The following is a 164,633-nucleotide window of genomic DNA, read 5'->3' as shown; positions in this document are numbered from 1 at the left end:
TAGCGCAAGCTTTGCTTCGAGCTCTTGAGCCAGCTCCGAAGTCAGCTTTCCCGCAGGTTTACAAGACAACCGGCGTTCCATGTAAGCCCTTTGGGCCTGCTCCGCCCTATACGTTCCATCTGCGCCTCCACGTATCCGTTCTCTCGCGATGGCAGAATGATGTCGGCCCAATTCTTTTCCGATGGCACGGTTCGACCATCCCAACCGTAACAATAGTTCTAGTTGGCTGCGTTCGTTTATGCTAAGATGAGTGTAACTCATGGGATGATTCTCCTTGTGTGAATGGTGTGTGGTAACTTCATTCTACACGAATCGTTCCCATGGGCTATTTCTTTTTAGGTGTCGCACTTCATATTACAATCTGTCATATAAAAAAGAACTGATACGTGGAGATCCATTAATGACAGCGCACAAAAAAGCGTTGAGGAGACAACCAAATGAATCAACAAGCAGTTTTGGACCAGGTAACCTCTCTTCTAAGAGATGCGTTATCGAATTCGGTCGCAGGAATCTACCTGCATGGATCAATGGCAATGGGAGGGTTTAATCCCGCACAAAGCGATATTGATATTTTAGTTATCATTGGGGAAAAGCAGCCGATCGAGATTTATAAAGGCATTGCCCTGAAATTAATCCAGCTCGAAGATGAGATGAAGCTGGTCAAAGGCTTTGAGTTAAGCATTGTGTTGAAAACGTACGCGGATCAATTTGAATATCCGACACCTTTTGAATTTCATTATTCTTCTTTTCATAAAGAGAAGTATCGTACAGACGAGAATTATTTGTGCGGCAGTTATCAAGATCCCGACTTGGCCGCTCATTTTATGATTACCTATCATCGTGGAGTTGTCCTTTTTGGGAAGCCTATTAAAAGCATAATCAAGCCTGTAGACAAACACTTCTACATGGATTCCATCGTCTCACAGTGCCTTGTGAGGTATACGGATGAACGGAACTCGTTAAACCTTAATCAAGAACAACTAATAAACTTTCTAAACTATATGAAAAGAGAAATTGACTCAGAGCAAAGCCCGACCAAAGCGTAAACGCTAAAAGTTTGTGTTCAGCTCGTTGAGGTATGAGCATTTACTGTACCATCCCGGTATTTGCAGGAAACTGCGGAGGACTTGTTGTCCATCGACATCCATGTAGAACAATAACATCGTGAGAAGGCTGCCGAATTCAACAAATAATGGGGGAAAATAGATGACACACATCTCGTTTATAGATAAAAGCCTTCGACTCGCTGTTTCGATAGCGGGCCTTCCGCTCACCTTCAGTCAAACCGCTGTAAGCGGTTATCAGTGGAAGCAGCACAAACCGTCAGGGAAGCTTGTCTCGATCGGTGATACCCAGCTGCATGCCGTAGTTTCAGGTGAACCTAAGCCCCATACGCCAACAGTTATACTGGAATCAGGCATGGGAGGCTGTTCATTAGACTGGTCCCTGGTCCAGCCGGAGCTGTCCAAGCATACACAGGTGCTATCTTATGATCGTGCCGGTTTCGGCTGGAGTACTACACCGATGGAGAAGCCAACCTGCAGACAATATGTAGAAGATCTTCGATTGCTATTAAGTGAACTCCGTTTAAAACCCCCTTATATTCTGGTGGGTCATTCCTACGGGGGAATGATGATGAAGTTATTCGCTAGTCTATATCCAGAGGAAGTCACAGGACTGATGCTGGTGGATGCGGTACATGAAGATCGGTATGATGCAGAGAAAATGGACCATAGGCGGATAAAAGAGCGTAGAAGTGTTTTGAAATTGTCGAGGCTCGGTTATATCCTATCTCCCATTGGTCTGCCGCGTTTGATCAAAAGACATATAGGAGCCAACCGGCTGCCTTCACATATTCAAAAAACAGTGACTTCCCTGGGCCGAAGAAACAACGCTTTTCAAGCTGCGTATTCCGAAATATTGTGTACAGAAGAAAGCGCAGAGCAGCTTAAAAAAGCATCACCCTTACACCCAGATCTGCCCGTGATTGTCTTAACTGCAGGAAAACAAAGTGATGAGTGGAAACAGGACCAGAAGAAACTGCTGGATCTCACCCAGCGTACCCGGCAAATCATAGTTGAAGAAAGCTGGCATTCCATTCAAATTTATCAGCCTCAGAGCGTGATTGAAGCCGTCAGGAGTTTATTACATACATGAAGAGAGTTTTCTCATACATATCACAGGAAGGAGTGCTGGGGTTGGAAAAGATTGCAGTCATTACGGGAGCCAATTCAGGCATGGGCCTGGCATCGACGATAGAGCTGGCGAAGCAGGGTGTGCGGGTCATCATGGCCTGCCGAAGCAAGGAACGGGGAGAAGCTGCCTTGAATGAGGCAAAGGAGCACAGCGGCTCTGATAAAATAGAACTGATGCTGTGCGATCTGGGGGACTTGTCCAGCATCCGCCGGTTTGTAAGTGAATTTCAAGAGAAGTACCCTGTGCTGGATGTGCTGCTGAACAATGCCGGGGTTGTCATGACCCGCCGCAAAGAGACAACAGATGGTTTCGAGATGGACTTGGGGGTAAACCACCTTGGGCATTTCCTGTTGACGAATCTGCTGCTTGACCCGCTGCTCGCGGCAGAGCAGGGGCGGGTCGTCACGGTGGCATCGGGCGCTTATAAAGCTGGAAAAATTCATTTTGATGATCCGTTCCTGAGCCGCGGTTTCAATGCCATTAGAGCCTATGCTCAATCGAAGCTGGCTAATGTGCTGTTCACACGGGAGCTGGCGGCGAGACTTCATGGCACCAAGGTCACGGCGAACTGCGTCCACCCCGGCGCCGTGGCGACCCAGATCGGGGTAAACCGGGATACTGGCTTTGGCAAAACCGTGCTGAACATGCTGAAGCCGTTCTTTCTCACACCACAGCAGGGAGCTGAAACAGCGCTGTATTTGTCACTGGCACCTGAACTTGCAGGTACCACAGGGCAGTATTTTTACCGCAAAAAAATACAGCAGCTTAAACCCAAAGCCCAAAACAAACAGGAGGCGGAACGCTTGTGGGAGTGGAGCTGCAAACAAGTGGGTATTCCTAATCTAAAGACTATAGAACAGCGAGGATACATACAATGACGAAAAAGCTATACAACGACTCTGCTTATATTCGGGAATGGGATACTTCGATTACACACAGGCTGGAACGGGAGGACGGATGTTATCTCGTCCTTGAGGAGACTAGCAGCCGAAGGTGACAGAGAACATCCGCATTGTGGAGATCGATGGAGTTGAATATAACGCCTGCGGCGGCACACATGTGACTGCCACGGGGGAGATTGGGATAATCAAGCTGCTGAAGACAGAGAAGCAGAAGGGACATATACGAATTTACTTTAAGTGCGGGTATCGTGCGCTGAAGGAATTCAACAGCGGCGTGAATATTCTGGCCAGTCTGTCTGCCCGTTTCAATACGGCAAAGGAAGCCAGAGAAGGTGCCTTGGCGTTCTACCGTTTTACAGCAGAATTATGGATAGTTCATTGATCTGCTTCAAAGGATGTGAAAAATTTCCCAGTCCTGCACAAGGATACATATCCATGATAAACTAACGCTATGCCTCACTACAGCGTTGGGGCAGTACACCATTGCGCTAAACATATCAACACATCCGGAGGAATATCATGAGAACCGCATTGCGGAAGTGGAATCAAATCAGTCTGGTCAAAAGAATTTTGTTAGGCATAATCGTGGGGATCATTCTGGCCCTCAGCGTTCCCGGTGCAGCCGGAATAACCATTTTTGGCTCTCTGTTTGTGTCGGCACTAAAAGCGGTAGCTCCTGTACTGGTCCTGCTGCTCGTTATATCTGCCATATCCAGCCATAGACAGGGCAGCCAAACCAATATGAAACGAATTATAGTTCTATATGGAGTCAGTACTTTTTTAGCCGGACTGATTGCTGTAGGAGCAAGTTTTATTTTCCCGGTTCATTTGTCACTCGTGACAGGATCGCAGGATCTGGCTCCGCCTGAAGGAATTGCCCAGGTACTTGAGAGTCTTCTGCTTAGTGTGGTCGATAATCCGGTGAATGCCCTGATGAACGCCAACTTTATCGGTATTCTGGCTTGGGCTATCCTGCTTGGGGTGGCTCTAAGAAAAGCGAACGATACGACAAAAAGCCTGCTGACCCAAGGCTCGGATGCTGTATCTCAAATCGTGGGATGGATCATCCAGTTTGCTCCGCTCGGGATTATGGGTCTGATCTTTGATTCGATTACGTCGAACGGGCTTTCCTCCTTGCTGGATTACGGCCAGCTCATTCTTGTTCTGGTGGGATGCATGGTGTTTACTGCACTGGTCATGAATCCATTGATCGTATTTCTGAATATCCGCCGAAATCCGTATCCTCTCGTGTTTCAATGTTTGAGGGAGAGCGGGATTACCGCATTTTTCACACGGAGTTCTGCTGCTAATATACCGGTCAATATGAGGCTGTGTGAGAAGCTGGGGCTGGACAAGGACACCTATTCTGTATCCATTCCACTAGGAGCAACGATTAACATGGCCGGTGCTGCGGTCACCATCTCTGTATTGACTTTAGCAGCGGTGAACACCCTGGGTATCCAGGTGGATTTTGGTACGGCACTGATTCTCAGCATCCTGGCGGCTGTTTCTGCCACGGGTGCATCTGGAGTAGCTGGCGGCTCGCTGCTGCTGATCCCGCTTGCGTGCAGCTTGTTTGGAATCTCTAACGATATTGCCATGCAGGTCGTTGGCGTAGGCTTCATCATCGGGGTTTTGCAGGACTCGTGCGAGACGGCGCTGAATTCCTCCTCGGATGCACTATTCACCGCCACAGCCGAATATGCCAAGAAGCGAAAAGAAGGCAGTGCAGCATAGATGGAAGGCAGGGGCTATATAGCCCCTGCTTTTTTAACGTTTGTTGAGTCTGATGCAGAAAAAAATGTTTGCCTAATAAATGGAATTCTGTGATAACATTAGACTAACATTTAAATATCCAATAAAAGGATGTGCATGCACCTATGGCAGGCAAAGTGACAATGCAGCAAATCGCCGATCATCTCGGTGTATCTAAGTACGCTGTTTCTAAAGCGCTTTCAGGAAAGCCTGGCGTCAGTCCGGACACCCGGACGAAAATCGTGAACACAGCGACGCAGCTCGGATACTTCACCAATAAGGGAGCAGCTGGCATGAGCCGAAAAACCGACCTCACCGAAGGTTCGGCGGCTTCGCCCGAGACAGTAATCGTGCTCGTGCCCAAAGTCCGGTATCAGACCCGGGATTCCGTATACTGGGGCCGCATCATCGATGGTATAACCAGTGAGCTCGAGAGAAGGGGAACCGGTATGATCATCATGACCGACCAGTTCAAGGACAGCTTCGCCAGTCTCATCAATCCTGGCGGGGTTCTCGGTATCATCGGTGTAGGATTTATTTCGTCTCAGCTGCTGCTCGAGATCCGTACACTGGGCATACCGCTTGTCCTCATTGATCATGAAGATCCGCTGATTCCATCGGACTCGCTGTTTATGAATAATGTTGAGTGTATACGCCGCGTCACCAATTATCTAATCGGTTTCGGCCACCGCAGACTGCAGTTTGTCGGCAACATCCAGTTCTCCAAAAGCTTCGCAGACCGTTACCATGGCTACCGCAGCATGCTCGAAGAATACGGTATCTGCTCCGAACAGCAGGAAGAGCTGCTGAGCCTTTCAGGGAGCAACCGCTCGGAAATGACGGAATCGCTGGAGATGATTCTTGGCGGAATGAAAGAGCTGCCGACCGCGTTTGTCTGTGCGAACGACTCCATCGCGATCTGCGTCATGACCGTTCTCGGCCGCCTTCAGGTAGCGGTGCCAGAGCGGTGCTCTGTGACGGGTTTCGACGATATTGAAGATGCAGCTTTGTCCACCCCAGCCCTGAGCACGATCCATGTGTTCAAAGAAGCGCTCGGCCGGCGGGCCGTAGAAACCTTGATGCGGCGTGCAGAGCAGGCCGATAGTCCGCATGAGAAAATTATGCTTGCCGGCGATTTTATCATCCGGAACTCGACTGCCTATGCAGAGAAGGTCGAATAAAATGATGCCCTTAGAGAAATTGTCCCGGCTGTGGAAGGAGCGGCCGCCTGGTCGGCTGGACCGTAAGCTGTCGGTCGTGTTTCTGTTTCTGATTATACTGCCGATGGGGCTCATCACTTATTTTGCAGCCGAACGCTATACCACCTTGATCGAAAAGAACACGCTTGCTTACGTATCCCAGCTCTCGAGCAAAATGATGGGCAAACTGGATGACTACGTGAGCGACATGATGAAGATCTCCATCATTCCCTCCTACCTGAATGAAATTCAGTCAGGTCTGGAGATGTCGAACCGATACTACGATCCCGGCAGGCAGGCGAACAAGGACCGTCCAAACGAAACCGAAGGGAAGCTGCAGATAACACGGAAGGTGGAGCGCAGCATTTATTTTATGAATAACATCAAGGAAGGCACAAGCAACGTATATTTGTTTGACCTTTATGGTAACCCGTATTATGTCGTCAAAAGCGGGGGCAGCCGCTCCCAGCTGAATGAAAATTATGAGTCCTGGCGGAAGCTTGCGGAGGCAGCAAATGGGCGGCCCGTCCTGGTCAGCACACAGGAAATCGCAGTTCCGGCCGGCAGCAAACAATATATGTTCACCGTTGTCCGGGACATCATCGACAAATCGTACCGCTCGATCGGTACCATAGCCGTAGACGCCAACATCGGTGTGATCGAGAACATCGTCACAGACCTGGAAGAGACGACCCACGGGAAGACCTACATACTGGACGACAGCGGCATGGTCATTTACGACAGCGAGAAAAAATATCTGGCCCGCAGTATGAGTCAGCATGCCGCCCTGGTTAAAGCAGGCGGAAAGGAAGGAAGCTTTCGCATGGACGTTGACGGCCAGCCGCAGCTTGTCGTCTATAAGAAATCCCAAAAGACCGGATGGCTCATCCTCATTACCGTACCGGAGCGTCCGCTGATGAAGGAAGCCCTTGAAACCAGGAGGGTGACCATTGCCGCTGCCATCGGAGCTGCGGCCTTTGCGCTGGCGATATCACTGATCTTCATTTATGCAATGACAAGGCCGCTGCGCTCCATCGTCCAGCACATGAAGCTCGTGCAGACTGGTAATCTGGACGTCGTATTTCCGGTCACCAAACGGGATGAGGCTGGATTGATCGGATTATCTTTCAATCGTATGATGGGCCGGATCAAACAGCTCATCAACGACATTTATGCCATGGAAGGCCGTAAGAAGAAAGCCGAACTTGAGAAGCTGCAGCATCAGATTAATCCGCATTTTATATACAACACGCTGGAGACGATCCGCATGACGGCGGTACTGCATGACGATGCCGAAGTTGGAGAGATGGTTCATTTGCTCGGTAAGCAGCTTCGTTACAGTATCCATGCCGGCAGTGAGGTGGTCGAGGTGCGGCGTGAATGGGAGCATCTTCAGGCTTATATCGAGCTGCTGAACTACCGATTTGGGGAGAGGTTCATGCTTACTATTCCTGATGATCCGGACGTTGGTTCCATTCGGGTCATGAAGCTGCTGTTCCAGCCGATTGTGGAGAATGCCGTGAATCACGGCTTTGACGAGAGGAAACCGAGTCTCCATTTAACGATTTCGTATGAACGAACAGGAGACTGTCACTGTTTTATGGTAAGAGACGACGGGGCAGGCATTGCGGAGCCGGATCTAAGCCGTCTTGTCCGCAAACTGGAAGAGGGATGGCCGCAGGAAACAGATGAAACGGATGAAACGGATGGGCATGGCATTGGGCTGAGAAATGTTCACGAGCGGCTGCAGCTTCGGTACGGCAGAGCTTATGGACTTTCTGTAGAGAGCAGACAGGGGGAAGGAACTGCGGTTTCAATTACGTTCCCTGATGAATATGGTCAGAATCAACTGGAAAAGAGGGATTAAGGAATGCTTGACATTGCAGTGGTGGATGATGAGGAGCGCATACGGATGGGATTAGCCAAGCTGATCACAGATGCCGGCGATTCATACCGAGTGGTCGGCACGTTTGGCAGCGGACAGGAACTGCTCAGCCAAATGAGCGGGCTGCAGCCTGATTTGATTATAACGGATATCAAAATGCCGCAGATGAGCGGCCTGGAGCTGATGGCGCGCGCCCGGGAAATCACCGGTGATGCGATGTTTGCCGTGCTGAGCGGGTATGACGACTTTGAGTATGCCAGAACTGCGCTGCGCCAGGGAGCCATGGAATATTTATTGAAGCCGGTCAACATCAGTGAGCTTCACCGCCTCCTGGAGAATGCATATGCCCTTGTCACGGAGAAACGGAATGAACGCCGGCTCGAGTCAGATGATCTGGCCAGCTTTCTGCTGGGTCAGGAGGAGAAGCGCCTGCCGGCCCATCTGTTCGAAGAGGTGTGCGGCAGATTGGATCAGCAGGCCTTATTCCGAGGCTGCTATGCTGTGTTCGTTCTTCAGGCGCCGCCGAATATGACAGCGGAGGCGCTTCACGGATGTACGGCGGATTGGGGAGATGAGCGGCGGATCATCGGCTGTGTGGATGGACGACAGGCAGCCATTCTTCCGCTCGGGCCATCGGACCCTGCCGGAGAGGCTGCGGAACGCGCTTCGCTGCTGCTCCGGCGTCAGCCTGCTGGCATGATCGCAAAGGCAGGTATCAGCGGTGTATTCTCCGGCAGCCGGTGGCTGCCAAGAGCATATGAGGAAGCCATGTCTTCGCTTGAAACGGCATGGTACAGCCGTGAGATGCGTATTTGCGGTGCACTCGGTGGAGGGCATGAGACGCGAGGAAGAAGAGAACTGAGCTACCGGCTGGTCCGCTCACTGGAGAAACAGATATTTCCTGCGCTGTTTTCAGGGGAGTATGCACGTCTGCCAAAGCTGGTTTCGGCGTGGCTGGAGGAACAGACGGCTTCAATGCCAGGCTGGGCGGAATTAAAGGAAGCTGCCGCAGCTCTGAAGGAGCTCACAGGCGAGGAGATGGAACGACGTGGTTTATCCTCCCAAGGGGTGGAGTGGCCGTCAGATCCCGGTGAATCCCCGGATTGGCGGACGTTCGCGGCAAGCCTAAAGGCTGCGCTGGAATGGGCTTCTGGACAACTAGAACAGGCGAAAAGCGAGCACCGGGCGGTTGAAACTGTGAAGACGTATATCCAGCAGCATTTTACTGAAGAGATGGAGCTGCAGCAATTGGCGGATCTTGTTTATCTGACACCCAGCTATCTAAGCAAATTGTTCAAAACTGAAACCGGTGAGACGATCACCGACTTTATCATTGCCGAGCGCATTACGCACGCCAAGAAGCTGCTGAAAGAAGAGCACGGACTTAAGACGTATATGGTCGGTGAGCGGGTAGGTTATCCTGATCCGGCGTATTTCGCCAAAGTATTTAAGAAGATGACCGGCAAGACCCCGAAGGAATATCGTGAGTTTGTTAGGTGATTGTTATCTTAATTGAAGACAATAAAACGAAACCCAATCTATTATTTTTCCCCGCTGTGTCATCTATAATAATGAAAACGGTACCATTCTATTCATGAAAGCGAGGGAGGAGCTTGTTCAATCTTAGTTACAAAGCACAGCGGTATCTTATCCTCTTCGGGTTCCTTACCATTCCGGTGGTCCTGTCTCTGACCTTTTCGTATTATCCGGCGCTGTCTCTTGTGTACTACAGTTTGACGGATTGGACCGGTCTCGGCTGGGATATGAATTTCGTCGGACTGGACAATTACAAGGAGATTTTCACCAAGCCCGAAGTGTTCAGCTCGCTGAAGAACAATCTTTATTATTTCATCGGCGGCTTGATCCAGGTCATGCTGGCACTGTACTTCGCGGTTATTCTGACGGGAAAGCTGAAAGGAAAGAACGGATTTCGGGTAGCTCTGTTCCTGCCCTATGTACTCCACAGCGTGGCAACCGTCATCATGTTCAAGAATGTATATCACATGGAGTACGGCTCGCTCAATACGCTGCTCGAAGCCATCGGCCTGGAGTCGTGGCAGCAGAGCTGGCTCGGCGATAAACGTATCGTGAATGTCTCGCTCGCCTTTATCTCGATGTGGAAGTACATGGGTCTGAACATGGTCATTTTTATCGGGGCCCTTCAATCGATTCCCGGAGATCTGTATGAAGCTGCTTCCATTGACGGTGCTTCAGGGTGGCAGAAATTCCGCTACATTACACTGCCAAGTATTCGCAGCGTGCTGGAGCTGATGCTCATCCTGACGCTGACAGGCGCACTTGAAGCGTTCGATATTCCGTTCGTCATGATGCTCGGTGCCAATGATACATCAACCTTTGTTATCCATACGGTGAACACGGCGTTTAAGTACCAGAACTTCGGCCTTGCGTCGGCCATGGCGGTTGTGCTGCTGGCGATCGTACTGCTATTTATCGTCATTCAACGGAAACTGCTGTTCAGGGAGGGAAGAAGTCAATGAAGAGAATGAGTCAGGAACGGTCGATGGGATGGACGATATTCAATTATTTTACGCTGGCTTGTGCCCTGTTTGTCGTCTTCTTCCCGATTTACTCCATCGCGGTGGGGGCCTTCAAGACCCAAGTGGAGTATTATCAATCCGGACTGAGACTGCCAGACAATATCCTTAATTTTGACAACTTCAAGAGGGTCATCGACATCGGAAATCTGGGCCTTGGATTCCGCAATATCCTCATCATCTTAGGGATTTCTGTAGCTGGAAATATTGTCCTCGGCACGATGGTCGCTTATGCGGTGGGCCGCTTTGACTTCAAGCTGAAAAAAGCAATTATGGCGATGTACCTGGTGGCACAGGTTATTCCGATGGTCACAACCCAGGTCGCGACATTCAGTATTATTCAAAGTCTGGGTGCGTATAACACGATGTTTGCCCCGATTCTGCTGTACCTGGGAGCGGATGTGCTGCAGATCGTTATCTACCTCCAGTTCGTGAACAGTATTCCGAAGGATCTGGACGAAAGTGCGATGATTGAGGGAGCATCCTTGTTCAAGATTTTCCGCTCCATCATCTTTCCTCTGCTGGCGCCAGCGACTGCTACACTCATTATTTTGAAGAGTATTTCAATTTATAACGATTTTTACACGCCGTACCTGTACATGCCGAAGCAGGACCTAAAGGTGGTCTCCACCGCGATTTACTCTTTTATCGGGCCTAACGCGGCCCAGCTGAATGTCATTTCAGCAGGCATCCTTATTATCTTTATCCCGACTGTGCTGTTGTTCCTGTTTATGCAGCGATATATTTTTGCAGGGGTGACGAATGGGGCGGTCAAGTAATTATGATTCTTTTTGGAGAGGGAGTGCCTGAACTTATGAATGCGGAACAAATGAAAACAGAGAAAATCAATGGCATGACGTGGGGATGGACCGGTGTTCGTGGTACGTGGATGGGACCAGAAGCTGAGGCTTCCATGAAGCGGATGGCTGAAATGAATGTGAACTGGACCGCACTCGCGCTCGCGGCGGTTCAGGAAACGCCGCAGTCGACGGTGATCCCCTTTCGGGAGGAACCGACGGTAACCGATGAGGAAGTCCGGTGGGCGATCCGCAGCGCGAAGGAGCTCGGACTGAAAGTGTGCCTGAAGCCTGTGGTTAATGTTGCGAACGGTACGTGGCGGGCGCATATTGCGTTTTTTGACGAGGAGGTACCCGGAGAGCCGGGCTGGGAAGCATGGTTCCGTTCTTACGGGGAGTTCATTCTGCATTATGCGAGAATTGCGGAGGAAGAAGGCTGTGAGATGCTGTGCATCGGCTGCGAGATGGTGCAGGCTGACAAACGTGAGGCGCAGTGGCGGGCCCTGATTTCTGACGTACGCTCACTGTACGGAGGACTGGTGACGTATAACTGCGATAAATATCAGGAGGAACGGGTCCATTGGTGGGACGCTCTGGATATCATCTCTTCCAGCGGCTATTATCCGATAGATCAATGGGATGAACAGCTGGACCGCATTGAAGGAACGGTGAGAAAATGGGGCAAGCCCTTCTTCTTCATGGAAGCAGGCTGTCCGAGCCGAGAGGGCTCCGCTGCCCGCCCGAACGATTGGTCACTGCCGGGAGCTCCTTCCGAAAAGGAGCAGGAACGTTACTATGAAGCTATGTTTGCAGCTTGTTCCAAGCGGGACTGGATGCAGGGGTATATGCTGTGGGACTGGCCGGCACGCCTGTACAAAGCTTCTGATGCTGCGGAGAACGACGATTATTGTATGTACGGCAAGCGTGCGGCCGAAACGGTGCGAAATTTTTATAAGAATGATCCACAGAATCAAAGCTAACAAAAAAACAAGAAGTTAGCATAATTGATGACAATAAAAACAAAAGTACTTCATTTGTTTTCCAACCGCCAGACATTAATATTGAATTGTAAGCGATATCATCAAGTCGCAATCCCGGTCCCGGGAAAAGTCATCCATATCAAAGTAAGGGGGAAAAGTCGATGAAAAAGAGATTAACCATGATGCTGCTCTTGCTGTTCGCTGTTGCATCTATCCTGGCCGCATGCGGAGGAAGCAATGCAAACGAAGGTGAAAGTGAAGCGCCACCGAGCGGAAATACTGGAGGAGAGACAACGCCTGAGAAAAGTGAAGAGCCCAAGCTCGGAGGCAAACTGAAGGTACTTACACACCGCACCGATCTTGTTAACGATGGCACTCTGGATAAGTATGTAGATGCTTTCAAGGCAAAGTATCCGGATGCTGAAATCGAATTCGAGGGCCTCACGAACTACGCACAAGACATTCAGGTTCGCCTGACCACAGGAGAAGCTGGTGACGTGTTGATGATTCCGAGCGGACTTGCAACATCGGAGTATCCGAATTATTTTGATCCGCTGCCGGATGAAATGTTTGAGGATGTTTATTTTGCGGATAACACTTTGTTCGAAGATAAGCGTTACGGTATTTCGACAGGTGTTAATACGCAGGGAATCGTTTATAACAAAAAAGCATTTGAAGCAGCCGGAATCGATAAAATTCCAGCGTCACTGGATGAATTGTACGCCGCAGCCGAGAAGCTGAAGGCCGCTGATATCATTCCGCTCTATATGAACTTTGGCGCACAGTGGACGATGGGTAACTGGGCTGACAACTCTGCCTGGTATGTAGCCGGCGACCCACAGTTTGCCTCCAAGCTGGTATCGGAAGAAGCACCGTTTAAGGTTGACAACGCTTGGGGTACGCTGGCAGAAATCGCCCGGACTTTTGTCCAGAAAGAATGGGTGGAGAAAGATCTGTATACGAACAACTGGGAAATATCAAAAGGTGAGATGGCGGCAGGCAAGGCCGGCATGTATTTCCTCGGCAACTGGGTCATTCCTCAGGTGATCGGCGCAGGAGCAGCTTCGGAGGATATTGGATTCTTCCCTCTTCCTTATGATAACAACGGACAACATAATGCTCCGCTCGGATCGGATTACTTTATCGCAGTCAGCAAAGAAAGCGAAAACAAGGAGCTGGCTACCGCTTGGATCGAGTTCTTCGTGAAGGAATCGGGTTATGTGGAAGACTCAGGTTTCATGCCAATCAACAAAACGAAAGAGTCCACCATTCCGCAGTTGGCTGAATTCCAGTCGTTCAAGCCTACCTTGATTGAGAGCGAGGCTACGGATCCGAAGTTCAACGAGATTGCAAACAAGGCTCAGATCGGCATCGGCACGGGAGATTACGTACAGGAATACGTCGTAGCTGATGACCTCCAGGCAGCGTTCGATAAGCTGAACACGAAATGGAAGGAAGCGAAGACAGCACTCGGTTACTAAGTATTTAATGCGCTAATTAAGAGGAGAAGCCCCCATTCTTGTGCTGGGGGCTTCTCCAGTTTGTGAGTAAGCTGAAATATCCTTTGCTTTTGAAGCGGAAATTAAGGCATACTTACTATAAAATTGGAAACGCATAAAATACGGAGGGACCATGCTTAAAAAAATCTTTGCTGCTGCATTATTCATCACCACTTTATCCGGATGTACCTCAAATCATAACGATCTTGAGAAAAAAGATCACTCCATAGTAAGTAAGATGAGTGAACTGGTTTCTTATGAGCTGGATCAGATCGAACCGAAGCATGAGGAGCGAATCCGAGATTGGTTAAATGATGTGCAGCAGAACGGCGGTGAGAAAGAATATTTCATTCATTCATTTGATAATGAGACCGCAGACAACATGTACGCATATGTGTATGGTAAGGGATTTACGGATTACGAAGTTTCTTTTATCTATAACACTTCGAATAACAGAGCAGAAGTACATGTGGCAGGAATTGAGGGACAATCGGAAACGGACCATTTTGTAAAAGTGAAAATGATTAATGATCAGTCCATTACCATAGTATTTGAGAGATGAAAAGGAGGCGAAAGAATGAACCAGACCTACAAATTCGATTCCTTTCAAGAAAATCATAAAAAATCTGAGATTGATAGATTAACGAAAAACGTCGACAGTCATTCCAAGGCTTTATGCGAACATTTTTTAAGTAACGGCCTCCTATCCGCCAAGAGCGTACTGGACGTAGGATGCGGGACGGGTGCTATGCTGGAGATGTTCTCATCGATACTACCCGATATAGATTATGTTGGGATCGATAACAGTGACGATATTTTGAAAAAGCAGAAGAGAACACCAGTCAGCACAAAATTGTATTTGTTAATGGAGAAGCGTCGAGACTTCCTTTTGATGATGATTCTTTTGATTTTGTATATACCAGGCTGATGCTGATGCATAATCAGGATCCGGAAAGTATCATTAAGGAGATGAACAGAGTATGTCGGCCGGGCGGCAGTATTGTGAGTGTTGAGATTGATGATGAAACGATGGTGTTCTATCCCTATGCGAAGGAGCTATCGGTTTTGATTCGAGCGTATATTGAGTATGCCGAGGCCAAGGGAACAGATCGGATTATGGGAAGAAAACTCTACGGATTATATAAATCTGTTGGAATCGAGGAGACTAAAGTTATCATCCAGACCAGCGATTACGAAGGCCCCTATGATGATATCCCGTTCTCATTAAAACTGGCCATGGGTTCTGATGAAGGGCGTCATTTGGTGGAAGCTCAACTTATAACAGAAGAGCAACGAATAAAAAGCATGCATGCTATCCAACAATTCTGTGCCGACCCTGACCGCTTCTACTCTGGCTCCTTTATGTATTGTGTCGGAAGGAAGAGAGCGTGATCAAGTGAGCGCATCATACATGCCAAGATAAGTTACTCTGGCAGACGGGCGGGATGATAACGCCAACAGGAGGCGTAATGGAAGGAATTCAGGCATTAAGAGGAGGTTTGTATGTAGTAAAGCCTTAAAATGAATTCGGCTATCAGGAGGAGGTCATCTATATATGGTTGTGCTGATTTCAGGTGCTGTATTTACCCTTTTAATGCTGGTGGTCATTTTATTTCAGTGTGCTCTGGCACTAGGTAAGCCTTGGGGAGAATACGCCATGGGCGGCAAGTTTCCCGGAAAGTTCCCGCCTGCGATGCGTGCGGCCTGCTTGTTTCAGATTGTAATTTTAGCAGGGATTGCCGCGATCGTTATGAGTGAATCAGGGTTCATACTTTCCCGAGGGTCAGCTTTCTCTGATAAGGGAATATGGTTTGTGGTGGCTTTTTCAACATTGGCTGTCATATTAAATCTGATCACAAGAAGCTCGAAGGAACGGAAAATCTGGGCACCAGTTTCAATTGTACTGTTCGCTACGAGCCTGGTTGTTGCACTATCCTAGAAAGGAGAATGTTTAGATGATCGACATGAACAACATGTATCTCATTACAGACATCCCGGGCTTTTCGCCGCAGATCAGCAGGCTTCTATCGATGATGAATTATGCACGTTATACGATACTTGAAGAGGTTAAAGATTTATCGAAGGAACAGCTGGATTATCTTATGGATGATCAGGGCAATACGATCGGAGCTCTGCTGCTTCATTTTGCTGCCGTGGAATATGCTTATCAGGTTCAAACTTTTGAACAGAGGGATTTGAATGAAGATGAGATGAGCATATGGGGAACAGCTCTGAAGCTGGGACGTGAAGGTCAAGAAGCAATACAAGGGAATGAGCTGGATTACTATATAACCAAAATGGAAGAGGTCAGAGGACGTACGCTGGAGCTGTTTCAAACGGTAGATGATGACTGGCTGTATACTCAAGAAGAGTTCTGGTATAACAAACCGGCTAACTATTATTTTATGTGGTTCCATGTATTCGAGGATGAAATTAATCACAGGGGCCAGATCAGAATGATCAAGAAGAGATTTAATACAGGGAATACATAATGTAGCTAAAGTCATCATCTGCACTTATAATTTGAATTAACAAAAAATACCTGGAAATCCCAGTAAGATTTATAGTGTCGCATTGTTTATAGGGAGGGTGTTGTTTTGATCATTTGGATTAATGGTGCTTTTGGGGCCGGCAAATCGCAGACTGCCAATGAGCTTCATCGAAGGCTGCCCCAGTCTTTTATCTTTGATCCTGAGAATGCGGGCTATTACATCCGGAGTAATCTTCCTCAAGAAATAAAGACTCCGGACTTTCAGGATTATGCCATGTGGCGTCAGTTCAACTATGAAATGCTTAAACATATGGATACCCATTATAACGGCATCATCATCGTACCGATGACCATCGTGAGCCCGAAGTATTTCGAACAAATCGTAGGCAGGTTAAGAAGCGGCGGATGCACGGTTCATCACTTCGCGCTGTGGGTTTCTAAGGAGAATCTATTAAAACGATTGCAAAAAAGAGGCGATAGTCGCCATTCCTGGCCTGCACAGCAAATTGACCGATGTCTGGAAGGTTTGAGCCAGAGCGTATTTGAACGTCATTTGGATACGAATAATATGACCATTGATGAGGTCGTAGAAAACATTGCTGCAGAGCTGAATCTCGAACTCATTCTCATATAAAGGACTTGGTCAGATGAACCATGTTAAGCTGGTAAAACCTCAAATGGAGCTGCGTGAGCCGTATTTGGATTTCTATCATGAATGGAAGGAGTCCGGTGAAGATATGGTCCCTAGGGTTATCGGGATAGACCCTGACGACTTCTCAGGAATGCTGAAAATACTAAGCGACAGAGAGCAGGGAATCGGACTGCCGGATGGGCATGTTCCCGATTCGACGTTCTGGCTCCTTCATGATCATGGCAGGGTGCTTGGTGCTGTGAATATCAGACATGACCTGACTGAATTTTTATTTCATGCCGGCGGCCATATCGGGTATGGGATCCGGCCGTCTGAACGACGCAAAGGGTATGCGGCCAAACTGTTGGAGCTGTCGCTGGTTGAAGCGGAGAAGCTCGGAATCCACCATGTTCTGGTGGTGTGCGACTACAATAATATAGGGTCGGAACAAACCATCTTGAAACATGGCGGTAATCAGGTTGCTGACTACATCGAGGATGACGGGAATGTGATCAAACGCTTTTGGATCCACAATAAGAAGACCATGTTTTGAGAGGTGATCAGTCAATACGATACACAGCAGTCATAATGTAAGCAGCATAGATGAATTGGATTCAATGCATCCTGGTGAGATCCATACGCTGTATGTATTCTCTGGGCGAGAGACCCTCCACTTTTTTGAACACTTTACTGAAATAGAAAGCATTGTCATAACCGAGCTTTTGAGAAATTTCATTAATCCTTCCCTCACCGCGGTGCATCATTTCTTTGGCGGCAGCCATTTTCATCTCGGTGACATATTCCACAAAATTCACCTTAGCGGTTTTGGAGAACAGATGGCTTAAGTAATTCGGGCTGAAGTTAAAGACATCCGATACCTGGTTCAAGGACAGCTTGGTGTCCAGATTTCTGCGGATATATTCCTGAACACTGCGTACAACCTGTTCCTTATAGCTCTGCCTTCGGGCCGACAGGGCTTCACAGCAGCCGTCCCGGAACCGGGTCAGCCAGCGGACCACGCCTTCGATCGACTGCATCTGATATATACCCCGGTATCCCTCCGGTTCGTCTTCATAGATCTGCTCCACGATATTTTCTCCATCGGACAACAGGGAGATCGCCATATATAATACACTGCAGGCAGAATCCATAGCCGGGACGAGCAGATGCTGGCGGCCTTCCATGATGACGATTAACCGGGTAATCATGCTATGTAAAGCTTTGATGTCCAGTTCTTCAAAAGCCCGGCGGATTTCGGCCCGGAATTCGGTGAAATCAAGCAGGGGAGCATCGGCACCAGGCAGGGTTTCAGAATCCAGAAACAAAAAGCTGTTTTCCTTCAGCGCTGCTGGAAGAATCCTGCGTGCAGCCAGGTAGCTTTCCCGCAGCAGATACGGGTCTTCAACGACGATGCCTGCAGCCCCGACAATCGTGACATTAAAATAACGGTGCAGCACGCCAGCCAGATCCTTCAGCAGTTGTTCCGTCAGCGGCTTCCAGGTTTCAGGCTCTGTTCCGGGAACCGGAAGGGTAACGGCAAAGTTTCGAAGGTCCAGGCTGGTTACATAACAGGCAGGGTCTGTATTCAAAGTATCCTTGGCCATCTGAATGGTGCTCGCGCATAAAGCTGCGAGTTTATCTCCACGCGGCGGAATCGTGTCCGGACCTAAAATACGGCAGGTACACACAAGATAGGCTGGAGAGGAAAGATCAATCTCCAGGTCTTCCTTCTGCAGGAGGTACTGCTGCTTGCTTTCAAACAGTCCGTTAAATAAACGGATGAACAATTTATCGCGCTCTGTCTGCAGACTGCTGCGGTGAACCAGCTGAGGATAACGCTCCATGGACTGGTAATCCTTCAGCAGTCCGGCCGCTTTATGGATAGACTTGGCGAGGGACTCCGGCGTCAAATCCAGTTTGACGAGATAATCCACGGCCTGTACTTCTACGGCACCGCGTGCATATTCAAATTCCTCATAGCTGGTGAGAATAATGAACAGCGGCAGCCGTCCATATTTGTTTCTTACGGAAGCCGCGACTTCCAGACCGGATTTGACCGGCATTTTGATATCTGTGATGACGAGATCTGGGTGAAGCTGATGTATCATTTCTTCAGCCTGAGCGCCATTATGAGCCACACCAACAATCTCGACCTGGTGTTCTTCCCATTTCAGCATGGACTGCAGGCCGATGCATACCAGTGCTTCATCATCAGCAATCAATAATTTGATCACGGCTAATCACATCCTTAGGTTATGTTCCATATAGACCCGAGTTTAGGAATTGAGGTAGGGCAGAAGGATACTCATCTTCGTGTACTGCCCTAATCGGCTTTCAATGGAAATCCCGTATGGTTTCCCAAAGGCCATCTGAATCCGATCATTCACATTGCGCAGCCCCATGCCTTCCATCTGCTCTTTCGAATTCTGCTCCATGAAGTGTTCTGTTATTTGCCCAATCTGTTCTTCGCTCATTCCGATCCCGTTGTCCTCCAGCGTAATCAGAATGCTGCTCATTCCGCTGCTCTGAATGCTCAGCTTGAGATGTCCGCCTCCCTTAGGCTCTATGCCGTGAAAGATGGCGTTCTCGACCAGAGGCTGCAGCGTGAAGCGGGGAATCAAACCTGTCAGAAACTGTGGATCCTCAATGATTGTTTCCATTGAGATTTTGTTTCCATAGCGATATTGCTGAATCAAAAAATAATCACTCAGAAGGCTCAGCTCTTCTTCGAGTGCCACCAATTTGCGCATATCCTTGGCGACGCTCCGCAGAAGCCGGGACAGGGAAGTGGTCATTTCCGCGATCCCGGTCGCGTTCTGAATCGTGGCCATCCATTTGATAGAGTTTAAGGTGTTGTACAGGAAGTGAGGATTGATTTGATTCTGAAGCATGCGGTATTCCAGCTCCTGTCTTTGCTTTTCATCCGCTACACGTGTTTCCATCAGCGCTACAATCTCCTGGGATAACCGGTTGATTCCCCGGCCTACATCTCCAAGTTCGCTGTTCCATTCCATATTACGGTCCACAAGGAAATGTCCTTGAGCAATCTTGTCGATCCGCTTTTTCAACTTTTCAACCGGAAGACTGATCTTACGGGTCAAATAGACTGTAATCAGTCCGCTGGATGTCAGCACTAGCAGGCATACGCCAAGCATAAGGAGAAGCCAAATATTCCATTGTGGTGCAAACTGCTTATCTACTAGAGTTTGAGACAGCGTGACGCCTTGTCGCACCGGGTATGAGACGGAAATCAGCTTCTCACCTTCAGTGCCTTCCAATAATGACAATGATGTTCTGTTTCCGCTGGCCACATCTTGCTCGTAAGGGGAAACCTTATACTCCCTGGCAAGAGGAAGGATGCTGTCTCCTTGTAATTGATATGTATGACTGCCAAGGGTCAGCAGAAGGCTGGAATCGGGTGGGAGATTATAGCCCTTAAGCTTGTCAGTAATGACGCTGGTGCTGGCCAGGAGATATACAGTTCCGCTGCGGCTGGCATGGTCGCCGTAAACCGGGATGACAAAAGGGATGGTCATGGTCATAGAAAGCGGATCCTGTATGACACGGTCCCATTCTTCATTAGATTCCGGAAACAATCCGGTGAGCTTACTGATGTTATGAATGTTTAGCGGCATGGAAGCACTGACGTTATGATCGACTTGTATAAATTTATCCTGATTATCAGTGACCACCAGACGGCGTACATAGCTGTTGGAGCGATTTACCCGGAAGTCTTCCTGGAGAGAATTGAAGGCACGAATGGCTTCCATCGATCCAGCTGATCCGGATCGAAAATATTCATTTAACAGCCGGTTGGTGGATGAATTGGTACTGCTGGTCATGCCCAGGACGGACAAATTCAGCAGATCCTGTTCAATAATATGGGACACTAGCTGTAAATTAAACTCCGTCGCCTGGATGGTCGTTTTACGCTGAAAGTAGGAAATCAGCTCATAGCTGAAAAATGACAGCAGAGAGGCAATGGCCAGAGCGAATACCGTCATCAGCATAATGATCCGGCGTTTAATGGTTGCTTTTCGTTTCGTGTGAACCCCTTCTTTCGATGCATCTTATAAAGCGCTTTCAGACCTAATGTATATTTACCATATCATGAACGCCCTGGGGGAGGAACTGCCGTTTGAATAGAAACGAAGATTTTTACAGGTTTTTATCACAAAATTACATGTATGCTTCCCAGTATGAAAGAGATACACATAAAAGTGAAGGAACAGACACAAAAAATGTATGCCCTTTCATTCCGAATTGAACTAGGATGATAAACAGAAGAGATACATTAGACATGAGACAGCCAATATATAAAAGAAAAGGGGAACCGATATGAAGATGCGTAAATTTTTAGGAATGACACTAACCGCTGTTCTCTCACTCAGTCTGCTTGCGGGCTGTTCCGGACAGAGCGGTACGAACACTCCTGCAGCGGAGAAGCCTGAAACGAATAATTCTGGAACCGCTTCCGAAACACCCTCCAATGACCCGGTGACGTTAAAGTGGGCACTGTGGGACTGGGAAGCCACAACTTACTACCAGCCGCTCATTGATGCTTACAAGGAGAAGCACCCTAATGTAACCATTGAATATGTGGACCTGGGATCAACCGATTATATGACGATGCTGAGCACCCAGCTTTCCGGAGGCGCAGATCTGGATATTTTGACGGTGAAAGATATTCCGGGCTACTCCAATCTGGTGAAGCAGAATCACCTGGAGCCGCTGAAAGGTTTCATGGACCAGCAAAATATAGATCCGGCACTGTACGGAGGTACTGTGGAGCAGATCGAAATGAACGATGAAGTGTATGCGCTTCCTTTCCGCAGTGATTTCTGGATCGTTTATTACAACAAGGATTTGTTTGACCAAGCAGGCGTCCCGTATCCGACGAATGATATGACCCTGGAGCAATACGACGAGCTGGCACGGAAGATGACGTCAGGCAGCGGGGCGGAGAAGGTGTATGGAGCGCATTACCATACCTGGCGCAGCGCGGTTCAGTTGTTCGGTATTTTGGATGGACAGCACACGGTCGTTGACGGAGAATATGACTTCCTGAAACCGACCTATGAACGTATTCTGAAGCAGCAGGAAGACGGAATCGTGATGGATTACGCCACATTGAAGACCTCCAGCACGCATTATTCCGGTGTGTTCTACAACAATTCGGTAGCCATGATGAATATGGGGAGCTGGTTCATTTCGACCCAGATTGATAAGGTCAAAAGCGGTGAATCACAAGCGGAAAACTGGGGAATCGTGAAATACCCGCATCCGGATGGGGTTGAAGCAGGAACGACCCTCGGAACCATTACCTCGCTCGCCGTAAACCAGAAATCCGCCAATAAGGCAGCGGCGCTGGATTTCCTTCAATTCGTGACAGGTGAAGAGGGAGCTGCGGTCATTGCTTCTACAGGTACGATCCCGGCGATTAAGAACGATGAAGTTGTAAACTCCATCGCTTCTATTGACGGATTTCCAGACGACGAGGCCAGCAAAGAAGCTTTGACGACAGCCAAAACATACCTGGAAATGCCTTTACATGAGAAGAGCGCAGATATCGAAGTCATTCTTAACGAAGCCCATGACAGTATCATGACGAACAATGCGAGCATCGATCAAGGCTTGGAAGATATGAAAACACGGGTGCAGCTGATTTTGAACAATTAGTTAAGACTGTGTACCAAACTGACGTATGATCCAACTGGAATGCTGAGAATCTTTCTGAGAAATGCCTGAAGGGGCGGGCTGAAGTGGGCCTGCCTCTTCTTTATCTGGACAGTCCGTTATGGTTTGGAGGAGAAATTATGCAGAACGAAACGATGTTAAATTCGAAAATGGAAAAGAAACGCGGTTGGTCCAAAAAAACCAGGGAGCATCTGATTGCTTACAGCTTTATCGCCCCGAACTTTATTGGTTTTGCCCTTTTTACATTGGTGCCTATGGTTTTTGCCCTGATTCTGGCCTTTGTGAAATGGGATGGTGCCAATCCGATGCAATATATCGGAGTCGATAACTTTGTACGCCTGTGGAAGGATCCGACCTTCCATAAATCATTATGGAATACGGTTATTTATACCGCAGGAGTCGTGCCGCTGACGATGGCGTGCGCTCTCGGTCTGGCTATTCTGCTCAATCAGAAGCTGCTGGCCCGGAATTTTATGAGAACCGTATTCTTTTTTCCGTATGTGGCCTCTCTGGTCGCGGTAGCAGCGGTGTGGAATTTTATTTTCAGCCCGACGATGGGGCCGGTGAATAACATTCTGCACTGGCTGACAGGGGTGCCGATCGAAGATCTGCCGCGCTGGGCTGCGGACAAGGACTGGGCCATGTTTACCGTCGTTCTGTTCACCGTGTGGAAGAATATGGGCTACTATATGGTCATTTATCTTGCCGGTCTGCAGGGCGTAAACCCCGAGTTGTATGAGGCCGCTGAGCTGGACGGTGCAAATGCCTGGCAGAGATTCCGGAGTGTCACGATTCCTCAGCTTGCACCTACGACCTTTTTTGTACTGATGATTCTGATCATTAATTCGTTTAAGGTCTACGATATCTTCATCAACTTGTTTGCCGGAGCGGACAACCAGCTGAACGATGCTACCCGGGTTCTGGTCTATCAGATCTACAATACGGCGTTCAGATCCCTGGACTACGGCTATGCCAGTGCCATGGCGATTGTACTGTTCCTGCTCGTACTGGGCATCACTCTTGTGCAGTTCCGGGGAGAAAAGAAGTATGGACAATAGGAGGGATAGCAGCTATGGTTGGAACCAATAAAGGAGTTAAAATCGGAGTCAAGGTGCTGGCGTACATCATTTTATTTATCGTCGTTCTCTGTATGCTTGTCCCTTACTTGTGGATGTTCTCATCCTCACTCAAGCTGAACAAAGACGTATTCGCTTTTCCAATGCAGTGGATTCCGGAGTCTCCTCGCTGGAGCAACTATGAAGACATCTGGACGAAGATTCCGCTTGGAACCTTTATCTATAATACGGCGAAGCTGTCGGTCATCGTAACCGTGCTTCAAATTCTGACCTCCAGCTTTGCTGCCTATGCGTTTTCCAAGCTGAATTTCACAGGGAAGCATGCGCTGTTCCTTGGCTATATCGCGACGATCGCCATTCCATGGCAGGCTTATATGGTACCGCAGTTTATTATGATGCGCTCCATGGGACTGAACAACACCCATCTCGCCATTATTTTGCTGCAGGCGTTTTCGGCTTTCGGTGTGTTTCTGATGCGCCAGTTCTACCAGAGCATTCCTGATGAACTGTGTGAAGCAGCCCGGATTGACGGACTGAGCGAGTACGGAATCTGGGCGCGCATTATGGTGCCCCTGTCGAAGCCCGCTCTGTCTACACTCACGATCTTTACTTTTGTCTCGACCTGGAATGATTTTCTGGGACCGATGATATATTTGACCAAAACCGAGCTAAAAACGATTCAGATCGGACTTCGTATGTTTATTTCGCAATATTCGGCCGAGTACGGACTGATTATGGCGGCCAGCGTAATATCCATCATTCCAGTGCTGATTGTGTTCCTGGTGCTGCAGAAAAACTTTGTGCAGGGCGTCGCTTCTTCTGGAATTAAAGGATAGGGCTGGGGGAAGGTAGAATTATGTAAGCATAAGGAGTGTGAGAGGATGCGGAATTACTCGATGGATGAAGGAAACCACGTAACGTTAACGGAAGGCAAGCACATAACGTTAGCGGATAATCCGCTGAGAACCCGTGAGGATATGGCGGCTGCCCTCAAGCAGCTGCTTGCACCACTGGCCTCGTATTACAGTAAGGGAAAGGCACGGCTGGAGCTCGGCAGCACGGGGGCCGGACATCAGGCTGTACTTGCGGGGATGGAAGGTTTCTCACGGGTGCTGTGGGGACTGGTACCGCTTATGGCAGGCGGAGAAGACCATGAACTGTGGGATATCGTTCTGGAAGGAATCCGAAATGGCACGAATCCGGAGCATGAGGAGTATTGGGGGCAGATTCACGATTATGATCAGCGTCTGGTCGAGATGGCAGCCTTCGGGTATGCGCTGGCTCTGATCCCTGACCGGCTGTGGACGCCGCTGGATGAACAAGCCCGCCACAATCTGTACACCTGGCTGAATGAGATCAATGATCATCCTTGTCATGACTGCAATTGGCTGTTCTTTCATGTGCTCGTCAATATCGGATTCCGTAAGGCGGGCCTGCCTTACGATGATCAGCAGCTGCAGGATAATCTGAACAGGCTGGATGCCTTTTATCTGGAAGACGGATGGTACAGTGACGGACCTGAGGGACACAGTGATTATTATGTGCCGTTTGCATTTCATTACTACGGCTTACTTTACTCCAAACTGATGCAGGAGGAAGATCCGGAGCGGTCAGCTCTATACAGGGAACGCGCTGAAGCCTTTGCGCCTCATTTCATGGCATGGTTCGCCTCAGATGGATCTGCGCTTCCTTATGGACGCAGTCTGACCTATCGTTTTTCACAAGGAGCTTTTTGGGGAGCGATGGCTTTTGCAGAAAGCGGGAGCCTGCCGGCAGGCGTATTCAAGGGGCTTATGCTCCGCCATCTGCGCTGGTGGTTCAGACAGCCGATTCTGGATTCGGGCGGCCTGCTGACGGTCGGATACGCTTACCCGAACCTAATCATGGCCGAAAACTACAATTCACCCGGCTCACCTTACTGGGCTTTGAAAGCGTTTCTACCTCTGGCGCTGCCTGATGATCATCCTTTCTGGACATCGGAGGAACTGCCGCTGCCTGAGAACGAGAGGATCGATGTTCAGAAACCGGCGCATCTGGTACTGATTCGGGATGAGAAATCGGGTCATGCGGCGGCATTTAACAGCGGGCATAGGGGCACCAATGAACATACTCATACCTCGGCCAAATATGAGAAATTTGTATATTCGACCGGATTTGGATTTAGTGTGCCCCGGTCTGAGTGGGGATTGTCTCAGGGAGCGTTTGACTCCATGCTTGCTTTGAGCGAGAGTGGAGACAATCTGTACCGGGTCAGACGACACAATGTGAACACCTCAATCGAAGACAATGTCCTTCATGCTGTCTGGAAGCCCTGGTCCGATGTAGAGGTCAGCACCTGGATTGTTGCAGGACTTCCATGGCATATCCGGATTCACCGTGTGGAGAGCAAGAGGGCTTTGGATGCTGCTGAAGGAGGATTTGCCTTAGGCGTGGAGCAGCCCCCTGTGGAGCGTACGGCGGGCGGGGAAGCATTTGCTGGCAGTGAATGGGGAATCAGCGGGGCTCGAAGCCTGCTGGGTTACGAATCTGCCCGCCTGATCTGGCCGAATGCCAATACGAACGTCCTTCGGCCGCGTACGGTAATCCCTACGCTGACGGCTTCACTTTCGCCTGGCGTGCATTGGCTTGTCTCTGCGATCTACGGGGAACCGGCGGTGAGAGAGCCAAACCAATCAGCTCGTTTTGGACCTGGAAGTTCGGTGGATACCCATAACTTGTTACGAGTCAGCTTCGAAGATATAATTGAAGGTCACGAAATCAGCATCCGAAGCTGTACGGGTAAGGAATTCAAGATTACGATGGAATGAAAGGAAAACTAATGGACCATTCCAATATGAAATCGAGTAAGCCGATGAAGGAAGCGGTACAACGTTTGGCTTCGGCGGGTACTCACTTTTATTATGCTGAAGATGATGGATCTTTATTTTGGCACAGGGTAAGACATAGTGAAGAGTACAAGGAAGAGATTGCTGAAATCATGGCAGAGGGAAGAAGACTGCTGGAAACTGATATGCCGGATCTCACATACACTCTATTCTCGTTATTTGCAAAAACCGGATCCAGGCTGCAATATGAGCAGGCTTACTTTGAACGGAGGCGGCGGCTGAATACCTTTGCACTTCTGTCCTTGCTTGAGCCTCAGTCGGATGCATATCATCATGAATGGTTGGATGCTGTATGGGCTGTCTGCAGTGAATTAACCTGGTGCCTGCCTGCTCATGTCAATGAACAGCGGCCGCTGTCCCAAACGATCGATTTATTCTCCGCTGAAACGGGGTTTACACTGGCGGAACTGACGATTTTGCTTAGGGATCGCTTACCGGGATTTTTGAAGACACGAATGACGGAGCTGGTACATGAACGGCTGTTTCGGCCCTTCATAGATGAAGGACCTTATGAATGGGAGGAAGCCGAGCACAACTGGTCTGCGGTATGTGCAGGCTCGATCGGTTCCGCGGCTCTGCTTCTGCTTGACGGGGAGCATGATCAGGAGCTACTGACCCAAATTCTGGAGAAAACTGAGCACAGCATGGCCTGCTATGTAAAAGGCTTCGGGGAAGATGGTGCTTGTCCGGAGGGACTTGGCTACTGGAATTACGGGTTCGGTTACTTTGTTTATTATGCCGATCTGCTGTATAAGCGCAGCTGCGGAGAACTGAACTGGTTCTCGGTGGATAAAGTGAAAGCGATTGCGGAATTTCAGCAGAAGTGCTTTCTTGGGGGTCATGCGGCCGTTAACTTCTCGGATGCACATCCCTATGAAACCGTACAACTAGGGTTGTCCCGATATCTGGCGGGGCGTTTTACCGGTGTTCATTCACCGCCATCTCGGCTTCGGGCGGTCTACCGCAAGGATCACTGCAGCCGATGGGCACCTGCTCTTCGCAATCTGCTCTGGCGGAATATGGCCGCCGCGACAGAAGACTGGGCGCCGGACGATTTTTTACTGGATAATGCCCAGTGGATCGTTTCCCGCACATCTTCCAAGGAAGGTGTTTTCGGCTTTGCTGCCAAGGGCGGGCATAACGCGGAACCTCATAATCATAATGATCTGGGACAGTTCATGATTGCAGGCGCAGGAACATATTTTCTATCCGACCTGGGCTGCGGAGAATATACGAAAGAATATTTCGGTACTGGACGCTACAGCTATGATTGCAACGGTGCACAGGGCCATTCGGTTCCGATCATTGACGGCTGTCTGCAGCGAGAGGGACGACAGCGTTCAGCAGTGGTCATGGAGCAGTCGGTGAGTGATACAGAAGTCCGCTTTGCCGTGGAGCTTGCTGAAGCATACGAGTGCCCGGAGTTAATGAGCTTTAATCGATCCTGGCAGTGGCATAAGCAGGATCTGCCTCGTCTGGAGCTGAAGGATATCTTCCTGCTGTCACACAAGCCGGACAGTCTGATCGAACGGTTTGTAACGATGATTAAGCCTCAATTGTATTCATCGGAGGCGAGGCTGCTGCTGATCCATAAAGATCTTGCTCTCAATCTTACCTGTGACCCGTCACAATTTCAGCTGGAAGTGACCGAACGGATGTATCGGGATCATTTCGGCAAGGAGCAGGTGTTTTATACCCTTGATTTCCATGTCCTTCAGCCGAAGCCGCGGATGGAAGTGAACTTGCTATTCGAATTTATAAAGCTGGACGCTGGATTACATCAGGAATAGAGTCCGGCAGGAAATAATATTTGATTGATGAAAGAGAGGTATAACTATGGATTACGCATGGGTAGATGAAGCCTGGCATCAATGTCTGGAGAAGACACTGCGCAATACAAAAAGAATCGGATCGGGATTCCCTCATGCCAGTCAGAAAGGCGTATTTGATCTGACAGAACCGTCCTGGTGGACGTCAGGATTTTGGCCAGGCATGCTGTGGCAGCTGTATGCGGAGAGCGGCAATGAGGTGCTCAAAGCACTTGCTGAAGTTTGTGAAGTCAAACTGGATGAAGTGCTGGATGCATATGTAAGGCTGGACCATGATATCGGCTTTATGTGGACCTTAACCAGCGTCGCCAATTATAAGCTGACCGGCAGCGAGAGTTCCCGGATACGCAGCTTGAAGGCAGCTAACTATTTGGCTGCCCGCTTTAATCTGAAAGGACAATATATACGGGCCTGGAACCCCTGGAGAGAGGGAGAGCGTAACGAAGGTCAGGCAATCATTGACTGCTGCATGAATATGCCGCTGTTGTTTTGGGCCTCCCGAACGAGCGGCGATCCGCGTTATGCCCATATTGCCGAAGCACATCTGGATACGGTGCTGAAGCATTTTATCCGCGCGGACGGCTCGGTGTATCACATTGTGGATTTTGATCCTCAGACAGGTGATAGACTGGAGGGATTGGGAGGCCAAGGATATGCCCCGGAATCCGCATGGTCACGGGGAACGGCCTGGGCGCTTTACGGTCTTACACTAGCTTATCATCACACGGGGAAAGATGATTACTTCCAGGCTGCCAAAAGGGTTGCGAACTTCTTTCTCAGCCGGCTTCCGGAAGATCATGTGCCGGCTTGGGATTTCCGTGCGCCGGAGGAGCTGCGTAATCTGCGAGATACCTCGGCTGGATCCTGCGCAGCAAGTGGACTGCTTCTGCTGGCTGACAAAAGCGGAAATGGAGATGCTGAAGTGTACCGCATGGGCGCGGTTCGTATATTGAAGTCGCTGTACGAAAACTACGGTGCCTGGGACATTTCGGAAGAGGAAGGCCTGCTGCTGTCCGGCACGAGCAATTATCCGCAGGGAACCAATATTGACGTGCCGTTGATTTATGGCGACTTTTTCTTCGTGGAAGGTTTGGCGCGCCTGAAGAACTGCGGCCCGTTTTATTGGGAATAGAGAAATGATTAGAATGAAATGAATAGAAACCTCAGCATTGGTGGTGGATCACCGAAGCTGAGGTTTTTTTCTGGGAAGAACCAGTGTGTTTCGATGTGTTTCAATATCATTCCTTCTTCACAGGGATCGTGATTTGAATAACAAAGGAATCTCTGTCCTTCACCATGTAATAGCCGAGTAATTCCAGCTCATAAGCATTTCCTGAAATTGTATATCCGTTATCCAGAATGTAACGTTTTAATTCAGCATAAGCCTGCCCGAGTCCTTCGTAGCTCCCTTTATACTCCATAACGGCACACAGTCCGGCAGGTCTGATATGGAGCTCTTCATGAGTAACCTGTCCATTGATTTTGGTTAAGATGTAGCTTTTCTCAAAATGATCGTCATACAAATCCTGATTCCTGATCATGCCTCCGCGTAAAAAATCAGACTGCAGCCTATCCTTCATACAGTGTACAAACAATTTGATTGCGGCTGTAACCCACTGTTTACGCTGTTCTCTGCTGACATTTAGCGGAAACGCAGCGTACCGTTCAGCGTCACAGTATTCGATGCGGGGAATATTATACGCGGTCTTAATGGCAAATTCGGCTGCCTGGATGGTGTTTTCCAATTGTTTGATCATGTATTCAATTTCGAGCTTCTGTTTATTTAACATATCAAGCTGGACTTTGGAGATGTCCAAGAAATAATGGGGGTTCAATGAATCCAAATATTTCTTAATGTCTTTCAATTCCATCCCCGAAGCTTTTAACAATTCGATCAAGTTAAATATACGGCACTGGTCCACATGGTAATACCGATATCCGTTATCTTCTACAATCTGGGGGCAGAACAGCCCGATTTTGTCGTAGAAGAAGAGGGTATCTTTTTTAATTTCATAAAGTTTCGCGAATTCGCCGGCCGTGAGATAAACCTCAGATTTTTTCATATCACACCTCTTGACTATGGAGTTACTCGATAGTTTATTTTATGACTATGGCTCATTTATTTCAAGATAATTCAACAGAACAGGAGAAAACAAGTGAATGAAATCAAAGCTGATCTTAAAAAAGACGTAAGGCTAAAAGAATCGATATGGACCGATGCTTTTCTGAAGGTGCTGTTTATATCTCTAGCCGTTAGAATTTGTACGCAAATGCAGAATACGATACTTCCTCTGTATGTCCTGGATCTCGGTTACAGTGCGCTGACTGCGGGATTAATGACCACCGTGTTTACTTTAACCGCTCTGATTTTCAGGCCAATGGCAGGGAGTCTTATGGATAAGAAGGGCCGGTTTGTCATTCTTTTCATAGGTACAGCCTTATTCGGCATCACTTCCGGACTCTACATCTTTGTCATGCCGATCGGATTGTTCATTGTAATCAGGGCGATCAGCGGGATTGGGTTCAGCTGGAATGGAACAGCCATCAGTACAATGGCAAGCGACGTTCTTCCAGATTCCAGGATGTCAGAGGGGATCGGATATCTGGGCCTTTCCCAGACCATTGCCATGGCAGTCGCTCCCGGATTGGCGCTGGCCTTGAAAGATGCCTATGGCTTCAAGAGTTTGTTTACAGCTGTGTTTTCGGTGATGGTTCTCGTCTTTATTATCGGCTTCATGATCCGTTACGAGAAGAACAGCCCGTATATCCAGGACAGAAGCACCGTGCTTTTGCAACAATCAGAGAGCAGCGGGATAGACAGCGAAGCAAACGTAAATAAAAGGATTACGTGGTTAAACCGGATATTCGAAGCGGATGCGTGGAAACCGTCGATCTTTATGCTGTTTGTGGCGATTGCCAACTGTTCGGTCGGGACTTTTTTAGCTGTTTATGCGATTGAAAAGGGGATCTTGAATTTTGGATTATTCTACACAGTCAGCGCGGTGATGATGGCAATCGTCAGATTGGGCGCAGGCAGAATTTCCATGAAATTTGGTTCCGCGGTTATCCTCATTCCCGGATTTATTTTGTTATCGATTAGTTTGGCGGGGATTGTGATCTCATCTTCACTGCCGCTTTTATTAACCAGTGCGGTGCTTTATGGCATTGCCATGGGGGCACTTCAGCCTGAGATCAATGCCATGGCCGTTGTCGCAGCAGCCAAAGAACGCCGTGGTTCAGCCAATGCGACGTTTTTGATGATGATTGATATCGGTACCGGATTAGGTGCAGCAGTTTGGGGATGGATTGCTTATGTTACAGGCACGGCATGGGTGTTTATCTTAAGCTCGGCAGTTTCAGCAGCGGCTCTCCTCATTTACATCCTGGGCAGGAAAAAAAAGTGGGTCAGATGAGTTTGAATGGACTACAACCACCTGATTAGAAGGAGGCAGAAACGATGAATCATGATCATTCATTGCTTTGGCATACCCCCGTTTTTGAAACGGAAATGAAAGGACAGAAGGAGTCGCCTTACAATATGCTGATTCGTTTGGGAACTCCTGAATACAATCCCGAGCGGTACATGAACAGTGATCTGGGAAGACGTTATATCAGCAGCATCCGATATTATGCAGAGAACAGCGGCGAAGATGACCCTGAGGTGCTGGAGTATTGGAGACTGACAGGGAAAGGACTGAAGAAAGAACTGCACAATAAGGATGATCCTGAAAATAAATGGGCTTCTTATGTCCCGTCATCTGCTGATGACCCGAAGCGTGCCTATCAAAAATATCCGCTGTTATTTGTGCTCCACGGGGGAGGGAATCCGATTTATCTGTCCGAGACGTGGGGGTTTATTCATGTGGCAGCGGAGCATGAAGTCATTGTCGTTATGCCGGAAAATCTGGAAGAGGACAGCCTGCTGCAGCTGCTGAGTGAAGTAAAGGCGCTTTATCCCGTGGATTCTTCACGTGTGTACTGTACAGGATTTTCCCGTGGTGGTGTCATAAGCAGCATGGTGACAATGAAGAATCCGATGCTTTTTGCAGCCAGTGCCCCCTGCGGGAATTATGCCTGCGTGAATGATCCGTTCGTCTCTGACGAATATGTTGAACAACTCCGAAAGTGCGATCTGCCGGTTATCATCGCTGCAGGAAGATACGAGAAATCACAGCAGTATCCCATTTACAGTGAAATCAACCTGAACCATTACCACTACTCAACCCAGAAATTTGATCCGCCTGAGGCCAGGCTTGGATTCAGGAAACCGACGACCATGGAGGAAAAGGTAGAGATGCTGCAGCGCAGATTATACGCAGCAAGATGCAGAGAAATGAGTATAGATGAGATCCAGGCGGCAGCATTCAGTGAGGATCCCGTTGCGAGAATGATAGGGAGCCCCCTGGATCAGACGGAAGTACGGATAATGGGCGGAGTGAAGCATTATATCGGCGATTTCATAAACGAATCAGGTGATTCATGGTTCCGCATGGTTTGTATTGACGATATTCCGCACTGGCCGACGCCATCCTTGCCGGAGCTAGTATGGGAGTTTTTTAGCCGATTCTCTCGAGATCCGGTAACGGGATCCATATTCGACACGGCTCGCAGCAAAGGTTCAAAGAAAATAAAAATTCGTTAAAAACAGGATTGACTATGGGGTTACTCCATACTGTAATTTGTAATTACGAAGTGCTTCGAGGTCATCCCATTCCAATTGAAGGAGTGATCTACTGGAAGAAGTGAGAAAAATTTTGGATAATCTGCGCAGAATGTGAAAGCGGTTGCTGAAGCTGGCAGGTTAACGTAGGAGATGCATGTAACCATCATAAACAGAACAGATCATATCATGTTTGTTGAATTCTAAAATCGGGGGTAAGCATATGGACAGATCAATAACAGGGTTGAGCCGCGTAAGTGTATTTTTAATTTTCGCTAAATGTAGGCTTGGGATTCTTGTCACCGGCTTTGGCATCGATCTTCAGGGAGTTTGCAGATGCTTCACAAACTACACTCTATCTGATTACGACGTTGCCGAGTATCACATTAATGATCTCTGCCCTGCTGACAGGCTTGGTTGTCGGTAAAAAAATAAAATATAAAACCGTCGTCATTATTGGTTCACTGCTCTTCATTATTGGTGGGGTAGCGCCGACATTCTTTCACAGCAGTCTTGAAGTGATCTTGATTTTCCGTGCTGTATTCGGTTTTGGCTGCGGGATGCTCGTACAGTTAGGCAACGCCTTAGTAACCGGTTTATTCCAAGGTCACAAGAGGACAGCCTACATCGGATATGGTCAGCTTGTCGCGGACGGCATCGGAGTCGTTGTGCTGCTGCTCTGCGGATTCTTAGCAGCTATTGACTGGAAATACTCATTTTTGATCTTTTTTGTGGGTCTGGTTCCATTGGTGTTTGCATTCTTTTTACCTGAACCGGAACCGGTCAGCCACCATGCCATTGAACATAAACCAGCTTCGCCTGAACAAAAGCGTGAAAACCGGAGCAGTATCTGGCTGCTTTCCCTGTTCTTCCTGATTGGCAGCATGATTATCATACCGATTCAATTTAACATCTCGATCTATTTTGCCGATAAAGAAGTCGGCGGTCCGGCTCTTTCGGGTATAGCTGTATCCGTTTACACACTAGCGGGTGCTGTGGGTGGTATGGTATTTGGACAGTGTATGAAGCGCTTGAAGAAGCCGCTGAGCCTGTTTTTCCTAACGGGTGCTACTGGTGCTGTGCTGCTGCTCTTGGGGCAGGACACCTTTACATTGATGCTGGGTGCAGCTTTGTGCGGGTTTATGTTCTCCACCAGTATGGCTTATGGGTATACGCTGGTCGGCATGAAGGTGTCTCATTCTTCAGCTCCGATGGTATTTAATATTCTTCAAATATGTTTCAATCTGGGCGTGTTCCTGTGCACTTATTTCTTAGGTTTAGTCGGTCATCTTTTTGGCAGTGTGCTGTATCCGCATTTGATGATTGCCACCGGATTTTTCCTGCTCATTACGATTTTGTTCCTGTTTGTGAATCCGATTCCAACGAGAAATCAAGTCACAACGCATGGTTCAGAAGATTTGGCACAAACACCTTAATATCCGAGCTAACGCTCTGAACTTTAAATACAGCTCTGAAAAGAAAATTTTCAGCGGGAGGAACTGCAGATGAATAAGAGTGTTACAACAGATCCAAATACCAGATTTACAGATCCAAAGTTTAAGGTAGGCTCCTTGTCTATTCCAATGCTCCCTGACGATAATATCGAACATATTTCGAATAAGTATTTGGATATCCCATATGCCGCCCAGTCTCCTTCTCAACAGCTGGATATTTACTTGCCTCCACATGGTGTGAAGCCCTATCCTGTGCTGATTTATTTTCACGGAGGAGGATTCGTGGCCGGCGACAAAAGAGACGTTAATATCGAACCGATGCTTCGAGCGCTTGAAAAAGGATATGCCCTTGTCAGCGTAGGTTACCGGAAGAGTAAAGAAGCCAAGTTTCCGGCGCTAATTTATGATGCTAAAGCTGCTGTTCGGTTTATTCGTGCCCATGCTGCTGCATATGATCTGGATCCAGGTGCCATTGCTTCTATCGGTCCATCTGCTGGAGGATGGATTTCAGGGATGCTTGGGGTGACGGGGGGCAATCCGGCCTTTGAAGATTTGTCGATGGGGAATGCAGAAATCAGCAGTGAAGTTCAAGCCGCAGTGACCTGGTGTGCTCCGACCGGAAACTTTCTGGACATGGATCCGGCCCTTGCCAAAAGAGGTCTAAGCAATGAGAAGTTTAATCATAATGATCCCTATTCACCGGAATCATGGATTTTGGGGGCTGCTATTACCGATATCCCGGAACTTGTAAGACTAGCGGATCCATGCACGTATGCGCACCCTAATATCCCGCCTTTTCTCATCCAGCATGGAACGGCGGATTCCATTGTACCGGTTGACCAATCGCTGGTGTTCGCAGAAGCCTTGATGAACAAGGCAGGTAAAGATCGAGTCATGCTTGAGATCGGAGAAGGAAAGGAGCATCACCATGATCCATGGTACCTGACAGACCTGGAAAGAACAGATATGGTCTTCAGATTTTTGGATCGCGTATTTCAGAAATAGATAAATATAGATTGATATTGGGAGGAGACAACATGTACAACTACGAAAACAAGGAATGGTTTGAGCGCCCGCTGAAAACACTGGAGGACGAAGGCAGAAAGACGCTGCACGAGCTGCTCGTAGATATGGGAGACCATACTTTTAATTATGAGAAATACCTTCACAGCAAGCAGGGAGAACATTTTTTGTTCCACAATCAGCTTCTTGTGAAATATACCCATGGGATGGATAAGGGAGTACTGGACTTTTGGAAGCATTACGGCAAAGGACTGGTGAAGGAGATTCATGATACCGACACTGATACACCTTGGGTCAGCTACGTTCCTGTATCTGCATATCTTCCTGAAAATAAAGATCGTAAATATCCTTATCTGTTTCAAATGAACCGGAAAACGGATTTTATCGCAGAGAGCTACGGCCACGCATTCGTATGCGCTGAGGAAGAGGTAATCCTCGTTTATCCATATGTACAGCCAGGTGCGCCGTTCAAACTTTCTCTAGCATCCGAAGGAAGAAAAATGCCTTCGTCGGATATCTATCTAAAAATCCTGGATAAATCGATGGAACAGCTTCCGGTAGATCGCAGCCGTGTATATTTGACCGGCTTTTCTTCCCCAGGCTTCCGGGCGGTGGCACTGGCCTGTGAACGGCCGTCTCTCTTTGCTGGTATCATGCTGAACTCATTTTTACTTCCGTTTATTTGGGATTTGCCTTCTGAGAAGAAGATGGCAGAGATGGCAGCCTGCAAACTTCCCATCATCAACATCGCAGGGTTGTGTGACTATGGACAACCATATCCGGTATACCAGTCACAAAGCGGAGAAACCAACAATGGTTTAGACCATAACCGGACGTCCGAAGAAGCGATCTCCCGCCCGAATATGTGGTTCCGGATCAATGATTGTCCAGCTGTTACGCTGGATGAAGCGCTTGCTACAAGGGATTATGGAGAAGACCGTAGGGCTGAGCGTGAGGTAGGAATACCGGCTTCTGAAGCGGCAACCGTCATCATCGACGATACGAATCATTATTTTGCAGACATTGAAAGCCGCGATGGTATTATTCGCACACGTTTTATTGCGGTGGATAACTGTCCTCACTGGATGCACGGAAGCTTTGCAAGAATACAGTGGGACTTTGTCAAACATTTTTCCCGGGATGTGTCTACTGGAAACTCTATATTTGACGGCACCCCGGCACCATTTGATAAATACTGATTTTTTACAAAAGCTTATGAATTCGTGATTAAGCAGGCTGCAGTTGCTTTATCTATTCGCGAAAAGCAGCGTAATCCTCTATTGGATTGCGCTGCTTATTTTGATTTTAAGGTGCGCTGCACCAATTAATAACAGAAGGTGATGGATATTATGAACATAAGTAGGGATCAATTAGATAAGGTGTACATGGATCGCACCCAAGTGATCCTCGTTCTCTATTGGATATTTGCACTGGTTCCCAGTATTTATCTTGGATTGAGCGGTGATCCGATGGGTTTTGGCATGCTGGTGCCCAATGTGATTATCGGTACGGTTATTACGATTCTGGCGAGGGTCAAAAGGCTGGCTTTAATTACACCCTATATCATTATGTCTGTGTTTATATTGTTCAATGTATTTATAACCTATGTATCAGGGAATTGGGATGCGATGATGGCGACATCCTTTATTGCCATGATGGCGATGTATCCTTCGTTCGTACCTCTCGCTATTACGGCAGTAAGCATGATTTTGATTTCATTAGTCATTACCGGAGGTTCAATTGTAAGTCCAGATCAGCTCATGACCAGCGGATTATTTGGCTTTTTTCAAGTAAGTATAACTTGTATTACATTGATCCGTATCATCAATAAGCTGCTTATCGATATGTCTCTACGAGGAAGAGAAGTGTACGAGGCACAGCAAAATTCGAACATGCTTTTAGAACAAATTGCTTCCGCCTTCGGGACCTTGAATGAATTTTATGCTGGGCTGGAAAATAAAGTGGCAACCACGGAAAAAGTTACTTACGAGCTCAATCGAGGCTTTAGTGAAGTCGCTCAGGGGATCGAAACACAAACTGAGAGCGTATCCGGCATTCATTTACTCGTTGAAGAACCCAACGATGGTATTCAAGAAATGGCTCGCAACTCATCCGTGATGAGCTCTCTTTCGTCACACACCAGGGAAATCACGACACAAGGCAGTGAACAAGTTGCCGGGATGAGGGAGAACATTCATTCCGCCAACCTCATGATTCAAATGTTTGCGGAAGAGATGGTAGAGTTAAATCAACAAAATCATCATATTAAGGGGATTTTAACAGTCATCAACGATATGGCAAACCAAACTCACCTGCTCGCTTTGAACGCTGCAATTGAAGCTGCCCGGGCAGGTGAGCATGGTCAAGGCTTTGCTGTCGTTTCTGCTGAAATTCGTAAACTGGCAGAAAACTCCTCGCACTCCGCTTTCCAGATTACAGAGATTCTGAATCAGGTCGGACTGCGGATCGAACAATTAACGAGCCAGGTGCAAATTGGAAAAGTATCGTTGGAGAAGAGCCTGGAATCCGCACAACGGTCTGAAGATATGTTTGAGCTTATCGCTCAAAATACAAGTCAGGTGTCGGAACAGGCCAAAGAAATGGCTGGCAAGACGATAAGTTTCGAGCAGATGACAGGGAAAATCCTGGAGGAAGTAACCTCGATTTCTTCTGTGGCAGAGGAATCCAGTGCAGCTGCTGAGCAAATCTTGGGCGGTGTAAGCCATCAGCAGTCATTTGTCAAGCAGATGACCGACAGCTTCAAGGTGCTGGATCAGCTCATTCAAGAAATGAACGGACTGATCATGAAACAATGAAGGCTATGATTTGCGATTCATTCCTTCATCCAGCATATCTCCCGCTTTATACATGGAGGCTGTAAGTTCCTCACCATGCTCCTCACCGAGAACAGCGGAATACTTGTCATACAGCTCATCCCAAGCCTTACGGATATCGCCCAATATCGCTTTTCCTTGTTCAGTCGGGAAAATATGAGTCATCCGGCCGATATGTTCACTATATACTAAGTTTTTGTATTGTAATTTTTCGATAAAACGTGTGATCGTCGAAGGAGCAATGTGCAGCAGTTCGCCCAGTTCTTTTTGCGTAATTCCATTTTTTTCGTTAACAGCCACCATCATGAAACCGTAAGTAGGAGATAGTCCAGTTGAACGGAAAGATTCTTCAGCCAGCTTATCCAGTAAACGATCCATTTTCTTCACTGTGAAATATAGACAATCCTGCAGCAGTTCTTCAATCGTTTCGCCTTCCATAAAGCATTCACCTCCAGCATAGTATACTACTTCGTTGCAGAGGGATAAAGTGTATGAAAAAAGCAGCTCGAGATGAGCTGCTTTTTAACCTTTTATTCAATGTCCGTGCTGCGCGAAACATGCTCCCACGCCTTCATTTCCTTCTGAAGGTTTTCGAGCTTCTCTGTTACACCATCTACAGTATCGTTACCGAGCATGAGGTGTACCGGAGGGTTATCCGATTTCGCCACATCGATCATTGCTTTTGCAGCTTTCACCGGATCTCCCGGCTGTTGTTTGTTAGTGGCCGCCATGTCTTTACGCCACTTACCTACTGATTCTGCGTAATCTTCAATTTCTTTTTCTGCAACATTGAGAGAAGAAGAATCAAGGAAATCAGTACGGAAGAATCCAGGTTCAACGGAGGTTACCTTGATACCGAGATGCGCAACTTCCTGAGCCAGGGCTTCGGAGATGCCTTCAACTGCGAATTTGGTGGATCCGTATATACCCCAAGAAGTGATGCCGATCAGTCCGCCAATAGAGGACAGGTTAAGAACACGGCCAGAACGTTCTTTACGCATGTAAGGCAGCACTGCACGTGTAACATTCAATAAGCCAAAAACATTGGTATCGAACACTTGACGGGCTTCCTTGTCACTGATTTCTTCAACTCCGCCCATGACACCAAATCCAGCATTATTTACAAGGACATCGATGCGTCCAAAATATTCCACCGCTTGCTTTGCCGCTTCTATCGCTTGAGACTCATTTGTTACATCTAATTTGAGAGGTAACAGCTGGCCTTCTTCAAATTCCAGATCAGATAAACTTTCGGTATTCCGCGCCGTGGCTGCGACCTTATCTCCTCTTTGCAGCAGATCTTTTACAATTTCCCGGCCAAATCCGCGCGAAGCTCCCGTTACAAACCATACTTGTGGCTGATTCATTTAAAATTCCTCCTCGAAAAATTGTGCAAACAATATGTTGTTTGTACATACAACTATAGTAGCTGTTATTTATTTTGTCAAACCCTACATAGTATTTTGTCTCAAACTTATTGTTTTTATTCTTGGCGAACCAGGTTTTAATTTCGTTGACTCATTGTTATGATAAGTCTATGTGATTAGTACGGTCATGACATCTACGCAGTCAAATGAAGAGGCGCAGCATTTTTATAGAAAGCTTGGATATCGTGATGCGGGGTGTTTGTTACAAGATCACGAGCCGCTGGAAATCATGTTTAGTAAAAGCATAAGCTAAAAAATGATATGGGGTAAGATGTCACATGTCAAAAAACATCTACATACATGTCACATGTCAAAAAACATCTACATACTGGGTATAGTAGCCAGCGGCAAAACGACACTTGCAAAGCGGTTATCCAGACAGCTGGATATCCCATGGTTCGAACTGGATTGTATCGTTCATCTTGAGACGTCAGAGGGCAGAAAGAAGCGCTCACCGGAAGAGCAGGTTGAAGTGATAAGAACCATCGACAGTGAAGGACCTTGGATTTTTGAAGGGACAGACCGTGAATCCTACCGTTGTCTATTGGACATGGCCGATCTTGTCATTCTGGTGGATCCACCATTATGGAAGCGTAAGATCAGGATTGCTACGAGAATGTTGAAACAGAAGCTCGGGATCGAGACATCTCATTACAAACCAAACCTTAAAATGCTGAAAATGATGTATCGTTGGACTCGTGAGTTCGAAAGCAATAGAGTGTCGTTCGAAGCCAGGCTGCAGCCATATGAACATAAGCTTATTCGCTTGTCCGATTCCACAGATCTGGACGACGTGACCTTAATATTATGAAGATACTCTTACCTCAAACTTAAATGGAAGGTGATTATATGGTTCGAAATCATATTAACAAGATGCTCGATGAGCTTCCAGAAAAAGAATTAAGTCCTATTTTCTGGGCTGTACGTGAGATCTATGACCGATTTCAATTTCAGATTAGGTTTCAGGAGAAAGGCGTTGTTGTCTCCGAAATGGAATCCCGGTCTCAAGCTTTAATCGAACAATGGGACCGATCTTTTACCGCCCAGATCAGTGAAGAAGTAAAATCCGCCATACATTATGAACAATATAAATGGCATATTTTTAGTTTTGAGATACAGGAATGTCTACAGGGTAATGCTGCTAGAGAAGCCTTTGATCATATCCCTAAAGACGACGTTTACGTTATGTATCAGAATAAACCCAATGTGCAGCTGTACAAGAATGCTCAACATATCCTCGCTGAGGATTTCGATACGGAACAGGATATTTATATTTTTGATCAGAGCTTTAAGTGGACCTACATACACACTCACGAAGACATGTGCGGCCCTTACTTTTACCAAGCAGGTAATAAACGGACCGGAAGAGATGGGGAGGAAGGCTGAGTGAGATTGATCAAAGCATGGCTGGCAGTAATTTTGCTGTTGATACTGTGTTCATGCCAACAAAATGAATCGGTGATTTGGGATCATGTCACGGTTGAAGCATTTGTGATCGAACAATTGGAAGAAGAAGACGGAATGTATGTGTTTTCTGGTTATCAAAAGGTGAATTCGATTACATATGTCAAAGATAACGATCGTGAAGTCAAAACAAGAATTCGCGCCATCGAAGATTATTATGATCAGGACGGAAAATATATAGAGACGAAGCTGTCGACCACGTATTCCAGGACGTTGAAAAATACTCAATCCAACAGCAGCCACACAAGCGAGGATTTCGTAAAGGAACCGCTGACCATTCATCTGGATGATGAGGTTGATCAAGCTACCCCCTTTTATAAGAAAACATTGACGGTAAAAGAGTCAGAGGAAGTAAAAGAACAGGTGGTTCGTGAAACAAAGCATCTGAAATAACAACATACTATGGATGAAAATGATAGTCTGAATGTATAATTTGGAAACGATAACATAAGGAAGACAGGCGAGATATCGAATTGTTCACCTATGAAGTAATACCAAGACTAGATCAGCCGTGTCCTTCTACAAAAGCATGGGCAGTGAGATGACAGATGAGGTGGACGAAGAACTGTTTCGTAAAGAGCCGAAAGATATACATATGACAATTAGCCTATAATAACAGGAGGGAAAAACAACAATGAGCATTATTATGAATCAGATCGGAACCGTGTTTATTCCTGTCAGCGATATTGAGCGCGCTCGGGATTGGTACTGCGAAATTCTTGGCATGCCTCAAGGCGGAGAAATTCTGTTTGGCCATCTGTACATTGTTCCAATGGAAGGAACGAGCATCGTGCTGGACAGCAAAATTTTTGCCGAGGATCATATTTTCAAGACGCCTGCATTTCATTTCAACACGAAAGATATCCAGCAAGCGTACGATTTTATGAAAACCAAAGGTGTTAATATTATAACCGAAATCGAACATGAGCACTGGTTTAATTTCAAGGACCCTGATGGCAATCTGCTGATGGTCTGTCATTGTTAGAATCAGGAGGGAGCTGCACATTGAATCACATTAAAACAACGTTGATCTCGCTACTTATTTTAACCATGGTACTAATCACTTCAGGCTGCAGCGAGCAGGAGAGTTCAGATTTTGTAGAAGGCCTGAAACCAACACAAGGACAATTCAGCATTCATTTGTTCTATGGTGATATCGGGAATCATCAATTGGATATGCATGAGTTGAATGCCTATGTGAATTCTGATGAGAAGATCACCAATCTTATTCCACAGGCTCAGGCTCGTGAGGCCACAGGGGATCTGAAGAAAAAGTTAAAAACTATTGGCATAAATACATTCCCGGCGTATGCGGTCGTTGATACAGATGGAGTGCAGCTGATCACACCATATTTAAGTGAGGTTAAAGACTTTATTAACATCCAGGCAGCGGCCCACTAAAATTTTCACGTCTTGGTCAGCCCTAATAAGAAGGCAGAACCAATAATAAATACAATGCCGATCATAATAAAAATGATCTGTTTTCGCGTCTTGTCTTCTCCCAAAATCCAGATGCCTCCCAAGGTGGATATGACGATGCCCATCTGGGATAGCGTAAAGCTTGTAGCCACACCTACCCGGGGTTGGCTGATAAACAGAAACATATTACCCGCAGCCCAGATTAACCCGGGCAGGATATTTTTAATCGCATATTTATTATATGGTTTATATTTTGACGTTAATATGACTGCACCGATACACATCCCGATCGCTTGAGGGAACAGGGCTTCAAAACCGTTCACATCAAATATTCTAGCAGTAACTACGTATAACAAGTAACCGAGTGTAGAAAGCAGCAGAACCGCCATTCCCTTTTTAAAGTCAGCTGTCCACAGCTTGCTTCCATCCTTGCGTTGTTCATAAGAAGTAAAGATTACACCGATGATCACCAGCAAAATAGCCAACAGTCCTAAAATAACAGATTGCGTCGTTTTCCATTCCCGAAATACAATGACGCCAAAAAGTGCGGTAGACACCAGCTGTAATCCGGTGGATATAGGCATGGTCTTCGAAACGCCAATAAGCTGGATGCTTTTTAATTGATTGCTTTGGCCAAGCACCCAAAACATCCCCGACACGACGCCAACAATGATCATGGTCATTGTAAGCTCAGGCTGCTGGATCAGATAGAGTACAAAGGAAAAGATCAGAGCCCCCAGTGTGGTGCCCAGTGTTTGACTATAAGGTCCGCCGCCGAGCTTCACGTTAAATAAAACAATGGTCCCCCAAAATAATGCCGGGAGAAGTGCTAACAGAATATCCATGATCACTCAATTGCCCCTTATAAGTAAATGATGTACAATTTATGTCTTTTGACATCATTGTTTACCAGAGAGGGTGCCCGTATACTTCAGGCTGCATCTCCGCAGGTCATTCATGTCCGTTTCAGTTTCATCTGGGAAGCGTATAGATATATTGGGGTAATCTTATTCATAGATCCTGACCTTTTTATTCAAAATAGAAATACACCGCAATGGTTTAGGCTGCATTGCTGAAGTTAAGGGATGAGCCAAAGATATAACAATGGTTATTTGGGAGAGGAGTTTGTGTTCCATGAGCACATTGCATCAAGAACAAGAATGGTCCGGTGCCTGGCTTAAACATGCCAGTGAACTGGTAACCTTTTATCATACAGATGGCACGATTGCATATATATCTCCGTCTTGTCATAAGGTGATCGGCTACCGTCAGGGGGACATGATCGGCAAGCACCGGTCTGAATTTGAGCTCATGCTGGACGATCTGGATACAAATGCATGCAGCGCTGTGAAAAGGAAGCAGTCAGCGTTTCTGCAGAAACTGCGACATCAGGACGGCCGAGTGATCTGGATGCATACGGAAGAAACGTCGGTCGAGGAAATGCCTGGAGGCCATGCGGGGCTCATGTCAGTAGCCAGAGAAGTAACAGAGCAGAGACGAGAGCTGATGATGTGGACTTATGCACAAAAAATGATTCAGATCGGCTCCTGGGAATGGGATTTTGAAAGCGGGACTTTATTTTGTTCACCTGAACTTCGAGAGATGTTTGGAGGGGGGATTGAGCTCATTTCCGAATCGCCGGAATCGATCTACCAATGGATTCATCCACAGGATTTATACCGGGTTAAGGACAGCCTGAAGCATAGTGTGGAAAACGGGCATGGAGATGACGTTATCTTTAAGATCCTGTTACCGGATGGAACCCGTAAAACCATGCGGAGTACGTGGGAAATCACAAAAGGGAATAACGATCAGGCGGTCAGTATCTTTGGCGTCAATCAAGATATAACCGATTCATATGAAATGGAAGAAAAGCTGAGGGTCAGCGAGCGGATGTACCGACTCATCGCCGATGCTTCGGCGGATTGGATTACCTTGCATGAGCCAGATGAAGCAGCAACGATGATATACTCGTCTCCAGTTTCTAAGACCAAGCTCGGTTATGATCCGGAAGAAATTTTGGGATGCAGCGGATTTGATTTCATTCATCCTGATGATCATGCTGCGGTCGCTCAATATTTGGAAAGAGACAGCAGCCGGGAGCATGAACATGTCACCCTGCGTCTTCGACACAAAAACGGAACATATATGTGGTTTGAAACCTCCAGCAGAGTACAGATGGATTCCGAGGGAAATGTGACGATGATTATTTCGATTTCCCGGGATATTCATGAACGGCGGCAGGCTGAAAAGATGCTGCAGGAGAGCCAGCAGCGATATAAATCACTGTTTGACCATAATCCCTTTGCGGTGTATTCCATGAACCTGAACGGGGATTACTTAACGGCAAATGCAAATTTGCAAGAGCTGACCGGTTACACTCTGGAAGATCTGATCGGCATGTACTGGGGACCGCTTGTTCATCCCAAAGATATGGACAAAACAAACTATCACTTCGAATTGGCCAAACAGGGACAGCCGCAAAGCTACGATCTTACGATCATCCATAAGGACGGAAGTCTGGTTGAAATCAACTCAACAAACATTCCGATTATTGTAGAAGGAGAAATTGTTGGGGTATACGGCATATCATACGATATCACTGACCGTAAACGGTATGTAGAAGAAATCGAGAAACTGAGCAGTGAATACAACTTGATTTTGAACAATGTGAACGAGGGCATTATTGGATTTGATGCAGAAGCAAAACCGATGTTTATCAACCCGGCTGGCGCCCAAATGCTTCAGATTCACCCCGATGAAATTATCGGACAGGCATACGATGAGTGTATGAGTCAGTTTCATACCAAAGCGAATATCAATTCCGAAAATAGTGATATTCTACATGCGATCCAAAACAGTAAGAGGTTGATGGCATGTGAAACGGTGCTGCTTCGTAAAGACGGATCCAGTTTCATGGCACACTATCAAGTAACACCGATTATGGACAAGGGTGAACATAAAGGAGCCGTTGTAGTATTCCGGGATGTCACTTCTGAGAAAGAAATCCTGCGGGCGAAGGAATTGGCGGAGCGGGCGGATCAGGCAAAGTCGGAATATCTGGCTATTATGAGTCATGAAATCCGCACGCCGATGAACGGAATTATGGGGATGGCCGATTTGCTGGACGAGACTCCGTTAACAGAGGAACAGCGTAGTTTTTTGAATACGATCCAGACGAGCTGCGCGGCACTGCTGCGTATTTTGAATGAAATTTTGGATTTCAGCAAACTGGAAGCCGGCAAAATGGAGCTCAGCAATGATCCGTTTTCCATTCACGGAATCGTGGGTAATGTCATGGACCTGTTCCTCCCCAAGGCGATGGAGAAAGGAATTGATTTACGATCTGACATCGACCCTCAGATACCTGAGCTTGTCCATGGGGACGAAGGCCGCTTTCGGCAGGTGTTAGTCAATCTGGTAGGCAATGCCATCAAGTTTACAGATGAAGGCCGTGTTCATATTGAAGTGAAGCCTGCTTATAATGCTCCGGAGAACGGTAACTCGTCTCTCGAAATCACGGTTTCAGACACGGGCATCGGCATTTCTGAGGAAAAAAGAGAGCTTTTGTTTCAGTCATTCTCCCAGCTCCATCCTTCCATCAATCTGAAATATGGCGGGACCGGGTTAGGATTAGCGATATGCAAAAAACTGGTGGAGCTCATGGGCGGAAATATCGGAATGATGAGCAATGTGCCAAAAGGCTCCACATTTTTCTTTACCCTTCCTCTTGGAAATCAGGAACCGGATGAGGAGAAAGCCGGATATGCCATGCAGGATGGCATCAAGAACAGTTTGAAGCCGATCAAATCTGATGATACCGTAACCGGTTTCTTGAAGGTACTGATTGTGGATGACAATGATATTAACCGGATTCTGTTGAATAAAATATTGGAGAAGCTTGGCATCCAAGCAGATGCTGCGGAAAATGGATGTGCAGCGGTCCGTGCTGCGGAGCGAAAGAACTATGATCTTATTTTCATGGATATACAAATGCCCGAACTAAATGGTTATGAAGCGACAGAGCGCATTCTTCAACTGGACAACAACCATTCACCCATTATCGTAGCGGTGACGGCTTTTGCTCAGCAGAATGATAAAGATACCTGTCTCGCCTATGGGATGCATGATTTCATCAGCAAACCGGTCTTTGTTTCTGAAGTCAAAAGAGTGCTGGGCCACTGGTTTGAACCGTATAAACCTCTCTTGGAAGGGAAGCCGGGCATAGCACAGACAGAATAAAATTTAAATAAAAAACAGGAGATACACGAAGCATCTTTCGAACGCTAATCCCCGATTATAACGAGGAAAAGCGGGATGGAAAGATGCTTTTTTGTGTACATTTCACAATTCATATGCTCATGCGACTGAAACCTGTCCAAACAGGGTATTAATAGGTATATGGTTGACACCTTGTATATACAGGGATATGATATTTGAGCAACAACCTGTATATACAAGATAAGAAGGAGGAGTGTCGGTATGAAATTGACAGAAAAGCCTACCCAGGACTGGTGGAGAACTTCTACTGTTTATCAGGTGTATCCGAAAAGCTTCCATGACACTACAGGCAGCGGTACAGGGGATATCCGGGGATTAACGAAAAAGCTTGATTATATAAAAGGGCTCGGCATTGATATTGTATGGCTGCAGCCGGTCTATGTGTCTCCACAGAATGATAACGGTTACGATGTGGCAGATTACTATAATATTGACCCCGCTTACGGAACGATGGACGACTTTGATGAACTGGTTTCAGAACTCAAGAGCAGGGACATGCATTTGATGATCGATATTGTGGTGAATCACTCCTCTATAGAGCATCGCTGGTTCAAGGAAGCTGCATCCTCTAAGGATAATCCATATCGAGATTATTATATCTGGAAGGAACCGGCATCGGATGGCGGGCCGCCGAATAACTGGCAGTCAAAGTTTGGCGGACCAGCATGGCAGCTTGATGAGGAGACCGGACAATATTATTTGACACTGTTCGATAAGACACAGGCGGATCTCAATTGGGAAAATGAGAAGGTACGCCAGGAAGTCGTGGAACTGCTTACGTTCTGGGCTCAAAAAGGAGTGGATGGATTCCGTCTGGATGTCATCAACCTGATCTCCAAAAATCAGGATTTTCCAGATGATGACGGATCAATTCCTCCTGGAGACGGACGTAAATTTTATACAGACGGTCCAAGAGTCCATGAGTATGTGAAGGAATTAAATGAAAAGGTGTTCCGCCCCTACAATCTCGTTACTGTTGGTGAAATGTCTTCGACGACACTGGAACACTGCATTCAGTATTCGAGACCGGAGGAGAACGAGTTCTCCATGACGTTCAGCTTTCACCACTTGAAAGTGGACTACCCGAACGGGCAGAAATGGGAGCTGATGCCTTATGATTTCGAAGAATTGAAAAGAGTATTGTCACGCTGGCAGATTGGTATGTATGAGGGTGGAGGCTGGAACGCACTGTTCTGGAATAACCATGATCAGCCTCGTGCATTGACCCGGTTTACCGACGATCGCCGTTATCGTAAGGAAAGTGCAAAGCTCCTGGCCACAACAGTTCATGGTCTTCAAGGTACGCCATATGTGTATCAGGGGGAAGAGATCGGAATGCCGGATCCAAAATGGAATGATATGAATGAATTCCGGGACGTGGAATCCAGGAACATGTATGACATTCTCCAGGAAAAAGGAAAATCAGCGGAAGAAGCTGCTCATATTATTTCGGTTCGTTCACGGGATAATGCACGTCTGCCCATGTCTTGGGACGATCGTGAGCAGGCTGGTTTTACAAGCGGAACTCCATGGATAAAAATAGACGAACGATATCGGGAGATCAATGCTCAGTTGGAAATGGACGACCCGGGTTCCATCTATCATCATTATCGCAAGCTGATTGAGTTTCGCAAAACGGTTCCGGTGCTGACGGACGGCCGATATGTTCGTCTTGATGAAGGTCATCCCCAGGTGTATGCGTATGCCAGAGTCAATAAACAGCAGACGGTTGTTGTGATTTCCAATTTTAGTGATCAGGAAGTGTCATTCAGGTTCCCGGATGCCTTTTTTAAAGAGCTTGATCTCAAAGCGGAGGCAGAACTGATGCTGGGGAACACGGTGGAAGCACCACCACTGGCTGAGATTGTGAGACTCCAGCCTTATGGATCTTACATGTGGCTGATCAATTAACTAGCATTCTATTCTAAAATGACAGGAGGCCAGCGGTATGGCCAAATATGAACGTAAACAGGTAGAAGAGATCGTTCAGGCTATCGGGGGCAAGGACAATATTGAAGCAGCTACCCACTGTGTAACCCGTCTCAGGTTTTCTCTTGCGGACGAAAGCAAGGTGAACGCACAAGCACTGGACAGCAATGATCTGGTCAAAGGCCAGTTTTCTTCACAGGGTCAGTTTCAAGTCGTCATTGGACCTGGTCTAGTAGACCAGGTATATGAAGAGTTGATTGATATCACAGGCGGGAGCAGAGCCTCTAAAGATGATGTGAAGACATTGGCCAGCAAGAAGCAGAATCCGCTGCAGCGGGCCATCAAGACACTGGCAGATATCTTCATTCCCATCCTGCCTGCTATTGTTATGGCGGGTCTGCTGCTGGGAATTAACAATATCCTGACCGGAGCGGGCATTTTCTACGAAGGCCTGTCTCTGATTCAGGTGCATCCGCAGTGGACGGATACGGCTGCCATGATTAATCTGATTGCCGGTACGGCCTTTACCTTTCTGCCTGTGCTGATCGGTTGGTCTGCCGCCCGGCAGTTCGGCGGGAATCCGCTGCTGGGTATCGTCCTGGGCTTGATTCTGGTGAATCCGGGTCTACTAAGCGCTTATCAATATGCTGACGCGAAGCTGGAGGGAACCGTTCCAGTATGGAATTTGTTCGGATTAGAGGTCGAAAGCATCGGTTACCAGGGACAGGTGCTGCCGGTTCTGGTATCGGCATACATCTTGGCGAAGATTGAACGGTTCCTGGACAAACGTGTTCATGATTCCATCAAGCTGCTGGTCGTAGCGCCGGTTGCCCTGCTTATTACAGGCTTCCTGGCCTTTATCCTGGTCGGACCGATCACCTTTGCTATTGGTAATTTCCTGACCTCCGGTCTGATTAGTATCTTTGATTCCTTCTCGGCCCTGGGTGGTTTGATCTATGGCGGTTTGTATGCTGTCCTGGTCATTACCGGGATGCACCATACGTTCCTGGCCGTCGATGTCCAGCTTCTTGGCAGTCAAAACGGGACATTCCTGTGGCCGATGCTGGCATTATCTAATATTGCACAAGGTGCTTCGGCACTGGCCATGATGTTCATCTACAGAGAACAGAAATCCAAGGGACTTGCAGTAACCTCCTCGGTCTCGGCATTCTTAGGCGTGACCGAGCCAGCGATCTTTGGTGTGAACCTGCGGCACAAGTATCCATTTATTTTCGGACTGGTTGGTTCCGGGATTGCCGGGGTGCTGCTGGCTATGAATAACGTATTAGCGAATTCCATTGGCGTTGGCGGTATTCCTGGATTCTTGTCCATCTTCCCGAACCAGTGGGGCGTGTTCTTTATCGGTATGGCGATCGTGTTAATCATACCTTTCACAGGTACGCTGCTGTACGGCAAACTGCAGATGGCAAGAAGCGCGAGAAAAGCGCCGGCAGCGCTGGGACAGGATTGTGATGCTGAACCGGTGAGCGTTGACCAGCCTATCAGAGAGGCTGCAACGGAACAGCGTGTAAAAACTGATGCTGAAGAAGCACTTACGTCAGATGCAGCGTTTCTGGATATTTTTGCTCCCATCCATGGGGAAGTCGTTCCTTTATCTCAGGTACCTGATCCAGCATTTGCTGAGAAGCAGATGGGACAAGGTGTGGCCATTCGTCCGTCTGAAGGAAAAGTATATGCTCCATTTGATGGAACGGTTGCCCATGTGATCAAGAGCAAGCATGCCCTTATTCTTGAGGATGCACGAGGAATTCAGCTGCTGATCCATGTGGGCATCAACACTGTGTCCCTGAAAGGGGAAGGATTTACGACCCATGCCGAGACAGGCATGAGTATTACCAAAGGTCAGCTTCTTCTTGAGTTTGATATGGAAGCCATCGAGCGTGCCGGTCTGCCAATTATCACGCCGGTAATCATACCGGACGGACAAAACCATGCCGGTGCAGTTGAAGAGTTTGAAGGGCGAGCCGTTCAGGGAGAAACCCGGATTCTGCGTATAGCCATTACGGAAGAATAGTTTCTCTCGTAACCTATACTGCTGTAAGTGTGATACCATAATAAGTGGTGATCAAGGATGAAGAATAATATATTTCTGACGTTGTATAAAGAAGTGGCACAACAGATCGACGCAGGCGTTCTTCCGCCAGGGAGCAAATTGCCCTCTGAGCATGAGTTTGCAGCGACGTATGATACCTCGCGAGAAACGGTGCGCAAGGGTTTGAATATGCTCGCTCAGCACGGTTATATTAACAAAGTGAAGGGCAAGGGATCTTTTGTTCTCAACAATGGCAAATTAAAGTTTCCTGTGTCTGGTCTTGTCAGCTACAAAGAGCTGTCTGAAAGAATGGGTTATCTGAGCAGAACCATCGTTTATGTTACAGAATGTGTTCCGGCCGGTGAAGAGATTGCAAGGGAACTGAAGGTATCTGCGGACCATCTCGTATGGAAAGTGATTCGAGCCCGTGAAATTGATAACGAACGGGTCATCCTGGATATCGATTATCTGCTCGCCGATGTTGTGAGCGGATTAACGAAGGAAATTACAACAGATTCCATTTATCATTATCTGGAACAAACCCTGCAGCTCAAAATCAGTTATGCTGAGAAAATTATTACGGTGGACCAGGTGAACGAGCTGGATCAATCCTTCATGGATCTCGGCGAAGATTCCCATGTCGTCGTAGTACGAGGTTATGTTCATTTGGAAGACACCACACTTTTTCAGTATACAGAATCCCGCCATCGTCTCGACAAGTTCCAGTTCGTCGATTTTGCCCGGAGAATCGTAGTAGAAGAATCCTGACGATGTCAGGAGTGCAGAGTAAAGGGGCTGTCCCACAAGATCTTGGATCTTGGGGGCGGCCCTATTTTACATAAATCAGCTTAACATTTACCAAAGCAGCATCCCAGCTTTACAAACTGCATGTATATTTATGTGCAGAACGATTTTGTGAAACCTGGGGAGAGTGAATAGACTTGAATAAAACAATCATCAAACGCTGGGGCTCGGTTTTAACGGCCGGAAGTCTGCTGATGGGTTTGGCAGCCCCTGCAGGATATGCAAGTCCCATTCAGGACGCTGAAATTATACATACAACAGACATCATGGAATCACATGAGAATCTGGAAGGTGTGCTGTCCGTAACGGAGGCTGCTTATTCTCCAGCAGCAGGAAACCCTGTTGATATACAGGCTTTAAACAGCAGCGGGCCTCCATTGCTTATTACAGAACTGGTTCCTGACAGCACCAATGTACCTGGATATTCGCCGGCGACAGATGCTTATGAATTTGTAGAAATCTACAACAACAGTGCACAGGATATCAATTGGAACGATTATGAGCTTGTATATCACGGAAGCGTATGGAATGTTCCTGGCAGTGAGAATGTCGTGATTCCAGCCGGACAAGCCATTGTACTGTGGGTGATGAACATCGCGAATACCGAAATGTCTGTAGAACAGTTCAATTTGAATTACAGCACTTCGCTGGCTGAGGGTGTGAATCTTTTCCGCGTAGAGGGCGGCGGCGGGATGTCCAATTCCGCCGAGAGAAAGCTGGAAATCAAGGATGGCAGCGGTCAGGTTATCGTCAGTGCTGCATACCAGAACGACGAGCAAACCAAGCCGGATAAAGGTATTTTTTATTCCCTGCCGGTGACAGGCAGTACAGAGATGGTCATGATGGAGGGTGCTGGAACGCAGAGCGCAACACCGGGGCAGATTCAGCCGGATCAGATCGCGGTACCGGAAGAGGAGTCACCAGTTTCATTTGTTTTGAATCATGATCCCTTGACGGCGGTGGATTTGAATCAGGATGTTGAATTTAAAGCTTCGATAAATCCATCCCAACCGGGTGGTGCTGTTCCGGATCAGGTCACGGTAACGCTGCAGTATAAGACACCTTCTCAATCTCGCTATACAGTACAATCAATGAACCTTAAAGACGGTTCGTATTCAGCTGTACTGAAGGGCAGTGTGCTGGAGGAGTCGTCACTGGAATACCGGATCACAGCAAAAGACAGCACACAAACTTTGCAGACAGACTGGATGTCTGTGCAAGTTTCGAATTTTCCGGAGTTCGATTCGCAGCAGGTACCCCCTTTGCTCGTGACTGAACTCGTACCGAATTCGAAGAATGTCGGCGGTGCGGATGGCTATGAGTTTATCGAAGTATTCAACAATTCGGACCGTGACCTGAATTACAGCAACTATAAAATGTATTACCGCTACCCCGATAAGGGGGCTTCCGGTGATGTCATCTGGTCACCATCGAAGGAGGATCTGGTGATTCCTTCCCGGGAGTCTGTGGTGTTCTGGATCATTAATGATAAGAACAGGTCTTTGACGGCTGCAGATTTTAATACCTATTACAGCACCTCACTTCAGGAGGATGTTCAGCTGTTCCGTATGGAAAGTGCAGGAATGGCTAATTCCGGACGGCGGGCGCTCGTACTGAAAACCAATACGGGCCGAGAGATTTCGGGGGCCTACTATGATGCAGATACGCAGTACGAGGATGGTAAGACTGAAACGAAAGAAGATACCGGCCTGCAGTACAAGTATCCAGTAAACGGGACAGAGCGCATGATTAAAATAAGCAGCGGATCGATGTTTCCTACACCGGGACAGTGGAGTGCCGAACAAGTGCCGGCACAGCCCGTCCATATCGAGAATGATGATGTGGCTCCAATCATTGAAGACCGGACCGGTGTAACGGAGAGTGATCAGGGACAAGGCTTCAAGATCAGAGGCTGGGCACAGGATGACAAACAAGTGGCGTCTGTCACACTGTATATGAGATCCGATGTTCAGCAGGAGTACACGCCTTATCGTCTGCTTGAAGATTACGGTGACCGTCATTTTCATCATGAAGTCACTTCGGCTGATCTCATCGGCAAAAAATACCTGGAGTACTATTATGTTGTGTCCGACGGCTTTAACGAAACACAATCCCCGAACTACCGTGTTGACATTACGGGAGGAGCAGATCGTTCAGATCTTCGTCTGAATGTAAGTGAGCGTCAGCTTCTCAGCGGAAACGTAGTAGTGAAGGGGACCGCTGAGCATGCTTCACCGGATCAGGTTGTCCTTCGCATTGATGGCAAGGATATAACAGCTGGTACGGCAAAAGCACTGGAAAACGATGCGTATTTTGCCTTTGAAGCTAAAAATGTAGATTATTATTTTAAAAATGCGATAACGATGGGTCCTGAAGAGCTGAAGGATGAGACCATTCTGTACACCTTCCTGGACCCGATCCCTTCGTATAAGACACTGAGCTATCCGATTGATGCCAGCCGTCTGGTCGAAGGTGAAGACAATACCATCTATATTCGGGCAGGCTCCAAGTCCGGTCCTTTCGATGAGCGGGTGGAAGAGAATAAAGATGATTTTGAAATTCGGAATATTCGGCTGATTCTGGCCAACGGTACGGTACTTCAAGACCCGGCCTACGCAAGAGTCGATCAGGAAATTAAAATGGGCGATTCTGCAGGCAAACATGAGTCGATCGGCTTCAAATTTAACATCCCGACAGATCAGTTTATTTCCAAAGCCTATACCTGGGACACCACGCAAGTGGAGGATGGGGAACATGAAATTACAGCGGTTAGCGGGGAGTTGACCAAGTCTGTAGAAGTTACCGTCGACAACACGGCTCCCGTTATCACGCCAAGCATAGAAGAGGGAAAGCTTTATCGCGGTCCATTTACATTAGATGCAGAGGTTACGGACGTGCATGCAGGGGTGAAGGAAGTTACAGCAGAGCTGAACGGTAAGAAGATTCAGCTGCCAATGGATACATCATCTTCGCAGCTGGACGGAGGATCGCAGGAGCTGGCCATTACAGCGATCGACAATGCCGGCAACAAGGCTGAGAAGACCGTTCGGTTTGAGGTTCCGGCAGAAAATCCAGACAAGCCGGAACTGGTTTCCCCACAGAACGGGCAGACCCAATCCGGACGTAATGCAGAACTGAAAGTGCGGGTTGAGGATCCAAGTGGTGATTCCATGAAGGTATCTTTCTATCGCGGGTTTCTGCATGATGCGGCCAGACCTGAAATGTTTAAGGGGTTCCAGAATGCTTCGGACACAGAACCACCTCGGGAGGAGGCTCCTGCCGGAGAACAATCATTCACAGCAGAGGACTACCAATCCATTTGAGCGAAAGACGGACAATATTTGACCACCGATTCAGAGGAACAGTTTCCGTATCAGCGTTATGAAATCAAGCTGGACCCGTTGGTGAAAGCATCAGATTCCGTCGAGGTTAAATGGCAGGGCAAGTCGCTGCCGGAGCGGAAGGTCAGTCTGTATGCCTGGAAAGCGGAAGATTCAAAGTGGATCATGCTGGACAGCAGGATCGCCGGAGAAGAGGATTTTGAACTGACTTCTAAAGTGACGGCTGGACAATACGCCGTAAATGGCAGTATTTCGATTATGGTACAGGATGAGATTGCTGTTGGGGGTGCGTCTGGAGCAAGCAGACCGGTAACCGAGGATCCATACGATTTCTCTTTTGCATGGATGTCGGATACGCAGTATTACTCACAGTCGTACCCGCATATCTACCGCAAAAATGTACAGTGGCTGGCAGACAATAAAGAAGATCTGAAATTAAAATATGTGATTCATACCGGAGATCTGGTCGATAAGTCCGAGCAGGAATATCAATGGCTGGAAGCAGACCGAAATATGAAGGTGCTTGAGGATGCGCAAATTCCTTACGGCGTACTCGCAGGCAACCATGATGTCGGCCATCAGACCGGAGATTATGAAGCATACAAGAAATATTTTGGAGATTGGAGATTTAAGAATAGTCCGGTATTCGGGGGTTCCTATGACGATAACCGCGGGCATTATGATCTGATTTCGGCGGGTGGCAATGATTTCATTATCGTGTATATGGGCTGGGGACTGCAGGAGCAGGAAATTCAGTGGATGAATGAAGTGGTTGCAAAATATCCGGAACGGAAAGCGATTCTGAGTCTTCATGAATATCTGCTGGTTTCGAACAACCGGGCACCGATTGCGGATGAGATTTTTGAAAAAGTGGTAAAGCCGAACAAAAACGTGATCGCAGCTTTATCCGGTCACTACCATGATGCCGAGCTGAACACGGAAGAGCTGGATGATAACGGAGATGGCATTCCGGACCGCAAAGTGTATCAGATGCTTGCTGATTATCAGGGTGCGCCAGAAGGCGGACTGGGCTATATCCGGCTGATGCAGTTCGATGTGGCGAACAACAAGCTGCATATCAAGACCTATTCACCTTATTTGGATGATTATAATTATTATAAGCCTGACCAATTTCCGGGCAAAGACGAATTTTCTCTGGATCTCGACCTTCAGCCGAGGCTGAAGCGTGTAGCCACGGATTACATCGGTGTGAGTGTGTATACGAATGAGAAAATCGGTCAGGTGGAACAGGTGAACAGCGGGAATACTGCATCTGTAAACTGGAGCGGCCTAGCCGGAAATCAATATTATCAGTGGTATGTGAAAGCTGAGGATGACTTCAGTGGCATGACACTTTCCGATATTTGGGGATTTACTGCCTTTGCAGTCACACCTCCGGTCGTTGATCCGCCGTCCGGCGGCGGAAGCCCGGGCTCGGGTAATCCGGGTGTACCATCCCGGCCAGCGCCTCCAAAGCCTCCGGCTGGGAAACCCGAAACATCTTATCAACCTGGAAAAGGCATCACCATACCTGGGCCGGATGCATCTGGTGTTTACAGGGTAAGTGCAGCTGTGCTTCAACAGGCAGCAAACGAGTCAGCTGGATCATCAAAAACGATCTCTGTCCAGCTGCAGCAAGGTGCAGACTTGTTGAAGGATTCGTACACGCTGGAGCTGGACTATGATGCGCTGAACGAAGCGATTAACCAGAATAAACTGGCACTGCGTGTGGAAACACCAGTCTATACAATGACGCTTCCGGCTGGATCCATTCCATCTGCAAAAGGACCAGCTGGTAGTCAGCTGATTCTCAAGCTGGAGAGTGTCCCGTCCAGTCAGAACAGCGGACTCATACCGCATATGACTCAGACAGGCATAGCCTTCTCGTGGAATTTATCTGTCAAGCAGAGCGGACAGGATGAGAAGGATATGACGATAGTTTCAACGCTTATGTCCCCTGCAGTATGGACGTGGAAGCTGACAACAAAACAGATGGCAGCCATCGATCCGGATTATGCCGGAGTATATCAAGTGGTGAATGGCAAGCTCACATATGTCGGCGGGGACTTGAAGGAAAGCAGCATCTCTTTCCGCAGTAACCTTCCCGGAACATACGAGCTGCTGGAATGGCGTCCGGTGTTTGCGGATATGAATGGAAGTTGGGCGAAGGAAGTCGTTCAGAAGCTGGCCGCGAAGCACCTGATTCAAGGTGTAGAACTAAATCGTTATGCACCTGCTGAACATGTGACTCGTGCAGATTTTGCAGTGCTGGCGATGAGAGTGCTGGGACAGGATGCCGACAAGTCGGCCTACAATTTCAACGACGTTGCGCCGGAGGCCTATTATGCCGATGAGGTTGGACAGGCAGCAGCACTTGGATTGATCCAGGGATTTGACGGCAGCTTCCGTCCGAAGGAATCGATAACCCGCGAAGAAGCGGCCGTGCTGTTGAACCGGCTGATCGAGAAGCTGGAAATCAGCGAACCTGCGTTGATGGAAAGTGTATCGTTTAAGGATCAGCGTGACATCTCCCCTTGGGCTGTGGATGACGTTACAAAACTGCAGCAGATGGGTATCCTGCAAGGGAAAGGCCGAAAACAATTTGAGCCTGAGGCGGCAGTGACACGTGCCGAGCTGGCCAAGATGATGTTTGAGGTGCTTCAACTGAAATAAAGCTGTTTTAACACACTATGCGTGCCTTTAGGGGCACGCATTTTTTTATTTTTGTACATATTGGAGTAACTTTTCTCAGGCTCCAGCCGTTAAATTTGGTAAGGTCCGGTATTAAGGGAGGAATTGGAAGTGCAGATGTTAAATAAGAATAGAACCAGGTGGGTGCAGATAACCGTTATTCTGTTGATATTTTGGGTTCTGACCGGTTGTGAGTCCGTGGGTGATTCAGTCCCTGAGCAGGACGAGTCTACTTCTATTCAAGCAGTTTATTTAGCACCTAAATCCGGAGCACTGCTGAAGAAGCAGGATTTGGAATCACATCCTGAAATCTTGAAAGTACACAGCTTTAATGACCTGAAGAGCAAAGTGTCCACAGCAGAGACCGAAATTTGGATTGATTCTAGGATGGTGAAGGACGTAGATACCAACTGGCTGAATGAAGGAGAACAGCAATTTTCTCCATTAGTGCTGATCGGTTATCATGACCCGCTGTACGCCCTCAGAGAAGCGCTGACTGGATTCGGCATCGAAGGCCCGGCAGTGGAATGGGATCATGATCAAGTCCAGGGTGGATTCAGCGTCTGGATTCTTCGGGATAAGGATGAAGGTAATAGACGGGCCTCTTTGGATGGGACAGATACAGAGATTAGCATTCAAAATATTCAATCCCTGATCCAGAAACTGCAGAAGGAAGAGGAGGCGTTAAATAGTGCAGATGCAGATTAAGTATTCAGAAGACAAGGATCAGCAGGCAAGGGACGTGGCAGAAGTTTTCAAAAACTCGGGAATCAAAAGACCTTATGAGGATATTCATCGTATACAGAGAATGATTGATCAGTCCGATGTACTGATCACAGCATGGGCAGAGGGGAGAATGGTGGGTGTGGCCCGGGGATTAACCGACTATGCCTACTGCTGCTATCTGTCGGATCTGGCGGTTGATAAGAAGTACCAGAAACACGGCATAGGCAAGGAACTGATTGCCCGGGTTCAACACGCTATCGGAGAGGAGTGCTCCCTGGTACTCTTATCAGCTCCGGGAGCGGTAGACTATTATCCTCGGGTCGGCTTTACCAAATCCGACAAGGCATATGTTATCCCTAGGAAGAAGTAATATCTGGATAAGAATAAGCCATCGTATTAGCGAATTGCAATACACAAAACAAGCAGGCGATTAATCCTCTGCTGGTTTTGTGTATTTGAGTATGCTTATAGCTGCAGCCGTTCTCCCTTGAGTGAGTAAACTTTTGGATCGCAGCAATATATTTTGAGTGAAAGAAGAAAGGAGACGTGTAAGTCCCAATTAAACATTGACTTTGCTCCGTCTTAGGATTAAATTATGTAGACCGATTGTTATAATTTCACGCAAAAGAAATGAAGGAGGGATTTCGCTGTCTGCCAAATCGAATACAAAAGATGTCATCATCAACACGGCAGCCAGGCTGTTTTTTTCACAGGGGTATCATGCCACTGGACTGAATCAGATTGTTCAAGAGAGTAAGGCGCCTAAGGGATCTTTGTATCATTATTTTCCTGGTGGCAAAGAGGAATTGGCACTTGTCTGCATTGAACTTGCGAATGTGCAGATTTTGCAGGCGTTTCAGTGTACGTTCGATAAACATGACAATACAGGCGATGCGATCCGTCAATTCATTGTGGATTTGGCCTCAGAAGCAGAGGCGGCCGGATTCACGGGATTCCTGCCATTCAGCTTCTGGGCTGCTGTCGAAACCTCCTGTATCAGTCTGGAGCTGCGGACAGCCTGCCAGCGGGTGTTCTCGAACTGGCAGGATGCTATTAAGCAGCAGCTTGTCGTTGAGGGTGTACCTCTCACGGTGGCAGCTGAGACGGCACTGCTGGTCATTTCTTTAATGGAGGGCGCGCTTATTATCAGCTTGACGAATCAGAGCAAGGAGCCTTTGCTGACAGCTGCTGATTATTTGTCGGTTGTCATTAAACAGAGTTTAGGAGGAAAGTAACGTGGAAGCTACCATACCGGCTGGTCCAGGTAATGACCAGCAAGAACAACAAATATATAAGGCGGTGCCGATTTTATTCGCCATGCTGCTCAGCGGATTTATCGGGCTGTTCAGTGAGACGGCGCTGAATGTCGCACTAACCCCGCTGATGGGCTTGCTTGAGGTAGGTCCGACAACCATTCAATGGTTAACCACCGGTTATCTGCTGGTGCTGGGGGTTCTCGTGCCGGTTTCCGGCCTGCTGCTGCAGTGGTTTACAACCCGGCAGCTGTTTGTCACATCCCTGTTATTCTCGATCGCAGGCACACTGGTCGCTGCGCTTGCGCCAAGCTTTGAGATGCTGCTGGCGGCCCGCGTGCTTCAGGCAGTGGGTACAGCTCTGCTGCTGCCTTTAATGTTCAATACTATACTGGTGATCTTCCCGATTGAGAAACGTGGAGCGGCTATGGGACTGATCGGTTTGGTCATCATGTTCGCTCCTGCGAGTGGTCCAACCATCTCGGGTTTGATTTTGGCTAACCTGAGCTGGCACTGGATTTTCTGGATTTCTCTGCCGTTCTTTATCATATCGCTGGTCTGCGGCCTGCTGTTTCTGCCCAACATCTCCAGGCTGACCAAGCCGAGAATCGATCTATTGTCGATCGCCTTATCCACATTAGGCTTCGGGGGCATTGTGTATGGATTCAGCAGTGCTGGCGGTCATGGAGAGGGTGCGGGAGGCTGGAGCAGTCCGGTGGTCATCATCACCCTTGCGGTTGGCATTGTGTCACTGCTCATTTTCGCTATTCGTCAATTGAGGATGGACCAGCCTGTTATGGATCTTCGGACCTTCAAGTATCCGATGTTCACTATCGGGCTGCTGCTCATTTTTATCTGCATGATGATGCTGCTCTCATCCATGCTGATCCTGCCGATGTATTTGCAGCAGGGACTTGCCATTACCGCCCTCACAGCCGGTCTTGTGCTGCTTCCGGGCAGTCTCCTGAACGGGTTGTTGTCCCCGGTCATGGGACGCTTGTTTGATAAGTTCGGTCCAAGATGGCTTGTCATTTCGGGCATGGTCATCGTGTCGGCAGTACTGTTTCTGTATACCCGTATCGAACCATCTACACCGCTCTGGCAGCTCGTTACGATGCACATCTTTATGATGATTGCCATCTCGATGATTATGATGCCTGCTCAGACGAACGGCCTGAATCAGCTGCCGCGGGAGTATTACCCTCACGGAACAGCCATTATGAATACTCTGCAGCAGGTAGCCGGCGCGATTGGTACAGCACTTGCCGTGAGCATTTTGAGTGCAGGACAATCAAGGTATCTCAGCACAGCTGCCAATCCGGAAAGCGGTGAAACACAGCTGGCTGCGTTTACATCGGGCGTCCAGCATGCTTTTATATTCGCCTTGATTCTTGCCTTGATCGGTCTGGTCTGTGCTTTGTTTATCAAGCGAGTACAGGTTGCGAATCAGTCTAATCCGCAGGGTCCTGTTCATTAAGAACAACAGCCCTGCAGCCAGCGCACAGCGGACGGCTCTCCGGTAAGGAGCAGCTGCCCGACCTGTGCGTTTTGTTGTTTCAGCATCTTTTTGGTAACTTTTGTTCTTTCTAAGCGTCTTTAATATAATGGAAGCGGGAGAAAGGAGTTATAATATGGCCGTCAAAATATGTCCTTCCTGCGGAGAAGGGAACAAGGAACATGCCGTCATCTGCATCGTCTGCGGCACATCGCTAAAGCAAGCCTCACTTCAAGGCACGCTTAATGCGGATAAGGAGATGGACACATCTCTTTACGGTTCTCGTAGAACCTCTAAGGTGTGCAGCCACTGCCGGGAGCCGCTGGAAGAAGGGGCAATGAAGTGCAAATACTGTGGAACCTTGGCGTCGAGAGCAGCTGGCCGTGAATCTCATAACCATCATATTGAGGTACTTCCTCCTGTACCGGATAACACAGCGATGACGCTGATCATGATCTCAACAATATTAATACCGATCACCGGACTGATCATTGGCGGAGTTGCCTCCTTTAACGATGACCAGGATAAGCGGGATAGCGGGAAAATGCTGCTGTTTCTAGGGTTAGCGATCCTGGTTATTCAGATTATATTGTTTTTTATTTTTACATAAGGGTGGTCTCAATCAATCATGAAAAAAGCAGTGCTTGCAGGGGGAACCGGGTTTATCGGATCCTATCTGGAAAATGAATTGTCCCGCTTAGGATACGAAGTTATCATCATCTCCAGACAGAAGCAGCATGTTTCCTGGCAGGATCGTGATAACATCATCCAAGCGCTTGAAGGTGCGGAAATGCTTATCAATCTGGCGGGTAAATCGGTGAACTGCCGATATAATGAGAGGAATAAACAGGAGATTTTCGATTCCCGCACGGAGACGACTCAGATTTTAGGCGAAGCCGTTCTGGCTTGTGCGAAGCCTCCAGTCTTGTGGCTCAACTCCAGTACAGCAACCATTTATCGGCATGCACAAGACCGGCCCATGACGGAACAGTCGGGTGAGATCGGCTCAGGCTTTAGTGTGGAAGTGGCGAAGAAATGGGAAGAGACCTTCTTTCAATTCCAGCTGCCGTACACCAGGCAGGCCGCGCTCCGGATATCCATCGTCCTGGGTCCCGGAGGGGGTGTCATGACCCCCATGCAGAATCTGGTGCGGTTTGGCCTGGGCGGACATCAAGGCCCGGGAGACCAGATGTTCAGCTGGATTCACATTGAAGATGTACTGGGCATCATTCTGTTTCTCCGTGATCGGGAGGATCTGAGCGGTGTATTCAACTGTGCTTCTCCACAGCCGGTGACCAACCGTGAGCTGATGGCCCAGCTGCGCAGCATTCTGCACAGGCCGGTTGGCCTTCCTTCGCCGAAATGGATGCTGGAAATGGGAGCCGTCTTTATTAAAACTGAGACAGAGCTTGTGCTGAAGAGCCGCTGGGTTATTCCTGAACGCCTGCAGCAGGAAGGATACCATTTCAAGCATGATAAACTTCGCGAAGCCTTGCAGCATATTGTACAGGCGGATCGCAGCAGGTAACATCTTAAAGGTACAACCACATCCAGGAATGACGACAATAGGAGGCGTTTGCATTGAATGACAAGACCCCAATGCATACAAGTGAAGAATTGGTTATTTATAATAAGAGCGGTAAATTGATTTTGTTTGCACTTCTTTTCGTCCTTGCGGGAGTGGCTATGATGTATTCCGGCATGTCAGAAGAAGAATCCTCTATGATAATTACAATTATCGGTGCAGTAACAATTCTTTTTTTCGGACTGTGTCTGATTTATCTTATCGCACGAGCTGTAAACCGAAAGCCAGCTTTAATCATTAACGAAGAAGGTATTACGGATCATTCATCGTATGTGGAAGGCGGTCTGATTCGTTGGCATGAGATTGAGGATGTCACACTGTATGAGATGATGAACCAGCGGATGATCGGGATCAAGCTGCTTAACCCGGATGCTTTTTTATCACAGCAAAAGGGGTTTAAGAAGCTGTTGATGCGTGCCAACAAAGGCATGGTATCGGCAGAGGTTAATATTTCAGGGTCAGCCATTTCTGAGAACCTGGACAAAGTGTATCTGATCATCCTGAAAAGGTGGAAAACCGCCAAACCCATGAAACCCGATTCAAGTTCATAAGACAGAACAAAGAGATTCCTTAATGGAGTCTCTTTTTCTTGATTCTGCTAGAAAATGTGCGTTCTTCGAGTGTCTTCTGCCTGCTCGTCAGCAAACCTGCAGGAATATACTATTTTATTCAAAAGATTTGTGAGAATTGCTGCTGGACCAGGAGGGAGCGTGAATATGGTGAAAGTGCTGCTGGTCACTTATTTTCAAATTCCATTTGTTGGCGGTTTGTGGAGGTATATGCAGCAGGTGAAATACGGATTGGAGCAAGCCGGTCACGAAGTGGATATCATAGGGGACGGACTGGATGCGTTTCATCAGATTGGACAGGATGACCGGATTGCCAAGACACATTTTAAAAAGCTGCTGGATCTTAAACTGAACGCTCGATCTGCCCCAGGCCTTGTCGGGAACGATTGGGTGAAATATGCAGAGTGGGAGCGGTACTGTCTGGAGCTGACACTGGCTTCGCATCATTTGGAGCAGTATGACGTGATTCATGCCCAGGATGTACTTGCAGCAGCAGCCGTACGAAGAGTAAAGCCTGCACATATTCCGCTGATCACCAGTATTCATGCCTCAGCTGCACTGACCGTGCTGGACACGCTGCGTCACAATCCCTCCTATCCGATCCCTCTTCAGTCACCCGTCTGGAAGTACTACAGGGCAATGGAGCGGATCGGCGGTTCTGTCAGTGATAAGGTGCTGCTTGCCTCTCACTGGTTGAAAGGGATCATGACAGAGCAGTTTCAGCTTCAGGCCCATCAGATCCGTCTGATTCCATATGCTATGAATATTCAGGAGTTCGAGGAGAATATGAAAAAAAGCGGCGGACTCATCCCGAATAAACAATCCAGAAAAGTCATCATCAGCACCTCCCGATTAAGCCCGGAAAAAGGAATGGATGTGCTGTTGAAGGCACTTGGCCGTCTTCAACAGGAACGCCAGGACTGGGAGTGCTGGATCGTGGGCGATGGAGACAAAAAGGCGGAATATATCCGTCAGTGCCGAAAGCTGGGATTACGCGGAAACGTGCGCTTTCTCGGTACCCGGAATGATGTGGCATATCTGCTTGCACAGGCTGATATTTTTGTCATGCCAAGCCTGATGGAGACCCTTTCGTATTCCGTCATGGAAGCCCAGACCGCAGGGCTGGCCATCGCTTCATCGAGCGCAGGAGGGTTAAGTGAGGCCATTCGGCATCAGCGGGACGGCCTGCTCTCACCACCCGGCAGCGATGAAGCATTGTGCCAAAACCTGAACCTGCTGCTTCGGGATGACCGGCTGAGGGAGAAGCTGGGGCGTCGTGCCAAGAAGTTTGCACTGAAGAACCGTTCGCTGGATGGGATGATGGCTGCTTTGATTCAGGTTTATACAAAAGCGATCTCGCAGAAGCAGCATGGAACCGCCGGATCTGAAACGCCGCGCAAGCAGAAGTCAGTGAGAGGCCTGCGCATTTCAGCAGATCATTATAACAGCTTGTTTGTGAAGCCATTGTTTCATCCTGATCAGCATGTGAATCGTGAAGTTTGGGACCGGGCTGTCTTGAAACTGCCTCCTGGATACAAGCTGCCGGATATGAGAGTGATTCAGGAGATGAGAAGAGACTAGGGAAGCCGATCATTTTTTTCAAAGAAAGAAGGGGCACACGGTATGGGGACTTCCAACTGGCAGAATATTTCGTTTTGTGTAGAACAAATCCGAATGATCTCACCGAACCGGGTACTGGATATTGGTGTAGGCTTCGGACGATGGGGGATGCTGTGCCGTGAGTTTTTGGAGGTATGGAACGGACGTGTCTTTCGCAAACAGTGGCGTGTCCGGATTGAAGGGGTAGAGATTTTCCCGAAAAATGTGGACCCGTACCATGCTTATTTTTATAACCAGATTCATATTGGAGATGCCTATGATTTCGTGCACGCTGCGGACCCGCAGCAGTATGATCTCATTATACTAGGGGACGTGCTGGAGCACTTTGATAAAGTCAGGGCAGTTTCATTATTGAACGCCTGCTTGATGAAAGGGAGATTCGTCATGCTGAATATTCCAATCGGAAGCAACTGGCCGCAGGGAACGGTATACGGGAATGCACATGAAACACACCGGAGCACATGGACCACACAGGAGCTGGATCAGTATCCAGTGAAAGCAAAGCAGCATTTCAAAGACTATATAAACCGTGATTTCTCCACCTATGTGTATTCAAGATATTAACATGCTGGAGGCATGATTATGAGTGGATACGTAAGAGCAGAAGTGCCGGTTGAACTATTATTTACTGAAAAAATAGGTGAAGGCCGAAAGTGTGAGATCCCTCATTATACCGATACATGGTATGAGCATCACCTGCGTACAGCAGACCAGCCGATCATGAAGCTGCACAGTCATAAACAGCTGTTCCGCTATTTCTCCGGATATAGCGAATATCCCACGGAATATCTGGAATGGTATCGCACGATTTATAATACTAGAGGATTAAAGCCGCCAATGAAGGATCGTGAGGTGATTCAGCACAGAGCAGAACATTTCAAACTCATGACTTCATCACTGGAAGCCGGGGGCGGATACTTTCAATATGAGCCGCCCATCGTGACGTACAATCGGAACGGCGGTTATTTTAACCTGAATGACGGACATCATCGCGTTGTCTTTTTATATTTGCAGGGCCGTAGGATAATTCGTGTGAAAATGACGAGGGAAGACTATACCCACTGGATTCATTCTGATGTCATCCCGAACGTATCCGCTGCATTCCGGAAACATAACCGTAAGCTGCTGTATACACCAATTCTGCATCCGGCTTTTTATCATATGCCCAGTGAGCGGGATGGCAGCTACCCGACCCGGCTGGATTTGATGATGGATGGCATGCGAGACCTATCGTTAAGAGGCAAAAGGGTATTGGATATTGGCTGTAATACAGGCTATTTTGCTCGTCATTTTGCAAGAGAAGGAGCCGAGGTCACCGGATTGGAGCCGATGACAGAGCATGTAGACCTGGCCGTACAGCTGAATGTGCTGGAGCGGGTGAATTTTAATCTGCTGCCCGAGCGATTGGAGAGGACCTTGAATTTACAAACCTATGATATCGGTATCCTGCTTACGGTGTTCTATCATGTTATGAATGACATCCATATCAGGGATGTCTTTCTTTCCCGAATCGATCAGTGTATCAGTCATATGCTGATTTGGGAATCCGGAAGTCATCCGGAACACGAGAAGACTCTCATTATGGGGCACACAGGGTTCAAACATTATGTGAAGCTGGCTCAAACTTCGGGAACGGGTAAAACCAGAGAGCTGGGTTATTTTCTGAAGCCATGATCAGAGGGGTACAAAAAGTAAAAAGCATTGGAGCCGCTTGTCAACACAAGACGTTCCAATGCTTTTATTTGAATCAAGATGTAAATGAAATTTCTTTACCTTGCTCGGAAGAGTCATAGATAGCCTGAATCATTTTGGCAGAAACAATAACCGTATCGATATGCGATGGCAGTTTCTCGCCTGTCCGGATGCTGTTCAGGAACGCATCGATTTCCGACTGGAACTGATCCTGCTTATTAAACTTGGGCGTGCTCTCCATAAGTGCGCCGTTCTTGGCGCCGAAGAGCTTGAAGTCGCCGCCGTAGTTCAGGCGAATGCCTGCCTTGTCGCCCAGAAAGTCGATATACATTTCTTCTTCACCAATGTTTTGCGCCCAGGAGCCGTTCATGGAGATGGTAGGCCCCTCTGTGCGGATCAGTGCGGTCACAAAATCATCGACATCATATGTACCTTCAAATTTCGGCGGCCCTGCCCACATGTTCATATAAGCATATTCTTTCATATCCCGGCCCAGCTTGGAGTAGGCCTGAGCAGTAACGGTTTTCGGTTTAGGGTCACCTGAACAGTACATAACGATGTCCAGATAATGAATGCCCCAGTCAATCATCACACCGCCGCCAGATATTGCACGTGTTGTGAACGCTCCGCCCAGACCCGGAATGGAACGGTGGGCACGGAAGCTGGCATAAATATGATACAGTTCACCCAGCTCGCCATCTTCAATCATGTTCTTGATAATATTGACCGCTGTGTTGAAGCGGTTGACGACACCAATAAGAAGTATTTTCCCGGTTTCCTGGGCCACTTTTTGCATTTCCAGCGCTTCCTCGTATGTGCGGGCAGCCGGTTTTTCGCACAGGACATGCTTACCTGCTTTTAGAAATTCAATTGAAACCGATGCATGAACATGGTTTGGCGTGCACACGGATACAGCATCAAGATCCGGATCATCCAGAATATCCTTGTAATTCTGAACCGCGGTTCCGCAGCCATGTTCTTTCACAAGCTCTTCAGCAAGAGCCAGATTAAAGTCGCAAAAATATTTTATTTCCGCTCCCGGGCTTTTTAAATATGCGGGGATATGAGCTGCTTTCGCTATTCCGCCGCATCCGATAATGGCAATTTTCAACGTTTCTTTCATGTGATCCCTCCTGATTGCATGTGCGTTTCTACCTATATTACAACACTCACAGGTTAAAATTACAATTTCAATCCTGTAATCATGATGTCATACCTTATAAAAGATGAATTGACGGCGTTTGCAGCAGCCGTTAAGATGTGGATGCGCGGGACCAGTGATATGCTGGATACAATCAAGAAGCGGGGCCCGTCGTCCGTCCCATGATATTACATGTGTTCATCATATTTCAATTCTGCAGTACACAATGGTACATGCCCATGATAAAATCACAGTAACACCAGAGCTTCACAGTACCATTTTATTTTAAATTGGCTTTTTGATAGTGACCGGGTACTGGGATCTCTTCCTTATACATATGAGAATGTTCCACTGCCGTCTGGGGGGCCTTGTGCGATCGTGTCGGGCTGGACCGTCGCTGAAATTGCTTCCGGGTTAATGATGGGATTATTGAAAGACAAACTGGCTGGCTTTCATCAAGTAACCGAGAGAGCCTGAAAAGGAGCAGAAGCATGCCATTAGTAGATATGCCGTTAGATAAACTGAAAGAGTACCAGGGGATAAACCCGAAGCCGGCAGATTTTGATGCCTTTTGGGATGCTGCGCTGAAAGAGCTGGATGGGGTAGATCCGCAAGCCCGTTTTGTCAAAAACGGACCCAAGCTCCCGCACGCGGAATGTTATGACTTGTATTTTAAAAGCGTTCGGGGTGCCGAAATCCATGCGAAGTATGTGAAGCCGTCGAACATCTCTAATCCGGTTCCAGCTGTACTTCAGTTTCACGGATATACCGGCGGATCCGGTGATTGGTCCGAAAAGCTGACCTTTGTCTCTCAAGGCTTCGCCGTGGCTGCGATGGATTGCCGCGGACAAGGAGGACTTTCGGAAGACACCGGCGGCGTGAAAGGGACGACATATCAGGGACATATCATCCGGGGCCTTGATGACAGTCCGGAACAACTGCTGTTCCGCCATATTTTCCTGGACACGGTCCAGTTGGCGAGAGTGATCATGAGTCTGCCGGAAATCGACGAAGCCCGTGTCGTATCCAGCGGGGGTTCCCAAGGCGGAGCGCTGTCGCTTGCCTGTGCTGCCCTGGAGCCGCGGATTGTCAAGACGGTTTCCGTATTTCCGTTTCTGTGTGATTACAGACGGGTATGGGAGATGGATTTGGCAAAAGGCGCCTATCAGGAGCTGCAAACCTTCTTCCGTCATTTCGATCCACGTCATGAAAGGGAAGATGAGATCTTTTATCGCCTCGGTTATATTGATGTACAGCATTTGGCACCAAGAATTCAAGCTGAGGTGCTGATGGGCAGCGGATTGATGGACACCATATGTCCGCCATCGACTCAATTTGCTGCCTATAACAAGATCAAAACCGCCAAACAGGTGAAGATATATCCGGATTTTGGTCATGAAGGACTGCCGGGGTTCAATGATATTGCCATGGAATTTTTACTGGATATTTAAACTGTAATCAGGGAGGTCAGTGACATGGAGATCTTGCAAGAGTCAGGAAAAACGCTGCTGCATATCCGCAGTCACTTCCAGGGTCTCACCAAGACAGAGCAAAAAGCGGCCAAATATATTATGGAGCACGCACCGGAGGTCATCTACCTGTCGGTAACCGAGCTTGCCAGCCGGGCCGATGTCGGGGAAACAACGGTACTGAGGCTGTGCCGCAAGCTGAAGTTTCAAGGTTTTCAGGATTTCAAACTGTCTCTGGCCCAGGATCTGGTTCAGCCGATGGATTATTTGCACACCGAGATTACCGATCAGGATGATGCAGCCTCACTGACTCAAAAGCTGATCACGTCGCATATCCATACCCTGGAACAGACCCGGGAACTTTTAAACCCGGAGGAACTGGGGAAAGCGGTGGACATTTTGTATGAAGCCGCAGATATTCAGTTCTTCGGAGTCGGATCTTCCGGGCTGACCGCTGTCCAGGCGGCTCAGAGCTTCCTACGGATCGGTAAGCGGAGTGGAGCGGGGACTGATACGCACTTTCAGGCTGTGGAAGCAGCGCTGATGACCGGACAATCGGTCGCGGTAGGAATTTCTATATCGGGCAGCACCAAGGACACGAACGATAATTTAATGCTTGCCAAAAGAGCAGGGGCCCGCATCATTGCCGTTACGAGCAATGCCCGCTCACCGATCACCAAGATCGCAGACATCGTCCTGTTGATGGTCGCAAGGGAGAACCCGCTGCAGAGCAGCTCGCTGTCAGCCAAGATTTCTCAGCTCTCAATTATCGACCTGTTGAATGCCGGCGTATCTTTACGGATGAAGGATCAGGCTTTGAAATACAAGGAGCTTACCGCGAAAGCAACGTCGGATAAATTATACTGAAAGTTTAAGGCCCGGCTGAACGCCGGGCCTTTCCTATGGAGGCAGACTTTTTATACACCGGCAGGTAAAGCGATTAAACGATACTCATACGGTTTTACCACAAGATTGCCTGCTGATATCGATACTCCGGTAAGTTTATCCGTTCCGTTCATTGGTAGGGTGACGCTTCCACCCTGACCATTCATATTGATGATCACCCACAGATCTTCATGATGAGATTTCCGGGGAATGACAATGGTGCCTTGGGTAAAGGGAAGCAGCCGCTTTACATTGGCTTCTTGTCCGTAATGAATCAGTATCTGTTCCAGCATTTCGCTTCCTTCTTCTTCAGCCGGCATCGATCCCAGCAGGACAAGCTTACCCAGCCCCCGTCTGTATTCCGTCAGGAAGGACATGCCGGGTGAAGGACCGCCGAGCAGTGTCCCCATACTGACAGCTTCAACCGGTTTAAACACGGTGCTCCACAGAGACAAGGGAGCTGTTACCCCGAATGCTTCACCCAGGGTGCCCGTTCCGTCCATATCGTAGGTGAATATGGTTTCCGCACCGGTGAATTTCTCTAAATCCCCCAAGCCCGCGTTAGTTGGCACTGTATGTTCTTCTGTTCTTACCGCAGTCATCGGTCCGACAATCCAGATTCCCCCGTTGTCGACAAACGCCAGAGCCTGATTCATATAATCCGAAGATAAATGCGGGACGAATGGAGTCCACAACAGCTTATATCCCGCCATTGATGCACCTTCTGGAATCAGATCCCGGTGCATGCCAGTTTGCAGCATGACGTCGTATACGAGGCTCACTAATCCCCGGTGGCGCAGCTTCCCATGAGACTCTGTCGTTAGAAAGGCTTTAGCTCGATCGGAATAGGTGATTGCAGCTTCAGCACGTACAGGCCGGCTGTTCAGGATAGCGGATTCAATGGATTTCCTGGCCGCTTCTGCTTCCAGGACATTTTCGTAGCCTATGCCGGGTTTGCCCCAAGCACTGACAATAGAGCCGTGAGGCTGTTCGCAGCCGGACCGCTGCTGCCGCCACAGCCAGTAACAGAATCCTTCGGCTCCTGAAGCATAGGCGGCCACCGCTTCAGCGGCCAGATAGCCGTTAGGATGAGGTGTGCCGCTCCCGGCAATGGAACCTGCGTGCGAAGGACTCGTCTCCATAATCCAGAATGGATGGTCTGGTTTGAAATTTCTGAACAGATCACAGTTCAGCATATATGCACTGTAGTGGGCTGCGCTGGCGTACGTATCATAAGATGCGAAATCTAGGGACCGGAACAGCCTCTCGTTATCAACGTGAAAAGCCATGCTGCTGTTATGGGTTACCGGCACGGGGGAAGATCGGCGGATGATAGCTGCTTGTTCCTCAGCGAACTCTGCAATCTTTTCCATGGAGAACAATTGGTACATGGTTTGCAGGGAGGAGTTGTGCAGGAAGGGAGTAGGGCCAGGCTGAGGGACCTGTCTGAAATCTTGATAAGATTGGCTCCAGACGCGGGTACCCCAGCATTCATTCAGGTGCTCCACTTGACCGTACCGCTGTTCCAGCCATTCATGCCACAGATCCCGGCAGACATCACACATGCATGCAGATACGTGAGCCTTGAACTCATTGTCGAGCTGCCAGGCTATAAGGCCCGGGAGCTGCCCGAGTTCCTGTGCCAGCCGATCAGTAATAATGGACGCTTTCTCCCGGAAATATGGATGATTCGTGCAAGCATGCTGGCGTGATCCATGACCTAACCGGGTTCCTTCTGTGTTAACAAACAGACGCTCTGGGTGACCGTGTGAATACCATACCGGCGGTGTAGCAGTAGGGGTGCACATAATCGTTTCAATGCCCGCTTCATGAAGCTGTCCAATTACTTGCACCAGCAGTCCCAGCTCAATATGTCCCTCCTGCGGCTCCACAGTGGACCATAAAAATTCACCAATCCGGACCACGTTAATCCCAATCTCTTCCATCCATGAAATATCATTGCTCACAACTTCTGCGCTCCATAGTTCAGGGTAAAAGGCCGTGCCATGATATAGTTTTTTTAACATCCATGTTCACTCCATCTTTATGGGATGATAACCATCTATCTTTATCCCATCATACGGAACGAGGGCTTAAGTTCAATCAGACTTTATTGCAGCTGAATCACCAAGGATTTCACTTTTTTGCCAGCTTTGCACTTTCTAGAAATATGCTTGTATAGTCCCTGTTCTGTATCTTCAAAAATGTCTCATTGCCGAAAATGAAAGCGCTATATCATAATTATCCCAATCGCACTCACAGTGACGAAAGACAGATGGAGGTGGAGAACCTATGGGACAGATTTCAGCCCAGAATCATATTCCGCATATATCAAAAAAGACGCCTTGGCGTTCAAGTATCATGAACAGGCTGCGCAGGGACAAATGGCTGTATCTGTTATTGCTGCCTGGACTGCTTTACTTTGTCGTCTTCAAGTATTTTCCGATGTGGGGAATACTGCTTGCTTTTCAGAATTACCAGCCGTTCACAGGTTTTTGGAAAAGTGAGTGGGTTGGCTTGGAGCATTTTCGTCTCTTTTTCGAGAATCCAGAGTTTTATATGCTGCTGCGCAACACGCTGCTGCTGTCGTTCTATAATCTCATATTCTTTTTTCCAGCGCCGATCATCTTTGCGCTTTTATTAAACGAAGTCCGTCAGGTCTTTTTCAAACGCACAATCCAAACCATGATTTATGTTCCGCATTTTATTTCCATGGTCATTGTGGCGAGCTTGACCTACGTATTCCTTACCACGGAAGGAGGAACGGTCAATGAGCTGATTTTTCAATATACGGGTGACAAAATTCAATTCCTGTCTGATCCATCATGGTTTCGGCCTATCATTATTCTTCAGACGATATGGAAGGAATGCGGTTGGGGAACGATCATCTTTCTGGCCGCGCTGGCTGCTGTGGATGTGGAACAGTATGAAGCGGCAACCATTGACGGAGCGAACCGCTGGAGACAGACCTGGCATATTACACTTCCGGCCATTCGCAGCACCATCGTCATTCTTCTGATCCTGCGGATGGGCAGTGTGCTGGACAACGGATTTGAACAGATTTATTTGATGCTGAATCCGCTAAATCGTTCCGTGGGAGAGGTCTTCGATACATATGTCTACGCGATGGGTATTACGCAGGGTGCTTTCAGCTATAGTACAGCTGTTGGCCTGTTCAAATCAGTTGTAGGGGTTATTCTAGTCCTCGGAGCTAACTGGCTGGCAAAAAGATTCGGTCAATCCGGACTTTACTAATGAAGGAAAGGGGATGCGATTCATGGCCAAAACATATAGAACACCGGCCGGTATGACCTTCGATACAATAAACTATATTGTGCTTACATTATTCGGACTGGCTGCCGTGCTGCCATTCGTCTATGTCATCGCAGGTTCTTTTGCCTCGGATGCGGAACTGACCTCCAGAGCAGTGTTCTTTATTCCAAAATCATTCACATTAAATGCCTATGAATTTATCTTTTCAACAGACACGATTGTGAGAAGTATCGGCATTTCCCTTTATGTGACGGTGATCGGTACATTGGTCAATCTGTTTTTCACGCTCACGATGGCTTATGCTTTAGCCAAAAGAGGATTGTACGGCCGAAATCTCGTACTGAATCTCGTCATTTTCTCCATGCTGTTTGGTGGGGGGATGATTCCGACCTATCTGGTTGTCAAAGAACTTCATCTTCTGGATTCGCTCTGGGCGCTCATGCTTCCCGGCGCGATCAGCGCATTCAACCTGATTATTGTCAAAAACTTCTTTCAAGAAATTCCTATTGAGATCGAAGAAGCTGGCCGAATAGACGGCTGTTCAGAAATAGGCCTGCTTGGCCGGATTGTACTGCCGCTGTCTATGCCAGTCATTGCTACCTTCACATTGTTCTACGCGGTCGGACACTGGAATGATTTCTTTGCCTCACTACTGTATATCAACAATCCTGAGAAATGGCCGCTGCAGGTGATGCTGCGCCAGATTGTTCTGCTGTCCCAGGCAGCAGCGGGGGATTTGAACTCCATGGATCCCAATTTTGTTAAGCCGCCGGATCAATCGATTAAAATGGCGGTCATCGTGGTAGGAACCATTCCGATTTTATGCGTGTACCCGTTCCTTCAAAAGCATTTTGCCAAAGGCGTCCTGCTGGGATCGGTTAAAGGGTAAACGTCCGATTTTGGAAAAGCGCATTCCTGGTGTATCCTCGCCGCGGTCAGCTTACATATCAGATATTTCATCTCTTTCATCGAACGCGTGCGGTTATGCAATAAGCTTGAACAATTTAAAAGGAGGCATATTGAATGAAGAGAAAAACAAAGAAAGTCAAACGCATGTCCACGTTAGTTATTCTGAGCACGATCTGTGCGATGTCCCTGGCGGGCTGCTCTTCCGGCAGCAGCGGCGGGGGAGAGAAAGCAGCGACCGAAACACCGGTCTCTCCTCCTGCTGCAGAATCTGCTGGCGGTTCGCAGGAACCTTTGAAGCTGAATATCATGCTGCCGATCTTTAAAACGAATTACCCGAAGGATGACAGCCCTGTCGCGGCCGAACTGGAAAAATTGACGAACACAGATATCCATTTCGAATGGGTACCCAATGCTTCGTATCCGGATAAGTTTAATATCACACTGGCATCCGGAAATCTGCCGAAAATCATCTATGTGCCAGATGCAAAAGGACCCAGCTTTGTTAGTGCCGTGAAATCGGGCGCATTCTGGGATTTGACGGATAAACTGAAAAACTATCCGAACCTCAGCCAGGCTAACGAAGTCATTCTGAACAACTCTTCCATCAACGGCAAGACCTATGGCATCTACCGGGGGCGGGAGCTTGGGCGTAACGGTGTATACTACCGTCAGGATTGGCTTGAAAAGGTCGGACTCTCGCAGCCAAAGACGATTGATGATTTCTACAATATGCTGAAGGCCTTTAAAGAACAGGATCCGGATGGCAACGGTAAAGATGATACCTACGGTCTCGTCATGGTGAAATGGGCGCCAGGATGGGGTTCTGGCTTTGATCAAATCAAGCTGTGGTTCGGTGCTCCAAACACATGGGGAGAGCAGGACGGCAAGCTTGTACCGGACTTCCAGTACGATGAATATTTCGAAACGCTCAAGTTTATGAAGAAACTTTACGATGAAAAACTCGTCAACCAGGACTTTGCTGTAATGGATTCCGCCAAGTGGATTGATCCGATCGCTAATGGGCAGGCCGGTGTAATCATTGACGTCGTGGACGGAGCCGCCCGGGCTGACGATAAAATTAAAGCATCTCTTGCGGAAGCAGGCAAAGAAGATTCAAGGGAGCACTATATGGATGTCTTCGGCGCTGTGACAGGTCCTGATGGACAAATCCATACACTGCCAACTTCCGGTTTTGCCGGTCTACTGGCGATTCCCAAGTCAAGCGTTAAGACAGAAGAGGAACTTGATCGTGTTCTGAAATTCCTTGACCAGCTGAATGAACCGGAACTGCAAACCCTGAATGGTTACGGACTTGAAGGAGCCCATTATACGAAGATCGATGACCAGACACTGGAAAGAAGCACCGATACCGTTCTCCTTGAATCTGAGGTGGAAGGCTTGAATCAAATGATTCCTTATATTCCGGAAACCAGGGGACTTCAGGTTGCCCAGACTCCGCTCCGCTTAAAGCAGACCGAGGTGCAGATCCAAAACCGGGATACGATTGTGGCGAATCCGGCTGAACCATTTATTTCAGAGGTATATTCGCAAAAAGGACAGCAGCTCGGGAACATAATTAACGACGCGCGAATCAAATTTATCTTCGGTCAAATTGATGAGCAGGGCTGGCGTGACGCTATTGAATTGTGGAAGAAATCCGGCGGCGACGATTATGTCAAAGAAATCAATGAGCTGTACAGCGCATCGAAATCATAAACCCTTTGTCGATCCCCAATAAAAAAGAGGCTGTGTGCCTCTTTTTTATGCTGTACTGATTTTTAAACAATGTAATCTGAATTCCTGCTGGCTTTCTCTGATAGTGCCCACTATGATTATTTCAGAAGCAGGGTTTTTTATTCTTCATATTTGAATACGCTTACATAAGTATGGATGCAGAGATGATTCTTTGGCAGCAGACCGGACAAATCTAAGAATATGGTTGGTGAGCTGACGATGAATGGTGGGAAGTCAATGATAGCCCGTTTTTTCAGTGGATCTGGAAGCTTCTATAGAAAAAGCTTGATGATGTTCTTGTTCGTTGCGGGGATACCTGGAATTATTACCGGCATTATCGTTTATTACATGGCGGGAGGAGAACTGGAGAGTGAACTGCTTCAGCTTCACAATAATCAGATTGAGCAGCGTTCGATGAATATGGATAAGCAGTTGTCCAATCTCGAGATGATGCTGGCGCATTGGGCTTTTGATACCCGTTTTGATTACTCTCTCTACGGCCTGGATTTCACACGCGAATTTGAAAAAACGCGGGAAATTACCAATACCCTGCTTGTGATGCAGGGCTCCAACACAATGATTCATAATGTCAGTCTCTATTTGAAGGGGGGCGAGGAGAGCGGGGAGAAGCCAAAGTTATTTTATCCGGAGTATTCCACTGTAAATGACCAAGCTGCCGCAGCTCTCTATGATTCACTGATCGACACTGAAAAAACAACCTACTGGACACAGCTGGCGCTCGATCCAGCGAATCCTGGGAAACGGGAGTTAACGTTTGTTCACCATATTCCAGGGGGGATTCAGCAGCCATTCGGAGCTCTGGTTGTCCGGCTGGACAATGAACAGGTTGCCGAAGCACTGCGGACCATCACACCCTACGAGAATGGCGAAAATTTTCTTATGGACGGGAACAACGGCATGTACATCTCCGCCAATGGACATGCTGCTGATTCACCATTTGTAACAGCAGTCCGTGAGAAAGTCGAGATGGGCAGAAGCGGGAAAGGATCATTTCTTTTCAACTGGAATGACAAAACCTATGCTGTTACCTATGGTAACTTTGCGCGCATCATGGATAACTGGCTGTACGTATCTGCTTCCCCGATTACGAATATTACAGCGCCTGTCATATTGATCTCCAAAGTCATATTAATGGTCAGTTTGATCGCGTTACTGCTTGCGGTGTTTCTTGCATGGTTCGCTTCAAGAAGGATGTATTCGCCAGTCAAACGATTAATGAAGGAGTTGATTCCGGCTGCAGCCTTGTACGGAGCTGAACGTGAGAATGAATTCGCCTTGATTGAGCGTCAGTGCAGACATTTGAGCAGGGAAAGCAGCGAACTGAACGCCAGCCTGCTGGAGCAGCTGCCCTACGTGCGGGAAAGCTTTCTGCATCAGCTGCTGCAGGGTTATTTGTACGCCTATTCAGAGGATGATCTGTGTCAAAGAATGGAGCGTTATACATGGCAGGTGCAGGAAAAGCAGTTTCTCGTGCTTTATGTTCAGTTGACGGGAATTGACAGTTTGGAGGGGAAATTCAAGTTTGGTGATGAAGGCCTTGTCACCTTTGCCTCAGTCAATATGATTGAAGAGTTGGCGAAGGATTACTTTGAGCAGAGCAGCACGATTAATTTTCACGATCTTGGTTCATGTTTGCTCTTGTTTATGCCGCAGGGGCAGTCCACTTCAGAAATGGTCCACCAGTTCAGTGAAGAGCTGGCACAGAAGGTGAACAAGCTGTTAAATATGCGGGTTACATTAGCTGTCAGCCGCGTGATGACCCGTATCAGCGACATTCCGCTTGCTTTTGAGGAAGTCAAGAATGCGGCAAGCTTCCGCAATTATCATAATGATAACCAGTTCATTGAGATGGAGAAGCTGGACTATGATGAAACCTCTGGCCCGCAGTATCCTTTTACGCTGGAACGGGAATTCTTGCAAGCACTTCGGACCGGACAAGAGCAGGATGCCCGGGACCTGCTCAGTGATTTTCAAAAAGCGCTCTCTGTTAAGGGAGCTAAAGCCATTGATGTGCAGCAGGGAATGCTTCATCTCCTGGGAGCGGTTCAGCATACGATGCTGGTTTCAGGCATTCAGCCAAGCCGTTTATTTCAAGGTGCTAATCTATACGAACAGCTTTCACAGATTAAGGAGCCGGCAGCGGTCCGGGACTGGTTTCAAGAGAGGGTGATTACTCCATTCATGAGGGAACTGAGCAGCAGATCGGACTGTCAGGTTAAACGAGTCATTGAACAGTCGATGATCTTTATGCAAAACAACTTTATGCATGACATTTCGCTCGACAACTGCGCGGACCATATCGGAACAAATCCCTTTTTTCTGAGCAAGTCATTCAAACGAGTGACCGGGAAAAATTTCATCGATTATTTAACCGAGCTGCGTGTTGAAAGAGCTAAAGAGCTGCTGCGTGATTCGGAACTGAAGATTAATACAGTAGCCGAACAGGTGGGTTATCAGCACAGCTATTTTAACCGGATATTCAAAAAGCTTGAGGGAATGACGCCTACCCGCTACCGGGAACTCAGCCGAACTGAATGAACATAATAGATCAACAAAAAAGTGCAAGGAGTGAGAAATCGTACAAATCAGCCAAATCTTTCGCTTCCAAGATCGTATTATTGCCTGTAAACCGGACTCTCTTTACACTAAACAACGATCATTCAAATTGGAAGACCAAGAGGAGATGAGATGATGAACAGCACAGAAGTGAAGCTGCATTGGTTAAGTGAAGACCATCCGCCTTCGGCCGGAGTGACATGGGGAATTCCGTGGAAGGAAGGTCAGCTTTCAAGAGAGGATGCCTTATCGCTGATCGCCGGTGCATCAAAAGCAGCCGTCCCGCTTCAGAGCTGGCCGGCTGCCTACTGGCCCGATGGCAGTGTGAAATGGACGGGGCATGCGGCCGCTTTTTTAACGGAACCTCCACAGGACTGCACTTTGATGGTGGGGAAGCGGGATGCCGAACAGTCTGCATCGTTTTCGCCGCTAACGGTACGAGAGACCAATGATGACATTGTCATTGATACAGGTGCAATCTTGCTGCAGATATCCAAAACAGGCAATAGCATCATCTCCAGCATGACCCGTAACGGTGTTACTTTGTGTACCGGCAGTGAACTGATTGCAATCAAGGAAACGGTAAACGAACAGACCGGTTCAACCATCATTCGGGAAGAAAGATATCAATCCCGTATTTCCGAAGTTAAAGTGGAACAGGAAGGACCTGTTCGTGCCGTTGTTAAACTGACTGGCAGCCACCGTGCCGTGGACGTAGACGAAAGCTGGCTGCCATTCTCACTGCGAATGTATGCCTATGCGGGACTGGAGTCCATCCGCATCGTGCACACCTTTGTTTATGACGGCAATGCAGAACATGATTTTGTAAAGGGGCTTGGAATATCATTTCGTATCCCGATGCAGGGCAGACTGTATAACCGTCATGTCCGGTTTGCCGGCGACAGCGGCTTCTTGAGCGAGTCTCCCAAAACACTTCATTCGCGGCGGACCAAAGGGAAATATCTGGAGCTCTTTAAGCGTCAGCTTGATGGAGAAACACTGACGGATGAAGAGATGGACGATGATTATTTCAAGGGCATTCTGGATGATTCGGCGCGCTGGGATCAATTCAAGGTATCACAGCTCTCTGCAGATCATTATAAGATGGCCAAGCGTACGCAGGCCGGCTGCAGCTGGGTTAAAGCTGCCGAAGGCCGCAGAGCACGGGGGGTGGCTTATGTTGGAGGCTCCGGGGGCGGCCTAGTGCTGGGAATGCGTGACTTCTGGCAGAAGCATCCTTCCGGAATGGAAGCGCAGGATATGACTGAGGATGAAGCACAGCTTACAGCCTGGTTCTGGTCTCCGGATGCAGGGGCAATGGATATGCGCCACTATGATACGGAAACTCATGTCGAGTCATCTTATGAAGGTGCAGAAGAGTTTCGTGCAACCGCTTACGGTGTTGGGAATACGAACGAGCTGATGATCTGGTGCCGGGATGCTGCTCCATCATCGCAGGAGCTTGAAGCCTATGCGAGGTACAACGAATCACCTCCTCAGCTCATGTGTGAGCCAGCGTATTTGCGGTCACAAGGTGCTTTTGGCATATGGAGTCTGCCTGACCGTACAACACCTGCCAAAGCCAATGTGGAGGATAAGCTGGACGGAATTATCGCCTTTTATCAAAGAGAGGTGGAGCAGCGAAGATGGTATGGCTTCTGGGATTACGGTGATTTTATGCACAGTTATGACCCGGCGCGTCATGTCTGGAATTATGACCTCGGAGGCTGCGCCTGGCAGAATACAGAGCTGGTGCCGAATATGTGGCTGTGGCTCATGTTTATCCGGACCGGCAGGGAGGATATCTTCCGAATGGCTGAGGCAATGACACGTCACACCAGTGAGGTGGACGTCTATCATCTGGGAGAATATGCGATGCTCGGATCCCGGCATAATGTCGTCCATTGGGGCTGTGGGTGCAAGGAAGCGCGAATAGCCATGGCTGGCCTGCATCGTTACTATTATTATTTAACCGGTGACGAGCGGATCGGAGATATGATGGATGATGAGAAAGATGCTGACTATGCGACGGTCCATTTAGACCCCATGCGGGCATATTTCCCCAAAGATGAACACCCGACTCACATCCGGGTTGGGCCGGATTGGGCCGCATTCAGCTCAAACTGGATGACCCGGTGGGAGCGGCATGAGGATAAGTTTTATCGCGACAAGCTGATGACCGGTATTCAATGTATCAAACAGGCGAACTTTGGTTTAATCTCGGGACCTACATATGGATATGATCCCGAAACCGGTATCTTGAGTTCTATGGGTGACGACAACTGGGGCAGGCATTTAGCACTTTGTATGGGCGCCCCACAGGTGTGGTTTGAGCTGTCGGCTCTGTTGAAGGATCCGCAGTGGGATGAAATGATGGCGGATTTCGGGGTATTCTACAATCTATCCCAAGAAGAGAAGGACCAGATTACAGGCGGAGTCATCCGCACGGAGCGGTTTGAGCATCCGCTGCTGACTCTGGCGCTGGCAGCATATGGTGCCTGGTACCGGAAAGATAAGCGGACAGCAGATCTGGTCTGGTCGACACTGCTGACACATCACTTTGCTTACACGGATCTGCAGCATGATGCTGCTGCCGTTACCTATGTCCGGGAAATGCAGGAGTTCGAATGGATGAATACGAATGAAGCATCGCAGTGGTCTTTGAATGCTATCATCAGTCTGGAACTGATTGGCGATGCCCTGCCGGAGACAGAACCATCTGCAGGACAGGCTGCTAAGTGTTAACCTTTCAATCCTGTGGTGCTGATTCCTTCCACGATATATTTTTGGAAAATAAAGAATACAACGACCACAGGCAGAAGAGATAGCGTAGCCATCGCGAACATACCGCCCCAGTTATTTAAGGATTCCCCGTCTAGGAAGAGCTTCAGGGCCAGAGAGACGGGGAATTTCTCCGGGTTGTTCAGAAAGATCAGCGGATTGATAAAGTCGTCCCATCTCCAGTAGAAGGAGAAGATGGAGCAGGTAATCAGAGCCGGACCGATCAGCGGAACAATAACCCGGTAAAAGATGCTGTACTTGCTGCATCCGTCAATTTTAGCGGCTTCATCCAGCTCTTTGGGAATGGTACGAATAAACTGCATGATCAGAAAAATAAAGAATGGCGTACCGAAAAAGTGCGGTATAATCAGCGGCTTAAATGTACCTACCCAGTCAAACTTGGCAAACATGACATACTGCGGAACCAGAATCACATCATGGGGCAGCATCATCGTAGCCATCATGCAGACAAACCAGAAGCGCTGGCCCCAAAAACGGGTGCGAGCCAGACCATAAGCAACCAGCGCAGAAGAGATGACGGCCCCGATGGTGGACAGGATAACAATGATGAATGAATTGGTAAAGAAGGTTCCGAATGTCGTTCCCGCGAAACCTCTCCAGCCTGTCTTGTAGTTCACAAACTCAAGCCGGCTGGGGATCAGGCTGTATGCCGTAGTGAAAATTTCGTTGTTCGGCTTTAGTGAGCTTGCAGCGAGCCACAGTATGGGATACATCATGAGCAGGGCGAAAGCGCCGACGAGAATATGGTAGAACATGCGTGAGGATTTTCGCAGCGGCATAGGCCTAGTCTCCTTTCGTCTCATAATGCACCCAGCGGGTAGAGGATTTGAAAATCAGCAGTGTCAGTACACCCACAATCAGCAGCATAATCCAGGCCATCGCAGAGGCATACCCCATCTCAAAGTGGGAAAAGGCCTTACGATATAGATAAAGGGAATACAGCAGAGTCTGGTCCAGTGGACCGCCTTCACCTCGAGAAATGATATATGCCGGGGTAAAGGTCATAAATGCGGAAATCGTCTGCAGCGTCAGGTTGAACAGGATAATCGGGCTGAGCATAGGCAGTGTAATTTTGAAGAACCGGTACACTGAATTAGCTCCATCCACACTGGCGGCTTCATAATAATCTCGGGGAATATTCTTTAAGCCGGCCAGAAAAATTATCATGGAGGAACCGAACTGCCAGATGGACAAGGCAATCAGCGTCCAAAGCGCCGTACTAGGGCTTCCAATCCATGAGGTTGTGGAATGAATGCCAAATAGAGAAAGGGCGGAATTGAGCAAGCCTTGGTCACCGAAGATCTGCTGCCACATAATGGCTACTGCCACACTGCCTCCGATCAGCGAAGGTAAATAAAACGCTGATCGGTAAATACCTGTAGCTCGAGTGGCTGTGTTGAGAATCATAGCAACAAACAGGGCGAAGACAAGCCGGAGCGGAACGCTGGCAAATACATAGGTAAAGGTGACCTGCATCGACTTGGCGATTTTGTCATCTTCTGTAAACATGCGCTGGTAATTGTCCAGTCCGAGCCATCCCGGAGCCTCGTACAAATTGTAGTCAGTAAAAGAATAATAAAGAGAAGAGAGAATCGGATACAGCGTAAAAACAAGAAACCCGAGAACAAAAGGAGCGGTAAACACGTAACCGGTCAGGTGCTCGTTCTCCCGAAGCTTGTTCATGATTGTCAACCCCTAAGCTTAAGATTGGAGCGGCTTCGCGATTTATTTTTGACTTCGGGCCAGAATGGCATTTGCCTCTTTACGAAAATCGGGAGCAGCCTGTTCAATGGACACTTTCTTATACAGAATTCGTTCGCTGTAATCTCTCAGAAGCTTTTCAATTTCTACAGCGCCGATCGGGTTCGGCGGGTCTCCAGGTGAGCTGTTTTCTTCAGCCCATGTCACATAATCAAAGATCTTCGCTTCGTTTTCCGTCAATTCCGGTTTCAAGGCTTCTTTGACCTTAGAGGATACCGGCACACCGCGCTCCCCTTTGATGAGCTGGTTTGCTTCTACATCATTGATGAAGAAGTCAATAAACTTGGCGGCTTCTTCTTTGTTTTTGGAAGACTCTGTAACAGAGAAATACATGGAAGGCTTCAGGAACAACCCTTCTTTTTGTCCAGGGCCCGGCATCGGATTCAATTCCAGCGAACGGTCAGTGACCAGATTCGCGACAGCCAGGAACTGGTTGGACCAGCCATTGCCTGATATCGCGTTCCCCAGATAAATATCATCTTCCTCAGCCACGCCTTTTTTCTGTGCTTCTTTGTCCAGAGAGAGGATGTAGCCGTTGTCATACCATGTTTGATAGCGGTTGAAATAATCGATAAATGCTTGGTCGTCGGCATAGCCGATCGATTTGCCGTCTTCGCTGTACATCTTTTGACCCATCGTTCTCAAATAATAAGGGAAAAATACGTCATGCCGGTAAGCAAAGCCGCCCATTAAAAATCCCTTTTCTTTGGCCTGGGCACCCAGCTTGTCCATATCTTCCCACGTCCACTCTTTGCCGGGAATGTCGATTCCGTTCTGTTTCATAGTTTCTACATCAAATGTCGTCTGCAGGGCATTAGTACCTAGCGTCATGGCTACCAGTTTGCCGTTCACCTCTCCGCCCTTAACGGCGTTTTCACTAACATCATCCAGATTCAGGCTGCCGCTGTCTACGAATGGCTTCAGATCGGCGATCTGATTCCGGCTGGCATACTGATTCAAATAGGAAATATCCATCTGAATAATATCAGGCAGACCGTTAGCAGCTGCTTGAGGGGCGAGCTTTTTCCAGTAATCATCAAAAGGTGCATATTCCGGTTCAATGGTCACATGAGGATTTTTGTCCTGGTACATTTCAATTACCTTAAGTGTGTAGTCATGCCTAGATTGTCCTCCCCACCAGGCGACCCTCAGTTTGACCGGATCTTTCTTGTCCCCTGATGCAGCAGCCGGGGTTTGACCCGGCGTATCTCCATTTGCGGGATTCTCTGCAGTCGACCCGGAGCAGCCGATCAGGCTGAATACCATACTAAGCGATAGAATGGCTGTTAATGCTTTTTTCATTGATGAACCTCCCCTTGTCATAGTAAAACTAGTAATCTCGATCCTTCTGATACTGCTTACATTCCCAATTATCGTTAATCAAGGAGAAGGGAGTAAGGAAAAAAACAGATCAGTTTGTTTAAAAACCAGAGAACGTCTTCATTGTGAAATCTCTTTTTTCATATATTCCGAAGGTGTTATACCCGTCTGCTTCTTGAACACCTGGCTGAAATATTGAGGATTATCACCAAAACCGAGACGTTCTGCCATTTCAAAAATTTTAATATCTGGGTCGGCAGCCATCATCTCGGTTGCTTTATGTATACGCAGGCGCATGACATAATTGGAAAACTTCTCACCTGTCTCTTTCTTGAAGAGCTTTCCCAGGTAATCTGCATTCATATAAAGCATTTCATGGGCGACCATATTCAGAGAAAGACCGCTGTTTCCGATATGTTCCTCCACAATATCAATAACTTTCTGGACGATTGCATTATACTTGACCGACTGTTTTTCATAATTTCGCTGAGTCAAATCGCATACCAGATCCTCCAGCACGACCTGCAGTCCTTGAAAAGTAGTCATCTCGGCGATTTCCGGTATGTTCTGATAAGCTGCTTTCATGTGCTCGGTGTCGGCCATACGGAGAAGCGCGGCATACTGCTGGATTACATGTGATTTGGTCATTTCAATGCTGAGCTGGGCTTTTTTTAACTCGCATGTAAACTCAGCCAAAGCGCTGAGCGCCTCTTGTACATCTCCTGATCGAACCGGCATAGCCAGCCGTTCTTCGTCGAATACGAACGCTGAAGATTCGCCGTCAGAAGACAGCGTATCTTCCGGTGTAATAATCCCGCTTTCATCCAGATAAAACCGATAGTTTAAGGACAGGAGGGTTTCACGATACATTTGCCTCGCCTCCGTTATACGTCCGGAACGGCTGATGGCGATGGTTAAATTCATTTTGTAATAGGTACTAAATGTTGCTCGAATCTCCTGAACCTGCTCGTGAAGCTGATAATTCTCTGCAGAATCCGGATCCGATAATAACAGAAGAACATATTCGCCGATGGTAGTACTAATAAGGATGGAGGGAAGCAAATCTTCTGCAATATTTTTGACCGCAAAAGGATGCTCCAGATCCACTTGACCTTCAATTTGGCACAGGAGAAGACGTACAGGCTGATCAAAATCATATTTAAACAAACCTCGGTAATGCTCCAAGTCACGGCGTCCATAGGTTTTGTTGCTTACAAATTCTTTGAGAATCTGCTCCTTCACATGAGGGATAACCCGCTCAAAACGTTCCTTCATATCCTGAACAAAATGCTCTTTGCGCTGCTGATCTTTCAGCTCCCGTGTGATCTCCTGCAGTGCTTCTGCAATCTTGCTCTCATCGGTGGGCTTTAGAAGGTAATGCCTGACCCCGTACTGCATGGCCCGGTTCGCATATTCAAATTCACCGAAACCGGAGAGCAGCACAAACTTGATATGGGGATGGGTTTCATAGGTTTTGGCCACCAGCTCCAGCCCGTTCAGTCCAGGCATACGAATATCACTAACGACGATATCGGGTGGATCTTTCATAATCTGGTCGTAAGCCTGCAGTCCATTGTGTGCGGTACCGGAAAGTTCTGTCCCAAATGATTCCCAGTCTACCATGCGTGAAATTCCGTCAAGAATAATATTTTCATCATCTACCAGAAGAACTTTGTACATATGAACTCTCCTCCACTTCATTCGGAATGATGATCTGGATGCGTGTGCCTGTGCCGGGGGTACTGTCAATCGTGATCCCGTATTGATCGCCGAAGGCGTATTTGATCCGTTCATCTATATTTAACAAACCGATTCCATTTCCGTTGGTTTGCATATCATTTTGTCGAAGCCGCTCCAGCGTATCATTATCCATGCCGGGTCCGTCATCCTCTACCACAAGAATGAACAGATCCTGATCGGTGAGACCGCGGACAGCAATATGACAAGGATGGATCGACGGCTCCAGTGCGTAGTGAATGGCATTTTCCAGCAGAGGCTGCAGTGTCAGCTTGGGAATTCTCCGCTGCAAATCCACAGATTCCAGTTCCAGGTGAAAAGACAGCCGGTCACCGAAACGAATCTTTTGAATGGTGATATAGTTTTTTACAATTTCCAATTCTTCTTCCAGTGTCAGAAGCGACTCTTTTAAATTGATCGAGTTTCGGAGCAGAAAGGCCAGCGCTTGAACCATTTCAGATATTTGGGCCTGCTTGTTTACTTTGGCCATCCAGTTGATGGAGTCCAGTGTATTGTACAGAAAGTGAGGGTTGATCTGGGCTTGCAGTGCTTTGAATTCGGTTTCTTTAATCAATAACTGACTGGAATAATTTTCTGTAATGAGCACGTTGATGCGTTCGACCATAAGCCGAAAGGTGCGCTGAAGCAAGCCGAGTTCATCTCTGGATGGAGGCTCCTTATCCGGTGGCAGCACGTTAGCTTCTGCAAAATTACCTTTCTCCGCAAGTTTCATACGTGCCATGAGATTCTCGATCGGTTTGGTTAAACTGCGGGAGAAACGGACACCCCATAATATGGCGACGGCAAAAATAAAGATAAACACATAGATGACAAGGCTTTTAATAAACAATACTCGCTTGAAAATTTCATTAAAAGGCGTGATATTGATGTAAGTCCAGCCGGTTTCAGCTGATTTTCTGTAGGCAGTAAAGTAGGATTTTCCTTCCCATTCCCGAATAAAGTATCCATGGTTATCATTTTTGAAGAATGAAGAAGGGATTTCCGCCGGATTGACCTGGGGGAGGCGTGGATAAATGACATCGTGACCCGAGATCATCATCAGATCGCCTTCCTGGCTGGTGAATTGATGAACAAGCCGGTCCATGTCAATACGTATAAAAATGGTGCCGATCCGTTCCAGGTCAAACAGTGTGCCCGAGTAGGATCGGATGTCTCTTGTCAGGATCAGGGCAGGGTCTGAGGCGTCCGGATATGTCCAGCGTTCCTGACCGCTGCCTTCCCCGGCTTGTATCAGCATGCTGCTAATTTTATTTTCAGAGATAGGAATCACTCTGCCCAGGTTCTGACGTTTTCCATGAGCATCGATAATATGTATAGAATGAAGGGAGGGTTCTGAACCAACATAATATAACAGTCTGTCGGCGAGCCGCTGACGCTGGATCAGCATGTCATACTCCGATTCACTATCTGCAATGGTACGAAGATGTGTTTGAATTTGAGCATCTGTAATGATGTTGAAGGACAGCTGTTCGATTCGCTGCAGTTCCTGTTCAATAACCGATGAAGACAGATGAAGTACGGTGGACGATTTTTGATACAGCTGTTCATCATAGACGGAAAACGCATACTGCTGTACGATCAGCGCGATCGTAAATGTGATGGCCACAATGGACGCAATCAAGAGGGAGAGCTTGTTTTTGATGCGCATATGTCTGAAATGTAGAGGGCGTGTCTGCACGATAAACTTCTCCTTACTGGGGGATTTTGGTGTACACATTATGTCACCGCGATGTAAACGCTGTCAATATAACTGGTTTCTTTACCATTTGTTCAACTAATAGCGGTACGATCCTGTTTTACCCTGTTTTTTAACAGGAAAGCACGGTTTATTTCATATACGTGATGTATATAGAAAGGAGATAATATAGCCAGGGAACTTAGTGAAGAGAGGGTGAAGACATTGAAAACCGCTTTTCAATTTGATTTTGGAACCGGGCCTGCTGTCCAAGGCTATACCAAGGTGGGAGCCGAAGACTGGTATTCCTCAGAGAGAGGTTATGGCTTTGATGTCACGAGTGAACTCACGGCCCTGGACCGGGACGAGGCAGGAGAACTCAAACGCGACTTCTGTATCCCTTACGGGGCGACTTTCCGGCTTGATCTGCCGGACGGACTCTATAGAGTGGAGCTTTGGATGGGGGACAGGATTACGGAGACAGAAACGACGGTTAAAGGTCCGGAGAATCAAATGCTTTTACATAGAGTGAAAACTCGTGCAGGGCAGTTTGTGAAGCACAATTTTTCCATTATGGTACAGGGAGGACAGCTGAAACTTGATTTTTCCGGTCTCGCTCCCCGGTTGAATGCGATGAACGTTGCTCCTACAGACGAAACTGCCATTGTGTTCATCGCCGGGGATTCCACGGCAGCGAATCAATCACCTGATGGCTATCCGTACGCAGGCTGGGGTCAGATGTTTTCTTCTTTCTTGAAAGGTGATGCAGCCACGGTGAATCGTGCGCGGTCTGGACGAAGCTCAAAAAGTTATATTGAGGAAAAGGAACTTCAGCGCATCTGGGATCAGGCGAGAAGTGGAGATTATCTGTTGATCCAGTTTGGTCATAATGACCAAAAGCAGGATACCAAGCGGCATACGGATCCTTCCACGACTTACAAGCAGTATCTTTCAGAGTATGTAGAGGGTGCCCGAAACCTAGGCATGACTCCCGTTCTGATCACTTCGGTGCAGCGGCGTTTCTTCCATTCGGATGGAAGTTTAAAGGACACGCATGGAGCTTATCTGGACGCGGTCCGGGAACTCGCTGCCGAGAAGAATGTACCTTTGGTAGACCTCGCTGATAAAAGTGCACGTCTTTACACGGAGCTGGGTATGGAAGGAAGCAAATCGCTGTTTATGTGGGGCGCGCCCGGCGAATTCATTCATTTTTCGGAGGGTATTCAGGACAATACCCATTTTCAGGAGTACGGCGCTTTAAAAATTGCAGAGCTGGTAGTGGAGGGACTGAAGGAGTTATCGCTTCAGCCGCTAACCTTGTTCTTTCGTTAATGGAGGTTGAATACATGAACCAGAGCGAAACGCGCTGGCTGATCCCGGACGGATATATTCCGCCGGAAAGCTCAGGTCAGCTGGAAAGCCATGAATCGGTATGCGTGCTGAATTTGAATAAGGAAGAGGTTACGGTTATGATCAACGTCTATTTTGAAGATCGAGACCCTCTCTTCGGTATGGAAGCGGTCGTTCCGGGCCAACGTACGAAGCATATTCGAACCGCAGGACTTGTGTCTAATGGAGAACGCATCCCGTCGGGTGTTCCCTATGCCATGGAAGTTACTGCGAGTCTGCCGATTTTCGTGCAGTACAGCCGCCTGGATTCTACCCAAGCCGAGAATGCCTTGATGAGTGTCATGGCGTATCCGGTTCACAAGTAGACAAAGTTCGTATTTCTCCTTACAGACGAACCAGAATGAAACCGGAATATGCAGCATATATATGGTTTCACAGGACAGCAATGTCCTGCCGTGTTCATCACCGGTGGTCCGTTTGAAGACCGAATTTTCGGAAAAGGGGAAATACAGAAATGGCTAAATCCAAAAGAGGACACTCATTATGGCACCTGCCCTCTAGAGGCAGAGGTACTTGTCCTGTGTGTCACAGCACTCGGATCAAATTGCTTTATCCGCGCACCAAGTCAGACGGAACGGCTTTAAAAGTATGCAAGCGCTGTGATAAAGCTGTACAAGCCCGCATAGACGCTGCAGTATAATGGTAAAAAGCCAAAGAAGGGCTGTGTCGAGCGCCTGTCTTTGGCTTTTTTATGTGCTTTTAACTATAATAGAGGCACGTCCTGCAACTCAACTTCCATAACGTATATAGACAGGAGGAACTGCCTCATGAATATTTATGTTGTCGATGCATTTACGAATCAGCCATACCGGGGAAATCCCGCAGCTGTTCTGGTTCTGAAAGAAACTAGATCCGACTCCTGGCTGCAGGAGATTGCTTCGGAAATGAATCACTCCGAAACGGCTTTCCTGCTGAAGCAGAAAGACTCTTATCAGCTGCGCTGGTTTACACCTGAAAGTGAAGTGGACTTGTGTGGACATGCTACTCTTGCAAGCGCACACATTTTGTGGGAGAAAGGTTTCAGTCAGGAAGAGGTCCTGCGTTTTAGTACCAAAAGCGGTGTCCTGACAGCAAGCAGACTTGAGGACGGGTGGATCTGTATGAATTTCCCGAAAGAGACGGAAAGTCCATGCATTGCCCCTAAGGATCTGAGCGAAGGATTGGGAACCGAACACGTATATGTCGGTAAGAATCGAATGGATTATCTGGTTGAGGTGGATAGCGAAGCGATCTTGAAAAACCTGAAGCCGGACTTTACCCAATGGGAAAAGGTAGATGCCCGCGGTATTATTGTAACAAGTCAAAGCCAAAGGGAAGGCATCGACTTTGTGTCCCGATGCTTTTATCCCGCTGTCGGTGTAAATGAAGACCCTGTTACCGGCTCAGCTCACTGCTGCCTGGGACCATACTGGGCATCACGACTGCAGAAGAACGAGCTGACGGCTGAGCAGATTTCATTCAGACCCGGTTATTTAAAAGTTAAGGTGCTGTCCGAACGTGTAGATATTCAGGGCCAGGCTGTCACCACATTATCCTCCGTTTTGGAGGCAGAGAAGCACAAGCAGGAATAGTTCTCCCCGTTCAATGGAAATATGCGCAGCCTAAAGGCAGTAAAAGCGCCGCCCTCAAGAGACAGAATCTGGAGGGGCGGCGCTTTATTAATTTTAGAATTTGAAAATATTGATGGTCTTCTGCAGCTGGAACACGGCGTCGGTCATGGCCTGAGCTTCTTCCGCCATCTTTTGCATGGAGACAATGCCTTCATTCATGGATGCCGATACCTGCTGTGTACCTGCGGCGGATTGCTGGGTTATGGCTGAAATATTCTGTATGGCAGCGGAAATGTTCTGTGCGCTTTCCAGCATCGATTCACTCTCTTTGGAGAATGCGGCAATCTGATCCGTTATGTATTGAACACTGTCTACCATTCTGGTGAATATGAGTTCCGCTTCCTGAATCATTTCGGTTTGATGACGTACTACTTCTTCGTTGATTTTAATGTTCTGGCCGGCGAGTTTGACATCATGCTCAATGCTGCGCACGAGATTAAATACTTCACGTGTGGATAACGTTGACTCTTCGGCAAGCTTCCGTACTTGCTGTGCAACAACAGCAAAACCGGCTCCATGTTCACCGGCACGTGCGGCTTCGATTGAAGCATTGAGGGATAACAGGTTGGTTTGTTCGGCCAAATCTGAAATGGTCTCTGTAATTTTCGTAATTCCTTGAGCATTTCGGGAGAGAGCTTCGATCGATTCAGCGACCTTCTCTGTCGCGGATATATTTCGCTGCATACCTTCTGATTGTTTGGCCGCTGAAACCCGGCCTTGATCTACCAGATCCAGGGTAAGGAGACTGCGCTGGTTCATTTCACGTGTAGAAGAGGTATAATTGCTGACTTTGTCTTCAATCTCACGGATCGAACCTGTCATTTCAGCTACATCCTCCGAAATTTCATTAGCCCCGATGGCAAGTTCATTCGACGAATGGGAAACCTGAGTCATGACCTGAATCAGCTCCTGGTTCTTATCTGAAATATCCCGGCTGGACTTGGTTACTTTTTTCGTAATATCCGACGTTTCCTGCAAAATCTTTCGCAGCCTGTCCACCATGCTGTTGAACGTGCGGCTTAAATCAGCCATGCCTCCGACTTCTTCCACTTTATAAGTGAAATCACCCTTAGCAATTTTGGCTGACACACTGCTGATATCAGAAAAAGAGTCTGTCAGGGTTCTTTCGACCAATCGCGATAATGGAAGCGTAACCAAAAATAGTGCTCCGACGAGAATAAGACCCACGATCGGCCTGTTCAGCCAAATAAAAGATAAGAGCATGGGAATTCCAAACAAGGCAGCGATGGTGTAGCATGCAGCTCTGATTTTACCGGAGATCGGCAGTTTGTTTAACCAGTTCATAATTAGGTCCCCCTCCTAATAAACATAGGATATATTTACCATGATTATAGCATCAGTCGACAAAAGTAGATATAAAGATTTATAAAATTTCACGAAAATAGGTCTTAATATCTAAGTCTATTCTCATGAAAAAAGCTGTCCTTCAGGACAGCTGCATACATTTGATGTTGGCCATGTATTATTTGACGGCTTTAAATAAAGCAGAAGCCAGATAATCTGTATTATTCAAAATCATTCGATCATGTTGAAATACGGTTTCCCATAATCCAAGATCCAGCAGGGCACCTTCGTCCCGCAATTCAAAAGTGTCGAGATGTCGGGTTTGCTCCTGTTTCAGCTGCTCTGTGAAATGGTTGTACTCCAGGGTTTGCTCAGCAGAAAAGCCGCTGGCCATGAGATGCTGGTGCCACTCTTCACGCAGCATGAGCCGTGGGATGCCGAAGAAGGTTTGCAGTTCTTGTAAGGAGTCTGCGGGCATTGGTTTATCAAGAAGAAGCTCACGATCATAGAGCGCTCCACCTGGGCTGAGAACCCGGCAGTACTCTGACAATGAGGCAGCTGCGTCCGTAAATACGGTCACGGATTCAGCCAGCACGATATCGAACTGACCGGCATCAAAAGGCAGGGAGCACACATCGGCTTTTGTAAAGTCCACCTCGACGCCCATCGCGGAGGAACGGGTGCGGGCCTTGGCCAGCATCTGATCATTCAGATCAACAGCTGTGACAGAATAGCCTTGTTCTGCCAGATAACAGGCAGTGCGCCCGGTGCCGCAGCCAACTTCAAGGATGCGGCTTCCTGCAGGCAGGGATTCATTTCGGAACAGGCGGAGAGTAGCTTCAAACCCGCCTGGATGAGCGCTTCCCATACCTAGTTTGGATAGCATATTAATATAATTCACCCGTGCATTCCCTCCATAATTGTCATTTTGTATGAGTAAAGTGTCTCGTTTATTTACCATATGATGATGGTACCTTCGGGGTTTTCGCTGAATGTAATAAATAAGAGCCCTTTTTAGAATACCGGAAGGAACTACGCAAAATTTCAGGGGGGGATGACCATGAGAAACGAACCAAAAGCGGTAGCTGAGCGCTTGGTGCTCAGTCAGTATCCGAACTGTCTGCTGGCAGTGCTTGGAGGAAGTGCTGGAAGAGGGGAACATAATGAATATTCCGATCTGGATATTGTGATTGTGGATGATCTTGTTACCGAGTCTTATGCCCGTAAGACCATTGCAGTGGAAGACTGGATTGTGGAGCTGTTCTTTCTAAACAGTGCAGGATATGAAGACATGTTTGATGCCGGAGTCCAGTCAGGAAATCCTACCCTGCAGCGTATTTTAACCGAAGGGATCATTATTGCTTCTACTCCAGAAGGATTAAAGGTTCGCGAAGCCGCGCAAAGCGATCTGGAATACGGTCCTATGCCCTTTAGCAGCTATGATCTTGATGTCAGCCGATATGCCATTACCGAGTATATGATGGATCTGCGATCCTTAACCAGGCCTGTGGAGATTTGGTTTACTGCTCAGAAGTTAACGATCCTGCTATGCGAATTTCATCTTCGGGTCAGGCAGCATTGGATCGGTGAAGGAAAAACACTATTCCGGCTGCTGGAACGTCATGATCCTGAGACAGCAGAACGAATGGATCAAGCATTAACCTTTCTGTACGTGGATAACGATAAAGAGCCCATTCTTCAACTGTCGGAACACATCCTGGCTCCTTACGGAGGACCTTTTCTGAAAGGGTTTGAAGATCAAGGTTTTTGACAGCTGGGCATATGCCGTTGCGCATTATGTCCGGGAGAATATATTGTCATTGTGACTTGATCACACACAACATATCTCAGGAGGGATCTTCATGAGCGCTTGTCATGGCGGTGGTGTTTGGGGAACAACTACGGGTGTAATTCTGGTTCTCTTTATTCTTCTGGTCATCATCACTTCAGCATTCTTCGTTTAAATAACCCGTAATTTTTCGGAAGACTGGGCTGCCCTTTAGGGTGGCCTTTCTTTTTCTGTTTGGTGCTTTAGAACGCTGCGCAAACGAAACGTTCCTCCCATCGCTGTTGCCCCCGATTTTCTTAGAATTATATTAGCGAGGTAGAAAATCGGGGGCAAAGGCGACCGCTCCGCTTGTCCGGAATCGTTTCGTTCACTCCGCTAGTTTGTGCATATGCATCCTCAAAACAAAGCCAAAGTCGGAAGCACCCCTTAGCGGTCTGAGTGGTTTCAGAATAATCATTAGAGCGCAAGAGCGATGGGAGGAACGCTTCGTACCCGCAGCGTCTACAAAACAGAAAAAAGTGGCGGTATCCTGGGGAAGACCCAGAATACCGCCACTTCTATGTGCAGCAATAATCAAGCTTACTTAAACAGTTTAACGCGCTCTTCGAGCGGCTTGAATTCCTTATCGCCTGGCTGTGCAGAAGGTTTACCGAATGGCATTTGTGCAACGAGTTTCCAGTTCTCTGGAAGGTTCCATTCAATTCTAACATTTTCGTCGATCAATGGGTTGTAATGCTGCAGGGATGCGCCAAGACCTTCTGCTTCCAGAGCAGTCCAGACGACCAGCTGGAGCATGCCGTTCGATTGCTGCGACCATACAGGGAAGTTCTCGGCATAAGCGGCAAACTGCTCCTGCAGGTTCGCGATCACTGTGCTGTCTTCGAAAAAGAGAACCGTACCGTATCCTGCGCGGAAACCAGCCATTTTCTCAGACGTGGATTTGAATTGTTCCTCACTGCCGCCAACGACTTCTCTTAAAATATTTTCGGTATGGTTCCACAGTTTATCATGCTGTTCGCCAAGCAGAACGACAACGCGAGCACTTTGAGAGTTAAAGGCCGAAGGCGTGTATTTAACAGCCTCATTCACAATTTCATGAATACGCTCATCAGAGATGACGGATTCTTTGCTGATTCCATAATAGGAACGACGGTTCTTAAGGGCAGAAATAAAATCTTTGGACATGGTAGGTACCTCCTTGAAATGTGTACTCGTAGTTTAAACGTTTCCTGCATTAAGCTTTTCCTGCTCACCCCTGAATATACGCGATAAAGGAGGAGCATTCTTGGTTTGTGTGTTCTCAATACGTCACTTGTTCGTCGCTTACTAAATGTAAGATATTTATGTTACGTAAGAATCTTAATATAAAGATGATTACACTGTCAAGTGTATTTAATCATTTAATCATTTAATCATTTTACATTCTCATTAAACATGAATTTGATATTCAAGCTGGACTTGTTGGATAATAGAAGCTCATAAGATCTACAAGGAGGCAGATAACATGTTTAAAGAAGCTATGTATATTAACGGAGAATGGGTATCCGCTTCAGAGATGATAGATGTAAGAAATCCTGCTGACGGGACGGTGATCGGACAAATTCCTTTTGGGGGAGAAAAGGAAGCACAGCAGGCTGTCGATGCCGCATGGAATGCCTTTCCGGGCTGGTCTGCACTTACAGCAGATGAGCGTGGAAAATTGATGCGCCGGTGGTACGAACTGATTGAAGAACATACGGACGAGCTGGCTAAAATCATGACGACCGAGCAGGGAAAACCGCTTAAGGAAGCCGCAGGAGAGATTGCTTATGCAAACAGCTTTATTGGCTGGTATGCAGAAGAAGGTAAACGGGTCTATGGAGAAACCATTCCCGCTTCTTCTCCCAATAAGCGAATACTGGTTACCAAGCAGCCTGTCGGTGTCACTGCAGCAATCACGCCATGGAATTTTCCGGCATCCATGGTAACACGTAAAGCAGCGCCTGCACTCGCGGCTGGCTGTACAATCGTGATCAAGCCTTCGGAGGAAACGCCGTACACGGCGCTGAAGCTGGCAGAACTTGCTCATGAGGCGGGAATTCCAGCCGGTGTAATCAATATTGTCACTGGAGATTCATCCAAGATCGGTGCAGCCTGGCAGGCAGACAGCCGGGTTCGCAAACTGTCATTCACAGGATCAACCGCTGTCGGCAAGAAACTCATGGAAGGGGCGGCTCAAACACTTAAAAAGCTGTCACTGGAGCTTGGTGGACATGCACCTCTGATCGTCACTGCAAATGCTGATCTGGACAAGGCTGCGGAAGGTGTTATTTTATCCAAGTTTCGCAATGCCGGGCAAACCTGTGTCTGCACAAACCGGGTATATGTTCACGAATCCGTCGCAGAAACATTGTCTTCCAAGGTTGCGGACTTGGCCGGGAAGCTGAAAGTAGGCAGCGGATTGGAGCAGGGGACGGAGATCGGTCCGCTGATCAATGAAAAAGCTGCACAAAAGGTAAGACGCCAGATTGAGGACGCTGTGCAGAAAGGCGGAATCGTTCTGACGGGTGAACAACCGGGACAGGAACAAGAGGGGCCGTATGTCCGTCCAACAGTTATCACCAATGTTCATGATGACATGCTTTGTATGAATGAGGAAACATTCGGTCCTTTGACGCCAATCACAACATTCAAGACAGTGGAAGAGGCAGTGGAACGGGCCAATGACAGCTCTTATGGACTAGCTGCCTATGTATTCACAGAACATCTGGGCGAAGCGGTACGAATCGCTGAAGCACTGGAATACGGCATTGTTGGCGTCAATGATCCTCTTCCATCTACGGCTCAGGCACCGTTCGGCGGATTTAAGGAAAGCGGTCTGGGACGAGAAGGCGGTCATTTCGGTATTGAGGAGTTTTTGGAAATCAAATATATCTCACTCGGTTTGTAATGCTGGAAGGAGAAGAGATGAATGAGCTTTCAAGGTCAGAAAATCCTGCCAGCCGCCAAGCAGATGAAGCAGCTGGAAAAGATTTTGGAAAGCAAGTATCAGTATGGCGTGCTGCTGGATACTCATATTGCCCGCCTGAGACAAATGTATCAGCTGATCCGGCAGTCTGAAACATCCATGTTTCTGCATGCAGATTTAATTCAGGGGCTCAAAAATGATGAATACGCTGCCGAATATTTATGTCAGGAAATTCGCCCGGACGGATTGATATCTACCCGTTCGAGCGTCATCCTGAAGGCGAAGCAGAAAGGTATTGTGGCCATCCAGCGGGTTTTCCTGCTGGATACTTTGGCTTTGGAGAAAAATTATGCACTGCTGGAGAAAACCCGGCCGGATTACATTGAGGTTCTTCCAGGAGCTATGCCTCATATGATTGATGAAGTGTACCACCGTACAGGCATTCCTATCTTTGCAGGCGGGCTGATCAGGACTCCGCAGCAGGTGGAAGAAGCCATTGCGGCTGGAGCGCTTGCTGTAACCACATCCAGCCGGGAATTGTTCGACTACTATCAGCCGGATTAATATGATTCTTATTTGACAACGTTTCCATCTGCACTTAATCTGTTGTTTGACAGAATACTGAGAGGAGAACGGGGAGATGGAACAGTACATATTGGCGCTTGACCAGGGAACGACAAGCTCACGCGCTATTTTATTCAATGCAGAAGGCAAGGCTGTATATTCAGCGCAGAAGGAGTTTCCCCAGTACTTCCCTCAGCCGGGATGGGTCGAGCAGAATGCCAATGAAATATGGGGCTCCATCCTGGCGGTGATCGCTACCTGCCTGTCCGAACACGGCGTGAAAACCGAACAGATTTCCGGGATCGGCATTACGAACCAAAGGGAAACTGCGGTGGTCTGGGAAAAGTCCTCTGGCGTACCGATCTATAATGCGGTTGTCTGGCAGTCACGTCAAACGCAGGATATCTGTGATCAGCTGATCAAAGACGGGTACAAGGATATCATCTCCGAAAAAACCGGACTGTTAATTGATCCATATTTCTCCGGTACAAAAATCAAATGGATTCTGGACCATGTCGAGGGATCACGGGCCCGCGCCGAAAAGGGAGAGCTGCTGTTCGGCACCATTGACACTTGGCTCATCTGGAAACTTTCTGGCGGGAGAGCTCATGTAACTGATTATTCGAATGCGTCCCGTACTATGCTGTACAACATTCATGAACTGGAATGGGATGAAGAACTGCTGAAGATGCTGGACATTCCCAAAGCCATGCTACCGGAGGTCAGGGCTTCTTCAGAGGTCTACGCAAAAACCATTCCGTATCACTTCTTCGGGAGTGAAGTGCCGATTGCCGGGGCAGCGGGTGATCAGCAGGCGGCGCTGTTTGGCCAAACCTGTTTTGAGAAGGGCATGATCAAGACGACCTACGGAACCGGCAGCTTTATGCTGATGAACACCGGGGATCAGCCGGTCAAGTCGGAACACGGACTGATCACCACAATTGCCTGGGGATTGGATGGCAAGGTACAGTATGCTCTGGAAGGCAGTGTATTTGTAGCGGGTTCAGCGATACAGTGGCTCCGTGACGGGCTTCGAATGTTCCGGGAGGCGAAAGACAGTGAACCCTATGCCAGAAGAGTTGAATCTTCTGAAGGTGTGTATGTTGTTCCAGCATTTGTCGGACTTGGCAGCCCGTATTGGAACAGTGAAGTCCGCGGTGCGGTGTTTGGATTGACTCGCGGTACGTCCAAGGAGCACTTTATCCGTGCTACACTGGAAGCCCTCGCATATCAGACCAAAGATGTGCTCTCCGTCATGGAGCAGGATTCAGGCTGTTTCATTAAATCTCTGCGTGTCGATGGAGGTGCGGTGGCGAACACATTCATTATGGAATTCCAGAGTGATATCCTTAATGTGCCGGTGGAGAGACCGCTCGTCAACGAAACTACAGCACTCGGAGCGGCTTATCTGGCCGGACTGGCTGTAGGGTTTTGGAAAGATCAGCATGAAATTCGGAGCAAATGGACATTGGACCGTACATTCATGCCATCCATGGATGAAGAGACACGGTCCAAACTGTACGGAGGATGGAAAAAAGCTGTTTTTGCAGCAATGGCTTTTCATTAGGATTATTTATGGTATACTAATAACCAAGTTAATATTTGTCTGGAGATCTGGAGAGACCACAGGAGTCGTGCATCCCTTGCTGAGAGGGAATGCGGCGCGTTTGTGGTCTCTTTTTTTGTGTTCTTATACAATCATATACCTAGAACAACAGGAGGTAATCATTATGAAACAAGCCCCAACATCCTTTTCCAGTCTGAATCGGAGTACGACATTTTCAACATTGTCTGACGTTCATTATGATTTGATTATTATCGGCGGTGGCATTACAGGGGCTGGAATTGCCCTTGATGCCGTCACGCGCGGTATGCGTGTTCTGCTGCTGGAGATGCAGGATTTCGCTGCAGGAACGAGCAGCCGTTCGACAAAACTGGTACATGGCGGCCTTCGCTATCTGAAGCAGTTCGAGGTGGGTATGGTTGCCGAGGTCGGTAAGGAACGAGCCGTGGTCTATGAGAACGGACCTCATGTCACAACTCCGGAATGGATGCTGCTTCCTATTCACAAAGGCGGGACTTTTGGCAAGTTCAGCACGTCGATCGGCCTCAAAGTATATGATTTTCTGGCAGGTGTCAAAAAGGGAGAACGCCGCTCAATGCTCTCTGCTGCAGAAACCCTGCGTCGTGAACCGCTGCTAAAACAGGCAGGATTGAAAGGCGGAGGCTATTATGTGGAATATCGTACAGATGATGCCCGCCTTACTTTGGAAGTCCTGAAAGAAGCCGCTTCCCGCGGTGCCGTCCTGCTCAATTATGCCAAGGCAGATTCGCTTCGATATGATGAGGAAGGCCGTATTATTGGGGTAACTGTCAAAGATATGCTGGACGGTAAAGAAATTGGGGGAACAGGGCAAACGATCGTTAATGCCGCAGGTCCTTGGGTGGACCGTGTCCGGGAGATGGATCAGTCCAAGAAGGGGAAGATGCTTCAACTGACAAAGGGTGTGCATCTGGTCATTGATCAGTCCAAATTCCCGCTCCGGCAGGCTGTGTATTTCGATACACCGGACGGGCGTATGGTGTTCGCGATCCCGAGAAACGGAAAGGCCTATGTAGGCACAACGGATACCGTATACAAAGAAGATCCAAAGAACCCGTATATGACAGAACAGGATCGTGATTATATTTTAAAGGCGATCACATATATGTTTCCAGATATTCAATTATTACCGGCGGATGTGGAATCCAGCTGGGCCGGCGTCCGGCCTCTGATTTGGGAGGAAGGAAAAAATCCGTCTGAAATATCGCGGAAGGATGAAGTATGGGAGTCTCCCTCCGGCCTGATTACGATTGCAGGGGGCAAGCTGACCGGATACCGCAAAATGGCGGATATGGTATTGGAGCTCGTCGTCAAGCGAATTCAAGAACGTGGAGGAGCATCTTTCGGCCCTTGCCAGACGAAGCATCTTCCGATATCCGGCGGGAAAGTCGGGGGGTCGGCTCATTTTCCCGAGTTTATCCGGGAACAGACAGAGGTCGGTGTGAAACAAGGTATCGATCGCAAACTTGCTGAGCATTGGGTTACCATGTATGGATCAAATAGTGAAGAACTGTTCCGTTTGGCGCGGGAGTCCGGCGAGGAAGGTGCTGTATTCGGCCTGCCGGTTTCTGTCTATGTTCCGCTGCTGTACGCTATCACACAGGAGATGGCTGCCAAGCCGGTCGACTTTTTTATTCGCCGAACGGGATCCCTTCTGTTTAATATCGATTGGACACTTCAGTGGGAGAAGCCTGTCACGTTATGCATGGCCTCGATGCTGGGCTGGAGTGAAAAGCAGAAGATCAGCTACCGTGAAGAGTTAGAGCGTGAAATTCAACTCGCAGCCAGTCGCTCCCGTACAGAACTTGCTGTAATGGAGGGATAAATTCAAAGGTGTCGTGTAAGACTTCTTCCCGGCATGGCGCTGTAGTAACTGGTCTCTCCCTATGGTAATCTATAAAAGGTAATGATTGGAGAGGAGAGACCGACTAATGAATCTTAAAGCTTATGAAGGCATGTATCAAGGCGAGCCTGCTGTTTGGCTCCAGTACGGTTCTTATGAGGCAGCCATTCTGCCCGCTGTCGGAGGCAATCTGATTGCCTTTCGTGATTTGGAAAACGGTTACCGCTTTTTGCGTGAGCCGGGTGAACAGGAGATGGATTCCTTTAAGCAGAACCCAGGCGTTCACGGAATTCCTGTCTTGTTCCCTCCAAATCGATATGAAGATGGGAAGTTTCCGTGGAACGGGACAACCTATCAGTTTCCTGTGAATGAAGAGGACACGGGAAATCATCTGCACGGCTTCCTGCATACCATTCCTTGGCAGGTGGAAGAGTACGGGACAACGAAGAACGAAAGCTATGTGACCGTGAGCGTCCGTATTGATCAGCAGCATGAAGTATATGCGTTATTCCCGCATCAGTTCACCTTCAAGCTGCGGTATACACTCAGTCAGGATGGACTCTCTCAGCATGTATTCATCCGTAATGAAGGCGAGAACTCCATGCCATGTCTGCTGGCGTTTCATACGGCAGTGAGTGCCCCTTTTGCAACAGAGAGCTCCCCGGAGGACTGTTTGGCCAAAATAACGATTGGCGAGCGCTGGGAACTCAATGAGCGAATGCTGCCAACCGGGAAATTTCAAACATTGACAGGAAAAGAGGAGCAGCTGAAACAAGAAGGCGTAAATCCTTTTTGGGCCGAGATGGACAACCATTATACAGCAGCACCTCAGAATGGCCGGAACCGGATGGAATTAACAGATCGGGCCATTGGCAAAACACTGGTTTATGATGCAGGTACTTCATATAAACAGTGGATGGTATGGAATAACGGTGCGGCCGGAGGGTTTTTCTGTCCGGAGCCGCAGATCAATCTGGTTAACGCACCGAACGTTGATCTTCCGGCAGATGAAATTGGTCTTTTCGGTCTTCAGCCGGGTGAAATTTGGGAAGAGACTTCAAGAATTTATGTGAAATAGCAAGTTAGGACAAGCGTAGGAACGTTCGTGTGAGCGGCGTTCCTGCGCTTTTTTTATATCGATTTGCCTGTTGAGAACGTTGGAGGCCGTTTCTTCCTTCGTTTTTGACGCATCTGGTCAGGCAGATAAAAGAAAATCATATACATCACGGTAAATAACAACAGCGCGATGAGTTCTTCTGCCAGAATATAGACAGGATGAGGTCCGAGCCAATCCAGTACAGATGGTGTGCTGGGCTTATGCATCAGAAACATATAGTTGGAACCGATCGCCCAGTTCACGGCAGCTACGAGAAGGGCTGCACCATTGAGAAAGATCATATTTCGTAAAATAGACATCCAGCGGGGACGATAACCCTCAATCCAGGTCATATAAAGCGGAGCAAGTATGATCGCCATGTGGACGATAAAAAAATGAATGAACCGAAAATGAGGGAAAGGATAATCCAGATTCGGCGTAAGGACGGCCTGCAGTGCACCACCGATCCCTGCGAAATAAAGGATCTCATATAACAAGCGATTCCCGGTAAGCAGCATAATGCCACCTAGAAACATGGTCAAACTGCAAAGCTCCAGCGGAAGCGAGGTAGAACGGTCCCATATCCCTGCAGTCAAGTACCAGGTTTGAAGCGCAGCTTCAGGCAGCAAGAGAGCCGCAATGAGCAGCCGGCGAATCAGGGACTTTATCCTCGGTCTTGCTGCTATCCGGTGTCTGAGCAGAAAAAGTCCAAGAATTAAGACCATCAAGAGACCGATGACCACTACATGCTGTAGTGAAAAAGCTTGAAACCTCAGCGGGTAAAAAGGATCTAAATAGTCAGGAATAATAAATCAACTCCTTTCGTGTCAGGATAAACATACGTTTTTCACGATTCCTAAGGATTTTACCACGAAGGGCTTTTATTGAGGAGTTATTTGATTAACCTTGGTTGCCATCGGGTAATGGATATGAGGTTTTAAAAGGAGGAATCAATGTATATGAGCAATCAGCGCCAACAGGATGAGAACAGTAAGCAGAAGCAATTGGAACAGTTTAGTGTTAGTGACGAAGGAAAGGCATTAACAACGAATCAAGGACTGAAAGTGTCTGAAGATGAGTTTTCGCTCAAGGCCGGAGATCGTGGGCCTACATTGATGGAGGACTTTCATTTCCGTGAAAAAATGACGCATTTTGATCATGAGCGTATTCCAGAGCGTGTAGTACATGCCCGTGGGTTTGCAGCTCATGGTGAGTTCCAAGTATATGAATCCATGAAGAATTATACCAAAGCCGGATTTTTACAGGATCCGTCTGTTAAAACACCGGTATTTGTAAGATTCTCGACTGTGGGCGGTTCCAGGGGATCGGCGGAAACCGTGCGCGACGCACGAGGCTTTTCGACCAAGTTTTATACCCAGGAAGGCAACTATGATCTGGTAGGCAACAACATCCCGGTGTTTTTCATTCAAGATGCGATCAAGTTTCCGGATCTGGTTCATGCAATTAAACCTGAGCCGCATCACGAAATGCCTCAGGCTTCCACAGCCCATGACACGTTTTGGGACTTTATTGCAAACAATCAGGAATCTGCACATATGGTTATGTGGGCTATGTCCGATCGCGCGATTCCACGGAGCCTGCGTATGATGGAAGGATTCGGCGTACATACATTCCGGTTTGTCAATGAGCAAGGGAAATCTCACTTTGTGAAATTTCATTGGAAGCCTGTGCTGGGCGTGCATTCCCTGGTGTGGGATGAAGCACAAAAAATTGCCGGCAAGGATCCCGACTTTCACCGCCGCGATCTTTGGGAAAGCATTGATCAGGGAAATTTCCCTGAATATGAACTGGGAGTTCAGCTGCTGACAGAAGACGATGAGTTTAAATTTGATTTTGATGTTCTGGATCCTACCAAGATTTGGCCGGAAGAGGAAGTGCCGGTCAAGCTGATTGGCAAGATGACATTGAACCGCAATGTGGATAATGTGTTTGCCGAGACGGAGCAGGTCGCTTTCCACCCTGGACATGTCGTACCTGGCATTGATTTCTCGAATGATCCGCTTCTTCAGGGTCGATTGTTCTCCTACACAGATACTCAGCTGATCCGTTTGGGTGGACCTAATTTTCATGAACTGCCGATCAACCGTCCGGTATGTCCTTTTCATAACAACCAGCGGGATGGATACGGCCGCCAGACGATTAATAAAGGACCGGTCAGCTATCATCGAAACTCTTTGGCCAGCAATACTCCAGCACCCGTACCTGAGGCTGAAGGCGGTTATGCTCACTATCAGGAAAAGGTGGAGGGACGTAAAGTCCGGAGCCGCAGCGATAGCTTCAAGGATCACTTTTCACAGGCGAGACTGTTCTGGAACAGTATGTCTCAACCAGAGAAGCAGCATATTATTCAGGCATTTTCCTTCGAGCTGGGCAAGGTGATGAATAAAGATGTGAGACAGCAAGTTGTCGATATGTTCGGTAACGTCAATACGAAGATGGCTTCAGAGATTGCAGACAACATCGGTGCAAACCCGCCGCAGTCTGAAGAAAGTCAGGTTACGAAATCGTCCCCGGCACTGAGTCAGCTTCATACCAAGATGAACCCGGCTACACGTAAGGTAGGCGTTATTGCAGAACATGGAGTGGACAGCAAGGAATTGTCCATGATTTTGGACAAACTGAAGGCAGAGGGCCTGCAGCCTGAAATCATCAGTACAAAGCTTTCACCGCTCCAAGGTTCGGGAGAATCATTAGAGGTTAAATACACATTTCAGACCGCTGATTCTGTCATGTTCGATGCGATTTATTTCGCTGGCAGCAAGGAGAACTCTGAGCCTTTCAATGAACAGGTGCGGTATTTCATCCGTGAAGCATTCAATCATAAAAAACCGATTGGTGCTGCACAAGATGGCACTCATTTGTTGAAAGAGGAGAAGTTGAAAGGCCAGCCTGGCGTCATAACCAATGAAGATTCGAAAACGTTTGTAGAGGCTTTCACCCAGGCAATCAGCCAGCACCGTTTTTGGGATCGTTAATAATAGGAATATAGACTGAAAACAAAGACATGGCAGTGTCGGGATGAGTCTCTGACACTACCATGTCTTTAGTTTTACTTCATGTAGCAGGAGTGATGCTAGAGGGCGGGATGTTTACTGGCGGACATCAGGCGCTTAAGCTGTTCCTGTTTCCATCTTGGAATCCGAAGAACCTTTGATGTCGGTGATTTATCTCCGAAGTAAACGATTCCCTGCTCCACTTCAGTGGCCTTGTCAACGTTAACATAACAATTTCCTCCGACGTTGAAAAACTGTTTACCGGAGAGAAGTGCGGTCATTTGATCGGCAGTCATTTTTTTCTTTATATTATAATTTTTGCCGTGGAAGCTGACCAAGCTGTGTGTACCGGTCTTAAAGAACAGAATGTCCGTCTCCACCACGAAGTCCTCATAAACATTTCTGGATCCAGGTGCGTACATTATCATTCTGATTCCCCCTTTAGACATTATCATTTTTTGATAACGCTTACATATTAACATGTTTTTCCGGATGGTGGAAGAGTTTTTTCACTTCCATGAAAAAAAAGCCCCTCGAAAGATGAGGGGCTAATTGTATATCGATGCTGTGATTAAGGCTGAGTCACAGGTTCTTCGGTACCTTCTGCTGCAGGGTCTGCGGCTTCTTCTTTCTCTTCAAGCGTGTTCGTAATTTTAGCTTTATCCTTCAGCTCCTGAAGGAAAGGCCCGGATTGTTCACTGACTTTTGTAGAAACCAGCTGCTTGCGCAGGTCTTCTTTCTTGTCTTCCAGAGTTGGGTTGGTCGCTTCCTTGCGGTCTGTAACCTTAATGACATGGTAACCGAAGGAGGATTTTACAGGCTCTTTGCTGTGCGCGCCTTTTTCCAATTTAAAAGCGGCTTCGGAGAATGCCGGATCCATTTGTCCTTGTTCTGCGAAGAACCCAAGGTCGCCGCCTTTTCCTTTCGTCCCATCTTCGTTCTTTTCATCAGCGATGGCGGCAAAGTCAGCACCCTCGTCAAGCTGTTTGATAATATCGGCAGCTTCTTCTTCTGTCTCTACGAGAATATGGGAAGCACGGACCTGCTCCGGTGTAGCAAAGCTGTCTTTGTATTGATCATACATTTGTTTAACTTCATCATCGGTCACATTGACTTTGTCACCGAGAAGTTTTGTCAGCTCCAGCTGCATCTTGGTCTGATCTTTCAGATCATCCATGGTCATGCCGCTCGATGCAAGAGCAGTATTAAATTGTTCCTCGGATGGGAACATGCTTTTAACAGATTCAATTTCTTGTGTAATCTCATCATCAGAGATCTGAATGGACTTTTTACCGAGTTCTTGCTTTAACAGCTCTTCTGTGATCAAACCGTCCAGTGTCTGAGCTCCGCCTGCTTCGACGAGAGAATCATATAGCTTGTCCTTCGTAATATCTACATTGTTTACGGAGGCTACTGCTTCATTCCCGGTTTCCTTGCCAAAAGGACGCACAATGAATACCACGATTAAAGCAGCAGCCAGCAGGAGGGATACAACCATCCAGCCCTTGCCGCCTCCAGAACCGCCTCCTTGCCGTTCTTCAGGATAACCCGGTGAACCCGAAGCTGCACCTTGAACAGGAGATACACGTTCGTTATCAAAGGTTCCGTTATGATCGGAACTTGTCAACACGTCAGGGTTGTGTTCCCGGTCTTGATCCAATAGTTCCTCATTCTGTCTGTCGTTTGATGGCTGATTCTCATTTTCTTTCATCAATCATTGACTCCCTTCAACTGCTTGTAATAATGGGTTGTACTTATCTTTTTAATCACTTTAACAGATTACAAGGCGTCTTACCTTAAGAATTCATAAAAAATTACGAATGAATGACATATGGAACCTGTTTAAAGGATGAGCATTCCCGTCACACCGCATAAGACACCAAGAACGATAACGGAGCACAATACGAACCACAGCACTTTTGCTGGAAATGATTTGCGCATCATAAGCAGAGACGGCAGGCTCACGGACGGAAGTGTCAGAAGCAGTGCTGCCGCCGGGCCGGCACCGAGACCGACAGACATAAAGGCCTGAATAATCGGAATTTCTGCAGCTGTGGGAATGACAAACAGGGTACCCATGACGGCAAAGAACAGAATTATCAGTATGCCATTGCCTGCTGCTTCACCAACTTGCGGAAACATCCACACCTGAAGGGCTCCCATCAGCAGTACAGCCAAGAGGTATGCTGGAATGACACGCAGGAGCATGGTGCCGATGTTTGAGAGCCATCGTTTCCACCATGGTCCCAAATCACTTGCATCTTCCTGGACCTGGGTGTCCAGATTCACCGTTTTACGGTCATCGGCAAACCGGTTAGCCAGATAACTGACTCCAAAGGTCAATACAATACCAAATAAAAGCCGCAGCAGCGTGAATTCCCATGAGAGAACAAAGGTCATAAAAATAAGGACAGCTGGGTTGATAGTCGGATTTCCGATCCAGAACGCCAACGCGGCCCCAATTGATACTTTTTTCTTGCGCATCCCGATGGCAACAGGCGCCGCGCAGCAGGAGCACATCATGCCGGGAACGGAAGCGAGACCGCCTGCGGCTGTGCTTTTGAAAGTGTGTTGTCCCAGCACTCTAAGCAGCCATTGGGAAGGCAGCATGGTTTGCACCAGCGTACCCAGAAGAATACCGAGCAGCGCTGCTTTCCAGACTGCATTAAAATAAACAAGGGCATAATCCCATGCAGCCTGCCAGGATGGAGACCGGGCGCTCAGGCCCGAATCCAGTATAGAAGAACCGATGGAATGGTCAGCAGCAGCCTTTAAGGCCTTGCCATAATATGGCCACCATTTGACATAAGTCAGCCCCGCCACCGTAATGAGTATAAACAGGATGACCAGCCACCATGCTTTTTTGCTCTTAAATGAGCCGGCATTCAGCGTGCCGTTTGAAGATGTCACTATATCTAACCCCCGTATCTTGTATAAAACTAAAAACTCAGGCAGTGTATTATATCACAACCGGGTTTACAATGGACATGGACTTCCCTATTATAATTACCTATAATACAAGAAGTGCATGATTTCAAAAATCATGCGTGTAATCGTAAAGAAATGATCCCCGGATATAGGCGGCGGCCCGAAGCTGCAGCAGATCCGGGGTTGTTGCGTAGAAAGGAAGGATTAAACATATGACTGAATCCAATACAATAAAACTGACTTCATTTTCCTCCAAGGGAGGATGCGGGTGCAAAATCGGCCCTGCCGATCTGGCTCAAGTGATCCGTACGCTGCCCCCGGCAGTGCCTAACCCCAATTTGCTCGTAGGTCTGGAAACCAGTGATGATGCTGGTGTTTACCGGCTTACAGACGAACTGGCTATCGTGCAGACGGTTGATTTCTTCACACCGATTGTCGATGACCCATACTCGTTTGGACAAATTGCCGCTGCAAATGCGATCAGTGATATTTATGCCATGGGCGGCAAACCGCTGACGGCGCTTAACATCGTCGCATTTCCGATTACAGTGCTGGACAAGCAGGTTCTGTCAGACATCCTGAGAGGAGCTGGTGACAAGCTGCAGGAAGCTGGCATTACACTTGTCGGGGGTCACTCTATTGATGACAAGGAGCCGAAGTTCGGTTTGGCGGTTACGGGCACGGTTCATCCGGACAGAGTGCGCACAAATGCAGGCGCCAAGCCTGGGGATGTACTGATCTTGACGAAGCCGATTGGTGTCGGCATTTTGTCCAGCTCGATCAAGAAAGATCTGCTGAATGACGACGAAATACGCAGAGTAACCGCCGTGATGTCACAGCTGAACAAAACTGCAGCAGAAGTTATGGAGAATTACGATGTGCATGCCTGTACGGATGTTACAGGCTTTGGATTGATGGGGCATACCTTGGAAATGGCGAAGGGCAGCGGTACAGGTATCAGAATTTCTTTTGATCAGGTGCCTGTACTTCCTCGAGTACGTGAATTGGCTGAATCCGGCGTCATTCCCGGAGGCACTCGCAATAATCACGATCATGTGAAAGAGGAGATTTCATTTCCCGATTCCATGGACCAGATCGACCGCTGGATATTGTGTGATGCTGTAACTTCCGGAGGTCTCCTGATTTCTGTCGCTGGCAGTGAAGGAGAGCAGCTCCTTCAGGAGCTGAAACAAGCAGGTCTGGAGGCTGCCGCAATCGGGATCGTGAGCGAAGAACATCCAGGTAGAATTGTTGTAGAGTAGCAGCCGAGGTTTTTGTGTGTCAGCAAAGGAGTGTACGAGCATGTTTCAAGACATCAAGGTGGAAGAGTGGATTCAGCAAAAAGATCATAAAACAATAACACTCATCGATGTAAGATCCCCTTCAGAGTACCGGGATTCAACCATTCCGGGAAGTTTGAATATTCCGGTCTTCAATGATGAAGAGCGGGCTGAAATCGGAACTTTATATAAACAGGTCAGCGTGGAAGCCGCCAAGGAACGCGGTCTGGAAATCATGTCGGCCAAGCTGCCGTCTTTTATTCGTCAATTCAAGGAGATTGAAGGCGATAAAGCGGTTTTTTGCTGGAGAGGCGGCATGCGGAGCAGAACAGCTGCAACAGTGCTGTCACTGATGGATATCCATGTGAAGCGCATCCAGGGCGGGATCAAAGCTTACCGCAAGCTGGTTGTAGACACATTGGCACATACCCGAATGGACATGGAGGCCGTGGTCCTGCATGGCTTTACGGGTACTGGTAAAACCGAGATCCTGCAGCAGCTGAAAAGTGAAGGATATCCTGTACTTGATCTGGAAAAGCTTTCTGGTCATCGCGGGTCAATCTTTGGGCATATCGGTTTGCCATCCCATAATCAAAAAACATTTGATGCTCACTTTTATGAAAGCCTGCGTGAATTGTCCCATAGTCCATATGTGCTGCTGGAAGCGGAAAGCAAACGGATTGGGAAGGTCGTACTGCCTGAATTTCTCATGGAGAAAAAAGAAGGCGGAACCGCGATCATTCTGCAGCTGCCGATGGAACAGCGGGTTGCGCAAATTCTGAAAGATTATCACCCTGAGCAGCACAAGGAAGCGTGCATCCAGGCATTTCAGCGGATCAAGGAGCGGATCCACACGCCAGTTGCGGCAGAGATTGCAAATTGCCTGAAGGAAGATTCATTTGCCGAAGCGGTGCGGCTGCTGCTTGTTCACTATTACGACCCGAAGTATGACCATTCCGCCCGGCTCTATGATGAAAACAAGCAAATTGTGGTTCACGCTCAAAATACAAAAGAAGCTGCTGAGCATATTAAAAGCATACTGCAGCAGCGTTTTCACTAGATTGTGCAGCAGTGCAAACCCAAATCAACTCATAAAAGTGTCCCCGGTTCTTACGAACGCCGGGGACACTTTTTAATCTCAGCCAATCAGGATGATTTTTTTATCGTAAAATCTTTAGGCTTTGCAAGTAAGGTCGTTCCATCAGAGAAGGAGACTGTGATGACTTCATCCGACATGTTATAGACCACATAACTTTTCTGTTCGTTCTTATCAAAAACGGCATAGAAGGTTGTATTGGCGGTGATGGACTCATCCTGATTCCCTAAAGATTCCAAGGCCGAGATCCAGGCGTAAGCTGCCGCTTTGGAATTACCGGGTTCTGGTATAAACAGCGGCGCCTGCTGGTCAAAACCGGACAGAGCGTTTTTTGGTGCTGCTATCGCTCTATACATATAAAGCAGGTCAGGCCATGCGCTTGAATCCATGTCTTCCTGGCTCTGAAGCAGCTCTTTATAGTGCTGCTCCGCCAGAGCCGGGGAGTGGGTCAGATACAGGGAGGACCCTGTGATCGGAAGCCAGTTGACTGCTTGTACTTCTAAAGGATTGCTTGAATACAGTGTGGAATCCCCTTCCGTTTTCCCTCCCCAGATTGTTGCTGCTCCTGCTGGAGTAAAGTCTTCCGGGAAATTAGTTCCACCTTGATCAAACCAATATTCTTTGATCGCATTCATCTCGGTGGTATAGAGATAAATGCCGAGATCTCTAAGCGTTGAGTTTCCGGTAGCTTCACCCCAAAGGATGATCGAAGACCAGGCATTCATGCTTTCACCGGACGCTCCACTGTAATTGCCGCTGCCGTGTCTGGCCGTTCCGGATGACCAGGAGTGGCCGGCAAAGACATCAAAGTGCCGCAGAAACGGAAATTGATTGTCGCTTTTGTCCGGATTAGCCATGTCCCGAATTAACAGCTCCACCATGGGACCAAAACGCTCATCGTTCCCCCAGCTGGGGTCGTGCCTAACCATTTCGGCAGCCGCTTTAACAAAATAACCGTAATGGATATGATGGTCATTCAGCTCGGTATCGCTTCCGTATCCGGCAGGATAACCGATAAGGGTGCTCCAGTTACGGTCATAATAGAATAACTGTGACATATTGAGCGAGCCGGTCTCCTCAGAAGAAGTTAACCAGTCTTCCAGGCGTGTCTTCAGTTCCCCGCGGAAGTAGGTCTCCGCTTCCATCTTTCCGCTCTGTTCGGCAATCGGAATGAGTGAAGCAAGCTTTCCGAGCTGCTTGCCCGCTGAATACGTTTCTGCAGCTCCTATATACAATTCGCCTGCGGCTTCTTCTACATAGTTCAGCATCTGGTCAGATGTATGACTTTCATTAGCCGGGAGGTAAGGGAGAATACCTGTATAAGTCATCGAGGTGCTGAATTTGCTGCCTTCCCCGGTTTTCATCGTTCCGCGAACAGAACGGTATTCATATGGAAGCTTTGCATCCGACGAATGCTTCCATTGATGCGGGTACATAGCGAACAATGTACCCCGCCGGGTGCCTTCCTTGGGCTCGGTAACATATTTAAAGGTGGTGTGGATCTCACTGGTCTGCTCGTCATAAGTCCATGAGATCTCAGTATCGACAATATGAGAATAAGCATACTGTTGATATTTTTCCAGCGTTTGAGGCTGGTTGTCAGGCAGCACAGCAATGGAGAAATAGGTTTTGCCGTTCAGGTCGCTGAGCAGCTGGCTCGTACCCGTCCCCTCCCAAGTACTTCCCGAAGGTGCGAACAGAGCATAATGCGATTTTCCTGCCGTGATTCCGAGTACGGAACTGTTTTCATTGCCATACCAAATTTCGGGTGGAGATGCGAAGTTAAGAGAAGGTCCGCCTCCGGAATAAGTGAAGAATAGATAAGGTGATCCATGCCCGTAACGGATATTCATTGCATGCTCATTGTTTTCATAATGTGCATTCACAAACCAGTCACTGAAGCCGTCTGTTCGGGCATCTGGAAACGTTTTTGCCCCGGAATGGCCAGCGATAAAATCTCCCTCTGCCGGCAATGTTCCATCAATCACGGATTTATCATTCGTAAGATTTGGACCCGGATTATAAATCCTCATGCCTTGTTCTTCATGCTTCACGGCTAGCGGATGCGGGTATTGTGCTTCAGAGTACGAATCCCAGGCCAGGCTGCTCCACCATTGACTCGTAGGTAATGGACCTTTTACATTTTCGGTTATGTAAGGTGATGATGAAATGGGAAGAGCAGCCGGCGGCATGACCGTAGTATAAGATCCGGAGCCGGTTTTTACTTCTCCTGTGTATGCAGCTGCAGGGGCTGCAGCAAAGACCGTCAGTGTTCCAATTAGAGCGGTAGAAAGCCAAAACTTGCTTTTCATGCATGAACCTCCTGAATCAATCAAATCATATTCGTTTAAGAGATAATGAACCAATGATACATTGCAGTAAAGACTGGTCGGCGGAAGGAATGAGATACAAGATGAGAACGCAACAATATATAAGTACCCGAATCCGCTGGATTTGGATCAGTTCTTTGGCTAGTACACTAATATTTTTTGTGCTGGCAGCCTGGGTTCTCGCCCATCAAGAGCTTCGGTTTGATATTTTCGTTACCGGCATCGTACGGGGAACTGAGAATCCAATGCTGACCGATATAGCGAAAGCTTTCACTTTTATTGGTTCGAAAGGTCCCATTATCCTCATTGCGGTAATCATTCTCTGGTATCTGTATGCGGTAAAAAAAATGCGTCTGGAAGTCAAACTATTTGTATCTGTTCTCCTGGGATCTGAGGTGTTGAATCTGATCCTGAAACTGCTTTTTCAACGCATTCGTCCGGATGTGAACCGATTGATTGAAATTACCGGATACAGCTTTCCGAGTGGACATTCCATGGCTGCTTTTTCTCTGTATGGCATCTTGACTTACCTTCTGTGGAAAAAGATTTCTGCACGCTTCGGAAAAGCAGTGCTTGCTGCAGCGGGTGCCTTTATGATCCTGTGTATCGGCCTCAGCCGTGTATATCTCGGCGTTCATTATCCAAGTGATGTTGTAGGCGGCTTTGCAGCAAGCTTGGCCTGGCTTTTGTTTAATATAGGATGGTACAAGTACCGGAAAGCAAAGATTGAAAAATCGATACAAGATACAATATAATGCATAAGTCATGAGGAAGGAAATGAATAAGGGGGGCGGGGTATGGCCTTCGGTGCAAGGATGATTAAAACAGGGCTTGCCGTAACGCTCGCACTGTATATGACAATGCTGCTCAGCCTGAGTTCGCCGGTAGGTGCTGCGATTGCAGCTATTTTTGCGATGCAGCCGTCCATTTACCGGTCATGGCGCTACTTTCTGGATCAGATTCAAACGAGCACACTTGGCGCGGTCATTGCGATGCTGTGGGGTTATTTTTTATCGAGTCAGCCGATTTCGGTCGGATTGGTATGTATCCTCGTCATCATGATCTGTATCAAGCTGAATATGGGTGAAACGATCGGACTGACTCTCGTTACGGTCATCTCGGTGATGGAAGCTTCAGGTCAATGGGATTTTGCACTCAACCGTTTTATACTAACATTAATTGGTATCGTTTCGGCATTTTTAATTAACATTCTGGTATTTCCGCCAAAACCGAAAGAACAGTATTTCAAGCAAATTCATCTGGTTTTTGTGAAAATGTCGCTCCTGCTCCGTACGGCCATTTCCCATGAGATGAAGGATTCGGTATACCGTGAGGAGCTGAACAATCTGTCAGGTTCGATCAAGTCACTGAGTGACAAATATGCACTGTTCGAAGAGGAGCAGAAAAAGCTGAAGCGGCCCAAATACAGCCAATCCAGGCAGCTCGTGGTATACAAGCATCTTCTGAACTCTCTGCAAAAAGGATATGAGGTGCTTACTGCCGTAGATAATCATTATTTTCAGGCTCAAAGGTCGGAGGAACTTGACCGCTTATATGATGACCATCTGGAAAAACTGATTAAATTCCATGAGCATATCCTGTGGAAATTTGAAGATAAACTTAAGCCTAATGAAGAAGAAGCCAGCAGTATGGCCCTGGAGAACCAGAGATTTATGGATGATATGGCCGGTATCTCGAACACCTCTCCAACCGGGTTCCGGATTGCCGTCGTAGCGGCAGCAATGTTTGATTACGGTCATACGCTGGAGAGACTGAATCGGGTAGGGGACCATATTTCACGGTTTGTTGACCGGAAGAAGGACAGCCACAGCATTATGGCCTGGTTGAAAAAATAAAAATGCAACAAATGAAAGAAGGGGTTTTAAGAATGGCGATCGACGAGCAGGATTGGAAGGATGAGCAGGCGCGTGTCACTGACGTTACAGCACGTATTGGCAGCAAGATCACTCAGCTTGAAAAAGAAGTAGGCGATGTCCGCGGTGATGTGATCGAAATGCGAAAAGATTTCTGGGACGAGGTAACCGTCAACTTCAGCAATCCCGATGATCTGGGAGAAACTTCGACCAATCTGCGTCAGCAGTCTCAGGTTTTATCAGAGAGAGAACGCAGTCACCTGCAGTCAAGCAAGGCCTTGAAGAAATACCGCAAGCTCGTCTCGTCCCCTTATTTCGGAAGAATCGATTTTCGGGAGACCACAGAGGACCAGGCGGAGACCATCTATCTCGGCATCGGATCATTGATGGATGAGGACATGGAAAACTTCCTCATCTATGACTGGCGGGCTCCCATTTCCAGTTTATATTATGACGGTTCACCAGGTGAAGCCCGTTATGAGACCCCTTCAGGCATGGTTACAGGGGAGATGAGTCTGAAGCGTCAATTCGTGATTCGGGATCGGGTGATCGAAGTTCTGTTCGATACCGGAGTCACGATTGGTGACGAACTGCTGCAGCAGGTTTTAAGCCACAGTGCAGATGACCGTATGAAGAACATTGTCGCTACAATCCAGAAGGAACAAAATGCTGTGATACGTAATGATAAGACCCGTATGCTCATTGTTCAGGGAGCAGCAGGAAGCGGGAAGACTTCAGCAGCCCTTCAAAGAGTAGCTTACTTGCTTTATAAATATCGTGAGACCCTTCAGGCGGACCAGATGATCCTCTTCTCACCAAATCCCTTGTTTAACAGCTATGTTTCCACCGTGCTTCCGGAGCTGGGCGAAGACAATATGCAGCAGACGACATTCCAGCAGTACCTGGAGCATCGGCTGGGACGGGAATTTGATCTGGAGGATGTATTCTCTCAAACAGAAAGTTTATTGAATACTGAAGAAAATGCTCAGCAGCAGGCTCGCAGGGAAGGGATCGCCTTCAAATCAGGTGCCAGCTATTTAAATATCATTACTTCATACAAGGACAGACTGCAATCACGGGATATGATGTTCCGCCCGATCGTTTTTCAGGGACGGATTATTATCAGTGCAGAAGAGATGGTGTCGCAATTTTACACCTATGACGCTTCTGTCAAAATGGCCAATCGCCTTGACTTAATGAGGGAATGGCTGCTTAAGCATTTATCTGACTTTTCGGTCGAGGAAAGAAAATCGAAGTGGGTGGAAGACCAGATTGAATTGATGGATCCCGATGACTATCATCGAGCATTTCAAACAATGCGGAGAAAGCAGCAGAAGAACGAGACCAGTTTCAACGATTTTGATGCCGAAAAAGAGGCTCTTGCCAAAATGGTCGTGAGCAGCAGGCTGAAGCCGCTTAGACGCTGGATTAAAAATTACAGGTTTGTCGATGTAAAGGGACTCTACAGCAGGCTGTTTCAAGATTCTTACATGCTGAAAGAGCTGCTGGAAGAAGGTACTGAGCTGCCGAAAAGCTGGTCAGAGATCAGTACCCAGACATTAAACCAGATCGCTGACAAAGCGTTGTTGTACGAAGATGTTACGCCATTACTGTATTTGAAGGAACTGCTCCAGGGATTCCGCACAAACACTGGAATCAGGCACGTTATCATCGATGAGGTACAAGATTATTCGATCTTTCAGCTGGAATTTCTGAAAAGACTGTTCCCCAGAGCCAAAATGACCGTACTGGGCGATCTAAATCAGGCGATTTACGCTCACGGTGAAGAGCTGGGGCAGTTAGATAATCTCGTCAGTCTTTATGGAGAAGATGAAACCGAAGTGATTTCGTTAACACGCAGCTACCGTTCTACATACAACATTGTAGAATTTACACGCAGCATGATTCCGGGTGGAGAACAGATCGTACCTTTCAATCGTCCCGGCGAAGCACCTGAAGTGATTCCGGCAGCAGATGAGTATGAGCTTCATACCAACATCCTGAAGGATATCGCGACACTCCAAGAGAAGGGCTATCATTATGTGGCGGTGATCTGCAAGACTGAAGAGGAGAGCCGCAGGGTACACGGGGTGTTGTCTGAGCAGATGCAGGCACGATTGATCACGAAGTCAACACCGGCGTTTGAAAAAGGCATTCTTGTCGTTCCTGCCTATTTGGCCAAAGGCGTTGAGTTCGATGCCGTTATTATTTACAACGGCTCCAATGCGCATTACCACCGGGAGACAGAGCGGAAGCTGTTTTACACAGCCTGTACCCGGGCGATGCATGAGCTTCATATCTATTACACGGGTGAAAAAAGTAAGTTTCTACCGTGAACGTATTAAAGATAAGACCGCCAGATCAGCGGTCTTATTTTTATTGAACAGGAAAGGGAGTTGAGGAAATCCTTTATACCTATTATCGATCAGTTCAAAAGCAATCAAGAGCAAAATATGGCTAGTCGTATGGAGAAAATCACAGAAAGCAATCTTTTGAGGGATAACATTATGCTCATGATCGGCAGCGGTGCTGTTCTATATTATATCTTTCAGAGTCTTATAGTCATACGCTCCTTAAGGCCTCTGGATCATATGAGAAATGAACTTGTTGCCATCAGCCGGGGAGATGGGGATCTGGTGTCTCGTCTGGACGTTCGGAGAAAGGACGAGATTGGTCAGACAGCCGAAGCATTTAATTCACTGCTGGACAGTTTCAGAACTATGGTTCTGAATATTCAAGAATCAGCATCCCAGGTTTCTGCATCGACAGACCAGCTATATACCGGTTCCTCTGAAGTCCGAGGCGCATCCAGGCAGACCTCAGCCATCATGGAGGAACTCGCAGAAGGTGCAGAACGTCAATTAGCTGTTACCGAATCATCCATGACCCATGTGAAGAATATGACTGCAGGCGTCAGGCAGATTAATATGGCTGCCCTTGAAACTGCTGAATTGTCACAGGGGACGCACCAGCTTTCGTTTCAGGGTGAACAGGCTTTAACACGCACACTTCAGCAGATGGAACAAATTCAAGCTACCACGGAACAGTCGGCGGAAGCGGTGCGCGATCTAGAAAGCAAAACTGCACAAATCGGGATGATGGGCAAACCATCACTGATCTTGCTTCGCGTACAAGTCTTCTGGCATTAAATGCATCGATCGAGGCTGCTCGAGCCGGTAACGAGGGCCAAGGATTTGCTGTGGTGGCAGCAGAAGTGAAAAAGCTGGCCGAACAGTCTTCGATTTCATCACTGGAAATCAACCGTTTTGTGGAGCGTATTCAAATGGACATTCATGGTTTAACTTCGACGATGCAGGCAGAGATGAAGACGGTTCTGGAAGGAATCACAGCAGCTCGCAGTGCAGAAGAAGCGTTTCAGGATATTGAAAAGTCCGTTTCTTTGCTCAATGATCGGATTATTGAAATTCGTGAATCAGCTGGAAAACTTAATCACCATGCAGACGGGATGGACCATAACATCGGTAAAATCATGGATATGAACCAAGTTACTGCAGAAGGAACACAAAGTGTCAGTGCCGCTGCCGAAGAGCAGTTGGCTTCAATTGAAGTCATGGCAGGCTCGGTCGAAATGTTAAAAATGATGTCTTCTGAACTCAAAAACCAGATGTCGGGCTTCAAAGTATAGGGCACGCCGTCCCTTTTTTGCCATGCATATAACAGGGGAAAGAACCCACAATATAGGAAGACACAATTGATGTTAAAGGTGGTCTTCTCATGGAAAACAAGAAATGGGATCTGGTTGCCCTTGCATCGGTGCCGCTCATTATGACACTTGGCAACTCCATGCTGATACCCATTTTGCCGCAAATTTCGAAGGCGCTGGGCATCAGCTCGTTTATGGTCAGTATGCTGATTACGGTGTACGCTGTCGTGGCCATACTGATGATTCCTATTGCCGGCTACCTGTCTGACCGCTTTGGACGCAAAAAAATCATCATACCCAGCTTGATCATTGCGGTGGCAGGCAGCTCTGTTTCCGCTGCGGCGGCTTGGCTGATGAACGGAAGTGCTGCTTATACGGTCATATTAGGCGGACGGCTGCTTCAGGGGGTTGGTGCGGCCGGTGCTTTTCCTCTGGTGATTCCGCTTGTGGGTGACATGTTTAAGGAAGACGAGCAGGTCAGTAAAGGACTTGGCATTATTGAAACCTCCAACACCTTTGGTAAAGTGCTGAGTCCGATTTTAGGTGCGTTTTTAGGAAGTTTCATCTGGTTTCTGCCCTTTCTGGCCATACCTGTGTTATGTGTGTTTTCTTTGCTTCTCGTTATATTTTTAGTGAAATCCCCGCCGCATGATAAAACCGAGCAGACACTTGGTGAATTTCTGAAAACGACCAAGGAAGTTTTGCATGAGAAAGGCCGATGGCTGTATGCGATATTTGCAATCGGCGGTATTGCCATGTTCGGTATTTTTGGTGTCCAGTTTTATTTATCGGAAACTCTGGAATCGGCTTATGGCATGAAGGGGATCCTGAAAGGTCTGGTGCTCGCTATTCCATTAGCAGCGCTTTGTTTGGCTTCATTTTTGGCAGGGAAATTCACAGGTCATAATAAAGCTATTATGAAATGGACAGGCTTCACAGGAATGACACTGCTTACCATGTCGCTGGTCATCATCGGATTTTATGAACAGATATATTTTGTGATCGGTCTGATGACCATTGGCAGTATCGGAATCGGCCTCGTTCTGCCAAGTATGGATACGCTGTTAACCGAAGGGATTGAGAAGGAACAGCGGGGAACCATCACATCATTGTACAGCAGCATGCGTTTCATAGGCGTATCGCTGGGCCCGCCGGTCGTATCCCTTTTGCTCGCGGCCAATCATTGGATTTTGTTTATTACCCTTGCTGCAGTTGCTGCTGTAGGAGCTCTTCTTACATTTTTTGCTGTTAAACCGGAACAGCGGGAAGAAGATGACGAGACTGGGGAGGTGCAGCGTGTCCAGTTTCCTCAGCCCACTGCACATCGAAACAAGAACCTTGTCCGAAAATAAAAGGTACCCTATCAAGCAGACTCATGAAATCGTCGCTGGATAGGGTACCTTTATTTATTGCTGCTTATTCAAAAGACCGTTTTCGACCAAGAAATCTCGGGCTACAATATCCTCCCGGTAACCTTCATCCACAAGGGCATTCATCTCCTGCATTTTCTCCTCGGAGATTTTACCGCCCAGCTCGTTCAAAGCATCTCGGATTTCAGGGTGTTCATCCAGTAAATCTTTCCGTACAACGGCACCGGCGTCATAAGGAGGAAAGAAGCCTTTATCATCCTCCAGCAGGACCAGGTTGTTCACTTTCACCTGACCGTCAGTCGTGTACGCACTGGATACATCCAGGTCATTCTGAGCCATCAGGCGGTATTTAATCCCCTGATCCATTCCTTTTACACTTTTGAATTCCATATCATACAGCTCTCGCAGACCCGGATAGGTATCCGGTCTGTCTGTGAATTCAAATTCAGCACCGAGTTCGAGATCCTGGGATACTTGTGCAAGATCGCTGTACGTTTTCAAATTATATTCTGCTGCCGTCTCCTGCGATACTGCCAAAGCATAGGAGTTGCTGAAGCCGAGCGGTTCCAGAAACTCCAGGCCATCCTCACTGACTAACTCTCTCGTACGCTTGATCGTTTCTTCTGCAGTTCCGGTTTCTTCCTGATAGTAGTTGGCTACGATCGTCCCCGTATAGTCAGGGTAGAGCTGAATGTCATTATTGAGCAGTGCTTTCCAGGTTACACTGGAACCGCCCAAATTTAATGTGCGTCTGACATTCAGGTCGGTGCGATCTTCAATCAGGTCTGCCATCATGTGCGCAAGAATAATATTTTCTGTAAAGTTTTTGGAACCAATCGTCAGATTGGCTGGTCCGCCTCCGCTGCCTGGCGAAGCAGTTGGAACCGTACAGGCGGAAAGAGAAAAGGTCAGCAGAAGTGCAGCGGCAGCAGACAGCCATCGTTTTTTGTTCATGGTTTGTCCCTCCATTGCACTATATTTTCAAACCGCGTGGTGTGGTCCAGCGTTCCAGCAGACCCAGCAAATAATCAAACAGCAAGGCCATCAGAGCGGCAGGCAAAGCTCCCAGCAGAATCAGGGCATCGATATTGCGTGTAATACCGAGGAATATAAAATCGCCTAATCCGCCGGCACCGATGAAAGCGGCAAGTGTGGCTGTGCCGACATTAATAACGGTTGCGGTCCGGATTCCTGCCATAATGACGGAAAGGGCCAAAGGCAGCTGGACTTTTCTCAATATCTGCATATTCGTCATTCCCATGCCCCGGGCGGCTTCAATAACAGACGGATCGACATCCTTAATTCCTGTATAGGTGTTCCGAATGATCGGTAATAGCGAGTATAGAAACAAAGCTGCAATCGCTGTTTTCATACCAATGCCCAGCAGCGGAATCATGAAACCAAGCAGCGCGAGGCTGGGGATCGTTTGCAGAATGCTGGCACCGCCGATAATCCAGGTTTTCAAAAATCCGTACCGGCTGACCAAAATTCCTGCAGGGATTCCAATGATAATCGCAATGACCATCGAAATCAGAACTAGCTGAATATGTTCACCGATGGAAGTGAGCAGTTCGCCCCAGCGAAGAGAAAATTGACGAACAATCTGTTCCCAGATGGATGAACTCATACTTCATCCCCCTTTCCAGCCCAATGGCTTGCAAATGTGGATATCAGTGTTCCTCGTGTCACAATCCCGATCAGACGCTTGCGGCTGTCAATGACAGGAATGATACCATAAGGCGCTTGATTCACAGCCATTAATGCATCCTTTGCCGTGGCTGTTTCAGGAAGTACGTTCTGGACAGGCTTCATAATTTCACCCACCTGGCTTGCATTGTCAATATTGGCCTGGAGATCGTAGGCTGACACAATACCAAGCAGCACGCCTTCTTCATTAAGAACAAGCAGGGTGTCTGTTTTTTTGTTTCTCATATAAGTGATGGCCCTCAGTGGGGAACGGTGAGGGAGCACCGTGGCTGGATTTTCGCGCATGACTTCCTTAACCGGGATGAATTCTGGATTTTGATATACCCGGTTTTTTCCGATGAATTCTTCAACAAAGCCGTGGGACGGTGCCCGCAGCAGCGTTTCCGGTGAATCCAGCTGCAGGATGGTTCCAGCTTTCAGCACTGCGATACGATCACCCATCTTCAGCGCTTCATCCATATCATGGGTGACGAATACAATGGTTTTCTTCAGATCCTGCTGGAGCCGCAGCACTTCGTCCTGAAGCTGCTCACGGGTAATGGGATCGAGGGCACCGAACGGCTCATCCATCAGAATGATTTCCGGGTCTGCCGCCAGGGCACGGGCTACACCAACCCGCTGCTGCTGTCCGCCGGACAGCTCTTTCGGGTAGCGTCCTGCGTAAGTATCAGGATCAAGTCCCACCATATCCAGCAGTTCATGAACCCTTTGTTTTTTTCTTCCCTTGTCCCAGCCCTTCAAATCAGGCAGAAGACCGATGTTTTGTTCCAGTGTGTAGTGTGGAAATAGTCCGGTCTGTTGAATGACATAGCCGATACTCCGGCGCAGGGTGACCGTATCTGTCTTTTTAATATCCTTGCCATTAATCGTCAGGAGCCCCCCTGTGTGCGGCTCCAGTTTGTTGATCATTTTCATCGTGGTAGTTTTACCACATCCGCTGGGTCCGATTAGTACCAGGAATTCGCCTGACCGGATTTCAAAATTCAGGTCTTTTACAGCCTGAAAACCGTCAGAATACGTTTTGCTTACATTTTCAAACTTAATCATAGACATCCTCCCCGCTTAAGTATTGATGTTGAAACAAACGCCAGCAAAATCCAACTCCGCTGGAAAGAAGAAAAGCCATCGGCACCAGGCTGAAGACAGCAACTTACTTATGATTAATCCTATAATTTCTAAATTGAATCATATTTTTGACTCAGTATATCCCGGAGCAGGCTTGTGTATGCTCTTGATCCGTAAATGGATGGCCATAAACATATCATCTTACTCAGCGATAATATGTTTCAATATACAGGGTTTGATCAAGCCAATGTAGAATACATTTTTTAACACAGTCTTCATAGTGGTGAGCTATACTGGCAATGCATTCATGCTCATATCAGGAGGAGATTTAATGACGAAGGTGATTAACTTTGCACATCGGGGATCATCAGCGATTTGCCCGGAGAATACGATGGCAGCCTTTCACAAGGCACTGGAGCAGGGAGCCACGGGAATCGAGACCGATGTACAAATGTCCCGGGACGGAAGACTGGTGCTGATTCATGACGAAATGTTAAACCGGACAACCAGCGGAAAAGGATTGGTGAAAGACCACAGCTGGAGTGAAATTGGGCAGCTGGACGCCGGATCATGGTTTCATGAAGATTTTCAAGGTGAAAAGGTTCCGAGTCTGGAACAACTTTTGGATTTCACCAGGGATAAGGGAACTATAGTAAATATTGAGCTGAAAAATGGGGTTGTGCTGTATCCGGGCCTTGAAGAGCGTGTCATCGAATGTGTACGGCAGTATGGCATGGAGGAGCGAGTGATTATATCCAGCTTCAATCATTATGCCTTAGTGAAATGCAAAGCATTGGCACCTGAGATTTCTACAGGTATTTTATATATGGAAGGGCTTTATGAAGTCTGGGATTATGCACAGACGGTGGGAGCAGATGCCTTGCATGCGTTCAAATATGCTGTTTTACCGGAATGGGTAGAGCAAGCCCGGTCAAAAGGACTTGTGTATCATCCGTTTACAGTGAATGACGCTAAAGAGATGATGCATCTCATGCAGGCAGGGGTGGCGGGGATCATAACCGATTTTCCCGACGTGCTCCATGGACTGCTTCATGGCGAAGGAGGGTAGTCCTTGAAAAAGTCATGGCTGCTCGGTTTCGGATTTTTCAGTATCAGTATCACCTGGGCCCTTTATAATGCTTTTGTTCCTTACTTTTTGGAAAAGTACATATCCAGTATCGCGTTGATCGGATTTTTTATGACACTGGATAATTATTTTGCGCTGTTTCTGCAGCCCTGGGTCGGCAGCCGCAGTGATGTAACCCGTACCCGATTCGGCCGGAGAATGCCTTATCTGCTCATTGGTATGCCGCTGGGTGCATTGTTTACGATGATGATTCCATTTCATACGGGGCTTGTCACACTCATCTTGTTCATGATGCTGATGAATCTTTCGATGAGTATATACCGTTCTCCCACGGTTGCTTTAATGCCTGACATTACACCCGAGCGGGACCGCACACGGAGTAACGGGATCATCAATTTTATGGGCGGCTTTGGGGCAATTCTCGCTTTTGGCGCAGGTTCGGTGCTGTATAAGAGTAATGAAGCTCTTCCATTCGCAGCAGCAGCCTGCATTACGCTCATATCGATGATCATTCTGTTTCGCTTCATTAAGGAAGGCATAGATTCTCCGGGATATTATAATGAGCGTGAAGCACGTCCGCGCATATCTTTTAAAGGTCAGCTGAACCGGACGACAGTGTTTCTTCTGGCTGCGATTTTCTTCTGGTTTGTTGCCTATCAGGGCGTAGAAACGCTGTTCACCTTGTACGGAAAAAACGAAATGCAGCTTAGTGAATCCGAGGCTTCATTCTCACTTACCTTTTTCTCTCTGTTGTTTGTCCTGTTCGCAATTCCCAGCGGCTGGCTTGGCAAACGCTACGGCAAAAAGCCTGTCATCGTGATCGGTGTTATCGGTCTGTTCCTTGTGTTTTCCGCGATACCTTTTATCGACTCACTGCTTCTTCTGCGGATTCTGCTTGGTATCGGAGGCATATTCTGGGCATGTATTAATATCAATTCTTATCCATTCATCGTGTCCACAGGATCAGAAGAAAGTATCGGAACCCGAACGGGAATGTACTACTTGGTCTCTTCATTGGCAGCCATAATTTCACCACCGCTGCTGGGGCAGATGATTGACTGGATGGGGTATCAGATCCTGTTTATAAGTGCTTCGGGCAGCATGTTGGCTGCTTTACTGTGCGTGTCCATGATTCGGGAAAAGGAAATCGCTGTCCCGCCCCATTCCGAAGAAATTTCACCTGTTTCAACAGGATGATTTGAATTTTCATTTGCGAATATCTGACGTTGTATGTAATATTAAACCTGACCTGTCTTGATAGGTCAGGTTTTTTCAACGAAGAGATAGACAGACTATTTATCCATTAGGAGGCACACTATGACACAGATCATAAGAGTAGGCATCGTCGGTTACGGCAACCTTGGCCGCGGTGTTGAGAAAGCTATCAAACAAAATCCGGACTTTGAATTGAAAGCGGTATTTTCACGGAGAGACCCGAGCAGTGTATCATCGGAAGCCAAAGCTGTTCATATGTCCGACCTGGATAGCTACAAGGATGAGATTGATGTTCTTATTTTATGCGGGGGTTCGGCAACGGATCTTCCGGAACAGGTTCCTGCATTGGCTGGAAAATTCCATACGGTAGACAGCTTTGATACCCATGCTAATATTCCGGCGTTTTATGACAGCGTTGACGCAGCCGCTCGTGAAGGCGGGAAAGTCAGTGTCATCTCCACGGGCTGGGATCCCGGTTTATTCTCACTCAGCCGTTTGATCGCTGAATCGATCCTTCCGGAAGGCAATGAGTATACATTCTGGGGTAAAGGTGTCAGCCAGGGCCACTCTGATGCGATCCGCAGAGTCAACGGTGTGAAGAATGGCGTTCAATACACTATTCCTCGCGAAGAAGCTGTAAACCGTGTCCGCAGCGGTGAAAATCCTGAACTCAGCACGCGCGAGAAGCATCTGCGCGAATGCTACATTGTGCTTGAAGAAGGAGCCGATCAGAAGGCGATTGAACGTGAAATCCAGGAGATGCCGAACTATTTTGCCGATTATGATACGGTTGTACATTTCATCAGCGAAGAAGAGCTGAAACAAAATCATTCTGCCATGCCTCATGGCGGTACTGTGCTCCGCAGCGGCATCACAGGGGACAACAACAAGCAGATTATTGAGTTTGGTTTGACGCTGGACAGTAATCCGGAGTTTACGGCAAGTGTGCTCGTGGCATATGCCCGTGCAGCTTATCGTTTGGGACAAGCCGGGGATCAAGGTGCAAAAACTGTATTTGATATCCCTTACGGTCTGCTCTCCCCGAAATCACCGGAACAGCTTCGTAAAGAACTTTTGTAATCTATCATTTTAACAAGTTCATTTTGCGCCCGTTCCTCACGGAACGGGCGTTTTTCCCTTATGTGGAGCTGTATCGTTTCTCCGAAGGTCTTGCGGGTGGAAACAATGAAAGACATAATAGAGTAAACGGTAATATACGGGGGAATGTTCATTGCAGGTACTGGCGATGCTGACCATGCTCGTGGATCATGTGGGTCTTGTCTTTTTTTCAGATCAGGAAATATGGCGTATCATTGGCAGGATTGCGTTTCCGGTATATGTGTATGCGCTGGTGCAGGGCTATCAGCATACTTCGTCAAGACGGCGTTATTTTATCCGTCTGGGGATCATTGCCCTGATTTCACAGCTTCCTTATCAGCTTGCTCTGAATCCGAACGGATTGAATGTCGTGGTTACATTAGCGGCGGGTGGACTGGTGCTCCAGGCGATGGACAAAACGAAATCCTTTTCCTCCGCTGTTCTCATCGCAGCTGCCGCTGCACTCGTCATGGATCTTTTGAATTTTGATTATGGGGCTTACGGGTTATTCCTGATTTTAATCTTTCGGTATACCTCGTCCCATATGCTTGTGATATGGCATCTGCTGCTGAATCTGATGTTCCTGTATCTTTATGGCTGGGAGCTGCAAATGTGGAGCCTTGCTCCGACACTGCTGATGGTATATGGACCTTTGATCTGGAAAAGACTTGAGGATGCACGGGTGCATCCCTGGGTATGGAGATCTTTTTATCCGCTTCACATGGTGATCATTGCCATTTTGCAAAGATGACCAGTGCGGGATGAGATGGAATCTATTTGAACATGTTGAATGGAAATGATGGTAAGGGGGAAGTTCATGCTGGGGGTTGGCATTTTCTTATGCTTGGTCATGTTTACAGCGGCCGGGTATTTGACATACCGTAATTCAAAACTAATTGCCGAGAGACAAAAGGAAGATTTTGTTCCACTCCCTTCAACAGAATATACCGTCTTTATAGGAAAGCAAAAGCCTGACCCGGAGCTCGATGGAATGCTGCCATTATGGGTAATGAGCTGGGAGTCTTCAGACAGCATTACTCTGGCTGGTCTGTGCCGGGTTACAGACGGGGATCAAGGAGATTTGAGGCTGGAAGAGGCTGAGCGTGTTTTAAGCTCACATATCAACAAGGCACTGCAATCAGGAACCTATCTGTCCTGTGAGATTTGTAATCCCTCGAAATTACATGAATATGAACACTCCATGGCTGTTCGTCTCAGCACAGCAGCGGGACCCAACCGGTCTGTATGAGTGATTAGGGTCAAACTCCCTTCTTGCAGGGTAATGAAAAGAAAATGGCTGAGAAGGAGTTTTTCGGATGAAGACAATACAGATTGGCAGAACTTCAGTTTCTGTTCTTTCAGGAGATATTACCGCCTGGAGTGGAGATGTTATCGTAAACGCAGCGAATTCCGGACTGCTTGGTGGCGCTGGTGTGGATGGCGCGATCCATACGGTAGGCGGGCCGGAGATTATGGAACAGTGTAAGGACATCCGAAAACTGCAGGGCGGATGTCCGCCTGGCCATGCAGTGATGACCTGTGCGGGTCTGTTAAAAGCGAAGCACATCATCCATACAGTAGGACCCATTTGGGAAGGCGGAGGCGGAGGCGAAGAACTAACCTTGGCTGAGTGCTACCGGAGCAGTCTGCAGCTGGCGAATGAAGCAGGGGCGAGGAGTATTGCTTTTCCCAATATCAGTACCGGGATATACGGCTATCCCAAGGCTTCTGCCTGTGACATTGCCTTGAAGGCTCTGACAGGGTATCTTAAAGAAGATAAGCCCGATAACCGGCTGGAAAAGATTGATCTGATCTGCTTCGATGCCGAGAACGCCGAGCTTTACATACAACGACTGGATCAATATGCGTAGAGGAAGCATTGAGGATAGTGGAGGTAACTTGAATGGCAGATCATCAGGAACAGGAAGAATTATCACTATATTTGTTGGTGGTGCTTGCCCGGGCTTATAACTCTGTGATGCTGCACTCCACCCGCAGCATCCAAAGCCACGGATTAAATACGACCGAATTCGGTGTGCTGGATGTGCTTTATCACAAAGGTTCCCAGCCGCTTCAAAAGATTGGTGAAAAAGTTCTGATATCCAGCGGCAATATTACATATGTTGTGGATAAGCTTCAAAAGAAGAATTTGCTGGTCCGTCGTGCATCTTCTGAGGATCGGAGAGTGATTTACGCGGAACTGACCCCTGAAGGCAGGGAGCTGTTCGAAACCATCTTTCCGGATCACCAGAAAAAAATGGACGCTGCCTTTGGCGGTCTGACCGAAGAAGAGAAGAAGCAGGCTTCGGCTCTTCTCCGTAAGATGGGAATCACGGCCCAAAACCGGCTGCATCGTTAAAGATGAGTTCATGTAAGGAGGGATTTTGATGATCAAGGATATTTCATCCCGTTTAGATGATTTGGAAGTAAAGGAGCTTCTGGCGTATTCGGTATTTCCGGATCCGGAGAAGCTGGATGCTGTAGTGGATGCCTACCGCAAGCCGGACGGACTACAGCTGTTCGGATATGAGGAAGACGGTGTCCTGATTGGTATTATCGGTGTAGACCAGAGTGATACTGAAATGGCGATCAAACATGCAGCGGTACATCCGGAATACCGCGGTAAAGATTACGGACGGGGTATGATCATGGAACTTATGCTGCAGAAGAATCCGGCTGTCGTCAGTGCAGAGACGGATGAGGATGCGGTCGGGTTTTACCGGTCGATCGGATTCCAGGTATACAGCCTGGGAGAAATCTATCCGGGTGTGGAGCGCTATCGCTGCGTATATGAAGTGGAAGAGATCGATTAAAAGTCGGAAAGATCATCCGCATCAACAGCATAGAGTGTAAGGATCACAGGGGTGCCTATAATATAGGCGCCCTTTTTGTCATGTTCGTTTTATATCTGCATCCACCAAGGCGCATCACGGTTTCAAGTCACGATGGAGAGCACATATAATAACGCAGTTAGCGGGGTGGAGGTGGGAAAGAATGGTTTATAATTATACCGCTGTCGGCGATTCCTTGACGTTTGGAATCGGGGCTCTGCCCGGCAGCGGTTTTGTTCCGTTATACCGGCGTTATGCTGAAGATCATCTGCAGAAATTTGTGGCTTATGAGAATTTAGGTGTCCTCGGTTTGACTTCATCGGCCCTGCATGATCGGGTACTTCACCATCCGGTATTTCGGGAACATCTGAAAAGCGCCCAGATTATTACGGTATCGGTGGGCGGGAATGATCTGATCCGGGCAGTAAAAATGTCTGGAGGACGTGCAGACCATGCGGCTCTGGATCAGGCACTAGCACGAAGCAGAGTACATTTGTCAGGCATTGTGAGAGAGATACGCAGACTCAAGACGGGAAGCACAGATCCTTATATTCTCAGGGCTGTCGGTCTGTATAATCCGTATCCATCCTGGAGTGAAGCTGCCGGTTATGTCAACCGAATGAATCAATTCCTCGGAAACCTGGTCCCAACGGCAGAAATATATGATTTGTTTTTGGGTCAGGAGCGGGAACTGCTGTCTCTGGATGGTGTTCATCCCAATACCAAGGGACATCGTGTTATTGCAGAACAGCTCAATGCAATGGGGTTTGTGTCACTGCATCATTGAACGAAAAAGCCGGAAGTGTATTTTACACCGAATGTCATGAAAAAATGAACCTCTGATGCCGATATAGATATAAGAGGTGATGTTGAATGGCGAAGAAGGGCCAGACGTTTCAGTATTATAGTTTTGATATAAAGAAAAAAGCAGTCGCTATGCGGCTGGATGGCATGACCAAAAAAGAGGTGGCTGCATTGCTGCAAATATCCGATATTGGTCGTTTGAAAATTTGGATGCGTAAATACCGTGAGATGGGTGAGGCTGGATTGATCGACCGGCGCACCAAAAAGATTCAAGAAAGCGCAGAACAGCTTGCAGATCAAACTCCGGGTCAGGACGTGCCGGGTTATACACAGCAGGACATAAGCTGAGCAAATAATGTGCTGCTTATGGGCAGTTTCCTCAATTATGAAGCATCAGGGCATGCGCCCGGTTCCTTTATTCCTGTAAGGCATATCTTATGTTATGTCCGAAAAGGGGAGGGATTCATGTGAGCGGAGCAGCTGTTGGATATGGTTATGGAAGTTCTGTCGGCGCGATCCTGGTTTTGTTCATTCTGTTGGTGATTATTACTCGCGCGTTCATCTAATTCCAGGATTCATACAGCCGTGGGTATTCAACTTCATGCAATGATCCCGGTACGACAACCCTGCCGATTTACGGTGAGGGTTGTTTTTCTATGCTTTGACACTTATGGAGATGAAGTCAAAAAAAATCGGGCGCCCTTTGCAGAGCGCCCTCATGGGAGAGGAGAAACCGGACGAAGAGCTTATGGGGAAACGTAAGTCTTCTCCGCGGTTGTCTACGACACTTTTGATGTCGATAGCTTTAGGATGCCCGCTGCGCCCGGATCTATACCTCCCAAATTGAAAAAAATGGATCGCTGTATCATTTCTTTTTCATAAGCGGAAGATTATGTTACGATATTCTCATAAATTAGGACAGGAAACGGGTGGAACAACATTGAGAGTAATATCGGGAAGTGCCAAGGGCCGGCCCCTCAAAAGCGTGCCGGGGACAGGCACCCGTCCGACGACGGACAAAGTGAAAGAAGCGATCTTCAGCATGATCGGACCTTATTTTGATGGCGGAACGACGCTGGATCTGTTTGCCGGTACCGGCGGATTAGGCATTGAAAGCATGAGCCGCGGCATAGAGAAGGCCGTCTTTATCGATACAGAACCGAAGAGCATTGAAACGATCAGATACAATCTGAATGCTGCGGGTTTTGAACGTCAGGCAGAAGTATTCCGCAATGATGCGGCCAGAGCATTAAAAGTGCTGCAGAAGAGAGACTATAGGTTCGATCTCGTATTTCTGGATCCTCCTTACCGCATGACCGACGCAGATGCACTGATGCTGGACATGATCTCGCGTGGTTTGCTGAACCCCGGTGCTTTAGTTGTCCTGGAATACGGGTCATCTCATACTTATCCGGAGCAGCTGGAATCTTTTCATCATCTTCGGAGTGCACGGTATGGCGAAACCAGCGTGTCCATATATGAATATGCACCAACAGACAGCAAGCCGGATCTATCCGGCGAGGAGGTATTTTAACATGACAACAGAACCGCAAAAATCATACCGTGTGGCGGTATATCCCGGCACGTTTGATCCGGTTACGATGGGACACATGGATATCATTACGAGAGCATCCCGGCAGTTTGATCTGCTTATTGTCGCTGTACTGAACAATTTGAGTAAAAATCCGCTGTTCTCGGTGGAAGAGCGGAAGGAACTGCTCAGTCAGTGCACGTCTCATCTGCCAAATGTACAAATCGACAGCTTCAGAGATCTCTTGGCTAACTATGTTCGTCAAAAAGATGCCAATGTGATCGTTCGCGGAATCCGGTCGGTGACCGATTTTGAGTATGAGCTCCAGCTGGCTTCAACCAACCATAAGCTGAATCCGGATGCCGAAACGATATTCATGATGACCAATCCCAAATACTCTTATCTCAGCTCGAGCCTGGTTAAGGAGATAGCACATTTTAACGGAGATACAACCGATCTTGTACCACCCGAGGTTGATCGGGCGTTAAGGAAGAAGTTTAAGGAGTCCGCTTTATAAACATTCTTGACATGGTGATGAACAACAGGATCAATCCTGCGAATATCATGATCTGCCACTGAAGCAGCATGAGAAGCCCGTGCCATAAGTCGAATGATGGGTCATGACCACTCTGGTGTCCAGGCACTTCCCCGAAAGCGGGCAGAATGGATACAGGTGCAAGAACCGGTTTCCAAAGAATCAGTGTCAGTCCGAAGGCCAGTACGGCGTGAAGCAGCCTGGACATGATGAACGGTCCCCATGTGGAAGATACCGCCTTTATGGTGGAGAGGGTTTGCAGCTGTGCGCTGATCCCGCTCCATGCTAATAGTGCGGATAAAGCGGCCAGCTGCAGTGCGCCTGAATGAATAAATGGGGTTTCACTCCAATTTCTAGCGCCAGCGTACAGCTCCAGCAGTCCGGAGGCGGCAAGTGTTGAAATAAACGGGAGATACATGGTTACGATTTGAACCATCACGGCGAAAATAATAATGTAACCGCCTGTTACCATAAGGGTTTGAACGGATCTTGTTACAGAATCACCGAGCAGCCTCCCGAAGCTGCGGCCATCCCGGTTTCTGGCTTCCTCAGCCGCATGGACAGCCCGGATCAAGACAGAACCTTGGGCTGTTTGTTGACCAGATACAGGATAAGAAGAGCCCGAGTGTACATATCTGTCCTTCAGTGTGAATAACCACGCAGCAAGCAGTCCCGAGATCCAGTGTGTGCACAAGAGCAAATAGCCGGCATCCGGCTGGTGCAGCAGTCCGGATCCGATCACGACCAGGATCGTCATCGGATTACAGAAGTGAGACAGGGAAACCAGCCGGTGGGTATCCTGCGGCATAAGGCTGCCCTGCTGCAGAGCAGAGGCCGCAGCCTGTGCCCCGGCCGGGAAACCGGCAGTCATTCCCGTAACCAGAACCCAGCCCGCTGAACCCGGCAGATGAAACACCCTGCGCATGAAAGGGTCGAGCAGTACCCCCAGACCTTGAGCCCAACCGAAAGCAATCAGGATTTCGGCCAGCACCAGGAATGGCAGCAAAGCTGGGAAAACAATATTCCACCACAGCTTTAAAGCTTGTATTGAGGCTTGAAAAACAGGTTCAGAACCGCCTACGACAGCAATCACCAGCAGAAATGCTGCAGCACCAAGGGTGATGGTCATCCACATGCCGGATGTCCGGCTGGCGGACTTGCCTTTATTCATAAGGGATCTCCTTTCCGCGTAAACATGGCTAGTACCACTTTATGCAGATGAGATCAACCTTTAGACCAAGACTGCACCCGGGAAAGGAGCCATCAAATATGAAGGAACACGGAAAACCGAATGGACTAAGGGTACTACTCTACTTTTTATTGGTCGCTGTTATGGTCTATGTTGTTGTGTATATGCCAACGCCTTATCTGATCTATCAGCCGGGAAGTGCGGAAGAGATTAAGCCGATGATCACAGTCGAGAACGGAGACACACAGGAAAAGGGCAGCTTTATGCTGACGACCGTGTCTGCCAGTTATGCGAACATTGCACTGCTCGCCTATTCTGCATTTAATGCCGACAGTGAAATTGTGCAGAAGGAAAAGAGGCTCGGAGATCAGACCAGAGAAGAGTATGCGGCTACACAAGTATTTTATATGAATTCATCTCAGTCTCTTGCTGTGGAAGCGGCTTATCATGCCGCTGGTATAGATTATAATATCGTATCAGACTACATTTTTGTTCTTTCTGTACCCGATAAAAGCGGCAATAGTTCCTATTTCCGCCCGGGAGACCGATTGATTTCTGTGAACGGAGAATCGACTACAGACAACACCAGGCTGGCAGAACTGCTGGGATCACTTGAGGTTGGCGAGAAGGTGGAAGTGAAGTTGGAGCGGGCCGGAAAAGACGTTACCGAAACGGTCCCGCTGGTCGCAATCACTGATAATAAGACGGGAGCCACAAGACCAGGTCTTGGTGTCATGATCGCCACAATGCAGAAGATTCAGCCTGAGAATTCGGATCACGAAGTCACATTTGCCGCAACGAATATCGGTGGTCCGTCAGCAGGGCTGATGTTTACGATGGAAATTTATAATCAGCTCACACCAGGTGATTTGTCAAAAGGATATCGCACGGCCGGCACAGGAACAATCACCAAGGATGGAATCGTCGGGCCCATCGGAGGGATTGTTCATAAAATTGTTGCTGCCGACCGGGAACGCGCTGAATTATTTTTTGTGCCTAGAAAAAACTATGACGATGCCCAAGCTAAAGCAGAATCCATCGGCACCGATATGAAGCTGATCCCGGTCGACAAGCTTCAGGATGCGATCGATTATATGACAGGTCTGCCCTCTAAATCTTAACCGGAGGCAAGCGGTAGTCTTCATACATCAAAGACATCTGCGGCTGGCCCGATGCAGCAGCATATACGGCGGAAGCCTGCAGATCCAGATCAAGCTGAGGATGATTCAAAGCAGCTGCCCGTGTAACAACAGGGAGTGTGGCCGTGCGTTTCATTTCCTTCAGCAGCAGCCGGCCTTTCTCGCTGAATCCCAGGATACGAATATATCCGGGACCTCGGACGAGTTCGGTGCGTGAGAGCTGTTCCTTGCTGTGATGAAGCAGAATGTGCATTAGCATGCGCTGCAGTCTGGTACGGGTGTAGCGTTTCGTTTTCAGTATAGTAAGCAGTTCTTCCACACTGAAGCTGTTCAGCCGAGGCAGTATCTTTTTGATTCGGTGCTCCAGACCTTCGCCGACCTCCAGCAGCCGCTCTAATTGATGGGTATTCAAGGTATGCAGCAGGTGAAACAACGGATGGCGGAAGCTCTCCCAGGTGAAGGGTCCGTTGCCTTGAGTAAATGCTTTCTGTAAAATATGCAGGGTATAATCAGGCACATAGGGGGCTGCGGCTCCAAGCCCGTTCTCCAGAATCAGCCTGCGGATTGAGGTCGCGCTTGCAATAGAGGGGCCGGCGGGCAGCGGATCATGGTACTGGGCGGTGTCCCGCGGGATGGTATAAGGTTCTATCCGGCTTTGAAGCCGCTCTAATGCAATAAGGTAGTGAAGCCCGAGTGAATTGTTCGGCCTGCTTAACAGTAATGAAATTTCTTCTGCATCTTGAGGGGAAACCCCTTGGACATGTCCTGCTGCAGCTGCAAAGGCTGCAGGGAAACTGATTCCGGACGACAGCTGTTTTGAGATTTCCACTTTCAGTCCGCTGTCTTCACGTGCCAATTGTGCAGCGAGCGGCCGGAGGGACGACAGCGAACCCTGCTCTGATCCGAAGCAGAGACTGTCCACAACGCCCGTGGCATGCAAGAGGGAAACTGCGCCATAAGCAAACCACTCAGCTGGCTGGACGGCATAGGCTACGGGAAGTTCTATGACAAGGTCAGCACCCATGTGCAGTGCCATTTCCGCTCGGGAACGCTTGCCGATTAGGGCAGGTTCCCCGCGCTGCAGAAAATGACCGCTCATGACAGCCACTGCGCATTCTGCATCCGTTATGGCTTTGGACCTTTTATAATGGAGAACATGTCCATTATGTAGAGGATTGTATTCCACGATCATTCCGACGGTTTTCACCATATCAACTCCTTGTAAAAAATATATCATAATCAGCATGCTGTTCAGCAAGAATAATTAGAGCGGATGCAGTTATGCATGTCATACTTGTCATCATGCGCACAATCCCAAACTTGCTTTTGATATCCTGTTGACAAAAGTCACAGTGAATCGGTATAATAATCTTTGTTTGTTTGGAGTGATGGATATGCTTATTCAATTTCGAAAATTGACAACCAGCGATCAACCGTTACAGTTCCATCAAACTGTGGATGTCTCCCAGGTCTTGAAAGGCCGGAAGGATATTATTGAGGCAGAGCCGCTTCTTGCGGATCTGACAGCAAGACCTTCCATTGATGGATCGGTACATGTGTCCGGTCGATTACAAGGGAATCTGGTTATGCAGTGCTCCAGATGCTTGAATCCGGCTGCTGATCATGTGGACATCCCTTTTCACGAGGTATTCCAGCCGGTAGAGAACCTGGAGAATGTCCAGGATGAGAATGACGATATCACATATGTTCAAGGCGAGAGTGTGGATCTCACTGACTATGTGAAGGAGACATTGCTGCTCTATCTTCCACTGGCCCCGGTTTGCAGGGAGGACTGCAGCGGACTCTGCCCGAAATGCGGTAGAGATCTCAACGAGGGCTCCTGCGATTGCGATACGGAAGTGATCGACCCGAGGCTGGCTGGACTGAAGGACTTTTTTAAATGATGGATTTGACATCCCGTGCAAACGGGCTGATTGATAAGGAGGTGGGAACACATGGCAGTACCTCAACGTAGAACGTCCAAAACACGTCGTGACAAGCGTCGTACTCACTTTAAACTGGCTGTGCCGGGTATGGTGAAATGCGAGCAATGCGGAGAATTGAAGTTGTCTCACCGCGTTTGCAAAGTGTGCGGAACTTACAAAGCAAGAGAGATCATCAAACAATAGTTGCCATTCAATTAGTACTTCATCTATGATGAGGTGCTATTTTTTTTGTCTGAACTTCTCTTTCTTTTTATATCAACATCCTTTATACTTAATCTTAGTACCAGGTTCTAAATAATAATGAAATGATCTTTTTTTCATATATATTATTGGCGCCCCTGCGGCAGAAGGAGTTGGATCGTCATCGAACGTCTTACAAAAAAAGAACGCCATCGGCGTTTGGTACAGATGATTGACGATAACCCTTTCGTCACCGACCGGGAATTGACGCGCCAGCTTAAAGTGAGTATTCAAACCATACGCCTGGACCGAATGGAGCTCGGGATCCCGGAGCTCAGGGAACGAATGAAGCAAATGGCCGAGCATTCCTACGATCAGGTCAGGTCTCTTTCTCTGGAGGAAGTGGTCGGAGATGTCGTTGATCTTCAACTGGATAAAAGCGGTATTTCCATGTTTGAAATTCGTGAGGAGCATGTGTTCAGCAGGACGAAGATTGCCCGCGGGCATTATGTATTTGCCCAGGCCAACTCCCTGGCGGTTGCCGTCATCAATGATGAGATCGCTCTGACCACGTCTGCGGACATTCGTTTTCTCAGGCAGGTCCATCTTGGTGAGAAATGCATCGCCAAAGCGTATGTGCGCTCCCATGCCGCACAGAAGGCGAAGGTAGAAGTGTTCACCTACGTCGGTGACGAGATGGTGTTTCAGGGCAATTTTGTCGTCTACCGTTCGACGGGAGAGTGACACTTTCGAAGGAGGAACCAGCATGAAGATTGCAATAGATGCCATGGGGGGAGATCATGCCCCGCAGAGCAATGTGGACGGAGCTTTGGCTGCGGCACGGGAATGGAAGGACACCGAAGTCATTCTTGTGGGAGATCAGGCCAAAATTGATCCCCTGCTGAAGAACAGACCATCAAACCTGACTGTACGCCATGCAGGTGAAGTGATCGAAGCAGAAGACGAACCGGTCAGGGCTGTCCGCCGCAAAAAAGATGCCTCGATGGTCGTAGCGGGCCGTATGGTTCGTGAAGGTGAAGCGGATGCCATGATATCGGCAGGGAATACAGGCGCGCTGATGACAACCGGTCTGCTGATTGTCGGAAGAGTGGGCGGTATTGAACGGCCGGCACTGGCACCAATGATCCCGACGCTGGATGGCAAGGGAGTATTGGCCCTCGATCTCGGCGCGAATATGGATGCCAAACCGGAGCATCTTGCACAGTATGCTCTCATGGGCAGCTTGTACAGAGAGAAAGTGCATAATATTGCTAAACCGCGAGTTGGCCTTCTAAATGTGGGCACAGAACCGGGTAAAGGAAATGAACTGACGAAGCATGCTTTTCCTTTGCTGGAAGAACTGCCGATTCATTTTGTCGGCAATGTAGAAGCCCGTGATGTGATGAACGGAGTATGTGATGTTCTGGTTTGTGACGGTTTTGCCGGGAACATTTTGCTGAAGTCCATAGAAGGCACAGCGGGTGCTTTATTCTCCCTGCTGAAGGAACAGTTCAGCCAATCCCTGAAAACGAAGCTGGCTGCTGCCATGATGATGCCCCAGCTCCGAAACCTGAAATCTGTCATGGATTATAAAGAACATGGCGGGGCTCCGCTGCTGGGCCTCAGTGGTCTTGTGGTGAAAGGTCACGGCTCCTCAGACGGCAATGCGATCAAGAATGCCGTGAGGCAGGCCAGAACTGCCACTCAGAACCGGCTCGTTCAGAGTATTTCAAGTGAAATCAGCAGGAAGTGAGTGAGAAATATGAATAACAGTTTACGTCCGGTCGGTATTGTCGGGGCCGGAAAATATGTGCCTGAGCGGATTTTAACCAATCAGGATCTGGAGAAGATGGTCGACACGTCGGATGAATGGATCGTCTCCAGAACGGGTATTAAAGAGCGTCACATCGCTGCACCAGAGGAAGCCACTTCCGATCTCGCGTACCACGCGGCCGTTCAGGCCCTTGAAGCGGCAGGCATGTCGGGTAGTGATCTGGATCTGATTATTGTGGCGACCGTCACACCGGATATGTTCTTCCCATCCACGGCCTGTCTCCTGCAGGATCGTCTGGGCGCGAAGAAAGCCGCAGCCTTCGACTTGTCGGCTGCCTGCTCCGGTTTTGTATATGGCTTGGCTACCGCAGTTAATTTTCTCCAGACCGGGATGTATAATAACGCACTCGTCATAGGTGCTGATTGTCTCTCCCGGATTACAGATTACAGCGACCGAAACACGTGTGTCCTGTTTGGAGACGGAGCGGGTGCAGTTGTCCTTGGTGAAGTTCCGGAAGGCCGCGGCTTCCAGGCATTTGATCTGGGTGCTGAGGGAGCCGGGGGTGCCCATCTGTATCTTGAGGGCGGGGGTTCCCGTGTTCCAGCTTCTCTGGAAAGTATCGAAGCAAAGAAACACGCGATCTTTATGAACGGCCGCGAAGTGTTTAAATTTGCGGTCCGCGTGATGGGAAGTGCTACGGAGCGTGTGCTTGAGAAAGCGGGCGCAGCCAAGGGAGATGTGGATTTGTTTATTCCGCATCAGGCGAACATCCGTATTATTCATTCCGCGATGGAGCGTCTGGAGCTTCCGCCAGAGAAGGTCGTCGTCAATGTGGATAAGTACGCCAATACCTCGGCGGCTTCTGTACCGCTGGCGTTAATTGAAGCTCTTGAGGAAGGACGGATCCACGAAGGTGATACCATTCTTATGGTCGGCTTCGGGGGCGGTCTGACTTGGGGAGCATCTGTACTTAAATGGTAACTCAAATGGTAAGCAGCCGAATGATAATTCAATACAGGAAGGGAGCATGACCTTGAGTAAAATAGCATTTGTATTTCCAGGTCAGGGAGCACAGTCTGTCGGTATGGCAAAGGATATATATGAAGCCATACCGGTATCACGTGCCGTTCTTGAGGCGGCTGACCGGAAACTGGGATTTGAACTCAGCTCTTTAATCTTTAACGGACCGGAACAAGAACTAAAACAGACGGCGAATACCCAGCCTGCGCTCCTTGCTGCAAGTGTGGCTTATCTTGCAGCTCTGCGCGACTGCGGGATAACACCGGATTATGTGGCAGGCCACAGCCTCGGCGAGTACAGCGCGCTGGTGGCAGCCGGTGTGATTACGTTGGAAGAAGCCGTATCTGTGGTCCGCTCACGCGGTGAGTTTATGGAAGCGGCGGTTCCCAGCGGTCAAGGCGCTATGGCTGCTGTACTCGGAGCCGACAGGGAGGCATTATCGGCCTTGTGCGCCTCGATTACAGCAGATGGTACGGCTGTTGAGCTTGCGAACCTGAACTGTCCGGGACAGATTGTTATCTCCGGTACTGCAGAAGGTGTAGCTGCTGCGTCGTCCAGAGTAAAAGAAGCCGGTGCCAAACGAGCCATTCCGCTTGAGGTCAGCGGGCCGTTTCATTCCTCTATGATGCGTGGTGCGGCGGAACGACTGGAAGAAAGTCTTTCCAGCGTGATGCTGAAGGGCGCTGACGTACCTGTCGTAGCTAATGTTACGGCAAGGCCTGTCCAGGATGCCGAAGTGATCCGCAAGCTGCTTGTAGAACAGGTCTATTCTCCAGTGCTGTGGCAGGACAGCGTGGAATGGATGATTTCACAGGGAGTGGATACGTTTGTGGAGATTGGTCCAGGCAGTGTGCTCACAGGCTTGATCAAGAAAATTGACAAGCAGGCGAAGCTGATTAATGTGAACAGTTTAACCAGTTTAGAAGAGTTGAAAGCACTCGTATAAAATTGAAGGGAGGTGCATGTATGACAGATCTTTTAAAAGGTCAGGCTGCCCTGGTAACAGGAGGTTCAAGGGGGATTGGCCGCAGCATTGCGCTGGGACTGGCTGCCGAAGGCGTCAATGTCGCGGTAAACTATTCAGGCAATGAAGCTGCTGCAGCGTCTGTGGTTGAGGAGATTCGCGCTTTAGGCGTGGAGGCTCTTGCGCTGAAGGGTAATGTGGGCCTTAGCGGCGAAGCCGACGAACTGGTCAAACAGGTGCTGGCTGCCTGGGGCCGAATTGACATCCTGGTAAACAATGCGGGGATTACGAGAGACAATCTGATCATGCGTATGAAAGAGGAAGAGTTCGATCAGGTGATCGAGACCAATCTGAAAGGCGTGTTTAACGGATTGAAAGCCGTGACCCGGCCGATGATGAAACAGCGTTACGGACGTATTATTAATATTTCTTCTGTCGTAGGAGCTCTTGGTAATGCGGGACAAGCCAACTATGTAGCCGCCAAAGCGGGTGTCATCGGATTGACGAAGTCTGCTGCGCGAGAACTGGCTTCCCGGGGCATCACCGTCAATGCGGTGGCGCCAGGTTTTATCGATACTGATATGACCCGGGATCTGCCTGAAGAGATGCGTCAAAAGCTGGTGAACGACATCCCGCTGGCCCGGCTGGGACAGCCCGAAGAGATTGCCTCGATCGTTGTTTTCTTGGCTTCCAAGGGCGCATCGTACATGACAGGACAAACCCTTCATGTCGATGGCGGGATGTATATGTAACACCGCCGCTAGTAATGATGGATAGAGAAGACGGGAACGTTTACGTTTTCAAAGGGCTTCTATGGTATTTTGAAGCCAGATCTCGTATAATCACTAAAGAGGAGGTGAGCCGGATGTCCGATGTATTGGAACGCGTGAAACGCATCGTTGTCGACCGCCTGGGTGCTGACGAAGCCGACGTAACACTGGAAGCATCTTTCAAAGATGACCTTGGTGCTGATTCTCTCGACGTAGTAGAATTAGTTATGGAGTTGGAAGATGAGTTTGATATGGAGATCTCTGATGAAGATGCAGAGAAAATTACGACCGTAGGTGAAGTTGTGAAGTACATACAATCTCATACCTAAGTCTTAAAGCTGAGTCCCGTACTTTTAATGAAAGGCGGGACTTCTCCTCATTCCAGGAAAACAGGTTTTTGTAAAGCATGAATATGAAAGATTATTACTGCCTGTTCTTGCATGACATGGACAGGCAGTCCATATAGAGGTGATTTTGTTTGAAGCAGAGAGTAGTTGTTACAGGTATGGGAGTTATGACCTCCCTGGGTAAAGATTTAGATACATTCTGGGACAGTCTGATGAACGGCAAGTCAGGCGTTTCCTTAATCGAAGCATTTGATGTAAGCGATTATCCAACCCGAATTGCAGCATCTGTGAAGGATTTTAATCCTGAGGATTACATGGACCGCAAGGAAGCCCGTAAAATGGACCGTTTTGTTCAGTTTGCCGTGGCAGCCGGATCCAAAGCGCTCGAAGACAGCGGTATTGTCATTGGGGAAAATGCGGAGGCTGAGCGTGTGGGCGTTTCCATCGGCTCTGGAATTGGCGGCCTGGGAACCTGGGAAGACCAGCATAATGTTCTGCTTCAGAAGGGTCCCAAACGGGTCAGCCCGTTCTTTATCCCGATGATGATTGCCAATATGGCGTCAGGACAGATGTCGATTAATCTGGGAGCGAAAGGGCCGAATACGACCCAGGTTACTGCGTGTGCAACAGGCACTCACTCCATCGGAGATTCCATGCGTATTATTCAGCGCGGCGATGCAGACGTGATGGTATGCGGTGGTGCAGAAGCCACGATCCGCCCGACCGGGATGGCAGGCTTCTGCTCCATGCGTGCGATGTCCACACGCAATGATGAGCCAGAGAAAGCGAGCCGGCCGTTTGACACCGGACGTGACGGTTTTATTATGGGTGAAGGTGCCGGCGTGCTGATTCTGGAATCACTGGAACATGCCGAGAAGCGTGGTGCCAAGATTTATGCTGAAGTGATCGGCTATGGATTGAGCGCAGACGCATTTCACATTACCGAACCGGATCCGGACGGTGCAGCACGCTGCATGAAGATGGCCATTCGTGACGCCGGGATTCAGCCGGAAGACGTCGATTATATTAATGCTCACGGAACATCGACGCCGGTAGGAGACCGTTCTGAGACGCTTGGCGTCAAGAAGGCACTGGGCGACCATGCCTATAAAGTTGCCGTCAGCTCCACCAAGTCCATGACAGGACATTTACTGGGTGCTGCCGGCGGAGTAGAGGCCTTGATCTGTGCGCTGACACTTCGTAATCAAACTATCGCTCCTACGATCAATTTGGAGAATCAGGATCCGGAGTGTGATCTGGATTATGTACCGAATGTTCCTAGGAAAGCGGATCTGGATATCGTGATGTCCAATTCATTTGGATTTGGAGGGCACAATGCCACCATTATCCTCAAAAAATACGGGAAGTAAGGGGACAGTGTGTTGAGTGGAGATCTGAAGCAGTTACAGCATAAACTCCATATCCGGTTTCGCAATGGTACGCTGCTGAAGCAGGCTTTTACCCACGCATCCTATGTGAACGAGCATCGGTTCAGCCAGAATCAGGACAATGAGCGGTTAGAGTTTTTGGGTGATGCCGTACTGGAGCTTACCGTCAGTGAGTTCTTGTACAATCAATATCCAGACCGCCCTGAAGGTGAGCTGACGAAGCTGCGCGCAGCGATTGTCTGCGAACCTTCTCTCGTCAAATTTGCCGAGAAGCTGGATTTTGGCCAGTATGTCCTTCTGGGGAAGGGTGAAGAAATGACGGGCGGAAGAACCCGCCCGGCTCTTCTCGCCGATGTGTTCGAATCTTTTGTGGGCGCGCTTTATCTTGATCAGGGTCTGGAGCCAGTTCGGTCTTTTTTGATTGAACATGTGTTTCCTTCAATCACTTTGAATGGACGGCCACAAATGAGCGACTATAAGACTGAGCTGCAGGAATTGACGCAGCATCACGGAATGGGAACACTGGAGTATCGCATTGTGGAAGAGCGGGGACCTGCGCATGAGCGGGAGTTTGTCTCCGAGGTGTATATGGGAAGCGAATGTCTTGGACGTGGAAGCGGGCGCTCCAAGAAGGAAGCAGAGCAGCAGGCTGCAGCAGTTGCGTTGAAGCAGATCAGACGATCTGAGTCCTAGAGGCAGCTCTGGCGGACAAACAAAGAGCAAAGATCAGTCAAACGGATAACCTGTACGCTGAGGCCACGACTGTTTTTTGCTCTTTTTCGTTGTCCAGGGTAAAGAGCTGTCAGCCCCTGGTATGGTACAATATTGTAGAGGTGATTTGGAAGTTATGTTTTTGAAACGGATTGAACTCGCAGGTTTCAAATCTTTCGCTGATAAGACAGAAATGGACTTTGTCCGGGGGATCACGGCGGTGGTTGGGCCGAACGGCAGCGGCAAGAGCAATATCTCTGACGGAATCCGCTGGGTTCTGGGAGAGCAGAGTGCCAAATCGCTCCGCGGCGGCAAGATGGAGGATATTATTTTCGCCGGCAGTGATGCCCGGAAAGCCGTGAATTTTGGTGAGGTATCGCTGACACTGGATAATGAAGACCATGTGCTTCCCCTGGATTTCAATGAAGTGACTGTCACAAGGCGCGTACACCGCAGCGGAGACAGTGAGTATTTTATTAACCGGCAGTCCTGCCGGCTGAGAGATATTACCGAACTGTTTATGGACACAGGTATCGGTAAAGAGGCCTATTCCATCATTGGACAAGGCCGGATTGAAGAAATTTTGAGCACACGCTCCGAGGACCGCAGGGGGATTTTTGAAGAAGCCTCAGGGATTGTGAAATATAAATCGCGCAAAAAAGAATCTGTCCGAAAATTGGACGAGACGGAACAAAATCTGCTCCGGATCCATGACCTGGTTTCCGAGCTGGAGGATCAGATTGGACCTTTGAAAGAGCAGTCAGAGAAAGCTTTAAAGTACAAAGAACTAAAAGAACAGCTGAAATCGAAAGAAATCTCACTGTATGTGTATCAAATTGAGCAAATTCACACTGCCTGGAGTGAAGCCAGCGAGAAGCTGGAAAAGCTGAAGGAAGAACAGCTTTCCTTATCAACGGTCGTGTCTGCCCATGATGCGAAACTCGAAAGTGACCGGCTTGCGCTTAAACAGCTGGAAGAAGAAGTAGAGCATATTCAGACACAGCTGCTTCAGTTCATTGAATCCTTTGAGAAAAATGAAGGGTTTGGCGAGCTGTTGAAGGAACGCCGCCGAAACCTGGAACGTTCCAAGGAACAGCTCGAAAGCAGTGTGGACAATGGGGATTCGCGCCTGAATGAACGTCAGGATGAGCTGGTCCGGATGGAAGACAAGCTGAAGCTTCTGCACCAGGAACTTGCACAGCTTCGGGATCAACTGTCGGCTGAGGAAGCGAAGCTGATTGGTGTGAACGGCGGGATCAGCCAGCAGCAGGAAGAAAGCCTGAAAGGCAATCTGCTGGAACTGATGAACAAAATGGCCCAGGCGCGCAATGAAATCCGGTATGCGGACCAGCAGCAGGAGGCGCTTGACCGCAGAATGAGCCGTGCTCAGGAGGAATCCGGCAAGTGGGATACTCAGAAAGAGGAGCTTTTGCGCCGGAAGGAAGACATTGAGCGCAAAGTCGAGCGGTGTGCGAAGGAGATCGCTGAGCTGAGAGGCGGGTATATTTCGGAAAGTGAGAAATACCAGTCTCTGCAAAAGCTTCTGGATGAAAGTCAGGGAGCGCACCGCAAATGGGAGCAGAAGCGAGAGGCGCAGATTGCTCGCCGGGACACGATGAAGGAAATGCAGGATGACTTTGACGGCTTTATGCTGGGTGTTAAGGAAGTGCTGAAGGCTTCGCGCAGATCCACTCTACAGGGTGTGCACGGTGCGGTTGCCGAATTGATTACCGTACCGGAGAAGCTGGAGGTTGCGATGGAAACGGCTCTGGGTGCTGCACAGCAGCACATTGTTATGGAGAATGAGACAGTCTCCAGACAAGCCATTTCATTTCTGAAGCAGCGGCAGCTCGGCCGGGCTACATTCCTTCCGCTGGATGTTATTCGACCGCGCCAGGTGTCTGCATCTGATCGTTCCCTCGCAGAAGGTGAGGCCGGGTTTGTAGGGTTTGGCTCTGAACTGGTGAAATACGACGAACGTTACAGCAGCATCGTGGGCAGTCTCCTCGGTAATGTCGTGATTTCAGAAACGCTGGAACAGGCGAACAAGATTGCCGCCCGGTTCCATTACCGTTTCCGTGTCGTTACCCTGGAGGGAGATGTGGTCAATGCAGGGGGCTCGATGACAGGCGGAAGCCATCATAAAAAGAGCAATAACCTGCTGGGACGCAAACGACAGCTTGATCAGCTGGACCAGGAAATCGACGAAACCGAAAAGCAGATTACCAAGCTGCGTCAAGGCATTGAAAAAGTCCGGGGTCAAATGACGGACTGCCAAAACAAGCTGGATCAGCTCCGTAAAGACGGGGATGATAGACGGATGGAGGAGCAGCAGGCTTCCAGTGACCGTAAGCAGCTGATGCATGAGCTGCGCCACGTCCTGGAACAGGCAGAACTGGCTGGGCAGGAAAAGTCAGGTCAGGAGCAGGAAGCGAAAGAAATTGCTGATGGCCGTGAACGGGCCGTGAAGCTGCTCTCTGAACTGGAGAATGAAGAAAAGGCAACCCATCAGGCGATCCAGGCCGCGGAGTTTGCACGCAAGGCAAACGAATCGGCGAAGGAAGAGCTGCAGGGAAATCTGACCTCTATGAAGGTCAGGGAAGGTAAACTGGATCAGGAAATATTCTCTTTGGAAGAACAGTTCAAGCGTCTTGATTCCGATGTAAGTAATCACGAGAAGGAGCATCGCCGAAACCGGGATATGCTGAAGTCCGTTCTAGCAGAACTGGAGCAGAATGCTATCGAAACTGTGAAGCAGACAGAGGATCTGAACCATTTCCGATTGAAAAAAGAAGAGGCGGCTCGCCAGCTTGAATTCAAGCGGGCTTCCCGTGCACAGCTCAGCCAAAAGCTGGAGCTTGCAGAGAATGAAACCCGGGTACAGCGCAACCAGCTGAAAATTGTGGAAGATGGGATGCGTCAAACCGAGATCGGCGTTAACCGGCTGGATGTGGAGCTGGAGAACATCCTCAAGAAGCTGAGTGAAGACTATGAGCTAAGCTACGAGCTGGCGAAACAGCGTTATGCCGTTCCTGAAGATATCCCGTCAGCCCAGAATGAGGTCCGTGATTTGAAACGCAGTATCACAGCTCTCGGTGATGTGAATCTTGGCGCGATTGAGGAATACCAGCGGGTGAATGAACGTTACACATTCCTTAGTGAGCAGAAAGAAGATCTGGTTGCAGCCAAGACTACCCTTTATCAGGTCATCAAAGAGATGGACGATGAAATGTCCAAACGTTTCAAGACGACTTTTGATGCCATTCGCAAAGAATTTGTGACCGTCTTCTCCAAGCTGTTTGGCGGAGGGCGAGCAGACCTGATTCTGATCGATCCGGATCGGCTGCTGGATACAGGAATTGATATCGTGGCCCAGCCGCCTGGGAAAAAACTCCAAAATCTTCAGCTGCTCTCCGGCGGTGAGCGGGCACTGACTGCCATGGCGCTTCTTTTCTCGATTCTTCAGGTCAAGCCGGTGCCGTTCTGTGTGCTGGATGAAGTGGAGGCGGCGCTGGATGAAGCGAATGTGGTCCGGTTTGCGCAGTATCTGCGTGAATTCTCGGAGCAAACGCAGTTCATCGTGGTTACCCACCGTAAAGGCACCATGGAAGAAGCCGATGTGCTGTACGGGGTCACGATGGAGGAAGGCGGCGTATCTAAGCTGGTTTCAGTAAAATTGGAGAATGAAGAAGCGGAGATCGCTTAAACATAAAGAGTATACACGGAGGGAACCTATGAGCTTTTTTAAACGATTGAAAGATAGTATTTCTACCAAAACCGAAAGTGTGACCAAACAGTTCCGTGACGGGCTGGAAAAAACACGTAAGGGCCTGGTTGAGAAGGTATCGGATTTGGTGATCCGCCGCAAAAAAATCGACGAGGAATTTTATGAGGAACTGGAAGAAATTCTGATCGGTGCAGATGTTGGCGTGAACACGGTGATGGATTTGATGGATGATCTGCGCTCAGAGGTCAAAAAACGCCGTATCGAGAATGCGGCAGACCTGCAGCCTGTTCTTTCAGAAAAATTGATGGGGCTGCTCCGCAGTGAAAGCAGCAATGAACTTCGGATGAACCCGGATGGCATCACTGTGATTTTATTTGTCGGCGTCAACGGTGTGGGCAAGACCACAACCATTGGCAAGCTGGCTCACAGATTTAAACAGGAAGGCAAAAAAGTGCTGCTCGCAGCAGGGGATACGTTTCGTGCCGGTGCCATTGAACAGCTGGAAGTCTGGGGTGACCGTGTCGGTGTCGAGGTCATTAAGCAGCAGGCTGGGTCCGATCCGGCAGCCGTCATGTACGATGCAGTACAGGCTGCAAAACAGCGCCGTGCCGATGTCCTGCTCTGCGATACAGCAGGCCGTCTTCAGAATAAAAGCAATCTGATGGATGAGCTGAATAAAATTTTCCGTGTCATCCAGCGTGAAATTCCTAGTGCGCCGCATGAAGTGCTGATGGTGCTTGATGCCACTACAGGCCAGAATGCACTGAGCCAAGCGAAGCTGTTTGGCGAGAAGAGCGGAGTTACAGGACTGGTGCTTACCAAGCTGGACGGAACCGCAAAGGGCGGTATCGTTATTGCGATCCGACAGGAGCTGGATCTGCCTGTGAAGCTGGTAGGACTCGGTGAAAAAATGGGTGATCTGCAGACCTTTGACTCCGAGCAGTTCGTTCACGCGCTTTTTGCAGGATTGATCAAGGAAGAAGAGCAGCAGGAAGAGACAACACAGGAATAACATGATGTCGATGTCAGTCTGAAATCTTAATTCATGAAAGGATTCTGGATATGGCAAATACGCATACTTATCCCCGGCGTGAGGAAATTGCAAATGCTGTTACTCACGGTATCGGAGTCGTACTGAGCACAGCAGCCTTAGTGCTGCTGATTGTGTTCTCCAGTCTGAAAGGAAATGTGTGGCACGTGGTCAGCTTTACGATCTACGGGACGACCATGCTGCTTTTATATCTCAATTCAACGCTCGTTCACAGCTTTAAAGAAGGAAAAGCAAAGGATGTTTTCGAATTTCTGGACCACTCTTCCATCTATTTATTTATCGCAGGAACATATACGCCATTTTTATTGGTAGCCATTCGAGGAACACTGGGATGGAGTTTGTTCGGCATCATTTGGGGAGTTGCGCTCGCCGGCTGTATATTTAAAGCTTTTTTTGTTAAGAAGTTTTTATTAATGTCGACGGTGTTTTATGTCGCTATGGGCTGGCTGATCGTCATTGCTTGGAGTCCGTTGAATGCAGTCGTTGCCCAAGAGGGGATGAACCTTTTGGTGGGCGGAGGTCTGCTGTATACGTTGGGAACCGTTTTTTATGTGTGGCGAGGCTTTCCGTATCATCATGCCATCTGGCATGTATTCGTTCTGGCCGGGAGTATACTGCATTTCTTTTCCGTGCTGCTGTATCTCCTTCCCATTAAGTGAAATCTAAATCTGTTATTTTTAAAAAAAGAAGGATGACAAGGATTATTGCTTGACATCCTTCTTTGTTTTTTGTATGATTAGGTTCGTCAAGTGAACTGTAAAGTGTTTACCCTTGACGAGGGGGTGCTTTTAATGAGTCAGACGGATCGGCTTGAGAAAACGAACCGGGTCAATTTGCTGTTTGATTTCTATGAGCCTCTGCTCACTGAGAAACAGCAGACGTTCTTGAAGCACTACTTTCATGAAGATTTCTCTCTAGGAGAGATTGCAGCGGAATTTCAAATCAGCCGTCAGGCGGTTTATGAGCACGTCAAGCGCGCAGAACAGGCTTTGGAGATTTATGAGGAGAAGCTGGGTCTGCTTGGCAAGCATGAGCAGCGGATGGCGATGATGGAACAGCTTATAAGCTTGACCGACAAGAGCGGCTTAAACCAAGATGAGAAGAAGGCCATGCGAGATTTGATGGACCAATTAATGATATAATGACAGTGTTCAATGAAATGAAAGGACGGAGGTGGGACATATGGCATTTGAGGGATTGACAAGCAGGCTTCAGAATGTGTTCAGCAAGCTGCGCGGTAAGGGCAAGGTATCCGAGGAGGATGTAACCGAAGCGATGCGCGAAGTAAGACTGGCTCTTCTGGAAGCTGATGTTAACTTCAAGGTGGTCAAAGAATTTGTCGCGAAGGTGAAAGAGAAAGCTATCGGCAAAGACGTAATGGACAGCTTTACACCGGGCATGGTTATTATCGATATTGTCAATAAGGAACTCACCGATCTGATGGGCGGCAGCCAATCCAAGCTTGCTAAGAGCAGCAAGCCGCCGACTGTGATTATGATGGCCGGGCTTCAGGGTGCTGGTAAGACAACAACAACCGGTAAGCTGGCCAAACTGCTTCAGAAGCAGAACAGCCGGCCCCTGCTTATCGCAGCCGACATCTACCGTCCGGCAGCTATCAAACAGCTTCAGGTGCTGGGCGAACAAATCAATGTACCGGTGTTTTCCCTTGGAGACCAGACCAGTCCTGTTGAAATTGCGAAACAAGGTCTGCAGCATGCCAAAGATAACCAACATGATTATGTGATTATTGATACCGCAGGTCGTCTGCATGTGGATGCCGAGCTGATGGAAGAACTGAAACAGATCCACAGCGAGACCAACCCGGATGAAGTGCTTCTGGTTGTAGATGCCATGACAGGTCAGGATGCCGTTAATGTGGCGGAAAGCTTTAATCAGCAGCTGGAATTGACTGGCGTTGTTCTGACAAAGCTTGATGGTGACACACGCGGCGGTGCCGCACTGTCCGTTAAGGCTGTCACAGGCTGTCCAATCAAGTTTGCCGCTCTGGGCGAGAAGATCGATGCGCTGGAGCCGTTCCATCCGGAGCGGATGGCATCCCGGATTTTAGGTATGGGGGATATGCTTTCCCTGATCGAGAAGGCTCAGTCCAATATCGATACAGAGAAAGCCAAGGAAATGGAACGTAAAATGCGAAATGCCGAGTTTACGTTCGAAGATTTCCTGGAACAGATGGATCAGGTCAAGAAGCTGGGACCCATCGATCAACTGATGGATATGATTCCGGGCATGGGTAAAATGAAGCAGACCAAGGATCTTAAAGTTGATGAGAAGCAGATGGGCCGGATCGAAGCGATCGTTCATTCGATGACTACACATGAGAAGCAGCAGCCGGACATCATTAATCACAACCGCCGCAAGCGGATTGCAGCCGGAAGTGGTACTTCGGTCGCAGAAGTCAACCGGCTGATCAAGCAATTTGATGAGATGCGCAGAGTGATGAAACAGTTTTCGGATATGATGGGTGGTCCAAAAGGCGGCAAGAACAAAGCAATGAAGCAGCTGAAGGGTCTGACCGGCGGCAAAGGCATGAAGTTTCCTTTCCGTTAAGGCATAAGGAGACATCCATCTATGACATTCTTTGAAGGAGGTGAAATTTTCAATGGCAGTACGTATTCGTCTGAAACGTATGGGTGCTCACAAAGCCCCTTTCTACCGCGTGGTTGTATCGGATTCCCGTTCCCCGCGTGACGGACGCTTTATCGAGGAAATCGGTTACTACAATCCGGTAACACAACCGGCTGAAGTTAAGATTGATGAAGAAAAAGCGCTGAAATGGCTCCAAAACGGTGCGCAAGCATCCGATACGGTCCGCAACCTGCTGAGCAAAGCAGGCGTTATGAAGGCATTCCATGAATCCAAGAACCAGAAATAAGTTGGATCGTGAGGGATATCTATGGAAGAATTAGTTCGCGTTATTGCTAAGGCTTTGGTGGATCATCCAGAAGATGTGACAGTTAAGACGGTCGATAAGGGAAATCTTGTGGTCTTTGAGTTAAGCGTACATCCCGATGATGTAGGCAAGGTCATTGGCAAACAGGGGCGTATCGCTAAATCCCTGCGTACCGTCGTCACATCGGCAGCCGTAAAAATGAACAAGCGGGTAACTGTGGACATCATTTCTTGAATATCAGAGAGCAGCGACATCTTAGAACCGACATGCTGATATTCAAGGGTTTTCACATGGACTATTTCTTAAAGATATACGAAAGGGGGTTAGGATGCATGTCCTAGCCCCTTTTCGTACATGCTGAAGAAATCATTTTATATTCTGGAACTTGAAATTGTGATTTACAGGAGGTTTGTATGACCCAGAAGCTGTTAACCGTAGGTAAAATCGTCAACACCCATGGCATCCGCGGTGAGATGAAGGTAGTTCCGTATTCGGATTTTGCAGAACAGCGATTTGCCAAAAACAGTCCGTTGTATATCGTTTCTTCAAAAGGCGGTGCTCCAATCCCGGTAACGGTGGAAGCATCCCGTCTGCATAAAAACATGTACATTATGAAGCTGAAGGAAGTCGGCGGCATCAACGAGGCGGAGAAATATAAAGAATATTTGCTGAAAATTGATGAGACGCTGCAGGAAGAACTTCCGGATAACGAATATTATTTCCATGAAATCATTGGCTGTCAAGTTGTAACAGATGACGAACCAGCCCAGGAGCTGGGCGTCATTAAAGAAATTTTGACACCAGGTGCGAATGATGTATGGGTCGTCAAGACACCGAAAGGAAAAGAAATTTTGCTCCCTTCCATTCCGGATGTGATATTAGACGTAGACAAGGTGAACAAGGTCGTTCGCGTTCATCTGATGGAAGGACTGCTGTAGGATGAAAGTCGATGTACTGACATTGTTCCCCGAAATGTTACATGGTGTGTTTCACAGCAGCATTCTGGGCAAAGCAGCTGACAAAGGAATTGTGTCCTTAAACGCGATCAATTTTCGCGATTATGCCGGAAACAAGCATAATCAGGTAGATGACACACCCTATGGCGGTGGCGGTGGAATGGTGCTGAAACCTGATCCGATCTTTAGAGCAGTGGAGGATATCCTGGAGAAGGACGGGATTTCGAATAATCCACATCCTGCTGGTGAACAGATACAGGGTGATTCAGCTGAGGCAGCAAAAGTGCCGCGTGTAATTTTGATGTGCCCTCAAGGCCAAACTTTTACACAAAAAAAGGCAGAGGAACTTTCCAAAGAAGACCATCTTATTTTCATCTGCGGCCACTATGAGGGATATGATGAGCGAATCCGGGAGTATCTGGTTACCGATGAGCTTTCAATTGGCGACTATGTGCTTACGGGTGGGGAACTTCCTGCAATGGTTGTGATCGATTCGGTTGTCCGTCTTCTCCCAGGGGTGCTGGGCAATGAAACTTCAGCAGTGACGGATTCTTTCAGTACCGGCTTGCTTGAATACCCTCACTATACACGACCCGCCGAATTTCGCGGCATGGGAGTGCCGGATATCCTGCTCAGTGGTCATCATGCCCGTATCGATGTCTGGCGGCGGGAACAGGCGTTAAAACGGACCTGGGAACGTCGGCCGGAGCTGCTGAAACAGCTGGAACTTACACGTAAAGATCAGGAGTTTCTGAATCGTCTTCAGAATGAAGCTAAATCGACGCAACCTTAAATAAAGATTGAGTAAACAGGGCCTGTTAAGCAGGCTCTTTTTTTGTATATTTTCTTTCCTGGTTTTAGTAAAGAGGCAGAACCGTCCAGGGCACTCATGAATATGGTGAAAATAGGCTTTTACCGTGAGCGGCAGCGAAAGCATGGTGACCAAGAGGTTGAAAGGAGCGCCAACAGGATGAATAAAAAAAGAAGACGCAAGCCCGGAATCAGCGGCATGGCCGCACTGCATTACCCCATCGGGAGGTATCAGACCGAAAAATTGATCACGCTGATTCATCAGCTGAGAACGAGTATCCGGAATTTGTTCGCGGTTCCGGAACAAGACAACTTGACACAGCTGAAATCCCAAATTCATGGGATTCATAATTTGGTGAATCGAATTCCAATCGGAGACGAAGAGAAGTCACTGTTTAAGGACGCTGTTCAGCAGTTAACTTCCATATCTGTGATCAGTCCCAAAGTATTGGGCGATATGTCAATCAGACTGAGGCTCTTTCTGGAACATATGCTTCCCCTTACCGTGCATCTGGAGATGAAAGACGCAGTCAGCGATGCGGTCGAAGACACCCTGCTCATTCTTCAAAAACCGGATGAGCTAAACTTGACGGTCAGCGCGATCTCTAAGGTGTCTGCAGAACCCCCGGAGCCGGTCACTGTTTCGGATGCTTATTCACCACTGGAGCAGCAGATTGTACATCTGGAGCAGAACATGAATCGTGGATTACAGGAAATTATAAGCGAGCTAAAGGAACTTCGTCTGGACATCAATTCATCACACAGTCAATTTTCAAACAGCGAAAATTCCAAAGCTGGGATGATGGACTGCTCTGTCGTAGAATCTGTAATTGAACCACAGATTATTATGGAACAAGAGGAAACAGCTGTGACGCATCTAATTACAGAGGAAGCGGTCCGTTTAGAGCATCTAGCAGCAGAAGAAGAAGTAGTAGAAGTAGAAGAAGCAAAAGCAGAAGCAGAAGGCATTGCAGCCGTTATTGAGGAAATTGATACTCAAGTAATACAAATCGCTGAAGTTCAAGATAATATGAGTGAGGGTACAGTGAAGCACGAAGCAGAGTCATCCAATGACACAGATCTAAAATCTGCAGAAAATGGAACGATTGGCGGTCACTTGATGTTCCATGTGAGTGACAGCAACCAGAGTTTGAAGGCTGCTGCAACAATCCAATTTTCTGAGATCAAACTGAATGGCATAGCATGCAACGGCGATGGATGTGTAAGCATAACAGAGGCAGGGTTCTATTATATTGATTGGCAGATTACCTTGATATCGGCAGAACCCACATCAGCACAATTTGCATTGGTTGTAAACGGGAATATAGAGAAGGGCAAAAGAGGGCAATACGCATCTCCAGCTCCTGATGTATATACGGGCAATGCTTTATTAAATCTTACCTCGGCCGAAACGATTGAACTGTATTGTATATCAGCTCCTCCGGAAGGATCCGTTTCCTTAAATAATGCACGAGTAACGATATATAAAATAGGATCCTAGCTGGATCAAGCGATCAAAAACATTTCTTTCCTAAAAAAGGTGTCAACATTTCTAGAATGGGTAATATACACATGTAGATGTTTGCACAACATTAGGAGGAACAGAAAATGAAAGACAAGACATTAATGAATGATCCTTATAAATCAGCTTCAGAAGAACAAAAGGATACTCCATTTCGCAGTGTGGATGATATCCTGGCCTATTACGGTAATTTACATGGTACAGATTATACGGTATCTGAAGAGACATCTGGATAATTTCACTAAGCTGAAAGCATTACAGATGAAAGGGAGCACCTGCTGCGCGTTATAAGTATAAACATATCCCTGTGGGGCGGTCTGTTAGACGGTCACATGGGGATTTTTACGTCTAAGACTGTTAAAAGAGAAATAAATCGGCTAAAATGAAATGCTAAAGAATAAGTAGATGAAAGAGGGGAAACTGCAGTATGGCTATTGATACAGTCCTGTGGAGCAGGCTGCTGACAGGTTTAACTTTAACCTTTCACGTTATTTTTGCCACGATTGGCGTAGGACTTCCGCTGATGATCGCTATTGCACATCTTGTCGGACTCCGAAAAAAGGACAAACATTATCTTCTAATGGCAAAACGATGGACAAGAGGTTTTATTATATCCGTGGCCGTAGGGGTGGTGACCGGAACAGCGATCGCCGTTCAACTCGCCATTGTATGGCCGAATTTTATGCAGCTCGCAGGAAACGTGATTGCACTCCCGCTGTTTATGGAAGTGTTTGCCTTTTTCTTTGAAGCCATTTTCCTTGGGATCTATTTGTACACCTGGGATCGGTTTCGAAACCCATACATACACTGGCTGCTTACCGTACCCGTCGTTCTGGGCGCTGCGATGTCAGCCTTCTTCATTACGTCTGTGAACGGATTTATGAACCAGCCTGAGGGATTTGTTCTGGAAGCGGGTGCCTTTACAGCGGTGAATCCGATCCAGGCCATGTTGAACACAGCGACGCCTTCCAAGGTATTCCATGTGCTGTCTTCGGCCTACTTAACCGGTGCGTCGCTGCTGGCAGGGATTGCAGCTTTCTCAATTCTGCGTAAAGGCGCTTCAGAGTACTCGAAAAAAGCGCTCAAGCTGATGATGGGTGCTGTCCTGCTGTTTGGCATTCTGACCGCCATCGCTGGTGATGTATCGGCAAAGTTTCTCGCCGCACATCAGCCAGAGAAACTGGCTGCCGCAGAGTGGCATTTTGAAACGGAAAGCGGAGCGGACCTCATTCTGCTTGGGTGGTTAAACGCGGAACGGGAGATCGTTGGCGCTCTGCACATTCCGAAAGCACTCAGCTTTCTTGCCTTTGGCGATTTCAATGCCGAGGTTACAGGATTGAACGAATTCCCGCCGGATGAACATCCGCCGCTGCTTGTCCATTATTTATTTGATCTTATGGCGGGGATTGGATTTACGCTTGTGGCATTATCTTTACTCTATTTTCTGTTTGTACTGTGGAAGAAACGAAATGAGTACAATCGCTGGCTGATGAGAGCGATCGTATGCAGTGCACCGCTTGCCTTTTTAGGAGTGGAGATGGGCTGGTTCTATGCTGAACTGGGACGTCAGCCATGGATGATCCGGGGTTACATGCGTGTGGAAGAAGCCGCCACGACTTCGCCAAGCGTACGCGTTCTGTTCTTCCTGTTCCTGCTGCTGTATATCGTGCTTGGCACATTATGCGTCTTCGTCTTGAGACGGATGTTCCTTCATAATCCGGCAGAGGCTGAGTTAGAGGAGGCAGCAAAGATAGAGGAACAATCAAGGAAAGAGGGTGAGCCGCGATGATCAGCTATGAGTTAATTGGAATCTCGGTGCTGTGGCTGTTTCTGTACGGCTATCTGATTGTAGCCTCAATTGATTTTGGAGCAGGCTTCTTTGCCTTCTATGCCAAGTTTACGAAAAAAGACCATCTGATTAATCGACTGATATCCCGATATTTATCGCCTGTGTGGGAAATTACAAACGTCTTTTTCGTCTTCTTCTTCGTTGGTATTATCGGTTTCTTTCCTGATACAGCATACTACTATGGTTCGTCACTGCTCGTTCCGGCAAGCATTGGCATCGTGCTTATTGCCATCCGCGGTTCCTTCTATGCGTTTGAGAACTATGGCTCGAAAGAGAATATTGTATTTCTGTTTCTCTACGGGGCGACAGGTCTCTTCATTCCAGCCTCCTTATCTGTTGCGCTGACGCTGTCCGAAGGCGGATTTATTATGGAAGAAAACGGTACAGTCTATCTGGAGTATATGAACCTGCTCACCAGTCCGCTGTCATGGAGCATCGTAGGGCTGGCGATCGTATCGGTACTGTTCATCAGTGGAGCATTCCTAACCTTCTATGCGGCTCGTGCTGATGATCAGCCGGCTGTTCAATTGCTGCGGACATATGCCTTGTTCTGGAGTACACCGACAATTATCGCTGCCTTTACGGCATTCATCTATTTAAGCCAGCATAATGAACGCCACTTTAATAACATGATGGATATGTGGTGGTTGCTTGCCCTCTCGGTCGGTTTCTTTATGATCGCGTTATGGCTTCTCTATAAAGGCCGCCGTTATGGCCTGGCTTTTATCAGTATCATGCTTCAGTTTGCCTGTGCGTTCTTTGCCTATGGCATTGGACAATATCCATATATTCTGGACCCGTATATTACGATCCAGGACGGAGCTACACATGAATCGATGGGAATTGCACTAGTAGCTGCGTTCATCGGCGGCCTGCTGCTGTTAATTCCGTCACTCATTCTCGTATTCCGGCTGTTCCTTTTTGATGCAGACTACGTAAGAGGTAAGCGGTAATTTTTTATATGAAGCTTATCCTATAAGGAGGAACATGGGAGTGAAGAGAAGAAAAGCAGGCCTTCTGTCGATGCTGATGTCCAGGCAAAGGAAATCTCTCGTCCTCCTTGCCGTGATATCACTTGCGCTTGGCGCGGCGATCACAGGTCAAGCTGCATTATTGGCCAAGGCTGTGCAGCGTATCTTCGTGGAAGGTGCTTCACTGTCTTCTGTGACGACAGTTGTCCTCGGTTTGCTGTCTGTGATGGCATCTCGGTCACTGCTCGTATACGGAAACGGAATGATCGGACTGAACATGGCCGCTGCAGCCAAGACGGAAATGCGGTCGCGTCTGCTGCGCGGATTGACGAGGTCATCCATGCCCGTCTCGCTGGGCGGCCAGACTGGCGGCAAGGTCAGTGTGGCTCTGGATGCCGTGGACGAAGCAGAACATTATTTCAGCCAATATTTGCCCAGGATGATGGAAGCTTCCGTCATCCCTCTCCTGGTTTTGGGAGTTGTTTTTTACCAGCATATGAATTCAGGGCTGATTATGTTAGTCACCGCCCCCTTTATTCCCTTGTTCATGATTCTGGTAGGACTAAGCACCCGGAAAAAATCAGAGGAAAAATTTGACCAGCTTGCTGCATTCTCCGGTACATTTCTGGATTCGCTTCAAGGTCTTGTGACATTGAAGCTGTTCGGCAGGAGCAGACAGCAGGAGAAGGAAATTGAGCGCAGCAGCCTTGCTTACAGGGATGCGACCATGGGGATCCTCCGCATTGCCTTCATAAATACGTTTGCGCTGGAATCCATCGTCATGCTGAGTATCGGAATTGTGGCATTGGAGCTGGCACTGCAGCTGGTTGTCTTCAAGACACTGTCGTTTTATACAGCTTTTCTGATCCTGCTGCTTGTACCAGAGTTCTATAATTTGCTGAAAAATACGGGTACCGCATTTCACGGAGGACGTACAAGCATGGGCGCGATCAGGACGGTGGAGGAGCTGCTTGAAAATACGGCTGGAGCAGGTACATTCAGCATAACACCATCTGACCAAGACTCTTCGGAGCGCAGAAGTGAGGATCAGGATACGGTTGACAAAAGTCGTCCTAAAGGAGAGTACGAATCCAAAACGTCTGACCTGGGGCCACTGCCGCCTTCCATGGAGTTAGAAAATCTGCGGTTCCGCTATGAGCAGAGTGGTTTTGAGCTGCATACCGGAACGGCTGGGATCAAAATCAAGCCCGGACAACATGTTGCGATTGTTGGCGCAAGCGGCTCAGGCAAGACAACACTGCTGCATCTGCTGTCCGGCCTGCTGAAGCCAGATAGTGGAACAATCACAGTAAACGGCCGTGAGCTTGGGGAGCTGGATGAGGCAGCATGGTTCCGCCACGTCGGTTACATCACCCAGCATCCCTATATTTTTGCCGGAACGTTCGCGGATAACATTGTCATTGGCGCTGGCCACTACGTCTCCAAAGAAGATATCATCAAGGCGGCTGAGGCAGCGGGGCTTGGCGGGCTTACAGAAGAGCTGGAACAGTCTTATGACACTGTTGTGGGAGAAGGAGGCAGAGGGCTGTCAGGCGGAGAAAAGCAGCGTCTGGCGCTGGCACGCGCATTTCTTAAGCGCCCTGCCGTCTTGCTGTTTGATGAGCCTACGGTCGGCCTGGACCTGCACACAGAACGGATTTTGCAGCGCTCGATTACCGAGCTGTCACGGGGTGTCACCATGATTACGGTAGCTCATCGTTTATATACCATCCGCCAGGCGGACATCATCTTCTTTATGGAGAAAGGTGTGTTGGTGGATACGGGAACGCACGAGGAGCTGCTTGACCGTTTACCGCAGTATGCCGAAATGGTTGATGTGCAGCGTAAGGGAGGGTGGTCATGAAGGAACTGGCTATTTTTACAAAAGCGATGATCCGGGAACGCCGGGACATTCTGCTGTCGATCCTCGGAGGCTTCGCTGCCGGCCTTGCCGGAGTAGGATTGTTTGCCGCCAGCGGATATCTTATAGCGCAGACTGTGTTTGCTCCTCCGCTGTATACCCTGATCATGCTGACCTCGCTGGTCAAAATTCTCGGTTTAGTGCGGGCGGCAAGCCGTTACGGTGAGCGGCTGTTTTCGCACAGGGCGACATTCTCACTGCTGGGGCGGCTGCGAACCGCCTTTTTCTCCAAACTTGTACCCTTGACGCCAGGTATTCTGAACCGGACACGCAGCGGAGAGCTGCTGGCGCGAATTGTCGGAGACGTGGAAAGTCTGCAGTTTTATTTTTTGCGGGTCGCTTATCCGCCTGTCATGGTTGTCATGGTGTTTTTGGCGACGATGCTGTTTACCGCTGCTTTTTCCATCTGGGCTGCACTACTGCTATTGGCTGGGATGCTGATGGCTGCTTTCGGTGTTCCAGCTCTGGTGATGATTGGACAGCGCCGGGTTCACGGAGCCGTGAAGCGGAAGCGGGCGGCATTCTCTACCGATGTCACAGAGATGCTCTTCGGCTTCCGTGATTTGAAGCTCTACGGCCGCTTGAACCAGCGAGAGGAGGAGCTTCAGCAGGTCTCTGCCGATCTGGCAGCCAGTCAGCGGGACGATGCCCTCAGGCTGCTTCGGGGACAAGCGCTGCATACATTTCTTACTTTCATCATTTCCTGGGGAATGCTGGTACTCGGCGCCTACCTGATCGTAAACGGCTCACTCTCTGGCGTCTTTCTCGCCATGCTCGTCATGGTATCCAACACGGTATTCGAGGAAGCAGCACCTATGGCCACACTGCCAGCCTACAAGCAGGACAGTGAATATGCTGCTAAACGGCTTACGGATACGGTGCTTTCTGCGGAAAAACAGCAGCCTGAGCTTCCGGCAAACCGCCGTTCGATCGATGATGAGGCGGTGTCGGTAAGCTTTGACGAAGTTTGTTTTCAATATGATGATGAATGGCGGCCAGCGCTGCAGGATATTTCACTCCATTTGCCGGCCGGCTCCAAGACGGCGATTGTGGGACCGAGCGGGTCAGGAAAGACGAGCCTATTCGAACTGCTGCTGAAGCTGCGTAAGCCAAACAGGGGTGAAATTCGCCTGAATGATATTCCTCTTCAAGAGCTGGAAGAAGAACATGTGTGGAGCAAATGTAATACCGTGCTGCAGCATGGCCATTTCTTTCGCGGTACCATTCGTGATAATTTGCTGACAGAACAAACGTGTTTTGAAGATGAAGAGCTGAGCTTTGTTCTGGATCAAGTGCAGCTTAAAGATAAAAAGCTGAATGATCATGTCCTGGAAAAGGGCGAGAATTTATCGGACGGAGAGAAGCAGCGCCTTGCGCTGGCACGCGCTGTTCTCCATGGCGGCAGGCTGTGGCTGCTGGATGAGCCCACTTCCTCGCTTGACTACATCACAGAGCGCAAGGTTTTGCGTTATGTACTGGATCAGGCGGCGGGCGATACACTGCTTCTGATCAGCCATCGTCTGGCAGGACTTGAGCATATGGACCGGATCATCGTGATTGAGCAGGGCCGGATTGTCGAGAGCGGTACTTATGAGGAGCTCGTGGCCTTGAAGGGTTATTTTTATGAATTGAAAGAAATTGAGTTACAAATGTTTGAAGCTTCGAATAAATGATTTCCTTGATTTCATGCATAGAACGTGGTAAAATTTCTTTTGTTGTGAATACGGTGGTCCGCTGCGGATAATGATGGAGAACAAGAAGGTTTTCCGGAAGAGGCAAGAACGCCTGTGTGAGAGGAGGGAGTCCTAGATGAATATCGTACAAGCGATTACTCAAGAACAGCTTCGCAGTGATATTCCGAGCTTTCGTCCTGGCGACACTTTAAAAGTGCACGTTAAGGTTATCGAGGGAACTCGTGAGCGTATCCAGTTGTTCGAAGGTGTAGTTATTAAACGTCGCGGTGGCGGAATCAGTGAGACTTTTACAGTTCGTAAAGTGTCTTACGGTGTTGGTGTGGAAAGAACTTTTCCAATCAATTCGCCTAAACTCGAGAAAATCGAAGTGGCTCGCCGTGGTAAAGTGCGTCGTGCGAAGCTTTATTATCTTCGTGAACTGCGCGGTAAAGCAGCGAGAATTAAAGAAATTCGTCGTTAATCATATGACGGTAAAAAAGGGGCTTGTGGATTTATACAAGTCCCTTTTGTATATCCAAAAAAAGAATGTTTGGTTTTTCACATGATATGCAGTGAGACATCACGGCAGAGAGGACGGTGAATGATGCAGCAGGATTCTCATGAAGAAGTCCATCCCCATGAGGGAGACAAACCGGCGAAGAAGAAAAAGAACGAACTGGTCGAATGGCTGAAAGCTCTTCTTATTGCATTGATTCTCGTCGTTCTCATCCGCTGGCTTTTGTTTAAGCCTTTTATTGTCCAGGGGCCGTCGATGCAGCCCAATTTTGTAACAGGACAGAAGCTGATTGTGAATGAGATTTTGTATGATATCCGCAAGCCGGAACGGGGCGAGGTGGTTGTGTTCCATGTTCCTTCTGAAGGAAGAGATTTTATTAAACGTGTAATTGCTGTAGCAGGTGATACGGTGAAGGTCGAAGGCGACCAGGTCATTGTGAATGGAAAACCGGTGGACGAAGCATACATACAAGAAGCCATTGACCAGGCACATGAGAACGGAAGACTGTACAATCCGGGTACAAATTTCCCGAACGAGTATGTACCGGAGGACACCGTACCGGAAGGACATATTTTTGTTCTTGGCGATAACCGTTCCAACAGTACAGACAGCCGCATGATCGGCTATGTACCGCTCGAGGATATCATCGGACGGGCGGACGTAATCTTCTGGCCGATTAAGGATATTGGATTTATAGACAACTAGATGGAAACAATACGATGAACAGTATAGCAAGGATTGTGAGGTGACGAGCGCTTGACGATACAATGGTTTCCGGGACATATGACAAAAGCACGCCGTCAGATTCAAGAAAAGCTAAAATTGATTGATGCGGTTATCGAATTGATCGATGCCAGACTTCCGCTTTCCAGCCGAAATCCGATGGTCGACGAGATTTTGTCGGGTAAGCCCCGGCTGATCCTTATGAACAAGGCCGATTTGGCTGATCCGGAAGTGACGCGGCAATGGATCAATTATTTTAAGGAACAGGGCAGTCCTGCCTTTCCGATCGATTCCGCAACAGGTACAGGTGTGAAAGAAATTTCAGGTCAGGTTAAGCTGCTCCTGAAAGAGAAAATCGACAGACAGCTGTCTAAAGGAATTAATCCGCGCGCGATGCGTGTATTGATTGTAGGAATTCCGAATGTGGGCAAATCCACGCTGATTAACCGTCTGGCCGGACGAAGCATAGCCGCTACAGGCGACCGCCCGGGCGTAACGAAGGGTCAGCAATGGATCAAGGTTGCCGGGGGCGAGATGGAGCTGCTGGATACACCAGGAATTTTGTGGCCCAAGTTTGAGGATCAGAATGTAGGCTACCGGCTGGCAGTCACTGGAGCGATCAAAGAAGAAATTTTAAATGTGGAAGATATCGCGTTTTTTGCGGTTAAATATTTATCAAGGTACTATTGGGAGCCGATGAGTGAAAGATTTGAATTAAAAAAGCGTCCTGAAGACTTTGAAAACCCGGATGAAATCGTTGCGGTTATGGAAGAAATCGGCCGTAAGCGGGGATGCATCGTAAGCGGGGGACGCGTGGACCTGGAGAAGGCCTCCGGTATTCTTTTAAGAGAACTGCGGGCAGGGAAAATGGGCCGTTTCTCCATGGAAGCGCCGTACTAAAAGGCAGAACAACTGTAAAGCAGCCATATACCGTTTGAAATAACGGGACCTGGGCTGCTTTTTTAATTTGTGCAAAGGTTGATGAACAGGCAAGATGAATGATTTTGGAGGGTCTCCAGTTAATTTTTCAGCAAACCTGTGATACTCTATTAGAATACGAAATGATAGATATGCATTTTGGATCATCATGGATATACAGGAGCTGGAGATGTCATGAACATAGATAATGCAAAGCCGCCGATCGTACCCGATTTATTAGCCTACGAACGTGAGTATTGGGATCGTTATGTACATATTGCAGGAATAGATGAAGTGGGACGGGGGTGCCTGTTCGGTGATGTGGTGGCTGCAGCAGTTATTCTGCCGCAGGAACTGGTTATCGAAGGCATTAACGATTCCAAGAAATTAAGTGCCAAGAAGAGAGATGCTTTGTATGAGCTTATTATGGATAAAGCTCTGGCTGTCGGAGTAGGCCGTGTTGATGCGCAAACCATAGACCAGATTAATATTAAACAGGCCGCAAGAAAAGCCATGCGCATTGCGATGGATGGACTCATGGTGAAACCGGACTTCTTACTGGTCGATGCTGAAAAAGTAGAGTGTGATATTCCGCAGCTTGCGATTATTAAAGGGGATGCCAACAGTCAATCGATCGCTGCGGCTTCGATTGTCGCTAAAGTGGTTCGAGATCGTCTGTGTGAGAATGAATGGAATCAGCTTTATCCGCAATACGGTATTTCGATTCACAAGGGCTATGCGACCAAGCATCACAGGGAACAACTGCAGCTTCATGGACCAACGGCGATGCACCGCCGCAGCTTTCTTAAAAATATGGAGACGGTACAGCTCTCCTTGTTCTAAAAAATACAGCAGCCCGCCCTTCGGAAAAGGCGGGCTGCTGCCGATATAGTAGAAAAAGAAACGTTTGGGGGAAGAGGCGTGAACATCGGATCAATGATTCGTGGATTGCTGGGAGAATCCAAGCCTGCGGAAGTCAAAGCCCTGGAAATGAAGCCTGGTCAGGTCGTTCGCGGCTTGATTATCAATGTATCGGAAGACGGACAGGAAGCGACGGTCCAAATTCAGGGCGTTCACGTAAAGGCCAAGCTGGAAGCGTCTCTGCGACCTGGTGAAACAGCACTTCTCCAGGTGCAGCCGCCCGGTGAAGACGGTGCCGTCATCCTGAAGCCTGTGACACAGGGGCAGGGTACGGTGATGTCTGGATCTTCTTTGGCAGATATGCTCAAATCTTCCGGCCTGCCCGATTCTCCGGAAATACGTGAGATTGTAAAGGGAATTCAGAATGCGGGTGTACCGCTCACAAAGGAGAATATTTCGGTTTTCAAAGAAGTGCTTGCGATGAAGCCGCTGCAGATTCCCGCAGGGGAGTGGGCGGAATCAGCCGCCATCGCGTTTCAGCGGGGGCTCCCTGTGTCGCTGCAGAGTGTAAAAGGACTGCACCAGGCCGTATTTGGCCCACCGTTACATCAGCTTCTGCAGACTCTTGAGCATCAGCTGGATGTAACGGTTCAAATACAGAACCAGCGGGGAGCGGGAACGGCTGCAGGGGATGGAGTGGGTGCAGCAGGCATTGCATCTGCAGCGGATGGGCGGTATTCTACGCAAGGGTTACCTCAAAATCCTTCAGCGGCACAAGCGGGTGGCCAGGCCGTAGTTTCGACAGCGGCCGGAAACACGGCAGATGGAGCAGCAGGCATGCCTGGCACATCAGGTGCTCAGGCAGATGTGCCGGAAGCGGAGCTGCATGCTGCGCTCCGCAGCGGCACGGCGGCGGCACCAGCGGGACCGCCGCCGGCTGCGGCCCTGCTGGCAAAGCTGCAGGGCTTGATGCACCAGCTGCGCAATGAGCTCGCGCAGCCTTGGGCCGGCGGCACTGCGCAGCCGGCTCAGGGGCCGCCCTCCCACGAGGCAGAGCCGTGGGTGGGGCGGGTGCTTAAGCTGCTCGGTGCGGAGCACGAGCAGCAGGCGCTGCGCGGGAGCGGAGCGGGCGCTCCCGCAGCAGCAGGCGCAAGCGCCGCCGCAGGCGCAGGCCCCGCCGCGGGCGCAAACGCCGCCG

General features: G+C 48.3%; 148 protein-coding genes and 4 pseudogenes. 124 read left to right on the top strand and 28 right to left on the bottom strand.

All coding sequences use genetic code 11. The annotated features are described in order from the left end of the window. Window positions 1-261, bottom strand: a 261-nt coding sequence (locus tag HII30_RS12590; protein WP_169505384.1) for a helix-turn-helix domain-containing protein, incomplete at its 3' end; no start/stop codon positions are given. Window positions 262-437: 176 nt separating this feature from the next. Between HII30_RS12590 and HII30_RS12585 the strand changes: the two genes are divergently transcribed. The 13 genes and pseudogenes from HII30_RS12585 to HII30_RS12530 all read left to right on the top strand — a co-directional run bounded on the left by HII30_RS12585 (window position 438) and on the right by HII30_RS12530 (window position 13,750). Continuing rightward, window positions 438-1,046, top strand: a complete 609-nt coding sequence (locus tag HII30_RS12585; protein ID WP_169505383.1) for a nucleotidyltransferase domain-containing protein — start codon at window positions 438-440, stop codon at window positions 1,044-1,046. 160 nt (window positions 1,047-1,206) lie between these two features. Next, window positions 1,207-2,157, top strand: a complete 951-nt coding sequence (locus tag HII30_RS12580) for an alpha/beta fold hydrolase (RefSeq protein ID WP_169505382.1) — start codon at window positions 1,207-1,209, stop codon at window positions 2,155-2,157. Between the two features lie 41 nt (window positions 2,158-2,198). Then, window positions 2,199-3,074 carry an SDR family oxidoreductase gene (locus tag HII30_RS12575; protein WP_425495995.1) on the top strand — a complete coding sequence of 292 codons (876 nt, stop codon included), beginning with the start codon at window positions 2,199-2,201 and terminating at the stop codon, window positions 3,072-3,074. Next, entirely contained in the window at window positions 3,071-3,193 is a 123-nt protein-coding gene (locus HII30_RS21845) for a hypothetical protein (protein WP_281363478.1), read from the top strand. Before HII30_RS12575 ends, HII30_RS21845 begins: the two co-directional genes overlap by 4 nt. Beyond that, window positions 3,181-3,420 (top strand): annotated as a pseudogene (locus tag HII30_RS12570) (hydrolase); the annotation flags it as partial. The gene HII30_RS21845 and the pseudogene HII30_RS12570, both read left to right, overlap by 13 nt. A 197-nt stretch (window positions 3,421-3,617) precedes the next feature. Further along, window positions 3,618-4,835, top strand: a complete 1,218-nt coding sequence (sstT, locus tag HII30_RS12565; RefSeq protein ID WP_169505380.1) for a serine/threonine transporter SstT — start codon at window positions 3,618-3,620, stop codon at window positions 4,833-4,835. 143 nt (window positions 4,836-4,978) lie between these two features. Beyond that, window positions 4,979-6,034 (top strand): LacI family DNA-binding transcriptional regulator, encoded by a 1,056-nt coding sequence (locus HII30_RS12560; RefSeq protein WP_169505379.1) that lies wholly within the window; start codon window positions 4,979-4,981, stop codon window positions 6,032-6,034. A gap of 1 nt (window position 6,035) precedes the next feature. Next, window positions 6,036-7,919, top strand: a complete 1,884-nt coding sequence (locus HII30_RS12555; protein ID WP_169505378.1) for a cache domain-containing sensor histidine kinase — start codon at window positions 6,036-6,038, stop codon at window positions 7,917-7,919. Between the two features lie 3 nt (window positions 7,920-7,922). Next, window positions 7,923-9,437, top strand: a complete 1,515-nt coding sequence (locus HII30_RS12550) for a response regulator (RefSeq protein ID WP_169505377.1) — start codon at window positions 7,923-7,925, stop codon at window positions 9,435-9,437. A gap of 113 nt (window positions 9,438-9,550) precedes the next feature. Further along, the gene (locus HII30_RS12545) at window positions 9,551-10,435 is read left to right on the top strand and encodes a carbohydrate ABC transporter permease (protein ID WP_169505376.1); all 885 of its coding nucleotides are present in this window, start codon (window positions 9,551-9,553) and stop codon (window positions 10,433-10,435) included. A 5-nt stretch (window positions 10,436-10,440) separates the two neighbouring features. Further along, window positions 10,441-11,271, top strand: coding sequence for a carbohydrate ABC transporter permease (locus HII30_RS12540; protein ID WP_169505401.1), 831 nt, complete (start codon window positions 10,441-10,443; stop codon window positions 11,269-11,271). A 35-nt stretch (window positions 11,272-11,306) separates the two neighbouring features. Continuing rightward, the gene (locus tag HII30_RS12535) at window positions 11,307-12,269 is read left to right on the top strand and encodes a glycoside hydrolase family 113 (RefSeq protein ID WP_169505375.1); all 963 of its coding nucleotides are present in this window, start codon (window positions 11,307-11,309) and stop codon (window positions 12,267-12,269) included. Window positions 12,270-12,430: 161 nt separating this feature from the next. After that, window positions 12,431-13,750 carry an ABC transporter substrate-binding protein gene (locus HII30_RS12530; protein WP_169505374.1) on the top strand — a complete coding sequence of 440 codons (1,320 nt, stop codon included), beginning with the start codon at window positions 12,431-12,433 and terminating at the stop codon, window positions 13,748-13,750. Between the two features lie 12 nt (window positions 13,751-13,762). On the opposite strand, the gene HII30_RS12525 is transcribed toward HII30_RS12530, so the two are convergent. After that, complete coding sequence (locus HII30_RS12525; protein ID WP_169505373.1) at window positions 13,763-13,936, bottom strand: hypothetical protein; 174 nt, start codon at window positions 13,934-13,936, stop codon at window positions 13,763-13,765. Between the two features lie 70 nt (window positions 13,937-14,006). Here HII30_RS12525 and HII30_RS12520 point away from each other — a divergent pair, with 70 nt between their 5' ends. From HII30_RS12520 to HII30_RS12490, 6 genes and pseudogenes are all read left to right on the top strand, one after another. Further along, window positions 14,007-14,330: a hypothetical protein gene (locus HII30_RS12520; protein ID WP_169505372.1), complete on the top strand. Its 324-nt coding sequence runs from the start codon at window positions 14,007-14,009 to the stop codon at window positions 14,328-14,330. A 15-nt stretch (window positions 14,331-14,345) separates the two neighbouring features. After that, window positions 14,346-14,771: pseudogene (locus HII30_RS22045) on the top strand (class I SAM-dependent methyltransferase); the annotation flags it as partial. A 552-nt stretch (window positions 14,772-15,323) separates the two neighbouring features. Next, the gene (locus HII30_RS12505; RefSeq protein ID WP_169505370.1) at window positions 15,324-15,707 is read left to right on the top strand and encodes a hypothetical protein; all 384 of its coding nucleotides are present in this window, start codon (window positions 15,324-15,326) and stop codon (window positions 15,705-15,707) included. Between the two features lie 16 nt (window positions 15,708-15,723). Then, window positions 15,724-16,260 (top strand): DinB family protein, encoded by a 537-nt coding sequence (locus tag HII30_RS12500; RefSeq protein WP_425495994.1) that lies wholly within the window; start codon window positions 15,724-15,726, stop codon window positions 16,258-16,260. A 105-nt stretch (window positions 16,261-16,365) separates the two neighbouring features. After that, complete coding sequence (locus tag HII30_RS12495; RefSeq protein WP_169505369.1) at window positions 16,366-16,893, top strand: AAA family ATPase; 528 nt, start codon at window positions 16,366-16,368, stop codon at window positions 16,891-16,893. A 13-nt stretch (window positions 16,894-16,906) separates the two neighbouring features. After that, entirely contained in the window at window positions 16,907-17,443 is a 537-nt protein-coding gene (locus HII30_RS12490) for a GNAT family N-acetyltransferase (protein WP_169505368.1), read from the top strand. Between the two features lie 61 nt (window positions 17,444-17,504). On the opposite strand, the gene HII30_RS12485 is transcribed toward HII30_RS12490, so the two are convergent. Both HII30_RS12485 and HII30_RS12480 read right to left on the bottom strand, forming a co-directional pair. Next, window positions 17,505-19,124, bottom strand: a complete 1,620-nt coding sequence (locus HII30_RS12485; protein WP_169505367.1) for a response regulator — start codon at window positions 19,122-19,124, stop codon at window positions 17,505-17,507. Between the two features lie 42 nt (window positions 19,125-19,166). After that, window positions 19,167-20,900 carry a sensor histidine kinase gene (locus HII30_RS12480; protein WP_169505366.1) on the bottom strand — a complete coding sequence of 578 codons (1,734 nt, stop codon included), beginning with the start codon at window positions 20,898-20,900 and terminating at the stop codon, window positions 19,167-19,169. Between the two features lie 328 nt (window positions 20,901-21,228). Between HII30_RS12480 and HII30_RS12475 the strand changes: the two genes are divergently transcribed. The 6 genes from HII30_RS12475 to HII30_RS12450 all read left to right on the top strand — a co-directional run bounded on the left by HII30_RS12475 (window position 21,229) and on the right by HII30_RS12450 (window position 29,509). Then, window positions 21,229-22,569, top strand: a complete 1,341-nt coding sequence (locus tag HII30_RS12475; RefSeq protein ID WP_169505365.1) for an ABC transporter substrate-binding protein — start codon at window positions 21,229-21,231, stop codon at window positions 22,567-22,569. A gap of 137 nt (window positions 22,570-22,706) precedes the next feature. Then, a complete protein-coding gene (locus tag HII30_RS12470) occupies window positions 22,707-23,645 on the top strand; it encodes a carbohydrate ABC transporter permease (protein WP_169505364.1) in 939 nt (312 codons plus the stop codon). Window positions 23,646-23,659: 14 nt separating this feature from the next. Next, window positions 23,660-24,499: a carbohydrate ABC transporter permease gene (locus tag HII30_RS12465; RefSeq protein ID WP_169505363.1), complete on the top strand. Its 840-nt coding sequence runs from the start codon at window positions 23,660-23,662 to the stop codon at window positions 24,497-24,499. Window positions 24,500-24,559: 60 nt separating this feature from the next. Then, window positions 24,560-26,470, top strand: coding sequence for a DUF2264 domain-containing protein (locus HII30_RS12460; protein WP_169505398.1), 1,911 nt, complete (start codon window positions 24,560-24,562; stop codon window positions 26,468-26,470). A gap of 26 nt (window positions 26,471-26,496) precedes the next feature. Further along, on the top strand, window positions 26,497-28,338 hold the full coding sequence (locus tag HII30_RS12455) for a hypothetical protein (protein ID WP_246246340.1): 1,842 nt from the start codon (window positions 26,497-26,499) through the stop codon (window positions 28,336-28,338). 46 nt (window positions 28,339-28,384) lie between these two features. Then, window positions 28,385-29,509, top strand: a complete 1,125-nt coding sequence (locus HII30_RS12450) for a glycoside hydrolase family 88 protein (protein ID WP_169505361.1) — start codon at window positions 28,385-28,387, stop codon at window positions 29,507-29,509. Window positions 29,510-29,615: 106 nt separating this feature from the next. Here the strand turns inward: HII30_RS12450 and HII30_RS12445 are convergent, their stop codons facing one another. Beyond that, a complete protein-coding gene (locus tag HII30_RS12445; protein ID WP_169505360.1) occupies window positions 29,616-30,440 on the bottom strand; it encodes a MerR family transcriptional regulator in 825 nt (274 codons plus the stop codon). A 93-nt stretch (window positions 30,441-30,533) separates the two neighbouring features. Here HII30_RS12445 and HII30_RS12440 point away from each other — a divergent pair, with 93 nt between their 5' ends. The 6 genes from HII30_RS12440 (at window position 30,534) to HII30_RS12415 (ending at window position 38,330) form a co-directional block, all read left to right on the top strand. Beyond that, complete coding sequence (locus tag HII30_RS12440; RefSeq protein WP_169505359.1) at window positions 30,534-31,790, top strand: MFS transporter; 1,257 nt, start codon at window positions 30,534-30,536, stop codon at window positions 31,788-31,790. Between the two features lie 44 nt (window positions 31,791-31,834). Beyond that, on the top strand, window positions 31,835-33,019 hold the full coding sequence (locus HII30_RS12435; protein WP_169505358.1) for a hypothetical protein: 1,185 nt from the start codon (window positions 31,835-31,837) through the stop codon (window positions 33,017-33,019). Window positions 33,020-33,333: 314 nt separating this feature from the next. Then, complete coding sequence (locus HII30_RS12430; protein ID WP_169505357.1) at window positions 33,334-34,473, top strand: MFS transporter; 1,140 nt, start codon at window positions 33,334-33,336, stop codon at window positions 34,471-34,473. 69 nt (window positions 34,474-34,542) lie between these two features. Continuing rightward, entirely contained in the window at window positions 34,543-35,496 is a 954-nt protein-coding gene (locus tag HII30_RS12425) for an alpha/beta hydrolase (protein ID WP_169505356.1), read from the top strand. A gap of 32 nt (window positions 35,497-35,528) precedes the next feature. Beyond that, window positions 35,529-36,713 (top strand): alpha/beta hydrolase family protein, encoded by a 1,185-nt coding sequence (locus HII30_RS12420; protein WP_169505355.1) that lies wholly within the window; start codon window positions 35,529-35,531, stop codon window positions 36,711-36,713. A 150-nt stretch (window positions 36,714-36,863) separates the two neighbouring features. Beyond that, window positions 36,864-38,330: a methyl-accepting chemotaxis protein gene (locus HII30_RS12415; RefSeq protein ID WP_169505354.1), complete on the top strand. Its 1,467-nt coding sequence runs from the start codon at window positions 36,864-36,866 to the stop codon at window positions 38,328-38,330. Window positions 38,331-38,333: 3 nt separating this feature from the next. On the opposite strand, the gene HII30_RS12410 is transcribed toward HII30_RS12415, so the two are convergent. Then, complete coding sequence (locus tag HII30_RS12410) at window positions 38,334-38,786, bottom strand: MarR family winged helix-turn-helix transcriptional regulator (RefSeq protein WP_169505353.1); 453 nt, start codon at window positions 38,784-38,786, stop codon at window positions 38,334-38,336. Window positions 38,787-38,878: 92 nt separating this feature from the next. Further along, window positions 38,879-39,715 carry an oxidoreductase gene (locus HII30_RS12405; protein WP_169505352.1) on the bottom strand — a complete coding sequence of 279 codons (837 nt, stop codon included), beginning with the start codon at window positions 39,713-39,715 and terminating at the stop codon, window positions 38,879-38,881. A gap of 184 nt (window positions 39,716-39,899) precedes the next feature. Between HII30_RS12405 and HII30_RS21630 the strand changes: the two are divergent. From HII30_RS21630 to HII30_RS12375, 6 genes and pseudogenes are all read left to right on the top strand, one after another. Then, window positions 39,900-40,028, top strand: a pseudogene (locus tag HII30_RS21630) (N-acetyltransferase); the annotation flags it as partial. A 54-nt stretch (window positions 40,029-40,082) separates the two neighbouring features. After that, entirely contained in the window at window positions 40,083-40,586 is a 504-nt protein-coding gene (locus HII30_RS12395) for a P-loop NTPase family protein (RefSeq protein WP_169505351.1), read from the top strand. A 23-nt stretch (window positions 40,587-40,609) separates the two neighbouring features. After that, entirely contained in the window at window positions 40,610-41,161 is a 552-nt protein-coding gene (locus HII30_RS12390) for a DUF4275 family protein (RefSeq protein WP_246246338.1), read from the top strand. Further along, the gene (locus HII30_RS12385) at window positions 41,162-41,632 is read left to right on the top strand and encodes a hypothetical protein (protein ID WP_169505350.1); all 471 of its coding nucleotides are present in this window, start codon (window positions 41,162-41,164) and stop codon (window positions 41,630-41,632) included. A gap of 241 nt (window positions 41,633-41,873) precedes the next feature. Then, on the top strand, window positions 41,874-42,224 hold the full coding sequence (locus HII30_RS12380; protein ID WP_169505349.1) for a VOC family protein: 351 nt from the start codon (window positions 41,874-41,876) through the stop codon (window positions 42,222-42,224). 20 nt (window positions 42,225-42,244) lie between these two features. After that, window positions 42,245-42,640, top strand: coding sequence for a hypothetical protein (locus HII30_RS12375; RefSeq protein ID WP_169505348.1), 396 nt, complete (start codon window positions 42,245-42,247; stop codon window positions 42,638-42,640). A gap of 5 nt (window positions 42,641-42,645) precedes the next feature. Here the strand turns inward: HII30_RS12375 and HII30_RS12370 are convergent, their stop codons facing one another. After that, complete coding sequence (locus HII30_RS12370; protein ID WP_169505347.1) at window positions 42,646-43,503, bottom strand: GRP family sugar transporter; 858 nt, start codon at window positions 43,501-43,503, stop codon at window positions 42,646-42,648. Window positions 43,504-43,792: 289 nt separating this feature from the next. On the opposite strand from HII30_RS12370, the gene HII30_RS12365 reads away from it, so the two are divergent. The 16 genes from HII30_RS12365 (at window position 43,793) to HII30_RS12290 (ending at window position 66,679) form a co-directional block, all read left to right on the top strand. After that, window positions 43,793-46,900 carry a PAS domain-containing hybrid sensor histidine kinase/response regulator gene (locus HII30_RS12365; RefSeq protein WP_169505346.1) on the top strand — a complete coding sequence of 1,036 codons (3,108 nt, stop codon included), beginning with the start codon at window positions 43,793-43,795 and terminating at the stop codon, window positions 46,898-46,900. Between the two features lie 240 nt (window positions 46,901-47,140). Continuing rightward, window positions 47,141-48,850 carry an alpha,alpha-phosphotrehalase gene (treC, locus tag HII30_RS12360; protein WP_169505345.1) on the top strand — a complete coding sequence of 570 codons (1,710 nt, stop codon included), beginning with the start codon at window positions 47,141-47,143 and terminating at the stop codon, window positions 48,848-48,850. 37 nt (window positions 48,851-48,887) lie between these two features. Further along, a complete protein-coding gene (gene treP, locus HII30_RS12355; RefSeq protein ID WP_169505344.1) occupies window positions 48,888-50,903 on the top strand; it encodes a PTS system trehalose-specific EIIBC component in 2,016 nt (671 codons plus the stop codon). Between the two features lie 57 nt (window positions 50,904-50,960). Beyond that, window positions 50,961-51,689: a trehalose operon repressor gene (gene treR / locus HII30_RS12350; RefSeq protein WP_169505343.1), complete on the top strand. Its 729-nt coding sequence runs from the start codon at window positions 50,961-50,963 to the stop codon at window positions 51,687-51,689. Window positions 51,690-51,862: 173 nt separating this feature from the next. Further along, window positions 51,863-55,048, top strand: coding sequence for a lamin tail domain-containing protein (locus HII30_RS12345; RefSeq protein WP_169505342.1), 3,186 nt, complete (start codon window positions 51,863-51,865; stop codon window positions 55,046-55,048). An 18-nt stretch (window positions 55,049-55,066) separates the two neighbouring features. Next, window positions 55,067-57,739: an S-layer homology domain-containing protein gene (locus HII30_RS12340; RefSeq protein ID WP_169505341.1), complete on the top strand. Its 2,673-nt coding sequence runs from the start codon at window positions 55,067-55,069 to the stop codon at window positions 57,737-57,739. 162 nt (window positions 57,740-57,901) lie between these two features. Beyond that, window positions 57,902-58,465, top strand: a complete 564-nt coding sequence (locus tag HII30_RS12335; protein WP_169505340.1) for a hypothetical protein — start codon at window positions 57,902-57,904, stop codon at window positions 58,463-58,465. Next, window positions 58,455-58,853 carry a GNAT family N-acetyltransferase gene (locus HII30_RS12330; protein WP_169505396.1) on the top strand — a complete coding sequence of 133 codons (399 nt, stop codon included), beginning with the start codon at window positions 58,455-58,457 and terminating at the stop codon, window positions 58,851-58,853. Before HII30_RS12335 ends, HII30_RS12330 begins: the two co-directional genes overlap by 11 nt. Before the next feature lie 196 nt (window positions 58,854-59,049). After that, window positions 59,050-59,718, top strand: coding sequence for a TetR/AcrR family transcriptional regulator (locus HII30_RS12325; protein WP_246246336.1), 669 nt, complete (start codon window positions 59,050-59,052; stop codon window positions 59,716-59,718). 82 nt (window positions 59,719-59,800) lie between these two features. Further along, window positions 59,801-61,213: a DHA2 family efflux MFS transporter permease subunit gene (locus HII30_RS12320; RefSeq protein WP_169505394.1), complete on the top strand. Its 1,413-nt coding sequence runs from the start codon at window positions 59,801-59,803 to the stop codon at window positions 61,211-61,213. A gap of 154 nt (window positions 61,214-61,367) precedes the next feature. After that, the gene (locus HII30_RS12315) at window positions 61,368-61,841 is read left to right on the top strand and encodes a double zinc ribbon domain-containing protein (protein ID WP_169505339.1); all 474 of its coding nucleotides are present in this window, start codon (window positions 61,368-61,370) and stop codon (window positions 61,839-61,841) included. 15 nt (window positions 61,842-61,856) lie between these two features. Beyond that, window positions 61,857-62,759 (top strand): TIGR01777 family oxidoreductase, encoded by a 903-nt coding sequence (locus tag HII30_RS12310; RefSeq protein ID WP_169505393.1) that lies wholly within the window; start codon window positions 61,857-61,859, stop codon window positions 62,757-62,759. 53 nt (window positions 62,760-62,812) lie between these two features. Continuing rightward, window positions 62,813-63,367, top strand: coding sequence for an STM3941 family protein (locus HII30_RS12305; protein WP_169505338.1), 555 nt, complete (start codon window positions 62,813-62,815; stop codon window positions 63,365-63,367). Window positions 63,368-63,532: 165 nt separating this feature from the next. Then, window positions 63,533-64,966 carry a glycosyltransferase family 4 protein gene (locus tag HII30_RS12300; protein ID WP_246246349.1) on the top strand — a complete coding sequence of 478 codons (1,434 nt, stop codon included), beginning with the start codon at window positions 63,533-63,535 and terminating at the stop codon, window positions 64,964-64,966. A gap of 42 nt (window positions 64,967-65,008) precedes the next feature. Continuing rightward, window positions 65,009-65,569 carry a class I SAM-dependent methyltransferase gene (locus HII30_RS12295; RefSeq protein WP_169505336.1) on the top strand — a complete coding sequence of 187 codons (561 nt, stop codon included), beginning with the start codon at window positions 65,009-65,011 and terminating at the stop codon, window positions 65,567-65,569. An 18-nt stretch (window positions 65,570-65,587) separates the two neighbouring features. Then, a complete protein-coding gene (locus HII30_RS12290; RefSeq protein WP_169505335.1) occupies window positions 65,588-66,679 on the top strand; it encodes a class I SAM-dependent methyltransferase in 1,092 nt (363 codons plus the stop codon). A 73-nt stretch (window positions 66,680-66,752) separates the two neighbouring features. On the opposite strand, the gene HII30_RS12285 is transcribed toward HII30_RS12290, so the two are convergent. Continuing rightward, window positions 66,753-67,820, bottom strand: a complete 1,068-nt coding sequence (locus HII30_RS12285; protein ID WP_169505334.1) for a Gfo/Idh/MocA family protein — start codon at window positions 67,818-67,820, stop codon at window positions 66,753-66,755. A 509-nt stretch (window positions 67,821-68,329) separates the two neighbouring features. On the opposite strand from HII30_RS12285, the gene HII30_RS12280 reads away from it, so the two are divergent. Together HII30_RS12280 and HII30_RS12275 are read left to right on the top strand one after the other, a co-directional pair. Continuing rightward, window positions 68,330-69,289 (top strand): acetylxylan esterase, encoded by a 960-nt coding sequence (locus HII30_RS12280; RefSeq protein ID WP_169505333.1) that lies wholly within the window; start codon window positions 68,330-68,332, stop codon window positions 69,287-69,289. A gap of 24 nt (window positions 69,290-69,313) precedes the next feature. Then, entirely contained in the window at window positions 69,314-70,174 is an 861-nt protein-coding gene (locus tag HII30_RS12275) for a MurR/RpiR family transcriptional regulator (protein ID WP_169505332.1), read from the top strand. A 50-nt stretch (window positions 70,175-70,224) separates the two neighbouring features. On the opposite strand, the gene HII30_RS12270 is transcribed toward HII30_RS12275, so the two are convergent. After that, complete coding sequence (locus tag HII30_RS12270) at window positions 70,225-72,219, bottom strand: beta-galactosidase (protein WP_169505331.1); 1,995 nt, start codon at window positions 72,217-72,219, stop codon at window positions 70,225-70,227. A 265-nt stretch (window positions 72,220-72,484) separates the two neighbouring features. Between HII30_RS12270 and HII30_RS12265 the strand changes: the two genes are divergently transcribed. The 5 genes from HII30_RS12265 (at window position 72,485) to HII30_RS12245 (ending at window position 81,430) form a co-directional block, all read left to right on the top strand. Beyond that, window positions 72,485-73,447 carry an ABC transporter permease gene (locus tag HII30_RS12265; RefSeq protein WP_169505330.1) on the top strand — a complete coding sequence of 321 codons (963 nt, stop codon included), beginning with the start codon at window positions 72,485-72,487 and terminating at the stop codon, window positions 73,445-73,447. 22 nt (window positions 73,448-73,469) lie between these two features. Further along, window positions 73,470-74,354, top strand: coding sequence for a carbohydrate ABC transporter permease (locus tag HII30_RS12260; RefSeq protein ID WP_169505329.1), 885 nt, complete (start codon window positions 73,470-73,472; stop codon window positions 74,352-74,354). Between the two features lie 134 nt (window positions 74,355-74,488). Then, window positions 74,489-76,090, top strand: coding sequence for an extracellular solute-binding protein (locus HII30_RS12255; protein WP_169505328.1), 1,602 nt, complete (start codon window positions 74,489-74,491; stop codon window positions 76,088-76,090). A 255-nt stretch (window positions 76,091-76,345) separates the two neighbouring features. Beyond that, window positions 76,346-78,667, top strand: a complete 2,322-nt coding sequence (locus tag HII30_RS12250; RefSeq protein ID WP_246246334.1) for a helix-turn-helix domain-containing protein — start codon at window positions 76,346-76,348, stop codon at window positions 78,665-78,667. 150 nt (window positions 78,668-78,817) lie between these two features. Beyond that, a complete protein-coding gene (locus tag HII30_RS12245; RefSeq protein WP_169505326.1) occupies window positions 78,818-81,430 on the top strand; it encodes an exo-rhamnogalacturonan lyase family protein in 2,613 nt (870 codons plus the stop codon). On the opposite strand, the gene HII30_RS12240 is transcribed toward HII30_RS12245, so the two are convergent. From HII30_RS12240 to HII30_RS12220, 5 genes are all read right to left on the bottom strand, one after another. After that, a complete protein-coding gene (locus tag HII30_RS12240) occupies window positions 81,427-82,266 on the bottom strand; it encodes a carbohydrate ABC transporter permease (protein ID WP_211184567.1) in 840 nt (279 codons plus the stop codon). The two genes, HII30_RS12245 and HII30_RS12240, sit on opposite strands and share 4 nt — an antisense overlap. Window positions 82,267-82,270: 4 nt before the next feature. Continuing rightward, the gene (locus HII30_RS12235; protein WP_169505325.1) at window positions 82,271-83,170 is read right to left on the bottom strand and encodes a carbohydrate ABC transporter permease; all 900 of its coding nucleotides are present in this window, start codon (window positions 83,168-83,170) and stop codon (window positions 82,271-82,273) included. Between the two features lie 42 nt (window positions 83,171-83,212). After that, window positions 83,213-84,550, bottom strand: a complete 1,338-nt coding sequence (locus HII30_RS12230; protein WP_169505324.1) for an ABC transporter substrate-binding protein — start codon at window positions 84,548-84,550, stop codon at window positions 83,213-83,215. A 138-nt stretch (window positions 84,551-84,688) separates the two neighbouring features. Then, window positions 84,689-86,248 carry a response regulator transcription factor gene (locus HII30_RS12225; RefSeq protein WP_169505323.1) on the bottom strand — a complete coding sequence of 520 codons (1,560 nt, stop codon included), beginning with the start codon at window positions 86,246-86,248 and terminating at the stop codon, window positions 84,689-84,691. Further along, window positions 86,223-88,004: a cache domain-containing sensor histidine kinase gene (locus HII30_RS12220; RefSeq protein WP_343045104.1), complete on the bottom strand. Its 1,782-nt coding sequence runs from the start codon at window positions 88,002-88,004 to the stop codon at window positions 86,223-86,225. Before HII30_RS12220 ends, HII30_RS12225 begins: the two co-directional genes overlap by 26 nt. Window positions 88,005-88,217: 213 nt before the next feature. Here HII30_RS12220 and HII30_RS12215 point away from each other — a divergent pair, with 213 nt between their 5' ends. The 4 genes from HII30_RS12215 (at window position 88,218) to HII30_RS12200 (ending at window position 90,982) form a co-directional block, all read left to right on the top strand. Further along, window positions 88,218-89,333 (top strand): rhamnogalacturonan acetylesterase, encoded by a 1,116-nt coding sequence (locus HII30_RS12215; protein WP_343045103.1) that lies wholly within the window; start codon window positions 88,218-88,220, stop codon window positions 89,331-89,333. Between the two features lie 14 nt (window positions 89,334-89,347). Next, window positions 89,348-89,716 (top strand): sensory rhodopsin transducer, encoded by a 369-nt coding sequence (locus HII30_RS12210; protein WP_169505321.1) that lies wholly within the window; start codon window positions 89,348-89,350, stop codon window positions 89,714-89,716. Between the two features lie 149 nt (window positions 89,717-89,865). Further along, window positions 89,866-90,051 (top strand): hypothetical protein, encoded by a 186-nt coding sequence (locus HII30_RS21625; RefSeq protein WP_169505320.1) that lies wholly within the window; start codon window positions 89,866-89,868, stop codon window positions 90,049-90,051. A gap of 127 nt (window positions 90,052-90,178) precedes the next feature. Then, on the top strand, window positions 90,179-90,982 hold the full coding sequence (locus HII30_RS12200; protein WP_169505319.1) for a PhzF family phenazine biosynthesis protein: 804 nt from the start codon (window positions 90,179-90,181) through the stop codon (window positions 90,980-90,982). Between the two features lie 93 nt (window positions 90,983-91,075). Here the strand turns inward: HII30_RS12200 and HII30_RS12195 are convergent, their stop codons facing one another. Both HII30_RS12195 and HII30_RS12190 read right to left on the bottom strand, forming a co-directional pair. Further along, window positions 91,076-92,326: a methyl-accepting chemotaxis protein gene (locus tag HII30_RS12195; RefSeq protein ID WP_169505318.1), complete on the bottom strand. Its 1,251-nt coding sequence runs from the start codon at window positions 92,324-92,326 to the stop codon at window positions 91,076-91,078. 178 nt (window positions 92,327-92,504) lie between these two features. Then, window positions 92,505-93,212, bottom strand: a complete 708-nt coding sequence (locus HII30_RS12190) for a class I SAM-dependent methyltransferase (protein ID WP_246246332.1) — start codon at window positions 93,210-93,212, stop codon at window positions 92,505-92,507. Between the two features lie 174 nt (window positions 93,213-93,386). On the opposite strand from HII30_RS12190, the gene HII30_RS12185 reads away from it, so the two are divergent. Next, the gene (locus HII30_RS12185) at window positions 93,387-94,097 is read left to right on the top strand and encodes a nucleotidyltransferase domain-containing protein (RefSeq protein WP_169505316.1); all 711 of its coding nucleotides are present in this window, start codon (window positions 93,387-93,389) and stop codon (window positions 94,095-94,097) included. A gap of 91 nt (window positions 94,098-94,188) precedes the next feature. Next, window positions 94,189-94,290 (top strand): sporulation protein YjcZ, encoded by a 102-nt coding sequence (locus HII30_RS12180; protein ID WP_169505315.1) that lies wholly within the window; start codon window positions 94,189-94,191, stop codon window positions 94,288-94,290. A gap of 404 nt (window positions 94,291-94,694) precedes the next feature. Here the strand turns inward: HII30_RS12180 and HII30_RS12175 are convergent, their stop codons facing one another. Then, on the bottom strand, window positions 94,695-95,300 hold the full coding sequence (locus HII30_RS12175; RefSeq protein ID WP_169505314.1) for a nitroreductase family protein: 606 nt from the start codon (window positions 95,298-95,300) through the stop codon (window positions 94,695-94,697). Between the two features lie 319 nt (window positions 95,301-95,619). On the opposite strand from HII30_RS12175, the gene HII30_RS12170 reads away from it, so the two are divergent. The 5 genes from HII30_RS12170 (at window position 95,620) to HII30_RS12150 (ending at window position 102,150) form a co-directional block, all read left to right on the top strand. Next, window positions 95,620-97,044 carry an NAD-dependent succinate-semialdehyde dehydrogenase gene (locus HII30_RS12170; RefSeq protein WP_169505313.1) on the top strand — a complete coding sequence of 475 codons (1,425 nt, stop codon included), beginning with the start codon at window positions 95,620-95,622 and terminating at the stop codon, window positions 97,042-97,044. Window positions 97,045-97,065: 21 nt separating this feature from the next. Then, the gene (locus HII30_RS12165) at window positions 97,066-97,626 is read left to right on the top strand and encodes a glycerol-3-phosphate responsive antiterminator (protein WP_169505312.1); all 561 of its coding nucleotides are present in this window, start codon (window positions 97,066-97,068) and stop codon (window positions 97,624-97,626) included. A 76-nt stretch (window positions 97,627-97,702) separates the two neighbouring features. Continuing rightward, on the top strand, window positions 97,703-99,193 hold the full coding sequence (gene glpK / locus HII30_RS12160; RefSeq protein ID WP_169505311.1) for a glycerol kinase GlpK: 1,491 nt from the start codon (window positions 97,703-97,705) through the stop codon (window positions 99,191-99,193). A 163-nt stretch (window positions 99,194-99,356) separates the two neighbouring features. Beyond that, a complete protein-coding gene (locus tag HII30_RS12155) occupies window positions 99,357-101,054 on the top strand; it encodes a glycerol-3-phosphate dehydrogenase/oxidase (RefSeq protein ID WP_169505310.1) in 1,698 nt (565 codons plus the stop codon). Window positions 101,055-101,160: 106 nt separating this feature from the next. Beyond that, entirely contained in the window at window positions 101,161-102,150 is a 990-nt protein-coding gene (locus HII30_RS12150) for an aldose 1-epimerase (RefSeq protein ID WP_169505309.1), read from the top strand. A 53-nt stretch (window positions 102,151-102,203) separates the two neighbouring features. Here the strand turns inward: HII30_RS12150 and HII30_RS12145 are convergent, their stop codons facing one another. Continuing rightward, window positions 102,204-102,944 (bottom strand): YwaF family protein, encoded by a 741-nt coding sequence (locus HII30_RS12145; RefSeq protein WP_281363479.1) that lies wholly within the window; start codon window positions 102,942-102,944, stop codon window positions 102,204-102,206. A 183-nt stretch (window positions 102,945-103,127) separates the two neighbouring features. Here HII30_RS12145 and HII30_RS12140 point away from each other — a divergent pair, with 183 nt between their 5' ends. After that, a complete protein-coding gene (locus tag HII30_RS12140; RefSeq protein WP_169505307.1) occupies window positions 103,128-105,164 on the top strand; it encodes a catalase in 2,037 nt (678 codons plus the stop codon). 98 nt (window positions 105,165-105,262) lie between these two features. Here the strand turns inward: HII30_RS12140 and HII30_RS12135 are convergent, their stop codons facing one another. From HII30_RS12135 to HII30_RS12125, 3 genes are all read right to left on the bottom strand, one after another. Continuing rightward, on the bottom strand, window positions 105,263-105,610 hold the full coding sequence (locus HII30_RS12135) for a LytTR family DNA-binding domain-containing protein (RefSeq protein ID WP_169505306.1): 348 nt from the start codon (window positions 105,608-105,610) through the stop codon (window positions 105,263-105,265). 143 nt (window positions 105,611-105,753) lie between these two features. Next, on the bottom strand, window positions 105,754-106,893 hold the full coding sequence (locus HII30_RS12130) for a peptidyl-prolyl cis-trans isomerase (protein ID WP_169505305.1): 1,140 nt from the start codon (window positions 106,891-106,893) through the stop codon (window positions 105,754-105,756). A 131-nt stretch (window positions 106,894-107,024) separates the two neighbouring features. Next, entirely contained in the window at window positions 107,025-108,092 is a 1,068-nt protein-coding gene (locus HII30_RS12125; RefSeq protein WP_343045102.1) for a permease, read from the bottom strand. Between the two features lie 230 nt (window positions 108,093-108,322). On the opposite strand from HII30_RS12125, the gene selD reads away from it, so the two are divergent. Together selD and mnmH are read left to right on the top strand one after the other, a co-directional pair. Further along, window positions 108,323-109,372, top strand: a complete 1,050-nt coding sequence (gene selD, locus HII30_RS12120) for a selenide, water dikinase SelD (protein ID WP_169505304.1) — start codon at window positions 108,323-108,325, stop codon at window positions 109,370-109,372. A gap of 40 nt (window positions 109,373-109,412) precedes the next feature. Beyond that, window positions 109,413-110,450, top strand: coding sequence for a tRNA 2-selenouridine(34) synthase MnmH (gene mnmH / locus HII30_RS12115; RefSeq protein WP_169505303.1), 1,038 nt, complete (start codon window positions 109,413-109,415; stop codon window positions 110,448-110,450). Between the two features lie 86 nt (window positions 110,451-110,536). Here the strand turns inward: mnmH and HII30_RS12110 are convergent, their stop codons facing one another. Beyond that, the gene (locus tag HII30_RS12110; RefSeq protein ID WP_169505302.1) at window positions 110,537-112,798 is read right to left on the bottom strand and encodes a glycosyl hydrolase; all 2,262 of its coding nucleotides are present in this window, start codon (window positions 112,796-112,798) and stop codon (window positions 110,537-110,539) included. Window positions 112,799-112,899: 101 nt separating this feature from the next. Between HII30_RS12110 and HII30_RS12105 the strand changes: the two genes are divergently transcribed. The 6 genes from HII30_RS12105 (at window position 112,900) to bcbE (ending at window position 119,706) form a co-directional block, all read left to right on the top strand. Next, window positions 112,900-113,571: a phosphatase PAP2 family protein gene (locus HII30_RS12105; RefSeq protein ID WP_169505301.1), complete on the top strand. Its 672-nt coding sequence runs from the start codon at window positions 112,900-112,902 to the stop codon at window positions 113,569-113,571. A 42-nt stretch (window positions 113,572-113,613) separates the two neighbouring features. Beyond that, entirely contained in the window at window positions 113,614-114,672 is a 1,059-nt protein-coding gene (locus HII30_RS12100; protein ID WP_169505300.1) for an FUSC family protein, read from the top strand. A 32-nt stretch (window positions 114,673-114,704) separates the two neighbouring features. After that, window positions 114,705-117,026 carry an RNA polymerase recycling motor HelD gene (gene helD, locus HII30_RS12095; protein WP_169505389.1) on the top strand — a complete coding sequence of 774 codons (2,322 nt, stop codon included), beginning with the start codon at window positions 114,705-114,707 and terminating at the stop codon, window positions 117,024-117,026. A gap of 129 nt (window positions 117,027-117,155) precedes the next feature. Continuing rightward, window positions 117,156-117,839: a methyl-accepting chemotaxis protein gene (locus HII30_RS12090; protein ID WP_169505299.1), complete on the top strand. Its 684-nt coding sequence runs from the start codon at window positions 117,156-117,158 to the stop codon at window positions 117,837-117,839. Next, the gene (locus HII30_RS12085) at window positions 117,800-118,336 is read left to right on the top strand and encodes a methyl-accepting chemotaxis protein (protein WP_169505388.1); all 537 of its coding nucleotides are present in this window, start codon (window positions 117,800-117,802) and stop codon (window positions 118,334-118,336) included. Before HII30_RS12090 ends, HII30_RS12085 begins: the two co-directional genes overlap by 40 nt. Window positions 118,337-118,425: 89 nt before the next feature. Continuing rightward, entirely contained in the window at window positions 118,426-119,706 is a 1,281-nt protein-coding gene (gene bcbE, locus HII30_RS12080; protein ID WP_169505298.1) for a bacillibactin exporter BcbE, read from the top strand. Window positions 119,707-119,760: 54 nt separating this feature from the next. On the opposite strand, the gene HII30_RS12075 is transcribed toward bcbE, so the two are convergent. From HII30_RS12075 to HII30_RS12065, 3 genes are read right to left on the bottom strand one after another with little or no spacing between them, the layout of a single operon-like run. Next, on the bottom strand, window positions 119,761-120,678 hold the full coding sequence (locus tag HII30_RS12075; protein WP_169505297.1) for a glycine betaine ABC transporter substrate-binding protein: 918 nt from the start codon (window positions 120,676-120,678) through the stop codon (window positions 119,761-119,763). 19 nt (window positions 120,679-120,697) lie between these two features. Next, on the bottom strand, window positions 120,698-121,351 hold the full coding sequence (locus tag HII30_RS12070; protein ID WP_169505296.1) for an ABC transporter permease: 654 nt from the start codon (window positions 121,349-121,351) through the stop codon (window positions 120,698-120,700). Further along, on the bottom strand, window positions 121,348-122,478 hold the full coding sequence (locus HII30_RS12065) for an ABC transporter ATP-binding protein (RefSeq protein ID WP_169505295.1): 1,131 nt from the start codon (window positions 122,476-122,478) through the stop codon (window positions 121,348-121,350). The genes HII30_RS12070 and HII30_RS12065 overlap by 4 nt, the downstream gene beginning before the upstream one ends. Before the next feature lie 349 nt (window positions 122,479-122,827). Between HII30_RS12065 and HII30_RS12060 the strand changes: the two genes are divergently transcribed. From HII30_RS12060 to coaD, 13 genes are all read left to right on the top strand, one after another. Next, window positions 122,828-123,565, top strand: a complete 738-nt coding sequence (locus HII30_RS12060; RefSeq protein ID WP_169505294.1) for a glycerophosphodiester phosphodiesterase — start codon at window positions 122,828-122,830, stop codon at window positions 123,563-123,565. Window positions 123,566-123,568: 3 nt separating this feature from the next. Beyond that, window positions 123,569-124,780 (top strand): SLC45 family MFS transporter, encoded by a 1,212-nt coding sequence (locus HII30_RS12055; protein WP_169505293.1) that lies wholly within the window; start codon window positions 123,569-123,571, stop codon window positions 124,778-124,780. A gap of 120 nt (window positions 124,781-124,900) precedes the next feature. Then, window positions 124,901-125,878 carry a diaminopimelate dehydrogenase gene (locus tag HII30_RS12050; RefSeq protein WP_169505292.1) on the top strand — a complete coding sequence of 326 codons (978 nt, stop codon included), beginning with the start codon at window positions 124,901-124,903 and terminating at the stop codon, window positions 125,876-125,878. Window positions 125,879-126,029: 151 nt separating this feature from the next. Next, window positions 126,030-126,647, top strand: coding sequence for a TraX family protein (locus HII30_RS12045; protein ID WP_169505291.1), 618 nt, complete (start codon window positions 126,030-126,032; stop codon window positions 126,645-126,647). Between the two features lie 39 nt (window positions 126,648-126,686). Then, on the top strand, window positions 126,687-127,145 hold the full coding sequence (locus tag HII30_RS12040; RefSeq protein ID WP_169505290.1) for a hypothetical protein: 459 nt from the start codon (window positions 126,687-126,689) through the stop codon (window positions 127,143-127,145). Between the two features lie 67 nt (window positions 127,146-127,212). Next, complete coding sequence (locus tag HII30_RS12035) at window positions 127,213-127,767, top strand: macro domain-containing protein (protein WP_169505289.1); 555 nt, start codon at window positions 127,213-127,215, stop codon at window positions 127,765-127,767. Window positions 127,768-127,799: 32 nt separating this feature from the next. Then, window positions 127,800-128,255, top strand: a complete 456-nt coding sequence (locus tag HII30_RS12030; RefSeq protein ID WP_169505288.1) for a MarR family winged helix-turn-helix transcriptional regulator — start codon at window positions 127,800-127,802, stop codon at window positions 128,253-128,255. A 28-nt stretch (window positions 128,256-128,283) separates the two neighbouring features. Next, window positions 128,284-128,709, top strand: a complete 426-nt coding sequence (locus HII30_RS12025) for a GNAT family N-acetyltransferase (protein WP_169505287.1) — start codon at window positions 128,284-128,286, stop codon at window positions 128,707-128,709. A 181-nt stretch (window positions 128,710-128,890) separates the two neighbouring features. Beyond that, window positions 128,891-129,514, top strand: a complete 624-nt coding sequence (locus HII30_RS12020; protein WP_169505286.1) for a GDSL-type esterase/lipase family protein — start codon at window positions 128,891-128,893, stop codon at window positions 129,512-129,514. 86 nt (window positions 129,515-129,600) lie between these two features. Next, complete coding sequence (locus HII30_RS12015) at window positions 129,601-129,879, top strand: helix-turn-helix domain-containing protein (RefSeq protein WP_246246330.1); 279 nt, start codon at window positions 129,601-129,603, stop codon at window positions 129,877-129,879. A gap of 119 nt (window positions 129,880-129,998) precedes the next feature. Further along, window positions 129,999-130,097, top strand: a complete 99-nt coding sequence (locus HII30_RS12010) for a YjcZ family sporulation protein (protein WP_169505285.1) — start codon at window positions 129,999-130,001, stop codon at window positions 130,095-130,097. 374 nt (window positions 130,098-130,471) lie between these two features. After that, window positions 130,472-131,065 (top strand): 16S rRNA (guanine(966)-N(2))-methyltransferase RsmD, encoded by a 594-nt coding sequence (rsmD, locus tag HII30_RS12005; RefSeq protein ID WP_169505284.1) that lies wholly within the window; start codon window positions 130,472-130,474, stop codon window positions 131,063-131,065. A 1-nt stretch (window position 131,066) separates the two neighbouring features. Further along, window positions 131,067-131,579, top strand: a complete 513-nt coding sequence (coaD, locus tag HII30_RS12000; RefSeq protein WP_169505283.1) for a pantetheine-phosphate adenylyltransferase — start codon at window positions 131,067-131,069, stop codon at window positions 131,577-131,579. On the opposite strand, the gene HII30_RS11995 is transcribed toward coaD, so the two are convergent. After that, complete coding sequence (locus tag HII30_RS11995; RefSeq protein WP_169505282.1) at window positions 131,560-132,768, bottom strand: nucleoside recognition domain-containing protein; 1,209 nt, start codon at window positions 132,766-132,768, stop codon at window positions 131,560-131,562. The genes coaD and HII30_RS11995 overlap by 20 nt on opposite strands. 98 nt (window positions 132,769-132,866) lie before the next feature. Between HII30_RS11995 and HII30_RS11990 the strand changes: the two genes are divergently transcribed. Then, the gene (locus HII30_RS11990) at window positions 132,867-133,907 is read left to right on the top strand and encodes a SepM family pheromone-processing serine protease (protein ID WP_169505281.1); all 1,041 of its coding nucleotides are present in this window, start codon (window positions 132,867-132,869) and stop codon (window positions 133,905-133,907) included. Here the strand turns inward: HII30_RS11990 and HII30_RS11985 are convergent. Next, on the bottom strand, window positions 133,897-135,132 hold the full coding sequence (locus tag HII30_RS11985; RefSeq protein WP_169505280.1) for a nucleotidyltransferase: 1,236 nt from the start codon (window positions 135,130-135,132) through the stop codon (window positions 133,897-133,899). The genes HII30_RS11990 and HII30_RS11985 overlap by 11 nt on opposite strands. 187 nt (window positions 135,133-135,319) lie before the next feature. Between HII30_RS11985 and HII30_RS11980 the strand changes: the two genes are divergently transcribed. The 30 genes and pseudogenes from HII30_RS11980 to HII30_RS11835 form a co-directional block, all read left to right on the top strand. Continuing rightward, on the top strand, window positions 135,320-135,829 hold the full coding sequence (locus HII30_RS11980; protein WP_169505279.1) for a YceD family protein: 510 nt from the start codon (window positions 135,320-135,322) through the stop codon (window positions 135,827-135,829). 51 nt (window positions 135,830-135,880) lie between these two features. Next, window positions 135,881-136,054, top strand: coding sequence for a 50S ribosomal protein L32 (rpmF, locus tag HII30_RS11975; protein WP_090574082.1), 174 nt, complete (start codon window positions 135,881-135,883; stop codon window positions 136,052-136,054). A gap of 225 nt (window positions 136,055-136,279) precedes the next feature. Next, window positions 136,280-136,795, top strand: a complete 516-nt coding sequence (gene fapR / locus HII30_RS11970) for a transcription factor FapR (RefSeq protein ID WP_246246329.1) — start codon at window positions 136,280-136,282, stop codon at window positions 136,793-136,795. A 22-nt stretch (window positions 136,796-136,817) separates the two neighbouring features. Further along, window positions 136,818-137,804, top strand: coding sequence for a phosphate acyltransferase PlsX (gene plsX, locus HII30_RS11965; RefSeq protein ID WP_169505278.1), 987 nt, complete (start codon window positions 136,818-136,820; stop codon window positions 137,802-137,804). Window positions 137,805-137,813: 9 nt separating this feature from the next. Beyond that, the gene (locus HII30_RS11960; protein ID WP_169505277.1) at window positions 137,814-138,806 is read left to right on the top strand and encodes a beta-ketoacyl-ACP synthase III; all 993 of its coding nucleotides are present in this window, start codon (window positions 137,814-137,816) and stop codon (window positions 138,804-138,806) included. A 52-nt stretch (window positions 138,807-138,858) separates the two neighbouring features. Next, a complete protein-coding gene (gene fabD, locus HII30_RS11955) occupies window positions 138,859-139,791 on the top strand; it encodes an ACP S-malonyltransferase (protein WP_169505276.1) in 933 nt (310 codons plus the stop codon). 20 nt (window positions 139,792-139,811) lie between these two features. After that, window positions 139,812-140,561 (top strand): 3-oxoacyl-[acyl-carrier-protein] reductase, encoded by a 750-nt coding sequence (gene fabG / locus HII30_RS11950; protein ID WP_169505275.1) that lies wholly within the window; start codon window positions 139,812-139,814, stop codon window positions 140,559-140,561. A 113-nt stretch (window positions 140,562-140,674) separates the two neighbouring features. Continuing rightward, window positions 140,675-140,908 (top strand): acyl carrier protein, encoded by a 234-nt coding sequence (gene acpP, locus HII30_RS11945; protein ID WP_046677908.1) that lies wholly within the window; start codon window positions 140,675-140,677, stop codon window positions 140,906-140,908. A 149-nt stretch (window positions 140,909-141,057) separates the two neighbouring features. Continuing rightward, on the top strand, window positions 141,058-142,296 hold the full coding sequence (gene fabF, locus HII30_RS11940; protein WP_169505274.1) for a beta-ketoacyl-ACP synthase II: 1,239 nt from the start codon (window positions 141,058-141,060) through the stop codon (window positions 142,294-142,296). Window positions 142,297-142,308: 12 nt separating this feature from the next. Continuing rightward, window positions 142,309-143,007 carry a ribonuclease III gene (gene rnc / locus HII30_RS11935; protein ID WP_169505273.1) on the top strand — a complete coding sequence of 233 codons (699 nt, stop codon included), beginning with the start codon at window positions 142,309-142,311 and terminating at the stop codon, window positions 143,005-143,007. A gap of 154 nt (window positions 143,008-143,161) precedes the next feature. Then, window positions 143,162-146,731, top strand: coding sequence for a chromosome segregation protein SMC (gene smc / locus HII30_RS11930; protein ID WP_169505386.1), 3,570 nt, complete (start codon window positions 143,162-143,164; stop codon window positions 146,729-146,731). 28 nt (window positions 146,732-146,759) lie between these two features. Then, window positions 146,760-147,764, top strand: coding sequence for a signal recognition particle-docking protein FtsY (gene ftsY, locus HII30_RS11925; RefSeq protein ID WP_211184562.1), 1,005 nt, complete (start codon window positions 146,760-146,762; stop codon window positions 147,762-147,764). A 50-nt stretch (window positions 147,765-147,814) separates the two neighbouring features. Then, window positions 147,815-148,462: a PAQR family membrane homeostasis protein TrhA gene (trhA, locus tag HII30_RS11920; protein WP_169505271.1), complete on the top strand. Its 648-nt coding sequence runs from the start codon at window positions 147,815-147,817 to the stop codon at window positions 148,460-148,462. Between the two features lie 132 nt (window positions 148,463-148,594). Continuing rightward, window positions 148,595-148,945 (top strand): YlxM family DNA-binding protein, encoded by a 351-nt coding sequence (gene ylxM / locus HII30_RS11915; RefSeq protein WP_169505270.1) that lies wholly within the window; start codon window positions 148,595-148,597, stop codon window positions 148,943-148,945. A gap of 40 nt (window positions 148,946-148,985) precedes the next feature. Continuing rightward, entirely contained in the window at window positions 148,986-150,371 is a 1,386-nt protein-coding gene (gene ffh / locus HII30_RS11910) for a signal recognition particle protein (RefSeq protein WP_169505269.1), read from the top strand. Window positions 150,372-150,423: 52 nt separating this feature from the next. Continuing rightward, entirely contained in the window at window positions 150,424-150,696 is a 273-nt protein-coding gene (gene rpsP / locus HII30_RS11905) for a 30S ribosomal protein S16 (protein WP_169505268.1), read from the top strand. A gap of 21 nt (window positions 150,697-150,717) precedes the next feature. Further along, window positions 150,718-150,948 carry a KH domain-containing protein gene (locus HII30_RS11900; protein ID WP_169505267.1) on the top strand — a complete coding sequence of 77 codons (231 nt, stop codon included), beginning with the start codon at window positions 150,718-150,720 and terminating at the stop codon, window positions 150,946-150,948. Window positions 150,949-151,127: 179 nt separating this feature from the next. Then, entirely contained in the window at window positions 151,128-151,652 is a 525-nt protein-coding gene (gene rimM, locus HII30_RS11895; protein ID WP_169505266.1) for a ribosome maturation factor RimM, read from the top strand. A gap of 1 nt (window position 151,653) precedes the next feature. Then, the gene (gene trmD, locus HII30_RS11890; protein ID WP_169505265.1) at window positions 151,654-152,463 is read left to right on the top strand and encodes a tRNA (guanosine(37)-N1)-methyltransferase TrmD; all 810 of its coding nucleotides are present in this window, start codon (window positions 151,654-151,656) and stop codon (window positions 152,461-152,463) included. 177 nt (window positions 152,464-152,640) lie between these two features. Next, window positions 152,641-153,981 (top strand): collagen-like repeat preface domain-containing protein, encoded by a 1,341-nt coding sequence (locus HII30_RS11885; RefSeq protein ID WP_169505264.1) that lies wholly within the window; start codon window positions 152,641-152,643, stop codon window positions 153,979-153,981. A 107-nt stretch (window positions 153,982-154,088) separates the two neighbouring features. Beyond that, window positions 154,089-154,238: a hypothetical protein gene (locus HII30_RS11880; protein WP_169505263.1), complete on the top strand. Its 150-nt coding sequence runs from the start codon at window positions 154,089-154,091 to the stop codon at window positions 154,236-154,238. A 191-nt stretch (window positions 154,239-154,429) separates the two neighbouring features. After that, window positions 154,430-155,791, top strand: a complete 1,362-nt coding sequence (locus HII30_RS11875) for a cytochrome ubiquinol oxidase subunit I (protein ID WP_169505262.1) — start codon at window positions 154,430-154,432, stop codon at window positions 155,789-155,791. Next, window positions 155,788-156,804: a cytochrome d ubiquinol oxidase subunit II gene (locus HII30_RS11870; protein ID WP_169505261.1), complete on the top strand. Its 1,017-nt coding sequence runs from the start codon at window positions 155,788-155,790 to the stop codon at window positions 156,802-156,804. Before HII30_RS11875 ends, HII30_RS11870 begins: the two co-directional genes overlap by 4 nt. 34 nt (window positions 156,805-156,838) lie before the next feature. Next, window positions 156,839-158,686 (top strand): thiol reductant ABC exporter subunit CydD, encoded by a 1,848-nt coding sequence (cydD, locus tag HII30_RS11865; RefSeq protein ID WP_169505260.1) that lies wholly within the window; start codon window positions 156,839-156,841, stop codon window positions 158,684-158,686. After that, window positions 158,683-160,416, top strand: coding sequence for a thiol reductant ABC exporter subunit CydC (gene cydC / locus HII30_RS11860; RefSeq protein WP_169505259.1), 1,734 nt, complete (start codon window positions 158,683-158,685; stop codon window positions 160,414-160,416). Before cydD ends, cydC begins: the two co-directional genes overlap by 4 nt. A 136-nt stretch (window positions 160,417-160,552) precedes the next feature. Continuing rightward, a complete protein-coding gene (gene rplS / locus HII30_RS11855; protein WP_169505258.1) occupies window positions 160,553-160,897 on the top strand; it encodes a 50S ribosomal protein L19 in 345 nt (114 codons plus the stop codon). A gap of 123 nt (window positions 160,898-161,020) precedes the next feature. Continuing rightward, entirely contained in the window at window positions 161,021-161,638 is a 618-nt protein-coding gene (lepB, locus tag HII30_RS11850) for a signal peptidase I (RefSeq protein ID WP_169505385.1), read from the top strand. A gap of 51 nt (window positions 161,639-161,689) precedes the next feature. Continuing rightward, window positions 161,690-162,556 carry a ribosome biogenesis GTPase YlqF gene (gene ylqF, locus HII30_RS11845; protein ID WP_169505257.1) on the top strand — a complete coding sequence of 289 codons (867 nt, stop codon included), beginning with the start codon at window positions 161,690-161,692 and terminating at the stop codon, window positions 162,554-162,556. Between the two features lie 213 nt (window positions 162,557-162,769). Beyond that, a complete protein-coding gene (locus HII30_RS11840) occupies window positions 162,770-163,417 on the top strand; it encodes a ribonuclease HII (protein WP_169505256.1) in 648 nt (215 codons plus the stop codon). 78 nt (window positions 163,418-163,495) lie between these two features. Beyond that, window positions 163,496-164,633: pseudogene (locus HII30_RS11835) on the top strand (flagellar hook-length control protein FliK); the annotation flags it as partial.

Origin of the sequence: Paenibacillus lemnae, assembly GCF_012933385.1 — a bacterium.
Classification (GTDB): domain Bacteria; phylum Bacillota; class Bacilli; order Paenibacillales; family Paenibacillaceae; genus Paenibacillus_AQ; species Paenibacillus_AQ lemnae.
The sequence above is the reverse complement of the archived record's forward strand: the minus strand, read 5'-3'. Positions and strand labels throughout refer to the sequence as shown.

What these genes read in the sequence shown, in the direction of transcription:
- HII30_RS12435 (WP_169505358.1), top strand. Translation starts at nt 31,835, where the DNA reads ATGAATCATGATCATTCATTGCTTTGGCATACCCCCGTTTTTGAAACG.
- cydC (WP_169505259.1), top strand. Translation starts at nt 158,683, where the DNA reads ATGAAGGAACTGGCTATTTTTACAAAAGCGATGATCCGGGAACGCCGG.
- HII30_RS12100 (WP_169505300.1), top strand. Translation starts at nt 113,614, where the DNA reads ATGGCCTTCGGTGCAAGGATGATTAAAACAGGGCTTGCCGTAACGCTC.
- rplS (WP_169505258.1), top strand. Translation starts at nt 160,553, where the DNA reads ATGAATATCGTACAAGCGATTACTCAAGAACAGCTTCGCAGTGATATT.
- HII30_RS12535 (WP_169505375.1), top strand. Translation starts at nt 11,307, where the DNA reads ATGAATGCGGAACAAATGAAAACAGAGAAAATCAATGGCATGACGTGG.
- HII30_RS12550 (WP_169505377.1), top strand. Translation starts at nt 7,923, where the DNA reads ATGCTTGACATTGCAGTGGTGGATGATGAGGAGCGCATACGGATGGGA.
- HII30_RS12185 (WP_169505316.1), top strand. Translation starts at nt 93,387, where the DNA reads ATGAGAAACGAACCAAAAGCGGTAGCTGAGCGCTTGGTGCTCAGTCAG.
- HII30_RS12225 (WP_169505323.1), bottom strand. Translation starts at nt 86,248, where the DNA reads ATGTACAAAGTTCTTCTGGTAGATGATGAAAATATTATTCTTGACGGA.
- HII30_RS12130 (WP_169505305.1), bottom strand. Translation starts at nt 106,893, where the DNA reads ATGAAAGAAAATGAGAATCAGCCATCAAACGACAGACAGAATGAGGAA.
- HII30_RS12330 (WP_169505396.1), top strand. Translation starts at nt 58,455, where the DNA reads ATGCAGATTAAGTATTCAGAAGACAAGGATCAGCAGGCAAGGGACGTG.
- HII30_RS11995 (WP_169505282.1), bottom strand. Translation starts at nt 132,768, where the DNA reads ATGAATAAAGGCAAGTCCGCCAGCCGGACATCCGGCATGTGGATGACC.
- HII30_RS12520 (WP_169505372.1), top strand. Translation starts at nt 14,007, where the DNA reads ATGAGTGAACTGGTTTCTTATGAGCTGGATCAGATCGAACCGAAGCAT.
- rimM (WP_169505266.1), top strand. Translation starts at nt 151,128, where the DNA reads ATGACCCAGAAGCTGTTAACCGTAGGTAAAATCGTCAACACCCATGGC.
- HII30_RS21845 (WP_281363478.1), top strand. Translation starts at nt 3,071, where the DNA reads ATGACGAAAAAGCTATACAACGACTCTGCTTATATTCGGGAATGGGAT.
- bcbE (WP_169505298.1), top strand. Translation starts at nt 118,426, where the DNA reads ATGGAAAACAAGAAATGGGATCTGGTTGCCCTTGCATCGGTGCCGCTC.
- HII30_RS12035 (WP_169505289.1), top strand. Translation starts at nt 127,213, where the DNA reads ATGAAGACAATACAGATTGGCAGAACTTCAGTTTCTGTTCTTTCAGGA.
- HII30_RS11960 (WP_169505277.1), top strand. Translation starts at nt 137,814, where the DNA reads ATGAATAACAGTTTACGTCCGGTCGGTATTGTCGGGGCCGGAAAATAT.
- HII30_RS12200 (WP_169505319.1), top strand. Translation starts at nt 90,179, where the DNA reads ATGAATATTTATGTTGTCGATGCATTTACGAATCAGCCATACCGGGGA.
- HII30_RS12425 (WP_169505356.1), top strand. Translation starts at nt 34,543, where the DNA reads ATGAATAAGAGTGTTACAACAGATCCAAATACCAGATTTACAGATCCA.
- HII30_RS11885 (WP_169505264.1), top strand. Translation starts at nt 152,641, where the DNA reads ATGAATAAAAAAAGAAGACGCAAGCCCGGAATCAGCGGCATGGCCGCA.
- HII30_RS12150 (WP_169505309.1), top strand. Translation starts at nt 101,161, where the DNA reads ATGAATCTTAAAGCTTATGAAGGCATGTATCAAGGCGAGCCTGCTGTT.
- HII30_RS12295 (WP_169505336.1), top strand. Translation starts at nt 65,009, where the DNA reads ATGGGGACTTCCAACTGGCAGAATATTTCGTTTTGTGTAGAACAAATC.
- HII30_RS11900 (WP_169505267.1), top strand. Translation starts at nt 150,718, where the DNA reads ATGGAAGAATTAGTTCGCGTTATTGCTAAGGCTTTGGTGGATCATCCA.
- HII30_RS12260 (WP_169505329.1), top strand. Translation starts at nt 73,470, where the DNA reads ATGGCCAAAACATATAGAACACCGGCCGGTATGACCTTCGATACAATA.
- HII30_RS12505 (WP_169505370.1), top strand. Translation starts at nt 15,324, where the DNA reads ATGGTTGTGCTGATTTCAGGTGCTGTATTTACCCTTTTAATGCTGGTG.
- HII30_RS11990 (WP_169505281.1), top strand. Translation starts at nt 132,867, where the DNA reads ATGAAGGAACACGGAAAACCGAATGGACTAAGGGTACTACTCTACTTT.
- HII30_RS12405 (WP_169505352.1), bottom strand. Translation starts at nt 39,715, where the DNA reads ATGAATCAGCCACAAGTATGGTTTGTAACGGGAGCTTCGCGCGGATTT.
- HII30_RS12285 (WP_169505334.1), bottom strand. Translation starts at nt 67,820, where the DNA reads ATGAAAGAAACGTTGAAAATTGCCATTATCGGATGCGGCGGAATAGCG.
- HII30_RS12105 (WP_169505301.1), top strand. Translation starts at nt 112,900, where the DNA reads ATGAGAACGCAACAATATATAAGTACCCGAATCCGCTGGATTTGGATC.
- fapR (WP_246246329.1), top strand. Translation starts at nt 136,280, where the DNA reads ATGATTGACGATAACCCTTTCGTCACCGACCGGGAATTGACGCGCCAG.
- HII30_RS12320 (WP_169505394.1), top strand. Translation starts at nt 59,801, where the DNA reads ATGCTGCTCAGCGGATTTATCGGGCTGTTCAGTGAGACGGCGCTGAAT.
- treR (WP_169505343.1), top strand. Translation starts at nt 50,961, where the DNA reads ATGAAGAATAATATATTTCTGACGTTGTATAAAGAAGTGGCACAACAG.
- plsX (WP_169505278.1), top strand. Translation starts at nt 136,818, where the DNA reads ATGAAGATTGCAATAGATGCCATGGGGGGAGATCATGCCCCGCAGAGC.
- lepB (WP_169505385.1), top strand. Translation starts at nt 161,021, where the DNA reads ATGCAGCAGGATTCTCATGAAGAAGTCCATCCCCATGAGGGAGACAAA.
- HII30_RS12480 (WP_169505366.1), bottom strand. Translation starts at nt 20,900, where the DNA reads ATGCTGATGACGGTATTCGCTCTGGCCATTGCCTCTCTGCTGTCATTT.
- HII30_RS11870 (WP_169505261.1), top strand. Translation starts at nt 155,788, where the DNA reads ATGATCAGCTATGAGTTAATTGGAATCTCGGTGCTGTGGCTGTTTCTG.
- HII30_RS12500 (WP_425495994.1), top strand. Translation starts at nt 15,724, where the DNA reads ATGATCGACATGAACAACATGTATCTCATTACAGACATCCCGGGCTTT.
- HII30_RS12090 (WP_169505299.1), top strand. Translation starts at nt 117,156, where the DNA reads ATGGAGAAAATCACAGAAAGCAATCTTTTGAGGGATAACATTATGCTC.
- HII30_RS12380 (WP_169505349.1), top strand. Translation starts at nt 41,874, where the DNA reads ATGAGCATTATTATGAATCAGATCGGAACCGTGTTTATTCCTGTCAGC.
- HII30_RS12365 (WP_169505346.1), top strand. Translation starts at nt 43,793, where the DNA reads ATGAGCACATTGCATCAAGAACAAGAATGGTCCGGTGCCTGGCTTAAA.
- HII30_RS12395 (WP_169505351.1), top strand. Translation starts at nt 40,083, where the DNA reads ATGTCAAAAAACATCTACATACTGGGTATAGTAGCCAGCGGCAAAACG.
- HII30_RS12240 (WP_211184567.1), bottom strand. Translation starts at nt 82,266, where the DNA reads ATGCCGCTGCGAAAATCCTCACGCATGTTCTACCATATTCTCGTCGGC.
- HII30_RS12180 (WP_169505315.1), top strand. Translation starts at nt 94,189, where the DNA reads ATGAGCGCTTGTCATGGCGGTGGTGTTTGGGGAACAACTACGGGTGTA.
- mnmH (WP_169505303.1), top strand. Translation starts at nt 109,413, where the DNA reads ATGTTTCAAGACATCAAGGTGGAAGAGTGGATTCAGCAAAAAGATCAT.
- sstT (WP_169505380.1), top strand. Translation starts at nt 3,618, where the DNA reads ATGAGAACCGCATTGCGGAAGTGGAATCAAATCAGTCTGGTCAAAAGA.
- HII30_RS12110 (WP_169505302.1), bottom strand. Translation starts at nt 112,798, where the DNA reads ATGAAAAGCAAGTTTTGGCTTTCTACCGCTCTAATTGGAACACTGACG.
- HII30_RS12455 (WP_246246340.1), top strand. Translation starts at nt 26,497, where the DNA reads ATGAAATCGAGTAAGCCGATGAAGGAAGCGGTACAACGTTTGGCTTCG.
- HII30_RS12370 (WP_169505347.1), bottom strand. Translation starts at nt 43,503, where the DNA reads ATGGATATTCTGTTAGCACTTCTCCCGGCATTATTTTGGGGGACCATT.
- treC (WP_169505345.1), top strand. Translation starts at nt 47,141, where the DNA reads ATGAAATTGACAGAAAAGCCTACCCAGGACTGGTGGAGAACTTCTACT.
- HII30_RS12280 (WP_169505333.1), top strand. Translation starts at nt 68,330, where the DNA reads ATGCCATTAGTAGATATGCCGTTAGATAAACTGAAAGAGTACCAGGGG.
- HII30_RS12290 (WP_169505335.1), top strand. Translation starts at nt 65,588, where the DNA reads ATGAGTGGATACGTAAGAGCAGAAGTGCCGGTTGAACTATTATTTACT.
- HII30_RS12445 (WP_169505360.1), bottom strand. Translation starts at nt 30,440, where the DNA reads ATGAAAAAATCTGAGGTTTATCTCACGGCCGGCGAATTCGCGAAACTT.
- HII30_RS12300 (WP_246246349.1), top strand. Translation starts at nt 63,533, where the DNA reads ATGGTGAAAGTGCTGCTGGTCACTTATTTTCAAATTCCATTTGTTGGC.
- HII30_RS12170 (WP_169505313.1), top strand. Translation starts at nt 95,620, where the DNA reads ATGTTTAAAGAAGCTATGTATATTAACGGAGAATGGGTATCCGCTTCA.
- HII30_RS12275 (WP_169505332.1), top strand. Translation starts at nt 69,314, where the DNA reads ATGGAGATCTTGCAAGAGTCAGGAAAAACGCTGCTGCATATCCGCAGT.
- HII30_RS12270 (WP_169505331.1), bottom strand. Translation starts at nt 72,219, where the DNA reads ATGTTAAAAAAACTATATCATGGCACGGCCTTTTACCCTGAACTATGG.
- HII30_RS12030 (WP_169505288.1), top strand. Translation starts at nt 127,800, where the DNA reads ATGGCAGATCATCAGGAACAGGAAGAATTATCACTATATTTGTTGGTG.
- glpK (WP_169505311.1), top strand. Translation starts at nt 97,703, where the DNA reads ATGGAACAGTACATATTGGCGCTTGACCAGGGAACGACAAGCTCACGC.
- coaD (WP_169505283.1), top strand. Translation starts at nt 131,067, where the DNA reads ATGACAACAGAACCGCAAAAATCATACCGTGTGGCGGTATATCCCGGC.
- HII30_RS12075 (WP_169505297.1), bottom strand. Translation starts at nt 120,678, where the DNA reads ATGAACAAAAAACGATGGCTGTCTGCTGCCGCTGCACTTCTGCTGACC.
- HII30_RS12555 (WP_169505378.1), top strand. Translation starts at nt 6,036, where the DNA reads ATGATGCCCTTAGAGAAATTGTCCCGGCTGTGGAAGGAGCGGCCGCCT.
- fabG (WP_169505275.1), top strand. Translation starts at nt 139,812, where the DNA reads ATGACAGATCTTTTAAAAGGTCAGGCTGCCCTGGTAACAGGAGGTTCA.
- HII30_RS12230 (WP_169505324.1), bottom strand. Translation starts at nt 84,550, where the DNA reads ATGAAAAAAGCATTAACAGCCATTCTATCGCTTAGTATGGTATTCAGC.
- treP (WP_169505344.1), top strand. Translation starts at nt 48,888, where the DNA reads ATGGCCAAATATGAACGTAAACAGGTAGAAGAGATCGTTCAGGCTATC.
- HII30_RS12585 (WP_169505383.1), top strand. Translation starts at nt 438, where the DNA reads ATGAATCAACAAGCAGTTTTGGACCAGGTAACCTCTCTTCTAAGAGAT.
- HII30_RS12410 (WP_169505353.1), bottom strand. Translation starts at nt 38,786, where the DNA reads ATGGAAGGCGAAACGATTGAAGAACTGCTGCAGGATTGTCTATATTTC.
- HII30_RS12015 (WP_246246330.1), top strand. Translation starts at nt 129,601, where the DNA reads ATGGCGAAGAAGGGCCAGACGTTTCAGTATTATAGTTTTGATATAAAG.
- trmD (WP_169505265.1), top strand. Translation starts at nt 151,654, where the DNA reads ATGAAAGTCGATGTACTGACATTGTTCCCCGAAATGTTACATGGTGTG.
- smc (WP_169505386.1), top strand. Translation starts at nt 143,162, where the DNA reads ATGTTTTTGAAACGGATTGAACTCGCAGGTTTCAAATCTTTCGCTGAT.
- HII30_RS12420 (WP_169505355.1), top strand. Translation starts at nt 35,529, where the DNA reads ATGTACAACTACGAAAACAAGGAATGGTTTGAGCGCCCGCTGAAAACA.
- HII30_RS12450 (WP_169505361.1), top strand. Translation starts at nt 28,385, where the DNA reads ATGGATTACGCATGGGTAGATGAAGCCTGGCATCAATGTCTGGAGAAG.
- HII30_RS12175 (WP_169505314.1), bottom strand. Translation starts at nt 95,300, where the DNA reads ATGTCCAAAGATTTTATTTCTGCCCTTAAGAACCGTCGTTCCTATTAT.
- HII30_RS12475 (WP_169505365.1), top strand. Translation starts at nt 21,229, where the DNA reads ATGAAGATGCGTAAATTTTTAGGAATGACACTAACCGCTGTTCTCTCA.
- HII30_RS12210 (WP_169505321.1), top strand. Translation starts at nt 89,348, where the DNA reads ATGAACCAGAGCGAAACGCGCTGGCTGATCCCGGACGGATATATTCCG.
- HII30_RS12390 (WP_246246338.1), top strand. Translation starts at nt 40,610, where the DNA reads ATGGAAGGTGATTATATGGTTCGAAATCATATTAACAAGATGCTCGAT.
- HII30_RS12195 (WP_169505318.1), bottom strand. Translation starts at nt 92,326, where the DNA reads ATGAACTGGTTAAACAAACTGCCGATCTCCGGTAAAATCAGAGCTGCA.
- HII30_RS12165 (WP_169505312.1), top strand. Translation starts at nt 97,066, where the DNA reads ATGAGCTTTCAAGGTCAGAAAATCCTGCCAGCCGCCAAGCAGATGAAG.
- HII30_RS12025 (WP_169505287.1), top strand. Translation starts at nt 128,284, where the DNA reads ATGATCAAGGATATTTCATCCCGTTTAGATGATTTGGAAGTAAAGGAG.
- HII30_RS12265 (WP_169505330.1), top strand. Translation starts at nt 72,485, where the DNA reads ATGGGACAGATTTCAGCCCAGAATCATATTCCGCATATATCAAAAAAG.
- selD (WP_169505304.1), top strand. Translation starts at nt 108,323, where the DNA reads ATGACTGAATCCAATACAATAAAACTGACTTCATTTTCCTCCAAGGGA.
- HII30_RS12155 (WP_169505310.1), top strand. Translation starts at nt 99,357, where the DNA reads ATGAAACAAGCCCCAACATCCTTTTCCAGTCTGAATCGGAGTACGACA.
- rpsP (WP_169505268.1), top strand. Translation starts at nt 150,424, where the DNA reads ATGGCAGTACGTATTCGTCTGAAACGTATGGGTGCTCACAAAGCCCCT.
- HII30_RS12465 (WP_169505363.1), top strand. Translation starts at nt 23,660, where the DNA reads ATGGTTGGAACCAATAAAGGAGTTAAAATCGGAGTCAAGGTGCTGGCG.
- HII30_RS12540 (WP_169505401.1), top strand. Translation starts at nt 10,441, where the DNA reads ATGAGTCAGGAACGGTCGATGGGATGGACGATATTCAATTATTTTACG.
- HII30_RS12315 (WP_169505339.1), top strand. Translation starts at nt 61,368, where the DNA reads ATGGCCGTCAAAATATGTCCTTCCTGCGGAGAAGGGAACAAGGAACAT.
- HII30_RS12415 (WP_169505354.1), top strand. Translation starts at nt 36,864, where the DNA reads ATGAACATAAGTAGGGATCAATTAGATAAGGTGTACATGGATCGCACC.
- HII30_RS12190 (WP_246246332.1), bottom strand. Translation starts at nt 93,212, where the DNA reads ATGCTATCCAAACTAGGTATGGGAAGCGCTCATCCAGGCGGGTTTGAA.
- HII30_RS12070 (WP_169505296.1), bottom strand. Translation starts at nt 121,351, where the DNA reads ATGAGTTCATCCATCTGGGAACAGATTGTTCGTCAATTTTCTCTTCGC.
- HII30_RS12060 (WP_169505294.1), top strand. Translation starts at nt 122,828, where the DNA reads ATGACGAAGGTGATTAACTTTGCACATCGGGGATCATCAGCGATTTGC.
- HII30_RS12235 (WP_169505325.1), bottom strand. Translation starts at nt 83,170, where the DNA reads ATGAACAAGCTTCGGGAGAACGAGCACCTGACCGGTTACGTGTTTACC.
- HII30_RS12135 (WP_169505306.1), bottom strand. Translation starts at nt 105,610, where the DNA reads ATGATAATGTACGCACCTGGATCCAGAAATGTTTATGAGGACTTCGTG.
- HII30_RS12040 (WP_169505290.1), top strand. Translation starts at nt 126,687, where the DNA reads ATGGAAATGATGGTAAGGGGGAAGTTCATGCTGGGGGTTGGCATTTTC.
- HII30_RS11840 (WP_169505256.1), top strand. Translation starts at nt 162,770, where the DNA reads ATGAACATAGATAATGCAAAGCCGCCGATCGTACCCGATTTATTAGCC.
- HII30_RS11980 (WP_169505279.1), top strand. Translation starts at nt 135,320, where the DNA reads ATGCTTATTCAATTTCGAAAATTGACAACCAGCGATCAACCGTTACAG.
- HII30_RS12580 (WP_169505382.1), top strand. Translation starts at nt 1,207, where the DNA reads ATGACACACATCTCGTTTATAGATAAAAGCCTTCGACTCGCTGTTTCG.
- HII30_RS12140 (WP_169505307.1), top strand. Translation starts at nt 103,128, where the DNA reads ATGAGCAATCAGCGCCAACAGGATGAGAACAGTAAGCAGAAGCAATTG.
- HII30_RS11880 (WP_169505263.1), top strand. Translation starts at nt 154,089, where the DNA reads ATGAAAGACAAGACATTAATGAATGATCCTTATAAATCAGCTTCAGAA.
- HII30_RS12560 (WP_169505379.1), top strand. Translation starts at nt 4,979, where the DNA reads ATGGCAGGCAAAGTGACAATGCAGCAAATCGCCGATCATCTCGGTGTA.
- HII30_RS12530 (WP_169505374.1), top strand. Translation starts at nt 12,431, where the DNA reads ATGAAAAAGAGATTAACCATGATGCTGCTCTTGCTGTTCGCTGTTGCA.
- HII30_RS12050 (WP_169505292.1), top strand. Translation starts at nt 124,901, where the DNA reads ATGACACAGATCATAAGAGTAGGCATCGTCGGTTACGGCAACCTTGGC.
- trhA (WP_169505271.1), top strand. Translation starts at nt 147,815, where the DNA reads ATGGCAAATACGCATACTTATCCCCGGCGTGAGGAAATTGCAAATGCT.
- rpmF (WP_090574082.1), top strand. Translation starts at nt 135,881, where the DNA reads ATGGCAGTACCTCAACGTAGAACGTCCAAAACACGTCGTGACAAGCGT.
- ylxM (WP_169505270.1), top strand. Translation starts at nt 148,595, where the DNA reads ATGAGTCAGACGGATCGGCTTGAGAAAACGAACCGGGTCAATTTGCTG.
- HII30_RS21625 (WP_169505320.1), top strand. Translation starts at nt 89,866, where the DNA reads ATGGCTAAATCCAAAAGAGGACACTCATTATGGCACCTGCCCTCTAGA.
- HII30_RS11875 (WP_169505262.1), top strand. Translation starts at nt 154,430, where the DNA reads ATGGCTATTGATACAGTCCTGTGGAGCAGGCTGCTGACAGGTTTAACT.
- HII30_RS12490 (WP_169505368.1), top strand. Translation starts at nt 16,907, where the DNA reads ATGAACCATGTTAAGCTGGTAAAACCTCAAATGGAGCTGCGTGAGCCG.
- HII30_RS12525 (WP_169505373.1), bottom strand. Translation starts at nt 13,936, where the DNA reads ATGAATAATGCAGCAGCAAAGATTTTTTTAAGCATGGTCCCTCCGTAT.
- HII30_RS12470 (WP_169505364.1), top strand. Translation starts at nt 22,707, where the DNA reads ATGCAGAACGAAACGATGTTAAATTCGAAAATGGAAAAGAAACGCGGT.
- ftsY (WP_211184562.1), top strand. Translation starts at nt 146,760, where the DNA reads ATGAGCTTTTTTAAACGATTGAAAGATAGTATTTCTACCAAAACCGAA.
- cydD (WP_169505260.1), top strand. Translation starts at nt 156,839, where the DNA reads ATGGGAGTGAAGAGAAGAAAAGCAGGCCTTCTGTCGATGCTGATGTCC.
- HII30_RS12250 (WP_246246334.1), top strand. Translation starts at nt 76,346, where the DNA reads ATGATAGCCCGTTTTTTCAGTGGATCTGGAAGCTTCTATAGAAAAAGC.
- HII30_RS12020 (WP_169505286.1), top strand. Translation starts at nt 128,891, where the DNA reads ATGGTTTATAATTATACCGCTGTCGGCGATTCCTTGACGTTTGGAATC.
- HII30_RS12065 (WP_169505295.1), bottom strand. Translation starts at nt 122,478, where the DNA reads ATGATTAAGTTTGAAAATGTAAGCAAAACGTATTCTGACGGTTTTCAG.
- acpP (WP_046677908.1), top strand. Translation starts at nt 140,675, where the DNA reads ATGTCCGATGTATTGGAACGCGTGAAACGCATCGTTGTCGACCGCCTG.
- HII30_RS12245 (WP_169505326.1), top strand. Translation starts at nt 78,818, where the DNA reads ATGATGAACAGCACAGAAGTGAAGCTGCATTGGTTAAGTGAAGACCAT.
- ffh (WP_169505269.1), top strand. Translation starts at nt 148,986, where the DNA reads ATGGCATTTGAGGGATTGACAAGCAGGCTTCAGAATGTGTTCAGCAAG.
- helD (WP_169505389.1), top strand. Translation starts at nt 114,705, where the DNA reads ATGGCGATCGACGAGCAGGATTGGAAGGATGAGCAGGCGCGTGTCACT.
- HII30_RS12460 (WP_169505398.1), top strand. Translation starts at nt 24,560, where the DNA reads ATGGATGAAGGAAACCACGTAACGTTAACGGAAGGCAAGCACATAACG.
- HII30_RS12255 (WP_169505328.1), top strand. Translation starts at nt 74,489, where the DNA reads ATGAAGAGAAAAACAAAGAAAGTCAAACGCATGTCCACGTTAGTTATT.